Source organism: Pseudomonas koreensis (assembly GCF_012986595.1).
Taxonomy (GTDB): domain Bacteria; phylum Pseudomonadota; class Gammaproteobacteria; order Pseudomonadales; family Pseudomonadaceae; genus Aquipseudomonas; species Aquipseudomonas koreensis.
The window spans coordinates 230687-455181 of the sequence record NZ_JAAQYM010000003.1 but is presented as its reverse complement, the minus strand read 5'-3'; the positions used below and the strand labels follow the sequence as shown (position 1 = coordinate 455181).

At 61.5% G+C, this 224495-nt stretch carries 217 protein-coding genes, 1 other RNA gene and 1 pseudogene (3 of these 219 only partly in view); 120 read left to right on the top strand and 99 right to left on the bottom strand.

The features are described 5' to 3' along the window. Window positions 1-6, top strand: partial view of a D-amino acid dehydrogenase gene (gene dadA, locus HBN98_RS11630; protein WP_083367555.1) — the 3' portion only. It extends 1299 nt beyond the left edge of the window; 6 of the gene's 1305 nt are visible here — the last part of the coding sequence; the start codon falls outside the window, past its left edge; the stop codon is at window positions 4-6. After that, on the top strand, window positions 1-331 hold the 3' portion of the coding sequence (locus HBN98_RS11625; RefSeq protein WP_064589806.1) for a RidA family protein. It extends 23 nt beyond the left edge of the window; 331 of the gene's 354 nt are visible here — the last part of the coding sequence; the start codon falls outside the window, past its left edge; the stop codon is at window positions 329-331. Before dadA ends, HBN98_RS11625 begins: the two co-directional genes overlap by 29 nt. Before the next feature lie 95 nt (window positions 332-426). Then, window positions 427-1500, top strand: a complete 1074-nt coding sequence (gene alr, locus HBN98_RS11620; protein WP_083367556.1) for an alanine racemase — start codon at window positions 427-429, stop codon at window positions 1498-1500. Between the two features lie 88 nt (window positions 1501-1588). After that, on the top strand, window positions 1589-2137 hold the full coding sequence (locus tag HBN98_RS11615; RefSeq protein WP_007920393.1) for a cupin domain-containing protein: 549 nt from the start codon (window positions 1589-1591) through the stop codon (window positions 2135-2137). Between the two features lie 182 nt (window positions 2138-2319). Then, window positions 2320-2736, top strand: coding sequence for a c-type cytochrome (locus HBN98_RS11610; protein WP_016985831.1), 417 nt, complete (start codon window positions 2320-2322; stop codon window positions 2734-2736). Window positions 2737-2871: 135 nt separating this feature from the next. Then, window positions 2872-4794 carry an acetyl-CoA hydrolase/transferase C-terminal domain-containing protein gene (locus tag HBN98_RS11605; protein WP_083367557.1) on the top strand — a complete coding sequence of 641 codons (1923 nt, stop codon included), beginning with the start codon at window positions 2872-2874 and terminating at the stop codon, window positions 4792-4794. Window positions 4795-4926: 132 nt separating this feature from the next. Here the strand turns inward: HBN98_RS11605 and HBN98_RS11600 are convergent, their stop codons facing one another. Both HBN98_RS11600 and rep read right to left on the bottom strand, forming a co-directional pair. Further along, the gene (locus HBN98_RS11600) at window positions 4927-5499 is read right to left on the bottom strand and encodes a xanthine phosphoribosyltransferase (protein WP_025113230.1); all 573 of its coding nucleotides are present in this window, start codon (window positions 5497-5499) and stop codon (window positions 4927-4929) included. A 55-nt stretch (window positions 5500-5554) separates the two neighbouring features. Then, on the bottom strand, window positions 5555-7564 hold the full coding sequence (gene rep / locus HBN98_RS11595) for a DNA helicase Rep (RefSeq protein ID WP_064589803.1): 2010 nt from the start codon (window positions 7562-7564) through the stop codon (window positions 5555-5557). 262 nt (window positions 7565-7826) lie between these two features. On the opposite strand from rep, the gene HBN98_RS11590 reads away from it, so the two are divergent. Continuing rightward, window positions 7827-9497: a putative bifunctional diguanylate cyclase/phosphodiesterase gene (locus HBN98_RS11590; protein WP_064589802.1), complete on the top strand. Its 1671-nt coding sequence runs from the start codon at window positions 7827-7829 to the stop codon at window positions 9495-9497. A 70-nt stretch (window positions 9498-9567) separates the two neighbouring features. Here HBN98_RS11590 and HBN98_RS11585 read toward each other — a convergent pair whose 3' ends face one another. Continuing rightward, the gene (locus tag HBN98_RS11585) at window positions 9568-10962 is read right to left on the bottom strand and encodes a NorM family multidrug efflux MATE transporter (protein WP_083369388.1); all 1395 of its coding nucleotides are present in this window, start codon (window positions 10960-10962) and stop codon (window positions 9568-9570) included. Window positions 10963-11119: 157 nt separating this feature from the next. On the opposite strand from HBN98_RS11585, the gene HBN98_RS11580 reads away from it, so the two are divergent. From HBN98_RS11580 to HBN98_RS11570, 3 genes are all read left to right on the top strand, one after another. Continuing rightward, window positions 11120-12040, top strand: coding sequence for a LysR substrate-binding domain-containing protein (locus HBN98_RS11580; protein ID WP_064589801.1), 921 nt, complete (start codon window positions 11120-11122; stop codon window positions 12038-12040). 188 nt (window positions 12041-12228) lie between these two features. Continuing rightward, complete coding sequence (locus HBN98_RS11575) at window positions 12229-14205, top strand: methyl-accepting chemotaxis protein (RefSeq protein ID WP_083367558.1); 1977 nt, start codon at window positions 12229-12231, stop codon at window positions 14203-14205. A 219-nt stretch (window positions 14206-14424) separates the two neighbouring features. Next, window positions 14425-15639, top strand: coding sequence for an aldose 1-epimerase family protein (locus HBN98_RS11570; RefSeq protein WP_083367559.1), 1215 nt, complete (start codon window positions 14425-14427; stop codon window positions 15637-15639). On the opposite strand, the gene HBN98_RS11565 is transcribed toward HBN98_RS11570, so the two are convergent. Further along, window positions 15636-17129, bottom strand: a complete 1494-nt coding sequence (locus HBN98_RS11565) for a YifB family Mg chelatase-like AAA ATPase (protein ID WP_083367560.1) — start codon at window positions 17127-17129, stop codon at window positions 15636-15638. The genes HBN98_RS11570 and HBN98_RS11565 overlap by 4 nt on opposite strands. Window positions 17130-17276: 147 nt before the next feature. Continuing rightward, window positions 17277-17474, bottom strand: a complete 198-nt coding sequence (locus tag HBN98_RS11560; RefSeq protein WP_083367561.1) for a hypothetical protein — start codon at window positions 17472-17474, stop codon at window positions 17277-17279. 204 nt (window positions 17475-17678) lie between these two features. Between HBN98_RS11560 and HBN98_RS11555 the strand changes: the two genes are divergently transcribed. After that, complete coding sequence (locus HBN98_RS11555) at window positions 17679-17948, top strand: HigA family addiction module antitoxin (protein WP_083367562.1); 270 nt, start codon at window positions 17679-17681, stop codon at window positions 17946-17948. Here the strand turns inward: HBN98_RS11555 and HBN98_RS11550 are convergent. Both HBN98_RS11550 and HBN98_RS11545 read right to left on the bottom strand, forming a co-directional pair. Then, window positions 17943-18458: a BRO-N domain-containing protein gene (locus HBN98_RS11550; RefSeq protein WP_083367563.1), complete on the bottom strand. Its 516-nt coding sequence runs from the start codon at window positions 18456-18458 to the stop codon at window positions 17943-17945. The genes HBN98_RS11555 and HBN98_RS11550 overlap by 6 nt on opposite strands. Before the next feature lie 362 nt (window positions 18459-18820). Further along, on the bottom strand, window positions 18821-19081 hold the full coding sequence (locus HBN98_RS11545; protein WP_007920416.1) for an accessory factor UbiK family protein: 261 nt from the start codon (window positions 19079-19081) through the stop codon (window positions 18821-18823). Window positions 19082-19494: 413 nt separating this feature from the next. On the opposite strand from HBN98_RS11545, the gene glnK reads away from it, so the two are divergent. From glnK to sutA, 4 genes are all read left to right on the top strand, one after another. Further along, window positions 19495-19833, top strand: a complete 339-nt coding sequence (gene glnK / locus HBN98_RS11540) for a P-II family nitrogen regulator (RefSeq protein ID WP_002555808.1) — start codon at window positions 19495-19497, stop codon at window positions 19831-19833. 37 nt (window positions 19834-19870) lie between these two features. Beyond that, the gene (locus HBN98_RS11535) at window positions 19871-21208 is read left to right on the top strand and encodes an ammonium transporter (RefSeq protein ID WP_083367564.1); all 1338 of its coding nucleotides are present in this window, start codon (window positions 19871-19873) and stop codon (window positions 21206-21208) included. Window positions 21209-21424: 216 nt separating this feature from the next. Then, window positions 21425-21850 (top strand): secondary thiamine-phosphate synthase enzyme YjbQ, encoded by a 426-nt coding sequence (locus HBN98_RS11530; protein ID WP_083367565.1) that lies wholly within the window; start codon window positions 21425-21427, stop codon window positions 21848-21850. Between the two features lie 102 nt (window positions 21851-21952). After that, complete coding sequence (gene sutA, locus HBN98_RS11525; protein ID WP_007951900.1) at window positions 21953-22279, top strand: transcriptional regulator SutA; 327 nt, start codon at window positions 21953-21955, stop codon at window positions 22277-22279. 233 nt (window positions 22280-22512) lie between these two features. Here sutA and HBN98_RS11520 read toward each other — a convergent pair whose 3' ends face one another. The 6 genes from HBN98_RS11520 to lptM are packed head-to-tail and all read right to left on the bottom strand — an operon-like array spanning window position 22513 to window position 27122. After that, a complete protein-coding gene (locus HBN98_RS11520; protein ID WP_083367566.1) occupies window positions 22513-23220 on the bottom strand; it encodes an HAD family hydrolase in 708 nt (235 codons plus the stop codon). Continuing rightward, window positions 23217-24116, bottom strand: a complete 900-nt coding sequence (xerC, locus tag HBN98_RS11515; RefSeq protein WP_083367567.1) for a tyrosine recombinase XerC — start codon at window positions 24114-24116, stop codon at window positions 23217-23219. The genes HBN98_RS11520 and xerC overlap by 4 nt, the downstream gene beginning before the upstream one ends. 2 nt (window positions 24117-24118) lie before the next feature. Next, the gene (locus tag HBN98_RS11510) at window positions 24119-24844 is read right to left on the bottom strand and encodes a DUF484 family protein (RefSeq protein WP_064589786.1); all 726 of its coding nucleotides are present in this window, start codon (window positions 24842-24844) and stop codon (window positions 24119-24121) included. A 13-nt stretch (window positions 24845-24857) separates the two neighbouring features. Next, window positions 24858-25688, bottom strand: coding sequence for a diaminopimelate epimerase (dapF, locus tag HBN98_RS11505; RefSeq protein WP_064589785.1), 831 nt, complete (start codon window positions 25686-25688; stop codon window positions 24858-24860). Between the two features lie 3 nt (window positions 25689-25691). Beyond that, a complete protein-coding gene (gene lysA / locus HBN98_RS11500) occupies window positions 25692-26939 on the bottom strand; it encodes a diaminopimelate decarboxylase (RefSeq protein ID WP_064589784.1) in 1248 nt (415 codons plus the stop codon). 9 nt (window positions 26940-26948) lie between these two features. Beyond that, window positions 26949-27122 (bottom strand): LPS translocon maturation chaperone LptM, encoded by a 174-nt coding sequence (lptM, locus tag HBN98_RS11495; protein WP_083367568.1) that lies wholly within the window; start codon window positions 27120-27122, stop codon window positions 26949-26951. A gap of 315 nt (window positions 27123-27437) precedes the next feature. On the opposite strand from lptM, the gene cyaY reads away from it, so the two are divergent. The 3 genes from cyaY to rnk all read left to right on the top strand — a co-directional run bounded on the left by cyaY (window position 27438) and on the right by rnk (window position 28660). Next, complete coding sequence (gene cyaY, locus HBN98_RS11490) at window positions 27438-27770, top strand: iron donor protein CyaY (RefSeq protein WP_083367569.1); 333 nt, start codon at window positions 27438-27440, stop codon at window positions 27768-27770. A 4-nt stretch (window positions 27771-27774) separates the two neighbouring features. Next, on the top strand, window positions 27775-27993 hold the full coding sequence (locus tag HBN98_RS11485) for a DUF1289 domain-containing protein (RefSeq protein ID WP_083367570.1): 219 nt from the start codon (window positions 27775-27777) through the stop codon (window positions 27991-27993). Window positions 27994-28249: 256 nt separating this feature from the next. Beyond that, a complete protein-coding gene (gene rnk / locus HBN98_RS11480; RefSeq protein ID WP_047596730.1) occupies window positions 28250-28660 on the top strand; it encodes a nucleoside diphosphate kinase regulator in 411 nt (136 codons plus the stop codon). Window positions 28661-28667: 7 nt separating this feature from the next. On the opposite strand, the gene HBN98_RS11475 is transcribed toward rnk, so the two are convergent. From HBN98_RS11475 to HBN98_RS11465, 3 genes are all read right to left on the bottom strand, one after another. Further along, window positions 28668-31511: a class I adenylate cyclase gene (locus tag HBN98_RS11475; RefSeq protein ID WP_083367572.1), complete on the bottom strand. Its 2844-nt coding sequence runs from the start codon at window positions 31509-31511 to the stop codon at window positions 28668-28670. 182 nt (window positions 31512-31693) lie between these two features. Beyond that, entirely contained in the window at window positions 31694-31939 is a 246-nt protein-coding gene (locus tag HBN98_RS11470) for a TIGR02647 family protein (protein ID WP_039757399.1), read from the bottom strand. Between the two features lie 223 nt (window positions 31940-32162). Continuing rightward, window positions 32163-32447 (bottom strand): hypothetical protein, encoded by a 285-nt coding sequence (locus HBN98_RS11465; RefSeq protein WP_083367573.1) that lies wholly within the window; start codon window positions 32445-32447, stop codon window positions 32163-32165. Window positions 32448-32570: 123 nt separating this feature from the next. Between HBN98_RS11465 and HBN98_RS11460 the strand changes: the two genes are divergently transcribed. Next, window positions 32571-33230, top strand: coding sequence for a glutathione S-transferase family protein (locus HBN98_RS11460; RefSeq protein WP_083367574.1), 660 nt, complete (start codon window positions 32571-32573; stop codon window positions 33228-33230). A 129-nt stretch (window positions 33231-33359) separates the two neighbouring features. On the opposite strand, the gene argH is transcribed toward HBN98_RS11460, so the two are convergent. Next, window positions 33360-34754: an argininosuccinate lyase gene (gene argH, locus HBN98_RS11455; protein ID WP_083367575.1), complete on the bottom strand. Its 1395-nt coding sequence runs from the start codon at window positions 34752-34754 to the stop codon at window positions 33360-33362. Between the two features lie 334 nt (window positions 34755-35088). Here argH and HBN98_RS28255 point away from each other — a divergent pair. From HBN98_RS28255 to rsd, 8 genes and pseudogenes are all read left to right on the top strand, one after another. Then, a pseudogene (locus HBN98_RS28255) lies at window positions 35089-35229 on the top strand (sensor histidine kinase); the annotation flags it as partial. Beyond that, window positions 35226-35972 carry a LytR/AlgR family response regulator transcription factor gene (locus tag HBN98_RS11450; protein ID WP_003229385.1) on the top strand — a complete coding sequence of 249 codons (747 nt, stop codon included), beginning with the start codon at window positions 35226-35228 and terminating at the stop codon, window positions 35970-35972. The pseudogene HBN98_RS28255 and the gene HBN98_RS11450, both read left to right, overlap by 4 nt. Before the next feature lie 138 nt (window positions 35973-36110). Beyond that, on the top strand, window positions 36111-37052 hold the full coding sequence (gene hemC, locus HBN98_RS11445) for a hydroxymethylbilane synthase (RefSeq protein WP_064589778.1): 942 nt from the start codon (window positions 36111-36113) through the stop codon (window positions 37050-37052). Beyond that, entirely contained in the window at window positions 37049-37816 is a 768-nt protein-coding gene (locus tag HBN98_RS11440; protein WP_083367576.1) for a uroporphyrinogen-III synthase, read from the top strand. The genes hemC and HBN98_RS11440 overlap by 4 nt, the downstream gene beginning before the upstream one ends. A 16-nt stretch (window positions 37817-37832) precedes the next feature. Further along, window positions 37833-38975, top strand: coding sequence for a uroporphyrinogen-III C-methyltransferase (locus HBN98_RS11435; RefSeq protein WP_064589776.1), 1143 nt, complete (start codon window positions 37833-37835; stop codon window positions 38973-38975). Then, window positions 38972-40210 (top strand): heme biosynthesis protein HemY, encoded by a 1239-nt coding sequence (locus tag HBN98_RS11430; protein WP_064589775.1) that lies wholly within the window; start codon window positions 38972-38974, stop codon window positions 40208-40210. Before HBN98_RS11435 ends, HBN98_RS11430 begins: the two co-directional genes overlap by 4 nt. A gap of 219 nt (window positions 40211-40429) precedes the next feature. Beyond that, the gene (locus HBN98_RS11425; protein WP_064589774.1) at window positions 40430-40981 is read left to right on the top strand and encodes a disulfide bond formation protein B; all 552 of its coding nucleotides are present in this window, start codon (window positions 40430-40432) and stop codon (window positions 40979-40981) included. A 186-nt stretch (window positions 40982-41167) separates the two neighbouring features. Beyond that, window positions 41168-41626: a sigma D regulator gene (gene rsd, locus HBN98_RS11420; RefSeq protein WP_083367577.1), complete on the top strand. Its 459-nt coding sequence runs from the start codon at window positions 41168-41170 to the stop codon at window positions 41624-41626. A 78-nt stretch (window positions 41627-41704) separates the two neighbouring features. On the opposite strand, the gene HBN98_RS11415 is transcribed toward rsd, so the two are convergent. Then, complete coding sequence (locus tag HBN98_RS11415; protein WP_064589772.1) at window positions 41705-42370, bottom strand: FKBP-type peptidyl-prolyl cis-trans isomerase; 666 nt, start codon at window positions 42368-42370, stop codon at window positions 41705-41707. A 192-nt stretch (window positions 42371-42562) separates the two neighbouring features. Here HBN98_RS11415 and HBN98_RS11410 point away from each other — a divergent pair, with 192 nt between their 5' ends. Further along, the gene (locus tag HBN98_RS11410; protein WP_083367578.1) at window positions 42563-43705 is read left to right on the top strand and encodes an AlgP family protein; all 1143 of its coding nucleotides are present in this window, start codon (window positions 42563-42565) and stop codon (window positions 43703-43705) included. Here the strand turns inward: HBN98_RS11410 and HBN98_RS11405 are convergent. After that, window positions 43702-44166 (bottom strand): TIGR02444 family protein, encoded by a 465-nt coding sequence (locus HBN98_RS11405; protein ID WP_083367579.1) that lies wholly within the window; start codon window positions 44164-44166, stop codon window positions 43702-43704. The genes HBN98_RS11410 and HBN98_RS11405 overlap by 4 nt on opposite strands. 50 nt (window positions 44167-44216) lie before the next feature. Between HBN98_RS11405 and HBN98_RS11400 the strand changes: the two genes are divergently transcribed. From HBN98_RS11400 to HBN98_RS11390, 3 genes are all read left to right on the top strand, one after another. Further along, window positions 44217-46127, top strand: a complete 1911-nt coding sequence (locus HBN98_RS11400) for an ATP-binding cassette domain-containing protein (RefSeq protein ID WP_027610459.1) — start codon at window positions 44217-44219, stop codon at window positions 46125-46127. Beyond that, complete coding sequence (locus HBN98_RS11395) at window positions 46127-46708, top strand: mechanosensitive ion channel family protein (protein WP_064589769.1); 582 nt, start codon at window positions 46127-46129, stop codon at window positions 46706-46708. Before HBN98_RS11400 ends, HBN98_RS11395 begins: the two co-directional genes overlap by 1 nt. Before the next feature lie 210 nt (window positions 46709-46918). Continuing rightward, window positions 46919-47551, top strand: coding sequence for a LysE family transporter (locus HBN98_RS11390; RefSeq protein WP_083367580.1), 633 nt, complete (start codon window positions 46919-46921; stop codon window positions 47549-47551). Between the two features lie 200 nt (window positions 47552-47751). Here the strand turns inward: HBN98_RS11390 and HBN98_RS11385 are convergent, their stop codons facing one another. The 5 genes from HBN98_RS11385 to HBN98_RS11365 form a co-directional block, all read right to left on the bottom strand. Then, the gene (locus HBN98_RS11385) at window positions 47752-48495 is read right to left on the bottom strand and encodes a penicillin-binding protein activator LpoB (protein WP_083367581.1); all 744 of its coding nucleotides are present in this window, start codon (window positions 48493-48495) and stop codon (window positions 47752-47754) included. Between the two features lie 3 nt (window positions 48496-48498). Next, entirely contained in the window at window positions 48499-49086 is a 588-nt protein-coding gene (lpoB, locus tag HBN98_RS11380) for a penicillin-binding protein activator LpoB (protein WP_003229365.1), read from the bottom strand. A gap of 36 nt (window positions 49087-49122) precedes the next feature. Further along, a complete protein-coding gene (locus HBN98_RS11375; RefSeq protein WP_064589766.1) occupies window positions 49123-49497 on the bottom strand; it encodes a YcfL family putative periplasmic lipoprotein in 375 nt (124 codons plus the stop codon). A gap of 15 nt (window positions 49498-49512) precedes the next feature. Then, window positions 49513-50907: a COG3014 family protein gene (locus HBN98_RS11370; protein ID WP_064589765.1), complete on the bottom strand. Its 1395-nt coding sequence runs from the start codon at window positions 50905-50907 to the stop codon at window positions 49513-49515. A 240-nt stretch (window positions 50908-51147) separates the two neighbouring features. Next, on the bottom strand, window positions 51148-52527 hold the full coding sequence (locus HBN98_RS11365) for a COG3014 family protein (protein WP_083367582.1): 1380 nt from the start codon (window positions 52525-52527) through the stop codon (window positions 51148-51150). A 128-nt stretch (window positions 52528-52655) separates the two neighbouring features. On the opposite strand from HBN98_RS11365, the gene HBN98_RS11360 reads away from it, so the two are divergent. The 3 genes from HBN98_RS11360 to HBN98_RS11350 all read left to right on the top strand — a co-directional run bounded on the left by HBN98_RS11360 (window position 52656) and on the right by HBN98_RS11350 (window position 56104). Beyond that, a complete protein-coding gene (locus tag HBN98_RS11360) occupies window positions 52656-53555 on the top strand; it encodes a LysR family transcriptional regulator (protein WP_083367583.1) in 900 nt (299 codons plus the stop codon). A gap of 84 nt (window positions 53556-53639) precedes the next feature. After that, a complete protein-coding gene (locus tag HBN98_RS11355; RefSeq protein ID WP_083367584.1) occupies window positions 53640-55538 on the top strand; it encodes an FTR1 family protein in 1899 nt (632 codons plus the stop codon). Between the two features lie 110 nt (window positions 55539-55648). Continuing rightward, window positions 55649-56104, top strand: a complete 456-nt coding sequence (locus HBN98_RS11350) for a YaiI/YqxD family protein (protein ID WP_083367585.1) — start codon at window positions 55649-55651, stop codon at window positions 56102-56104. Between the two features lie 142 nt (window positions 56105-56246). On the opposite strand, the gene elbB is transcribed toward HBN98_RS11350, so the two are convergent. Continuing rightward, window positions 56247-56915, bottom strand: a complete 669-nt coding sequence (elbB, locus tag HBN98_RS11345) for an isoprenoid biosynthesis glyoxalase ElbB (protein WP_064589760.1) — start codon at window positions 56913-56915, stop codon at window positions 56247-56249. 114 nt (window positions 56916-57029) lie between these two features. Between elbB and HBN98_RS11340 the strand changes: the two genes are divergently transcribed. Further along, entirely contained in the window at window positions 57030-58265 is a 1236-nt protein-coding gene (locus tag HBN98_RS11340; protein WP_083367586.1) for a sterol desaturase family protein, read from the top strand. Here HBN98_RS11340 and HBN98_RS11335 read toward each other — a convergent pair. Next, window positions 58246-58896 (bottom strand): DedA family protein, encoded by a 651-nt coding sequence (locus HBN98_RS11335; RefSeq protein WP_064589758.1) that lies wholly within the window; start codon window positions 58894-58896, stop codon window positions 58246-58248. The genes HBN98_RS11340 and HBN98_RS11335 overlap by 20 nt on opposite strands. A gap of 207 nt (window positions 58897-59103) precedes the next feature. Between HBN98_RS11335 and hemB the strand changes: the two genes are divergently transcribed. Further along, complete coding sequence (hemB, locus tag HBN98_RS11330; RefSeq protein ID WP_064589757.1) at window positions 59104-60117, top strand: porphobilinogen synthase; 1014 nt, start codon at window positions 59104-59106, stop codon at window positions 60115-60117. Window positions 60118-60135: 18 nt separating this feature from the next. Continuing rightward, the gene (ppk1, locus tag HBN98_RS11325; RefSeq protein ID WP_064589756.1) at window positions 60136-62361 is read left to right on the top strand and encodes a polyphosphate kinase 1; all 2226 of its coding nucleotides are present in this window, start codon (window positions 60136-60138) and stop codon (window positions 62359-62361) included. A 169-nt stretch (window positions 62362-62530) separates the two neighbouring features. On the opposite strand, the gene ppx is transcribed toward ppk1, so the two are convergent. The 5 genes from ppx to HBN98_RS11300 all read right to left on the bottom strand — a co-directional run bounded on the left by ppx (window position 62531) and on the right by HBN98_RS11300 (window position 67121). Continuing rightward, window positions 62531-64033 (bottom strand): exopolyphosphatase, encoded by a 1503-nt coding sequence (gene ppx, locus HBN98_RS11320; protein ID WP_064589755.1) that lies wholly within the window; start codon window positions 64031-64033, stop codon window positions 62531-62533. A gap of 240 nt (window positions 64034-64273) precedes the next feature. Further along, window positions 64274-65011 carry an amino acid ABC transporter ATP-binding protein gene (locus HBN98_RS11315; RefSeq protein ID WP_083367587.1) on the bottom strand — a complete coding sequence of 246 codons (738 nt, stop codon included), beginning with the start codon at window positions 65009-65011 and terminating at the stop codon, window positions 64274-64276. After that, window positions 64998-65648 (bottom strand): amino acid ABC transporter permease, encoded by a 651-nt coding sequence (locus HBN98_RS11310; RefSeq protein WP_083367588.1) that lies wholly within the window; start codon window positions 65646-65648, stop codon window positions 64998-65000. The genes HBN98_RS11315 and HBN98_RS11310 overlap by 14 nt, the downstream gene beginning before the upstream one ends. Then, window positions 65645-66313 (bottom strand): amino acid ABC transporter permease, encoded by a 669-nt coding sequence (locus HBN98_RS11305; RefSeq protein ID WP_064589753.1) that lies wholly within the window; start codon window positions 66311-66313, stop codon window positions 65645-65647. The genes HBN98_RS11310 and HBN98_RS11305 overlap by 4 nt, the downstream gene beginning before the upstream one ends. A 22-nt stretch (window positions 66314-66335) precedes the next feature. Next, window positions 66336-67121, bottom strand: coding sequence for a transporter substrate-binding domain-containing protein (locus HBN98_RS11300; RefSeq protein WP_083367589.1), 786 nt, complete (start codon window positions 67119-67121; stop codon window positions 66336-66338). Between the two features lie 256 nt (window positions 67122-67377). On the opposite strand from HBN98_RS11300, the gene HBN98_RS11295 reads away from it, so the two are divergent. The 6 genes from HBN98_RS11295 to HBN98_RS11270 all read left to right on the top strand — a co-directional run bounded on the left by HBN98_RS11295 (window position 67378) and on the right by HBN98_RS11270 (window position 74744). Beyond that, the gene (locus HBN98_RS11295; RefSeq protein ID WP_064589751.1) at window positions 67378-68085 is read left to right on the top strand and encodes a FadR/GntR family transcriptional regulator; all 708 of its coding nucleotides are present in this window, start codon (window positions 67378-67380) and stop codon (window positions 68083-68085) included. A 120-nt stretch (window positions 68086-68205) separates the two neighbouring features. Continuing rightward, window positions 68206-68535, top strand: coding sequence for a thioredoxin TrxA (gene trxA / locus HBN98_RS11290; RefSeq protein ID WP_003206727.1), 330 nt, complete (start codon window positions 68206-68208; stop codon window positions 68533-68535). 248 nt (window positions 68536-68783) lie between these two features. Further along, window positions 68784-70043: a transcription termination factor Rho gene (gene rho / locus HBN98_RS11285; RefSeq protein ID WP_003229334.1), complete on the top strand. Its 1260-nt coding sequence runs from the start codon at window positions 68784-68786 to the stop codon at window positions 70041-70043. Window positions 70044-70239: 196 nt separating this feature from the next. After that, on the top strand, window positions 70240-72240 hold the full coding sequence (locus tag HBN98_RS11280) for an acyltransferase family protein (protein ID WP_083367590.1): 2001 nt from the start codon (window positions 70240-70242) through the stop codon (window positions 72238-72240). A gap of 69 nt (window positions 72241-72309) precedes the next feature. Continuing rightward, on the top strand, window positions 72310-73776 hold the full coding sequence (gene ubiD / locus HBN98_RS11275) for a 4-hydroxy-3-polyprenylbenzoate decarboxylase (RefSeq protein ID WP_064589749.1): 1467 nt from the start codon (window positions 72310-72312) through the stop codon (window positions 73774-73776). Further along, window positions 73776-74744 (top strand): CDP-6-deoxy-delta-3,4-glucoseen reductase, encoded by a 969-nt coding sequence (locus HBN98_RS11270; RefSeq protein ID WP_083367591.1) that lies wholly within the window; start codon window positions 73776-73778, stop codon window positions 74742-74744. The genes ubiD and HBN98_RS11270 overlap by 1 nt, the downstream gene beginning before the upstream one ends. A 15-nt stretch (window positions 74745-74759) precedes the next feature. Here HBN98_RS11270 and HBN98_RS11265 read toward each other — a convergent pair whose 3' ends face one another. Further along, window positions 74760-75236 (bottom strand): sn-glycerol-3-phosphate transporter, encoded by a 477-nt coding sequence (locus HBN98_RS11265; RefSeq protein ID WP_083367592.1) that lies wholly within the window; start codon window positions 75234-75236, stop codon window positions 74760-74762. 355 nt (window positions 75237-75591) lie between these two features. Between HBN98_RS11265 and HBN98_RS11260 the strand changes: the two genes are divergently transcribed. Continuing rightward, a complete protein-coding gene (locus HBN98_RS11260; RefSeq protein ID WP_083367593.1) occupies window positions 75592-76260 on the top strand; it encodes a gamma-glutamylcyclotransferase in 669 nt (222 codons plus the stop codon). Here the strand turns inward: HBN98_RS11260 and glpT are convergent. Continuing rightward, complete coding sequence (glpT, locus tag HBN98_RS11255; protein ID WP_064589745.1) at window positions 76236-77585, bottom strand: glycerol-3-phosphate transporter; 1350 nt, start codon at window positions 77583-77585, stop codon at window positions 76236-76238. The two genes, HBN98_RS11260 and glpT, sit on opposite strands and share 25 nt — an antisense overlap. Window positions 77586-77810: 225 nt before the next feature. On the opposite strand from glpT, the gene HBN98_RS11250 reads away from it, so the two are divergent. Beyond that, window positions 77811-78440 carry a flagellar basal body-associated protein FliL gene (locus tag HBN98_RS11250; RefSeq protein WP_083367594.1) on the top strand — a complete coding sequence of 210 codons (630 nt, stop codon included), beginning with the start codon at window positions 77811-77813 and terminating at the stop codon, window positions 78438-78440. A 14-nt stretch (window positions 78441-78454) separates the two neighbouring features. Here the strand turns inward: HBN98_RS11250 and HBN98_RS11245 are convergent, their stop codons facing one another. Next, window positions 78455-79432 carry an NADPH:quinone oxidoreductase family protein gene (locus tag HBN98_RS11245; RefSeq protein ID WP_083367595.1) on the bottom strand — a complete coding sequence of 326 codons (978 nt, stop codon included), beginning with the start codon at window positions 79430-79432 and terminating at the stop codon, window positions 78455-78457. 150 nt (window positions 79433-79582) lie between these two features. Here HBN98_RS11245 and HBN98_RS11240 point away from each other — a divergent pair, with 150 nt between their 5' ends. Next, on the top strand, window positions 79583-79990 hold the full coding sequence (locus tag HBN98_RS11240) for a flagellar basal body-associated protein FliL (RefSeq protein WP_027610485.1): 408 nt from the start codon (window positions 79583-79585) through the stop codon (window positions 79988-79990). Between the two features lie 16 nt (window positions 79991-80006). Here the strand turns inward: HBN98_RS11240 and HBN98_RS11235 are convergent, their stop codons facing one another. The 4 genes from HBN98_RS11235 to HBN98_RS11220 form a co-directional block, all read right to left on the bottom strand. After that, the gene (locus HBN98_RS11235; protein WP_083367596.1) at window positions 80007-81125 is read right to left on the bottom strand and encodes an ABC transporter permease; all 1119 of its coding nucleotides are present in this window, start codon (window positions 81123-81125) and stop codon (window positions 80007-80009) included. Further along, entirely contained in the window at window positions 81126-83849 is a 2724-nt protein-coding gene (gene rbbA / locus HBN98_RS11230) for a ribosome-associated ATPase/putative transporter RbbA (protein ID WP_083367597.1), read from the bottom strand. After that, window positions 83846-84811 carry an HlyD family secretion protein gene (locus HBN98_RS11225; RefSeq protein ID WP_064589740.1) on the bottom strand — a complete coding sequence of 322 codons (966 nt, stop codon included), beginning with the start codon at window positions 84809-84811 and terminating at the stop codon, window positions 83846-83848. The genes rbbA and HBN98_RS11225 overlap by 4 nt, the downstream gene beginning before the upstream one ends. A 122-nt stretch (window positions 84812-84933) precedes the next feature. Continuing rightward, a complete protein-coding gene (locus HBN98_RS11220; protein WP_064589739.1) occupies window positions 84934-85383 on the bottom strand; it encodes an EVE domain-containing protein in 450 nt (149 codons plus the stop codon). A gap of 195 nt (window positions 85384-85578) precedes the next feature. Here HBN98_RS11220 and HBN98_RS11215 point away from each other — a divergent pair, with 195 nt between their 5' ends. Then, the gene (locus HBN98_RS11215; RefSeq protein WP_086792358.1) at window positions 85579-85734 is read left to right on the top strand and encodes a hypothetical protein; all 156 of its coding nucleotides are present in this window, start codon (window positions 85579-85581) and stop codon (window positions 85732-85734) included. 34 nt (window positions 85735-85768) lie between these two features. On the opposite strand, the gene HBN98_RS11210 is transcribed toward HBN98_RS11215, so the two are convergent. From HBN98_RS11210 to HBN98_RS11195, 4 genes are all read right to left on the bottom strand, one after another. Continuing rightward, window positions 85769-86374 carry a 5-formyltetrahydrofolate cyclo-ligase gene (locus tag HBN98_RS11210; protein ID WP_083367598.1) on the bottom strand — a complete coding sequence of 202 codons (606 nt, stop codon included), beginning with the start codon at window positions 86372-86374 and terminating at the stop codon, window positions 85769-85771. 80 nt (window positions 86375-86454) lie between these two features. Further along, window positions 86455-86633, bottom strand: a non-coding RNA gene (ssrS, locus tag HBN98_RS11205) — 6S RNA. Between the two features lie 30 nt (window positions 86634-86663). After that, window positions 86664-86981, bottom strand: coding sequence for a cell division protein ZapA (locus HBN98_RS11200; RefSeq protein WP_008055229.1), 318 nt, complete (start codon window positions 86979-86981; stop codon window positions 86664-86666). Then, window positions 86978-87187 (bottom strand): TIGR02449 family protein, encoded by a 210-nt coding sequence (locus HBN98_RS11195; RefSeq protein WP_016985919.1) that lies wholly within the window; start codon window positions 87185-87187, stop codon window positions 86978-86980. The genes HBN98_RS11200 and HBN98_RS11195 overlap by 4 nt, the downstream gene beginning before the upstream one ends. Before the next feature lie 118 nt (window positions 87188-87305). Here HBN98_RS11195 and HBN98_RS11190 point away from each other — a divergent pair, with 118 nt between their 5' ends. The 9 genes from HBN98_RS11190 to gcvH all read left to right on the top strand — a co-directional run bounded on the left by HBN98_RS11190 (window position 87306) and on the right by gcvH (window position 96851). Further along, window positions 87306-87866, top strand: coding sequence for a YecA/YgfB family protein (locus tag HBN98_RS11190; protein WP_083367599.1), 561 nt, complete (start codon window positions 87306-87308; stop codon window positions 87864-87866). 27 nt (window positions 87867-87893) lie between these two features. Continuing rightward, window positions 87894-89228, top strand: coding sequence for a Xaa-Pro aminopeptidase (gene pepP, locus HBN98_RS11185; RefSeq protein WP_083367600.1), 1335 nt, complete (start codon window positions 87894-87896; stop codon window positions 89226-89228). Continuing rightward, entirely contained in the window at window positions 89225-90412 is a 1188-nt protein-coding gene (gene ubiH / locus HBN98_RS11180) for a 2-octaprenyl-6-methoxyphenyl hydroxylase (protein ID WP_083367601.1), read from the top strand. The genes pepP and ubiH overlap by 4 nt, the downstream gene beginning before the upstream one ends. After that, on the top strand, window positions 90405-90890 hold the full coding sequence (locus HBN98_RS11175) for a DUF4442 domain-containing protein (protein WP_083367602.1): 486 nt from the start codon (window positions 90405-90407) through the stop codon (window positions 90888-90890). Before ubiH ends, HBN98_RS11175 begins: the two co-directional genes overlap by 8 nt. A gap of 9 nt (window positions 90891-90899) precedes the next feature. Beyond that, the gene (locus tag HBN98_RS11170; protein WP_169844054.1) at window positions 90900-92117 is read left to right on the top strand and encodes a 2-octaprenyl-3-methyl-6-methoxy-1,4-benzoquinol hydroxylase; all 1218 of its coding nucleotides are present in this window, start codon (window positions 90900-90902) and stop codon (window positions 92115-92117) included. Window positions 92118-92359: 242 nt separating this feature from the next. Continuing rightward, on the top strand, window positions 92360-93364 hold the full coding sequence (locus HBN98_RS11165; RefSeq protein WP_064589732.1) for an extracellular solute-binding protein: 1005 nt from the start codon (window positions 92360-92362) through the stop codon (window positions 93362-93364). 199 nt (window positions 93365-93563) lie between these two features. Next, entirely contained in the window at window positions 93564-95180 is a 1617-nt protein-coding gene (locus tag HBN98_RS11160; protein WP_083367604.1) for an ABC transporter permease, read from the top strand. 156 nt (window positions 95181-95336) lie between these two features. Beyond that, window positions 95337-96419, top strand: a complete 1083-nt coding sequence (gene gcvT / locus HBN98_RS11155) for a glycine cleavage system aminomethyltransferase GcvT (RefSeq protein WP_083367605.1) — start codon at window positions 95337-95339, stop codon at window positions 96417-96419. Window positions 96420-96467: 48 nt separating this feature from the next. Then, entirely contained in the window at window positions 96468-96851 is a 384-nt protein-coding gene (gene gcvH, locus HBN98_RS11150; protein ID WP_083367606.1) for a glycine cleavage system protein GcvH, read from the top strand. A gap of 99 nt (window positions 96852-96950) precedes the next feature. Here gcvH and HBN98_RS11145 read toward each other — a convergent pair whose 3' ends face one another. Further along, window positions 96951-98090, bottom strand: coding sequence for a DegT/DnrJ/EryC1/StrS family aminotransferase (locus HBN98_RS11145; RefSeq protein ID WP_083367607.1), 1140 nt, complete (start codon window positions 98088-98090; stop codon window positions 96951-96953). A 156-nt stretch (window positions 98091-98246) separates the two neighbouring features. Here HBN98_RS11145 and gcvP point away from each other — a divergent pair, with 156 nt between their 5' ends. Next, window positions 98247-101120, top strand: coding sequence for an aminomethyl-transferring glycine dehydrogenase (gene gcvP, locus HBN98_RS11140; RefSeq protein WP_083367608.1), 2874 nt, complete (start codon window positions 98247-98249; stop codon window positions 101118-101120). An 80-nt stretch (window positions 101121-101200) separates the two neighbouring features. Here the strand turns inward: gcvP and HBN98_RS11135 are convergent, their stop codons facing one another. The 3 genes from HBN98_RS11135 to HBN98_RS11125 all read right to left on the bottom strand — a co-directional run bounded on the left by HBN98_RS11135 (window position 101201) and on the right by HBN98_RS11125 (window position 103801). Next, entirely contained in the window at window positions 101201-101521 is a 321-nt protein-coding gene (locus HBN98_RS11135) for a DUF2388 domain-containing protein (protein WP_169843014.1), read from the bottom strand. Window positions 101522-101587: 66 nt separating this feature from the next. After that, a complete protein-coding gene (tfpB, locus tag HBN98_RS11130; protein ID WP_064589726.1) occupies window positions 101588-103372 on the bottom strand; it encodes a type IV pilus assembly ATPase TfpB in 1785 nt (594 codons plus the stop codon). 90 nt (window positions 103373-103462) lie between these two features. Continuing rightward, entirely contained in the window at window positions 103463-103801 is a 339-nt protein-coding gene (locus tag HBN98_RS11125; protein ID WP_064589725.1) for a hypothetical protein, read from the bottom strand. A gap of 126 nt (window positions 103802-103927) precedes the next feature. Here HBN98_RS11125 and HBN98_RS11120 point away from each other — a divergent pair, with 126 nt between their 5' ends. Next, window positions 103928-104392, top strand: a complete 465-nt coding sequence (locus HBN98_RS11120; protein WP_064589724.1) for an Lrp/AsnC family transcriptional regulator — start codon at window positions 103928-103930, stop codon at window positions 104390-104392. A gap of 142 nt (window positions 104393-104534) precedes the next feature. On the opposite strand, the gene HBN98_RS11115 is transcribed toward HBN98_RS11120, so the two are convergent. Beyond that, a complete protein-coding gene (locus HBN98_RS11115; protein ID WP_083367610.1) occupies window positions 104535-105905 on the bottom strand; it encodes a CYTH domain-containing protein in 1371 nt (456 codons plus the stop codon). A 156-nt stretch (window positions 105906-106061) separates the two neighbouring features. Between HBN98_RS11115 and argE the strand changes: the two genes are divergently transcribed. Then, a complete protein-coding gene (argE, locus tag HBN98_RS11110; RefSeq protein ID WP_083367611.1) occupies window positions 106062-107216 on the top strand; it encodes an acetylornithine deacetylase in 1155 nt (384 codons plus the stop codon). A 268-nt stretch (window positions 107217-107484) separates the two neighbouring features. Beyond that, a complete protein-coding gene (argA, locus tag HBN98_RS11105) occupies window positions 107485-108786 on the top strand; it encodes an amino-acid N-acetyltransferase (RefSeq protein WP_064589721.1) in 1302 nt (433 codons plus the stop codon). Window positions 108787-108921: 135 nt separating this feature from the next. Here the strand turns inward: argA and tauA are convergent, their stop codons facing one another. Next, window positions 108922-109911 (bottom strand): taurine ABC transporter substrate-binding protein, encoded by a 990-nt coding sequence (tauA, locus tag HBN98_RS11100; RefSeq protein ID WP_083367612.1) that lies wholly within the window; start codon window positions 109909-109911, stop codon window positions 108922-108924. A 364-nt stretch (window positions 109912-110275) separates the two neighbouring features. On the opposite strand from tauA, the gene HBN98_RS11095 reads away from it, so the two are divergent. The 8 genes from HBN98_RS11095 (at window position 110276) to HBN98_RS11060 (ending at window position 117542) form a co-directional block, all read left to right on the top strand. Continuing rightward, on the top strand, window positions 110276-111625 hold the full coding sequence (locus HBN98_RS11095) for an OprD family porin (RefSeq protein ID WP_083367613.1): 1350 nt from the start codon (window positions 110276-110278) through the stop codon (window positions 111623-111625). A 295-nt stretch (window positions 111626-111920) separates the two neighbouring features. Continuing rightward, window positions 111921-112559, top strand: coding sequence for a peroxiredoxin (locus tag HBN98_RS11090; protein WP_064589718.1), 639 nt, complete (start codon window positions 111921-111923; stop codon window positions 112557-112559). 317 nt (window positions 112560-112876) lie between these two features. After that, complete coding sequence (gene ssuE, locus HBN98_RS11085) at window positions 112877-113470, top strand: NADPH-dependent FMN reductase (RefSeq protein ID WP_027610508.1); 594 nt, start codon at window positions 112877-112879, stop codon at window positions 113468-113470. 90 nt (window positions 113471-113560) lie between these two features. After that, complete coding sequence (locus HBN98_RS11080) at window positions 113561-114526, top strand: sulfonate ABC transporter substrate-binding protein (protein ID WP_083367614.1); 966 nt, start codon at window positions 113561-113563, stop codon at window positions 114524-114526. A 25-nt stretch (window positions 114527-114551) separates the two neighbouring features. After that, complete coding sequence (ssuD, locus tag HBN98_RS11075; protein ID WP_083367615.1) at window positions 114552-115700, top strand: FMNH2-dependent alkanesulfonate monooxygenase; 1149 nt, start codon at window positions 114552-114554, stop codon at window positions 115698-115700. 8 nt (window positions 115701-115708) lie between these two features. Beyond that, window positions 115709-116491, top strand: a complete 783-nt coding sequence (gene ssuC, locus HBN98_RS11070) for an aliphatic sulfonate ABC transporter permease SsuC (protein ID WP_083367616.1) — start codon at window positions 115709-115711, stop codon at window positions 116489-116491. Beyond that, entirely contained in the window at window positions 116488-117294 is an 807-nt protein-coding gene (gene ssuB / locus HBN98_RS11065; protein WP_083367617.1) for an aliphatic sulfonates ABC transporter ATP-binding protein, read from the top strand. Before ssuC ends, ssuB begins: the two co-directional genes overlap by 4 nt. A gap of 32 nt (window positions 117295-117326) precedes the next feature. Then, a complete protein-coding gene (locus tag HBN98_RS11060) occupies window positions 117327-117542 on the top strand; it encodes a TOBE domain-containing protein (protein ID WP_007967989.1) in 216 nt (71 codons plus the stop codon). Window positions 117543-117646: 104 nt separating this feature from the next. Here the strand turns inward: HBN98_RS11060 and HBN98_RS11055 are convergent, their stop codons facing one another. Next, window positions 117647-118279, bottom strand: a complete 633-nt coding sequence (locus HBN98_RS11055; protein ID WP_083367618.1) for a TetR/AcrR family transcriptional regulator — start codon at window positions 118277-118279, stop codon at window positions 117647-117649. Window positions 118280-118549: 270 nt separating this feature from the next. Continuing rightward, entirely contained in the window at window positions 118550-119926 is a 1377-nt protein-coding gene (locus tag HBN98_RS11050; protein WP_064589713.1) for a glutamine synthetase family protein, read from the bottom strand. 730 nt (window positions 119927-120656) lie between these two features. Here HBN98_RS11050 and HBN98_RS11045 point away from each other — a divergent pair. From HBN98_RS11045 to HBN98_RS11015, 7 genes are all read left to right on the top strand, one after another. After that, the gene (locus HBN98_RS11045; protein WP_007967993.1) at window positions 120657-122015 is read left to right on the top strand and encodes a glutamine synthetase family protein; all 1359 of its coding nucleotides are present in this window, start codon (window positions 120657-120659) and stop codon (window positions 122013-122015) included. A gap of 56 nt (window positions 122016-122071) precedes the next feature. Further along, on the top strand, window positions 122072-123436 hold the full coding sequence (locus tag HBN98_RS11040) for an aspartate aminotransferase family protein (protein ID WP_083367619.1): 1365 nt from the start codon (window positions 122072-122074) through the stop codon (window positions 123434-123436). Window positions 123437-123607: 171 nt separating this feature from the next. Then, window positions 123608-124717, top strand: coding sequence for a polyamine ABC transporter substrate-binding protein (locus tag HBN98_RS11035; protein WP_083367620.1), 1110 nt, complete (start codon window positions 123608-123610; stop codon window positions 124715-124717). A 187-nt stretch (window positions 124718-124904) separates the two neighbouring features. Further along, window positions 124905-126002, top strand: a complete 1098-nt coding sequence (locus tag HBN98_RS11030; RefSeq protein ID WP_064589710.1) for a polyamine ABC transporter substrate-binding protein — start codon at window positions 124905-124907, stop codon at window positions 126000-126002. Window positions 126003-126069: 67 nt separating this feature from the next. Continuing rightward, window positions 126070-127212, top strand: a complete 1143-nt coding sequence (locus HBN98_RS11025; protein ID WP_003229245.1) for an ABC transporter ATP-binding protein — start codon at window positions 126070-126072, stop codon at window positions 127210-127212. A 35-nt stretch (window positions 127213-127247) separates the two neighbouring features. Next, a complete protein-coding gene (locus tag HBN98_RS11020; protein WP_169844052.1) occupies window positions 127248-128129 on the top strand; it encodes an ABC transporter permease subunit in 882 nt (293 codons plus the stop codon). Then, window positions 128126-129016, top strand: coding sequence for an ABC transporter permease subunit (locus HBN98_RS11015; RefSeq protein WP_064589709.1), 891 nt, complete (start codon window positions 128126-128128; stop codon window positions 129014-129016). Before HBN98_RS11020 ends, HBN98_RS11015 begins: the two co-directional genes overlap by 4 nt. Window positions 129017-129107: 91 nt before the next feature. On the opposite strand, the gene HBN98_RS11010 is transcribed toward HBN98_RS11015, so the two are convergent. After that, window positions 129108-129749 (bottom strand): HD domain-containing protein, encoded by a 642-nt coding sequence (locus HBN98_RS11010; RefSeq protein WP_083367622.1) that lies wholly within the window; start codon window positions 129747-129749, stop codon window positions 129108-129110. A gap of 303 nt (window positions 129750-130052) precedes the next feature. Here HBN98_RS11010 and HBN98_RS11005 point away from each other — a divergent pair, with 303 nt between their 5' ends. Continuing rightward, window positions 130053-131018, top strand: coding sequence for a GlxA family transcriptional regulator (locus HBN98_RS11005; protein WP_083367623.1), 966 nt, complete (start codon window positions 130053-130055; stop codon window positions 131016-131018). Window positions 131019-131132: 114 nt separating this feature from the next. Here HBN98_RS11005 and HBN98_RS11000 read toward each other — a convergent pair whose 3' ends face one another. Further along, window positions 131133-133544 carry a penicillin acylase family protein gene (locus HBN98_RS11000; protein ID WP_083367624.1) on the bottom strand — a complete coding sequence of 804 codons (2412 nt, stop codon included), beginning with the start codon at window positions 133542-133544 and terminating at the stop codon, window positions 131133-131135. Between the two features lie 102 nt (window positions 133545-133646). Beyond that, complete coding sequence (locus HBN98_RS10995) at window positions 133647-134225, bottom strand: DUF6436 domain-containing protein (protein WP_064589705.1); 579 nt, start codon at window positions 134223-134225, stop codon at window positions 133647-133649. A 99-nt stretch (window positions 134226-134324) separates the two neighbouring features. Here HBN98_RS10995 and bipL point away from each other — a divergent pair, with 99 nt between their 5' ends. Continuing rightward, entirely contained in the window at window positions 134325-135272 is a 948-nt protein-coding gene (gene bipL, locus HBN98_RS10990; RefSeq protein ID WP_064589704.1) for a phospholipase BipL, read from the top strand. A gap of 106 nt (window positions 135273-135378) precedes the next feature. On the opposite strand, the gene HBN98_RS10985 is transcribed toward bipL, so the two are convergent. Continuing rightward, the gene (locus HBN98_RS10985; RefSeq protein WP_064589703.1) at window positions 135379-136131 is read right to left on the bottom strand and encodes a DUF2059 domain-containing protein; all 753 of its coding nucleotides are present in this window, start codon (window positions 136129-136131) and stop codon (window positions 135379-135381) included. Between the two features lie 108 nt (window positions 136132-136239). Between HBN98_RS10985 and HBN98_RS10980 the strand changes: the two genes are divergently transcribed. Both HBN98_RS10980 and HBN98_RS10975 read left to right on the top strand, forming a co-directional pair. Beyond that, window positions 136240-136872 (top strand): 2OG-Fe(II) oxygenase, encoded by a 633-nt coding sequence (locus HBN98_RS10980; RefSeq protein WP_064589702.1) that lies wholly within the window; start codon window positions 136240-136242, stop codon window positions 136870-136872. Between the two features lies 1 nt (window position 136873). Continuing rightward, complete coding sequence (locus tag HBN98_RS10975; protein ID WP_083367625.1) at window positions 136874-137359, top strand: 2-thiouracil desulfurase family protein; 486 nt, start codon at window positions 136874-136876, stop codon at window positions 137357-137359. A 35-nt stretch (window positions 137360-137394) separates the two neighbouring features. On the opposite strand, the gene HBN98_RS10970 is transcribed toward HBN98_RS10975, so the two are convergent. Further along, window positions 137395-137961: a transporter substrate-binding domain-containing protein gene (locus HBN98_RS10970; RefSeq protein WP_083367626.1), complete on the bottom strand. Its 567-nt coding sequence runs from the start codon at window positions 137959-137961 to the stop codon at window positions 137395-137397. Window positions 137962-138096: 135 nt separating this feature from the next. Here HBN98_RS10970 and HBN98_RS10965 point away from each other — a divergent pair, with 135 nt between their 5' ends. Then, window positions 138097-138522 carry a DUF4399 domain-containing protein gene (locus HBN98_RS10965; RefSeq protein WP_064589699.1) on the top strand — a complete coding sequence of 142 codons (426 nt, stop codon included), beginning with the start codon at window positions 138097-138099 and terminating at the stop codon, window positions 138520-138522. 62 nt (window positions 138523-138584) lie between these two features. On the opposite strand, the gene serA is transcribed toward HBN98_RS10965, so the two are convergent. After that, window positions 138585-139814, bottom strand: coding sequence for a phosphoglycerate dehydrogenase (gene serA, locus HBN98_RS10960; protein WP_083367627.1), 1230 nt, complete (start codon window positions 139812-139814; stop codon window positions 138585-138587). Between the two features lie 206 nt (window positions 139815-140020). Between serA and HBN98_RS10955 the strand changes: the two genes are divergently transcribed. From HBN98_RS10955 to HBN98_RS10940, 4 genes are all read left to right on the top strand, one after another. Continuing rightward, window positions 140021-141415, top strand: a complete 1395-nt coding sequence (locus HBN98_RS10955) for an FAD-binding oxidoreductase (RefSeq protein WP_083367628.1) — start codon at window positions 140021-140023, stop codon at window positions 141413-141415. Window positions 141416-141454: 39 nt separating this feature from the next. After that, a complete protein-coding gene (locus HBN98_RS10950; RefSeq protein ID WP_064589697.1) occupies window positions 141455-142120 on the top strand; it encodes a fumarylacetoacetate hydrolase family protein in 666 nt (221 codons plus the stop codon). 300 nt (window positions 142121-142420) lie between these two features. Then, window positions 142421-143344, top strand: a complete 924-nt coding sequence (locus HBN98_RS10945) for an SdiA-regulated domain-containing protein (protein ID WP_083367629.1) — start codon at window positions 142421-142423, stop codon at window positions 143342-143344. A 199-nt stretch (window positions 143345-143543) separates the two neighbouring features. Continuing rightward, a complete protein-coding gene (locus tag HBN98_RS10940) occupies window positions 143544-144461 on the top strand; it encodes an SdiA-regulated domain-containing protein (RefSeq protein ID WP_083367630.1) in 918 nt (305 codons plus the stop codon). Between the two features lie 148 nt (window positions 144462-144609). Here the strand turns inward: HBN98_RS10940 and rpiA are convergent, their stop codons facing one another. Beyond that, window positions 144610-145284: a ribose-5-phosphate isomerase RpiA gene (rpiA, locus tag HBN98_RS10935; RefSeq protein ID WP_083367631.1), complete on the bottom strand. Its 675-nt coding sequence runs from the start codon at window positions 145282-145284 to the stop codon at window positions 144610-144612. Window positions 145285-145622: 338 nt separating this feature from the next. Here rpiA and ilvA point away from each other — a divergent pair, with 338 nt between their 5' ends. Together ilvA and HBN98_RS10925 are read left to right on the top strand one after the other, a co-directional pair. Continuing rightward, window positions 145623-147137 carry a threonine ammonia-lyase, biosynthetic gene (ilvA, locus tag HBN98_RS10930; protein WP_064589693.1) on the top strand — a complete coding sequence of 505 codons (1515 nt, stop codon included), beginning with the start codon at window positions 145623-145625 and terminating at the stop codon, window positions 147135-147137. A 39-nt stretch (window positions 147138-147176) separates the two neighbouring features. Further along, the gene (locus HBN98_RS10925; RefSeq protein ID WP_083367632.1) at window positions 147177-147602 is read left to right on the top strand and encodes a DUF2269 domain-containing protein; all 426 of its coding nucleotides are present in this window, start codon (window positions 147177-147179) and stop codon (window positions 147600-147602) included. Between the two features lie 120 nt (window positions 147603-147722). On the opposite strand, the gene HBN98_RS10920 is transcribed toward HBN98_RS10925, so the two are convergent. Next, the gene (locus tag HBN98_RS10920) at window positions 147723-148379 is read right to left on the bottom strand and encodes a histidinol-phosphatase (protein ID WP_083367633.1); all 657 of its coding nucleotides are present in this window, start codon (window positions 148377-148379) and stop codon (window positions 147723-147725) included. A 143-nt stretch (window positions 148380-148522) separates the two neighbouring features. On the opposite strand from HBN98_RS10920, the gene HBN98_RS10915 reads away from it, so the two are divergent. Together HBN98_RS10915 and ptsP are read left to right on the top strand one after the other, a co-directional pair. Beyond that, window positions 148523-149002 carry an RNA pyrophosphohydrolase gene (locus tag HBN98_RS10915; protein ID WP_003229203.1) on the top strand — a complete coding sequence of 160 codons (480 nt, stop codon included), beginning with the start codon at window positions 148523-148525 and terminating at the stop codon, window positions 149000-149002. 22 nt (window positions 149003-149024) lie between these two features. Continuing rightward, window positions 149025-151304 (top strand): phosphoenolpyruvate--protein phosphotransferase, encoded by a 2280-nt coding sequence (ptsP, locus tag HBN98_RS10910; protein ID WP_064589690.1) that lies wholly within the window; start codon window positions 149025-149027, stop codon window positions 151302-151304. A 57-nt stretch (window positions 151305-151361) separates the two neighbouring features. On the opposite strand, the gene HBN98_RS10905 is transcribed toward ptsP, so the two are convergent. Beyond that, complete coding sequence (locus HBN98_RS10905) at window positions 151362-152108, bottom strand: NRDE family protein (RefSeq protein ID WP_083367634.1); 747 nt, start codon at window positions 152106-152108, stop codon at window positions 151362-151364. Window positions 152109-152238: 130 nt separating this feature from the next. Here HBN98_RS10905 and HBN98_RS10900 point away from each other — a divergent pair, with 130 nt between their 5' ends. The 3 genes from HBN98_RS10900 (at window position 152239) to HBN98_RS10890 (ending at window position 154949) form a co-directional block, all read left to right on the top strand. Continuing rightward, entirely contained in the window at window positions 152239-153021 is a 783-nt protein-coding gene (locus tag HBN98_RS10900) for a sulfite exporter TauE/SafE family protein (RefSeq protein ID WP_064589688.1), read from the top strand. Between the two features lie 93 nt (window positions 153022-153114). Beyond that, window positions 153115-153927: a prolipoprotein diacylglyceryl transferase gene (gene lgt, locus HBN98_RS10895; RefSeq protein WP_064589687.1), complete on the top strand. Its 813-nt coding sequence runs from the start codon at window positions 153115-153117 to the stop codon at window positions 153925-153927. Window positions 153928-153977: 50 nt separating this feature from the next. Continuing rightward, entirely contained in the window at window positions 153978-154949 is a 972-nt protein-coding gene (locus HBN98_RS10890) for a thymidylate synthase (RefSeq protein ID WP_083367635.1), read from the top strand. A 121-nt stretch (window positions 154950-155070) separates the two neighbouring features. On the opposite strand, the gene cadR is transcribed toward HBN98_RS10890, so the two are convergent. Continuing rightward, entirely contained in the window at window positions 155071-155520 is a 450-nt protein-coding gene (cadR, locus tag HBN98_RS10885; RefSeq protein ID WP_064590130.1) for a Cd(II)/Pb(II)-responsive transcriptional regulator, read from the bottom strand. Between the two features lie 83 nt (window positions 155521-155603). On the opposite strand from cadR, the gene HBN98_RS10880 reads away from it, so the two are divergent. The 7 genes from HBN98_RS10880 (at window position 155604) to HBN98_RS10850 (ending at window position 164667) form a co-directional block, all read left to right on the top strand. Further along, window positions 155604-157865 (top strand): heavy metal translocating P-type ATPase, encoded by a 2262-nt coding sequence (locus HBN98_RS10880; protein ID WP_083367636.1) that lies wholly within the window; start codon window positions 155604-155606, stop codon window positions 157863-157865. A 16-nt stretch (window positions 157866-157881) separates the two neighbouring features. Then, complete coding sequence (locus HBN98_RS10875; protein WP_064590128.1) at window positions 157882-158745, top strand: LysR family transcriptional regulator; 864 nt, start codon at window positions 157882-157884, stop codon at window positions 158743-158745. 194 nt (window positions 158746-158939) lie between these two features. Next, window positions 158940-160016, top strand: a complete 1077-nt coding sequence (locus HBN98_RS10870; RefSeq protein WP_064589684.1) for a putative 2-aminoethylphosphonate ABC transporter ATP-binding protein — start codon at window positions 158940-158942, stop codon at window positions 160014-160016. Then, window positions 160016-161740: a putative 2-aminoethylphosphonate ABC transporter permease subunit gene (locus HBN98_RS10865; protein WP_083367637.1), complete on the top strand. Its 1725-nt coding sequence runs from the start codon at window positions 160016-160018 to the stop codon at window positions 161738-161740. Before HBN98_RS10870 ends, HBN98_RS10865 begins: the two co-directional genes overlap by 1 nt. 45 nt (window positions 161741-161785) lie before the next feature. Further along, window positions 161786-162811, top strand: coding sequence for a putative 2-aminoethylphosphonate ABC transporter substrate-binding protein (locus tag HBN98_RS10860; protein ID WP_003229178.1), 1026 nt, complete (start codon window positions 161786-161788; stop codon window positions 162809-162811). Between the two features lie 165 nt (window positions 162812-162976). Continuing rightward, entirely contained in the window at window positions 162977-164110 is a 1134-nt protein-coding gene (locus HBN98_RS10855) for a TIGR03364 family FAD-dependent oxidoreductase (protein ID WP_083367638.1), read from the top strand. Next, complete coding sequence (locus tag HBN98_RS10850) at window positions 164110-164667, top strand: phosphonate degradation HD-domain oxygenase (RefSeq protein WP_083367639.1); 558 nt, start codon at window positions 164110-164112, stop codon at window positions 164665-164667. Before HBN98_RS10855 ends, HBN98_RS10850 begins: the two co-directional genes overlap by 1 nt. Window positions 164668-164782: 115 nt before the next feature. Here the strand turns inward: HBN98_RS10850 and HBN98_RS10845 are convergent, their stop codons facing one another. Together HBN98_RS10845 and HBN98_RS10840 are read right to left on the bottom strand one after the other, a co-directional pair. Beyond that, window positions 164783-166159 (bottom strand): GTPase/DUF3482 domain-containing protein, encoded by a 1377-nt coding sequence (locus HBN98_RS10845; RefSeq protein WP_083367640.1) that lies wholly within the window; start codon window positions 166157-166159, stop codon window positions 164783-164785. Next, complete coding sequence (locus HBN98_RS10840; RefSeq protein WP_083367641.1) at window positions 166152-167525, bottom strand: DUF2868 domain-containing protein; 1374 nt, start codon at window positions 167523-167525, stop codon at window positions 166152-166154. Before HBN98_RS10840 ends, HBN98_RS10845 begins: the two co-directional genes overlap by 8 nt. 85 nt (window positions 167526-167610) lie before the next feature. Between HBN98_RS10840 and HBN98_RS10835 the strand changes: the two genes are divergently transcribed. Next, the gene (locus HBN98_RS10835) at window positions 167611-168123 is read left to right on the top strand and encodes a dihydrofolate reductase (protein ID WP_083367642.1); all 513 of its coding nucleotides are present in this window, start codon (window positions 167611-167613) and stop codon (window positions 168121-168123) included. Window positions 168124-168227: 104 nt separating this feature from the next. Here HBN98_RS10835 and HBN98_RS10830 read toward each other — a convergent pair whose 3' ends face one another. Beyond that, window positions 168228-169619 carry an L-cystine transporter gene (locus HBN98_RS10830; protein WP_064589677.1) on the bottom strand — a complete coding sequence of 464 codons (1392 nt, stop codon included), beginning with the start codon at window positions 169617-169619 and terminating at the stop codon, window positions 168228-168230. 241 nt (window positions 169620-169860) lie between these two features. Here HBN98_RS10830 and HBN98_RS10825 point away from each other — a divergent pair, with 241 nt between their 5' ends. Continuing rightward, complete coding sequence (locus HBN98_RS10825) at window positions 169861-170916, top strand: HAD family hydrolase (RefSeq protein WP_083367644.1); 1056 nt, start codon at window positions 169861-169863, stop codon at window positions 170914-170916. 193 nt (window positions 170917-171109) lie between these two features. Here HBN98_RS10825 and ilvD read toward each other — a convergent pair whose 3' ends face one another. The 6 genes from ilvD to HBN98_RS10795 all read right to left on the bottom strand — a co-directional run bounded on the left by ilvD (window position 171110) and on the right by HBN98_RS10795 (window position 178914). After that, window positions 171110-172951 (bottom strand): dihydroxy-acid dehydratase, encoded by a 1842-nt coding sequence (gene ilvD, locus HBN98_RS10820; RefSeq protein WP_007964170.1) that lies wholly within the window; start codon window positions 172949-172951, stop codon window positions 171110-171112. 258 nt (window positions 172952-173209) lie between these two features. Further along, window positions 173210-174442: a multidrug effflux MFS transporter gene (locus HBN98_RS10815; RefSeq protein WP_083367645.1), complete on the bottom strand. Its 1233-nt coding sequence runs from the start codon at window positions 174440-174442 to the stop codon at window positions 173210-173212. Further along, a complete protein-coding gene (locus tag HBN98_RS10810) occupies window positions 174435-175412 on the bottom strand; it encodes a diiron oxygenase (RefSeq protein WP_083367646.1) in 978 nt (325 codons plus the stop codon). The genes HBN98_RS10815 and HBN98_RS10810 overlap by 8 nt, the downstream gene beginning before the upstream one ends. After that, the gene (locus HBN98_RS10805; RefSeq protein WP_083367647.1) at window positions 175409-176482 is read right to left on the bottom strand and encodes a SagB family peptide dehydrogenase; all 1074 of its coding nucleotides are present in this window, start codon (window positions 176480-176482) and stop codon (window positions 175409-175411) included. Before HBN98_RS10805 ends, HBN98_RS10810 begins: the two co-directional genes overlap by 4 nt. 445 nt (window positions 176483-176927) lie before the next feature. Beyond that, the gene (locus HBN98_RS10800) at window positions 176928-178124 is read right to left on the bottom strand and encodes a class I SAM-dependent rRNA methyltransferase (RefSeq protein ID WP_064589673.1); all 1197 of its coding nucleotides are present in this window, start codon (window positions 178122-178124) and stop codon (window positions 176928-176930) included. A 250-nt stretch (window positions 178125-178374) separates the two neighbouring features. After that, complete coding sequence (locus HBN98_RS10795; RefSeq protein ID WP_064589672.1) at window positions 178375-178914, bottom strand: type 1 glutamine amidotransferase domain-containing protein; 540 nt, start codon at window positions 178912-178914, stop codon at window positions 178375-178377. A gap of 228 nt (window positions 178915-179142) precedes the next feature. On the opposite strand from HBN98_RS10795, the gene HBN98_RS10790 reads away from it, so the two are divergent. The 3 genes from HBN98_RS10790 (at window position 179143) to HBN98_RS10780 (ending at window position 181173) form a co-directional block, all read left to right on the top strand. Continuing rightward, complete coding sequence (locus HBN98_RS10790; protein ID WP_162276306.1) at window positions 179143-179955, top strand: HDOD domain-containing protein; 813 nt, start codon at window positions 179143-179145, stop codon at window positions 179953-179955. A 12-nt stretch (window positions 179956-179967) separates the two neighbouring features. Next, window positions 179968-180780: a bifunctional DNA-formamidopyrimidine glycosylase/DNA-(apurinic or apyrimidinic site) lyase gene (mutM, locus tag HBN98_RS10785; protein WP_083367649.1), complete on the top strand. Its 813-nt coding sequence runs from the start codon at window positions 179968-179970 to the stop codon at window positions 180778-180780. 69 nt (window positions 180781-180849) lie between these two features. Beyond that, entirely contained in the window at window positions 180850-181173 is a 324-nt protein-coding gene (locus HBN98_RS10780; RefSeq protein WP_083367650.1) for a multidrug transporter, read from the top strand. 151 nt (window positions 181174-181324) lie between these two features. Here HBN98_RS10780 and HBN98_RS10775 read toward each other — a convergent pair whose 3' ends face one another. From HBN98_RS10775 to HBN98_RS10755, 5 genes are all read right to left on the bottom strand, one after another. Continuing rightward, complete coding sequence (locus HBN98_RS10775; RefSeq protein WP_003195146.1) at window positions 181325-181576, bottom strand: YfhL family 4Fe-4S dicluster ferredoxin; 252 nt, start codon at window positions 181574-181576, stop codon at window positions 181325-181327. Between the two features lie 102 nt (window positions 181577-181678). After that, window positions 181679-182158 (bottom strand): pantetheine-phosphate adenylyltransferase, encoded by a 480-nt coding sequence (gene coaD, locus HBN98_RS10770; RefSeq protein WP_003229157.1) that lies wholly within the window; start codon window positions 182156-182158, stop codon window positions 181679-181681. A gap of 115 nt (window positions 182159-182273) precedes the next feature. Beyond that, a complete protein-coding gene (locus HBN98_RS10765) occupies window positions 182274-183869 on the bottom strand; it encodes a GMC family oxidoreductase (RefSeq protein ID WP_083367651.1) in 1596 nt (531 codons plus the stop codon). Between the two features lie 118 nt (window positions 183870-183987). Continuing rightward, entirely contained in the window at window positions 183988-184533 is a 546-nt protein-coding gene (locus HBN98_RS10760; RefSeq protein WP_083367652.1) for a twin-arginine translocation pathway signal protein, read from the bottom strand. Between the two features lie 28 nt (window positions 184534-184561). Further along, window positions 184562-185992, bottom strand: coding sequence for a coniferyl aldehyde dehydrogenase (locus tag HBN98_RS10755; RefSeq protein ID WP_083367653.1), 1431 nt, complete (start codon window positions 185990-185992; stop codon window positions 184562-184564). A gap of 145 nt (window positions 185993-186137) precedes the next feature. Here HBN98_RS10755 and HBN98_RS10750 point away from each other — a divergent pair, with 145 nt between their 5' ends. Together HBN98_RS10750 and HBN98_RS10745 are read left to right on the top strand one after the other, a co-directional pair. Next, complete coding sequence (locus HBN98_RS10750; protein WP_083367654.1) at window positions 186138-186809, top strand: TetR/AcrR family transcriptional regulator; 672 nt, start codon at window positions 186138-186140, stop codon at window positions 186807-186809. 31 nt (window positions 186810-186840) lie between these two features. Next, entirely contained in the window at window positions 186841-187695 is an 855-nt protein-coding gene (locus tag HBN98_RS10745) for a sulfurtransferase (RefSeq protein ID WP_083367655.1), read from the top strand. 49 nt (window positions 187696-187744) lie between these two features. Here HBN98_RS10745 and HBN98_RS10740 read toward each other — a convergent pair whose 3' ends face one another. From HBN98_RS10740 to HBN98_RS10725, 4 genes are all read right to left on the bottom strand, one after another. Beyond that, the gene (locus HBN98_RS10740) at window positions 187745-188740 is read right to left on the bottom strand and encodes a hydrolase (protein ID WP_083367656.1); all 996 of its coding nucleotides are present in this window, start codon (window positions 188738-188740) and stop codon (window positions 187745-187747) included. Between the two features lie 113 nt (window positions 188741-188853). Then, the gene (gene rsmD, locus HBN98_RS10735; protein ID WP_083367657.1) at window positions 188854-189459 is read right to left on the bottom strand and encodes a 16S rRNA (guanine(966)-N(2))-methyltransferase RsmD; all 606 of its coding nucleotides are present in this window, start codon (window positions 189457-189459) and stop codon (window positions 188854-188856) included. Then, a complete protein-coding gene (locus HBN98_RS10730; protein ID WP_083367658.1) occupies window positions 189459-190946 on the bottom strand; it encodes a M16 family metallopeptidase in 1488 nt (495 codons plus the stop codon). The genes rsmD and HBN98_RS10730 overlap by 1 nt, the downstream gene beginning before the upstream one ends. Then, window positions 190939-192294, bottom strand: coding sequence for a M16 family metallopeptidase (locus HBN98_RS10725; RefSeq protein ID WP_083367659.1), 1356 nt, complete (start codon window positions 192292-192294; stop codon window positions 190939-190941). Before HBN98_RS10725 ends, HBN98_RS10730 begins: the two co-directional genes overlap by 8 nt. Window positions 192295-192638: 344 nt before the next feature. Between HBN98_RS10725 and ftsY the strand changes: the two genes are divergently transcribed. From ftsY to rpoH, 4 genes are all read left to right on the top strand, one after another. Beyond that, window positions 192639-194171, top strand: a complete 1533-nt coding sequence (gene ftsY / locus HBN98_RS10720; RefSeq protein WP_083367660.1) for a signal recognition particle-docking protein FtsY — start codon at window positions 192639-192641, stop codon at window positions 194169-194171. After that, complete coding sequence (gene ftsE / locus HBN98_RS10715; RefSeq protein WP_003229148.1) at window positions 194168-194839, top strand: cell division ATP-binding protein FtsE; 672 nt, start codon at window positions 194168-194170, stop codon at window positions 194837-194839. The genes ftsY and ftsE overlap by 4 nt, the downstream gene beginning before the upstream one ends. After that, the gene (gene ftsX / locus HBN98_RS10710; protein WP_064589660.1) at window positions 194836-195861 is read left to right on the top strand and encodes a permease-like cell division protein FtsX; all 1026 of its coding nucleotides are present in this window, start codon (window positions 194836-194838) and stop codon (window positions 195859-195861) included. The genes ftsE and ftsX overlap by 4 nt, the downstream gene beginning before the upstream one ends. Window positions 195862-195975: 114 nt before the next feature. Continuing rightward, a complete protein-coding gene (gene rpoH / locus HBN98_RS10705; RefSeq protein ID WP_003229146.1) occupies window positions 195976-196830 on the top strand; it encodes an RNA polymerase sigma factor RpoH in 855 nt (284 codons plus the stop codon). A 154-nt stretch (window positions 196831-196984) separates the two neighbouring features. Here the strand turns inward: rpoH and mtgA are convergent, their stop codons facing one another. After that, window positions 196985-197707: a monofunctional biosynthetic peptidoglycan transglycosylase gene (gene mtgA, locus HBN98_RS10700; RefSeq protein ID WP_064589659.1), complete on the bottom strand. Its 723-nt coding sequence runs from the start codon at window positions 197705-197707 to the stop codon at window positions 196985-196987. Between the two features lie 73 nt (window positions 197708-197780). Here mtgA and HBN98_RS10695 point away from each other — a divergent pair, with 73 nt between their 5' ends. The 4 genes from HBN98_RS10695 to trmB all read left to right on the top strand — a co-directional run bounded on the left by HBN98_RS10695 (window position 197781) and on the right by trmB (window position 200122). Then, window positions 197781-198152, top strand: coding sequence for a DUF423 domain-containing protein (locus HBN98_RS10695; RefSeq protein ID WP_064589658.1), 372 nt, complete (start codon window positions 197781-197783; stop codon window positions 198150-198152). A gap of 179 nt (window positions 198153-198331) precedes the next feature. Then, window positions 198332-198532 carry a sulfur carrier protein ThiS gene (gene thiS / locus HBN98_RS10690; protein WP_162276294.1) on the top strand — a complete coding sequence of 67 codons (201 nt, stop codon included), beginning with the start codon at window positions 198332-198334 and terminating at the stop codon, window positions 198530-198532. Window positions 198533-198592: 60 nt separating this feature from the next. Next, window positions 198593-199387, top strand: coding sequence for a thiazole synthase (locus HBN98_RS10685; RefSeq protein WP_047297148.1), 795 nt, complete (start codon window positions 198593-198595; stop codon window positions 199385-199387). Window positions 199388-199396: 9 nt separating this feature from the next. Beyond that, window positions 199397-200122, top strand: coding sequence for a tRNA (guanosine(46)-N7)-methyltransferase TrmB (trmB, locus tag HBN98_RS10680; RefSeq protein WP_016983240.1), 726 nt, complete (start codon window positions 199397-199399; stop codon window positions 200120-200122). A 120-nt stretch (window positions 200123-200242) separates the two neighbouring features. On the opposite strand, the gene HBN98_RS10675 is transcribed toward trmB, so the two are convergent. The 10 genes from HBN98_RS10675 to HBN98_RS10630 form a co-directional block, all read right to left on the bottom strand. Next, on the bottom strand, window positions 200243-200566 hold the full coding sequence (locus tag HBN98_RS10675) for a DUF3392 domain-containing protein (protein ID WP_003229134.1): 324 nt from the start codon (window positions 200564-200566) through the stop codon (window positions 200243-200245). Between the two features lie 34 nt (window positions 200567-200600). Further along, the gene (gene hemW, locus HBN98_RS10670) at window positions 200601-201806 is read right to left on the bottom strand and encodes a radical SAM family heme chaperone HemW (RefSeq protein ID WP_083367661.1); all 1206 of its coding nucleotides are present in this window, start codon (window positions 201804-201806) and stop codon (window positions 200601-200603) included. Continuing rightward, window positions 201803-202399 carry an RdgB/HAM1 family non-canonical purine NTP pyrophosphatase gene (rdgB, locus tag HBN98_RS10665; RefSeq protein WP_083367662.1) on the bottom strand — a complete coding sequence of 199 codons (597 nt, stop codon included), beginning with the start codon at window positions 202397-202399 and terminating at the stop codon, window positions 201803-201805. The genes hemW and rdgB overlap by 4 nt, the downstream gene beginning before the upstream one ends. After that, window positions 202396-202830: a DUF4426 domain-containing protein gene (locus HBN98_RS10660; protein ID WP_083367663.1), complete on the bottom strand. Its 435-nt coding sequence runs from the start codon at window positions 202828-202830 to the stop codon at window positions 202396-202398. The genes rdgB and HBN98_RS10660 overlap by 4 nt, the downstream gene beginning before the upstream one ends. 26 nt (window positions 202831-202856) lie before the next feature. Beyond that, entirely contained in the window at window positions 202857-203477 is a 621-nt protein-coding gene (gene metW, locus HBN98_RS10655; RefSeq protein ID WP_064589647.1) for a methionine biosynthesis protein MetW, read from the bottom strand. A 7-nt stretch (window positions 203478-203484) separates the two neighbouring features. Then, on the bottom strand, window positions 203485-204624 hold the full coding sequence (metX, locus tag HBN98_RS10650; RefSeq protein ID WP_083367664.1) for a homoserine O-succinyltransferase MetX: 1140 nt from the start codon (window positions 204622-204624) through the stop codon (window positions 203485-203487). A 232-nt stretch (window positions 204625-204856) separates the two neighbouring features. Then, on the bottom strand, window positions 204857-205147 hold the full coding sequence (locus HBN98_RS10645) for a DUF167 domain-containing protein (RefSeq protein WP_064589645.1): 291 nt from the start codon (window positions 205145-205147) through the stop codon (window positions 204857-204859). Next, on the bottom strand, window positions 205144-205734 hold the full coding sequence (locus HBN98_RS10640; RefSeq protein ID WP_064589644.1) for a YggT family protein: 591 nt from the start codon (window positions 205732-205734) through the stop codon (window positions 205144-205146). Before HBN98_RS10640 ends, HBN98_RS10645 begins: the two co-directional genes overlap by 4 nt. A 10-nt stretch (window positions 205735-205744) precedes the next feature. After that, complete coding sequence (gene proC / locus HBN98_RS10635) at window positions 205745-206563, bottom strand: pyrroline-5-carboxylate reductase (RefSeq protein WP_083367665.1); 819 nt, start codon at window positions 206561-206563, stop codon at window positions 205745-205747. 33 nt (window positions 206564-206596) lie between these two features. After that, complete coding sequence (locus HBN98_RS10630; RefSeq protein WP_064589642.1) at window positions 206597-207283, bottom strand: YggS family pyridoxal phosphate-dependent enzyme; 687 nt, start codon at window positions 207281-207283, stop codon at window positions 206597-206599. Between the two features lie 56 nt (window positions 207284-207339). On the opposite strand from HBN98_RS10630, the gene HBN98_RS10625 reads away from it, so the two are divergent. Next, window positions 207340-208374 carry a type IV pilus twitching motility protein PilT gene (locus HBN98_RS10625; RefSeq protein ID WP_003229114.1) on the top strand — a complete coding sequence of 345 codons (1035 nt, stop codon included), beginning with the start codon at window positions 207340-207342 and terminating at the stop codon, window positions 208372-208374. A gap of 123 nt (window positions 208375-208497) precedes the next feature. Here HBN98_RS10625 and HBN98_RS10620 read toward each other — a convergent pair whose 3' ends face one another. Continuing rightward, the gene (locus HBN98_RS10620) at window positions 208498-209124 is read right to left on the bottom strand and encodes a C40 family peptidase (protein WP_064589641.1); all 627 of its coding nucleotides are present in this window, start codon (window positions 209122-209124) and stop codon (window positions 208498-208500) included. Between the two features lie 248 nt (window positions 209125-209372). Here HBN98_RS10620 and HBN98_RS10615 point away from each other — a divergent pair, with 248 nt between their 5' ends. Next, the gene (locus HBN98_RS10615; protein ID WP_064589640.1) at window positions 209373-209807 is read left to right on the top strand and encodes an NINE protein; all 435 of its coding nucleotides are present in this window, start codon (window positions 209373-209375) and stop codon (window positions 209805-209807) included. Window positions 209808-209884: 77 nt separating this feature from the next. Here HBN98_RS10615 and HBN98_RS10610 read toward each other — a convergent pair whose 3' ends face one another. From HBN98_RS10610 to gshB, 9 genes are all read right to left on the bottom strand, one after another. Then, on the bottom strand, window positions 209885-210289 hold the full coding sequence (locus HBN98_RS10610) for a hypothetical protein (RefSeq protein WP_064589639.1): 405 nt from the start codon (window positions 210287-210289) through the stop codon (window positions 209885-209887). Window positions 210290-210329: 40 nt separating this feature from the next. After that, window positions 210330-211316 (bottom strand): lipid II-degrading bacteriocin, encoded by a 987-nt coding sequence (locus HBN98_RS10605; protein WP_083367666.1) that lies wholly within the window; start codon window positions 211314-211316, stop codon window positions 210330-210332. Between the two features lie 322 nt (window positions 211317-211638). Continuing rightward, window positions 211639-212910, bottom strand: coding sequence for a dihydroorotase (locus tag HBN98_RS10600; protein WP_064589637.1), 1272 nt, complete (start codon window positions 212908-212910; stop codon window positions 211639-211641). Next, window positions 212907-213911, bottom strand: a complete 1005-nt coding sequence (locus HBN98_RS10595; RefSeq protein WP_003229107.1) for an aspartate carbamoyltransferase catalytic subunit — start codon at window positions 213909-213911, stop codon at window positions 212907-212909. Before HBN98_RS10595 ends, HBN98_RS10600 begins: the two co-directional genes overlap by 4 nt. A 27-nt stretch (window positions 213912-213938) precedes the next feature. Next, entirely contained in the window at window positions 213939-214445 is a 507-nt protein-coding gene (gene pyrR, locus HBN98_RS10590) for a bifunctional pyr operon transcriptional regulator/uracil phosphoribosyltransferase PyrR (protein WP_064589635.1), read from the bottom strand. Between the two features lie 80 nt (window positions 214446-214525). Continuing rightward, window positions 214526-214963 carry a Holliday junction resolvase RuvX gene (gene ruvX / locus HBN98_RS10585; RefSeq protein ID WP_064589634.1) on the bottom strand — a complete coding sequence of 146 codons (438 nt, stop codon included), beginning with the start codon at window positions 214961-214963 and terminating at the stop codon, window positions 214526-214528. Beyond that, window positions 214963-215535: a YqgE/AlgH family protein gene (locus HBN98_RS10580; protein WP_064589633.1), complete on the bottom strand. Its 573-nt coding sequence runs from the start codon at window positions 215533-215535 to the stop codon at window positions 214963-214965. The genes ruvX and HBN98_RS10580 overlap by 1 nt, the downstream gene beginning before the upstream one ends. A 212-nt stretch (window positions 215536-215747) precedes the next feature. Further along, on the bottom strand, window positions 215748-216647 hold the full coding sequence (locus HBN98_RS10575; protein WP_064589632.1) for an energy transducer TonB: 900 nt from the start codon (window positions 216645-216647) through the stop codon (window positions 215748-215750). A 107-nt stretch (window positions 216648-216754) separates the two neighbouring features. After that, window positions 216755-217726, bottom strand: a complete 972-nt coding sequence (gene gshB / locus HBN98_RS10570; protein WP_064589631.1) for a glutathione synthase — start codon at window positions 217724-217726, stop codon at window positions 216755-216757. 225 nt (window positions 217727-217951) lie between these two features. Between gshB and pilG the strand changes: the two genes are divergently transcribed. The 5 genes from pilG to HBN98_RS10545 all read left to right on the top strand — a co-directional run. Then, a complete protein-coding gene (gene pilG, locus HBN98_RS10565) occupies window positions 217952-218356 on the top strand; it encodes a twitching motility response regulator PilG (RefSeq protein WP_007913673.1) in 405 nt (134 codons plus the stop codon). A gap of 60 nt (window positions 218357-218416) precedes the next feature. Continuing rightward, entirely contained in the window at window positions 218417-218782 is a 366-nt protein-coding gene (gene pilH, locus HBN98_RS10560) for a twitching motility response regulator PilH (RefSeq protein ID WP_083367667.1), read from the top strand. A gap of 10 nt (window positions 218783-218792) precedes the next feature. Further along, window positions 218793-219332, top strand: coding sequence for a chemotaxis protein CheW (locus HBN98_RS10555; RefSeq protein WP_064589630.1), 540 nt, complete (start codon window positions 218793-218795; stop codon window positions 219330-219332). Between the two features lie 208 nt (window positions 219333-219540). Beyond that, window positions 219541-221595, top strand: coding sequence for a methyl-accepting chemotaxis protein (locus HBN98_RS10550; RefSeq protein WP_064589629.1), 2055 nt, complete (start codon window positions 219541-219543; stop codon window positions 221593-221595). Window positions 221596-221606: 11 nt separating this feature from the next. Continuing rightward, a protein-coding gene (locus HBN98_RS10545; RefSeq protein ID WP_083367668.1) for an Hpt domain-containing protein crosses the window boundary here: on the top strand, window positions 221607-224495 show its 5' end (the start). Its footprint extends 3024 nt past the window's final position; 2889 of the gene's 5913 nt are visible here — the first part of the coding sequence; the start codon lies at window positions 221607-221609; the stop codon falls past the right edge of the window.

The following is a 224495-nucleotide window of genomic DNA, read 5'->3' as shown; positions in this document are numbered from 1 at the left end:
CAATGAGCGCATGAGTCAGATCGTCAGCCACAACGGCACCGTGTATTTGGCCGGGCAGGTCGGCGACGACTTCAACGCCGGGGTTGAGCAACAGACCCGCGAGGTGCTCGCCAATATCGAGCGCTTGCTCGATCTGGCCGGGACTGACAAGCAGCATCTGCTGTCGGCAACGATCTACCTGAACGACATCGAGGCGCACTTTGCCGGGATGAACTCGGTGTGGGACCAATGGCTGCCCAAAGGCGCTGCCCCGGCCCGTGCCACCGTCGAAGCGAAGATGGCCAAGCCGAGCATCCTGGTCGAGATCTCCATCGTCGCCGCGTTGCCATAACTCGTTGTAAAGATCCCTCTCCCGGCGCTGTTGGCGGTTCACGTCGTCAGTCGGCGCCGGTTTTTCTTCCCATGACCGCCTAGAAGTCTGCCGCCATGCGTCCTGCCCGTGCCCTGATCGACCTAGAAGCCCTGCGCCACAACTACCGAATTGCCCGCGAAGTCACCGGCGCCAAGGCGCTGGCAGTGATCAAGGCTGATGCCTACGGTCACGGCGCAGTGCGTTGCGCCCAGGCGCTGGAAGCCGAGGCCGACGGGTTTGCCGTCGCCTGCATCGAAGAGGCGCTGGAGCTGCGCGCGGCCGGTATCAAGGGCCCGGTATTGTTGCTCGAAGGGATCTTCGAGGCCGATGAACTGGCGCTCATCGTCGAGCATGATTTCTGGACCGTGGTGCATTCGCTATGGCAGCTCGAAGCCATCGAGCAGGCGGCATTGAGCAAACCGATCACCGTGTGGCTGAAGCTCGATTCGGGCATGCACCGTGTGGGTCTGCATCCGAAGGATTACGCGGCGGCCTATCAACGCCTGCTGGCCAGCGGCAAAGTGGCGAAGATCGTGCTGATGAGCCACTTCGCCCGCGCCGATGAGCTGCACGAGCAGAGCAGCGCCGATCAGGTCGCGGTGTTCGAGGCTGCCCGTCAGGGCCTGACCGCCGAAGTCAGCCTGCGCAACTCGCCGGCCGTGCTCGGTTGGCCGCAGATCCACAGCGACTGGGTGCGCCCGGGCATCATGCTGTACGGCGCGACCCCGTTCGAAGAAGCCAACGCCGTGGCCGAGCGCCTGCAACCGGTGATGACCCTCGAATCGAAAGTCATCTGTGTGCGCGAACTGCCCGCCGGCGAGCCGATCGGCTACGGTGCCAGATTCATCACCGACAAACCGATGCGCATCGGCGTGGTTGCGATGGGGTACGCCGATGGCTACCCGCGTCACGCGCCAACCGGCACACCGGTGCTGGTCGCCGGCAAACGCAGCCGCATACTTGGCCGCGTGTCGATGGACATGCTCTGTATCGACCTGACCGATGTGCCGGAAGCCGGCCTTGGTTCGACCGTCGAGCTGTGGGGCAAAACCATCCTCGCCAGCGAAGTGGCAAAGTGGGCGGACACCATTCCGTACCAGATCTTCTGCAACCTGCGTCGCGTGCCAAGGCTCTATTCCGAGGGTTGACGCCGCTGCGGGGGCCAAGTGTTGTAAATACTGAACGCTGTCGCCATGATAACGCTCAATATTCTTACAACATCAGGAGGCTCCCGCCTTGGACGTCGGTGAACGACTGCAATCGATCCGCAAGCTCAAAGGGCTTTCCCAGCGTGAACTCGCCAAACGCGCGGGCGTCACCAACAGCACCATTTCGATGATCGAAAAGAACAGCGTCAGCCCTTCGATCAGTTCGCTGAGGAAGGTTCTGGGCGGGATTCCCATGTCCATGGTCGAGTTCTTTTCCGAAGAAATCCTGCAGGAAGTCCCGACCCAGATCGTCTACAAGGCCAACGAGCTGATCGACATTTCCGACGGCGCCGTGACCATGAAACTGGTCGGCCGCGCGCACCCGAGCCGGGCCATCGCGTTTCTCAACGAAATCTACCCACCGGGCGCCGATACCGGCGAAGAAATGCTCACCCATGAAGGCGAAGAAACCGGGATTCTGGTGGAAGGTCGTCTGGAATTGGTGGTGGGGCTGGAAACTTTTATTCTCGAAGCCGGCGACAGCTACTATTTTGAAAGTACCAAGCCGCATCGTTTCCGTAATCCGTTCGACGCGCCTGCGCGACTAATCAGCGCAGCCACGCCGGCGAATTTTTAAAGATAGAGGCGCCAAGCCATGACGGCGAAGGCATCCGGAGAGTTTTTCCACAGCGCGGTATAACCCCTCCGACTATGGGGTTGTTTCAGTGTGGCGGGCTACCCGCTATACTTGCGCCCGCCTGCGAACCGTGGCCGCAGGCGTGAATAGCCACCATTGAGGGTGAACGCGTGAACCTAATTATGAAAATGCTGGCCGCACCAGCAACCGTACTGGCCCTCTGGGCTGTCAGCGCTCAAGCTGCGACGAATGACGACATTGCCAAGCGCCTCGAGCCGGTCGGCCAGGTGTGCGTTCAGGGGCAGGAATGCAAAGGAATGGAAGTTGCGGCTTCCGCTGGCGGCGGCGGTGGTGCGAAGACGCCAGATGAAGTGATTGCAAAACATTGCAACGCTTGCCACGGTACCGGCCTGTTGGGCGCACCGAAAATCGGTGACACCGCCGCCTGGAAAGAACGCGCCGATCACCAGGGCGGCCTCGACGGCATCCTCGCCAAAGCCATCACCGGCATCAACTCCATGCCGCCAAAAGGCACCTGCGCCGATTGCTCGGATGACGAGTTGAAAGGTGCGATCCAGAAGATGTCCGGCCTGAAATAAGCCGCGCTTCTGACGAAAAAAACCGTCTTCGGACGGTTTTTTTGTGCCTGCGATTCGCGGCTTGGGCTGTCCTTTGCAGCAAAGTCGAGGCAAGCTCGGTCTACCTCTATTCACGGAACGGGCAGGAGGCTTCAGATGGTGCAGTTGTGTTCGATCGAACAGGCAGTGGACGAGGTGCTTGCACGCTTGCCGGCGCATATCCACATGGGCTTGCCGCTGGGGCTGGGCAAGCCCAATCACTTCGTCAACGCGCTGTACCGGCGCATCAAAGGGCTGCCCGAGCGACAACTGACGATCTACACCGCGCTGTGCCTGGGGCGGCCGAACGTGGGCGATGGCTTGCAAAAGCGCTTCATCGAGCCCTTCGTCGAGCGCGTCTTTGGTGACTACCCGGAATTCGATTTCCTCGCCGACCTGCAGCGTGACAGCCTGCCCGCCAACATCCGGATCGAACAGTTTTTCATGCAGCCCGGCAGCCTGCTCAACAGCGCGCCGGCCCAGCAGGATTACGTCAGCAGCAACTACAGCCACGCCGCCCGCGACATCAACGCCGCCGGTCTGAACCTGGTGGCGCAGTTGCTCGCCAGCAGCAGCGACCACCCCGATCGCCTGAGCCTGAGCTGCAACCCGGACATCACCCTCGACCTGTTGCCGATGATCGCCAAGCGCCGCGCAGCAGGGGAGACCATTCTGCTGGTCGGCCAGGTGCACACCGAGCTGCCGTACATGCCCGGCGATGCCGAAGTCGATATCGACACCTTTGACCTGCTGATCGACGCCAAGGACAGCAGCACGCTGTTCTCCACGCCGAACATGCCGGTGGGCTTTCAGGACCATTTCATCGGCCTGCACGCCAGCACGTTGGTACGCGATGGCGGCACCCTGCAGATCGGCATTGGCTCAATGGGCGATGCCCTGACCGCCGCACTGCTGGCGCGGCAAGCGGATAACGCCGGTTATCAGGCCTTGCTCAATGACATAAACCTCAGCCAGTGGGCGCAGTTGATCGAACGCGAGGGCGGCACCGCGCCGTTCGCCAAAGGCCTGTACGGTTGCAGCGAAATGTTCGTCAACGGCCTGCTGGTGCTGGCGGACGCCGGGATCATCCGGCGCAAGGTCTACCCCGACGTGCAGACGCAGGAACAGGCCAATGCCGGCACGCTGGACGAAGCGGCGCAAACCGATGGCATCTCGGTGCACGGCGGTTTCTTCCTCGGCCCGCGCAGTTTCTACGAGCGCCTGCGCGAGCTGCCGCAGAGCAAGCGCCTCGAATTCAACATGACCCGCATCAGCTACATCAACGAGCTGTACGGGCAGGAAGAGTTGAAGCGCTTGCAGCGTCTCGATGCGCGGTTCATCAACACCGTGTTCACCATGACGCTGATGGGCGCAGGCGTGGCCGATCAACTGGAAGACGGGCGGGTGCTCAGCGGCGTTGGCGGGCAGTACAACTTCGTCGCCCAGGGCCACGCGCTGCATGATGCGCGCTCGATTCTGATCCTGCGCAGCTGGCGTGAGTCCGGTGGTGAGATCAGTTCGAACATCGTCTGGGAATACGGCCACTGCACGATTCCACGGCACCTGCGCGACATCGTGGTCACCGAGTACGGCATCGCCGATCTGCGCGGCAAGACCGATGCGGTGGTAATCGAGGCGTTGCTGAACATCAGCGATTCACGCTTCCAGCCGGAGCTGATCGAGCAGGCGCAGAAAGTCGGCAAGCTGCCGAAGGATTTCCGTCTCGATCCGCGTTTCGCCGAGAACACGCCGCAACGACTGCAGGCGATTGCCGCGAAGCATCCAAACCTGTTTCCGGAGTATCCGCTGGGTTGTGATTTCACCGCGGTCGAGCGGGATCTGTTGCGGGCGCTGAATTGGCTGAAGAGCAAGTTCAAGCTGACCGAGATTCTGGAACTGGGCAAGGCCGCGCTGGATGCGCCGGATGCTTCGTTGTATCCCGAGCATCTGCAGCGGATGCAGCTCACGAACTCGGAAGGCCTGAGAGAAGACCTCTTCCAGCGTTTATTGCTCACTGGTCTCAAGGCCACCACTCAATAACTACACATCGCAAAACCCACTGTGGGAGCGAGCCTGCTCGCGAAAGCGGTGTATCAGTCAACCAAAATGTCGACTGACCCTAAGCATTCGCGAGCAGGCTCGCTCCCACAGGGGTAATGCGGTGTTGCTGGATTACTCGATGAAGGTAACGACGCCATCCTTCAGCGATTTCACGCGAGCCAGCGATTCAACGCGATAGCCCTGCGAATCCAGCTCGGCGCGGCCGCCCTGGAACGACTTCTCGATCACGATGCCCAGACCGGCGACGGTGGCGCCGGCCTGCTTGATGATCGAGATCAGCGCCTGGGATGCCTTACCGTTGGCCAGGAAGTCGTCGATGATCAGCACGCGGTCGCTGCTGGTCAGGTGACGCGGGGAGATGGCCACGGTGCTTTCGGTCTGCTTGGTGAACGAGTAAACGGTCGCCGACAGCAGGTTTTCCGTCAGGGTCAGGGACTGGTGCTTGCGGGCGAAGATCACCGGCACGCCAAGGTTCAGACCGGTCATGATCGCCGGGGCGATGCCCGAGGCTTCGATGGTGACGATCTTGGTGATGCCCGAATCCTTGAACAGCGTGGCGAATTCGTCACCGATCAGCTTCATCAGGGCCGGGTCGATCTGGTGGTTCAGAAAGGCGTCGACTTTCAGGACTTGATCGGAAAGCACGATGCCTTGTTCGCGGATTTTCTGGTGCAATGCTTCCATGAAGCTGTCCTCGTTCAGCGCTTGTGCGCCCTAAGCTTTAAAAAAGTGGTCAATTCTAGCGCTTTAACATCGCGCGTATATCAGCCAATGCGCTATTGCCGCGCACGGCTTTGACTTCGGTCGGTGTGTCGTCGTTGCCTTCCCACGCCAGATCGTCCGGCGGCAGCTCATCGAGGAAGCGGCTTGGCGCGCAGTCGATGATCTCGCCGTACTGCTTGCGCTTGGCGGCAAAGGTGAAGGCCAGGGTCTGACGGGCGCGGGTGATGCCCACGTAGGCCAGGCGGCGTTCTTCTTCGATGGTGTCGGCTTCGATGCTGGAGCGGTGCGGGAGGATTTCCTCTTCCATGCCCATGATGAACACGTAAGGGAACTCCAGTCCCTTGGACGCATGCAGGGTCATCATCTGCACGCCTTCGGCGCCGTCCTCTTCTTCCTGCTGACGCTCGAGCATGTCGCGCAAGACCAGTTTGCCGATGGCGTCCTCGACGGTCATCTCGCCGTCTTCGTCTTTTTCCAGGGTGTTCTTCAAGGCTTCGATCAGGAACCAGACGTTGCTCATCCGGTAGTCCGCTGCCTTGTCGCTGGAACTGTTGGTGCGTAGCCAGTTCTCGTAGTCGATGTCCATGACCATGCTGCGCAGCGCCGAGATCGGGTCTTCGCCGGCGCACTGCTCACGGACCTTGTCCATGAAACGCTTGAAGCGCGCCAGGCGATCGGTGAAGCGGCTGTCGAGGTGTTCGCCCAAACCGATTTCGTCGGTGGCGGCGTACATCGAGATCTTGCGTTCGGTGGCGTAGTTGCCGAGTTTTTCCAGAGTCGTGGAGCCGATTTCCCGGCGCGGCACGTTGATCACCCGCAGGAAGGCGTTGTCGTCATCCGGGTTCACGATCAGGCGGAAATAGGCCATCAGGTCTTTCACTTCCTGACGGCCGAAGAAGCTGTTGCCGCCGCTCAGGCGGTACGGCACCTGGTGGTGCTGCAACTTCAGTTCGATCAGTTTGGCCTGATAGTTCCCGCGATAGAGAATCGCGAAATCGCTATACGGGCGGTCGGTGCGCAAGTGCAGGCTGAGGATTTCCATGGCCACGCGTTCGGCTTCGGCGTCCTCGTTGCGGCAGCGGATCACGCGGATCTCGTCACCGTGGCCCATCTCGCTCCACAGCTGCTTTTCGAATTCGTGCGGGTTGTTCGAGATCAGCACGTTGGCGCAGCGCAGGATGCGGCTGGTGGAGCGGTAGTTCTGCTCCAGCATCACCACTTTCAGGGACGGATAGTCGTCCTTGAGCAACATCAGGTTTTCCGGCCGCGCACCGCGCCAGGCGTAGATCGACTGGTCGTCGTCGCCCACCACGGTGAACTGGTTGCGCTTGCCGATCAGCATTTTCACCAGCAGATACTGGCTGGCGTTGGTGTCCTGGTATTCGTCGACCAGCAGGTAGCGCACCTTGTTCTGCCACTTTTCGAGGATGTCGGCGTGCTCTTCGAAGAGCTTTACCGGCAGCAGGATCAGGTCGTCGAAGTCCACCGCGTTGAACGCCTTGAGCGTGCGCTGATAGTGGGTGTAGACGATCGCGGCAGTCTGTTCTTTCGGATTGCGCGCGTTTTCCAGCGCTTGCGGCGGCAGAATCAGGTCGTTTTTCCAGGCGCCGATCATGTTCTTGATCTCGTCGACGCCGTCGTCGCCTGCGTACTCCTTCTGCATGATGTCAGTCATCAGGGCTTTGACGTCGGTCTCGTCGAAGATCGAGAAACCGGGTTTGTAGCCCAGCCGCGCGTGTTCCTTGCGGATGATGTTCAGGCCCAGGTTGTGGAAAGTGCAGACCGTCAGGCCGCGACCTTCGCCGGCACGCAGCAGGGTGCCGACCCGCTCCTTCATCTCGCGCGCGGCCTTGTTGGTAAAGGTCATGGCGACGATGTACTGGGCGCGGATGCCACAGTTCTGGATCAGGTGCGCGATCTTGCGGGTGATCACGCTGGTCTTGCCGGAGCCAGCGCCGGCGAGCACCAATAGAGGGCCGCCGACGTAGTTCACGGCTTCTTGCTGCCGGGGATTGAGTCGGGACATACGAAAATTCGGGAGTCGTTGACGAAATGGGCCGGCATTTTAACAGGCTCAGCGATTTGTGCTGCTCTCTCCGACTTGTGACGCACCACGCGATTCAAATTTGCCGGTTTTGTTACTTTCGCGGAGGATGCGCGGTGATTTTGCGGCTAATGTTCTCATTCGTGACACAAAATAACGTTCTGATAACCGTTGTCATTTGGTCATTGAACACCGCAACGGCATAATGCCCCGCCCACATCATTGCAGAGTCTAGGGAGCTAGCTTGTCTACGCCTGTCGAACCCTTGCGTTTGCTGCTACTGGCCGAAGAGCCAGCGTGGACAGCGTTATTGCGCGAGTGTCTGGCTCCGATGGGGAGCGCGGCGGTGCTGATCAGCGCGCCGAGCTGGGAGTCGGTCAGCAGTTTGTTCGAAGACAACCGCCATGCGGTGTTGTTGACCGTTCCGGCATTGCAGCCGGCCCCGGGCCGATGCAGCCTGCCGACGGTGTTGCTGCTGGAACACGAACCGGCCACTGCGCCCGTTGGTGTCAGCGACTGGCTGGTGTTCGACGCCCTCGACGCCGGCATGCTGCGACGTTGCCTGCGCCATGTGCGGGAACGCGGCGTGCTCGAAAATACGCTGCAACGCCTCGCCGAACAGGATCCGCTGACCGGCATCGCCAATCGCCAGGGGTTCCAGACCTTGCTCGCTGCGCGCCTTGCCGAAGGCGACGGTCGCGGCCTGGCCCTCGGGCATCTTGACCTCGACAACTTCCGCCACGCCAATGACGCCCTCGGCCATCAGGCCGGCGACCGGCTGATCCTGCAAGTCGTCGCACGGCTGAAAAGCCAGTTGGAGGCCGGTGATCAACTGGCGCGGCTGGGCAGCGATGAATTTGCCCTGCTGATCGACACCCGCCGCGCGCCGCAACGCGCCGAGTGGATGGCCGAACGCATCACCGAAGCACTCGCCGAACCGTATTGGGTCGATGGCGAAAGCCTGTTGATCGGCTCCAGCCTCGGCATCGCCCATGCCCGTGCGCAGGGCGGCGCCGATCCGCTGATGTGGCATGCGCACATCGCCATGCAGCAGGCCAAGAGCACCCAGGGTTGCACCTTCCATATCTTCAACGAACGCATCAACCGCAACGCACGGAGCATGGCCGACCTCGAAAGCGAGCTGCGTCGGGCCCTGCGTCGCGATGAGCTGGAGCTGCATTACCAGCCACGCTTGAATCTGGCGGACGGCCAGATCGTCGGCCTCGAAGCTCTGGTGCGCTGGCGCCATGGCGAGCGGGGCTTGTTGCCACCGAGCGAATTCGTGCCGCTGGCGGAGCAGAGCGGTTTGATCGTGCCGCTGGGCTACTGGGTGATTTCCCGGGCGCTGCGCGACATGCAGGCGCTGCGCGAGCGCGGGTTGCCGGCGCTGCACATGGCGATCAACCTGTCGTTCCGTCAGTTTCAGGACAGTCAGTTGTTGCCGACCCTCAGTCGCCTGATCGCCGAGCGCGGTGTCGAGGCGCAGTGGCTGGAGTTCGAACTGACCGAGACCGCCGTGATGCGCCGCAGCGATCTGGTCAAACAGACCATGGACGCCCTCGGCCGCCTCGGCGTGCGCTTCTCGCTGGATGACTTCGGCACCGGGTTCTCGTCTTTCGTGCACCTCAACAGCTTGCCCATCACCTTGCTGAAGATCGACAAGAGCTTCGTCGGCGGCATGGAACAGCGCGAAGAGAACCGCAAACTGGTGCACGCGATGATCAACCTCGCGCACAACCTGCACCTGGAAGTGGTGGCCGAAGGGGTCGAGACACCAGAGCAACTGGAGTTGTTGCGCGGGTTTGGCTGCGATCAGGTGCAGGGCTATCTGATCAGCCGGCCGTTGCCGTTGGCGGAGTTGGTGGAGTACCTCACCTTCGGTTCAAGCCAACAGGTTTCTGTGGAGGCCGTTTAACAGATCGCAGCCTGCGGCAGCTCCTACACAGATCCCTGTAGGAGCTGCCGCAGGCTGCGATCTTGTGATCTTAATCCGCGCGAACGGTCTCGAACCTCTGTGACACAGGCTCACGCCGAATCATCCGTTTCATTTTCCATTCAAACGCCAGCGTCAAACTCACCGCCGCACACGCCAACCCCAGCGCCAGACCCCACCAGACGCCCGTCGGCCCCCAGTTCAAGTGGAATGCCATCCACCACGCCGCCGGCGCGCCGATCAGCCAATAGCAACCGAGGCCGACCAGGAACGTGGTCTTCGCGTCCTTGAGCCCACGAATGCAGCCCATGGCGATGGTCTGGGTGCCGTCAAACAGCTCGAACCACGCCGCCACCGCCAACAGGCTCACGGCCAGACGAATCACCTCGGCAAACGCCGGGTTGTCGTGGTCGAGGAACAACCCGACCAGTTGATTCGGCAACAGCCAGAACACCATGGCGAAGCCCAGCATCACCACCGCGCCGAAGACGATCCCGACCCGCCCGGACATCCGCGCATCGCCCAGTTGCCCGGCGCCGTAGTGCTGGCCGACGCGCATGGTGATGGCGTAGGACATGCCCGCCGGCACCATGAACGCCACGGAAACGATCTGCAGGGCGATCTGATGGGCGCCCAGCTGCGTGCTGCCCATGGTGCCCATGCACAGCGCGGCGAAGGCGAACAGACCGACTTCCACCGCGTAGGTGCCGCCAATCGGCAGGCCGAGGCGCCACAGCTCCTTGAGGTATTGGCGGTTCGGCCGCGACAGGCCGGCGCGCAACGGGTAAGCGTCGTAGGCCGGGTGCCGGCGGATGTGCCAAGCGAGGGCCAGCGCCATGCAGTTGGCGACAATCGCCGTGACCAGACCGATGCCCGTCAGCCCCAGTTTCGGCAGGCCGAACATGCCGGTGATCAACGCATAGTTGAGCAGGAAGTTGGCCACGGTGCCGCCCAGGCTGATGACCATCACCGGGGTCGCCCGGCCAATCGCACTGGTGAAGCCGCGCAGGGCCATGAAGCTCAGATAGCCGGGCAGGGCAAAGGGCAGGGCGATCAAAAATTGTCCAGCGGCGTTGACGTTGGTTTCGGTCTGGCCGAACAGCAGCAACACCGGTTTCAGATTCCACAGCAGCAGCCCGGCGCCCAGCGCCATCAGCCACGCCAGCCACAATCCAGCCTGGGTCAGGCGCGCGGCGCCGATGATGTCGCCGGCGCCCTGCCGGATCGCCACCAGGGTGCCCACCGCTGCGATCACGCCGATGCAGAAGATCGACACGAACGAGTAACTCGCCGCTCCCAGTCCGCCGCCGGCCAGGGCTTCGGGACTCAGGCGCGCCATCATCAGGGTGTCGGTCAGCACCATCAACATGTGCGCCAACTGTGAAGCAATCAACGGCCCCGCCAGCCGCAGGATGGCCCAGAGTTCGGTACGCACAGGATGCTGCATGGTCATCACCACTCATGAAAGAGGGAACAAGGAGCCATCGATTCTCGGCGCTTAAGCGCTTTCGCACAAAGGGATAAAAAGGATGGGTGGCATGATTAAAACTCATCCAGATCAGATTCTGCTAAGTTGGCCGTAACCCGCTATAGGAGCTTTCCGAATGTCCCGTCGTCTTCCTCCCTTGTATGCCCTGCGCGCATTCGAAGCGGCGGCGCGACACAGCTCGTTCACCCGCGCAGCCGAGGAGCTGTCGATCACCCAGAGTGCAGTGAGTCGGCACATTCGTACGCTTGAAGAGCATTTCGCCTGCAAGCTGTTTCACCGCAGCGGCCGTAACCTGCAACTCACCGAGTCGGCGCGGATGCTGCTGCCGGGGATTCGCGACGGCTTCGCCGCCCTTGAACGCGCCTGCAACACCTTGCGCGCCGAGGACGACATCCTGCGCATGAAAGCCCCCTCGACCCTGACCATGCGTTGGTTGCTGGCGCGGCTCAGTCGCTTTCGTCATCTACAGCCGGGCAATGAGGTGCAGCTGACCAGCGCGTGGATGGACGTGGACTCGGTGGATTTCAACGACGAGCCTTTCGACTGCGCGGTGTTGCTCAGTGACGGACACTTCCCGCCGGACTGGGAGGCCAGCCTGTTGTTTCCCGAAGAGCTGATTCCGGTCGGTGCGCCGAATTTGCTCAATGATCAACCCTGGGATCTGGCGCGGCTGGCCTCCACCGAATTGCTGCACCCGACCCCGGATCGACGTGACTGGCGCAGTTGGCTGGAGCACATGGGATTGTCTGATCAGATTTCGCTCAAGGGCGGACAGGTGTTCGATACCCTGGAGCTGGGGATGATCGCGGCGGCGCGGGGTTACGGTGTGTCCATGGGCGATTTGTTGATGGTGGCCGAGGATGTGGCGCAAGGTCGCTTGAGTCTGCCGTGGCCGACCGCCGTCGCCAGCGGACTGAATTACTACCTGGTCTGGCCGAAAACCCGCCCGGGAGGTGAACGTTTGCGCCGCCTCAGCGACTTCCTGCAAGGCGAAGTGCGGGCCATGGCGCTTCCGGCGGTGACGCGCTTGAGCTGAAACGTTCGAGCCGCCACAATGCCGGCCTTGTGCCATAACCCTGCTATTCGCTCAAGTATTCGGTTCTACCGCCGAATACGTGCATGTGGAACCGTCGTGCCGGTCTCCACGATTACACCCCACTATTAGAATTTTCCGAGCAAGTGCTGCGATCAAGGAGGATCCGGTGGCTCGGCCAGGAGCTGTCCATGTCTCAACCTCGTGCCCGGATCGCCTCGCAGCTGGGCCTCGCGCTCGCTGTGATACTGGCGATTGTCATCAGTGGCAGTACGGTGTTCGCCCTGCGTTCGCTGGATACCGCCAACCTCGCCACCCGTGAAGAGCACCTCGCCAGTGAGGCGCGGCTGCTGGCCGACCAGTTGAGCACCTTCCACGGCACGCTGCGCGAAAGTACCCAGCGCCTGAGCGGGCTGTTCGAGAAGCGCTTCAGCGCGGGTTTGAGCATTCACCCGGATGAGCCGGTGACGGTTGCCGGCACCCAGACCCCGGGCCTGCACCTGGGCGGCGAAGTGCTGAACAACAACTTCAAGGAAGTCGACGAGTTCAAGCAGATGACGGCCGGCGTCGCCACGCTGTTCGTGCGCAGCGGCGAAGACTTCGTGCGGGTCAGCACCTCGCTGACCAAACAGGACGGCACGCGCGCCATCGGCACCTTGCTCGATCATGCGCACCCGGCTTATGCGAAGTTGATGGCGGGGCAGGGCTATGTCGGCCGTGCCTTGCTGTTCGATCGCTCGTACATGACCCAATACACCCCGGTGCGCGATGGCAGCGGCAAGGTGATTGCGGTGCTGTTCGTCGGCTTCGATTACACCGACGCGCAGAACATCCAATTCGACAATCTCAAGCGATTCCGTATTGGCCAGAGCGGTTCGCTGGCGCTGCTGGATGAGCAGAACAAGTGGTTGGTCGCGCCTGCCGGTGTGCAGGCGCTGGATCAAGCAATTCCAGTAATCGGCGGCTTGGCCAAAGCGCCGGGTAAAGGCCAGTTCTGGAGCGACAAGGCCGAAGACTTCTACAGCGTTTCGGTGCCTTTCGATGGCGGTCCGTGGGCGGTGGTGGCGAGCATGCCGAAAGCCGAGATTCGCGCAGTGACCTGGAGCGTCGGCACCCAACTGGCGATCGGCAGTTTGCTGGCGATGCTGCTGGCGGTCGGTTCGGTGGTCTGGCTGCTGCGCAGCAAACTCGCGCCGCTAAGTGATCTGGTGCGTCAGGCCGAAGCCTTGGGCGCCGGTGACTTGAGCGTGCGCCTGAACGTGACGAGCAACGACGAGATTGGCCAGCTGTCCCGCGCGTTCAACCAGATGAGCCAGGCGCTGTCGATCATGGTCGAGCATATCCGCCGCTCCTCGGAAGAGGTCAACAGCCGGGCCCAGGCGCTGTCCGGTTTGTCCGGTGGTGCTTATGAAGGCATGGAGCAGCAGTCGGGTGAAATCACCAGCATGGCCGGCGCCGTGGAAGAGTTCAGCGCTACCTCGCTGAACATCGCCGACAACATGGGCAACACCCAGCGTCTGGCCCAGGAAAACGCGCAACAGACCCAGATCGGGCGCACGTCGATGGAAGAGGCTTCTTCCTCGCTGGAGCAAATCGCTGGTGCACTGAACACCACCGCGACCGTGATCAACACCCTCGGTCAGCGCTCCCAGGAAATCGGCGGCATCGTCAGCGTGATCACCTCGATTGCCGAACAGACCAACCTGCTGGCGCTCAACGCTGCGATTGAAGCCGCGCGCGCCGGTGAACAGGGCCGCGGTTTTGCCGTGGTGGCAGACGAAGTGCGCAACCTCGCTTCGCGCACCCGTCAGGCGACTGACGAAATCTCCGGGATGATCCACAGCATCCAGCAGGAAACCGGCAACGCCATCAGCACCATGGAGCAGGGCAACCTGCTGATGCAGGAAGGCCTGTCGCGCAACGCCAATGTCGCATCGGCGCTGGCGCGGATTGATGAACAGAGCCGTTCGGCAGGGCAACAGTTTGCTGCGATTACTACGGCGACCCAGGAGCAGAGCAGTACCGCTACGTTGCTGAGCAGTAACCTGCAAAGCATTGCGCTGGCCAACAGTGAGCAGCGTGAGGTGGTGTCGAACCTGGCGGTGACGGCCAAGGAGCTGGAGAAACTGGCAGCGGATCTGCGTTCCGAGGTTGATCGGTTTCGTTGATGCGCGGCAGACATAGCTATCGCGAGCAGGCTCACTCCTACAGGTATATCGGTAGGTCACAATGTGTGTGATCACTGAAGATGGGTGTAGGAGTGAGCCTGCTCGCGATAGCATCACTGCCAATCTAGAGTCAAACACTCGAATTCTTGCTCTTTCAAACTTGCTGAAACGTTTCCGCAGCGCTATAAAAATGGCACAACTCCAATAAAGGCTGCTGCCATGACTCCGCTCAAACTCGCCGTCGCCCTCGGCGCACTCTCTGCTGCCTCCCACACCATGGCTTGGGACTACGTCCTTCTCGATACCAACAAACCCGCGCAAAACTGGAGCATCTCCAGTGAGCAACTGGGGGTGAAAACCGACAAACCTTTCTCCGTCAGCCTGCGCACCTTGCATGGTGGGCGGCAGGAAGGGGTCAGCATCGTCGATATCGATAACGGCACGATGAAACTCTCGGTAGTGCCGACCCGAGGCATGAACGTCTTGCAGGCGTCGGTCGGCAACGTGCGTATGGGTTGGGATTCGCCAGTCAAGGAAGTGGTCAACCCAGCCTTCATCGAACTCAACGGACGCGGTGGCTTGGGTTGGCTGGAAGGTTTCAACGAGCTGGTGACCCGTTGTGGTTACGAATGGGTCGGCCATCCCGGTATGGACAATGGTGAGTTGCTGACCCTGCACGGGCGCGCCGCCAACATTCCGGCCAGCAGCGTTACCCTGCACATTGACGAGAAGCCGCCGTACGCCATCAGCCTGCGCGGCGAGTTGAAAGAGCAGGCCTTCAAGAAGGTCGACTTCTCGGTGGTCACTGAGCTGGTCACCGAGCCGGGTAGTGCGCGTTTCGCCCTCAACGACACGCTGACCAACAACGGCGATTATCCGAAGGAATACCAGGCGCTGTATCACAGCAACTTCAGTACGCCGTTCCTTGAACAGGGCGCACGGTTCGCGGCGCCGGTGAAGCAGGTCTCGCCCTTCAACGACAAGGCCAAAGCCGAGCTGGCCGACTGGCAGACCTACCGCGCACCAACCAAGGACTATGACGAAACCGTCTACAACGTCGTGCCCTATGCCGATGCCAAAGGCGAAACCCTGACCGTTTTGCACGACAAGGCCGGCAGCCTGGGTGTCTCCGTAGGCTTCAACACTCAGCAGTTGCCGGTGTTTTCCCTGTGGAAAAACACTGACACCCAAGGGCAGGGCTATGTCACGGGCCTTGAGCCGGGCACCAGTTTTTCCTACAACCGCCGCTATCAGCGCCCGCTGAATCTGGTGCCAACCATTGCGCCCAAGGAACACAAGCAGTTCCAGATCAGCTACAGCCTGCTCGCGGACAAAGGTGCTGTGGATAACGCCTTGAAGCGCGTGACCGAAATTCAGGCCGGGCGTGAAACCGAAGTGCGGCAAACGCCGTTGGTGGATCTGACCAAGCATTAAGGCGTCGCCGGCCGGTATTGCAGCGCTTCGGCCAAGTGCTCACGGCTGATTGCATCGACTTGCTCAAGGTCTGCCAGAGTTCTCGCAACCTTGAGCAAGCGATGCGCCGAACGTAGCGACAAAGTCAGCCGTTCACACGCCGATTCCAGCCATTTTTCATCGGCTGTGGATAACTTGCAGTGCCGCTTCAGCCCCGGCAGATCAAGAAATGCATTGGCGCAGCCTTGACGCTTTTGCTGACGCTCACGCGCCTCGGCCACCAACGCCGCGGCGCTGGCGCTGTCTTCTCCCGGCTTCACCGTCGGATTCAACGCCGTCGCTTCCCGCGCCACTGTCAGGTGCAGATCGATCCGATCCAGCAATGGCCCCGACAGTTTGTTGCGATAACGCTGGACCATGTCCGGCGTGCAGGAGCACTTGCCGCTTGGCTCGCCGAGATATCCACAGGGACACGGATTCATCGCCGCCACCAACTGGAAGCGCGCCGGAAAGCGCACGCGATCCTTGGCTCGGGCGATCACGATATGCCCGGACTCCAGCGGCTCGCGCAGCACCTCCAGCACCTTGCGATCAAACTCCGGCAGCTCATCGAGAAACAGCACGCCGTGGTGGGCGAGGGTGATTTCGCCGGGTTGCGGTTTCGAGCTGCCGCCAACCAGTGCCGGGCCTGATGCCGAGTGGTGTGGCTGGCGAAAAGGACGTTGCGGCCAATGGGTCAACGGCACGCCGCTGGCGACGGATTGAATGGCGGCCACCTCCAGTGCTTCGCATTCGGACAATGGCGGGAGCAGTCCCGGCAATCGACTGGCCAACAATGTCTTGCCCGTTCCCGGCGGCCCGCTGAACAACAGGTTGTGTGCGCCCGCCGCCGCGATCAGCAGCGCACGTTTGGCTGCCATTTGCCCCTGCACTTCGTTGAGATCGGGATAGGGTCTGGCGGCATGAATCAAGCCGTCCGATACATAAGGCTCCACGGGCGTGTGCCCGTTGAAATGTGCCACCGCTTCCAGCAGATGATCCACCGCAAACACCTTCAACCCCGAAGCAAGGCAGGCCTCCTCGGCATTCGCCCGCGGCACGACCAGCGCCCGCCCCGCCTTGCGCGCCGCCAGTGCCGCCGGCAACACCCCGCGCACCGCTCGTACGGCGCCGGACAACGCCAACTCACCGAGGCATTCCACCTCATCCAGCGTCAGACACGGAACCTGCACACTTGCCGACAGAATCCCCAAAGCAATCGCCAGATCAAACCGCCCGCCATCCTTGGGCAGATCCGCCGGCGCCAGATTCAAAGTGATCCGCCGCGCCGGAAACTGCAGCCCGGAATTGATGATCGCGCTGCGCACCCGATCCTTGCTCTCCTTCACCGCCGCCTCGGGCAGGCCGACCATGGTCAGCGACGGCAGACCGTTGGCCAGATGGACTTCGACGGTGACAGCGGGGGCTTCCACGCCAATCTGGGCGCGACTGTGGACGATGGAGAGAGACATGGTCGTTCCTTGAGCTGAATCGGGGAGCCGCTTCCTGCGGGTTTTTTAAGGGTAGTTGGGAGAACGAGTCCAAGTGGCATGGATGCGAGGGCAAACTTTCGCTGGATGTTGCCAAGTTGCCCTCCCAAGCCAAGTAGAGGCGCCACATTAGTTTTCTTGTTTGGGATTTTTTACTTGGCTTCCTCCCCCGGCCAGCCAACCATCCGGTTCGAGTTCTTTTCCGTACTTGGCCGCTACCTCAATAAAACGACGTTGATTGGCTGAAATACCTCCGGCTAACCGAAGTGCTTCAGCGTGATATCCAACAATTTCTTCTAGCTTTGCCCTTCTCTTTTTGTCTTTCATTGAGGCCTCGTTTTTTGGGTGACGGATGCTTCGTTGGTCACCGTAGTACAAGGAGGAAGAGTCGCGTAATCAGGCTCAGACGCTGATTTTTGTAGGGCCATGCCCTAATAGTTGTAGGACGTCGGCGAAAGGGTTTCGACGGTCTTGTATCGCGGAGTCGGATGCTCCAGTTTGGCCACTCAACGCAGCCTTTGGAGGCGAAAAATGGACCGCAATGGTACGCGCCCGATTCATCCGGGCGAGGTTCTGAATAAGGAATTCATGGAGCCGTTGGGCATGACCGTCATGGATCTGGCCATGCCCACGAAATGGCCCGAAAGTGAGATAGAAAAGCTTGTGAATTGCCAGCTCAGGATCTGCGCCGACCTGGCAATCAGACTTGCCATTCATCTCAACACCACGCCTGAGTTCTGGATGAATCTTCAATCGACTTACGATTTGCGCAGGGCCCAGCTCCGGCATTCGGGCTTATAGCGATTGCAACATCCGTGAAGCTCTTTTCCACCATCGCCCCGCCTCGCGCTTCGGCATTTCTCGCTCTACCACCATCAACGGCACATCCTGCAACCGTATCCACGGCTGGTTATTCCAGTGCAACAGACTCAATGACATATCCGGCCAACTGAGCAGGCTCAGGTGTAGGCGTTCGCTTGTGGAGTGTTGGGCGTCACGCAAAGTGGGAATGACTTGATGGGTGAGCCATTCGCGTAGCGCTCGGTATTCGGGGCAGTAGTGGTAGACGAGGAGGGCGTAGATGCCGGATTCGCTGATCAGCAGGGTGTTTTCGATCTGGTGGTGGATCAGGATTTTGCGGGTTTGGTATTGGTCGGGGTCGAGTTTTCGCAGGATGCGTTCGTTTAGGTAGATGTGGAGCAATCGCCCGAGGTCGCGGGCGCAGAACCAGGGTTGGTTCTGGATGAGGAGGGCGTGGAGGGGGAGTTTGTGGCGGGTGAAGATGCTAGGTGTTAGATAGTTTTCGTCCATGGTTCAGTTCTCGAATTCAAGTGAAGAAAACTGCTTCTGTCCGTCGCCAAACGAAAAGGGTGGCAGCTATGCGCGGGTTGGCGAACCGGTGAATTCGAAACCGGCAGACCCTGAGGTCTCCCACGCAAAGCCGCCATAACTCGTTGAGAGAAAACCTCTCTGTGAATTTAGTTGCATTGCGTCAAATTCGATCCAGGTCGCCAAACCCGGTGCTGAACATTCAGCATCAGATGAGCTTAGAAACCTGGGCTTTTCGGCGCAATCGGACGGCGGTGGTGCAGGTTGTAGGACGTTGCCGAGATGATTGAAAGGCTGAAGATCAAAAGATCGCAGCCTTCGGCAGCTCCTACAGGGGGAGCAGATTATTCCGCGGGCGGTGTCAGCTTCGCTTCCATCTCAGCCACTTTCGCTTCGAGGCTCTCGAGGCGAGCGCGAGTGCGGGCCAGTACGACCATCTGGCTGTCGAATTCTTCGCGGCTCACCAGGTCGAGTTTGCTGAAGGCGCTCTGCAGCAGCATCTTGAACTGGCTTTCGATTTCGGCTTTCGGCAGCGGGGTGTCGCCGCTGAACAGGCGAGAGGCGGTGCCGCTCAGGGCGTCGAGGAAGTCTTTGGGCGCGAGCATGGTGGATGTCCTGAAAACAATGGCCGGCAGTGTATCACGCAGTGTCTATAGTCATTGACGCAGGCACGGATGCACGCTTTTCGCGCAAGCGGACGGACGGCAACGCACCGTTGTTGTGCGTAACCGCCGCGCGTTTTTCGCGCAAGCGCCTGCGGCAGCGGCCAAGGGATTGAAATCAGGGGAATTTGGCGAGATGGCAAGCTTTCTGCTTAGTCGGTAGTGACCCATGCACTGATGCAGTCGCTGTGACGAATGCAGTGCGGCAGACGGAGCGGGGAGTTTCGTCAGCAGCGGTTAGCTGGCGTCAGTCGGGCAGGTAAGGCCGACGATGCGTTACAAAGCCAGGCACTGCGCTTAGACTTGAGTCGGGTTTGTTTTCCTGGGGCAAGTCCACCAATTCGGGAGAGAGTTTCATGAAGCTAGTCACTGCCATCATCAAGCCGTTCAAGTTGGACGACGTGCGCGAGTCGCTGTCCGAAATCGGCGTGCAGGGCATTACCGTTACTGAAGTCAAAGGCTTCGGCCGGCAGAAGGGTCACACCGAGCTGTATCGCGGCGCGGAATATGTGGTCGATTTTCTGCCCAAGGTGAAAATCGACGTGGCCATCGACGACAAGGATCTGGATCGGGTTATCGAGGCGATAACCAAGGCTGCCAACACCGGCAAGATCGGTGACGGCAAGATCTTCGTGGTCAATCTGGAACAGGCGATTCGCATCCGTACCGGCGAAACCGATACCGACGCGATCTAAGCGCTGCCACAAACCCAACGCCCCAGGAGAAAACAATATGACTCTGCGTAAATTCGCAGGGCTAGGCGCCCTGTTGTCCATCGTAATGCCCAGCCTCGCTATGGCGGCAGACGAAGTGGCGGCCCCAGTCCTCAATTCCGGCGATACTGCCTGGATGCTCACCTCGACAGCCCTCGTGCTGTTCATGACCATTCCCGGCCTGGCGCTGTTCTACGGCGGCATGGTTCGCTCCAAAAACATTCTTTCCGTGATGATGCAGTGCTTCGCCATTACCGGTCTGATCAGCATCCTGTGGGTCATTTATGGCTACAGCATTGCGTTCGACACCACCGGCATGGAGCAGGGCGTCGTCAATTTCAACTCGTTCTTCGGCGGCATGGGCAAGGCGTTCCTCGCCGGTGTCACGCCTTCAAGCCTGACCGGCCCTGCGGCGCTGTTCCCTGAAGCGGTGTTCATCACCTTCCAGATGACCTTCGCGATCATCACCCCGGCGCTGATCGTCGGTGCGTTCGCCGAGCGGATGAAATTCTCCGCGATGCTGATCTTCATGGGTGTGTGGTTCACTCTCGTCTATGCACCGATCGCGCACATGGTCTGGTCCGGCAACGGCGGCCTGATGTGGGACTGGGGCGTACTCGACTTCGCGGGCGGCACCGTGGTGCACATCAATGCCGGTGTGGCCGGTCTGATTGCCTGCCTGGTACTGGGCAAGCGCAAAGGCTTCCCGACCACCCCGATGGCGCCGCACAACCTCGGCTACACCCTGATGGGCGCAGCGATGCTGTGGGTTGGCTGGTTCGGCTTCAACGCCGGTTCCGCTGCAGCGGCCAACGGCACCGCCGGCATGGCGATGCTGGTCACTCAGATCGCGACCGCTGCTGCCGCGCTGGGCTGGATGTTTGCCGAATGGATCACCCACGGCAAGCCAAGTGCACTGGGCATCGCCTCGGGTGTGGTTGCCGGTCTGGTGGCAATTACTCCGGCTGCTGGCACCGTGGGCCCGATGGGCGCCCTGGTGATCGGTCTGGCGGCGGGCGTGGTGTGCTTCTTCTGCGCGACCACCCTCAAACGCAAACTCGGTTATGACGATTCCCTGGACGCCTTCGGCGTACACGGTATCGGCGGTATCCTCGGCGCGATCCTCACTGGTGTATTCGCTGCACCGTCGCTGGGTGGCTTCGGCACCGTGACCGACATCGCCGCACAAGTGTGGATTCAGTGCAAAGGCGTCGGCTTCACGGTGATCTACACCGCGATCGTCACCTTCATCATCCTCAAGGTCCTGGACGCTGTGATGGGGCTGCGTGTGACCGAGGAAGAAGAATCGGTAGGTCTCGATCTGGCACAACACAACGAACGCGGCTACAACCTGTAAGTACGCGTATCAAAAAAACTTGCCCGGCTTGCCGGGCATTTTTTTGTCTGGGATTTGTCATTGAAGGGAAGGCTGAAAGGATTTTTCGTACGGCTTTGGTCGTGTTTACGACCCGCGTTTTACTGCGGCCAATCGCTTACATCATTGCGGGAATATTAGGGTCTTTGTTTTTTCCCAGAGCGCGCTAGAATGCGCCCCGAACGTGCGGAGAACTGTATGTGGCAACAGACTCTGATAACCCTGCGGGCACGGCCCCGGGGCTTTCATCTGGTGACGGACGAGTTACTCGCCGGCCTGCCTGAACTCAAGGCGTGTCGGGTCGGTCTGTTGCATTTGTGGCTGCAGCATACCTCGGCGTCGTTGACCATCAACGAGAACGCCGATCCGGCGGTCTGTCGCGACTTCGAACGATTTTTCAATCGTCTGATCCCACAAGGAACAGACGGCTATGAGCATAACGACGAAGGCCTGGACGACCTCCCGGCGCACTTCAAGGCCAGTGTGCTTGGCTGCCAGATCAGTTTGCCGGTATCGGCGGGACGACTGGCTCTGGGAACCTGGCAAGGCGTTTATCTGGGCGAGCACCGTGATCATGGCGGTGCCCGTAAAGTCCTCGCCACCTTGCACGGTGAAGGGGCGTAAACCGTTGGTCACCAGCGGTTACCGATTTTTTTCCGGCGACTTTCGACAGTCGCCAAAGCTGGTCTATAACTAATCTGCTTTTCGCAAGTCATGAGGTAGAACATGAGCGACGATGATCTGGAAAACGACGACCTCGAAGTAGGCGACGAAGACGAGGCCGAGGATGGTCTGGAAGCAGCAGCGGAAGACGTTGCTGAAGACGATGGCGGTGACGACACGCCGGCCCCGGCTGCCAAAGGCAAAGCCAAGGCTGCGGTGTCGGTAGACGAGTTGCCGAGCATCGAAGCCAAGAACAAGGAGCGCGACGCCCTGGCCAAGGCCATGGAAGAGTTCCTTGCGCGCGGCGGCAAGGTGCAGGAAGTGGAGGCCAACGTGGTCGCCGATCCGCCCAAGAAGCCGGATAACAAGTACGGCAGCCGCCCTATCTGAGGCGTGCCACTTGCTTGCTGAAAAAGCCCGCCGTCGCTGCGGGCTTTTTCATGCCTGGAATAAAAGCGCTCGTTCACTGCGACATTGTGGCGAGGGAGCTTGCTCCCGCTGGATTGCGAAGCGACCCCAAAATCTGCAAGCACATTTTTTCAGGAATACCGTGTTGGCTGGTTTTACGACGGCTGCGCCGCCGAGCGGGAGCAAGCTCCCTCGCCACAAAAAACAGTTTTATATCAGGCGGAAATGGCATTCCAGCGCGCCAGCACCGCCGGCAAATCGGTCAGGCTGCGGATCTCGGCATCCGGCAGCCGCTCGGCTTCCCAGACTTTGCCCGCCGGGTTGAACCAGATCGCGCGCATCCCCGCCTGCTGTGCCCCGGCGATGTCATCGCCCGGATGATCACCAATGTGCACCGCCAGGTCCGCGCTTACACCACCGCGCTGCAGGGCCTCATGGAACAGGCGTACATCCGGTTTGGCGATGCCGATGTCTTCGGCGCACAAGGCAAATTTGAAATAATCCGCCAGTCCCAGCCGGCGCACGTCGGCGTTGCCGTTGGTGACCACGCCGAGGGCGTAATGGTTGGCGAGGATTTCCAGGGTCGGCTCGACCTCCGGAAATACCGTGATCTGGTGCCGCGCATGCAAGAACACTTCAAAACTCTTGTCGGCCAGATCCGAGGCTTCGCCGTGGGTGTACCCGGCTTCCTCCAGCGCGTGGAACAGCACGCGCCGGCGCAACGCGCTGATGCGATGTTTCAGTCCAGGCTCGCTGCTCAGCACCCGCTCGCGAATCGCCCACAGATGCTCCACCGGCACCGCGCCCAGGTTCGGTGCATGTTCGCTCAACCATTCGCGCAATACCGCTTCGGCGCTGACGATCACCGGGGCGGTGTCCCACAGGGTGTCGTCGAGGTCGAAGGTGATCAACTGGATGTTCATGAATCGTCGCCTTTGCTGCGTTTGGCCCGTGGGTGGGCGCTGTCGTAGACCGCCGCCAGGTGCTGGAAGTCCAGGTGGGTGTAGATCTGCGTGGTCTTGATGTCGGAGTGGCCGAGCAGCTCCTGCACCGCGCGCAGGTCCTGCGAGGATTCCAGCAAGTGGCTGGCGAAGGAATGACGCAGCATGTGCGGGTGCAGGTTCTGCCCCAGTTCGCGTTCACCGGCCAGTTTGACCCGGACCTGAATCGCTCGCGGACCAAGGCGTCGGCCCTGCTGGCTGACAAACACAGCGTCATCCGCCGGGTTGGTCATGGCCCGTAGCGGCAGCCACTGTTCCAGGGCTTCTCGGGCCTTTTTGCCGACCGGCAGCAGTCGGGTCTTGCTGCCCTTGCCGAGCACTTGAACCATGCCGTCCGCCAGATCGAGTTGATCGAGGTTGAGCCCGGTCAGCTCGGAAAGACGCAGGCCCGAGGAGTAGAACAACTCCAGGATCGCCTGATCACGCCGCGCCAGAAAATCATCCTCGACCGCACCTTCCAGCAGTTGCAGTGCGCGGTCCGTGTCGAGGGTTTTCGGCAGGCGCCGCTCACCTTTCGGCGGGGCCAGGCCGGTGGCCGGGTCGTGGTCGCACAAGCCTTCACGATTGAGATAGTGATAGAGCCCGCGCACCGCCGAGAGCAAGCGGGCGAGGCTGCGCGAAGACTGGCCCTGCGCATGCAGGCGGGCGATCAGGCTGCGCAGGCGCTGAATATCCAGCACCGCCCAACTGCCGATGTTCTGTTTGATGCACCAGCCGAGGACTTTATCGAGGTCGCGGCGGTAGGCCGACAGCGTGTGCGGCGACACCTGTCGCTCACTGCGCAGGTGTTCGCAGTAAGCGTCCAGTTGTCGTTCCATGTTCAGCGTACCGAACGCAGGGAGCTGTTGACCCGTGGCAGCACGCGGCCCATGACTTCGGCGATGTAGCTGAGGAACAGCGTGCCGACCGAACTCTTGTAGTGCTGCGGATCGCGGCTGGCGACCGCCAGAATGCCGTGAATCCCCTGATGGCTGACCGCGACCACGGCAGTGGAGCCGATCTGCTTGCGCTGCTCTTCGCCGAACAGGAAGTCCAGCTCATGTTCACGCAGGGTGCCGCTGACGCTTTTGCCTTCGGTGAGCAGGCCGCCGATCGCGGTTTGCGCGTCGGCGTGGGTCACCCAGCGGCCGACCGGTGCCGGGTTGTCGCCGAGCAGGATCAGGCTGACAAAAGGCACCTGGAAGTCCTGGCGCAGGCTGTCTTCGACGCTGATCACCACGTCTTCGAGGCTGGCGGCGTCCATCAGGGCGAGGATCAGGCGGCGGGTCTTGTCGAACAGGCGATCGTTGTCGCGGGCGACGTCCATCAACTGCGAGAGGCGGTGGCGCATCTCGATGTTGCGGTCACGCAGAATGGTCATCTGCCGCTCGACCAGCGACACGGTGTCACCGCGTCGGTGGGGAATGCGCATGGCGGGCAGCAGTTCTTCGTGCTCGACGAAGAAGTCCGGATGAGCCTCCAGGTACGCGGCAACCGCTGCCGCCTCCAGGCTCTCGGACGCGGATTCGTCGGACTGTCGGGCGGGTACCTGAGGCTTATCGGTCATGGCTTCTGCTCACTCAAAGACGCACTTGTCCTTCGTATACACGCACTGCCGGACCGGTCATCAGCACCGGTTGGCCTGGGCCTGCCCACTCAATGGACAGGCGCCCGCCGGGCAGGTCGATCAACAGCGGCGAATCCATCCACCCCTGACTGATTGCCGCAACAGCCGCAGCGCAGGCGCCGGTGCCGCAGGCCTGGGTTTCCCCGGCGCCGCGTTCCCAGACGCGCAGTTGCGCGCGGTGGCGGTCGATGACCTGGAGAAAACCGACATTGACCCGCGCCGGGAAGCGCGGATGGTGTTCGATTTTCGGCCCCAGTTCATGCACCGGTGCGGTGTTGATGTCTTGCACGCGCAGCACCGCATGCGGGTTGCCCATCGACACGGCGGCCAGTTCGACCGTGGTGCCGTCGACTTCCAGTTGATAGCTGGAGGCCTGCGCCGGTGCGTCGAACGGTATGTCAGCCGGCACCAGGCGTGGCGCGCCCATGTTCACGCCGATCTGGCCATCGTTACGCACGTCCAGCTCAATGATGCCGCCCTTGGTCTCGACGCGAATCTTGCGCTTGGCGGTCAGGCGCTTGTCGAGCACGAAGCGGGCAAAGCAGCGCGCACCGTTGCCGCACTGTTCCACTTCCGAGCCGTCGGAGTTGAAGATCCGGTAACGGAAATCCACGTCCGGGTTGCTCGGCGCTTCGACGATCAGCAACTGGTCAAAACCGATACCCGTGTGCCGGTCGCCCCATTGCTTGGCGTGCTTGGGCTGAATATGCGCGTGCTGGCTGACCAGGTCGAGAACCATGAAGTCATTGCCCAGGCCGTGCATTTTGGTAAAACGCAGCAGCATGGGTTACTCCGGCAGCAGGCTTTCGCCGGCAAACAGCTCGGCCACGGTTTCGCGGCGGCGCACTTCAAATACCTGATCACCGTCTACCAACACTTCAGCGGCACGGCCACGGGTGTTGTAGTTGGAACTCATCACGAAGCCGTAGGCACCGGCCGAATGCACGGCCAGCAGGTCGCCTTCTTCCAGCGCCAGTTGGCGATCCTTGGCGAGGAAGTCGCCGGTTTCGCAGATCGGGCCGACCACGTCGTACTGGCGTGCTGCGGTGTCGCGCGGCTTGACCGCGGTGACGTCCATCCAGGCCTGGTACAGCGCCGGACGGATCAGGTCGTTCATCGCCGCGTCGACGATGGCGAAATCCTTGTGTTCGGTGTGCTTGAGATACTCGACCTGGGTCAGCAGCACGCCGGCGTTGGCGACGATGAAGCGGCCCGGTTCGAACACCAGCGCCAGATCGCGCCCATCCAGACGTTCGCGTACAGCCTTGATGTAGTCGCCGGCCAATGGCGGCTCTTCATCGCGATAACGCACGCCCAGCCCACCACCAAGATCGATGTGGCGCAGATGAATGCCGCAATCGCCGAGGCGGTCGACCAGATCCAGCAGGCGGTCGAGGGCATCGAGGAACGGTGGCAGGGTGGTCAGTTGCGAACCGATGTGGCAATCGACGCCGATCACTTCCAGGTTCGGCAGGTGCGCGGCACGCACGTACACGTCTTCGGCGTCGGCAATGGCGATGCCGAACTTGTTCTCTTTGAGACCGGTGGAAATGTACGGGTGGGTGCCGGCATCGACGTCCGGGTTCACGCGCAGCGAGACCGGCGCGCGAACGCCCAGTTCGGCAGCGACCACTTGCAGGCGCTCGAGCTCGTCGGTGGACTCGACGTTGAAGCAGTGCACGCCGACTTCCAGGGCACGACGCATGTCGTCACGGGTCTTGCCGACACCGGAGAACACGATCTTGTCGGCGCTGCCGCCAGCGGCCAGCACACGCTCCAGCTCGCCACGGGAAACGATGTCGAAACCGGCACCGAGACGGGCCAGAACATTCAGCACGCCAAGGTTGGAGTTGGCCTTGACCGCGTAGCAGACCAGGTGCGGCATGCCGGCCAACGCGTCGGCGTAGGCCAGATACTGGGCTTCAATGTGCGCACGCGAGTAGACATAGGTGGGCGTGCCGAAGCGGTCGGCGATGGCGGACAGCGCCACACCTTCCGCGAACAGCTCCCCGCCACGGTAGTTAAAAGCGTCCATGGCGATCCCTTATTGGTAAACGTCGTGCTTGTGTGCTTTGGACGGCTGCTTTTGCGAAGACTGAGCTTGTTCGGCCGGGTCCTGATCGTCATCCGGCAGGTACAGCGGGCCTTTTTGACCACAGGCCGAAACGAGGCAGGCAACCGCGACGAGCGCAGCAAGGTAAGAGATCAGGCGCTTCATGGCGAAATCCTTGAAAATGCGTTAATTGCGCCGGAGTATACCGGCCACCCGGCAGCTTGCCTATGCGAGGGGGTTCCCGTCCGGCGGGGCTCCCGAGAAGTGCATGATTCCCTGTGGGAGCGAGCCTGCTCGCGAATGCGGTGTGTCAGCCAGCAATAATGTTGAATGTGCCGGCCATTCGCGAGCAGGCTCGCTCCCACAGGGTTCGGTGTTGATGGGCTGGCAGGTGCTTGGTCGTTAATCTTTGCAATCGGCCGGCAGCGTCCGTATCTTTCGGCGCTTGAGCCTGATCAGACATTTTTTGAGGTTGCCGCAATGAGTTTGTCCGAAGCCCGTTTCCACGATCTGGTCGATGCTACCCAGCAGACGCTGGAAGATATCTTTGATGACAGCGACCTGGATATCGACCTGGAAAGCTCGGCAGGTGTCTTGACCGTCAAGTTCGAAAACGGCTCGCAGCTGATCTTCAGCCGTCAGGAGCCGCTGCGTCAGCTGTGGCTGGCGGCGGTGTCCGGTGGTTTCCACTTCGACTACGACGAAGAGAGCGAGCGCTGGATGTGCGACAAGAGCGAAGAGCAGCTGGGCGAAATGCTCGAGCGCATCGTCAAGCAGCAGGCCGGCGTCGAATTCGACTTCGAAGGTCTGTGATTTCGTGACTGATACCGCACCTGTTCGTCCGCCAAAGCCGCTCTACAGCAACATCAGCCCGGCCGTGCCTTCGCCGTGCAGCGGCGTGTGCCGGCTGGATGAACAGAAGGTTTGTCTCGGCTGCTTCCGCCATGTCGAGGATATTCGCGAATGGCGCTCGGCGGATGATCAGCGCCGTCGGATCATCTGCCAGCAGGCTGCCGCACGAAAATCACAAGCCTGATCCGATCTGTGGCGAGGGAGCTTGCTCCCGCTCGGCTGCGCAGCAGTCGTAGGAATTTCAGGGCCGCTACGCGCCCCAGCGGGAGCAAGCTCCCTCGCCACAAGGGTCTCCTCCGGTCCGGAGGGTGACTTGTATATTTTTTGAGCTGTGATAGTGTCCGACCACGCCTCAACCCATCGAGGCCTGGTGAAAACCCCGTCTTTTTTGGCGGGGTTTTGCTTTTTTTGTGTGCAGAAGAAAGGAGTCTGCCCGGATCATGACCGCACCTTCCATCACCCTTACCCGTCTGGACGTGCAACGTCTGGAGCGCCTGATCGACAGCCTGGATGACACGCTGCCGGGCGTGATCGCGCTGCAAACCGAACTGGACCGCGCCGATACACTGGTCGGCCACGATGAAGTGCCCGCTGACGTCGTGACCATGAATTCCCGCGTGCACTGCCGCGAAGAAGGCAGTGGCAAGGACTATCACCTGACGCTGGTCTATCCCAAGGACGCCAACGCCGACGAAGGCAAGATCTCGATTCTGGCTCCGGTCGGCAGCGCGCTGCTGGGCCTGAAGGTCGGTCAGCACATCGACTGGCCGGCACCGGGTGGCAAGACCCTGAAACTGACCTTGCTCGAAGTCGAATCGCAGCCGGCCAACGGCGGTGAATTCCGCGAATAAACCCGCCTCAGACTTGTTCGAGCGCCTCGTTCAGGGCGCGCTCCAGGTCGGCCTTGTAGCGCAGATACAAATTGCTTGAGCTCTGACCATCACCGAGCAGGCCCGACAGGTCCAGGTCGGTGATGTAGCAGCGATAGCGCTCGGTTTCGCGGCGTTGCTCGACGATCTCCCGGGCGACCACGCGAAACAGCTGGTCGCCATGTTCCAGCTCGCTGAATTCCCGTTGATTGCAATACAGGGTGACCTGCACCTCTCCTGGCGCAGCTTTGCCGATGATCGCCTGCACGTCGTAGAACGGTTTGTTGACCGGGGTCTGCGGCGCCGGCCGGGCTTCGACCCGTCGTGCGCGTCCGGGGCCCGAAGGCAACAACTGGTAATACAAAGTCTCAAGGCCGATCGCCGGGCTGCCCTCCATGGGCAACAGGGCTTCACGCCGGTACTGGATCGATTGCAGGAAGCGCTGCAGCGGCACCAGCAGGCTCTGCTCGTCGTGATACGGCAAACGCTGCTGCCACAGGGCGTTGAACTCATCAAGTACGTACAACTCGGCCTGATGTTCGGTGATCCGGTAGAACACCTGAATCGCTTCCGGCTGCCCCATCGGCAGGATCAATGCCAGATCGTGCTCCTCCAGCGCCATCGGATCGAGGTGCAGCGGGCTGTAACGTGCCTGCTCTTCGCCAAGATAATCCAGCAGCGCCGGCAATGTCGCGAGGGCCACGTGATTGACCTGGCCCGGCACCAGTTCCAGCACGTGATAGTGCTGCTGCACCTGAATCAGGTAGCGATGATTCAACTCACTGAGCAGCAGGGTTTGCGCGGTATCGACGATCTCTTCAACGCGACGGGCAATGAACTGCGCGCGGTTGTGGCAAAAGCAGCGCACCTTCAGCGCTGGCTGTTGCCGGCCACGTGGCAGGTTGTTGAGGTAGTCGCGCAGGCAGTCGAGCAGCGCGTGGGGACCGTCGAAGCGGTTGACCAGCACTTCGTTCCAGCTGTTGAGCGTGACCTGATCCAGGGTCAATACGAGGTTTTCGCGCACTCCGGCGTAACTCAGCGAGTCGGTGCGCTCGGTGGTCATCAGGATATTCAGGTCGCGGTGATGCTTGAGCGGATCGACCCCGACGTTGACCAGCATCAGCACCTCGCTCGGCACGGCGGCGCGCAGCAACGGCTCTTCGGCGACGGTGGGCAAGGGCAGGGCGATGCTCTGCTGCAGGCTGCCGAGCAGGTTGAACAGTTCGAACTCGCTCAAGTCACTGGTGCCCGGATGCAGGGCCAGGCGGGTGCTGCTGTCGATCACGCCGTTGCGATGGCACCAGGTGAGCAGTTCGAGCAACTCGCGGCTGCGCTTGATCGGTGCGAAGTGTTCCCACTCCAGCGCGGTCAGGCTGCCGTTGTACAGGCCCCACTGGGTTTGCCCGGGCTCTTTCTTGTTCGGCGACTGCACCAGGGTCAGGGTGTCTTCGGCCAGATCCGGGGCGATCCCGGGGTTGATGAACTCGACTTTGTCGGCCTTGCGCTCGAATGCCGCGTACAGGCGACGGCCGAGGACGTTGAGATCACGTTTATTGATCAGGCTGACGGTCTGTTCGGTGCGGGCGAACTGGGTCAGGAAGCGATAGCTGTAATTCAGCTCGTTGACCAGCGCACGGCGTTCGGCACTGACCTGACGGACTTTCCACTGGCTGCGGCTGTCGAGCAGCGCCAGTTGTCGCTGGTCCCAATGCCATTCGCTGGCCAGACGCTCCAGCAGCGAACGTTGCCAGCTCTGGGTGCGGCTGTTGCCGGTGAGCTTGCGATTGACCTTCAGGTACAGCGCGCGGCGCACCAGCTCCAGTCGCTCCGGTTCATTGCGCGCCGTGAGGTATTCCTCTATGCGCCGGTACACCACCATGTACGGGTCCAGCTCATCCAGATCCAACTGATTGGCGAACACCGCTTGCTTGAAGCGCAGGCTCAGACACTGCACTTTCGGGTGTTCACTGGCGTAGACCTCGGTCAGCAGCAGCTTGAGCACCGACTTGTAGGGTGACTCGATGCCCTTGAACAACTGCCACAGCCCGGCACCGATGAACTCCCCCGGCGGAATGGTCGCGAGATGGCCGAGGTCAAGGGTTTCGTCGGCGCGGATGAAACGCTTGGACAGCAAGGTGTCGGTGTAAAGGTCGTAGGCGCTTTCCTCGTAGACCGGCACCAGCCACCAGATCGGCGTGCGCCCGGCCAGCCAGATCGCCGTGCGGTAAAACTCGTCCAACAGCAGATAGTGCTGAGTGGTGCCGCAGTTTTCGGAGCTGAGCTGGGTATCGCGTTCACCTTTGACGAAACGCACCGGGTCGATCAGGAAGAAATGCGCCTCGGCGCCCTGCGTCGCGGCCCAGGCTTCAAGCAGCTGACACTTCTTGCGCAGTTCGGCGAGCTCGTTTTCGCTCAGGTCCGGCGCGTGGCAGACCCACACGTCCATGTCGCTCTGATCGGCCTGGGCCAGCGTGCCGAGGCTGCCCATCAGGAACAGCCCGTGAATCGGCCGCGGCGGGTTACTGCCGTGGCGCGGCTTGTAGGAGAACGAGCGAGTCAGGCGTTGCGCTTCGGCGAGGGTATTGGCATCCGGCTCATAATTCGACAGACCGGCCGGAGTGCTGCCCGAGACATAACCCGGCAGCAGCGGGTGATTGACGTGGAAGAACAGCGGCAGAAGCGTCAACACGCCCTGCTGGCGCGTCGACAGGCCTTCGAGTGCCCGGCCGAGGCGGCCTTCGTTGAGCTTGAGAAAACGCGCGCGTAGCTGGCTGAGGACCTTGCGGTCGATGCCTTCGTCCAGATCGGGGCGGATTTCATGGGTGCGCGTCATGTCAGCTCAAACCGGCTCGCGGGCTCGGACGAAGAAGGTCTCGGAATGGGAGGCAGTTTAGCCTCTGAACCGCGGGACTTTTAAGCTGAATTTGTTTTTGACGTCAGATTTTTAACGCGGGGCGGTGAAGTGGGCCCGCGGAAATCCCGTGGCAGGAGTTCCCGTGGGCAAAGACGGGAAAATCAGGCGGTTTCCTGCTCTCTCAGAATGGTCAGCACGGTTTGCACATTTTGCGCGGCATCGCGACCCAGGCTGGTCAGATACCCGCCATCGGGCTGGTCGGTGAGTTCTTTTTCGAAGAGACGTTGGGCAGCAGCAATGTGTTTCGGGGCAGCGGTCTGATGAATTTTCAAACCTTCCTGGGAACTGTCCAGGTTGAAGAGTGCGAGGACTTCCAGTTCGGCAACCAACTCAGGGGTAAGCGACATAAGGACTCCAGACTTTCTAGGAATTGGACGACAGCGCCCCTAAGGTGAACCCGCTTTTGCGGCATGTCCAGTGCCTGAATCAGGGTTTTCGCCCAGGGATGCTTTTTGTGGCGAGGGAGCTTGCTCCCGCTGGGGCGCGCAGCGGCCCCAAAATCTGACGACTGCCAGGCAGCCGAGCGGGAGCAAGCTCCCTCGCCACAGAGTCTAGTCTGGAAAAACGGGTTTACTGCTTTTCTGGCGGCAACTCGGGCAGCGCACGCAGTGCGGTTTCATACCACTCGGTATTGAACGCGCGGTCCTCATCAAGCATCGAGTCAATCTCGTAGGCCAGCACGTGCGCCATCAGGTTGAGGATTTCTTCGCGCTCGACGCCCACCAGGGTCAGCTTGTTGAAGGTCGCCTTGGCCGCTGGCGGGTTGTCGCTTTCGATCTGGTTCTCGATGGCTTCGATCAACGTCGCCTCGGTGAACTCTTCTTCGTCGTTGTCGATGTCTGTCGGCTCGCTCATGGCAGGCTCCTCAAGGAAAGGCGCCAGTTTACCCGCATTCAGCGGCGTGATGCTGCTGGCAGGATCGAGTCCGACGATCTATAAACAGTGACCGCCCACCCCGCACGGCCTGGAGGCTATGTGATGTTCAAGCTCTACGGATTCCCTGTCAGCAACTACTACAACATGGTCAAACTGGCGCTGCTGGAAAAGGGCCTGGCGTTCGAAGAGGTGACGTTCTATCCGACGCCGACCCCGCAATCGCTGGCGATCAGCCCGCGGGGCAAGGTCCCGGTGCTGGAGGTCGAAGGCGGTTTCATCAATGAAACCTCGGTCATCCTCGAATACATCGAGCAGAACGCGCAGGGTACGCCGCTGCTGCCTGCCGACTCGTTCGAGCGCGCGCAAGTGCTGGCCATGGCGAGGGAAATCGAGTTGTACATCGAGCTGCCGGGGCGCGCTTGTTATGGCGAGGCATTTTTTGGAATGACCCTGCCGGACGCGATCAAGGAGAAGACCAAGACCGAACTGTTGCTCGGCTTTGCGGCGCTGGGACGACACGGAAAATTCTCTCCGTACGTGGCGGGCGACAGTCTGAGTGTTGCCGATTTGTATTTCCTCTACAGCGTGCCACTGGCGTGTGCGGTCGGGCAGAAACTGTTCGGGATCGATTTGCTGGCCGAGATGCCGAAGGCCAAGGCGCTGCTGGAGCGACTTGAGCAGAATCCGCATGTGCAGAAGATTGCGGCGGACAAGGACGCAGCGATGCCGGCATTTTTGGCGATGATCGCAGCCAAGAAGTGAGTTTTATATCGCTCTGAAGGAAGCCTTTCGCGAGCAGGCTCGCTCCCACAGGGGGGGTTGTCGGCCACAAATTTTGTGTTCAACAAAAATCCAAATGTGGGAGCGAGCCTGCTCGCGAAGCTTTTGCTGTTAGCGGCTGGCCAGCAGGGCCTGACCGCGAACAACCGCAGCCTTGACCTGCGCCGGTGCAGTCCCGCCGATGTGGTCGCGGGCATTCACCGAGCCTTCCAGGGTCAGCACGGCGAACACGTCCTGCTCGATCTGGTCGCTGAACTGACGCAGTTCTTCCAGGCTCATCTCAGCCAGGTCCTTGCCAGTGTCGACGCCGTACTTCACCGCGTGACCAACGATTTCGTGGCAATCACGGAACGGCAGGCCACGGCGCACCAGGTAGTCCGCCAGGTCGGTGGCGGTGGAGAACCCGCGCAGTGCCGCTTCGCGCATGATCGCGTGCTTCGGCTTGATCGCGGGGATCATGTCGGCGAACGCCCGCAGCGAATCGCGCAGGGTGTCGGCAGCGTCGAACAGCGGTTCCTTGTCTTCCTGGTTGTCCTTGTTGTAGGCCAGCGGCTGGCCTTTCATCAGGGTCAGCAGGCCCATCAGCGCGCCGAACACACGGCCGGTCTTGCCGCGTACCAGCTCTGGCACGTCGGGGTTTTTCTTTTGCGGCATGATCGAGCTGCCGGTGCAGAAACGGTCTGGCAGATCGATGAACTGGAACTGCGCGCTGGTCCACAACACCAGTTCTTCGGAGAAACGCGACAGGTGCATCATCGCGATGCTCGCGGCCGAGCAGAATTCGATGGCGAAGTCGCGATCGGACACGTTGTCCAGCGAGTTGCCGCCCACGGCATCGAAGCCCAGCAGTTGCGCGGTGTATTCGCGGTCGATCGGGTAGGTGGTGCCAGCGAGTGCGGCACTGCCCAGCGGCATGCGGTTGGTGCGCTTGCGGCAGTCGACCAGGCGCTCGTAGTCGCGGCTGAGCATTTCGAACCAGGCCAGCATATGGTGGCCGAAGGTCACTGGCTGCGCAGTCTGCAGATGAGTGAAGCCCGGCATGATGCTGGCGGCTTCACGCTCGGCTTGCTCCAGCAGGCCTTTTTGCAGGCGGGTGATCTCGGCGAGGATCAGGTCGATTTCGTCACGCAGCCACAGGCGGATGTCGGTGGCGACCTGGTCGTTGCGGCTACGGCCGGTGTGCAGTTTTTTGCCGGTGACGCCGATGCGGTCGGTCAGGCGTGCTTCGATGTTCATGTGCACGTCTTCGAGGTCGACGCGCCAGTCGAACTGGCCGGCCTCGATTTCGCCCTGGATGGTCTGCAGACCATCGATGATGCTGTCGCGCTCGGCATCCGTCAGCACGCCGACCTTGGCCAGCATGGTGGCGTGGGCGATCGAGCCCATGATGTCGTGGCGATACAGGCGCTGGTCGAAAGTGACGGAGGCGGTGAAGCGGGCGACGAAGGCGTCGACGGGTTCACTGAAGCGGCCGCCCCAGGACTGATTGGTCTTGTCAGTGCTCATGAATTCGCTCGTATCGGCTTGGAGAAAGAAGGCGTGAAACGCTGGCGCGGATAATAACAGGGTTGCCAATCCTGTCGCTGACACCGGTCGATACGTTTTTTTCTCATCTGCTCGTTCATAGTCGGCGCTGTCTGTGGGGGATTTGCGCAAGGATATTTTTCGATTGAGCAATATCGGCCCGGCGAGCGTCTACAGTTGGACATAAGGGTCGGCGCGACTGCGGATCGCACAAAGGTCCGGACGCCGACTATAAGAAGAGGGGGCGGGTGGATTGTTCTTTGGCAAACCCCGTGAAAAACGCAGAAAACAGCGGGCTTTGAGCAGTACGACCCGGACACTGGCAAATATTGCTGGCCGACGTACGGCACTTTTTGGCGCTCGGGCTAGTCTTAGCGTGGATCGCGGTGACGGATGTCACTTCACCTGTCTACGCTATCCTTGTGCGAGACTCACGCAGGAATCCAGCGCAATATGAATGTCCTGATCGTTGATGACGAACCACTGGCTCGCGAGCGCCTAAGCCGCATGGTAAGCGAGCTCGAGGGTTACACAGTTCTGGAGCCCAGCGCCACGAATGGCGAAGAGGCGTTGGCGCTGATCGACAGCCACAAGCCGGATATCGTGCTGCTCGATATCCGCATGCCGGGCCTCGATGGCCTGCAGGTCGCTGCCCGTCTGTGCGAACGCGAAACGCCGCCGGCCGTGGTGTTTTGCACCGGCCCCGATGAATTTGCCGTGGAAGCCCTGCAGGCCAGCGCCGTGGGCTATGTGGTGAAACCCGTGCGAACCGAACATCTGCATGACGCCCTGAAACGGGCAGAACGTCCCAACCGGGCGCAACTCTCGGCCCTGACCCGCCCCGCCGCCGAAAGCGGCAACGGCCCGCGCAGTCATATCAGCGCCCGAACCCGTAAAGGTATCGAGCTGATCCCGCTGGATCAGGTGGTCTACTTCATTGCCGATCACAAGTACGTGACCTTGCGCCATGAAAGCGGTGAAGTGCTGCTGGACGAACCGCTCAAGGCGCTCGAAGACGAATTCGGCGAGCGTTTCGTGCGCATTCACCGCAATGCGCTGGTCGCCCGTGACCGCATCGAACGTCTGCAACGCACGCCGCTGGGGCACTTTCAGCTGTTCCTCAAGGGCCTCAATGGCGATGCGTTGATCGTCAGCCGCCGCCATGTGGCGGGCGTGCGCAAAATGATGCAGGGCCTGTAACCCGGTCATTCCGGGCGGCTCTGAAGTCTTTTTACCAGGCATTGCCGGCCAGGGAGGCCACGCCGTTTCTGATTCAAGTCAAAGTGGATTTGACTGAGCTGTTATTATCCGCCGTATCTATTCAGTACGGATTGATCCATGTCCTCTCGCGAAATCCGCATCGCCACCCGTAAAAGTGCGTTGGCCCTCTGGCAGGCCGAATACGTCAAAGCCCGTCTGGAAGCGGCCCATCCGGGTCTGCTGGTGACGCTGGTGCCCATGGTCAGTCGCGGCGACAAGCTGCTCGACTCGCCGCTGTCGAAAATCGGCGGCAAGGGCCTGTTCGTCAAGGAACTGGAAACCGCGCTGCTGGAAAACGAAGCCGACATCGCCGTGCACTCGATGAAAGATGTGCCGATGGACTTCCCCGAAGGTCTGGGTCTGTTCTGCATCTGCGAACGCGAAGACCCGCGTGATGCGTTCGTTTCCAATACTTATCAAAGCCTGGATGCGCTGCCCGCCGGCGCCATCGTCGGCACCTCCAGCCTGCGTCGTCAGGCGCAACTGCTGACGCGTCGACCGGATCTCGAGATCCGCTTCCTGCGCGGCAACGTCAATACCCGTCTGGCCAAGCTCGATGCCGGTGAGTACGACGCGATCATCCTCGCGGCAGCCGGTCTGATCCGCCTCGGTTTCGAAGACCGCATCACCTCGGCGATCAGCGTCGACGACAGCCTGCCGGCCGGTGGCCAGGGCGCGGTCGGCATCGAATGCCGTAGCGCCGACACTGAAATCCACGCCTTGCTGGCGCCGTTGCACCACGCCGATACCTCCTCGCGCGTCACCGCTGAGCGTGCCCTCAACAAACATCTGAATGGTGGCTGCCAGGTGCCGATCGCCTGCTACGCCGTGCTCGAGGGTGAGCAGTTGTGGTTGCGTGGTCTGGTCGGCGAGCCGAGCGGTGGCAAGCTGCTCAGTGCACAGGCGCGCGCACCGCGTGCCGATGCCGAGGCGCTGGGCGTGAAGGTCGCTGAAGACCTGCTCGGCCAGGGTGCCGACGACATTCTCAAAGCGGTGTATGGCGAGGCAGGTCACGAGTGACCGGTTGGCGAGTGCTGCTGACGCGCCCTGCGGACGACTGCGCGGCGCTCGCCGCGGTGTTGGCCCAAGAAGGTTTTTTCAGCAGTTGCCTGCCGCTTCTGGACATCGCACCGCTGCCGGTTTCTGACAGCATGCGTCAGGCGATGACAGAGTTGCCGCACTGCAGCGCCGTCATCGTGGTCAGCAAACCGGCGGCGCGAATTGCGCTCGATCTGCTCGATGCCTTTGGCCTGCACTCGCTGTCGATGCCGTGGTTCAGCGTCGGTGCGGCGACCGCACAGATTCTTCGTGATCGTGGCCTGGACGTGCACTTCCCGGCCAGCGGCGATGACAGTGAAGCGTTGCTGCAATTGCCGCGTCTGCGCGAAGCCGTCACCCGGTCCGGCGCGCAGGTGTTGATCCTGCGCGGGGAGGGTGGCCGCGAGCTGCTCGCCGAGCGCCTGCGCGCACTAGGTGCTAGTGTCGAGTATCTGGAGTTGTATCGGCGTGACCTGCCGGCCTACCCGCCGCAAGAGCTGCCGCGGCGGATTGCAGCGGAACGCTTGAACGGGCTGGTGGTCAGCAGTGGACAGGGTTTCGAGCACCTGCGCCAAATGGCCGGCGATGCCTGGCCGGCGATTGCGCAGTTGCCGTTGTTTGTTCCAAGCCCAAGGGTCGCCGAGCTGGCACGTGCCGCCGGGGCTCAAACAGTTGTGGATTGCCGCGGCGCGAGTGCCGCGGCTTTGCTGACGGCGTTACGGGAGCATCCCGTGCCCGTTCTCTAATGCAAAGGATGGATACGTGAGCGAAACAGCCTTGCCTAAAGATGACGTCCAACCTGTGATCGATGCCCAGGTTGAAACTCCACCGCCGGCCAAAGAGCCGCGCCGAGGCAACGGACTGGCCATTGTCGCCCTGTTGCTCGGCGCTGCCGGCGTGGCGATTGGTGGCTGGGGTGTCTGGCAGGTGCGGCACCTGCAGACCAACACCGCACAACAGTCAGGCCAGGTACAGGCGCTGAACGATCAGGCGCAGAGCCTGAAGCTCAACGAACAGCGTCTGACCGAGCGCCTCGCGCAATTGCCGGGTGCTGATGAGCTCGCTGAGCGCCAGCGTCTGGTGACGCAACTGCAAGGTGATCAGCAGCGCCTCAACCAGCGTCTGGAAACCGTCCTCGGTGCCAGCCGCAAGGACTGGCGTCTGGCCGAGGCCGAGCATCTGCTGCGTCTGGCCAGCCTGCGTCTGTCGGCGTTGCAGGACATCAGCAGCGCCCAGGCGCTGGTGCAGGGTGCCGACGAAATTCTCCGTGAACAGAATGACCCAGGCTCGTTCGCCGCCCGCGAGCAAGTGGCGAAAACCCTGGTCGCCCTGCGCAGCACCGAGCAGCCGGATCGTACCGGGCTGTTCCTGCGCATTGGCGCGCTGCGCGATCAGGTCATCGAACTGACCGAACTGGCGCCGGAGTACAAGGATCGCGGCGAATCATTGTTGGGTCTGACCGCTGACGGCGATGGCGCAAGCCGCTGGGCGCAGTGGTGGGATCAGATTTCCCGCTACATCCGCATCGATTTCAACGCCGACAAGAATGTGAAGCCACTGCTGGCAGGGCAGAGCCTGAGCCAGGTACGCCTGGCCCTGAGCCTGGCGCTGGAGCAGGCGCAGTGGGCGGCGCTCAATGGTCAGGCGCCGGTTTACACCCAGGCATTGACCGAGGCGCGGGACGTGCTCAAAGGTAATTTCAATCCGGACAATCCGCAGAGCAAGGTCATGCTCGAGCAGGTTGCCGAGCTGAGCCAGCAACCGGTCACGGTCAAGACGCCAGACCTCACCGGCACGCTGAGTGCGGTGCAAGGCTACCTGGAGCGACGTAACGTCAACGCTGAAGAATCGGTGAAACCGTTCGCCAAACCTGCCGCCAACACCGCGCAGGAGACCACGCCATGAAACGCCTGTACGTGATCGTGTTTCTGGTGATTGCCGCGACAGCGGCATTGGGCCTGGCGATTGCCGAGCACTCCGGGTACGTGCTGATTGCCTACAAGAGCTTCCGCTACGAGGCGAGCCTGTGGGCCACGCTGGGGTTGATCGCGGTGCTGTGGCTGCTGATCTGGGGCATCAAGGCGCTGGTCGAACTGGTCATGGCCTCCAGTGGTGTGGTCAATCCCTGGTCGCGGCGTAACCGCAGCCGCCGGGTGCAGGTGGCGATCGAACACGGTCAGCTGGATCTGGCGGAAGGGCGTTGGGCCAGCGCGCAACGTCATCTGTATCGCGCCGCTGAAGCCGAGCGCCAGCCGCTGTTGTATTACCTCGGCGCGGCACGCGCGGCCAACGAACAAGGCAAGTACGAAGAATGTGATCAGTTGCTCGAACGTGCGCTGGAGCGCCAGCCGCAGGCCGAACTGGCGATCGCTTTGAGTCATGCGCAGTTGCAGACTGATCGCGGCGACACCGAGGGAGCACTGGTGACCCTGCAGGCGATGCACGAGCGGCATCCGCATAACGTGCAGACCCTGCGTCAATTGCAGCGCCTGCACCAACAGCGTGGCGACTGGTCGGCGGTCATTCGCCTGTTGCCGGAACTGCGCAAGGACAAGGCACTGCCGGCGGCTGAGCTGGCCGAGCTCGAGCGTCGCGCCTGGGGCAACAACCTGTCGCTGGCCGCGCACCGTGATGAGGATGGCAAAGTCGGTCTGCAGTCGCTCAATCGCGCCTGGGAGCAGTTGAGTGCCGCGCAACGCCAGGAGCCGGCGCTGGTGCTGGCGTATGCCGAACAACTGCGTCAGCTGGGGGCTCAGGTCGAAGCCGAAGAACTACTGCGCAGCGCCCTCAAGCGCAAGTACGACAGCCACTTGGCCCGACTGTATGGACTGGTGCGCGGCAGCGATCCGGCCCGTCAGTTGCAGACTGCCGAAGGGTGGCTCAAGGAGCATCCGGGCGATGCAAGCCTGTTGCTGACCCTGGGGCGTCTCTGCCTGCAAACCAGCCTGTGGGGCAAGGCCCGGGATTATCTGGAGAGCAGCCTGCGAGTGCAGCGCAATCCGGAAGCCTGCGCAGAGCTGGCACGCCTGCTGGCGCAACTGGGCGACACCGAGCGCAGCAACCAGTTGTTCCAGGAAGGTCTCGGACTGCTCGATGAGCGTCTTCTGGCCGCACCACTGCCAGTACCGGTTCACGCTTGAAATAACGAGGGAGAATGCTCCCTCGTTAACGCTCAGCGAACGGAGAATGTCCTTTTCGTGGGCGTCCTAGGCAAAGTCCTACAATGGACTACACCGATTCCTCTCGCGCCTGTCGGGTTTTCCCTACACTTCTGATGAACTGTCGGCAGGGACCTGCCTTGAAAGGCTGACAAGCTTTCCTCTACCGTAACTGCCTGTCTCTACTGTTACGGAAAAGCCATGTCGTTGGCCTGTTCACGCTCCTTGTTTTTCACGGCTTTCACTGCAGCGGCGCTGGCCCTGGGAGCTTCCTATTACCTCGAATACGCGGTCGGGCTGACGCCCTGCAGCCTGTGCCTGGCGCAACGGTTCTTCATGACGTTGCTGATCGGCTGTTGTGGCCTGGCGGCGGTTCATGGGCCGCGGCGTGTCGGCCTGTCGCTGTACTGGATGAGCGCGCTTTGCATAAGCCTGGGCGGGACCATCGCCGCCTGGCGGCAAGTGTTGTTGCAGAGCGATCCGCTGTTGCAAATGACTCACTGTGCACCCGATGCCGAACCCCTGTTCAGCAATCTGCCGTGGCTGTGTGCCACGGTGCGCATGTTTAAAGGCAGTGCCGATTGCGCGGAAATTTCCTGGACACTGTTCGATCTGAGCATTCCGGAGTGGAGTCTGCTGTTCTTTGTGGCGATGTCGATCCTTGCGATGTACCAATTGCTGCGGCTGGTCTGGAGCGCTCTGCAACGACCGCTCAGCGGCGAAGCGTCGCACCGCACGTTGGTCAGGGATTAAACACTTGTATGAACTTTATCTCCTGCGTACCTTGAAGCCATAGGCGTGCGGGCATAATCTGGCCCGCACGTGTCATTGGATTTATGTTGCTCGATGACGCTCTGCCCGGTCGGCCTCCAAGCGATAACAGCCAGAAGAGGGGCGCGGGTGTAGAGCAGCATGACCCACAAGGGAAGAGAGATCGCCATGCTCGAAAGTTGTCAGAATGCTCAGGAACGTTGGGGTGGAGTTCATCTGCTGATCGACCGCTGGTTGCAAGAGCGTGAAGAGCTGATCGGCGCCTACGACAGGCTCGGCGCGCAGCCTGAGTCGCTGTCCGAGAGTCGCAAGCCCTTGCAGGAATTCTGCGGTGTGCTGGTCGACTACGTCTCGGCCGGGCACTTCGAAATCTACGAACAGCTGACGGGCGAAGCCAAGGCGTTCAACGACAAGCGTGGCCTGGAACTGGCCGACACGATTTACCCGCGCATCGACGTGATTACCGAGAAGCTGCTGGCGTTCAACGATCTGTGCGACGCGGGCAAATGCGTCGCCGAGAAGTTCAAGGAACTGGGCGGCCTGCTGCACGAGCGCTTCGAGCTGGAAGACTGCCTGATTGAAGTGCTGCACACGGCACACAAGCAGGAAGATCCGGTTCAGGCTTGATTCGTTTCTCGCAGACATAAAAAAACGCGGTGCGCCGAAAGCGCACCGCGTTTTTTTATGCCTGCGTGCTGGGTGCGATCAGCTCGTTGCGCCCCGCAACTCGACCTCAAACACCAGCGGCGTAAACGGCGCAATCAGATCGCCCGCACCGTCAGCGCCGTAGGCCTGATCCGATGGAATCACCAGTCGCCACTTGGCACCCACCGGCATGTTCTGCAGCGCAGTACGCCAGCCGGCAATCACGCTGTCGAGGCTGAACCATTGCGGCTGAGTGTTCTGATCGAACACCGTGCCATCCGGCAGTCGACCGACATACAACACCTGGACTTTTCCATCCGGACCAGCCTTGGCACCGGTGCCCGGCGTCAGTTCGGTCAGCAGAATGCCGTCGGCCAGTTCCTTCACGCCTGGCTTGGCTTTTTCGGCGGTGAGAAAACGTTGCTCGTTTTCCATCGCGGCATCGCTCGAAGGCAGCGAAGAGTGTTCGGCATTTTGCGATTCATGATCAGCAAGGATCTGCTCGATCCGTGCTTCGCTCAGCGCCAGGGGCTTGCCTTGATAGGCCTGCTGCAAACCTTCGACCAGTGCCTGGATCTGCAATTGCGGAACCTCCTGACGCAGCCGTTCACCGAGGCTGGCGCCGAGGCTGTAGGCCAGATCGTGGGCGTCGTTCGCAGTGGTTTTTTCGTCGGCGTGGGCGGCGAAAAAAATCATGCAGAGGGATAAAAAAAGGTAGCGCGACATGGGCACTCTCCGTCCTGAGATGCGGGCGATTATGCCAGCGCGAACGTCTGCAACGGTGAACTGCTTTTGCCTTTGTGCAGAACATTTTCGCTTCGTTGCAACGCAACGGTTTCGTTACTGTCAAGATGACCTAGCGGCGGTAACTGCAGAGGTCTAGTATGAGCCGCACTCACGTCAGCCAGGAGGTAAACCATGTCGGCCACCAAGAAGCCTGTAAACACTCCGTTGCACTTACTCCAACAACTCTCGGGCAGCCTGCTCGAGCATTTGGAAAACGCTTGCTCGCAAGCCTTGGCTGATGCTGAAAAACTGCTCGCCAAACTGGAAAAGCAACGCGGCAAGGCGCAAGAAAAACTGCACAAATCCCGCACCAAATTGCAGGACGCAGCCACTGCCGGTAAAGCCAAGGCGCAGAACAAGGCCAAGGCTGCAGTCAAAGAACTCGAAGACCTGCTCGACGCGCTGAAGGATCGTCAGTCCGACACTCGCGGCTACATTCTGCAACTCAAGCGCGATGCCCAGGAAAGCCTGAAACTGGCTCAGGGTGTCGGTCGCGTGCAAGAGGCCGCCGGCAAGGCGCTGTCCTCCCGTGCAGCCAAACCTGCAGCAGCGCCTGCGAAGAAAGCCGCAGCCAAACCTGCAGCGGCGAAAGCACCGGCTAAAACCGCTGCGGCGAAACCAGCGGCCAAGCCAGCAGCCAAGGCTCCGGCTAAAGCTGCGGCCAAACCTGCTGCAAAAACTGCTGCGACCGCGGCGAAAAAACCTGCTGCAGCGAGCACTGCAAAACCTGCCGCACGTACTGCCGCCGCCAAACCGGCTGCTGCGAAACCGGCCGCCAAACCAACCGCAAAACCTGCTGCGCGCAAAGCGGCTCCGGCAAAAACCGCCGCCGCTAAACCTGCTGCGAAAGTGGCGGTAAAACCTGCAGCCAAAACCGCTGCGGCGAAACCGGCAGCCAAGCCTGCGGCCAAACCTGTTGCGGCAAAAACCACTGCCAAACCAGCCGCTAAAACCGCCGCCAAGCCAGCAGCTAAAGCCACTGCCAAACCTGCTGCTGCCAAGCCGGCAACCGCTGCCGCCAAGCCTGCTGCCAAACCAGTAGCAGCAAAGCCAGCCGCTAAACCCGCCGCCAAGCCGGCTGCCAAACCCGCCGCGAAAAAACCGGCCGCTGCCAAACCCGCTGCCGCCAAACCGGCGACCGCACCTGCCGCCAAGCCAGCCCCTACAGCGCCGGCCACCGCAGCTGCTCCAGCCGCTCCTGCCTCGACCACCACGACTGCGCCAACGCCAGCCGCAACGTCGAGCGCCAGCAGCAACCCGACCAGCGCTTCCTAAGTGCCGGTTGCCGCGACGCGCAGCATTTGCAGCGCGTCGCGGTTCGGGCTGGCGGCCGATCCCACCAGACGCTCAAGCCATTCTGCCGACGCTGATGCAGCCTGCAACGGCCAGTCCTGAGCGACTTGCTCCAGTTGCCATAGCAGATGCCGTTCGGCTTCCAGCTCCAGCGCTTTCATCTGTTCACGCAGGCCCTTGAGCACCGGATCCTCTTCGGCCAGGGTTTTCCATTGAGTGCGCAACGCACGCAGTGGCTGCACCACCTCCCGATCCCAAGGCCCCACCAGCATTTTCAGCTGCTCCGCGCGCTGTTCGTCGCAGGCCACGCCGCGTTGTTCCAGCCACAGACCACACAGCAGCAGGCACACATTGGCCCCCGCTGTCTGCAGTTGCAGGCAGGCCGGTTCCACGCCCGGTCGGGCGTAGGTGGCAAGGGAAAAGCTCCACAGGTCAGAGGACATCGTGCTACTCGCGCCAGTTGTGAGCGAAGCTGGTAGACTCCGCCGCCATTATGATCCGACTTCAGAACCTGACTTTACAGCGTGGCCCGCAACGTCTGCTAGAAGACGCCGAGCTGACCCTGCACGCCGGCCACAAAGCTGGCCTCATCGGTGCCAACGGCGCCGGCAAATCCAGCCTGTTCGCCTTGTTGCGCGGCGAGTTGCACCCGGACTCGGGCGATTGCCTGCTGCCGGCCGACTGGCGGATCGCGCACATGCGCCAGGAGGTCGACACGCTCGAGCGCCTGGCGGTCGACTATGTGCTCGATGGCGACCTGCGTCTACGCGAAGTGCAACGTGACCTCGCCGTCGCCGAAGCGGCCCACGATGGCACGGCTCTGGCCCGTCTGCACGCCGAACTCGACAGCGCCGACGGTTATACCGCCGATGCGCGGGCGCGCAAGTTGCTGGCCGGTCTCGGTTTCACCAACGAGCAGATGGATCGGCAGGTAGGAGATTTCTCCGGTGGCTGGCGGATGCGTCTGAACCTGGCGCAGGCCTTGATGTGTCCGTCGGACCTGTTGCTGCTCGACGAACCGACCAACCACCTGGACCTCGACGCGATCATCTGGCTCGAAGAGTGGCTGAAAAGCTATCCGGGCACCTTGTTGTTGATTTCCCACGACCGCGACTTCCTCGATGAAGTGGTCGATCACGTGGCCCACGTCGATCAGCGCAAACTGACCCTGTACCGCGGCGGCTACACCGCGTTCGAGCGCGCCCGTGCCGAACGTCTGGCCCAGCAACAGCAGGCCTACGAGAAGCAGCAGGCGCAACGTGCGCACATGGAAAGCTACATCGCCCGCTTCAAGGCTCAGGCCACCAAGGCCCGTCAGGCGCAGAGCCGGATCAAGGCACTGGAGCGCATGGAAGAGCTGTCGGCGGCCCACGTCGATTCACCATTCGATTTCGTGTTCCGCGAGTCGACCAAGATCTCCAGCCCGCTGATCGATCTGTCCGATGCGCGTTTGGGTTACGGCGATAAAACCATCCTGGAGAAGGTCAAGCTGCAACTGACCCCGGGTGCGCGGATCGGTCTGCTCGGCCCGAACGGCGCCGGTAAATCGACGCTGATCAAGAACCTTGCTGGCGAACTCGAGCCGCTGGCCGGACGCCTGACCCGTGGCGAGAACACCGTGGTCGGCTACTTCGCCCAGCATCAGCTCGACTCGCTCGACGCCAAGGCCAGCCCGTTGCTGCACTTGCAGCGTCTGGCACCGACCGAACGCGAGCAGACCCTGCGCGACTTCCTCGGCGGTTTCGACTTCCGTGGCGCACGCATCGATGAGCCGGTACTGAATTTCTCCGGTGGCGAGAAAGCGCGTCTGGCCCTGGCATTGATCGCCTGGGAACGGCCGAACCTGTTGCTGCTCGACGAACCGACCAACCACCTCGACCTGGAAATGCGCCTGGCGCTGACCATGGCGCTGCAGGAATTCAGCGGCGCGGTACTGGTGGTGTCTCACGATCGGCACTTGCTCAAGAGCACCACCGACAACTTCTATCTGGTCGCTGATGGCAAGGTCGAAGAGTTCGATGGCGACCTCGAAGACTACGCCCGCTGGCTGGTGGAATACCGTCAGCGCAACGCCCCGGTCAGCAACACCCCGGTCAACCCGGACAAGACTGACAAGAAGGCTCAACGTCAGGCCGCTGCTGCATTGCGTCAGCAACTGGCACCGCACAAGCGTGAAGCCGACAAGCTCGAAGCCGAGCTGGGCAAGCTCCACGAGAAACTCGCCAAGGTCGATGCCAGCCTCGGTGACAGCGACATCTACGAGCCGGCGCGCAAGAACGAGTTGCGAGATCTGCTGGCCGAACAGGCCAAGTTGAAAGTGCGCGAAGCCGAGCTGGAAGAGGCCTGGATGGAAGCCTTGGAAACGCTGGAAAGCATGCAAGCGGAGCTGGAGGCGTTGTCCTGATGGACGCGTTCAAGCTGCCGCTGCCGGCCATGTGGGTCGAGCCGATCTGGCTCGGCGTGCAGATTCTGCTGATCCTGCTGGCCGGTTACATTGCCCAGCGCTTTGTCGCCAAATGCCTGACCCGTCTGGGTGAGCGCTATCCGTTCCCGCCGCAGTTGCTGATGCCGCTGCGTGGCGGGCTGCGCTGGCTGATCATGGGCAGCGCGCTGATCTTTGTGCTGGAGCGCCTCGGCGTGTCGGCCACGGTGTTGTGGACCGCGCTGTCGGGTTTCGTCGCGGTGGCGGCGGTGGCGTTCTTCGCGATGTGGAGTGTGCTGTCGAACCTGCTCTGCGCGATTCTGATCTTTACGGTCGGGCCGTTTCGTCTGGGGGATGTGGTCGAACTGGTCGACACCACCGACAAGCCCGGCGTCAAAGGTCGGGTGGTGGCGATCAATCTGCTCTACACCACGTTGATCGAGGCTGAAGAACTGGGCACCGGCAGCGCCATGGTGCAGGTGCCGAACAGCTTGTTCTTCCAGCGCTCGGTGCGGCGCTGGCGGGGCAGTGATGTGTTTCCTTCCAGCGGTTTCGAGAAGTAGATTCCCCGGGCGTCTGGACTGATGCCTTCGCGAGCAGGCTCGCTCCCACAGTGAAAATGCATTGCCCTGTGGGAGCGAGCCTGCTCGCGAAGGGGGTATTAGCCCGCAAATACGGGGTTGCGTCCGCAACGTCCTACAAAAAAACGATAGTCATCCGCCTGAAACCACATTAATTTGGACGTTTGGTACGAGTCCGAGTCGAGGTGTGCGATGGAGCTTCAAACATGGCTGGCATTCTTTGCCGCCTGCTGGGTGATCAGTCTGTCCCCGGGCGCCGGCGCCATTGCGTCGATGTCCAGCGGTCTGCAATACGGTTTCTGGCGCGGTTACTGGAATGCCTTGGGCCTGCAAGTTGGCCTGGCGGTGCAGATTGCGATTGTCGGCGCCGGTGTTGGCGCGATCCTCACCGCTTCGGCCACGGCGTTCTATGCGATCAAATGGTTTGGCGTGGCCTACCTGGTCTATCTGGCGATCAAGCAATGGCGTGCGCTGCCCATGGACATGAGCGACGACGCGGCGGTGCGGCCGATCGGCAAACCGTTGGCCCTGGTGTTCCGCGGTTTTCTGGTGAACATCAGCAACCCCAAGGCACTGGTGTTCATGCTGGCGGTGCTGCCGCAGTTCATCAATCCGCATGCACCGTTGCTGATGCAGTACCTGGTGATCGGCGTGACCATGATCTGTGTTGATCTGATCGTCATGGCCGGGTACACCGGACTGGCATCCAAGGTGCTGCGCCTGTTGCGTACCCCGACGCAACAGAAGCGCATGAACCGCACGTTTGCCGGGCTGTTCATTGGCGCGGCGGCGTTCATGGCGACGTTGCGCAAAGCGGTGGTTTAAAAGCCGCGGCCACAAAAAAGGCGACCTCTTGAGGTCGCCTTTTTATTTCTACTGATTTCTCTAGAGAACTCAGTTGTAGTGAGGGGATTCATCCCCGATGGACTGCGCAGCAGTCCCAATATCTTTGTGCTCAAGAGCGGGGCCGCTTCGCGGCCCATCGGGGATGAATCCCCTCACCACAGGGTTATTCACTCAGCCGGCTAGTGCAAAATCACCGGCGCAGTATCACGCGGCAGATTGTTGCGCTGCTGCGGTTCACGCGGCTGCTCGTAACCGCCGCCACCCAGCTGCATGCTCAGTTGCCCGGCCACGTCTTCGCCCAGCGCTTTCGACACCTCACGCACCACCCGAGGGCGATTCAGCGAGATCTTGATGTCGCGGCCGTTCACCAGTTTGGTGTCCTGTGCTTCACCCATCGCCGTGAAGGCCGACGTGATCTCGTAGGTCTTGGTGTTGATCAGGCTGAAATCCGCCACCAGCGTCAGGCCCAGCACCGCCGAATAGCTGTCGGTGTGCGCCAGCTCATTCATGTCCTGGGTGAAATCGATGTCGGACACGGTGCCGAACAACACATAGTCGGCGCCCTTGAAGTTGCCGGCCTTGATGCGTTTGATCACGTCGTAGATATCACCCTTGGACGACGCGGTGTACGGCGTGCCCTGCACCAGCTGGAACATGCCGGTGCGCAGGATTTCACCCTTGATGTCGCCGGTGAATTTGCGCAGCTCGGTCTGCTCGATGTAGCTGGTGGTCGCTTCCAGCTCGTTGTAGTTCGACGAACCACTGGAGCTGTAGTAACCCTCGCGGTAATTGTTCTGCGCCGAAACGATGTGGATGTATTGCTCCACACGCTCCTGATACGCCAGATCCGTCACCGCGACTTTCGGGGCCGCTTGCGCGCTGAACGCGCAAGCCAGGGCCATCATGCCAATCCATGCGCGCATTGCTTAACGCTCCGTGGTTTTGCGGATCTCTTTTTCGTCCATCCACTCGGCCAGACCGCTTTCAACGTCGATCAGTTGCAGGCTGAATTTGTAGAAGACGTCCTTGTAGTCGCTGCTGCGCTTGACGATCGAGCTGATCGAGCCTTCCAGACGGTATTTGGCGGCGATCATGTTGCCGGTCTTGGCCACGGTGCTCTTCTTGTACAGGCCGCTCTGGTTTTGCAGCTTGAGCTGATCAACCTGGCTCTGCATTGCGGTGTTGTCGCTGGCGAAGCGGGCAGTGCCGGACTTCATCAGCTGGGTCTTGATGCTGGTGGTGATCTCGCGGGTATCGATGTACTCGCTGGTTTTGTTCTTCACGTCGTAGACCTGCACCACCGGGCGGCCCTGCAGGATGCCGGACTGGGCCAGCGAGCGGGTCATCGATTCGGCGATCATTTGCAGGTCGGTCGAACCGAATTCGTTGGTCACGGTTTCAACCGCTTTGGTGTCGCCGTAGCTGATGTTCTTGCTGCCCAGGGTCGGCGAAGTGTTGGCGCAACCGGAAGCCAGCAGGGCGAGGACAGCGATCAAGGAAAAGCGTGCAAACATGGGAATGCTCTCTAAAACAGGAATAGGGTGGCGGGCTTAAGGCGTCTTGAGTTCCAGACGGAAATCCACGGCTTTCGGGGTCGGCGCGATGCCCTGGATAAAGCTGGTCTGGGCGCCGTACATCAACTGGCTTTTCCAGACTTCTTCCTCGGCGATCGGGAAACCTTCCGGACCGAGCCAGGCGAAACGGTAGTAGAACGTCTTGTTGCTGTTGAGGGTGTTGGTCAACTGCACATTGACGGTCATGAAGCCGTTCTCGCGAGCCACGCGCATGGCGCCGACAGCGATGTGTTTTTGCGGGCCCATGGCCACGACCTTGCTCGCGGCGCTGCCCGGCTCCGGTGGTGGCGGGGTGGCGCAGCCGCTGGCCAGGACGGCGAGGGCGGCAACGGCGATGAGTTTGAAGCGCATGCAAAGACTCCGTTCTTAAGGTTGTTTGAGGCTGGCGACGTTGGTCGCGCCGGCGCTCGGGATGACGTGGGCAGCGAGGCCCGCAGCGAACACCTGATTGCCCACGGCGCGCAGGCTGATGACCTGATAACGCTGATCGACGGTGACCTTGACCACCGAACCGCCGACGGCACTCGGCAGACTGACTTGGTGCTCGCCTTTCTTCAAGCGCAGTCGCACCACTTGGGTGTTATCCGGAAGGGTGCGCCATGTACGGGTATCGGCACCTTCCAGCACGGCTGAAGAGATACCCACGGCCAGACCCGCCAGCGGGTTGGTTTCGTTGATCTTCTTCTGCGCCACGCCTTTGGTGATTGCGCGCACGGTGGTGCGCACGATGATCCCCGGCATGTCATCGCGCAGGGCGCGGCGCGACATGGCGGTGGTGCTATTGAGGGCGGTCAGGTTGACTTGCTGGCCATCGACGCCAATCTGCGCGAACGGCGCGGTGGAGGTGTCAGGCTTGATGATCGGGAACGACAGCGGGGTGATCACCACGTTGTTGGAAATCGGCAATGGCAGCGGTACGCGGATCGAGTCGCGGGCTGGCGCCAGGCCGCTTTGCACCACGATCAGGATGTCGCTGTCGTCGGACTTGGTCGGCTTGTCGAGGTTGACCAGCGCCTGTTCCAGCAGCGGCGTGTTCGGGCGCAGTTCGGCGGCCTTGCGGTAGCCCGGTGCAGCCAGGTCTTTCTCGCCCAGGGCTTCGTAGACGAAACCGGCCAGGTAATGGCTGAACGCACTCTGGTAGCTGTTTTTCAGGCCGACCACTTCCGGCGCGTCGAGGCTGGCGACCGGGTAACCCTGCAGATCCTTGTACTGGGTCTTGATCCCTTCTTTTTCGGCCTCTTCCTCGCTCTTGAGGTATTCCTTGTCGCGCAGGTCGGCGATCACCGCTTCACGTTCGTGAGTTTTCTTGATCGCAGTGCGGGCGCCGTCGAAGTCATTGACCGCCAGCAGGTTGAGGGCCATCTGCGTGGTCAGCATGACTTTTTCGTAGTCGTAGCCTTCGTAGCGACGCACCTTATCGTTGACGATGAAGCTGCCGAACTGGGCGAGGTATTTGGCGGAGTCGAGCTTGACTGCATCTTCCCACTGACCGACCACCTGATCGGCGCTGGTCCAGGCATTCTGGCTGCCGGACAGGTCGCCCTTGGCGCGCAGCAACTCACCTTTCTCGAAGTAATAGAGCAGGTCTTTGTCCGGGCCGGTGTTGTTCTTTTCCAGCAGGGTCAACGCGGCATCGACGTTGCCGGTCGCCAGTTGCTGGTTGGTCTGGGCCAGTTCCGAATCGTAGTTGCGAAATGCCGAACAGCCGGACAGCAAAGTGACAGCGCTGAGCGCGATCAAGGTGGGAGCACGGAATGCCATGGGGGTGTTTCTTCCCTGAGCTTGAAACAGCAGCAGCCACCTGTGCTGGTCGGGCTGATGTGACCCATCGACAGTGGCGCTGGCCTCCTGCCAATTCCTCATAACCAGAGGAGCTTTTATGCCGCATCGCGATAGCGCGGGCGCGGCATTATAAGCGGGCGGTGCTGGCCATGTAATAGCTTTTTAATCGCACTTGTTAATTTGGTGCCATCATTCTAAGCATTATCAATCGTCCTGCGGTCATGGCGTTTCAGGCAGGACCAGTGCGGAACCCACGAAATAGTTTTGGCCCATGAATACCCGCAGATTGAACACTTGATGATTCTGGTCGACGCGTACCGTGAACCCGTCTTCTGCACGAAAATACGGAAAGCGCACGCGGTGCAGGCCTTTTTTCAGGCGCAGACGGGCGACCAGGGTTTTATCCGGCAGTGTGCGCCAGGTTCGTGTGTCAGCTTCCTCGAAAGGATCGTGATCGGTCACCACCAGCGAAGCCTTGGCCGGATCGCGTTCGTTCTTTTGCGCCTGGCTGATGGCTGCCATGTTGGCGCGGAACATGGCGCGAGAAATGATCGCCGGCATGTCATCGCGCAAGGTGCGCATGGCCATGTCTGTGACGCTGTTGATCATCGTCAGCGGGTATTGTTTACCATCGACGAGCACGCTTGGAACTGGAGGTGTGAGAGTGTCGGGCACCATCACCGGGAACGAAATGGGGGCGATAATCGTCAGGTTTTCGTTCAGCCGCACCGGGATCGGCACTTGCACCGAACTGCGTGCCGGGGCGAAGCCGGCCTGGACCACGATCAGAATCTCGCTTTCATCGCCTGCCGGCCCGGGTTTGTCCAGATTGCGCAGAGCGTTTTCGAGAAACCGCAGGCCCGGGCGCAATTCGATCGCCTGTCGATAGCCGGGTGCCGCGAGCGTACGCTCGCCCAAGGCTTCATAGGTGAAGCCAGCCAGATAATGACTGAACGCACTCTGGTAGCCATTCTTCAGCGCGATGACTTGCGCAGCGTCGAGGATGGTCACCGGATAGCCTTGCAAATCTTTGTAATGCAGCGTGATCCCTTGGCTTTTGGCTTGCTCTTCAGCCTCTTCGTATTGCCTTTCGCGCTGCCGGGCGATCAGGGTTTCGCGCTCGTGGGTTTTCTTGATGTCGGCCCGGGCACCGTCGAAATCGTTTTCCGCCAGTTGGTTGAGCGCCATCTCGGTGGTCAGCATGACTTTTTCGTAGTCGTAGCCCTCGTAGCGCAGCAGCTTGTCGTTGACCAGCATCGTGCCCATTTCGTTGCCGAAGCGGGTCAGCAGTTTGATTGGGGCTGAGGGGGTGGTCTCTTCACGCTGGAAAATCATCCGGTCGGCACTGCGCCAGGCTTCCTGGCTTTTTGGCAGGTTGGTGCCGGCGCTGAGAATCGCGCCGCGTTCCAGGTAATACAGCAGATCCTTGTCTTCCCAAGGATTGTGCAGCTCCATCAGGTAGAGCGCTTCGTTCAGATTGCCCTGCGCCATCTGGTCGATGGTCTGCTGCATTTCCTGATCGTAATTGCGATAAGCGGCGCAACCGCTCAGTTGCACGATGAGGCTGAGCAGCAGGCAGAACGGCAGACAATGGCGCATGGAGACGGGTTCTTCCTTGAACGGCAAAAGCACGGGGTGTCGCATTATAGGGGCGCTTTGCTGCTGCCGGGTGGGTAGGCATTACGCTAGGCTTGCGCGCTCAGCGATCAACAAGTCGGGGACTCTCGATGAATCAACTGCAAGCCATGCGCGCCTTTCGCTGCATCGTCGAGTGTCGCGGATTCAGCGCCGCTGCCGAGCGACTCGACACCACCCACTCGACCATCTCCCGGCAGTTGCAGCAACTGGAAAGCGAACTCAGCACACGCCTGATCAACCGCAACACCCGCCGTTTCAGCCTGACCACGGCGGGGCAGCAGTATTACGCGGCGTGCGTGGATATTCTCGAACGTCTTGATCAAGCCGCGCTGGCAGTGGGGCAGGCTCACGAAAGCCCCAGCGGTGTGCTGCGCATCAGCGCGCCGATGGTGATCGGTACGCTGGAGCTGGCGAGCTGGCTGCCGGCGTTTCAACAGCGCTATCCCGAGATCGAGGTGGACCTGTCCTGCGACGACCGCTTCGTCGACCTGATCGCCGAGGGTTTCGACGTGGCCTTGCGCATCTGCGGGCCATTGGCCGATTCGTCATTGGTCGCGCGCCTGCTGACCGTCTCGGACCTGTTGCTGGTGGCGTCGCCGGCCTACGTCGCCCGCAATGGCCTGGTGCGTCAGGTGCGCGAGCTTGTCGAGCATCAGTTGCTGGCGTTTGCCGGAGGCAGCAGCTGGGTGCTGACCGATGCGCGCGGGGTGACGACGCCGGTATCGGCACAAGGTCGGTTCAAGGCGGATTCGATCAGTTCGCTGCACGCGGCGGCGCTGGCCGGGGTCGGCATTGCCGCGTTCACCCGGGCCACGGTGCAGGACGATCTGCTGAGTGGCCGGCTGGTGCAGATCCTGCCCAACTGCAGCCTCGGTCAACGGCACTATTACGCGCTTTATCCGCACGCCCGGAATGTGGCGCTCAAGGTTCGGGTCTTTGTCGAATTCATGCTCGAACATTATCGCCAAGCGTCGGCGCCACTGCGCTAAAGCGGTTCTACGTCGACAAAGCTTGAGCGAAAGGCGTTCGAAGTGAACAATATGTAACTTCGCATTTCCATTTGAGACTCATTCATGACTGCCTCGTCCCGATTGCTGGCTTGGCTGGTGTTCCCGTTGTTTGCCCTGTGCAGCGCCAATCTGCTCGCCGACACCGTGGAAGGCGCCCCGCAGGCGCTGCACCTGCTCGATTACATCAGTGCCGACTACCCGCCGACCGTGGCGTCAGGCAAGGTCGTCGACGACGGCGAATACCGCGAGCAACTGGAATTCACCCAAGTGCTGCAAGGGCTGATCGCAAGCCTGCCAGCGAAGCCGGACAAGGCTGCGCTGGAGCAGGGCGTCAGTGCGCTGCATGCCGCGATCACCGCCAGGCAGGACGGTGCCGACGTCGCCCGTCAGGCCCGGCAACTGGGGGCGAAACTGGCGGTGGCCTACGAGGTCAGCCAGGCCCCGATCATCCCCCCCGATCCGACCCGTGGCGCGCCGCTGTACGCGCAAAACTGCTCGGTGTGCCACGGTGCCACCGGTGCCGGTGACGGCCCGGCGGGTGTTGGCTTGATGCCGCCACCGGCCAACCTGCGCGATGCCGCACGGATGGACCATCTGAGCCTGTACGCGATCTACAGCACCCTCGGCCAAGGCGTCGAGGGCACCGACATGCCGGCCTTCGCCGATCAACTGGACGACCGTCAGCGCTGGGATCTGGCGACCTACATTGCCGGTTTCAGTGCCGACCCGGCAGCGGCCAAGTCCGACAAGACCTACAACATCGCCGATCTGGCCCGCCAGACCCCGGCCGAAGTGCAGGCCGCCGAAGGTGCGCAAACCGCCGCCACCTTCCGCGCCCAGCGCGCGCAGCCGCCGCAGGTCAAGCGCGGCCCGGCGCAGTTGCTCGACTACACCGCCGCCACGCTGGACAAGAGCCTGGCCGCGTACCGTGCCGGTGATCGCGATCAGGCCTACGACCTGTCGGTAGCGGCGTATCTGGAAGGTTTCGAACTGGTCGAAAGCTCGCTGGATAACGTCGATGCCAACGTGCGCAAGGACACCGAAAAATCACTGATGGCCTACCGTCAATCGCTGCAGGACGGCTTGCCAGTGGCGCAGGCCGAGCAGCGTCTGGACGCGGCCAAGGACAAATTGAAAGCGTCCGCCGAATTGCTCGGCAGCGATGGCCTGAGCTGGTCGCTGAGCTTCATTTCCGGGCTGCTGATTCTGCTGCGCGAAGGCCTCGAAGCGATTCTGGTGCTGGCGGCGATCCTCGCCTTCCTGCGCAACACTGGCCAGCAGTCGGCGGTGCGCAGCGTCAACATCGGTTGGGGGCTGGCGTTGTTGGCCGGTCTCGGCACCTGGGCGCTGGCGGCGTATGTGATCGATGTGAGCGGCTCGCAGCGTGAACTGCTCGAAGGCGCGACAGCGCTGTTTGCCAGTGTCATGGTGCTGTGGCTTGGGGTGTGGATGCACGACCGGCGTCACGCGGCGGCCTGGCAGGACTACATCAAGCAGAGTCTGGTGGGCGGCGGCGGGCGCTTCGGTTTCGCGATCCTCGCCTTCTTCTCGGTGTACCGCGAGCTGTTCGAAGTGATCCTGTTCTACGAAACCCTGTGGCTGCAGGCAGGCCCGGCCGGGCATGACGCGGTGCTGGCCGGTGGCGCCACGGCGCTGGTGCTGCTGGTCGGTCTGGCCTGGGTGATCCTGCGCGGCTCGGCGAAGCTGCCGCTGGCGCTGTTCTTCAGCATCAACGCCGGGCTGCTGTGTGCGTTGTCGGTGGTGTTCGCCGGCCATGGCGTGAAGGCGTTGCAGGAAGCCGGGATCTTCGGCACGCGGCCGGTGCCGTTCTTCGACTTCGACTGGCTGGGGATTCATGCCGACGCCTATTCGCTGATGGCGCAGGCGCTGGCGATTGTTGCGATTGTCGTGTTGTACGGGCGTAGCCGGATGGCCGAGAGAAAGCGGGTGACGGCTGCCTGATCGAGTTATCGTTAAAAGATCGCAGCCTTCGGCAGCTCCTACAGGGGTGCGTTATATACCTGTAGGAGCTGCCGAAGGCTGCGATCTTTTGCTTTTAAGAGGTTATCAAGATGCGTGTATGGATCGATGCCGACGCCTGCCCTCGGGCCGCCAAGGATCTGGTGGTGAAGTTCGCCCTCAAGCGCAAGTTCGAGGTGGTGCTGGTGGCAGGCCAGCCGCAGACCAAGCCGGGGCTGGCCATCGTCAAACTGATCGTGGTGCCCAGCGGTCCGGATGCGGCGGACGATTATCTGGTCGAGCACGCGGTGCCTGGTGAGCTGGTGATCTGCAGCGATATTCCGCTGGCCGATCGTCTGGTGAAGAAGGGCGTGGCGGCGCTGGACCCGCGGGGCAAGGAATTCGACGCGCAGAACATGGGCGAGCGCCTGGCCGTGCGCAACCTGTTCACCGACCTGCGCGAACAGGGCCAGATCAGCGGCGGCCCGGCGCCGTTCGGCGAGCGTGAGAAGCAGGCGTTTGCCAATGCGCTGGACCGCATCCTGACGCGCCTGGCCCGCCAGCCCTGATTCAACCCTATCACCCTGTGGCGAGGGGATTTATCCCCGATGGCTCGCGAAGCGGGCCCCTCTTGATCTTGAAAAGATGGGGGCCTGCTGCGCAGGCCATCGGGGATAAATCCCCTCACCATAACGGGTTTAGCAATTAAGGTCAGGCATCGTTCTCGTGGGTCAGTTCGAGCACGCGGTCGACCAGTTTGTTGATCCCCGACGCCGCCTCACTGATGTTCTGCGCCAGCATGTACGCCGGGGTGGTCACCAGTTTGCGTGCCTTGTCTTCGATGATGTCGCTCACTGCGCAGTCTTCGTGGGTGGCGCCCATCTTGTTCATGGCGGTCGCGGTATCGGCGTCATTGCCGATGGTGCAGGTCACGCCCGGGCCGTAGATTTTTGCTGCCAGCGCCGGCGAGATGCACATCAGGCCCACGGGTTTGCCCGCTTCGGCAAACGCTTCGGCCAGGGCCAGCACTTCGGGCTGCACCGTGCAGTTGGCGCCTTCGACGGCGAAGTTCGACAGGTTTTTCGCCGCGCCGAAGCCGCCGGGTACGATCAGTGCGTCGAAGTCTTCGACGTCGGCTTCGCGGATGTCCTTGATGTTGCCGCGGGCAATGCGTGCCGACTCCACCAGGACGTTGCGCGTCTCGGGCATTTCTTCACCGGTCAGGTGATTGATCACATGCAATTGCGCGACGTTTGGGGCGAAGCACTGCACTTGCGCGCCGCGTTGATCCAGGCGCAGCAGGGTGATGACGCTCTCATGGATCTCGGCGCCGTCGTACACGCCGCTGCCGGACAGGATCACTGCAACTTTTTTGCTCATGGGTTTCTCTCCAGTTTCATGGCGCTAAATGTCCACTAATTTGTCGCGCGTTGCCATAGGGTGATTGGGCGGCTACACCTAGGATCTGTCCATAGAATCCGACCGGGGCGCGCCATGGACTTCATTCTGTATGCAGTGCCGTTTTTCTTCGTGCTGATCGCTGCCGAACTGCTTGCCGACCGCTGGCGCGGAGTCAGCCACTATCGCCTCGCCGACTCGGTGAACAGCCTCAGCGCCGGGGTGTTGTCGACCACCACCGGGCTGCTGACCAAGGGTGTGGGGCTGCTGACATACGCGTTTGCCCTCGAACATCTGGCGCTGCTCAGGCTGCCAGTGGACAGCGCCTGGGTCTGGGTGTTGGCCTTTGTGTTCTACGACTTCTGTTACTACTGGCTGCACCGCCTGGGCCACGAGCGCAACATTCTCTGGGCCGCGCATTCGGTGCATCACCAGAGCGAGGAGTACAACCTCTCCACTGCGTTGCGCCAGACCAGTACCGGGTTCTTGCTGGGCTGGATCTTCTACCTGCCGATGGCCGTGCTCGGGGTGCCACTGCTGGTGTTCGTCAGCGTCGCGGCGATGAATCTGCTGTATCAGTTCTGGGTCCATACCCGGCACATTCCCAAGCTCGGCGGGTTCGAGTGGTTCTTCGTCACGCCATCCAATCATCGGGCTCACCATGCACAGAACGCTCTCTACATGGATCGCAACTACGGCGGGGTGTTCATTCTTTGGGATCGGCTGTTCGGCACGTTCCAGGAAGAGGACGACAACGAACCGGTGATTTTCGGCGTGACCACGCCGCTGGCGAGCTGGAATCCGCTGTGGGCCAACGTGCAGTTTTATGCGCAGTTATGGGACGACGCGCGCCGCGCCGAGCGTACGTGGGACAAGCTGCGGATCTGGTTCATGCGCACCGGTTGGCGCCCGTCAGACGTGGCGCTGAAGTACCCGCTGAACAAGCCGGACCTGAGCCGTTTTCGCAAGTTCGAGGTGCCACTCGATAGCCGTCAAAAGGGCTACGTGGCGTTGCAGTTCTGTGTCTATATCGCGTTGGGCAGTTACTTGATGGGACAGGCGCCACATTTGCCGGTCGCAGCGCTGCTGTTGGGCTGGGGCGCCGTGGCGTGGGGGTTGTTTGCGTTGGGCGTGGCCCTGGAAAATCGCCCGTGGGCGCTGAAGGTGGAGCTGCTGCGACTGGCGTCGACTTTGCCGCTGGCAGGGCTGGCGCCACTGCTCGGGCTATGGCCGGCCAGCCCGTTGGTCTGGGCTGGCCTGCTCGGTTACAGCCTGCTCAGCGGCATCGCGCTGTATGGCTGTCGCCAGCGCGTCACTCGGCTGGCTTCTTAGGTTCGGCGAGGCTGGCCTGTTCTGCTTGAAGCCGATCGGCGGCTTTTGCGGCTTGCTCGTCGGCGTACACCTGCCTGGCCAGGCGGGCGTTCTTGAAGCGGCGACGCAGCCACAGGCCGACACCCAGCACCAGCAGCGCGCCGAGGACCCACAACTCGTATTTCTTGATGCTGCCGAGCATGCCTTCGAGCACCGCGCCGAAGTGGTAGGCGGCCGCTGCCAGGGCGGTGGCCCAGATCGCCGCGCCGATGCCGTTGAGCAGCAGATAACGTCCCGGCGGATAACCTGACAGGCCGATTGCCACCGGCATCACCGTGCGCAGGCCATACACGAAGCGGAAGCTCAGGACCCAGATGTCCGGGTGCTTGCGGATGTGTTCCAGCGCGCGGTCGCCCATCATCTGCCAGCGCGGCTTGCGCGCCAGTAATTTGCGCCCGTGCTTGCGCCCCAGGAAATACCACAGCTGATCGCCGGCATAGCTGCCGAAGAACGCCACGACCACCACCAGGTTGATGTCCATGTATCCACGGAACGCGAGGAAGCCTGCGAGCACCAGGATGGTTTCGCCTTCGAAGAACGTGCCGAGGAACAAGGCAAAGTAGCCGAAGTCATGCAGAAATTGTTGGAGCATTGTCTGGGTGCTGGCGAAATGAACGCGCAGCCTAACCCTTCGTACACATTCAGGAAAGTGTCGAAATGTGTCTCGACGTGAACAATTCCTACGCTAACAATGGAATGCGGCTACATGTCACGGGGTACGCATAACTGTAATCTGTTCGTCATAATGGCCGTCTATAACTGTCACGCTCGCCCGTTTGCGCGGGCTCAGGAGTCTGCCGTGAGCTTTACCCCTGCCAACCGTTTGTTCCCTGCCACCCGTTTGCGCCGCAATCGCCGCGATGATTTTTCGCGACGGCTGGTGCGGGAGAACGTGCTGACGGTCGATGACCTGATCCTGCCGGTGTTTGTGCTCGACGGTGAAAACCGTCGCGAAGCCGTGGCCTCGATGCCCGGCGTCGAGCGCCTGACCATCGATCTGCTGCTGGAAGAAGCGGCGAAGTGGGTCGATCTGGGCATCCCGGCGCTGGCGCTGTTCCCGGTCACGCCCACCGAATTGAAATCCCTCGACGCTGCCGAAGCCTGGAACCCGCAGGGCATCGCCCAGCGTGCCACCCGCGCCTTGCGTGAGCGCTTCCCGGAGCTGGGGGTGATCACTGACGTCGCGCTCGATCCGTTCACCACCCACGGGCAGGACGGCATTCTCGACGAAGCAGGCTATGTGCAGAACGACATCACCGTCGACGCACTGGTCAAGCAGGCACTGTCCCACGCCGAAGCCGGCGCTCAGGTCGTGGCACCGTCGGACATGATGGACGGGCGCATTCAGGCGATTCGTGAAGCGCTGGAAATTGCCGGCCACGTCAACGTGCGCATCATGGCCTATTCGGCCAAGTACGCCAGCGCCTATTACGGGCCGTTCCGCGATGCGGTGGGCTCGGCGGCGAATCTGGGCAAGGCCAACAAGGCTTCGTATCAGATGGACCCGGCCAACAGCGACGAAGCGTTGCACGAAGTCGGCGCCGACTTGTCTGAAGGCGCGGACATGGTCATGGTCAAACCCGGCATGCCGTATCTGGACATTCTTTTCCGGGTAAAAGATGCCTTCAAAGTGCCGACCTTCGTCTATCAGGTTAGCGGCGAATACGCCATGCACATGGCGGCGATCCAGAATGGCTGGTTGAGCGAGGCGGTGATTCTTGAATCACTGACCGCCTTTAAACGTGCCGGCGCTGATGGCATCCTGACTTACTTTGCTGTCCGTGCCGCTCAATTGTTACGAGAGCAGAAATAGCCCTCCCAGGAACATTCGATGAATACCGAAGGACTCACAGAAGTTGCAGTAAAAGAAGCTCAGCCGGTGGTGGAGCAAATCACCGAAACCCCGCCGGAACTCGAGCCTGCGCCACCCGCGCCGGTCACCGAAGCCGTCGCGGCGGCGCCGGTGATTGCGATCCCGGGCCTGGATGACAGCAGCCTGTACATCCACCGCGAGCTTTCGCAACTGCAGTTCAACATCCGCGTGCTGGAACAGGCGCTGGACGAGTCCTATCCGTTGCTGGAGCGGCTGAAGTTCCTGCTGATCTTCTCCAGCAACCTCGACGAATTCTTTGAAATCCGTGTCGCCGGCCTGAAAAAGCAGATCACCTTCGCCCGTGAACAGGCCGGTGCCGACGGTCTGCAACCGCATCAGGCGCTGGCACGGATCAGCGAGCTGGTGCACGGTCACGTTGACCGCCAGTACGCGATCCTCAACGACATCCTGTTGCCGGAGCTGGAAAAGCACCAGGTGCGCTTCATCCGTCGCCGCCACTGGACGACCAAGATCAAAACCTGGGTGCGCCGTTATTTCCGCGACGAGATCGCACCGATCATCACCCCGATCGGCCTCGACCCGACGCACCCGTTCCCGTTGCTGGTGAACAAGAGCCTGAACTTCATCGTCGAACTGGAAGGCATCGACGCCTTCGGTCGCGATTCCGGTCTGGCGATCATCCCGGCACCGCGCCTGCTGCCGCGAATCATCAAGGTACCGGAAGAAGTCGGCGGCACCGGCGACAACTATGTGTTCCTGTCGTCGATGATCCACGCCCATGCCGATGACCTGTTCCAGGGCATGAAGGTCAAGGGCTGCTACCAGTTCCGCCTGACCCGAAACGCCGACCTGGCGCTCGATTCCGAAGACGTCGAAGACCTGGCGCGCGCCCTGCGTGGCGAGCTGTTCTCGCGGCGTTACGGTGATGCGGTACGCCTGGAAGTCGCCGACACCTGCCCGAAACATCTCTCGGACTATCTGCTCAAGCAGTTCAACCTGAGCGAGACCGAGCTGTATCAGGTCAACGGCCCGGTCAACCTGACCCGTCTGTTCAGCATCACCGGTCTGGACAGTCACCCGGAGCTGCAATACACGCCGTTCACCCCGCAGATCCCGAAACTGCTGCAGAACAGCGAGAACATTTTCAGCGTCGTCAGCAAGCAGGACATCCTGCTTTTACACCCGTTCGAGTCGTTCACCCCGGTGGTCGACCTGCTGCGCCAAGCGGCGAAAGACCCGCATGTGTTGGCCGTACGCCAGACCCTGTACCGCTCCGGCGCCAACTCGGAAATCGTCGATGCGCTGGTGGACGCCGCGCGTAACGGCAAGGAAGTGACCGCAGTCATCGAACTGCGCGCACGCTTTGACGAAGAGTCCAACCTGCAACTGGCCAGCCGTCTGCAAGCGGCCGGTGCGGTGGTGATCTACGGTGTGGTCGGCTTCAAGACGCACGCCAAGATGATGCTGATCCTGCGGCGCGAGGCCGGCGAGATTGTGCGTTACGCGCACCTCGGCACCGGTAACTACCACGCCGGCAACGCCCGTCTGTACACCGACTACAGTTTGCTGACCTCGGATGACGCGTTGTGCGAAGACGTCGGCAAACTGTTCAGCCAGTTGATCGGCATGGGTAAAACCCTGCGCATGAAAAAGCTGCTGCATGCGCCGTTCACCTTGAAGAAGGGCATGCTCGACATGATTGCCCGGGAAACCCAGTTCGCCCTCGACGGCAAACCGGCGCACATCATCGCCAAGTTCAACTCGCTGACCGATCCGAAGATCATCCGCGCGTTGTACAAGGCCAGCCAGTCTGGCGTGCGCATCGATCTGGTGGTGCGCGGCATGTGTTGCCTGCGTCCGGGCATTGCCGGGGTTTCGCACAACATCCATGTGCGCTCGATCATCGGCCGCTTCCTCGAGCACACCCGGGTGTTCTACTTCCTCAACGGCGGCGAGGAGCAGATGTTCCTCTCCAGTGCCGACTGGATGGAGCGCAACCTCGACAAGCGTGTCGAGACTTGCTTCCCGGTGGAAGGCAAAAAACTGCTGACCCGCGTGAAGAAAGAGCTGGAGCTGTACCTGACCGACAATACCCACAGCTGGAGCCTGCAGTCGGATGGCCGTTACATCCGCAACACGCCAACCGGTAACCAGAACCCGCGCAGTGCGCAGGCGACGTTGCTGGAACGCCTGGGCAGCCCGATTCTGCCGGTGAGCAGCTGACCTTCAGCCCAATAAAAAAGGCGATCCCTCGGGATCGCCTTTTTTGTGCCTGTCGTTCACACACTTGTGGCGAGGGAGCTTGCTCCCGCTGGACTGCGCAGCAGGCCCATGCTTTTAAAGAAAGGGCCGCTTCGCGCGCCAGCGGGAGCAAGCTCCCTCGCCACCAGGATCAGTGCACGGTGAGAACAATCCCCACCCGCGTCAGCCAATCGGCCTCAAGGCCAAAGTCCGCCTGGGTCAGCTGATTCTCATCCAGCCAGTTTTCCGGGAATTCCACGTCGAGGGTGTTGCCCTTGGCGTGCAGCACCACCTGCGGCATCGCCTGAGTGCCACGAATGTGGTGGAACAGGATCGCGAAACGCAGCAGCACGCACAGGCGGATCAGCTTGTCGCCGTCGTCACCGAACTCGGCAAACTTGTCCTTGGGGATGTTGCGGCGGTGGCCGCGCACCAGCAAGGCGAGCATCTGCTGGTCTTCGCGGGAGAACCCGGCGAGGTCCGAGTGTTCGATCAGGTAGGCGCCGTGCTTGTGGTAGTGGTAGTGCGCGATGTCGAGCCCGACTTCGTGGACTTTCGCCGCCCAGCCCAGCAGTTCGCGCCAGATACCGTCATCGAGTTCCCAGTCGGCCGCGACCTGATCAAAGGCGTGCAGCGCCTTGCGCTCGACCCGCGCCGCTTGTTCCAGGTCGACGTGGTAACGCTCCATCAGCGAGGTCAGGGTGCGTTCGCGCACGTCTTCGTGATGGTGGCGACCGAGCAGGTCGTAAAGCACGCCTTCACGCAGCGCACCTTCGCAGTGATCCATGCGTTGCAGTTCGAGGGCGTCGAAGATCGCTTCGAGAATCGCCAGGCCCGCCGGGAAGATCGCCCGACGGTCCGGCTTGATGCCTTCGAAATCGATCTTGTCGACGTCACCGAGCTTGAACAGGCGGCGCTTGAGCCAGGCCAGGCCTTCGGCATTCACTTCGCCGGTGCCATGCCCGCCGGCCTTCAGCGCCAGGCCGATGGCGCGGATGGTGCCCGAGGAGCCGATGGCTTCATCCCAGGTCAGGCGGTGCAGGGCGTGTTCGATGCTCATGATCTCCAGCCGCGCCGCGGTGTACGCTTGGGCGTAACGGGCCGGGGTGATCTTGCCGTCCTTGAAGTAGCGCTGGGTGAAGCTGACGCAGCCCATCTGCAGGCTTTCGCGCAGCAGCGGTTCAAAACGCTGGCCAATGATGAATTCGGTACTGCCACCGCCGATGTCGGCGACCAGGCGCTTGCCCGGGGTGTCGGCGAGGGTGTGGGAGACACCCAGGTAGATCAGGCGCGCCTCTTCACGGCCGGAGATGACCTCCACCGGATGACCGAGGATTTCTTCGGCGCGGTGGATGAATTCCAGACGGTTGCGCGCTTCGCGCAGGGCGTTGGTGCCGACGATCCGCACGGCGCCCAGCGGCATACCGTTGATCAGTTGGGCAAAGCGCTTGAGGCAATCGAGCCCGCGCTGCATGGATTCTTCGTTGAGGTGACGCTCTTCGTCGATGCCGGCGGCGAGCTGAACCTTCTCTCCGAGGCGCTCCAGAATACGGATTTCACCGTTCTGGGCCTTGGCCACGACCATGTGAAAGCTGTTGGAGCCCAAGTCGATTGCGGCGATCAGGGACAGATTCTTGGCTTTGGATTGCGGCATGGTCAGGGGGTCTCGGTCGATAACCCCGACATCGTGCCACGATCAAACGCTGACGCCAACGCGCATGGTTCAAACCGTTGATCCAACACAACTTCCGTGGCGAGGGAGCTGGCTCCCGCCGGGCTGCGAAGCGGCCCCAAAGCCATCCACCGCGTGTTTCTGGTAAACCGCGGTCGACCGGCTTACGGCTGCTGCGCAGCCGAGCGCGAGCAAGCGCCCTCGCCACAGGGCGAGGCAGGCTCAGTTGGCGGCTTCAACGGTGCCAATAAAGTTCGCCAGCTCCGCCGTCTGCGGGTTGGCAAACAACACCTTCGGATCCCCCACCTCATGCACCTTGCCGTGATGCATGAACACCAACTTGTCCCCCACCTCACGGGCGAAGCGCATTTCGTGGGTGACCATGATCAGCGTCATGCCTTCCTTGGCCAATTGGCGCACCACGGCCAGTACTTCATTGACCAGTTCCGGGTCCAGCGCCGAGGTGATCTCGTCGCACAGCAACACTTTCGGCGACATCGCCAACGCCCGGGCAATCGCCACACGCTGCTGCTGGCCGCCGGAGAGTCGATCCGGAAAAGCGTCGAATTTCTCCCCCAGGCCCACGCGCTCAAGCATCTTGCGCGCCAGTTCAGCGGCTTTGGCCTTGGGCATTTTCTGCACCACTCGCGGGGCGAGCATCACGTTCTCGCCCACGGTCAGGTGCGGGAACAGGTTGAATTGCTGGAACACCATGCCGACTTTCTGCCGCAGGCTGCGCAAGTCGGCGCGGGCGGCGTCGAGGTATTCGCCGTCCACTTCGATCACCCCGTCGTTGATCGACTCCAGTCCATTGAGGGTGCGCAGCAGGGTCGATTTGCCCGAGCCGCTGCGGCCGATGATCGCCACCACCTGGCCTTCCTCGACGCTCAGGTCGATGCCTTTGAGCACGTGATGATCGCCATAGTATTTATGCAGGGCGGAAATTCTAAGCAGAGGCATGCAGTCTCCTTTCCAGGTAGCGCGCACTGAGCGACAAGGGGTAGCAGAGCAGGAAGTAGCCCAGGGCGACGAGGCCGTAGACCATGAACGGTTCGAAGGTGGCGTTGGCGAGCATGCCGCCGGTCTTGGTCAGCTCGGTGAAGCCGATGATCGAGGTCACCGCGGTGCCTTTGACCACTTGCACCGAGAAGCCTACGGTCGGCGCCACGGCGATGCGCAGTGCTTGCGGCAGGATCACGTAGCGCAATTGCTCCAGTGGATTGAGCGCCAGACTTGATGAGGCTTCCCACTGACCCTGCGGGATCGATTCGACGCATCCGCGCCAGATCTCCGCCAGGTAGGCGCTGGTAAACAGTGTCAGGGCAATCGCCGCCGCCATCCACGGCGAGATCTCGATCCCGGCCAATGCCACGCCGAAGAACACCAGAAACAGTTGCATCAGCAGCGGCGTGCCCTGGAACAACTCGATCCAGGTGCGGGCGATGTTGCTCGGCAAGCGCTTTTTCGAAATGCGCATGACCAGAATCAGCAGCCCGACCAGCCCGCCGCCGATGAAGGCCACCAGCGACAGCGCCAGCGTCCACTGCAGCCCGGTGAGCAGGTTGCGCAGGATGTCCCAGAAGGTGAAGTCGCTCATCGGCTGCTCCTCGCAATATAGCGGCGGCCGACCCAGTTCAGCAGTTGCCGGATCAGCAGCGCCATGCACAGGTAGATCAGCGTGGTCAGCGCATAGGTTTCAAAGGCGCGGAAGTTGCGCGACTGAATGAAGTTGGCGGCGAAGCTCAGTTCTTCGGTGGCGATCTGCGAACACACCGCCGAGCCAAGCATGACGATGATGATCTGGCTGCTCAGCGCCGGCCAGACCTTGCCCAGCGCCGGCAGCAGCACCACATGGCGGAACGCCTCGAAGCGCGTCATTGCCAGTGCGGCGGCGGCTTCCAGTTGCCCGCGCGGGATCGCCTGAATGCCGGCGCGGATGATCTCGGTCGAATACGCGCCCAGGTTGATCACCATCGCCAGCACCGCGGCCTGCCATTCGGAAATCTGCACCCCGAGCGACGGCAGGCCGAAGAAGATGAAGAACAGCTGCACCAGGAACGGCGTGTTGCGGATCAACTCGACGTAGACGCCGAAAATTGCCGAGAACGGGCGGATGTTCCACGCCCGCACCAGCGCGCCGACGATGCCCACGCCGACCCCGAACAGTGCGCCAATGGCCGTCAGCTCCAGGGTGAACAAGGCGCCGCGCAGCAACAGGTCGGTGTTTTGCAGCACCGGCATGAAATCGAACTGATAAGCCATCGATTGTCTCCCGCGCGACCGATCAGAGATCGGCCGGCAGCGGCTCTTTGAGCCAGGTCTGCGAGTTTTTCTCCAGCGCGCCGTCAGCCTTGGCGGTGGCGAGGATCTCGTTGACCTTGCCCAGCAAGGCCGGCTCGTTCTTGTTCACGCCGACATAGACCGGCGAATCCTTGAGCTTCACTTTCAGGGCCGGCACGCGTTTCGGGTTCTTCTCGCTGATCGCCACCATCACCACGTTGCCGCTGGCGATCAGGTCGACCTGACCTGCGAGGTAGGCGGCGATGGTCGAGTTGTTGTCTTCGAAGCGCTTGATGGTCACGCCTTCCGGGGCGACTTTGGTCAGCTCGATGTCTTCGATGGCGCCACGGGTGACGCTGATGGTTTTGCCCTTGAGGTCGTCGAGCGTGGCGATCGCCGCGTCCGGTGGGCCGAACACCGCGAGGTAGAACGGCGCGTAGGCGTGAGAGAAGTCGATGACCTTCTCGCGCTCCGGGTTCTTGCCGAGGCTGGAGATCACCAGATCGACCTTGCCGGTGGTGAGGAACGGGATGCGATTGGTGCTGTTGACCGGGGTCAGTTCGAGTTTGACCTTGAGCTGCTCGGCCAGCAGTTTCGCGGTGTCGATGTCCAGGCCGCGGGGTTTCATGTCCGGGCCGACCGAGCCGAACGGCGGGAAGTCCTGGGGCACGGCGACTTTCAGCGTGCCGCGTTTGACCACGTCGTCCAGACCGTCGGCGTGAGCAGGGGTCTGGCTGAGCAACAGGCTGGAAAACAGTGCGGCGAGGAGGGCTCGGTAACGCAGGGTCATGGCAAATCTCCGGATCGGCGGGAAGTGATTTCTGCGATCGGACACAGCACGCGCCATGCCAACCCCGCGCCGAATGCCCCGCAGGCCGCGGATTCTGCGTGTTCGTTCGGTCTTACTGGTCTGAACAGTCAGGTTGGTTTTCGCACCCTGATAGCGCATCGCGGCAGGGCGCCGAACCCCGCTGGGGCACGACTTGCCGGATCCGGCGAATAGCTTTACAACTAGCCGCACCTTGGCCTGGCTCGTCTGAAAAACCATGAACTCGATCTCTCGCGCCGTACCTGAAGTGGCGCTGCAAGCGATTCGCAAACTGATCACCGAGCAGGGTTTCGGTGCGGGCGATGCGTTGCCCTCGCAACGGGACCTGGCCGTGCAACTGGGGGTCAGCCGGGCGTCGTTGCGTGAGGCGCTGTCGTCGCTCAGTGCGCTGGGCGTGGTCAGCATCCAGCCGGGCAAAGGCGTGTTCGTCCAGGCGCCGGTGGAGCTGGCGCGCGGCGAGAGCGCGCCGGGCTGGCCATTTGCGGCGCAGGCCTCGCCGCTGGACATCTTTCAGCTGCGCTACGCACTGGAAGGGTTTGCGGCCGGGCTGGCGGCGGTGACCTTGAGCACCTTCGATCTGGATGCGCTGGAGGACAACGTCGCGGCGATGCGCGAGCAATTGAAGGCCGGCGACTTCGAGGCCGCTGCTAAACTCGACTTCGAATTTCACCGACGCATTCTGCTGGCCAGCGGCAATCAGGCAATGCTCAGCATCCTCACCGCCAGCGCCGAGATCTTTCTCGAGAGCCAGAAACTACCGTTCATCCGCGCCGAACGGGCGATGGAAACCTGGCAGGAACACCGCAAGATCCTCCGGGCCCTGGCCCGTCGGGCGTCCGCTGCCGCCCAGAAAGCCATGCAGGAGCACGTGCGCAACGCGGCACTGCGCACCGGCATCGCCTTCGTTGCCCCCGCCACCGCGTGACTTGAGCTATACCCAGACTCATGGGCCGCCATAGCAAGACTTAATCAACTGCAGCTTCCTGAACAAGGGAAGGGCGGATATGATGGGCCACGTTTTTTTGCTTACAACCTGGAGAATTCCATGAGCAGCGATCTGATCAAACACGTTAGCGACGCCAGCTTCGAAGCCGACGTACTCAAGGCCGAAGGCGCTGTACTGGTCGACTACTGGGCTGAATGGTGCGGCCCTTGCAAAATGATCGCTCCGGTTCTGGACGAGATTGCCGAGACTTACAAAGGCAAGCTGACCGTTGCTAAACTGAACATCGACGAAAACCAGGAAACCCCGGCCAAGCACGGCGTGCGTGGTATCCCGACGCTGATGCTGTTCAAGAACGGCAACGTTGAAGCGACCAAAGTCGGCGCCCTGTCGAAGTCGCAACTGGCTGCTTTCCTCGACGCCAACATCTAAGCGTCGCTGTAAAACGCCGAAAAAAAGCCTCGCAAATTGCGGGGCTTTTTGCGTATTCAGGGCTAGACGCTCCGAAACTCAGGTGGTACATTCGGCCCCGCACTGGTTTCTCCACTGCCCCCTGCTAGCCGTCGCCGACGCACTCCTTTTCGAACAAGTTCGCGATCCTGTCGCCTTCTCTGCGGCGCGGCCTCATTAAGCCAAAAGCTTAATTTCCCCCCCTCCATAAATGATTACGTCATTCCTATATGAATCTGACTGAACTCAAGCAAAAGCCGATTACCGAACTGCTCGAATTGGCCGAACAGATGGGCATAGAAAATATGGCCCGTTCGCGCAAGCAGGACGTGATTTTCTCCCTGCTGAAAAAGCACGCGAAAAGCGGCGAGGAAATCTCCGGTGATGGCGTGCTGGAGATTCTCCAGGACGGCTTCGGCTTCCTGCGCTCCGCTGACGCTTCCTACCTCGCCGGCCCGGACGATATCTACGTCTCGCCGAGCCAGATCCGTCGTTTCAACTTGCGCACCGGTGACACCATCGTTGGCAAGATCCGTCCACCGAAGGAAGGCGAGCGTTACTTCGCCCTGCTCAAGGTCGACACGATCAACTTCGATCGTCCGGAGAACGCGAAGAACAAGATTCTCTTCGAGAACCTGACCCCGCTGTTCCCGACCGTGCGCATGAAGATGGAAGCCGGCAACGGTTCCACCGAAGACTTGACCGGTCGTGTGATCGACCTGTGTGCGCCGATCGGCAAAGGCCAGCGCGGTCTGATCGTTGCACCGCCGAAAGCCGGCAAGACGATCATGCTGCAGAACATCGCCGCGAACATCGCCCGTAACAACCCTGAAGTTCACCTGATCGTGCTGTTGATCGACGAACGTCCGGAAGAAGTGACCGAAATGCAGCGCACCGTGCGCGGCGAAGTGGTTGCCTCGACCTTCGACGAGCCGCCGACCCGTCACGTGCAGGTTGCCGAAATGGTGATCGAGAAGGCCAAGCGCCTGGTCGAACACAAGAAGGACGTGGTGATCCTGCTCGACTCCATCACCCGTCTGGCCCGTGCCTACAACACCGTGATCCCGAGCTCCGGCAAGGTCCTGACCGGTGGTGTCGATGCTCACGCCCTGGAGAAACCGAAGCGTTTCTTCGGTGCTGCGCGAAACATCGAAGAAGGCGGCTCGCTGACCATTATCGCCACCGCGCTGGTTGAAACCGGCTCGAAGATGGACGAAGTGATCTACGAAGAGTTCAAGGGTACCGGCAACATGGAACTGCCGCTGGACCGCAAGATTGCGGAAAAGCGCGTCTTCCCGGCCATCAACATCAACCGTTCCGGCACCCGCCGCGAAGAGTTGCTGACTGCCGACGACGAGCTGCAGCGCATGTGGATTCTGCGCAAGCTGCTGCACCCGATGGACGAAGTCGCTGCCATCGAGTTCCTGGTCGACAAGCTGAAAACGACCAAGACCAACGACGAGTTCTTCCTGTCGATGAAGCGCAAGTAACATCGCCGGTTGAACCGATAAAAAGGGCGTCCCCTTGGGGACGCCTTTTTTTTGCATGAAATTTGTCCCGGCAATGGGAGGTTCTTGATCTGGTAAGGTCTGTGATCGGGCAATACGACAATCAGTCCTCACGCGCCTCTCTGACTCACGCTCGGGCTGTTCAAAAAATAACCATCTGATTGGCATTTAAAGATTTATGAGCACTCTCGCTTATCGAAGGGATATCGACGGCTTGCGCGCAGTCGCGGTGATCGCCGTGGTGCTGTTCCATTTTGGCGTCCCGGGGTTTACCGGCGGTTTTGTCGGCGTGGACGTGTTCTTCGTGATCTCCGGCTACCTCATCACCTCGATCATCTGGAACCAGCGTCAGGCCGGTCGTTTCAGTTTCGTCGAGTTCTGGGCGCGGCGTGCGCGGCGGATTCTGCCGGCGCTGTTCGCAATGATCATCGCGGTGCTGGCGGTGGGCTGGTTCCTGCTGGCGCCCAAGGACTATGAAGAGCTGGGGCGCTCGGTGCGTTACCAGGTGACGTTCGTCTCGAACATCCTGTTCATGCGTCAGGACGGCTACTTCGATGTCGCCTCTGACCTGAAACCGCTGCTGCACACCTGGTCGCTGGCGGTGGAAGAACAGTTCTACATTGTCTTCCCGCTATTGCTGACGCTGCTCTCGAGTCGCTTGAAACACTGGCGACTGGCGCTGTTCGGGGTGCTGCTGGTGTCGTTCGGGCTGAGTGTGTGGGCCATCAACCATCACCCGGAAAAAGCCTTCTTCCTGCTGCCGATGCGCGCCTGGGAGTTGCTTGCCGGTGCCATGCTGGCGATTGCACCGAAGCACGCCTGGCGCTTGAAACCAGCGGCCGCCCAGGCACTGAGCCTGCTGGGCATGGGGCTGATCATTCTGGCGGTGTTCGTCTACGACAAGTCGACGCCGTTCCCGGGGGCCACCGCGTTGTTGCCGGTGCTGGGCGTGGTGCTGCTGATTCTGGCCAACGGTCATCGCCAGACGCTGGTTGGTCAATTATTGAGCAGTCGGGTCATGGTTGGCCTCGGTCTGATTTCCTATTCCTGGTACCTGTGGCACTGGCCGGTGTTTGTGTTTTCCAGCTACGCCAGTGTCGATGAGCCGGGCGCGCTGGACACCGCCGGGTTGATCCTGCTGACGCTGGTGCTGGGTTATCTGTCGTGGAAATTCGTCGAAACCCCGTTCCGTGAACGGCGCCTGCTCGCGGGTCGGCGTCAGGTATTGCTGGCGGGTTTCTGCGGCATTCTGGTGCTCGGTCTGGCCGGGCAATCGCTGCGCTGGACCGATGGCCTGCCGTGGCGTCTGTCCGATCAGGCGCTGCAATACGCCAAGGGTCGTGAGTGGCGGCCGGAGCTGATGGCGTGTCTGGCGGACGACAAGACCCCTGACGACAAGCTGTTCTGCCATTACGGCGTGACGGATCTGCCGACACAGGCGATGGTCTGGGGCGACAGTCATGCGACGGCGTTGATCCCGGTGTTCGATGACGGTGCCAAGGCCCACGGTGTCAGCGTGATTCTGGCCAGCTCCCCGGGGTGCATTCCGGTCGACGGGCTGGAGCATGACGGTGTGTGCGCGCGCTTCAACAAGCGGGTCGAGCAGGGGTTGGAAACACGGGCGATCAGCGATGTGGTGCTGGTCGCGCGCTGGAGTCTGTATCTGTACGGCGACGCCAAAGGCGACCTGGGCCATGTGCTGAGAACGCCCGATGGTCGCTATGATCGCGCCGATGCCGAACGGCGACTGGCAGAAGGTCTGCGCACGCGCGTGGCGCAATTGCGCGCGGCCGGGCATCGCGTTTGGCTGGTGAAAGAGGCGCCTTTGCAGGCCTTCAGCCCGCCGTATCGACTGACGCGGCTGGCGATGCTCGATCGTCCGGTCGATGATGTCGGGCTGGACGTCGAGGCGCATCACAAGCGTCAGGTGTTCATCAGCCAGTTGTTCGCGCAGCTGGCGCAGGAGGATCCGGCGGTGCGCGTGGTCGATCCGGCGCCGCGGCTGTGCGATGACAAGGGCCTGTGCCACGCTGAACTCGGCGGTTATTCGCTGTATACCGATGACAATCACCTGTCCGAAGTCGGTGCGCGCTTTGTCGCGCCGATCCTCGAACCGCTGTTTATCGGCCTGCAAGCCCGGGAAAACCGTGGAAAAGCGCAGACGAATGCAGCCAAGTAAGCAGCGACAGGCTGCCACAGGCCGGCTTAGCAGGTAGGATGTACGCCTATTTTGAGGGTGCCATCGTCAATGAAATTCAAGGATCTTCGGGATTTCGTGCAGCAGCTTGAGCAGCGCGGAGAGTTGAAACGCATCCAGATTCCCGTCTCGCCGGTGCTGGAGATGACCGAGGTGTGCGACCGCACCCTGCGGGCCAAGGGCCCGGCGCTGCTGTTCGAGAAACCCACCGGCTACGACATTCCGGTGCTCGGCAACCTGTTCGGCACCCCTGAGCGGGTGGCGATGGGCATGGGGGCCGAGTCGGTCAGCGAACTGCGCGAAATCGGCAAGCTGCTGGCCTTCCTCAAGGAGCCGGAGCCGCCGAAGGGCTTGAAGGACGCGTGGTCGAAGCTGCCGATCTTCCGCAAGATCATCTCGATGGCGCCGAAAGTCGTCAAAGACGCGGTCTGCCAGGAAGTGGTCATCGAAGGCGACGATGTCGACCTGGCGATGCTGCCGGTGCAGACCTGCTGGCCTGGCGACGTCGGCCCGCTGATCACCTGGGGCCTGACCGTTACCAAAGGCCCGAACAAGGACCGCCAGAACCTCGGCATCTACCGTCAGCAAGTGATCGGCCGCAACAAGGTCATCATGCGCTGGCTCAGCCACCGTGGCGGTGCGCTGGACTTCCGCGAGTGGTGCGAGAAGCACCCGGGCCAGCCGTTCCCGGTCTCCGTGGCGCTGGGCGCTGACCCGGCGACCATCCTCGGCGCCGTGACGCCAGTGCCGGACAGCCTCTCCGAATACGCCTTCGCCGGCCTGCTGCGCGGTAACCGCACCGAACTGGTCAAGTGCCGGGGCAACGACCTGCAAGTGCCGGCCACCGCCGAGATCATCCTCGAAGGGGTTATCCACCCGGGCGAAATGGCCGATGAAGGCCCGTACGGCGACCACACCGGTTACTACAACGAAGTCGACAGCTTCCCGGTGTTCACCGTCGAGCGCATCACCCACCGGATCAAACCGATCTACCACAGCACCTACACCGGCCGTCCGCCGGATGAGCCGGCGATCCTTGGCGTGGCGCTGAACGAAGTGTTCGTGCCGATCCTGCAGAAGCAGTTCCCGGAAATCACCGACTTCTACCTGCCGCCGGAAGGCTGCTCGTACCGCATGGCCGTGGTGACGATGAAGAAGTCGTATCCGGGGCATGCCAAGCGCGTGATGCTCGGTGTCTGGTCGTTTTTGCGACAGTTCATGTACACCAAGTTCGTTATCGTCTGTGACGACGATATCAACGCCCGCGACTGGAACGACGTGATCTGGGCCATCACCACGCGCATGGACCCCAAGCGCGATACGGTGATGATCGACAACACGCCGATCGACTATCTCGACTTCGCCTCGCCGGTCTCCGGCCTGGGGTCGAAAATGGGCCTGGATGCCACCCACAAGTGGCCGGGCGAAACCACTCGCGAGTGGGGCCGCGTGATCGTCAAGGACGACGCCGTCACCCAGCGGATCGATGCCATCTGGAATCAGTTAGGAATAGATTGATGCGTGTAACCCTGCAGCCCTCCGGAGCGGTGCTTGAGATACGGCCCGGCGAGCGGATTCTCGATGGTGCGCGGCGCCTGGGCTACGACTGCCCGCAAAGCTGCCGTAACGGCAATTGCCATGTGTGTGCGGCGCTGCTGGTCGAAGGCCGCGTCGAGCAGGCCGGCACGGTCCATGACCACGGCGAGTTCTACACTTGCATAGCCGAGCCGCTGGAAGACTGCATCCTGCTGTGGGATGGCGTGCTCGCATTGGGAGAACTGCCGGTGCGCAGCCTGTCGTGTCAGGTCATTGAATGCCGGGACGTCGGCGGCGACACCTGGCGCGTGCGCCTGCGGGCGCCGGCCGGCAAGCCGCCGCGTTATCACGCCGGGCAATACCTGATGATCGAGCGTGAGAACGGCGAGAAGTCGGCGTTCTCCATGGCCTCGGCACCGCACGGCGGGCGTGATCTGGAAATCCACGTGCTGGCTCGTGAAGCCAGTGCGCTGAGCCTGATCGAACAGCTGCAACGCAACCCGCTGGTGCGCGTCGAACTGCCGTTCGGCGACACCCACCTCGCCGAATTGCCTGACGGTCCGCTGGTGCTGATTGCCGCCGGCACCGGCATGGGACAGATTCACAGCCTGATCGAACACTGCCGCGCCAACGGCTTCAAACACCCGGTGCATCTGTACTGGGGCGTGCGGCGTCCGGAAGATTTCTATGAAATCGAGCATTGGGACGAGTGGCTGAAGCTGCCCAACCTGTTCCTGCACAAAGTGGTCAGCGACCAGTGCGGTTGGGAAGGGCGCTGCGGGATGTTGCATCAGGCGGTGTGTGAAGACTTCGCGGATCTGAAGCCCTTGCACGTCTACGCCAGCGGCTCGCCGGCGATGGTCTACGGCACGCTGGATGCGCTGGTGGAAGCCGGCATGGACGCGCACCAGATGCGCGCCGATGTATTTGCGTATGCGCCTCGCTCCTGAGCCTGAACGCCGCCTCTAGAAACGCACGCCGCTAGTCACCATCGCTGCATTGGCGCCGAGAAACACCAGCTCGGCGGCCAATGGGCCGTAGTGAGTGCCGACGGACGGAATGATCACCGGCGCAACGCCGTAGCGGTTCAGCGGAATCTTGTCCTTGTAATCACCGCGATAGCCCTGCAACAGCCCACCCGTGACCTTCAGGTAGACCGGATACTCGCTGCTGTCATAGCGCTTGCCGACATAGGCGTAGTTCGAGCGCTGGCGGAATGAGTTGCGAAACGTTGCCCCGCCAAATACCCAGCCGGACGCCTGATTGCGTTCAATGCCGATCAAGTCCTGATGGTTATTGTGTTCGGGGTCGGGTGAGTAATGCCGGGTATAGACACTGGTTTGGGCGTACCAGAAACCCTGGTCTTTTTCAGCGTCATCTTCAGCCAGCGCGTGGCCAGTCTGAATCATTAACAATGCGGCCAAAAGCCTTGATGTTTTCATAATGCAGTCTCGGTTAAACGGAATGGCTTGCGCCAGAGGAAGGCCGTTATACGTAGGCGTTCAGCGACGGGAAATACAGAAAGTCCGACAGTTTAGTAGGAAGTTTCCCGCATATTCTTGAATGAACCCTGAACGAGCGCAGGGCTTATGCATATTTCATTCGGGTATTTAAGATATTGGTGCAATGGTATTAGGCTATATAGAACCTGTTAGCCGACGCGGATAATACCGTTTTAGCGCTATCGGGCCTGTCATACATCCTTTAGCACTTTTCGTTTTACAGTTACTGCTATATGTTCTATCCAGCGAATTGTGCTTACATCTTGTAATACTTGCGGGGCCGAACACTTCCGTCATGACAGCCATTGAATCTGCTTTTGTGAATCTGGCTTATCCTCCGCGGCTCGATCTGGGGCCGCAGCTGACCCACGAACAACTTCTCGTCTCGATGCAATCGACCATGGCGCGCCACAAGGGCGGACCGGTGTGGCTGTTCGCCTACGGGTCGCTGATCTGGCGTCCGGAATGCACGGCGGTGGAGCGAGTGCGCGGGCGCGTTCATGGCTACCATCGCGGCTTGTACCTGTGGTCGCACGAGCATCGTGGAACGCCGGAAATGCCCGGGCTGGTGTTCGGTCTGGATCGTGGCGGTTCGTGCAGCGGCTTCGCCTATCGGCTGCCGCAAGAGAACCTCGACAGTGCGCTCTACGCGCTGTGGAAACGCGAGATGCCGTTCCCGTCCTATCGTCCGCACTGGCTCAACTGCCGGCTCGAAGATGGCAGTCAGGTGCAGGCTCTGGGATTCGTATTGGAGCGACACCTGCCCAGCTATGCCGGCAACTTGCCGGATCATGTGCTGAGTCAGGTGTTCGAAAGCGCTTGCGGGCGCTACGGCACTACTCGCGATTATGTCGAGCAGACCGTCCACGCCCTGCGCAGCCACGCCATGCCAGACCGGAATCTGGAGGCGCGGCTCAAGCGCTGTCAGTCAAAGGCTGATCAGGCGACGGCTTCGCGGCTCTGACTGGCGACTTGCTTGTGCCATAGCGTCGGGGCCAGGAAGGCCATCGACAGCAGGCAAGCGCCTACCAGCAGGACGAAACCACCGTCCCAGCCGAAGTGGTCAACGGTGTAGCCCATCGCCGCACTCGCGGCGACCGAACCGCCCAGATAACCGAACAGGCCAGTGAAGCCCGCGGCAGTGCCGGCGGCTTTCTTCGGTGCCAGTTCCAGTGCCTGCAGGCCGATCAGCATCACCGGGCCGTAGATCAGGAAGCCGATCGAGAACAGCGCGATCATGTCCACGGTCGGGTTGCCGGCCGGGTTCAGCCAGTACACCAGTGTCGCCACGGTCACCAGCGCCATGAACACCATGCCGGTCAGGCCACGGTTACCACGGAAGATCTTGTCCGACATCCAGCCGCACAGCAGCGTGCCCGGAATGCCCGCCCACTCGTAGAAGAAATAGGCCCACGACGTCTTGTCGACGTCGAAGTGCTTGGCTTCTTTCAGGTAGGTCGGTGCCCAGTCCAGCACGCCGTAGCGCAGCAGGTAGACGAAGACGTTGGCCAGGGCGATGTACCAGAGCATTTTGTTGCGCAGCACGTATTTGACGAAGATTTCCTTGGCGCTGAATTCGTCTTCGTGGCTGGCGTCGTAGCCTTCCGGGTAATCGTTCTTGTACTTCTCGATCGGCGGCAGGCCGACCGATTGCGGGGTATCGCGCATGGTGATGAAGGCAAACACCGCCACGCCCAATGCCACCGCTGCCGGTACGTAGAACGCTGCGTGCCAGTCGTTGAACAGGCCCATGCCGAGCAGGAACAGCGGGCCGATCAGACCGCCGCCGACGTTATGCGCCACGTTCCACACCGAGACCACGCCGCCCCGTTCCTTCTGCGACCACCAGTGCACCATGGTGCGTCCGCTCGGCGGCCAGCCCATGCCCTGGGCCCAACCGTTGATGAACAGCAGGATGAACATCATGGTCACGCTGGACGTCGCCCACGGCGCGAAACCGAAAATGAACATCACCCCGGCCGACACCAGCAGGCCGAACGGCAGGAAGTAGCGCGGGTTGGAACGGTCGGACACCAGGCCCATGAGGAACTTGGACAGACCGTAGGCAATGGCGATGGCCGACATCGCCAGACCCAGGTCGCCCCGGCTGTAGCCTTCGTCGATCAGGTACGGCATGGCCAGCGAGAAGTTTTTGCGCAGCAGGTAGTAACCCGCGTAGCCAAAGAAGATACCGGCGAAGATCTGCCAGCGCAGGCGTCGGTAAGTGCTGTCGATTTTTTCTTCAGGCAATGGAGCCTGATGTGCGGCAGGACGAAAGAAAGCAAACATTCAAGAGCTCCAGATTTCTTGTTTTGACTGCGGATGCGAATGTTACAGTTTCGTTACCGAAAATAGCACCGGTTCGCATTGGCAAAACAGTGGAAATGTTGGAATTCGAGCGTTCTTTTACGAACCTGTCGCTCAGCTGTAAGAACAGGACGTTTTCACCACTTATGAACATGGGGTGGCATAGACTCGCGGCCAGTTCAGCCGATTGATCAGCCGAGATAAGAAATGGCCCTGAAGGTTCGCATGTTGGTGCCGAGATTTTTGGTGGCCGCGGGGCTCGCCGTTGTGCTGCTGACATTGATCGTCACCGATCATCCTTCCCATTCCGGCCTGCGTAACGCGACGGTACTGATCATTCGTCATGCAGAAAAACCGGATGTCGGCTCGCTGCTCAACGCTCGGGGCGAACAGCGGGCGGCCGCCTACGTCGACTATTTCAACCCGTTGAAACTCGATGGCCAGACCCTGACTCCCCAGCGCTTGATCGCGGCCGGCGACACCCCGGAGAGTTCGCGCTCACGCTTGACCCTGACCCCGCTGGCTCAGCGCCTGAACCTTGCGATTGAGCAGCCCTACGTCAATGGCGACCTGCACCAACTGGTCAGGCTGTTGCGCAAGAGCAATCAGGCGCCGACGGTGCTGATCGCCTGGCACCACGGGCACATCAACAAACTGCTGAAAGCCTTCGGCGGCGACGCCACAGCGCTGATGGGGCAGGGGAAATGGCCGGATGATGTCTTCGACTGGCTGATCGTCCTGCGCTTCGACGACAAGGGTCGGCTGATTCCGTCTCGCAGCCTGAAGGTTCAGGAGCAGCTGTTGCCGGGCGACGCGGCACCGTCGCCCGGCGGTTGAGGCGAACCGCGCTGTCAGCGCACCTGCACCACCACCTTGCCCACTGCCTTGCGCTGGCCCAGGTCATTGATTGCCTGCGCCGCGTTGCTCAGCGGATACACCTGTGACACCAGCGGCTTGAGCTTGCCCTCGGCGAACCAGCTGAACAGTTGCTGGAAGTTCGCCGCGTTGTCCTGTGGCTGGCGCTGGGCGAAGGAGCCCCAGAACACGCCAAGCACTGCTGCGCCCTTGAGCAGGGCGAGGTTGACCGGCAGTTCCGGGATGCGCCCGCTGGCGAAGCCGACCACCAGCAGGCGGCCGTTCCAGGCGATGGCGCGGATGGCCTGGTCAAACAGGTCACCGCCGACCGGGTCGTAGATCACATCGGCGCCCTGGCCGTCGGTGAGGCGTTTGATTTCTTCCTTGAGGCTGGTTTCGCTGTAGTTGATCAGTTCGTCGGCACCGGCCGCCTTGGCCACGGCGAGTTTCTCCGCGCTGCTGGCGGCGGCGATGACGCGAGCGCCCATGGCCTTGCCGATTTCCACCGCCGCGAGGCCGACGCCACCGGAAGCACCGAGCACCAGCAGGGTTTCGCCCGGTTGCAGGTTGGCCCGTTGCTTGAGGGCGTGCATCGAAGTGCCGTAGGTCATGCTGAAGGCGGCAGCGGTGTTGAAGTCCATCGACGGCGGGATCGGCAGGACGTTGTAGCCCGGCACCGCGACCTGTTCGGCAAAGCTGCCCCAGCCGGTCAGGGCCATGACCCGGTCACCGACCTTCAGATGGCTGATCTTTTCGCCCACGGCGCTGACCACGCCGGACGCTTCGCCCCCCGGGGAAAACGGGAAGGGCGGCTTGAACTGGTATTTGCCCTCGATGATCAGCGTGTCCGGGAAGTTGACCCCGGCGGCATGCACCTCCAGCAGGATTTCGTTCTTCTTCGCGACAGGACTGGCGACGTCTTCCAGCACCAGCGATTCGGCAGGGCCGAAGGCTTTGCACAGCACGGCTTTCATCAGGGCTATTCCTTTGGGAGTGATGGCCGATAAGTGTAGGTGTGTCAGTCAACGGGTCAACGAGCATGCCCGACCCTGATAGTCAGCCATAAGCTTGTGCTTGCGCGGCGGGTCGTTATGCTAGGCCGCAAACCGGATAAGGAGCGAATTGTGAAAGCGTGGATCATGTTGTTGCTGGCCCTGTCTCTGCCTGTGGCAGCCTTGGCCGAAGAAGCCAAAGAAGGCGAGGCGCCGAAGGTTAATTACATCACCCTGAGCCCGCCGTTCGTGGGCAACTACGGGTTGGACGGCACGCCGAAGCTGAAGGTCTACAAGGCCGATGTGGCATTGCGCGTGACAGGCGAAGAGGCGACCAAACTGGTCAAGGCCAACGAGCCGCTGATCCGCAATCAACTGGTGGCGCTGTTCACCCAGCAGACGACTGAGGCGATGGGCAGCATCGAAGGCAAGGAAAAGCTGCGTCAGGAAGCCCTGAAACAAACCCAGCAAGTGATGAATGACGAGACCGGCAAGCCGGTGGTTGAAGACCTGTTGTTCAACAACCTGATCATTCAGTAAGCACGCTGGCCGATGTTCAGGACGCCAGGCTCTTGCGAAAGCGTGCCAGCGCGATGAGGAAGAACAGCAGGCCGATGCCCGTCAGCGCCAGCAAGTTCGGCCAGACCACGCTCAGTCCGGCGTCGCGAAACAGTATCGCGGCGCTGAGGCTGACAAAGTGCGTGGAGGGCGAGCCCTGCATGACCCACTGCAGCCACTGCGGCATGCTGTCCAGTGGCGTGCTGCCGCCCGACAGCAGCAACATCGGGATGATCACCGGAATCGCCAGCAGGCCGAACTGCGGCGTCGAGCGCGCCAGCGTCGCGAGGAAGATTCCCAGCGCGGTACTGGCAAACAGATAAACCGCGGTCACCAGCAAAAACAGGCTCATCGAGCCGGCCAACGGCACGCCCAATGCGCCTTTGACCACCACCTCCAGCGACAGCCAGGTGCACAGCACCACCACCAGCAGGTTGCTCCAGATTTTCGCCAGCATGATTTCCAGCGCCGTCAGTGGCAGCACCAGCAAATGGTCGAGCGTGCCGTGTTCGCGCTCACGCAGCAGCGCCGTACCCGTGAGGATGATCGCCAGAATGGTGATGTTGTTGACGATCTGAATCACCGCCAGAAACCAGCCGCCCTCCAGGTTGGTATTGAACAGCGCGCGGGTAGTCAGTTGAATCGGCGCCTTGCTCGCGGCATCGCCCTGGCCGCCATAGTCCTGCAGTTCACGCTGGAAGATCCGGCCGATGTAACCGGCGCCCATGAACGCCTGGCTCATGGCGGTGGCGTCCACATTGACCTGAATGGCCGGGTGCCGCGCCGCCAGCAGGTCGGTTTGAAAACCTGCCGGAATGTTGATCACGAAGGTGTACTGGCCGCTGTCCATGACCTGGTCCAGTTGCGGGTAAGGCAACAGCACCGGCGGCTGGAACTCCGGCGGTTGCAGGGCTTGGGTCAACTGGCGCGAGAGCGCGCTGTGGTCTTCGTCGACGATCGCTACGCTGGCGTTGTGCACGCCGATCACTGAGCCGGCGGCGGGCATGTAGATCGCCACGGTAAAGGCGTAGAACAGGAACAGCAGCAACACGCTGTCGTGGCGCAGGCTGGTCAGTTCCTTGAGTCCCAGGCGCAGGATGTGCGCGAACTTGTGCATTCAGGCCTCCTGCTTTTTCAGCATGACCAGGCTCAGCCCGGTGAACCCGACAAAGAACCCGAACAGCGCCAGGCACTGCGGCCACAGCTGCCGCAGGTCCAGCGCTTTGGTGAACGTGCCCACCGCGATGTCGAGGAAATGCCCCGCCGGAAACAGCATGCCCATCACCGCGGCCGCACCTTCCAGCGAAGAGCGCGGCACGATCAGCCCGGAGAACTGGATGGTTGGCAGGCTGGTGATGATCATGGTGCCGAGGATCGCGGCGATTTGCGTACGGGTGAACGCCGAGATCAGCAGGCCCATGCTGGTGGTCGCCAGCACGTACAGCAGGCCGCCGAAGGCCAGTGTCAGCAGGCTGCCCTTGAACGGCACGCCGAACAACCAGCGGTTCATCGCCACCAGCAGCGCCAGATTGACCAGGCTGACCAGCAGGTAAGGCGCCTGTTTGCCCAGCAGAAACTCCAGACGGGTCAGGGGCGTGGCGTAGAAGTTGGTGATCGAGCCCAGCTCTTTTTCGCGGACGATGCCCAGCGCGGTCAACATCGCCGGAATGAACGCCAGAATCAGCGCCATGACCCCAGGGCCGATGGCGTTGACGCTGACCACATCCTGGTTGTAGCGAAAGCGGGTTTCCAGGCTGGCGCCCGCCTGATGATGCATCGCGGGGCTGCTCTGCTCGGCCAACTGTTGCAGATTGGCCAGGTGCACGGCTTCAACATAGTTGCGGCTGGTCTCGGCGCGAAACGGCATGCCGCCATCCAGCCACGCCGCCACCGCAGGCTGGCGCCCGGCGTACAGGTCGCGGCCGAATCCGGGCGGGATTTCCAGCGCGAGTTTGATTTCCGAGCGCTGCAGGCGGCGGTGCAGCTCTTGTGCGTCGTGGATGGCCGGCCGTTCATCGAAGTAGCGCGAGCCGCGAAAGGCTTCCAGATAGGTTCGGCTCTGCGGTGTCTGATCCTGGTCGTAGACGGCGAACGCGAGGTTTTCCACGTCGAGGGAAATCCCGTAGCCGAAAATCACCATCATGAAAATCGCCCCCGCCAGGGCAAAGGCCATGCGCACCTTGTCACGCAGCAGCTCCTTCCCTTCGCGACTGGCCACCGCCAGCAGGCGACCGAGGCTGAAGCCGCGCTGTTTGAGCGGCGGCGCGGCGGCCACTGGTGCGGTCGGCGGTTCGTTCGCGGGAGGCGAATCGGCGGTGCCCTGAGCTTGTTCCAGACACGTCACGAAAGCGGCTTCCAGCGTTTCTCCGGCGAACTGACGTTGCAGCGCCGCCGGGGTGTCGCACGCCAGGACCTTGCCGGCGTGCATCAGCGAGATGCGGTCGCAGCGCTGGGCTTCGTTCATGAAATGAGTGGAGAGGAAAATCGTCACGCCTTGCTCGCGGGACAGTTCGATCAACAGCCGCCAGAAGTCATCGCGGGCTGCGGGGTCGACGCCGGACGTCGGCTCATCAAGGATCAGCACTTCCGGGCGGTGCAACACCGCCACCGCCAGCGACAGGCGTTGACGCAGCCCAAGGGGCAGGGCACCTGACGGCTGATCAGCTACGCCGCGCAGATTGAAGCGCTCGATCAACGCTTCGATGCGTGGCGCGCTTTCGGCCTTGGGCAAATCGAACAGCCGGGCGTGCAGCTCAAGGTTCTGCCGCACACTGAGTTCGCCATACAGCGAAAAGCTCTGGGACATGAAGCCGACCCGCTTGCGCGTGGCCAGGTCCTTGGCGTCCACCGGGTTGCCCAGCAGTGTCGCGCTGCCCTCGCTGGCCGGCATCAGCCCGGTCAGGACTTTCATGGTGGTGGTCTTGCCGCAGCCGTTGGAGCCGAGAAAACCGAAAATCTCGCCGCGACCGATGGCGAAGCTGACGTGATCCACGGCGGTGAAGTCGCCGAAGCGCAGTGTCAGGTCGTGGGCCTCAATCGCGATATCGGTGGTACCGCCGCTGCGGGGCGGAATCACCAGCGGCTGAGCATCATGATGACTGTCGCCCTGGAAATGCGTGAAGGCCTCATCGAGTTTGCCGCTGGGGGTGATGGCGGCCAGCTCGCGGCTCAGGCCGGTGGCAATCAATTGGCCGTTGTCGAGCATCAGGCAATGCTCGAACTGTTCGGCTTCCTCCATGTAAGCGGTGGCGACCAACAGGGTCAGCTGCGGGCGCTGGCGCCGTACGTCGTCGATCAACTCCCAGAAACGTCGGCGTGAGAGCGGGTCGACGCCGGTGGTCGGCTCATCGAGGATCAACAAGTCCGGCTCGTGGATCAGCGCGCAGCACAGGCCGAGTTTCTGTTTCATGCCGCCAGACAACTTGCCGGCGGGGCGCTCGGCGAATTTCAGCAGGTCGGTGGCGAGCAGCAGGTTGTGCATGCGTTGCTCGCTATCGGCTTTCGACAGGCCGAACAGCGTGGCGAAGAACTGGATGTTTTCGCGGATCGACAGCTCGGGATACAGGTTGCCGCCCAGTCCCTGGGGCATGAAGGCGATGCGTGCATACAACGTGTCGCGATGGCGACGCTGCTGAATCGGCCCGCCGAGCACGTCCAGTTGCCCCTGTTGCAAGACCTTCACCCCGGCGATCAGCCCCAGCAGGCTGGACTTGCCCGCCCCATCGGGGCCGATCAGCCCGCAACGGGTGCCGGCAGGCAGGCTGAAGGTGATATTGCTCAGCGCTTGCTGTTTGCCGTAGCGGTGCGCGATAGCGTTCGCCTGAACCGCGAGGCTGCTCATTGCAAATTGGCCGGCCAGGCAATCGGCGCCGTGCGTACATAACCCGCGCCGGGCATGCCCGGTTTGGCCTGCGGTACGGCGCTGGGCTGGGTCAGGCGCAGCTTGACGCGGAACACCAGTTTTTGCCGCTCGTCGCGGGTCTCGACTTCTTTGGGGGTGAACTGCGATTTGCCGGCGACGAAACTGATCTTCGCCGGCAACGGCTTGTCGGGCAGGGCATCGAGCAGCACCCGCGCCTCGTCGCCCACTGTCAGGCGTCCGGCCACAGAAGCTGAGAGGTAGAGGTTCATGTACTGGTCGTTGGGATCGATCAGCAGCAACACCCGGCCACCGGCCCCCAGCACTTCGCCGGGTTCGGCCATGCGCAACTGGATCACCCCGTCAATCGGCGCGCGCAACTGGCTGTCGTCGATCTCGCTGGTCAGCTGCGCGACCTGGGCCTGCGCCGCACCGATCGCCGCACTGACGGCCGAGACCTGGGCGCGGGCCGCCGTCACCGCGGCGTTGCCGGTGCCAATGCGCGACTGCAATTGATCGATGATCTGGGCGCTGACGTAACCGTGTTTGAACAGTGATTGCGAGCGCCCGAGTTCCTGCTGGGCCAGCAGCAGTTCGCTCTGGCGCAATTGCACATTGGCCTGGGCGGCGTTGAGGTTTTCCCGGGCGCGCAAGACTTCGGCTTCGGCCTGATTCCGCTGGGCTTCGAGGGTACGGGTGTCCATGCGGGCGAGCAGTTGGCCCTTGTTGACCTTGTCGCCTTCATCCACCAGCACCTCGGCCAGGCGCCCGGGCGTCTTGCTGGCGATCTGCACTTCGGTGGCTTCCAGGCGCCCGTTGCCCATCGACAGTCCTTCGACCAGACGGCTGCTGACCGACAGCCAGTAACCGAATCCGCCAGCAGCGGCGAGCAGCACCAGAAGCGAACCGGCGTATAAAAGGGAAGAGCGGCTGTGCGTCGACATGGGGGCATCCTGCGGCTGTGGCGTCCAGTCTGACTGTTCAAGCGTTCCATTCGCTTGATATCAATCAAATGAGCGCCAAGCCTAGCCCCTTTTTGCCGGTAAAAACCGTGACCGGGGAGTTCTCAGCGCAAGCCGAGCACCGCGGCCCACTGTTCGGCCGTCACGGGCATCACCGACAGACGACTGCCTTTTTGCACCAGCGGCATGTCGGCCAGTGCGGTCTGCTGCTTCAGATAATCAAGCTTCAACACCCGGGCAAACGTCTCGACGTGCGCCACATCAATTGCGCTCCAGGCGTTTTTTTCTGGCGTGGCCTTCGGGTCGAAGTAATGGCTTTCCGGCTCCAGTGCGGTGGGATCCGGGTACGCCGCCTGAATAATCTTGCCGATTCCGGCAATCCCCGGCTCCGGGCAGCTGGAATGGTAGAAAAAGAACTCATCCCCCACCGCCATCGCCCGCAGGAAATTGCGCGCCTGATAGTTGCGAACCCCGTCCCAGCGCGCTGTGCCGAGTTTCTCCAGGCCTTTGATCGAGAGTTCATCGGGCTCGGATTTCATCAGCCAATAGGCCATGTCTTGTGCTCCTCAAGCGGTCGTTGGGCAGGTTGTCGGGCAATTTTATGACAAACCGACGGTCGGTTGACGTCAGCGTTTGCGCCGAGGTTCACGTTGTCGCAAAATGCCGGCCTTTAAAGCTTGACGCTGCTGCACGGCTACGAACGGAACCGCTGCTGTCATCGTGATGATCTGCCTTGAGGGGGGCAATCGATGAAACGCAAACCGGATTTGCTATGGACTTTGGTTATTTTGTTCGGCCTGGGCGTCGTGACCACCGGCTATGCGCAAAGTCTGTGGACGAGCAAGACCGATGCTCCGATAGAAGTCGCGCAACAGGTTCAACAGTCGACCGCTTTCAAACGCTGAAACTGCCTTGCGACGCCGCTGATCTGCGCGGCGTCTATTCTGCGAAATACCACGCCTTGTCCGTCACCGTGCCCTGCAACGGTACGTCCCAGCTTGCCTGCGCCAAGCGTTCGACCTTCTGACATTCATGGGCCAGCCCCAACAGCGTCGGCTTGCGCCAGTTTTTGCGCCGGGCCAGGTACGCCAGGCTGCGGTCGTAGAAACCGCCGCCCATCCCCAGGCGTCCACCGACGTCGTCAAACCCCACCAATGGCAACAACACCAGATCCAGCGCCCAGATCTTGCGCTGATGGGCAAGATTGGCCCGTGGTTCGAGAATGCGGAAGCGATTGGGCTTGAGCTTGTCACCAGGGCGAATACGCTGAAAGACCATTTTGGTGCGCGGCCAGGCGCTGAGCACCGGCAGATAAGTGGCCTTGCCGCGACGCTGGGCTTCGCGCAGCAACAGGCGCGGATCGATTTCACCGTCGGTGGGCAGATACAGGGAGAGGTGTCGCGCCCGGCGAAAGTGCGGGTCTTGCGCCAGTTGGCGGAACAGGCCTTTGGCGGCCTGGCGTTGCTCGCTCGGCGTGAGCGCGCGGCGCGCCTTGCGCAGCAGGCGACGGAGTTGCGGGCGGGGCAGCAGCGCAGGTTCGGTCATGGTTCGGCTTCGGCAGTTGAGGGCGAAAACGCACGCATAAAAAATCCGATGCCGGCAAAAACCGGCATCGGATTCGAATCAGGCTCCCCGGATGAACCGCTGTCAACTTAGCCCTTGAACCCGAAAGTTCAAGGTGGAAGATGCAGTAGACTTTAAGGCTTTCCGTCTGGCGGACATGCACACCAGCCCAACGTGCAACTTCCAGGGTAGTGCGAATCGGCTCAGGGACATCGTCAACTGGCAAGCACCCCAGGGAGTGCCGCGAGTATACCTCAAGCGGCCAGTTGAATCAGCCCTTGGTGACGTCCGGATCGGTCGCGAGCACCAGATCGACACGATCGAGCAAGTCGCGCACCTGTTCACGGGTCGAACCGCTGGCCTGGATGTCCGGGCGCTCTTCTTTGTGCAAGAGGTCGTGGGTGATGTTCAGCGCGGCCATTACGGCGATACGGTCGGCACCGATGACTTTGCCGCTGCTGCGGATCTCGCGCATCTTGCCATCCAGGTAGCGTGCGGCACTGACCAGATTGCTGCGTTCTTCCTGCGGGCAGATGATCGAATATTCTTTGTCGAGGATCTGCACGGTAACGCTATTGCTTGAACTCATGAGTCTTGCTCCAGGGCCTTGAGGCGCGAAATCATCGATTCGACCTTACGCCGGGCGATTTCGTTTTTTTCAATGAGGTGAGCGCGTTCCTCGCGCCAGGTCTTTTCCTGAGCTAGTAAGAGTGCGTTTTGACTCTTAAGTTGCTCGACTCGGCCAATCAGCAGTTCGAGTCTGGCCATCAGCGCTTGCAGGTCGTTGTCTTCCATTGGGTTCACTGTCTGATGGGTTAGCTGGCGGACAGCCTTTAATAGTCTTGGCGAGTCTGTCGATGTAGGATACAAGGCCTTCATTCTAGACATAGCGCCGTCTGGCGCCTAGCTGCCCATGACCATTGCGAATTCCCCGTACCAAGCCTTTGCCACCCTGCTGACTGCCAGCGGCCACAACGTCTCGCCTGCCGAACTGCATGGCCTGCTGCTCGGCCGCAGCTGCGCCGGCGCCGGCTTCGATAACGAAGGCTGGCTGATCGACGCCGCCGAACTGCTCGAAGGCGACCTCCAGGACAACGTCCGCAACGCCCTGATCGGCCTGCAGGAAATGGTCAAAGGCGAACTGACCGGCGACGACGTTACCGTTGTCCTGTTGCTGCCGACCGATGACGCACCGCTGGCCGACCGCGCCGCTGCACTGGGCCAATGGTGCCAGGGCTTCCTCAGCGGTTTCGGTCTGAACTGCCGTGACAGCAGCATGCTCAGCACTGAAGCCACCGAAGTGCTGCAGGATCTGGCAGCTATTTCCCAGGTGCAAGACGCCCTGGAAGAATCCGAAGACGGCGAAACCGACTACATGGAAGTCATGGAGTACCTGCGCGTTGCGCCGCTGCTGCTGTTCTCGGAAACCAAGAAAGCCGACGTGCCGCCAGCCGCCAAGCCGTCGCTGCATTAATCGCGTGCCAGGGAAAGCCATCTGCCCATGACCCATATCCCCAAAGCGGAATACAGCCGTCGCCGCAAGGCCCTGATGGCGCAGATGGAACCCAACAGCATCGCGATTCTGCCTGCCGCCGCGGTTGCCATTCGCAACCGTGATGTCGAGCACGTCTACCGTCAGGACAGCGACTTCCAGTACCTCAGCGGATTCCCCGAGCCGCAAGCCGTCATCGTCTTGATGCCGGGGCGCGAGCATGGCGAGTACGTGCTGTTCTGCCGTGAGCGCAATGCCGAACGCGAACTGTGGGACGGCCTGCGCGCAGGGCAGGAAGGCGCGATCCGTGATTACGGTGCTGACGACGCCTTTCCGATTACCGATATCGACGACATCCTCCCGGGCCTGATCGAAGGCCGTGACCGGGTGTATTCGGCGATGGGCAGCAACCCGGAGTTCGATCGGCACCTGATGGACTGGATCAACGTGATCCGCTCCAAGGCGCACCTCGGCGCTCAGCCACCGAACGAATTCGTTGCCCTGGATCACCTGCTGCACGACATGCGCCTGTATAAATCGGCGGCGGAAGTGAAAGTGATGCGCGAAGCTGCGCGGATTTCCGCTCAGGCGCATATCCGGGCGATGCAGGCCAGTCGGCCGGGGTTGTACGAATACAGCCTGGAAGCCGAGCTGGATTACGAGTTTCGCAAGGGCGGGGCGAAGATGCCGGCCTACGGTTCGATCGTCGCCGCCGGGCGCAACAGCTGCATCCTGCATTACCAGCAGAATGACGCACTGCTCAAGGACGGCGATCTGGTGTTGATCGATGCCGGTTGCGAAATCGACTGCTACGCCAGCGACATCACGCGCACCTGGCCGGTCAACGGCAAATTTTCGCCCGAGCAGAAAGCGATTTACGAGTTGGTGCTGGCCTCGCAGGAAGCCGCCTTCGCTGAAATCGCCCCGAACAAAAACTGGAATCAGGCCCACGAAGCCACGGTCCGGGTCATTACCACCGGCCTGGTCAAGCTCGGGATCCTGCAAGGCGAGGTCGACGAGTTGATCGCGACTGAAGCCTATAAAGCGTTTTACATGCACCGTGCCGGCCACTGGCTGGGCATGGATGTACACGACGTCGGCGAATACAAGGTCGGCGGCGAATGGCGCGTGCTGGAGGTCGGCATGGCGCTGACCGTGGAGCCGGGCATCTACATTGCCCCGGACAACCAGAACGTAGCGAAGAAATGGCGCGGCATCGGCGTGCGCATCGAGGATGACGTGGTAGTGACCAAGACCGGTTGTGAAATCCTGACCAGCGGCGTACCGAAAACCGTCGCCGAGATCGAAGCGCTGATGGCGCAAGCACGGACACACGCGGCATGAGTCGAGTCAATCTGGCAATCATCGGCGGCGGCCTGGTCGGCGCGAGTCTGGCGTTGGCCTTACAGGCCGGGGCCAAGGCCCGCGGTTGGAAAATCGTCCTGATCGAACCGTTCGCCCCCGGCGACAGCTGGCAGCCGAGCTACGACGCCCGTTCGTCGGCGCTATCCTTCGGCTCGCGGCAGATCTATCAGCGCTTGGGCGTGTGGCAGGAAATTTCCCGACGCGCCGAGCCGATCAAACAGATCCACGTCTCCGACCGTGGCCGCTTCTCCACCGCACGTCTGTCGGCGATGGAAGAGGGCGTGCCGGCACTCGGCTACGTGGTGGAAAACGCCTGGCTCGGCCAGTGCCTGTGGCAACACCTGGATAAAGACGTGATCAGCTGGCGCTGCCCGGCGGAAGTCACGCGCATGGAACCGCTGTCCGATGGCTATCGCCTGACCCTCAACGATGAAACCACCGTTGAGTGTGATCTGGCGGTGCTCGCTGATGGCGGCCGTTCCGGTCTGCGCGAGCAGTTGGGTATCAACGTGCGCAAGCGTCCGTACAACCAGAGCGCGCTGATCGCCAACATCACCCCGAGCGAAGCGCACAACGGCATGGCCTTCGAGCGCTTCACCGACGAAGGGCCGATGGCTTTGCTGCCGCTGCCGGATAATCGTTGCGCGCTGGTCTGGACCCGTCTGGGCATGGACGCGCAGCGTTTGGCAGACTTGAGCGAGCGCGATTTCCTTAGCGAGCTGCAAGGCGTGTTCGGCTACCGTCTCGGCACCTTGAAACAGGTCGGCGCGCGGCATCTGTATCCGCTGTCGCTGGTCGAGGCCGAGGAGCAAGTGCGTTCGCATCTGGCGGTGCTCGGCAACGCCGCCCACAGCTTGCACCCGATTGCCGGGCAGGGTTTCAACCTGTCGCTGCGGGATGCCGACGCATTGGCCGCTGCGTTGTTGTCCAGTGAAAAGCCGCTGGGCGACTTCGCCACGTTGCAGGCTTATCGCGAGCGTCAGCGTCTCGATCAGGACCTCACCGTCGGTTTTTCCGATCAGGTCACGCGGCTGTTCGGCAGCACGCAGCCATTGGTGTCACTGGGCCGCAACATAGGTTTGCTCGGTCTCGATCTGTTGCCGCCGGCCAAGCGCTGGTTTGCCCGTCAGGCCATGGGTTTGGGAACACGACCGGATGCTTAAGTGGTTGACCGGCAAATTCGGTAAAGCACGATTGATGCGCTGGGTGATGACGTTCTACCCGCCGTATCTTGGCGCCGGTGTTCGGGTTCGGCATATCAGCGATGATTTCCGCGACGTTCAGGTGTCGATGGGGCTGGGCTGGTACAACCGCAACTACGTCGGCACGCAGTTTGGCGGCAGTCTGTATTCGATGGTCGATCCGTTCTTCATGCTGATGCTCATGGAAAACCTTGGCTCGCGCTACATCGTTTGGGACAAGGCTGCCGACATCGATTTCATCGCGCCGGGCAAAGGCCCGGTGTTCGCCCGCTTCACGATCGACGAGACACTGCTCGCCGAGATTCGCCGGCAGACCGCCAATGGCGAGAAATACCTGCCGCAGTTGCAGGTCGACATTCATGACGGCGCCGGCAATCTGGTGGCGCGGGTCGGTAAAACCCTTTACGTGCGGCTCAAGCCGCAAGCGAGACAGGCTTAAAGCATGGAAATGCGCGCAGATCTGCTGATTGTCGGAGCCGGAATGGTCGGCAGCGCCCTCGCGTTGGCGTTGCAGGACAGCGGCCTGGAAGTGCTGCTGCTCGACGGCAGCCCGCTGAGCGTCAAACCGTTCGACGCGACCGCGCCGTTCGAGCCGCGGGTCAGCGCCCTGTCGGCGGCCAGCCAGCGAATCCTCGAACGCCTCGGCGTGTGGGACGGCATCGCCAAACGGCGCAGCAGTCCCTACACCGACATGCACGTGTGGGACGGCAGCGGCACCGGCCAGATTCACTTCTCGGCAAGCAGCGTACACGCTGAGGTGCTGGGGCATATCGTCGAAAACCGTGTGGTGCAGGATGCCTTGCTCGATCGTTTGCACGACTGCGATCTGGGCATGCTGGCCAATGCGCGACTGGAGCAGATGCGCCGCTCCGGTGACGACTGGTTGCTGACCCTGGCCGATGGTCGCAAATTGCGCGCGCCGCTGGTGATCGCCGCCGACGGTGCCAATTCGGCGGTGCGTCGCCTGACCGGCGTCGCCACCCGCGAATGGGATTACCTGCATCACGCCATCGTCACCAGCGTGCGCAGCAGCAAGCCGCACCGCATGACCGCCTGGCAGCGTTTCACCGATCACGGACCGTTGGCATTCCTGCCGCTGGAGCGTGACGGCCAGCAGGACTGGTGCTCGATCGTCTGGTCGACCACGCCGAGTGAAGCCGAGCGCCTGATGGCACTGGATGACGCGACGTTCTGCCGTGAGCTGGAGCGGGCGTTCGAAGGTTGCCTGGGCGACGTCATCAGTGCCGATCCACGGCTGTGCGTGCCGCTGCGTCAACGGCATGCCAAGCGCTACGTAGCTGAAGGCCTGGCGTTGATTGGCGATGCGGCGCACACCATTCACCCGTTGGCCGGGCAGGGGGTGAACCTCGGTTTCCTCGATGCGGCGGTGCTGGCAGAAGTGCTGTTGCAAGCGGCGGAGCGTGGCGAACGCTTGGCAGACGTGAAGGTGCTGAGCCGCTACGAGCGTCGGCGCATGCCGCACAACCTGGCGCTGATGGCGGCGATGGAAGGCTTCGAGCGCCTGTTCCAGGCCGACCCGCTGCCGGTGCGCTGGCTGCGCAATGCCGGGTTGAAGCTGGTGGAGCAGATGCCGGAGGCCAAAGCTCTTTTCGTGCGTGAAGCTCTCGGGTTGACCGGGGATCTTCCGGCCCTTGCCAAACCCTGAAGGCACCTATTTATTTGTGGCGAGGGAGCTTGCTCCCGCTGGGCTGCGAAGCGGCCCCAAATTCGGTGCTGGCCGAAACGGGAGTCCTTCGGCCTCCAGCGGGAGCAAGCTCCCTCGCCACAGAGGCCAGCAATTTGGAGGTCATGCAACATCTGGTAACTCCTTGGAAAAGTGATCGATTGAGAAGCTAAATGTGAGTCCTTATCATTTGGCCCACATTTTCCGACCGAGAGATCACTCCCATGTTGGCACCCAAGCGTCTCCTGACCGCCCTGGCCCTGACCCTGATCGGCAGCACCACCGTCCAGGCCGCCGACGAGGTGGTGGTCTACTCCTCGCGTATCGATGAGCTGATCAAACCGGTGTTCGACGCTTACACCGCGAAAACCGGGGTGAAGATCAAGTTCATCACCGACAAGGAAGCGCCGCTGATGCAGCGGATCAAGGCCGAAGGCGAGAACGCCACTGCCGACCTGCTGCTCACCGTCGACGCAGGCAACCTCTGGCAGGCCGAACAGATGGGCATCCTGCAGCCGTTCACCTCGAAAACCATCGACAGCAACATTCCCGCGCAATACCGCTCGTCCACTCACGCCTGGACCGGCCTGAGCCTGCGCGCGCGGACCATCGCCTATTCCACCGAGCGGGTGAAACCGGGCGAGCTGACCACCTACGAAGCGCTGGCCGACAAGAACTGGGAAGGGCGCCTGTGCCTGCGCACGGCGAAGAAGGTCTACAACCAATCGCTGACCGCGACCATGATCGAAGTTCACGGTGCCGAAAAGACCGAGAAGATTCTCAAGGGCTGGGTCAACAACCTGTCCACCGACGTGTTCTCCGACGACGTCGCGGTGCTGGAAGCGATCAATGCCGGGCAGTGCGATGTCGGCATCGTCAACACCTACTACTACGGTCGCCTGCACAAGCAGAAGCCGGAGCTGCCGGTGAAACTATTCTGGCCGAACCAGGCGGATCGCGGCGTGCACGTGAACCTGTCGGGCATCGGCCTGACCAAACATGCACCGCACCCGGAAGCGGCCAAAGCGCTGGTGGAGTGGATGACCACGCCTGAAGCGCAGAAGATCTTTGCTGACGTGAACCAGGAATTCCCGGCCAACCCGGCGGTGAAGCCTTCGGAAGAAGTGGCGGCCTGGGGCCAGTTCGTGGCGGACACCTTGCCGGTGGAAGTGGCGGGCAAGCGTCAGGCTGAAGCGATCCGCATGATGGATCGGGCGGGCTGGAACTGAGGCTGTAATCGTATTGACCATTGTGGCGAGGGAGCTTGCTCCCGCTGGGGCGCGAAGCAGCCCTGTGGCGCCCCTGCGTCTGGCATGAATTGATCTGGTAATCTCCTGCGACTGCTTCGCAGCCGAGCGGGAGCAAGCTCCCTCGCCACAAAATGTGGTCAACGTCGAATGGGCGTTGGCCCACTTCTAGAGAACCACCTTGGCCCACCCCGCCCAACGCCGCTGGTACCCCATCGTCTTCGCCATTGCCGCGCTGGTGCTGTTGCCCCTGAGTGTCCTGCTGCTGTCGTGGCAAACCATCGATCAGCAGATCTGGTCGCACCTGTGGGAAACCCAGATGCCGCGTCTGTTGGGCAATACGTTGACCCTGGTGGTCGGTGTCGGCGTCGGTGTAACGCTGCTCGGTGTCAGCCTGGCCTGGCTGACCAGCCTCTGCGAATTTCCCGGGCGACGCTGGCTCGACTGGGCGCTGATGCTGCCGTTTGCCATCCCGGCCTATGTGCTGGCGTTCGTCTTCGTTGGCCTGCTGGACTTCGCCGGCCCGGTGCAAACCCTGTTGCGCGAGTGGTTCGGCAGCGGCCTGCGCCTGCCGCGAGTGCGCTCCACGGGCGGGGTGATTGTGGTGCTGGTGCTGGTGTTCTATCCCTACGTCTACCTGCTGGCGCGCACGGCGTTTCTCGCGCAGGGCAAAGGCCTGATGGAAGCCGCGCGAGTACTCGGCCAATCGCCGTGGCAGGCGTTCTGGCGTGTAGCGTTGCCGATGGCGCGTCCGGCCATCGGTGCGGGTGTGGCGCTGGCGCTGATGGAGACTTTGGCGGATTTCGGCGCGGTGTCGGTGTTCAACTTCGACACCTTCACCACCGCGATCTACAAGACCTGGTACGGCTTCTTCAGCCTGCCCAGCGCGGCGCAACTGGCGAGCCTGTTGCTGCTGGTGGTGATGCTGGTGCTGTATGGCGAACGGCGTGCGCGCGGCGCCAACCGGGCGAGCAACGAGCGACCACGGGTCAAGGCGCTGTATCACCTGCGCGGGTTCAAGGCATTCGCGGCGACGGGCTGGTGCTCGTTGGTGTTTGCCTTTGCGTTCGTGATTCCGCTGCTGCAACTGATCGTGTGGTTCTGGCAGCGTGGGCGCTTCGATCTCGATGAACGTTACGCCGGGCTGATTCTGCACACACTCTACCTGGGCGGCATGGCGGCGCTGATCACCGTCAGCGTCGCGTTGCTGCTGGCCTTCGCCCGACGGCTGGCGCCGACCCGGGCGATCCGTTCCGGTGTCAGCCTGGCCAATCTCGGTTATGCCTTGCCGGGCTCGGTGCTGGCGGTGTCGATCATGCTGGCGTTCAGTTATCTGGATCGCGAACTGGTGATCCCCTTGTCCGGCTGGCTCGGGGGCGCCGGCAAACCACTGCTGCTCGGCAGCCTGGCGGCATTGCTGATGGCCTATCTGGTGCGCTTTATTGCGGTGGCCTACGGGCCGCTGGAAAACAGTCTGGCGCGTATACGGCCGTCTTTGCCCGAAGCGGCACGTAGCCTGGGTGTCAGTGGGCCGCGACTGTTTTTCAAAGTGTATCTGCCGCTGTTGCTGCCCGGCACGTTGAGCGCGGCGTTGCTGGTGTTCGTCGATGTACTCAAGGAAATGCCCGCGACCCTGCTGATGCGCCCGTTTGGCTGGGACACGCTGGCCGTGCGGATCTTTGAAATGACCAGCGAGGGCGAGTGGGCGCGGGCGTCGCTGCCGGCGCTGACCCTGGTGTTGGTCGGTTTATTGCCGGTCATCGGCCTGATCCGCCGCTCGGCGCATCGAAACACTTAGTAGTGAGTCCTGAATCATGCGGCTACAATGCGCGGCATTCGGTGCGGTTCGTCTGACAGACCCGTTCGCTGAAATCGGCTGAAAGCCTTCTATTTCGCGGCTTTCACCCCGTACAGCGGCTGTCCGCACCTTCGCCACGCCCGGAAGGAGAAACCCATGGGACAGCGTACGCCTCTGTATGACCTGCATCTCGCCCTCGGCGCGAAGATGGTCGATTTTGGCGGTTGGGACATGCCACTGCATTACGGCTCGCAGGTCGAGGAACACCACGAGGTGCGTCGCGATTGCGGGGTTTTCGATGTATCCCACATGACCGTGATCGATGTCACCGGTGCTCAGGCCAAGGCCTGGCTGCAGCATTTGCTGGCCAATGACGTCGAGCGCCTGCATCGCCCCGGCCGCGCGCTCTACAGCACGATGCTCAACGAGCGTGGCGGCATCGTCGACGACATGATCGTCTATCGCCTCGAAGACCGTTATCGGCTGGTGGTCAACGCCTCCACCCGCGATCAGGATCTGGCCTGGATGCAGGTGCAACTGGCCGGATTCGACGTGAAATTGCACGAGCGCACCGAGCTGGCGATGCTGGCTATTCAAGGCCCGCAGGCCCGGCACAAGATTGCCGAGCTGGTGACCCAGTCCCGCGCTGCACTGATCCATCATCTCAAACCGTTCGAAGCCGAAGTCGATGGCGACTGGTTCATTGCGCGCACCGGCTACACCGGTGAGGACGGTCTGGAAATCGCCTTGCCGGCCGATCAGGCCCCGGGATTCTTCAACGATCTGGTAGGCGCCGGTATTTCGCCGATCGGCCTCGGCGCCCGTGACACGTTGCGGGTGGAAGCCGGGATGAACCTCTACGGCCAGGACATTCATCAAGATGTCTCGCCGCTGGCGTCCAATATGGCCTGGAGCATTGCCTGGGAACCGGCCTCGCGACAGTTCATCGGGCGGGCGGCGCTGGAAGCGGAAAAAGCCGCCGGCGTTGCGCACAAACTGGTGGGCCTGGTGCTTGAGGAACGCGGTGTTTTACGCGCCCATCAGGTGGTTCGTATCGCCGATGTTGGCGAAGGAGAGATCACCAGTGGTAGTTTCTCTCCTACGCTAAGCAAATCGATTGCCCTGGCGCGTGTACCGATGGCCACAGCCGACCGCGCCGAAGTGGAAATCCGTGGCAAGTGGTACCCGGTTCGAGTGGTCAAACCGACCTTCGTGCGCCACGGCAAAACCTTGATCTAACCTTTTCCGGCGGGCATGACCGCTGACAATTTCTTGAGGACACCGAGCATGAGCAATATCCCCGCTGAACTGCGTTTTGCCGAAAGTCATGAGTGGGCACGTCTGGAAGCCGACGGCACCGTTACCGTGGGCATCAGCGATCACGCGCAGGAAGCGCTGGGCGATGTGGTGTTCGTCGAGTTGACTGAAGTGGGTAACAAATTTGCGGCTGAAGACCAGGCCGGTGTGGTCGAGTCGGTGAAAGCCGCTTCCGACATCTACTCGCCGATTGCCGGTGAAGTGATCGCCGTCAACGAAGAGCTGAGCGGTTCGCCGGAACTGCTGAACTCCGACCCGTACGGTGCATGGATCTTCAAGCTCAAGCCAGCCAACGCTGCTGACCTGGACAAGCTGCTCGACGCCGCCGCCTACAAGGCTGCCATCGGCGAATAATCCTCGCTCCCTATAGTCGCTGCCGAAGGCTGCGATCTTTTGCTCTTGTCTTCAAGGGCAAAGTCAAAAGATCGCAGCCTGCGGCAGCTCCTATATTCATCAGGGCTTCAATACGGCTTTCACCGCCGCCACCGCACGCTCGACATCGTCCTTGCTCATGGTGGTGAACATCGGCAGCGACACGATCAAGCGTCCAACGCGCTCGGCTACCGGCAACATCCCTTCCTTGAACCCGCGCTCGCGGTACAGGCTCAGCAAATGGATCGGCGGGTAGTGATAGCCGATGCCGATGCCGTGTGCCTGCATCTGCTCCATGAACGTGGCCCGCGCCGGCAAACCATCCTTGCGCTCCGGCAGTACCAGTTGGAACAGGTGCCAGTTGCTGTTGGTGAAGTCCGCTGGCGGCAGTTGCGCGCCATAGCTCGCTTCAAAGTCATCGCCAAAACATTTGAAGTAGTGACGGGCCAGTTCCTGGCGATGGGCGGTCAGCGCTTCGATGTGGGCAAACTGTCCCAGGCCGATGGTCGCGGCGATGTCGGTCATGTTGAACTTGCCACCGAGTACGTCGACATCCAGGCCGTCGAAACCGTTGCGGGTCACGCCTTGCAGACGGTACTTCTCTGCCAGCCGCGCTTCTTCCGGGGTGTTCAGCACCAGGCAGCCGCCCTCGGAACAGGTCACGTTTTTGTTGGCTTGAAAGCTGAACGACACGAAGTCGCCGGTGGCGCCGATGCGCTGGCCGTTCCAGCTTGAGCCCAGGGCCTGAGCGGCGTCTTCGACAATCCGCAAGTTGTGTTTGCGCGCGATGGCGTACAGCCGATCCACGTCCACCGGCAGGCCGGCGAGGTACACCGGAATCACCGCTTTGGTACGTGGGGTGATCGCCGCTTCCAGCTGGTCCAGATCAATGTTGCGAGTCACCGGGTCGATGTCGGCGAACACCGGGGTGGCGCCGACTTCAAGGATCACGTTGGCGGTGGCAACCCAGGAAATCGGCGTGGTGATGACCTCGTCACCCGGGCCGATGCCGGCGATGCGCAGCGCGATTTCCATGGTGCAGGTGCCGGAGTTGAACGTGCGCACCGGGCGCCCGCCGAAGTATTCCGACAGCTGTGCTTCAAAGGCCTGGACCTTGGGCCCGCTGGTGATCCAGCCGGAGCGCAGCACATCGCCGACGGCGGCAATCGTGGCTTCATCAATGACGGGTTTGGAAAACGGCAGGAACGGCAGTTGGCTCATGAGGATTCGATCATCCGGAAGTTGGACGCCTGATGCAGGCGTTACAGCATGCCCCGGAACGCCCTGTGCCGCCAAGCCGTGCGCGTCGGTATCGGCTGCTATGCTGGTTTGACCGTGTTGCATTGACGCCGAGCGCCAGTCAAGAGAGAGCCCGTCATGTCCCAGTTGCCATCCTTGAGCCAGTTACGCGACCGCGAAGCCTTCCTGCGTCGCCATTTGGGCCCCGACGCCGCCGAACAGCAGGCGATGCTCGACAGCCTCGGCCTCGGCAGCCGGGTCGAACTGATCGAACAGACGGTGCCGCCGGGCATTCGCCTGAACCGGGCGCTGGACCTGCCGCCGGCCCTCGACGAACAGGCGGCGCTCGCCAAATTGCGCGGCTATGCCGAACAGAATCAGGTGTGGACCAGCCTGATCGGCATGGGCTACCACGGCACGCTCACTCCGACGGTCATCCTGCGCAACGTGCTGGAAAATCCCGGCTGGTACACCGCGTACACCCCGTATCAACCGGAGATCGCCCAAGGCCGTCTCGAAGCACTGCTGAATTTCCAGCAACTGACCATCGACCTCACCGGCCTTGAACTGGCCAACGCCTCGTTGCTCGACGAAGCCACCGCCGCCGCGGAAGCCATGGCGCTGGCCAAACGTGTGGCGAAGTCGAAGAGCAATCTGTTTTTCGTCGACGAAAACTGCCATCCGCAGACCCTTTCCGTGGTGCGGACCCGCGCGGAAGGTTTCGGTTTTGAGCTGATCATCGACGCTGTGGACAACTTGAAGCAGCATCAAGTGTTCGGCGCACTGCTGCAGTATCCCGACACCCACGGCGAGATCCGTGATCTGCGTCCGGTCATCGATCAGTTGCACGCGCAGCAGGCGCTGGCCTGTGTGGCGACGGACCTGCTGAGCCTGTTGTTGCTGACGCCGCCAGGGGAGCTGGGTGCGGACGTGGTGTTCGGCTCGTCCCAGCGCTTTGGCGTACCGATGGGCTACGGCGGCCCGCACGCGGCGTTCTTTGCCAGCCGCGACGAATACAAACGAGCGATCCCTGGGCGGATCATCGGCGTGTCGAAAGACGCGCGCGGCAACGTCGCGTTGCGCATGGCCCTGCAAACCCGCGAGCAACACATCCGCCGGGAGAAGGCCAACTCGAACATCTGCACCGCGCAGGTGCTGTTGGCGAATATCGCCAGTTTCTACGCGGTATATCACGGCCCGGAAGGTTTGAAACGGATCGCCCAGCGGGTGCACCGGATGACCTGCATTCTGGCGGCAGGCCTTGAGCGCCATGGCCTTCAGCGGGTTAACCAGCAGTTTTTCGACACCCTGACCCTCGACGTCGGCGGCGCGCAGAGCGCGATCATCGACAGCGCCAAGGCCGCGCAGATCAACCTGCGGATTCTTGGCCGTGGCAGAGTGGGCTTGAGCCTCGACGAGACGTGCGATGAACGCACGGTCGCCAAACTGTTCGATGTGCTGCTCGGCGCCGATCATGGGTTGAACATCGACGAATTGGATGCAGAAACGCTGGTTCCAGGCATTCCCGAGCACCTGCAGCGAAACACGCCGTACCTGCGCCATCCGGTGTTCAACGCGCATCACAGCGAAACCGAGATGCTGCGTTACCTCAAGCAATTGGAGAACAAGGACCTGGCGCTGAACCAGTCGATGATCCCGCTGGGCTCCTGCACCATGAAACTCAACGCCACCAGCGAAATGATCCCGATCACCTGGCCGCAGTTCGCCAACCTGCACCCGTTCGCGCCTCGGGAGCAGGCGGTCGGTTACACCTTGATGATCGAGGAACTGGAGCGCTGGTTGTGCGCGATCACCGGGTTCGATGCGATCTGCATGCAACCCAACTCCGGAGCCCAGGGCGAGTACGCCGGGCTGCTGGCGATTCGCAAATATCACGAGAGCCGGCAACAAGGCGCGCGGGACATTTGCCTGATTCCGTCCTCGGCCCACGGCACCAACCCGGCTTCGGCGCAGATGGCCGGGATGCGCGTGGTGATTGTCGAGTGCGACGAGGCCGGCAACGTCGATCTGGATGACCTGAAAGCCAAGGCCGCCGAGGCAGGGGACAAGTTGTCATGCCTGATGGCGACTTATCCATCGACCCACGGCGTTTACGAGGAGGGCATCGGCGAGATCTGCGAGGTTATCCACAAGCACGGCGGGCAGGTTTACATGGATGGCGCCAACCTCAATGCGCAGGTCGGATTGACGCGGCCAGCGGACATCGGCGCCGACGTGTCGCACATGAACCTGCACAAGACCTTTTGCATTCCCCATGGCGGCGGCGGGCCGGGCATGGGGCCGATCGGCATTCGTGCGCATCTGGCGCCGTTCGTTGCCAATCACCCGGTGGTGCCAATCGACGGCCCGTTGCCGCAGAACGGCGCCGTCAGTGCGGCACCCTGGGGCAGCGCGAGCATTTTGCCGATCAGCTGGATGTACATCGCCATGATGGGGCCGCAACTGGCGGATGCCAGCGAAGTGGCGATCCTTGCGGCGAACTACCTGGCCCAGCATTTATCCGGCGCATTCCCGGTGCTCTACACCGGGCGCAACGGGCGGGTGGCCCATGAATGCATTCTCGATCTGCGGCCGTTGAAGGCGCAGACCGGGATCAGCGAAGAGGACGTCGCCAAACGTCTGATGGACTACGGCTTCCACGCACCGACCATGTCATTCCCGGTGCCGGGGACGTTGATGGTCGAGCCGACCGAAAGCGAGTCCAAGGCCGAGCTGGACCGCTTCATCGGCGCCATGCTGAGCATCCGCGCAGAAATCACCGAAGTGCAGAACGGCAACTGGCCGGCGGAAGACAACCCGCTCAAGCGTGCACCGCATACCCTGGCGGACGTCACCGGGGTCTGGGAGCGGCCTTACAGCATTGAGCAGGGCATCACCCCGGATGCGCACACCAAGGCGCATAAATACTGGCCGGCGGTGAATCGGGTGGATAACGTTTATGGGGATCGCAATCTGTTCTGCGCCTGCGTCCCGGTGGACGAGTACCGCTGAAGAGCAAAAGATCGCAGCCTTCGGCAGCTCCTACAGGGATCAGTGTAGGAGCTGCCGAAGGCTGCGATCTTTTGATTTTTTTACTCGGATGCCACTGCGTTCTTCGCCAGAATCGCATTCGCCAGTTCCATGTCCGTGGCCTGCAGGCCCGGGTTGTCGGCGCGGACTTTCTGCATGGCTGCTTCCAGGTATGGCCCACGGATGCCGCCATCGCTGGCAACGAAGCTGCCGGCATCGTCCTGTGCGGCGACGATCAGCTTGTGATCCTTGAAGGTCAGGTAGGTCGAACCGGTGGTGGCGCCGGACGAAATGACGTTACGCCAAAAGCTGTCGGCCATCGCTGAACCAACGGGAAGGGACAGCAAGGCAAGGGTGGCGACAGCAAGTTTGAGACGCATGATGAGATGACTCCTGGGGGTTAACTACGGCGTTGGATTGCGATTTCCCCGATCCGGTTCCGTAGTGGCCTATTTCTGCTCGCTCTGCGGTGTCACCCGCAGCACTTCTTCAAGGGTAGTCAGCCCCGCCGCGACTTTCTGCGCACCCGACAGGCGCAGGCTGCGCATGCCTTCCTTGAAGGCTTGCCGGCGGATGGCGGTGAGGTCGGTGTCCGGCGTGATGAGGGCTTTGAGGCTGTCGCTCAGTTGCATGATTTCGTAGACCCCGGCGCGTCCGCGATAACCGGTGTCGCGACACTCCAGGCAGCCGATCGCCCGTTGCGCGTTGCCCGGCAGCGGCGCCTGCCAAGGGCGGGTCAGGGTTTGCCAGTCTTCTTCTTCCAGCGTCAGCGGCGCCTTGCAGTGCGGGCACAGGGTGCGCACCAGTCGCTGGGCCATGACCCCGAGCACGGTGGCCTTGATCAGGTAGTGCGGCACACCGAGTTCGAGCAACCGGCTGATCGCGCTGGGGGCGTCGTTGGTGTGCAGAGTCGACAGCACCAGATGTCCGGTGAGCGCGGCCTGGATCGCCATTTCGGCGGTCTCGAGATCGCGGATCTCGCCGATCATGATGATGTCCGGGTCCTGTCGCATCAGCGCGCGCACCCCGGCGGCGAAACTCAGGTCGATGTTGTGCTGCACCTGCATCTGGTTGAACGCCGGCTCGACCATTTCGATCGGGTCCTCGATGGTGCAGAGGTTGATCTCCGGCGTCGCCAGCTTCTTCAGCGTGGTGTACAGCGTGGTGGTCTTGCCTGAACCGGTCGGCCCGGTGACCAGAATGATGCCGTTGGGCTGGCGGGTCATGTCCTGCCAGCGGCGCAGGTCGTCGGCGGAAAAGCCGAGCTGATCGAAGTCCTTGAGCAGCACTTCCGGGTCGAAAATCCGCATGACCATTTTTTCGCCGAACGCGGTGGGCAGCGTTGACAGCCGCAGCTCCACCTCGCCGCCGTCCGGGGTCTTGGTCTTGACCCGGCCGTCCTGGGGTTTGCGCTTCTCGGCGACGTTCATCCGGCCGAGGCTTTTCAGGCGGCTGACAATCGCCATCGTCACCTGCGGCGGAAACTGATAGACGTTGTGCAGCACGCCGTCGATGCGAAAACGCACGGTGCCCTGTTCGCGGCGCGGTTCGATGTGGATATCGCTGGCGCGCTGCTGGAAGGCGTACTGGAACAGCCAGTCGACGATGTTGACGATGTGCGCATCGTTGGCGTCCGGCTCCTGATCGCTGGCGCCGAGGTTGAGCAGTTGTTCGAAGTTGCCGAGGTTGCCGCTTTGCTGATCGGCGCTGTTGGCGCCGCTGACCGATTTGGCGAGGCGGAAGAACTCGACGCTGAAACGCTGGATGTCCACCGGATTGGCGACGACCCGTTTGATCGGCAGCTTCAGCACATGGGTCAGGTCGGCCTCCCAAGCGGTGACATAGGGCTGGGCGCTGGCCACGACCACCGCGTCGCGGTCGACCGCCACCGCGAGAATCTTGTGGCGCTGGGCAAAGGCGTAGGACATCAGCGGAGTGATCGCCGCGACGTTGATCTTCAATGGATCGATGCGCAGATACGGCTGGCCGGCCTGCTGCGCCAGCCACAGGGTCAGGCTCTCCAGGTCCAGGTGTTTGCCCGGGCGGCTGAGGTCGTCCAGTTGCTGGCTGGCGATGAACTCCAGCGGATGCTGCTGGCCTTGGGTCGCGTGGCGGCGCCGGGCGTTGAGCGCCTGCTCCGCCGAGTCCTGGCTGATGAAGCCCTGGGCGACCAGCTCACGCAACACATCGTTGAGATCCAGCCAGCGGTCCTGAGTGGCGAGTTGAACGGACATGCGGGCTCCTTTTGAACGACTGTTCGCAAAGGATAGTCGTGGCCCCGCAGACCGTTGGGCCACTACCCGACAAAGCCGTTGCCGGATTTGTCAGCCAGCCGCTTGCGCGGGCGCATCCCACGCCGCGTCGGCATTTTGCAGATGTACCGAGCACACGCTGATCAGGTTACGAAGTTTTTCTGCGATCACCTGGGCGCGATGCCAGCTCAGGCCACCCATGACCATGTCGATCGACAGCAGGTCGTCGAGCCGCTGCACGCTGACCTGCTCCGGCGTGAGGAACTGCAGGGCAAACAGGTTCAACACGCGCACCAACAGATCCGGTTCCGCCTCGGCAAGAATCTGATACTGCGCCAGGCAATGGGCGTTGTTGACGTTCCAGACGTCGGCGCGGGTCGGGGTGCTGTTCACGGCTTCAAGGTGTGGCATGGCGAGTCTCCAAAATCACTGGAGAAATTTTTACATTCGTCGCCGGGCATTTCTTGGCTAAGATCAGTGTTATTGGCGAGTGATCGACCAGATCAATTCGCACTATCTTATATTTGAGGTTTTTCTATGCACAGCGAGCTGGACGCCTACGACCGCAAGATCCTCGCCCTGCTGCAAGAGGACGCTTCGCTGTCCAGCGCGCAGATCGCCGAGCAGGTGGGTTTGTCGCAATCGCCGTGCTGGCGGCGGATTCAGCGGATGAAGGAGGAGGGGATCATTCGTGGCCAGGTGACCTTGCTCGATCGCAAGAAGATCGGCCTGAACACGCAGATCTTCGCCGAGATCAAACTCAACGCCCATGGGCGTTCGAACTTCACCGAATTCACCGAGGCGATTCGCGGCTTTCCGGAAGTGCTGGAGTGTTATGTGTTGATGGGCGCGGTGGACTTTCTGTTGCGCATTGTCGCGGCGGACATCGAGGCGTATGAGCGATTCTTCTTCGAGAAGCTGTCGCTGGTGCCGGGGATTCAGGAAGTGAACTCGATTGTGGCACTTTCCGAAATCAAGTCCACAACCAGCCTCCCGGTCTAGCGCGGATGGCCTTTGTGGCGAGGGAGCTTGCTCCCGCTGGGCTGCGAAGCGGCCCCCAAATCTGCAATTGCAGGAGTTGGGAGTCCTTCGGCCTCCAGCGGGAGCAAGCTCCCTCGCCACAGTGTTCAGGTATTACTGAGCATTACATGCGCAGCAGCATTTTCCAGGCACGGTTCTGGTAAACCGCAATTGCCTGCTGCTTGCGGGCATCAAGCAGTTCGTCAGTGATTGTCGGCTCGTTGGCCAGTTGCGCCAGTTTGTTCAGCTCGCCGTACAGGCGATCCATTTCCGGGATTTCCAGCACGTTACGCGCGTGGTGCAGCCAGACCTGGATGCGTTCGATGCGCGGCAGTTGCTCGGCCAGATCTTCCGGCTGCTGCTGATAGCGCTGCAATTGCAGGGACGTGGCTTCTTCGCCCAGCAGACGTGGCAACCAGCTGTGCAACTGCGCGGCGCCCTGGCGATTGCCACGGGTGTTGCGCTCGGCGGTCCAGGCGCGGGCCAACAGCCAGCGCGACGCGGTCAGCGAGAACAGGCCCCAGCGCGGGTCTTCCAGTTCTTCGAGGAATTGCTCCGGCGCCGCCTTGCGTACGTCTTCGTCTTCGATGCCGACCTGCACCAGCGGGCGCCAGTCTTCAAGCAGTGCATCCAGCGCCACGCGCAAATCGTGCGTCGCCGGACGCGGTGCGGCCTGACCGAGGCTGCTGAGCAGGGCGCGCATTTCCGCGAGGTTTTCAACCCAGTCCAGCAGCAGGCGCCAGTGGCCGTTGAAACGGTACTGTTCAGCCAGACGCTGACTGCTGCCAAGCAGATGCCAGCCGAGCGCGGCGAAGGCGTCGTCGAGTTGGGTTTCCGGAGTCAGTTGCGGCGCTGGCAGGCTCAGCGAGTAGCTGTTGGCGTCGTACAGACGGTAGCCGCGTTCGGCCTTGCTGATGTCGCACGGCATCAGTGCCAGGGTTTCGGCCAGTTCGGCGGCCAGTTCCAGCAGCGCGGCCGGCTCGCCTTCGCGCAGTTCCAGTTCCAGTTCGCAGATTTCTTCTTTCTGTTTGCCGACCACCACGTGACCGAGGTCCAGTGCGGCTTCGATCACCACTTTGGCCTTGCCGCGACCCCAGGCGATTTCCGCGCGCTCGCGGACGAAATCGGTGGTGAAGATCGGCTTCAGGGTTTTCTTGTCCAGCTCGGCCAGCGACTCGGGCCAGCATTCGCCGTCGAGTTTCTTCACGTCGAGCTTGGCTTTGGGCAATTTCCAGTCGTACTCGTTACGCTCGGACAGACCGGCAACGCTCTGACCGCGGGTCTTGAGGGTCTGAATCACTTCGTCACCGTCCTTGCGCAGGCGCAGGGCGACTTTGGCCTGGGCCAGATCGCGCTCTGGGGTGTCGAAGTACTGGTTCATCAACTCACGGCGTTCCCAGCCATTTTTGTTGCGTTTTTTCAGTAACGGGTGCTCGCGCAGGGCCGCGAGGGTTTCGCGGCTGACGCGGAGTTTGATTTCGGTTTCTTTTTGCATGGCCGGAAAATCCAGGATCGGGAGCGCAGCCGGGGGAATGTGTGGCTGCCAAGGCCGTGCAGTGTACAGGACTGATCCGTCCTACGCCCTGCGGCGGTTTATTCCTGGCGCCGGATGGCTCTATGATGGACTTCAAATCGGGAGTTGGAGTCAGCGATGCCTTTGCCGTCCATGCAAGACCAGTTCGCTGCACTGATCGCCGCACCGTCGGTCAGTTGCACCCAACCGAGCCTGGATCAATCCAACCGGGCGGTGATCGATTTGCTCGCCGGATGGCTCGGTGACCTGGGTTTCAGTTGCGACATCCAGCAGGTCAGCCCCGGGAAATTCAACCTGCTCGCCAGTTTTGGCAGCGGCCCCGGCGGCCTGGTGCTGGCCGGGCACAGCGACACAGTGCCGTATGACGATGCCCTGTGGCAGACCGATCCGCTGAAACTCACTGAAGTCGATGGCCGCTGGGTCGGCTTGGGCAGCTGCGACATGAAGGGTTTTTTCGCCCTGATCATCGAGGCCGTGCAGCCGCTGCTCGATCAACCGTTCAAGCAACCTTTGTTGATCCTCGCCACCTGCGATGAAGAAAGCTCGATGTCCGGTGCCCGGGCGCTGGCCGAGGCCGGGCGTCCCATCGGGCGAGCGGCAGTGATCGGCGAGCCAACCGGGCTCAAGCCGATCCGCATGCACAAAGGCATCATGATGGAACGCATCGACATCCTCGGGCAGAGCGGCCACTCGTCGGATCCGCGCCTGGGGCACAGCGCTCTTGAGGCGATGCACGATGCCATCGGCGAGCTGCGTGGTTTGCGCCTGCTGTGGCAGCGCGAATTCAACAACCCGCAGTTCAGCGTGCCGCAGCCGACGATGAATTTCGGCTGTATTCATGGTGGCGACAACCCGAATCGGATCTGCGGCCAGTGTTCGCTGGAGTTCGACCTGCGTCCGTTGCCGGGCATGGACCCGAAAGTCCTGCGTGCGGAGATTCTGCGCAAGCTCAACCCGGTGGCCGAGCGGCATCAGGTGAAGATCGATTACAAGCCGTTGTTCCCGGAAGTGCCGCCATTCGAGCAGGCCGAAGACGCCGAATTGGTGCGCATCGCCGAAAAGCTCACCGGTCACAGCGCCGAAGCAGTAGCGTTTGGCACCGAAGCGCCTTATCTTCAGCGCCTTGGCTGCGAGACCATCGTGCTCGGCCCCGGCGACATCGCCTGTGCGCATCAGCCCGGTGAATACCTTGAAATGTCACGTTTGCAGCCTACCGTGCAGGTATTACGGCAGTTGATTGAACATTACTGCCTCACGACTGACGAACGATGATGCCCCCTTTGTAGGAGTGAGCCTGCTCGCGATAGCGGTGAACCAGTCACCGAAGATATTGACTGACACTGCGCTATCGCGAGCAGGCTCACTCCTACAAGGGACTGTGTTTTGCCTGACCAAACGCTGTAAATTGCCAGCACCCCAACCCGTATTCATGAGGAGAGCGCGCGTGTCGCCAAGCCTGTTCCGACGATAACCATCAGCCCGCTGTGCGTTTTCCGTTTCGCCCTTTTTTCCGGCTGCTATTTATTACAGGCCCAGGTTCATGCCCGAATACGTCAACTGGCTTCGCCATGCGTCCCCTTACATCAATGCTCACCGCGATTGCACCTTCGTCGTCATGCTGCCCGGCGACGGCGTTGAGCATCCGAACTTTGGCAATATCGTCCACGATCTGGTGCTGCTGCACAGCCTCGGCGTGCGTCTGGTGCTGGTCCATGGTTCGCGTCCGCAGATTGAAACCCGTCTCGCCGCCCGCGGCCTGACCCCGCACTACCACCACGGCATGCGCATCACCGACGCGGCGACACTGGAGTGCGTGATCGACGCGGTCGGTCAATTGCGCATCGCGATCGAAGCACGCCTGTCGATGGACATGGCTTCATCGCCGATGCAGGGCTCGCGCTTGCGGGTGGCCAGCGGCAACCTCGTGACCGCGCGGCCGATCGGCGTGCTGGAAGGCGTCGACTATCACCACACCGGCGAAGTGCGCCGGGTCGACCGCAAAGGCATCAATCGCCTGCTCGACGAGCGCTCCATCGTGCTGCTGTCGCCGCTGGGCTATTCGCCGACCGGGGAAATCTTCAACCTCGCCTGCGAAGACGTCGCCACCCGCGCCGCCATCGACCTGGGCGCAGACAAACTGCTGCTGTTCGGCGCCGACCTCGGTCTGATTGACGAGAACGGCAAACTGGTGCGCGAACTGCGCCCACAACAAGTACCGGCGCATTTGCAGCGTCTGGGCAGCAGCAACTATCAAGCGGAACTGCTGGATGCCGCTGCCGAGGCTTGCCGTGGCGGTGTTGCGCGCAGTCATATCGTCAGTTACGCCGAAGACGGCGCGTTGCTGACTGAGCTGTTCACCCGGGATGGTGGCGGTACGCTGGTGGCTCAGGAGCAATTCGAGCTGGTGCGCGAGGCGGCGATTGAAGACGTCGGTGGCTTGCTCGACCTGATCAGTCCGCTGGAAGAGCAGGGGATTCTGGTGCGTCGCTCGCGTGAAGTGCTGGAGCGCGAGATCGAGCAGTTCAGCGTGGTCGAGCGTGAAGGCATGATCATCGCCTGTGCGGCGCTGTATCAGATTGCCGATTCGGATGCCGGGGAGCTGGCGTGTCTGGCGGTGAACCCGGAGTATCGCCACGGCGGTCGCGGCGATGAACTGCTGGAGCGCATCGAGACTCGTGCGCGGGCACAAGGGCTGAAAACCCTGTTCGTTCTCACCACCCGCACCGCGCACTGGTTCCGCGAGCGCGGCTTCGAACCGAGCAGCGTCGAGCGCCTGCCGGCGGCAAGGGCCTCGCTGTACAACTATCAACGCAACTCGAAGATCTTCGAAAAAACCCTCTGAAGATTAGCGAGGGACTTTTTGTGGCGAGGGAGCTTGCTCCCGCTGGAGGCCGAAGGACTCCCAATTCCGGCAAACACCGGTTTAGGGCCGCTTCGCAGCCCAGCGGGAGCAAGCTCCCTCGCCACATCTGGATCTTTATTCAGTGATGAATTTCGCGCTGACGTACGGCGAATAGTCCGGCAACACCGTCTCAACCTTGCCCTGTTCCTTCAAAAACTTCGCCGTCTCACCAATCGCCTTGGCCGTGCCGCCGTCCAGCAGCGCGGTGGTTTGCTGTGCCTTGGCATCCGGGAAGGCCGAACCGGCCAGCAGCTCCGGTACGTCGGCGGCATTGGCACCGGTCAATTTGGCGATTTTCTGCACCGGCGCCGAGTCGGCCGTCCAGCTGTCTATATGGCTGGCGTAATCGGCAAACGCGTCTAGCGTGACCTTGGCAAATTTGGCCACCACTTCAGGGTGCTTCTCGGCATAGTCTTTACGGGCGACCCAGACTTCGAAGGTTGGCGCGCCCCACTGGCCGACTTGTGCGGCGTCGGTCAGGGTCTTGCCAGTCTTGCGGATTTCGCCGAGCGCCGGCGACCAGACAAATGCACCGTCGATGTCGCCGCGCTTCCACGCCGCCGCGATTTCCGCAGGCTGCAGGTTCACCACTTTGACTTTGCTGGTGTCCAGGCCCCAGTGCTTGAGTGCGCCGAGCAGACTGTAGTGGGAAGTCGAAACGAAGGGCGTGGCAATGGTCTTGCCGACCAGATCCTGCGGGGTATTGATGCCGCTGCCATTGCGCACCACCAAGGCTTCGGCGGCATTGATCTGTGCCGAAACAATGAATGCCACAATCGGCAGATTGCGCGAAGCGGCTGCTGCCAAAGGGCTGGAGCCGAGATTGCCGATCTGCACATCGCCCGATGCGATGGCTGTCACAACTTCCGGGCCGCTGTTGAAGCGACGCCAGTCGATTTTCTCGCCAATGGTCTTCTCGTAGACGCCGTCGGCCTGAGGCACTTTGCTCGGGTCGATACCGGTTTGATAGCCGACGGTGAGGTTGGCGGCATGGGCGGAAAAAGAAATCAGTGCTGATACACAAACTGTAACAAATTGACTAGATAGTGCGCGTTTGGCCATCATGGCGTCGCCTTTTCGATAGGGTTTGACGAATCGGGGTTGCGCCAAAGCTAATCGATATAAAAAAAGGCTAACAAATACCATTTAGGAATGAGCTTAGTCGCCGATACGCTGTTTCCCGGCGGAGGTGGCACGATACTGGCCATATTCCGAAATGGTATGAAAAAGAATGAATAAATTCTTTTTGGGTTTATCAGGAAATCTTTACTCTGCACGGACCAAATCACTGCGATTAGACCTTGGTCGTAGACACACAAGGTTACGATTGACTTGTCAGTCACGGTCTGGCGCTAATCGCGCATCTTAGGATCCAGGGCATCAGACCCCGGGCCAGGAACACAAGAATTAGAAACGAGAGGAGCTTTACATGAACAAGTCCACCTTGGCCCTGGCTGTGGCCGTAGGGGTTTTGGCGCAGCAGGCAGGCGCCGCCGGTTTCATCGAAGACAGCAAAGCTACTTTGGGGCTGCGTAACTTCTACATCAATACTGATAACCGTGACTCCGGCACCAAAGCAGCCGGCGCGCAGAACAAAAACGAAGAATGGGGCCAAGGCTTCGATCTGCGTTTCATCTCCGGTTACACCCAAGGTACCGTCGGCTTCGGTATCGACGCCATCGGCCTGCTGGGCGTGCGTCTGGATTCGGGTGGCGGCACCAACGGTGCAACCTCGACTTCCTACGGTGGCACTGTGTTCCCGAGCAAGTCCAACGGCGAAGCTGTTGATAACTTCTCGAGCCTGGGCCTGACCGCCAAGGCCAAGATCTCCCAGACCGAACTGAAGCTGGGTACCCTGCAGCCGAAGAACCCGGTCATCGTGACCAACGATGGTCGTCTGCTGCCACAAACCTGGCAGGGTGGCCAAATCACTTCCGGCGAGATCAAGGACCTGACCCTGGTCGCTGGTCAGATCGAAGCAGTGAAAGGTCGTAACTCCAGCAACAACGAGAACCTGTCCGTTGGTGGTGCGAACGCTCGTGTTGCCAACAGCAACAAGTTCTACTACGCCGGTGGTGACTACAAAATCACCAAGGACCTGACTGCCCAGTACTACTACGGCAACCTGGAAGACTTCTACAAGCAACACTTCCTGGGTCTGGTCCACAACTGGGCAATCGGCCCGGGCGTGCTGAAGTCTGACTTCCGCTACTTCCACAGCAGCGACGACGGCGCCAATGGCAACACCGCAGCCTACTTCGGTAACGGTAACTACGTCGGCAACATCAGCGGCAAAGGCCCGATCGACAACAATCTGTACAGCGGCCTGTTCCTGTACACCGTTGAAGGCCACACCTTCGGTGGCGGCTACCAGGTTTCCAACGGCAGCTCCGACTTCCCTTGGCTGAACCAAGGCGACGGTTCGTCGAACTACACCATCACCGACATGCAGATCCAGAAGTTCGGTCGTGCCGGCGAGAAAACCTGGCAGGCGCGCTACTCGTATGACTTCGCCAAAGTCGGCCTGCCTGGCCTGACCGCCGGTGTGGTCTACCTGCGTGGCGACGACATCGACACCGTCGGCTCCAACCGTCGTGAAAACGGCACTGGCGCTTCCGAGTGGGAACGCGACCTGACCGTCGGTTACGTGATTCCTGAAGGCCCGGCGAAAAACCTGGGCTTCATGTGGAAAAACGCTACCTGGCGCAATGACGTACCAGGTCAGCGCGACCAGGACGAAAACCGCCTGATCGTCAGCTACTCGATCCCGCTGCTGTAATAGCGCGCTCAAGCTGCTGATGTAAAAAAGCCCCGTCCGGCACCGTGCCGGACGGGGCTTTTGCATTTTCGAGTCAGGCTCACCCCCGTAAGCCCTTCCCGAAATTCCCCTCTTTTGCAGCTACTCAAGGCCTTCTCGAACCTTGAGGGCGATGTTCGTCGCGATGCCGGCGAGCGTCCAGTGAACGATGTTTAATATTCCTTTAGATTCTAGATATCTATTTATTTATTCTTTTTCATGATGGCGAATCACGAGCTACAGTTGAGTTCTCCAACAACTCATCAGGAGCAGCACCATGAGCCTCAGACTCGGCGACATCGCCCCCGACTTCGAACAGGATTCCAGCGCCGGCAAGATTCGTTTCCACGAGTGGTTGGGCGATAGCTGGGGCGTGCTGTTCTCGCACCCGGCGGACTTCACCCCGGTGTGCACCACCGAGCTGGGCTTCACCGCCAAGCTCAAGGATGAGTTCGCCAAGCGCGGCGTCAAAGCCATCGCCCTGTCGGTCGACCCGGTGGACTCGCACCACAAGTGGATCGAAGACATCAACGAAACCCAGAACACCATCGTCAATTTCCCGATCCTGGCCGATGCCGACCGCAAGGTGTCCGACCTCTATGACCTGATCCACCCGAACGCCAACGACACGCTGACCGTGCGTTCGCTGTTCGTGATCGATCCGAACAAGAAGATCCGCCTGACCATCACCTACCCGGCGAGCACCGGGCGCAACTTCCACGAGATCCTGCGGGTAATCGATTCGCTGCAACTCACCGACAACTACAAAGTGGCGACCCCGGCCAACTGGCAGGACGGTGAGGAGGTGGTGATCGTGCCGTCGCTCAAGGATGAAGACGAGATCAAGAAACGCTTTCCCAAAGGCTATCGCGCGGTGAAACCGTACCTGCGCCTGACCCCGCAGCCGAATAAATGAATCAGTGAGATTTGCGGTGTAGCCACCACCGTCATCGCGAGCAGGCTCGCTCCTACATTTGAAATGCATTCCTCTGTAGGAGTGAGCCTGCTCGCGATGGCGGCAGTCCCTTCAACACAGAACCACAAAGCAGGGGATTTCCGGCCGTTACGACGGCCTTTTTTTTCGGCTGGAAAATGACAGATCGCATATTCGTAAAACGAATAACCAAATGAATAAATATGATTTATGGATATATAAGTCAGCTGGTAAGGTCACTCCCATCGAAGCGAGATCGCAACCTGCGAATCGCCTGTAAAGCGCAAGGAATCGTCTGAATGCTGGTCGTCTCACTTGGTGGCAGTCCCAGCCAACGCTCCCGCTCAGGAGTGTTGCTGGAGCGCTCGCAACGCTGGTTGCAGGAGCAGGGGGTGGAAGTGGTGAGTTATCAGGTGCGGGACTTCCCGGCCGAAGACCTGCTCCACGCCCGCTTCGACAGCCCGAAGGTGCTCGACCTGCTGGCACAGATTGAAAACGCTGACGGTCTGCTGATCGCCACCCCGGTCTACAAGGCGTCGTTTTCCGGCGCGCTGAAGACCGTGCTGGACCTGCTGCCGGAACGCGCCCTGAATCACAAGATTGTTCTGCCGATGGCCACCGGCGGCAGCATCGCCCACATGCTGGTGGTCGATTACGCGCTCAAGCCAGTGCTGTCGGCATTGAAGGCCCAGGAAATGCTGCAAGGGATTTTTGCCGAAGACAGCCAGATCGCTTACGGCGAAGGCAGTGCCCAGGCGCAACTGGCACCGGCGCTGGAGCAGCGTCTGCATGAAGCGCTCGACCAGTTTGTCAGTGCCATGGCCCGCCGCCCGAAACCGCTGGAGCCGGGCCTGTTGAACGAACGTTTATTGAGTGCTCGCTGGAGCATTTAAGCCTCACCAGAACTTGATGTAACTCACCTTACTCAGCCGCTAACGGTTAAGCAGGTGCAGCCAAAACCCAACAGCAAAAAGGAGAGCGCTATGCGCACTGTATTTTTGCGTCGTGGTCTGGTCGCTCTGTTTGCTGCGGCTGTGTCCTTCGGCGCCATCACCCAGGCTCAGGCCGAGACCTTGCGTATCGGTTATCAGAAGTACGGCACGCTGGTGCTGCTCAAGGCCAAAGGCACGCTGGAAAAACGTCTGGCCGCCCAAGGCGTGGACGTGCAATGGACCGAGTTCCCCGGTGGCCCGCAACTGCTTGAAGGCCTGAACGTTGGCTCGATCGACTTCGGCGTCACCGGCGAAACCCCACCGGTGTTCGCCCAGGCCGCCGGCGCCGATCTGCTCTACGTCGCCTACGAACCGCCAGCGCCGAACAGCGAAGCGATCCTTGTGCCGAAAGACTCGCCGATCAAATCGGTGGCCGATCTCAAGGGCAAGAAGGTCGCCCTGAACAAAGGCTCCAACGTGCACTACCTGCTGGTGCGCGCACTGGAAGATGCCGGCCTCAAATACACCGACATCCAGACCGTATTCCTGCCGCCGGCCGATGCCCGCGCCGCGTTCGAACGTGGCAGCGTCGACGCCTGGGTCATCTGGGATCCGTACCAGGCCGCTGCCGAAAAACAATTGCAAGCGCACACCCTGCGTGACGGCAAAGGCATCGTCGACAACCACCAGTTCTACCTCGCGACCAAACCTTACGCGCAGAAAAATCCCGAGGTGATCAAGACCCTCGTCGAAGAAGTGCGCGCAGTCGGCGAGTGGTCCAAAGCCAACCCTGAAGACGTGACCCAACAGGTTGCGCCACTACTCGGTCTGCCGGCGGACATCACCCTGACCTCGGTGAAACGCCAGGGCTACGGCGCACTGTTCCTGACCCCGGAAGTGGTCGCCGCGCAGCAGAAAATCGCCGACACCTTCTACCAGCTCAAGCTGATTCCCAAGCCGTTGAGCATCAAGGATGTGATCTGGACACCACCAGCCGCTGTGGCTAAAGCGCAGTAATTCGAATCCCCAAGGAGACCACTCCATGAGCCTTAATATCTTCTGGTTCCTGCCTACCCACGGCGACGGCCATTACCTTGGCACCGCCGAAGGCGCTCGCGCCGTCGACCACGGTTATCTGCAACAGGTCGCGCAAGCGGCGGATCGTTTGGGTTTTGGCGGTGTGCTGATCCCTACCGGGCGCTCCTGCGAAGACTCGTGGCTGGTGGCAGCATCGCTGATCCCGGTGACCCAGCGTCTGAAATTCCTCGTCGCCCTGCGTCCCGGGATCATTTCCCCGACGGTTGCGGCGCGCCAGGCCGCCACACTGGATCGTCTGTCCGGTGGTCGTGCGCTGTTCAATCTGGTGACCGGTGGCGACCCGGAAGAGTTGGCCGGTGATGGTCTGTTTCTCAACCACGAAGAACGCTATCAGGCCTCGGTGGAATTCACCCGGATCTGGCGTCGCGTGCTGGAAGGCGAAACCGTTGATTACGACGGCCAGCACATCAGCGTGAAGGGCGCGAAATTGCTCTATCCGCCGATCCAGCAACCGCGTCCGCCGCTGTACTTCGGCGGTTCGTCGGAAGCGGCGCAGGACTTGGCAGCCGAACAAGTTGAAATGGTCCTGACCTGGGGCGAGCCGCCAGCAGCCGTCGCCGAGAAGATCGAACAGGTGCGCGCCAAAGCCGCCAAGCTCGGACGCACCGTGCGCTTCGGCATTCGTCTTCATGTGATCGTCCGTGAAACCAACGCCGAAGCCTGGCAAGCGGCCGATCGCCTGATCTCGCATCTGGACGATGACACCATCAAGCGTGCGCAGGCATCGCTGGCGCGCTTTGACTCGGTCGGCCAGCAACGCATGGCCGCGCTGCATGGCGGCAGCCGCGACAACCTCGAAGTCAGCCCGAACCTGTGGGCCGGCGTCGGTCTGGTGCGCGGTGGTGCGGGGACCGCGCTGGTCGGTGACGGTCCGACCGTCGCGGCGCGCGTGAAGGAATACGCGGATCTGGGTATCGACACGTTCATCTTCTCCGGTTATCCACACCTGGAAGAGTCGTATCGCGTCGCGGAACTGTTGTTTCCGCACCTCGACATCGAGCGCCCGGAACTGCCGAAAAGTGCAGGCTATGTCAGCCCGTTCGGCGAGATGGTCGCCAACGACATTCTTCCCAAAGCCGCGTCGCAGAGCTGAGGCGGGCCATGAAGAAAATTATCCACAGCCTCGCGCCCTGGGCGTTGCCGGTGTTGTTGCTGGCGGTGTGGCAGTTGTCGGTGTCGGCCGGTTGGTTGTCGACGCGGATCCTGCCGGCACCGGTGGCGGTGATCGAGGCCGGCGTCAGTCTGGTACGCAGCGGCGAGATCTGGACGCACTTGGCGATCAGTGGCTGGCGTGCGGCGCTGGGCTTCACCATCGGTGGCAGCATCGGTCTGGTGCTGGGGATCATCACCGGGCTGTCGAAGTGGGGCGAGCGCCTGCTCGACAGCTCGGTGCAGATGATCCGCAACGTGCCGCACCTGGCGCTGATTCCGCTGGTGATCCTGTGGTTCGGCATCGATGAGTCGGCGAAGATTTTCCTGGTGGCATTGGGCACGTTGTTCCCGATCTACCTCAATACCTATCACGGCATCCGCAACGTCGATCCGGCGCTGGTGGAGATGGCGCGCAGTTACGGCTTGAGCGGTTTCAGCCTGTTCTGGCAGGTGATTCTGCCGGGGGCGCTGCCTTCGATTCTGGTCGGTGTGCGTTTTGCGCTGGGCTTCATGTGGCTGACGCTGATCGTTGCGGAAACCATCTCGGCCAGTTCCGGCATCGGCTATCTGGCAATGAATGCCCGTGAGTTTTTGCAGACCGACGTGGTGGTGCTGGCGATCCTGCTTTACGCGGTGCTCGGCAAACTTGCCGACCTCGCCGCCCGTGGACTTGAGCGGGTGTGGCTGCGCTGGCATCCGGCTTATCAAGTCGCCAAGGGAGGTGCGGCATGACCGCTCAACAACCTCCACGCCTGCTGCGCGGGATACCGCTGGTGGTGCGCAACCTGCAGAAAACCTTTGGTGCGCGGCAAGTGCTGCGCGACATCGACCTGCACATCCCGGCGGGACAATTCGTCGCCGTGGTCGGGCGTAGCGGTTGCGGCAAGAGCACCTTGCTGCGCTTGCTTGCCGGCCTCGATCAACCGACTGGCGGCGCCCTGCTGGCCGGCGCCGCACCGCTGAACGATGCGCGGGAAGACACCCGGCTGATGTTTCAGGAAGCACGGCTGCTGCCGTGGAAAAAGATCATCGACAACGTCGGCCTCGGCCTCAAGGGCAACTGGCGTCCGCAGGCTCTGCAAGCGCTGGAAGCGGTCGGTCTGGCGGATCGTGCCAACGAGTGGCCGGCGGCTTTATCCGGCGGGCAGAAGCAGCGGGTGGCTCTGGCCCGGGCGTTGATCCATCAACCGCGCCTGCTGCTGCTCGACGAGCCGCTCGGTGCGCTGGACGCCCTGACCCGGATCGAGATGCAGCAACTGATCGAACGCCTGTGGCAGCAACACGGCTTCACCGTGCTGCTGGTGACCCACGACGTCAGCGAAGCGGTGGCGATTGCCGATCGGGTGATTCTGATCGAGGACGGCGAAGTCGGTCTCGATCTGCAAGTGGAGCTGCCACGCCCTCGAGTGCGGGGTTCGCACCGACTGGCGGCGCTGGAAACCGAAGTACTCAACCGTGTTCTGTCCCTGCCCGGCGAGCCGCCGGAGCCGGAACCTGTTTCACCCCTGCCTACGCAATTGCGTTGGGCGCAATAACTCAAGCTTTATCAACGACAGGAATCAAAGCCATGACTATCAAAGCCATCAACGTGCGCAACCAGTTCAAAGGCTCGATCAAGGAGATCGTTCTCGGCGACGTGCTGTCGGAAATCGACGTGCAGACAGCCTCCGGCATCGTCACTTCGGTGATCACCACCCGTTCGGTCAAGGAGCTGGAACTGGCGGTGGGCAGTGAGGTAATCGCCTTTGTGAAATCTACCGAGGTGTCGATCGCCAAGTTGTAAGTCTGTGAGTAAAAACAAACCCCGGAGGGCGTGAGCCCTTCGGGGTTTTTTGTGTCTGTCTTGAAGTTTGCGGCGCGGCCTTCGCGAGCAGGCCGGTAAAGACGCTAGAGAATTCTTTTGGGCAGGTAAGGCGGAAGGTATAATCCGATATAGGCATCAAACACCCGCATCCCTTCCTCGGCCATGCGCGGCGTGATCTGCCCGTGCTGCTGCACCGATCGCGCATACACGCGGTCGCCCAGCTCCATTGCCAGGGCAAACACATCGACATCGCTCGGCAGGCGCGGCAATTCGAAATGGTGGTCGAACAGCTTGTGCATCAGGTCGCCCAGTTCGATGTCGTGCTGCCGGTCGGCCTGGGTCACTTCGGTCAGGCCGTGCTGGGCAAGGATCAGCTGGCGGGCGGCGGCGTCCTCGTCGTAGATCTCCAGCATCCGCTCCTCGACCAGCCGCGACAGGTCGCGCCAGTCGCGTAGGGCGTCGTGGTCGATCGGTGCTTGCAGGCAGGCGCGAAAAGCGGCGTGCACATCGGCGGTCAGCGCTTCGAGCAGGGCTGGGACGCTGGCGAAGAAGTGGTACACGGAGGACGGTGGAATCTGCGCGCGTTCGGCCACGCTGTAGATCGACAGGCTGGCCACTCCCTCGGCGGCCAGCAGCGTACGCGCGGCGTCGAGTATCGAATCGATCCGCGCCTGACTGCGGGCACGGGGTTTGCGGACGGGGGCGGGACGCGTCATGGAAGTCTCCTGCGGGGCAGCGGGCATTGTACGCGGAGCGCCCATCCCCAGTGCAACACAGTCCTTGTGGCGAGGGAGCTTGCTCCCGCTGGGTTGCGCAGCAGCCCCAAAACTATAAGGTCCGGTGTGTCTGAAAAACTGGTCAGCTGGTTTTACGACTGCTGCGCAGCCGAGCGGGAGCAAGCTCCCTCGCCACAGGGATAAAGTTCGGGCATAAAAAAGCGCTGCGGGCTGAAATAGCCGGCAGCGCTTTTTATGCCTGACATCCGTTTACACGGTATGCAGGTACCAGTTGTACTCGAGGTCGGAGATGGAGTGTTCGAACTCCTCCAGCTCGCTCTCTTTGCAGGCGACGAAGATATCGATGTATTTCGGATCGATGTACTTGGCCATCACCTCGCTGTCGTCCAGCTCACGCAGGGCATCGCGCAAGTTGTTCGGCAGGCTTTGTTCGTTCTGCTCGTAGCTGTTGCCTTCAACCGGAGCGCCCGGCTCGATCTTGTTCACCAGACCGTGATGCACACCGGCCAGGACCGAAGCCATCAGCAGGTACGGGTTGGCGTCGGCGCCGGCCACGCGGTGTTCGATGCGCACGGCATCGGCAGAGCCGGTCGGTACGCGGATCGCCACGGTGCGGTTGTCCAGGCCCCAGCACGGCGAGTTCGGAACATAGAACTGCGCGCCGAAGCGACGGTACGAGTTGACGTTCGGGCAGAGGAAAGCCATCTGCGCCGGCAGGGTCTCGAGCACACCGCCGATCGCGTGACGCAGCGCGGCGTTCTGCTCGGGATCCTCGCTGGCAAAAATGTTTTTGCCATCTTTATCAAGAATCGAAATGTGGACGTGCAAACCATTGCCTGCCTGGCCCGGGTAAGGCTTGGCCATGAAGGTGGTGTCCATTTCATGGTCGTAGGCGATGTTCTTGATCAGACGCTTGAGCAGGACTGCGTAGTCGCAGGCCTTGATCGGGTCGGCGACGTGGTGCAGGTTCACTTCGAACTGCGCCGGGGCACTTTCCTTGACAATGGCGTCGGCCGGGATGCCTTGCTCTTTGGCGCCTTCCAGAATGTCCTGGAGGCAGTCGACGTATTCGTCGAGGTCGTCGATCAGGTAGACCTGAGTCGAGTGCGGGCGTTTGCCGGAGATCGGCGAGCGTGGCGGCTGTGGACGGCCGTTCACGTTCTCCTGGTCGATCAGGTAGAACTCCAGTTCGAAGGCGGCGCAGATGGTCAATCCCAGCTCGTCAAACTTTGCAACAACTTGACGGAGCACTTCGCGCGGATCGGCGAAGAACGGATCGCCTTCGAGTTCGTGCATGGTCATCAACAGTTGCGCGGTAGGGCGCTTCTGCCATGGCTCGTTGCACAGGGTATCGGGGATTGGATAGCAGATCCGGTCGGCGTCGCCGATGTCCAGACCCAGGCCGGTGCTTTCCACCGTAGAACCATTGATATCCAGAGCAAATAGAGAGGCCGGCAGGTTGATGCCTTTCTCGTAAACCTTGTGGAGGCTGGTGCGTTCGATGCGCTTGCCGCGCACCACACCATTCATATCCGCAATCAGAAGGTCAACGTACAGAACCTCAGGATGTTCCTTAAGGAACGCGTTCGCTTCGTTAAGCTGAACGGCACGCGGGGGTACCGACATGATGCAACACCTTTGTTGTTAAAAATATCAATCATTGATCTTTTCTGGTTTCAGTCAACCCGAACGGCATGCCGAAGTCAAGCAAGGCCTTTTTTGCCCTAAAAAAGCGCCGCGAGGGCATTTATGGGGCACTTCGGGGCAGTTTTTTGTGCTGGGGACGCTTGGCACCCGCAGGCTTGAGCAGGCCGTGTTGTATTTTTTACGGGGGTGTTGTGTAAAAAAATGAACAAGGCTAAGCTCGGATCAAACCCATAACAGCAATAATACCGGGGTGCTTCATGTCTCGCCTGCCGTTAATCGGCATCACCGACTGCTCGCAACAGTCCGGTCTGCATGCTCAACACATCAGTGGCGACAAATCCTTCCGTGGCGCAGCCTGCAAGGCTCGCAGTCTGTCGACGATGTTCTCGTCGGCAGCAGCCAGAATGGCAGCGTCCGTTATTCTGGACGTACGGCAAAGCATCCTGTTTATGGCGTCCCCCTCCAATATAGATCTCTTTGAGTCCCAAAGCCTGTGCCGCTCTTCGAGCCGTGCTCATGATTCTGCACGCCTTGAATGTGCACAGGAAATGCAACGCCAGCGTAAAGGGCAGGTAAGCTCCTCTTTCATTGTCTATGCGCGGTGCCAGGCGTAAGCCGGCACTGCGCGCAAGCAAGCCCCCTTTAACGCGACGCCACGGCGTCAAACTTTGCCTGACACGATGTCAGGAGACTCAGCCCAGAGGCATTTATGAGTAACAACCTCGACCAGCTCACCGATTGGTTGAAAGACCACAAGATCACAGAAGTCGAATGCATGATCGGCGACTTGACCGGTATCACCCGGGGCAAGATCTCGCCGACCAACAAGTTCATCGCCGAAAAGGGCATGCGCCTGCCAGAGAGCGTATTGCTGCAGACCGTGACCGGCGACTACGTCGAAGACGACATCTATTACGAACTGCTCGACCCGGCCGACATCGACATGATCTGCCGCCCCGACCAGAACGCCGTGTACTTGGTGCCATGGGCCATCGAGCCGACTGCCCAGGTGATCCACGACACTTACGACAAGCAAGGCAACCCGATCGAGCTGTCGCCGCGCAACGTCCTCAAGAAAGTCCTGAAACTCTACGCCGACAAAGGCTGGCAGCCGATCGTGGCGCCGGAAATGGAGTTCTACCTGACCAAGCGCAGCGACGACCCTGACTATCCGTTGCAGCCGCCAATCGGCCGCTCCGGGCGTCCGGAAATCGGTCGTCAGTCGTTCTCCATCGAAGCGGCGAACGAATTCGACCCGCTGTTCGAAGACGTCTACGACTGGTGCGAACTGCAGGAGCTGGACCTCGACACGCTGATCCACGAAGACGGCACGGCGCAGATGGAAATCAACTTCCGTCACGGCGACGCACTGTCGCTGGCCGACCAGATCCTGGTGTTCAAGCGCACCATGCGCGAAGCGGCGCTCAAACACGACGTGGCCGCGACCTTCATGGCCAAGCCAATGACCGGTGAGCCGGGCAGTGCCATGCACCTGCACCAGAGCATCATCGACATCGAGACCGGCAAGAACGTGTTCTCCAATGAAGACGGGACCATGAGCCAGCTGTTCCTGCACCACATCGGTGGCCTGCAGAAACTCATCCCGGAATTGCTGCCGCTGTTCGCACCGAACGTCAACTCGTTCCGCCGCTTCCTGCCGGACACCTCGGCGCCGGTGAACGTGGAGTGGGGCGAAGAGAACCGCACCGTGGGCCTGCGTGTCCCGGATGCCGGCCCGCAGAACCGCCGCGTGGAAAACCGCCTGCCGGGCGCTGACGCCAACCCGTACCTGGCGATTGCCGCGAGCCTGCTGTGCGGCTACATCGGCATGGTCGAGGGTCTCAACCCGAGCGCGCCGGTGGTCGGTCGTGGCTATGAACGCCGCAACCTGCGCCTGCCGCTGACCATCGAGGACGCACTGGAGCGCATGGAAAACAGCGCGACCATCGAGAAATACCTGGGCAAGACCTTCATCACCGGCTACGTCGCGGTCAAGCGGGCCGAGCACGAAAACTTCAAGCGCGTTATCAGTTCCTGGGAGCGTGAGTACCTGCTCTTCGCCGTCTGATACGCCGGGCGCGGCTGGCAGCAGCCGCGCCTTCACCGATAACAAGGAGAATTGGCATGACCAGCAACAACCCGCAAACCCGTGAGTGGCAAGCCCTGAGCAGCGATCACCACCTGGCCCCGTTCAGCGATTTCAAGCAGCTGAAAGAGAAGGGTCCACGGATCATCACCAACGCCAAGGGCGTGTACCTGTGGGACAGCGAGGGCAACAAGATCCTCGATGGCATGGCGGGTCTGTGGTGCGTGGCGATCGGTTATGGCCGCGACGAGCTGGCTGACGCGGCTGCCAAACAGATGCGCGAGCTGCCTTACTACAACCTGTTCTTCCAGACCGCGCACCCGCCGGCACTGGAACTGGCCAAGGCCATTGCCGACGTGGCGCCACAAGGCATGAACCACGTGTTCTTCACCGGCTCCGGTTCCGAAGGCAACGACACCATGCTGCGCATGGTCCGCCACTACTGGGCGATCAAGGGCCAGCCGAACAAGAAAGTCATCATCAGCCGCAAGAACGGTTATCACGGTTCCACCGTGGCCGGCGCGAGCCTGGGTGGCATGACGTATATGCACGAACAGGGCGACTTGCCGATTCCGGGCATCGTCCACATCGCGCAGCCTTACTGGTTCGCCGAGGGCGGCGACATGTCGCCGGAAGAGTTCGGCATCTGGGCGGCCAATCAGCTTGAAGAGAAGATTCTCGAAGTCGGCGTTGACAACGTCGGTGCCTTTATTGCCGAGCCGATCCAGGGCGCCGGCGGCGTGATCATTCCGCCCGACACCTACTGGCCGCGCATCAAGGAAATCCTCGCCAAGTACGACATCCTGTTCGTGGCGGACGAAGTGATCTGCGGATTCGGTCGTACCGGCCAATGGTTCGGTTCGGATTTCTATGATCTGAAGCCGGACATGATGACCATCGCCAAAGGCTTGACCTCCGGTTATATCCCGATGGGTGGCCTGATCGTTCGCGACGACGTGGTGAAGGTGCTCAACGAAGGCGGCGACTTCAACCACGGCTTCACCTACTCCGGGCACCCGGTGGCGGCAGCGGTGGGACTGGAAAACATCCGGATTCTGCGCGACGAGAAAATTATCGAGAACGCGCACAACGAAACGGCACCGTATTTGCAGAAACGTCTGCGCGAACTCAACGATCACCCGTTGGTGGGCGAAGTACGCGGGGTCGGCCTGCTGGGGGCGATCGAGCTGGTGCAGGACAAGGCCACTCGCAAGCGTTATGAAGGCCGGGGTGTGGGCATGATCTGCCGGCAGTTCTGCTTCGATAACGGCCTGATCATGCGCGCCGTGGGCGACACCATGATCATTGCGCCGCCGCTGGTGATCAGCAAGGCGGAGATCGATGAGCTGGTTACAAAGGCACGCAAGTGTCTGGACCTGACCCTCAGTGCATTGCAAGCCTGAGTGCTAGGCTTTGAGCGGGGGAGCTGCGGCGCTCTCGCTCGAAGGTGTCAGAAAGGTTGGCCTTTTCTTGAAAGACCGCCTCCGATCTTGCCAGACTAGCCGCGGTTCCAGTTGTCCGGGTTCGGCCGCTGAACAAAGTGGTTCAAAAAAGAAAAATTTGGAGCATGACGCATGAAGGCATTAGGTAAAAAGCTTGCTGGCAAGACTCTTCTCGCGCTGTCCGTGGCGGGCATGATGGCGGGTGCGGTTCACGCGGACGACAAAGTGCTGCACGTCTACAACTGGTCCGACTACATTGCGCCAGACACCATCGCCAACTTCGAGAAAGAGTCGGGGATCAAAGTCGTCTACGACGTGTTCGACAGCAACGAAACCCTGGAAGCCAAGCTGCTGGCGGGCAAGTCCGGTTACGACGTGGTTGTGCCATCGAACAACTTCCTGGCCAAGCAGATCAAGGCTGGCGTTTATCAGGAGCTGGACAAGTCCAAGCTGTCCAACTACGGCAACCTGAACAAGTCGCTGCTCAAGGCGGTTTCGGTCAGTGACCCGGACAACAAGCACGCCTTCCCGTACATGTGGGGCTCGATCGGCATCGGCTACAACCCGGAGAAGGTCAAGGCTGCGCTGGGCGTCGACACCATCGATTCCTGGGACATTCTGTTCAAGCCAGAGAACATCGCCAAGCTCAAGGGCTGCGGTGTGAGCTTCCTCGACTCGCCGACCGAAATGCTCCCGGTCGCGCTGCACTACCTGGGTCTGCCAACCGACAGCCAGAAGAAAGAAGACATCAAGAAAGCCGAAGAGCTGTTCCTCAAGATTCGTCCTTCGGTCACCTACTTCCACTCCTCCAAGTACATCTCGGACCTGGCCAACGGCAACATCTGCGTAGCGGTCGGCTACTCGGGTGACGTGCAGCAGGCCAAGTCCCGTGCCGCCGAGGCCGGTGACAAGGTCAAAGTCAGCTATGCCATTCCGAAAGAAGGCGCTGGCAGCTTCTATGACATGGTCGCGATTCCGAAAGATGCGGAAAACATCGACGGCGCCTACAAGTTCATGAACTACCTGCTGCAACCGAAAGTGATGGCCGAGATCACCAACGCGGTGCGCTTCCCTAACGGTAACGCCGAAGCGACCCAGTACGTGAACAAGGACATTACCTCTGATCCAGGCATCTACCCGCCAGCCGACGTGCAGGCCAAGCTGTATGCGATCGCCGATTTGCCGGCCGCTACCCAGCGTGATCTGACCCGCAGCTGGACCAAGATCAAATCCGGTAAATAAGCCGGTTTGAAGCAGCAACCGCTGGCCGTCGTCGCCGCGACGGCGCCCAGCGGATCAATTAAATGACAGGAAGTTTTGCAGGAACGGTTTTTCGAGGGTAAGTTGCGCGCCGGTTTGGTTGCCGGGCAGCCATGGCTGTCATGTAACGCGGGGCAACTTGGGCCCAACTAATTTAGAGGACCTCCACTTGCCTATTTTTTCTTCTTTGCGCAAAGCCCTGCTGGCCACTGCCGGCCTGACGATCGCTGTCGGAGCCCAGGCCGCCGGTACGGTGCATATTTATAACTGGTCGGATTACATCGGCGAGACCACCCTGGCCGACTTCGAGAAAGCCACCGGGATCAAACCGGTGTACGACGTGTTCGATTCCAACGAAACCCTGGAAGGCAAGCTGCTGGCCGGGCGTACCGGTTACGACGTGGTCGTGCCGTCGAACCACTTCCTCGGCAAGCAGATCAAGGCGGGCGCGTTCCAGAAGCTCGACAAGTCACAGCTGCCGAACTACTCGAACCTCGACCCGGTGCTGCTCAAACGTCTGGAACAGAACGATCCGGGCAACCAGTACGCCGTGCCGTACCTGTGGGGCACCAACGGCATCGGCTACAACGTCGACAAGGTCAAGGCTGTGCTCGGTGTCGACAAGATCGATTCCTGGAGCGTGCTGTTCGAGCCGGAGAACATCAAGAAGCTGCACAGCTGCGGCGTGGCGTTCCTCGACTCGGCGGATGAAATGATGCCGACCGTGCTCAACTACATGGGCCTGAACGCCAACAGCACCGATCCCAAGGATTACAAAAAAGCCACCGACAAGCTGCTCGCGGTGCGTCCTTACGTGACCTACTTCCATTCGTCCAAGTACATCGGTGATCTGGCCAACGGCGACATCTGCGTAGCCATCGGCTTCTCCGGCGATATCTTCCAGGCCAAACACCGTGCCGAGGAAGCCAAGAAGGGCGTGAACATCGCCTACTCGATTCCGAAAGAGGGCGGCGCACTGTGGTTCGACATGCTGGCGATTCCGAAGGACTCGTCCAACGTCAAGGAAGCGCACGCCTTCATCAACTATTTGCTGAAACCTGAGGTTATCGCCCAGGTCAGTGATTACGTCGGTTACGCCAACCCCAACCCGGGTTCGGACAAGCTGATGGAACAGTCCATCCGCACCGATGAAGCGGTTTATCCACCGCAAGCAGTCCTCGACAAGACGTACGTGTCGACCGAGTTGCCGCCCAATATTCAACGTTTGATGACCCGTAGCTGGACCAAGGTCAAGTCGGGCAAGTAAGGCACAAAATATCCTGGGTTCGTCCGCACTGGGCGAACTGCACTGTTTTTTTCTGGGAGTTTCGTAAATGGCAGTTGCCTCCGGCGCCTATAAGAAAGCCCTCGAGGGCGACCAGACACCTAAGCAGGTGTTGGTCAAAATCGACCGGGTCACGAAGAAGTTCGACGAGACGATTGCCGTGGACGATGTGTCCCTGGAAATCAAGAAGGGCGAGATCTTCGCCCTGCTCGGCGGTTCGGGATCGGGCAAATCCACTCTGCTGCGGATGCTGGCAGGGTTCGAACGGCCCACGGAGGGGCGCATTTTCCTCGACGGCGTCGACATCACCGACATGCCGCCGTACGAGCGACCGATCAACATGATGTTCCAGTCGTACGCCCTGTTCCCGCACATGACCGTGGCGCAGAACATCGCTTTCGGCCTCAAGCAGGACAAGATCCCCAACGCCGAGATCGACGCGCGTGTGGCCGAGATGCTCAAGCTGGTACAGATGAGCCAGTACGCCAAGCGCAAGCCGCATCAACTGTCCGGCGGCCAGCGTCAGCGTGTGGCGCTGGCGCGCTCGCTGGCCAAGCGGCCGAAGCTGTTGCTGCTCGACGAGCCGATGGGCGCCCTGGACAAGAAACTGCGTTCGCAGATGCAGCTTGAGCTGGTAGAGATCATCGAGCGCGTTGGCGTAACTTGCGTGATGGTGACCCACGACCAGGAAGAGGCCATGACCATGGCCGAGCGTATCGCGATCATGCACCTGGGCTGGATCGCCCAGATCGGCAGCCCGATCGACATCTACGAAACCCCGACCAGCCGTCTGGTGTGCGAATTCATCGGTAACGTCAACATCTTCGAAGGCGAAGTGATCGACGACGCCGAAGGCCACGCGACTATTACCTGCAAGGACCTCGACCGGCAGATCTACGTCGGCCACGGCATCAGCACTTCGGTGCAGGACAAGTCGGTCACCTACGCGATCCGTCCGGAGAAGCTGCTGGTCACCGCCGAAATGCCGACCTGCGAGTACAACTGGTCGAGCGGCAAGGTGCATGACATCGCCTACCTCGGCGGCCACTCGGTGTTCTACGTCGAACTGCCGAGCGGCAAGCTGGTGCAGTCGTTCGTCGCCAACGCCGAGCGTCGCGGCCAGCGTCCGACCTGGGGCGATCAGGTTTACGTGTGGTGGGAAGACGACAGCGGCGTGGTACTTCGCTCATGAACATGCGCAAGTTCAAACGACGGCTCAACCGAATAATTCCCAATGGCCGCCAACTGGTCATCGGGGTTCCGTTCATCTGGCTGTTCCTGTTCTTCATGCTGCCGTTCTTCATCGTCCTGAAGATCAGCTTCGCTGAAGCCGACGTGGCCATCCCGCCGTACACCGAGATCTACACCTTCGCCGAGCAGAAGCTGCAACTGCTGCTGAACCTCGGCAACTACGCGATGCTGGGTGGCGACGAGTTGTACATCGCCGCCTACCTCGGCTCGCTGAAGATGGCGTTCTTCAGCACGCTGCTGTGCCTGCTGATCGGCTACCCGATGGCCTATGCCATCGCCAGTGCCCGTAAAGAGCTGCAGACGGTGCTGGTGCTGCTGATCATGATGCCGACCTGGACCGCGATCCTGATCCGCGTTTACGCGTGGATGGGCATCCTCAGCAACAACGGTCTGCTCAACGGCTTCCTGATGAGCATGGGTTTCATCGATGAGCCGCTGCAGATCCTCAACACCAACCTGGCTGTTTACATCGGCGTGGTCTATTCGTACCTGCCGTTCATGATCCTGCCGCTGTACGCCAACCTGGTGAAGCATGATCAGAGCCTGTTGGAAGCAGCCTCCGACCTCGGTTCGAGCACCTTCAACAGCTTCTGGAAAATCACCATTCCGCTGTCCAAGAACGGGATCATTGCCGGCTGCATGCTGGTATTCATCCCGGTGGTGGGTGAATTCGTGATCCCGGAACTGCTCGGCGGTCCGGAAACCCTGATGATCGGTAAAGTGCTCTGGCAAGAGTTCTTCAACAACCGTGACTGGCCGGTGGCGTCCGCCCTGGCGGTGGTGATGCTGGCGATCCTGATTGTGCCGATCATCCTGTTCAACCGCAGTCAGGCCAAGGAAATGGAGGGCAAAGAATGAAGAACTTCCGTTTCTCCAGCCTGATGCTGGTACTGGGTCTGCTGTTCATCTACGCGCCGATGCTGATCCTGGTGATCTACTCGTTCAATGCCTCGAAACTGGTGACGGTGTGGGGCGGCTGGTCGATCAAGTGGTACGTCGGCCTGCTCGACAACACGCAACTGATGGGTTCGGTGGTGCGCTCGCTGGAAATCGCCTGCTACACCGCGGTTGCCGCAGTGGCGCTGGGTACGCTGGCGGCCTTCGTGCTGACCCGCATCACCCACTTCAAGGGCCGCACGCTGTTCGGTGGCCTGGTCACCGCGCCGCTGGTAATGCCGGAGGTGATCACCGGTCTGTCGCTGTTGCTGCTGTTCGTGGCGATGGCGCAGATGATCGGCTGGCCGCAGGAACGTGGCATCGTCACCATCTGGATCGCCCACACGACGTTCTGTGCGGCGTATGTGGCGGTGGTGGTGTCGGCGCGTCTGCGCGAGCTGGACCTGTCGATCGAAGAAGCGGCGATGGACCTCGGCGCACGGCCGTGGAAGGTGTTCTTCCTGATCACCATCCCGATGATCGCGCCATCGCTGGCAGCGGGCGGCATGATGTCGTTTGCCCTGTCGCTGGACGACCTGGTGCTGGCGAGCTTCGTTTCCGGGCCGGGTTCGACCACCCTGCCGATGGAAGTGTTCTCGGCGGTGCGTCTGGGCGTGAAGCCGGAGATCAACGCCGTGGCGAGTCTGATTCTGCTGGCGGTGTCGCTGGTGACGTTCCTGGTGTGGTTCTTCAGCCGCCGTGCCGAAGAAGCGCGCAAGAAAGCCATCCAGCAAGCCATCGAAGAAGGCGCTGCCGATTCGTGGAAGCAACCGGACGTACGCCGCGCGCCTGCGCCGGAAGCAGCTTAACAGGCAAAAAGATCGCAGCCTGCGGCAGCTCCTACAGGGATTGCATTCCAATGTAGGAGCTGCCGCGGGCTGCGATCTTTTGCTTCTGGGCTCAGGAAGTCCAAGGGGACTTGCGGATGACCTCGACGAAGTTCATCGGCTTGAACCCCGGCTCCTGATCCACCAGTACGTCGGTCTTTACGTTGCCAAACGTGGTCTGCGGACGATGGCGCAAGCCGTCGGCAAACGCGCAGATGATGCATTCCTTGAAACCTTCCCCGCGTGGATGTGCATGCACCACGGCTTCGCGCTGGGTGCTGCTGAACGCCGCGTAGTCCATGCCCAGCACGTCCATTTCCACACCAGCGGTGACCAGTGCCACGGTCGGGCGCAGATGCTTGGGCACGCCCGGCGTGGTGTGCAGGGCAATCGACAGCCAGACTTGTTCGATATCGTCATCGCTCAGCCCGTACGGCTTGAGAAACGCTGCCGCCGCGTTGGCGCCATCCACTTCAAATCGTTCGTCATCACTGCGATAGCCTTCGACCAGCCCGAGGTCGTGGAACATCGCGCCGACGTACAGCAACTCCGGGTTGTACGGCAGTTGCTGGCGCTCGCCGCTCAACGCACCGAACAGAAACACTCGGCGCGAGTGGTGGTAGAGCAGGTCGGATTCGATGTCGCGAATGTACTCGGTGGTGGCCCGGGCCAACGCGCTGTCAGGGATTTTGATACCGGCAATGGTGCTGCTCATCTGAGAGTCCTCGTCGAAAACGCCGTTGTGGCGCCGATGAACAAAGTCTGTTCCCCGAGCCGGTAAACGGACAATCAACGCATGGCTGCGATCCTTGCCAATCGACCTGCAAATCGTGCCAACTCACTGCTTGAGCGCTTATCGCGATCCATTGTGGCGAGGGAGCTTGCTCCCGATCGGCTGCGCAGCAGTCGTAAATCAGACGTTCGCATTTTGACTGACACAATCCGGTTCAATGGTATTGGGGCCGCTTCGCCGCCCAGCGGGAGCAAGCTCCCTCGCCACAAGATCCCCAGGAGGCTTATGAACAAAACCATCGCCATCGTGGTATTCCCCGGCGTGCAGGCGCTGGATGTCAGCGGGCCGATGGATGTGTTCGCCGAGGCCAACCGGTTTCTGCCGCCCGAGGAACACTACCAGCTGGAGGTGATCGGCCTCGAACGCGGACCGATGGCTTGCTCCAATGGTCTGAACCTCAGCGCTCACCGGCAGTTCAGCGAAGCGCACGATGCTTATGACCTGCTGCTGGTGGCCGGTGGTCCACAGCTGCCGTTCATGGATTTTGGCCCTGCGTTCGACACCTGGCTGCGCGGAGCCAGCGCCCGTGCGCGGCGTTTCGGTTCGATCTGCAACGGTGCGTTCATGCTGGCGCGGGCGGGGCTGCTGGAAGGGCGCACCGTGACCACCCACTGGAACGATGCTGAAGCCCTGGCGCAGCTGTGTCCGTCGACCCGGGTCGAGGCCGATCGCCTGTATGTCGAGGACGGTGGGCTCTACACCTCGGCCGGGGTCACGGCGGGGATCGATCTGTCGCTGTACCTGCTGGCCCGCGATCACGGCGCTGAAGTGGCACTGAGCGTGGCCAAGCGGCTGGTGGTGTTCACGCAGCGCTCGGGCGGGCAGTCGCAGTTCAGCCCGTTTCTCACGCCGCATGCGGAGCCGACCTCGGCGGTGGCGATGGTGCAGTTGTATGTGCTGGCCAATCTCACCGGCGATCTGACGATTGCCGATCTGGCGAATGCGGCGAACATGAGCGCGCGTAACTTCTCCCGGGTGTTCGCCCGCGAAGCCCGGGTCACTCCGGCGGAGTTCGTCGAGCGGGCGCGGGTGGATGCGGCGCGGGTGATGCTGGAAAGCACCACGGCACCGCTGAAGACCGTGGCCTATCAGTGCGGGTTTCGTGACGCGCAGCATATGCGCAGTGTGTTCAATCGAAGGTTGGGCGTGACGCCGCAGCAGTTTCGGTTGAATTTTGCGGCGATGCTCTGAGATTTAAGGTGTTGCTGATGGCCCTTTCGCGAGCAGGCTCGCTCCCACAGGGGAATGCTTTCCAAATGTGGGAGCGAGCCTGCTCGCGAAGACGTCAGCCCTGAAAACCAAAAACTATTGCGCAGCCCGCGCCGGCAACAGCTTCAACGTACTGCGGGTATTGGCCGTCACTTCTTCCTCGCTGAAGTGCGCCTGCACATACATGCCCTCGACGTACTCTTCGGCCTGATCGTCATAGTGGCTGTCGAACGGCACGCCGCTCTGGCCGACCGGGTTGATGGTCAGGCTGTGCGCGGGGTCGGCGAAGTCCACCAGGCGCCGCGTTGAAGGCCCGTAAGTCACCGGCCATGGCGCCGGGCCGAGTTTGGCCGAGAGATTGTTCGGCACTTCATGACTGCCGGGCGCGGCGAATGGCCCGACATTGACGATGCGGTCCAGCGGCTTCTGCTGCCCCAATGGGTGGCCGTGGGCCAGGGTGTGCGCGGTGCCCCATTGCCAATCGGACGGATTGTCGCCGAGGGTCTGTTTCAGATGCGCCATGCTCGCCTGCCACGCCACCTTCACGATGTCGGCGCGGGTCTCCTTGGCCGGCGTGTTGCGGTTGTCCCACCACGGCGAATCCGCGTTCGCCGCCAGGCGCGGCAGGGCGGCATCGATGACCCGGGTCGACAGCAGCGTTTCGAAGAAATCGTTACCCAGTTCATCGCGCATCGCCGCATCGGCCAAGTCGTAGAGGAACTGGTTGAAGACCGTCGCGTTGACCGAATCCAGCGGATAGTCGCCTGGCCACTGCGCCAGTTGCTCGACCAGTTTCAACTGCGCCGGATCGCTCACCACTTCGCGCAACACCGGCAGCAACGGCGCCAGGGTGCGCGGGCCGTAAGCGGTGGTGGTGCCCAGTTGCAACTTCTGGTTGGCCTCGTTGCTCCACTTCACGTTCTTGTCGCTGAGCTGGCGGTTGAGCTGTTGCCCGCGATCGGCCAGGTTGTAGTAACCGGGGATCTCCATTGCGGTCGGCGACAGGGGCTGGAAGTTGGCCGAGACGATGTAGCCGCGCGGCGGGTTTTCTTCCTGTGGGTTGGCGCTGAACGGGTAGTAGCCGTCCTTGTCCGCCTGATTGCTGCTGCCGTCGAGAATGAACTCCGGCTTCACCCCGGCCGGGCGCTTGGGCAACAGCGCCGAGGCCCACCAGGCGATGTCGCCCTTGGCGTTGGCGTAGACGATGTTCAGTCCCGGCGCCTGCACCTTGGCTGCCGCCGCGCGGGCCTTGGTCAGGGTGTCGGCGCGGTTGAGCTGGTAGAAACCTTCGAGGATCGGATTCGGCGTTTCGAGGAACGCCCACCACATGGCGATCGGGGTCTTGCCGGCAGCGCTGCCGAGGGCGTCGTTGACGATCGGGCCATGGGGCGACTGGCGCAGGGTCAGCGTCACCGGTGCCTGTCCCTTCACCGCAATCTGCTGCTCGCTGCTGACCAGATCGGTCCACTGGCCGTGGTACCAGACCTGATTCGGGTTGTCCGGGTTGACCTTCTCGGCGATCAGATCCAGATCATCGTTCTGGAACATGGTCAGGCTCCAGCCGAAATCCAGGTTGTGGCCGAGGAACGCGAACGGCACCAGCGCCTGATGGTGGCCGTAGAGCTCAAAGCCCGGCGCCGACAGTTGCGCCTCGTACCACACCGACGGCACCGAGAAGCGAATGTGCGGGTCGCCGGCCAGCAGCGGTTTGCCGCTCTGGCTGCGGCTGCCGGCAATCACCCAGGCGTTGCTGCCTTCGAATTGCGGCAGGCCGTTTTCGATCAGTGCCTGTTCGCTGAGGCGGGCGAGGGCGTTGAGGTCTTTCCAGTCGCCGGCAGCCAAGGCCGGGGTCGGATGAGGGCGACCTTTGGCGAGCACGCCCTTGGGCTGCCAGTCGAGGTCGAAGACGTTGAGGTAGTCGGCGCCGAGTTGATCGCGCACGTAGGTCAACAGCGGTTCGGTGCGAAACGCCGCCGCAAAGCTGTAGGCCATGTAACCGGCGACGCTGATGCTGTCTTCGGCCGTGAACGGCCGCTTGGGGATGCCCAGCACGTCGAACTCGACTGGCGCGGCGTGGCTGTCCTGATATTGGTTGATGCCGTCCAGATAGGCTTGCAGGGCCTTCCACGCCGGGGACTGCTTATCGAGGCTGGCGACATAACTGGCGGCGCGTTCGCGGATGCGCAGGCTGCGGAACAGTTTGTCGGTGTCGAGCAGCTTCGGCCCGAGCACTTCGGCCAGCTCGCCGCGCGCCAGGCGGCGCATGGCTTCCATCTGGAACAGGCGGTCCTGGGCATGCACGTAGCCGAGGGCGCGATACAGATCGGTTTCGTTTTCGGCGCGGATGTGCGGCACGCCACGCTCGTCGTAACGCACGGTCACCGAACCTTGCAGGTTGCGCAGCTCCACCTGACCCTGACGCGTCGGCTGCTTGCTATAGACGTACCCGCCGACACCGGCGAGCAGGACAACGATGAGCAAGGCAAGAACGGTGAAAACGCGTTTCATGGTGACTCCTTGTACATGCGGGATTGCCGCCCGTCGGGCTGCAAACAATTAGCACAGACCTTCCGTGCCGTGCATCGCTGTCCTTGAAAAGTCCGGAATGCCTTACTGCACCACCACCGGCCACGGGCAATAACAACCGACTGCCAGGGTATGCGTGGCGTTGACCGGGCGATCAGCCATCAGCGCGTTGAGGATTGGTTCGATAAAGCTGTTGCTGGAGTTGCAGGTCAGGCCTTCGCTGTACGGGCCGAAGTACGCCAGTTTGCCGCTGCGGTCCCAGATCGCCACGGCGGGGCTGGCCGGGACCTGTTCGGAACCCGGCAGCACCGCGATGGTTTTCAGGTTGCTCAGGGTGGCCGGCAACTGGCCGTGGCTGCCAGCCTTCTGCACGGCGAAGAATTCCACGCCGCGCGGGCCGAACTGTTCGACCATTTCCGTCAGGTGCTGTTGATTGCCAACGTTGCACGGGCAGGCCGGGTCCCAGAAGTGCACGAGGCGGACTTTGCCGGGACCTGCCAACTCATCGGGCAGGCGCAGTGAATCACCGGAAAACACCGCCGTGTGCTGACTGAATGCGCGCAGATAGCGCCCTTGAAACCAGTCGTACGCCGCCCACAGCACCCCGGCACACACAAGCGCGAGCAGGCTGGCAAACAGTGCGGTGCGGTAGGGCGAGCGCATGGTTTTTCGATCCTCGAAGGTGGGCTAGCTTGCCATGCTTGCCGCAACAGATGAATATCGCAGGCCGATAAAGTCTGTTTACCGCTTTGGAATACCCGCATGCCTGACACTTTCGATGCCGATCATTTACGCGCCAGCCTCAAGCCTTTGGCCCAGTGGCAGCCGTTGTCGGACGAGGCCAAGGCGTATCAGCGGTTCTATAAAACCGACTTCTGCGAGCGTGATGTCTGGCGTGGCATGGGCCGGTTCGACGTCGATGGCTATGAACTGGTCAGCCATTGCTGGTGGCCGGAGAAGGTCAAGGGCACGCTGTTTCTGCTGCACGGTTTTTACGACCACACAGGGCTCTATCGGCATGTGATCGAGTGGGCGCTGGATCAGGATTTCGCCGTGATCGCCTGCGACCTGCCGGGGCATGGCCTGTCGAGCGGGCCGCGAGCGAGCATTCGCGATTTCTCCGAATATCAGGACACATTGCAGGCGTTGTTCGCCGAAGCCAATTCGATTGCGTTGCCCCAGCCGTGGCACCTGTGCGGACAAAGCACTGGCGGTGCGATTGTCGTCGACCACGTACTCAACCATGGCGAGAACAGCCCGGCGCAGGGGCAGTTGATCCTGTTGGCGCCGCTGGTGCGTCCGCGCGCCTGGGGCTGGTCGCAGCTCAGTTACTACCTGCTCAGGCCTTTCGTCCGCGGCGTCACCCGGCGCTTCAGCGAGAACTCCAACGACCCGGCCTTCCTGCCGTTCCTGCAGGCCGATCCGTTGCAGCCCAAACGCTTGCCGACAGCGTGGGTTGGCGCACTGTCGCGCTGGATCATCCGTGTCGAACATGCGAAAAAAAGTCCGCGGCGGCCGCTGATCATTCAGGGGCAGGCGGACATGACTGTGGACTGGCAGCACAACTTGCAGGTGATGAAATGGAAGTTCGATCGGCCGCAGATTCTGCTGCTGCCGGAGGCGCGGCATCATCTGGCGAATGAGACGCTGGAGATGCGCGAGGAGTATTTCGAGTTTCTGAACAAGCGGATCAGGGGGCGGAATCTCTAGTGCCTTTGAGGGCCTCTTCGCGAGCAGGCTCGCTCCCACAGGGGGAATGCACTCCAAAATGTGGGAGCGAGCCTGCTCGCGAAGGCGGCCGGTCAGGCGATAAAGATCACTGGCCCAGGTTCGAAGTGCTTTGCCCCACCGCCAACCCCGCCCGAATCGCCGCCAGCGCCGCTTGATAATAAGCCTTGCCCTCGCTGGATTCGGCAAAGGTCGCGAACTGCTCCAGTTCGTCATCCGACAGATCGCGATAAACGTAGAGCAGCGTGTTGTTCAGGTCGGCGCCGATCTGATCCATCAGGCGCTGGCGCTGACCGTTCAACATGCCTTGCGCCTGACCGCCGCCAAGCAGGCCGGGAATCATCGAACTCAAACTGTCCGCCGCCACCCCGGCGATCGCCAGGCTGACTTCGGCGCCGGCCTCGCGTGCCGGCAGCGCTTGGGCCAAATGGCCGATGATCAGCAGGCGGCTATCGCTGGCCTGCATCTTCGGCAGGCCCTTGGCGTTTTTCGCCAACTGATCGCGACGGGTCGCGAGCAATTCAGCGGCGACGATTTTCTTGCCCAGCGGCGATTGAAAAAAGGTCAGCGCCGGTTGGGGATCGGCGAGGTGCTGGCGCAGTTGCGCTTCGGCACGCTGGTCCATGGCCTGAGGGGCAAAGCGCTGGTTGCTGTTGTTGACCAGGGCTTGAAACACCGCAGGCGGCAGGTTGTTCTGGTAGCGCTGCTGCGCGGCACTCAGGGCATCATTGAAATGCGCACGTTGATCTGGCCAGCCGGCGATTTTGTACAGCTGATCGTGGCCGTCCGCCCAGGCGGGCAAAACGCAGAACATCAACAGTGAAAAAAGCAAACGGCGCATAGGGACTCCTGTCAGCAGCGGACTATTCTCCGTGCGGTGCCGGTACTTGTCGAGAATTCGTAGCAAGCCGCTGCGTGGCTCTGTCGGATTTCTTGCCGCCGGCATACTATGCGCGCCATGCAAATATCCTCCGAACACCCGCTGCTGTTACGCATCGTCGACGACCTGGCCGAACACGGCTGGTCGCAGCAGAACATTTTCCTGCCCGCGGGTTTGACCCGTGAGCTGGCGGCCGAGTGCCGCAAACGTGAGGCCGAGGGCGAACTGGCGCCGGCGGCGGTGGGGCGTGGGCCGTTTTCGGAGATTCGCGAGGGGATTCGTGGCGACCACATCCAGTGGATTGACCCGGGCCAGGCCGAGTCTAGCGACCGTTATCTGAACCTGATGGACAGCCTGCGCGAGGCGCTCAATCGCGGGTTGTTCCTGGGGCTTGAAGATTTCGAGTGCCATTTCGCCCTGTATCCGCCGGGTGCGTTTTACCGCAAGCATGTCGACCGTTTTCGCGATGACGACCGGCGCATGGTCTCGGCGGTGGTCTATCTCAATGACGCGTGGCTGCCGGAAGACGGCGGTCAGTTGCGCATGTATCTGGGCGAAGACCGGGTGCATGACGTGCAACCCACTGGCGGCTGTCTGGTGGTGTTCCTCTCTGGCGAGGTGCCGCACGAAGTGCTGCCGGCTCACCGCGAGCGCCTGTCGCTGACCGGTTGGTTCCGCCGCCGTGGCAACGAGCCGTTCTGACATGCAGAAGATTCTGGTCAGCCGCTGCCTGTTGGGCCACCGCGTGCGTTACGACGGCGGGGCCAGCGGGCCGTTCGATCTGCTTGAACAGTGGCTCGCCGAAGGGCGCGTGGTGCCGCTGTGTCCGGAAGTCGCCGGGGGGTTGCCGACGCCACGGGCGGCGGCGGAGATTCCCGGAGGGCAGGGAAGTGAAGTGCTCGATGGCATCGCGGCGGTGATGACCACCGAAGGCGAGGATGTCAGCGCGCAGTTTCTCGATGGCGCGCGACAGGCGCTGGCGTTGGTGCAGAAACACGGCATCCGTGTGGCGGTGCTCAAGGCCAACAGTCCTTCTTGCGGGAATTTGCTGACCTATGACGGGACGTTCAGCGGTGTCAAAGTTTCCGGCGAAGGCGTGACAGCTGCGCTGCTCAAACGGCACGGGGTGCAGGTGTTCAGTGAGCTTGAATTGTCCGAGGCCGCAATCGCCCTGAGCCAACTCGACTGAAAGCCCACCGTAGACCTCCTACAGGGTTTGTGTGTTCATTTGGGCTCGGTGAACCACTTCTCGGACAACGCCGCCAATCGCCCATCCGCCTTGATCCGCTGCATCGCACCTGCAAGGCTGGCCTGAAACGCCGGGTTGCCCTTCTGAAACGGAATCGCCAACTCCACCGGGGTCGCCTTCGGCTTTTCCTCGGTCAGTGCCTGTACCAGCACCATCGGCCGTGGCTGCTCATCCTTCTTCGCCCATAGCTGCGAGTCGACCTTGCCGTAAGACTCGCTGAAATCGAAACGATCCTTGAGTTCAGGTGTCATTGCTATGTGATTGAGCGCAACGTCGTACTTGCCGCTTTCAACGCCCTGGAGCAGGTCGGCTTCGTCAGTGACGATGAAGTCGGCGCGCACATCCAGCTCGTTGGCCAGCAGTTGCCCCAGCTCGACCTCGAACCCCGTGAGCGTGTCGCCGTCCTTGAAATTGAAGGGCGGTGTATTAGCCTCAAGGGCTATGCGCAACTCGCCACGGTCGTTGACGTCATCAATCAGTTCGGCGTGAGCCAGAGGGCTCAGAAGGGGTAGCAGGCAGATCAGGCCAGGCAGAAAACGCATGGTCACTCCTTTGAAATCATTATCGCGATGCTCTGATTCAGGCTCGCTTTGCTATGGTTGTCGAGTGCCTTCGACAACGAATGGTCATGAAGTTGTCATGACCGTGCGGATTTTACGGAAAAACTGGAGAAGAGAATGAAAACGTTTATGTCACGAGCAGCCTTGGCTGGCCTGTTGATGGGTGTTTCAGTGCTGGCCAGTGCAGCGACCCCGGCCCCGAAAGGCGCTGAAGTGTTCATCGTTTCTCCCGAGGACGGAGCCACGGTGTCTCAGGAGTTCAAGGTCAAGTTCGGCGTCAAGGACATCGCGCTGGCCCCGGCCGGTGATGTCACCAAAAACACCGGTCACCACCACCTGCTGATCGACGTCGACAAGCTGCCGGCGGCGGGCGCACCGATTCCGAATGACGCGAACCACATGCACTTCGGCAAGGCGCAGACCGAGGCCACGATCAAACTGGCACCGGGCAAGCACACCCTGCAGCTGGAACTGGGCGACAGCGGCCACATGCCGTTCGAGCCGCCGATCGTCTCGAAGAAAATCACCGTCAACGTCGAATGATTGTTCGTCGTGCATGAAAAAGGGAGCCCGAAGGCTCCCTTTTTTTGTCGCTCAGCGTTCGATCAGAACAGCACGCGGCTACGGATGGTGCCGTTGACGTGTTGCAGCTTCTCTTGTGCCAGCTCCGAGTACTCGGCGTCGACGTCGATCACCACGTAGCCAACCTTCTCGTTGGTCTGCAGGAACTGACCGGAGATGTTGATGCCGTTTTCGGCGAAGACCTTGTTGATCTCGCTCATCACACCCGGGATGTTCTCGTGGATGTGCAGCAGGCGGTGCTTGCCAGGGTGAGCCGGCAGGGCCACTTCCGGGAAGTTCACCGACGAAACGGACGTGCCGTTGTCGCTGTACTTGACCAGTTTTTCCGCCACTTCCAGACCGATGTTGGCTTGCGCTTCGGCGGTCGAACCACCGATGTGCGGGGTCAGGATCACGTTGTCCAGGCCACGCAGCGGGCTTTCGAACTCTTCCTCGTTGGAGCGTGGCTCCACCGGGAATACGTCGATGGCTGCGCCGATCAGGTGCTTGTCCTTGATCGCGTCCGCCAGGGCGTCCAGCTCGACCACGGTGCCGCGCGCGGCGTTGATCAGGATGCCGCCCTTCTTGATGGCGCGGATTTCCTTCTCGCCGATCATCCACTGGGTCGCAGCGGTTTCCGGAACGTGCAGGGTGACGATGTCGGACATGCCCAGCAGCTCGTGCAGGTTGCCGACCTGAGTGGCGTTGCCCAGCGGCAGCTTGGTCACGGTGTCATAGAAGAACACCTGCATGCCCAGGCCTTCAGCCAGAACCGACAGCTGCGTACCGATCGAGCCGTAGCCGACGATGCCCAGTTTCTTGCCACGGATCTCGAAGGAGTTGGCTGCGGATTTGATCCAGCCGCCACGGTGGCAGGAAGCGTTTTTCTCAGGGATGCCGCGCAGCAGCAGGATGGCTTCGGCCAGCACCAGTTCCGCTACGGAACGGGTGTTGGAGTACGGCGCGTTGAACACGGCGATACCGCGCTCGCGGGCAGCACTCAGGTCAACCTGGTTGGTGCCGATGCAGAAACAGCCGACCGCCACCAGCTTCTTCGCGTGATCGAAGATCTCTTCGGTCAGTTGGGTGCGCGAACGAATGCCGATGAAGTGAGCGTCAGCGATCTTTTCCTTGAGCTCGGCTTCCGGCAAGGAGCCTGTCAGGTATTCGATGCTGGTGTAGCCCGCCGCCTTGAGGACGTCGACAGCCGATTGGTGGACGCCTTCGAGAAGAAGGAACTTGATCTTGCTCTTATCGAGAGAAGTCTTGCTCATCTGCGTAAACCTGTATCCCGGAGAAAAATGGCAGGGAGGGGAGCAGCCTGGAGCTGACCCGCACGGCAAGAAAGCCGTCACCGCAGAACTGGCCTTGGGCACTGGCCTGCGGGGTCGGTATGCTAGCATAGCCACCCCGCGAAACACTCATTCCTGCGACGTGAAGCGTCTTCAGGATGACCATGAATTGTTCGAGAGTTCTGTCGATGACCAATCCTGCCCTGATTGATGAACTGAAGACCCTGGTCGAGCCTGGCAAGGTCCTGACCGACGCCGACTCCCTGAATACGTACGGCAAGGATTGGACCAAGCACTTCGCCCCCGCGCCGAGCGCCATCGTGTTTCCCAAGACCATCGAGCAGGTGCAGGCTGTTGTCCGCTGGGCCAATGTCCACAAAGTGGCGCTGGTGCCGTCGGGCGGACGCACCGGGCTTTCCGCCGCCGCCGTGGCCGCGAATGGCGAGGTGGTGGTGTCGTTCGACTACATGAACCAGATTCTCGACGTGAACCTCACCGACCGTACCGCCGTGTGTCAGCCGGGCGTGGTCACTGAGCACTTGCAGAATGTCGCCGAAGAAAACGGCCTGTATTACCCGGTGGACTTCGCTTCGGCCGGTTCCAGTCAGATTGGCGGCAATATCGGCACCAATGCCGGCGGGATCAAGGTGATTCGCTACGGCATGACCCGCAACTGGGTCGCCGGCCTGAAAGTGGTAACCGGCAAGGGCGAGGTGCTGGAGCTGAACAAGGACCTGATCAAGAACGCCACTGGTTACGACCTGCGCCAGCTGTTCATCGGCGCCGAAGGCACCCTCGGCTTTGTGGTCGAGGCGACCATGCGCCTGGATCGCGCGCCGAAAAACCTCACCGCCATGGTCCTCGGCACCGCCGACTTCGACTCGATCATGCCGGTGCTGCACGCATTTCAAGGCAAGCTCGACCTGACCGCGTTCGAATTCTTCTCCGACAAGGCTCTGGCCAAAGTGCTGGGCCGTGGCGATGTGTCGGCGCCGTTCGAGACCGAGTGCCCGTTCTACGCGTTGCTGGAATTCGAAGCCTCCAGCGAAGAAGTGGCCAACACCGCGCTGGAAACTTTCGAGCACTGCGTCGAGCAGGGCTGGGTACTGGACGGCGTGATGAGCCAGAGCGAAACCCAGTTGCAGAACCTGTGGAAGCTGCGCGAATACATCTCCGAAACCATCTCGCACTGGACGCCGTACAAGAACGACATCTCGGTCACCGTGTCGAAAGTGCCGGCCTTCCTGCAGGAAATCGATGCGATCGTCGGCGAACACTATCCGGATTTCGAAATTGTCTGGTTCGGCCACATTGGCGACGGCAACCTGCACCTGAACATCCTCAAGCCGGATAACCTGAGCAAGGACGAGTTCTTCGCCAAGTGCGCGACCGTCAACAAGTGGGTGTTCGAAACCGTCGAGAAGTACAACGGCTCGATTTCCGCTGAACACGGTGTGGGTATGACCAAGCGCGACTACTTGACGTACAGCCGTTCGCCGGTCGAAATCGAGTACATGAAAGCGGTCAAGGCGGTGTTCGATCCGAACGGCATCATGAACCCGGGCAAGATCTTCGCGGTTTGATTGGCAATCCCTTGAATCAATGAAGGCAGGAGTCGGTAAATGAGCTATCAGCACCAGTATGTCGACGGCACACGCATTCACTTCCCGATCGGGAAAGTGGTGTGCATCGGGCGTAACTACGCCGAACACGCCAAGGAACTGGACAACCCGGTTCCGACCGAACCGTTGCTGTTCATCAAGCCGGGCAGTTGTGTGGTGCCGCTGGAAGGCGGGTTCAGCATTCCGACCGAGCGCGGTTCGGTGCACTACGAAGCGGAAATCGCCGTGTTGATCGGCAAACCGTTGTCGACCAAGCCGAGCCGCGAAGAAGTGCTGGACGCGATCTCCGGTTTCGCCCCGGCGCTGGACCTGACCCTGCGCGACAAGCAGGCCGAGCTCAAGTCCAAGGGCCTGCCGTGGGAAATCGCCAAATCGTTCGATGGCGCGGCGGTGATTGCCCCGTTCGTGGTCGGCAGCACCTTCGCTGACCTGACCGACATCGGTATTCGCCTGACCATCAACGGTGAGGTGCGTCAGGACGGCAACAGCAGCGCGATGCTCAACCCGATCGTGCCGATGATCCAGCACATGGCCGGCTGCTTCTCGCTGCAGGCCGGCGACGTGATCCTCACCGGCACCCCGGTGGGCGTCGGCCCGCTGAATGTCGGCGACGACATCGTGCTGGAGCTGGTTGGCGCGAGCCGCTTCACCAGCAGCGTGCGCTGACCGAACGCATCCGATACACAGCAACTGTGGCGAGGGAGCTTGCTCCCGCTGGACTGCGCAGCAGGCCCCTGCTTTTTGAAGTGAAAAGCAGGGTCGCTTCGCGCCCCGGCGGGAGCAAGCTCCCTCGCCACAAGTGCCCGCTCCTACATTGGCTCTGTGTCGCGGCTCGCAAAGCCGCACGACAATCCCGCCATTTGCCGTTTTTTTCACATTCTGTCCGGATAATTCCTCTCATTCTGGCGTCTGAGCCGGCCTCTTTATGCTATTACCCATAGCCTGAATTTTCGGAACGCGTCCCTGATGTCAGCTCAAACTCAGCTCAATCCTCCTCGTCGCTCACGTTTCGCCCTGCGCTGGTATGTCTGGCTGTTGCTGGTGCTCGCCGTCGCTTATGGCCTGGCGTTCGCCATGCATTGGGACGACCGTGGCCTGCTGTGGGTGCGCGAGCGTTTCGAGAGCCAGGCCGAGCAGAAGGCGAGTATCTGGTTACCGGACTATCGGGCGGTGATCGACGGCAAACTGCTGCCGGGCATGGAAAAGGACGAGGCGTCGGACCTGTCCTACAACCCACAAACCAAAACCCTGTTTTCGGTGATGGGCAAGAACCCGTTCCTGGTCGAACTGACCCTGCAGGGTGATGTGCTGCGCAAAATGCCGTTGGTAGGCTGGATCAACCCGGAAGGCGTGACCGTGATGGAAAACGGCCTGATGGCGATCGTCGACGAGCGCGAACACCTGCTGACCATCGTCAAGGTCGATGCCAACACCCGCGAGCTGAATATCGCCGACTTCCCGAAATACGACCTCGGCCCGTCGAAAAACCAGAACAAGGCGTTCGAAGCGATCACCTGGGATCCACGCAACCAGCAACTGTTGCTGGGCGAAGAGCGCCCGCCGGCGCTGTTCACCTGGAAAAGCGACGGCAGTCAGCTCCTCAAAGGCGACAAGCAGAAGCTGGCCAGCAATGAACTGGATATCCGCAACCTCTCGGCGCTGGCCATCGACCCGCGCACCGGCCACACCCTGGTGCTGTCCGCCGACTCGCACCTGCTGCTGGAGCTGGACGAGAAGGGTGATCAGGTCAGCTTCATGACCCTGCTCGGCGGCTTCAACGGTCTGAAGAACACCATTCCCCGCGCCGAAGGCGTGACCATGGACGACGCCGGTACGCTGTACATGGTCAGCGAGCCGAACCTGTTCTACCGTTTCGAAAAGCAGAAATAAAAGCCTTTCACCGGTCCTCATGCAAGAGCTGCCTCAGGCTGCGATCTTTTGATTTTGTTTTTTAGAAGCAACGTCAAAAGATCGCAGCCTGAGGCAGCTCCTACACGGTTCTGTTGTGGCCAAGGGCAAGTGGCCATTAAGCTTCAGTTCAGACAGGCGTGATATTTCATCCGCCTGTTTTGATCCCGAGCCTGCCCGAATGCGTCGATTTGCCCGTCCCAAGCCCCTGATTGTCATCTTGTCAGTGATAGTCCTGATCGTGTTGATCGCGATCGGCCAATATCTGCGCCTGTTCGAGCGTGCCTGGTTCAACCTGCACAGCCTGTGGCAGCCGTTGAGCAGTCAGGCCATCGGCCTTGATCAGTACCGGGTCGAGGTCGAAGCCAGGGTCATCGACGGCCTGAACGACGATGTCTCGGCGCTGACCTACGATCCGGTGCGCAACAGCCTGTTCACCGTGACCAACAAGCATGCTGAACTGGTCGAATTGTCGCTCGAAGGCAAGATCCTGCGGCGCATCGCGCTGATCGGCTTCGGTGATGCGGAGGCGGTGGAGTTCATCAGTGCCGACACTTATGTGATCACCGACGAGCGTCAGCAACGGCTGATCAAGGTTCATCTTGAGCAGGACACCACGTTCCTCGATGCGGCGGACGCCGAACAGATGACCCTCGGCGTACACATGAGCGGCAACAAAGGGTTCGAAGGCCTGGCGTACGACTCGGTGGGCAAGCGCCTGTTCGTGGCCAAGGAACGTGACCCGATGCTGATTTACGAAGTGCACGGTTTCCCGCACTTCAATCCGGAAAAATCCTACGCGGTACACGTGATCAACAACCCCAAGCGTGATGCCGGGATGTTCGTGCGCGACCTGTCGAGCCTGCAATACGACGAGCGCAGCGGCCATCTGCTGGCGCTGTCCGATGAGTCGGGGCTGATTCTGGAGCTGGACGTGGATGGCAGGCCGCTGAGCACCTTGTCGCTGAACAAGGGCCGCCAAGGCTTGCAGAAGAGCGTGCCGCAGGCTGAAGGCATTGCGATGGATGATGACGGGACGTTGTATCTGGTGAGTGAGCCGAACTTGTTTTACGTCTTCAAGAAACCTGCACAGCCCTGACTGACACTCCAAAAAACACTGTGGGAGCTGGCTTGCCAGCGATGGCGGTCTATCAGTCAACATTGTTGTTGAATCTGACGGCCTCATCGCTGGCAAGCCAGCTCCCACAGGTTTATTCGCATGCCCATAAAGCTTGGGCAGCCTTGGTTTACTCAGCCTTCAGGGTCTTCACACCTTCAGCGGTGCCCAGCAGCAACAGGTCCGCCGGACGCGCCGCGAACAGGCCGTTGGTGACCACGCCGACGATCGCGTTGATCTGCGCTTCCAGCTCCACCGGGTTGGTGATCTGCAGGTTGTGCACGTCGAGGATGATGTTGCCGTTGTCGGTCAGCACGCCTTCGCGGTACACCGGGTCGCCGCCCAGTTTCACCAGTTGACGGGCGACGTGGCTGCGGGCCATCGGGATCACTTCGACTGGCAGCGGGAATTCGCCCAGCACCGGCACCAGTTTGCTGGCGTCGGCGATGCAGATGAAGGTCTTGGCCACGGCCGCGACGATCTTCTCGCGGGTCAGGGCCGCGCCGCCGCCCTTGATCAGGTTCAGGTGCGCGTCGCTTTCGTCGGCGCCGTCGACGTAGAACTCCAGGTCGCTGACGGTGTTCAGCTCATACACCGGGATGCCGTGGCCCTTGAGGCGCGCAGCAGTGGCTTCGGAGCTGGCGACGGCGCCATCGAACGCGCCCTTGTGCTGGGCCAGGGCATCGATAAAGCAGTTGGCGGTGGAGCCGGTGCCGACCCCGACGATGCTCTTGTCGTCGAGTTTCGGAAGGATGAAGTCGACGGCGGCCTGAGCCACTGCCTGTTTGAGTTGATCCTGGGTCATGCGGGCTCCGGAAGCGGGCAAGGGGAGAACGGAAAGGCCGGCATTATAGGCCCGAGGGGCGAGGCAGGTCATTGCCCGATTGGCAGACAGTACTGTTTCGGAGGGTGCGGCTTTTGTGGCGAGGGAGCTTGCTCCCGCTGGAGCGCGAAGCGGTCCCCAGCATTCGTTCTGACAGATCGCGTACTCAGGTATTACGACTGCTGCGCAGCCGGGCGGGAGCAAGCTCCCTCGCCACAATGGCTTTCCACGGGCTAAAACCACCTGTTTAGTGTGGTCGCCCGAGCAAAAGCCGGGTTAGACTCCTTGGCCCTGCCCAACCCGCTCAGTGATGCTTTCCGATGCTCGAACAGTACGTCAAAAAGATCCTCACCTCGCGCGTTTATGACGTTGCCGTAGAAACCCCGCTGCAGAACGCTCGCCAGCTCTCCGAGCGGCTGGGCAATGACATCTGGCTCAAGCGTGAAGACTTGCAGCCGGTGTTCTCGTTCAAGATTCGCGGCGCCTACAACAAATTGACCCAGCTGACCGACGAAGAGCGCGCCCGTGGCGTAGTCACCGCGTCAGCGGGCAACCATGCGCAGGGTCTGGCCTTGGCGGCGAAAGTGCTGGGCGTGAAGGCGACCATCGTGATGCCCAAGACCACCCCGGAAATCAAGGTCGAAGGCGTGCGCTCGCGCGGCGGCAAAGTGGTGCTGCACGGCGATTCGTTCCCGGAAGCACTGGCCTACTCGCTGAAACTGGTCGACGAGAAGGGCTACGTCTACATTCACCCGTACGATGATCCGCATACCATTGCCGGGCAGGGCACCGTGGCGATGGAAATTCTGCGTCAGCATCCGCAGCCGCTGGACGCGATCTTCGTGCCGGTCGGCGGCGGCGGTCTGATCGCCGGTATCGCGGCGTACGTGAAATACCTGCGTCCGGACATCAAGGTCATCGGCGTCGAGCCGGACGACTCCAATTGCCTGCAAGCGGCCATGGCCGCCGGTGAGCGCGTGGTGCTGCCGAGCGTAGGCATCTTTGCCGACGGCGTGGCGGTGGCGCAGATTGGCCAGCACACGTTCGACATCTGCAAAGACTATGTCGATGAAGTGATCACGGTCAGCACTGACGAGATCTGCGCGGCTATCAAGGATATCTACGACGATACCCGCTCGATCACCGAACCTGCCGGCGCCCTTGGCGTGGCCGGGATCAAGAAGTACGTCGAGTTGCGCGGCGTCAGCGGCCAGACCTTCGTCGCCATCGACTCCGGGGCCAACGTCAACTTCGACCGCTTGCGCCACGTCGCCGAGCGCGCCGAGCTGGGCGAGGGCCGCGAGGCGATCATCGCCGTGACCATCCCGGAGCAGGCCGGCAGCTTCAAGGCTTTCTGCGAAGCCATCGGCAAGCGCCAGATCACCGAATTCAACTACCGCTACAACACCGGCAGCGAAGCGCACATCTTCGTCGGCGTGCAGACCCATCCGGAAAATGACCCGCGCAGTGCGTTGCTGGCGAGCCTGACCGAGCAGGGTTTTCCGGTGCTCGACCTGACCGACAACGAACTGGCCAAGCTGCATATCCGCCACATGGTCGGCGGGCGCGCGGCGCAGGTGGTCGATGAAGTGGTGCTGCGCTTCGAATTCCCGGAACGCCCGGGCGCGCTGTTCAACTTCCTCAACAAGCTCGGCGGGCGCTGGAACATCTCGATGTTCCATTACCGCAACCATGGCGCGGCGGATGGCCGAGTGGTCGCGGGTCTGCAAGTGCCGCATGACGAACGTCATCTGGTGCCGGCGGCGCTGGCGGAAATCGGCTACCCGTACTGGGATGAAAGCGACAACCCGGCCTATAAGCTGTTTCTTGGCTGAGCGGCTACGCTGATGGGCAGGCCATAAGGAAATCGAACAATGGAAACGTTAACCGCCCTGAAGATGGCGCACATGGTGGCGACCGTGGTGTTGCTGGCCAGTGCGCTGGGTCTGGGCATCTGGGTTTTTCTGGCGAAGCGCAAAGGTGATGCAACGGCGGGCAGCCGTACCCTGCAACGGCCACGGGTGTTCATCTGGCTGTTGATGGGGCTGGCGCTGTTGAGCATGCCGTTCACCGGCTGGGGCATGGTGCATCTGGTGGGCTGGCCACTGGGGCAGACCTGGCTGCTGGCCTCCAGCGTGCTGTACACCGTGGCCGCGCTGGCGTGGTTCTGGCTGCTGGTGCGGTTGAATCGCTTGCGCAAGGCGCCGGGCGGCGTCGGCAAGTTCAGTTTGGCCTTGGCGTTGTTCAGCTTTGTCTGCTTTATCGCCATTGCCGGGTTGATGGGTGCCAAGCCTGTCTGAGGCTTGAGACCGAGTTGCCTCAATCGCTGGCAAGCCAGCTCCCACATTTTCCTTTGGTGTCCACAAAATTTGTGTTCACTGAAGATCCCTGTGGGAGCTGGCTTGCCAGCGATGGCGATATCAGCCGCGAAGACTGATTACCGGCCAGCCACGCTTCTCGGCTTCGGCCCGCAGATTCGGATCCGGATCAACGGCCACCGGGTTCGCCACCTGCTCCAGCAGCGGCAAATCATTCATCGAGTCGCTATAGAAATAGCTGTCATCCAGCGAATACCCGGTCTCTGCCAGCCAGCGATTGAGGCGTGTCACCTTGCCTTCGCGGAAGCACGGAATGTCGGTGCTGCGCCCGGTGTAGCGGCCGTCGATCATTTCGCACTCGGTGGCGATCAGGGTGTCGACGCCCAGGCGTACGGCAATCGGTGCGGTGACGAAGCGGTTGGTGGCGGTGATGATCACCAGTTTGTCGCCGGCATCGCGGTGCTGTTTCAGCAGTTCCAGCGCCTTGGGCAGCACGATCGGCTCGATGCAGTCGCGCATGTAGTCGTTGTGCCACTGCTCGAGCACGGCCATTTCGGTGCGGCCGAGGATTTCCAGGCAGAAGTTCAAGTACGCGGCGTTATCCAGCTTGCCCGCCAGGTAATCCTGGTAGAACTCGTCGTTGCGCTGCTTGTACGCCACCGGGTCGAGGAAGCCGCGTTCGCACAGATAGTCGCCCCAGGCGTGATCGCTGTCGCCGCCCAGAAGGGTGTTGTCCAAATCGAATAGAGCCAGGCGCATTGCAGTTACCCGCTGAAAAGTCAGTAAAAAGGCGACAAGAATACGGTCTTTTCACAAGAGTGCACATAAGGTAGGAACCTTCGTTGCCGCCTTATCAAGCTTTGTGGAACAATGCGGCGACATGCGTTTGCGAGGTTGTTGCCGTGATCGACCCCGATGGTTTCCGCCCCAATGTCGGGATCATTCTGACGAATGACGCCGGCCAGGTGCTATGGGCTCGCCGTATCAATCAAGATGCCTGGCAGTTTCCGCAAGGGGGAATCAACCCCGAGGAGACGCCGGAGGACGCCTTGTACCGCGAGCTGAACGAAGAAGTTGGCCTGGAACGTGAAGATGTTGAAATACTGGCCTGTACCCGGGGCTGGTTGCGCTATCGTTTGCCGCAACGTCTGGTGCGTACCCACAGCCAACCGCTGTGCATCGGCCAGAAGCAGAAATGGTTTCTCCTGCGCCTGATCTCCAACGAGCAGCGGGTGCGGATGGATTTGACCGGTAAACCGGAGTTCGATGGCTGGCGCTGGGTCAGCTATTGGTATCCGTTGGGCCAGGTGGTGACATTCAAGCGCGAGGTGTATCGACGCGCCCTCAAAGAGCTTGCCCCGCGCCTTTTAGCGCGCGACTGACGACGGAGTTCGACCCCGAGCCATGCTCAATACGCTGCGCAAGATCGTCCAGGAAGTGAACTCCGCCAAGGATCTCAAGGCGGCGTTGGGGATTATTGTGTTGCGCGTCAAAGAGGCCATGGGCAGCCAGGTCTGCTCGGTCTACCTGCTTGATCCCGAGACCAACCGCTTCGTCCTGATGGCCACCGAGGGCTTGAACAAGCGCTCGATCGGCAAGGTCAGCATGGCACCCAACGAAGGTCTGGTGGGTCTGGTCGGCACGCGTGAAGAACCCCTGAACCTCGAAAACGCTGCGGATCACCCGCGCTACCGCTACTTCGCCGAGACCGGCGAGGAGCGCTACGCCTCCTTCCTCGGGGCGCCGATCATTCACCACCGCCGCGTCGTCGGCGTGTTGGTCATCCAGCAAAAAGAACGCCGCCAGTTCGATGAAGGTGAAGAAGCCTTCCTCGTGACCATGAGCGCGCAGCTCGCCGGGGTTATCGCCCACGCCGAGGCCACCGGGTCGATCCGGGGCCTGGGCCGTCAGGGCAAGGGCATTCAGGAAGCCAAGTTCGTCGGCGTGCCGGGTTCGCCCGGTGCCGCCGTCGGTACCGCGGTGGTCATGTTGCCGCCCGCCGATCTGGACGTGGTGCCGGACAAGACCATCACCGACATCGACGCCGAACTGGCGCTGTTCAAGACCGCCATCGAAGGCGTGCGCGCCGACATGCGCGCGTTGTCGGCCAAACTGGCGACCCAGCTGCGTCCGGAAGAGCGCGCGCTGTTCGACGTGTACCTGATGATGCTCGACGATGCCTCGCTGGGCAGCGAAATCACTACCGTGATCAAGACCGGCCAGTGGGCCCAGGGCGCGCTGCGTCAGGTGGTCACTGAGCACGTCAACCGCTTTGAACTGATGGACGACGCCTACCTGCGTGAGCGTGCGTCGGACGTCAAAGACCTCGGCCGTCGCCTGCTCGCCTACCTTCAGGAAGAGCGTCAGCAGAACCTGGTCTACCCGGAAAAAACCATTCTGGTCAGCGAAGAGCTGACGCCGGCCATGCTCGGCGAGGTGCCGGAAGGCACGCTGGTCGGTCTGGTCTCGGTACTCGGTTCGGGTAACTCCCACGTCGCGATCCTGGCCCGGGCCATGGGCATTCCGACGGTGATGGGTCTGGTCGACCTGCCGTACGCCAAGGTCGACGGTATCGAGGTGATCGTCGATGGCACCCGCGGCGAGGTCTACACCAACCCCAGCGACGTCCTGCGCAAACAGTTCGCCGAGGTGGTCGAAGAAGAGAAACAACTGGCGCTGGGACTCGACACCCTGCGCGACCTGCCATGCGTGACCCTCGACGGTCACCGCATGCCACTGTGGGTCAACACCGGCCTGCTGGCCGATGTGGCGCGGGCACAGAAGCGCGGCGCCGAAGGTGTCGGCCTGTACCGCACCGAAGTGCCGTTCATGATCAACCAGCGCTTCCCGAGTGAAAAGGAACAGCTGGCGATCTACCGCGAACAGCTCGCCGCGTTCCACCCGCAACCGGTGACCATGCGCAGCCTGGACATCGGCGGTGACAAGTCGCTGTCGTATTTCCCGATCAAGGAAGACAACCCGTTCCTCGGCTGGCGCGGGATTCGCGTCACCCTCGACCACCCGGAAATCTTCCTGGTGCAGACCCGCGCCATGCTCAAGGCCAGTGAAGGCCTGAACAACCTGCGCATCCTGCTGCCGATGATCTCCGGCACCCACGAACTCGAAGAAGCCCTGCACCTGATCCACCGGGCCTGGGGCGAAGTGCGCGACGAAGGCACCGACGTGCCGATGCCGCCCATCGGCGTGATGATCGAGATTCCGGCCGCGGTGTACCAGACCAAGGAACTGGCGCGGCAGGTGGACTTCCTGTCGGTCGGCTCCAACGACCTGACTCAGTACCTGCTGGCCGTCGACCGCAACAACCCGCGGGTGGCCGACCTTTACGACTACCTGCACCCGGCGGTGCTGCAGGCCCTGCAAACCGTGGTGCGCGACGCGCATGCCGAAGGCAAACCGGTGAGCATCTGCGGTGAAATGGCCGGTGATCCGGCAGCGGCGGTGCTGTTGATGGCGATGGGCTTCGACAGCCTGTCGATGAACGCCACCAACCTGCCGAAGGTCAAGTGGATGCTGCGCCAGATCAACCTGAGCAAGGCCAAGGATCTGCTGGCGGAGCTGATGACCATCGACAACCCGCAAGTGATCCACAGCTCGCTGCAACTGGCGCTGAAGAATCTCGGGCTGTCGAAGATGAATCCGCCGGCGGTCAACAAGGCCCTCTAAAAGCTGCTGGCTCTGTGGCGAGGGAGCAAGCTCCCTCGCCACAATGGTTGCTCGCTTTCAGGCAGTGATCTCAACTTCCCCAAGATGCCCGCCATACGGCCCGAAACTGCGCTCTACCATCCGCCGCGTCCCATCCGCCTGCACAATCAACGCTGTACTCGCGCGCGTCCCGTAACTCTGGCTGGCAATAAACACACTCGACAACAATGATTCAGTCGCCAACCCGACCCCGGTGTCCGGCAGCTCGGCAAACGGCGCGGTCTGCGCATCGCCCAGCAACGCCAGTAACCGCTCAGGCTGCGGATCATCCAACACCTCGCTTAATGCCGCCCTGGCCTTGAGCAGTTTCGGCCACGGCGTGTCCAGCCCGGCATTCGACAGCCCGTAAACGCCCGGTTCCAGCATCACTGGCTCGGACCTCCGCGCATTGAAGTGCCACAGCTCATGGCTGTTGCCCAGCAGCAGGTTGAAGCCGGCATATTCCGGCGCGCGTCCGACCACATCGCTCAAATAATCATCAATCGACGCATCACCGGTCAGAAACCGCGCCACCAACTCACCTCGTGACTTGCGCGCTGGCGGTTGATGCGGATCGCGGATGTTGGTCAGCGCAGCAAAGCGTCCGTGGGCGCCAATCCCCAGCCAAGTGCCGCCGGCCTCAAGATCACGTCCGGCGTGCACGTGCGGTGCTTCCGGCCATTGCGCCAGCGGCAGGCTGGGCCGGGCATAGAATTCGTCACGGTTGGCCGCGACGATCAGCGGCTGGGCATGACCCGGGCGCCAGGCGAAGACAATCAGGCACATAAGGTGGTCCTTGTGTGTTTTTTGTTCACTCTACGCAGTCGTCGTCCGTGCATCCATCGCAAGTGGAGCCGGAGGGCATGCATCCGTTACCATGCCGCTCCGGTTTTGGGGATACGTCGGGGAGACGGCCGTGGAATTTCTGCTCTATCTGGCGTTGGGCGCCTGTGCGGGCGTGCTGGCCGGGCTGTTCGGTGTCGGTGGCGGGATCATTATTGTCCCGGTACTGGTGTTCAGTTTTACCTTGCAGGGATTCGATCAGTCGATCCTTACGCACCTGGCCGTAGGGACATCGCTGGCGACCATCATCTTCACCTCGGTCAATGCCGTGCGCGAGCACCATCGACGCGGTGCGGTGCGCTGGCCGATCTTCATGTGGATGACCGTGGGCATTCTGCTGGGCGCCGGTTTCGGTGCGCTGACGGCTGAAGCGATCTCCGGGCCCAACCTGCAGAAGATCATCGGTGTGTTCGCCCTGGTGATCGCCGCGCAACTGGCACTGGAGGTCAAACCCAAGGCCAGTCGAACGGTGCCGGGCAAACTCGGTCTGACCGTGGCCGGCAGTGTGATTGGCTGGGCCTCGGCGATTTTCGGCATTGGCGGCGGTTCGTTGACCGTACCGTTCCTGACCTGGCGCAGCGTGCCGATGCAGCAAGCGGTGGCAACGTCGTCGGCCTGCGGTTTGCCGATCGCCGTGGCCAGTGCATTAAGTTTCATGATTCTGGGCTGGCATGATCCGTTGTTGCCGCCGCATAGTCTCGGTTTTGTCTATTTGCCGGCGCTGCTGGGCATCGCCCTGACCAGCATGGTCTTCGCCCGTCTCGGCGCGCGTCTGGCGCACAAGTTGTCGCCGCGCTTGCTGAAACGGCTGTTCGCCGCTTTGCTGTTCTGCGTGGGGCTGAATTTCCTGCTCTGATCGTCTGGGTCAGAACAGGCCGCAATCCTGGCTTAATCCTGAGGTGGCAGCGTCGCCCGGGAATTTTGGTTTCAACTCTAACGAGGAGTCGCAATGCTGCCTTACCCGCAGATCGACCCGGTGGCCCTGGCCATCGGTCCGCTGAAAATCCACTGGTACGGCCTGATGTACCTCGTCGGCATCGGCGGCGCGTGGCTGCTGGCGTCGAGCCGGCTTAACCGTTTCGACCCGACCTGGACCAAGGAGAAGCTTTCCGATCTGGTGTTCTGGCTGTCGATGGGGGTGATTGTCGGTGGACGTCTGGGCTATGTGCTGTTCTACGACCTGAGCGCTTACCTCGCCAACCCGACGCTGATTTTCGAAGTGTGGAAGGGTGGCATGTCGTTCCACGGCGGTTTCATCGGCGTGATGCTTGCCGCGCTGTGGTTCGGCAAGCGTAACGGCAAGACGTTCTTCCAGCTGATGGACTTCGTTGCGCCGATGGTGCCGATCGGCCTGGGTGCTGGGCGTATCGGCAACTTCATCAACGCCGAGCTGTGGGGCAAGCCGACCGACGTGCCGTGGGCGATGATCTTCCCGCCGTTCAGCGATCCGGCGCAGTTGCCGCGTCACCCGTCGCAGCTGTACCAGTTCGCACTCGAAGGTGTCGCGCTGTTCCTGATCCTGTGGTTGTTCTCGCGCAAGCCGCGTCCGACCATGGCGGTATCGGGCATGTTCGCGCTGTTCTACGGCATCTTCCGTTTCATCGTCGAGTTCGTCCGCGTGCCGGATGCGCAACTGGGCTATCTGGCCTGGGGCTGGCTGACCATGGGTCAGGTTCTTTGCGTACCGATGGTGCTTGCCGGTCTGTACTTGATCTGGCTGGCTTATCATCGCGCCCCGGCAGCGCCAGCGGCGGCCGTATAAATTCGAATCCCGGGGGCGACGGCCCCCGGGTTCAAGGACACAGGTAACTCATGAAGCAATATCTCGAACTGGTCTCGCACGTTATCCAGAACGGCACCAAACAGGCCAACCGCACCGGCATCAACACCATCAGTTTCCCGGGGGCGATGCTGCGTTTCGATCTGCAGGAAGGTTTCCCGGCGATCACCACCCGCAAGATGGCCTTCAAGTCGGCCATCGGCGAGATGTGCGGCTTTCTGCGTGGCGTGAACAACGCCGCTGAATTCCGGGCGCTGGGCTGCAAGGTCTGGGACCAGAACGCCAACGAAAACGCCCAGTGGCTGGCCAACCCGTTCCGCCAGGGCGCCGATGACCTCGGCGAAATCTACGGCGTGCAATGGCGCAAGTGGCCGGCGTACAAGCAGATCCCGCTGAGCAACACCGCCGCGATCGAACAAACCTTGAGCAACGGCTACAAGCAGATCGCTCAGGGCGAAGAAGACGGCCAGGCTTACGTGGTGCTGTACAAAGCTATCGATCAGGTGCGCCAGTGTGTCGACACGATCATCAAGGACCCGGGCAGCCGCCGTATCCTGTTCCACGGCTGGAACTGCGCCCAGCTCGATGAAATGGCCCTGCCGCCGTGCCATCTGCTGTACCAGTTCCATCCGAACGTCGAGACCAAAGAGATCTCCCTGACCCTCTACATCCGCTCCAACGACCTGGGTCTGGGCACGCCGTTCAACCTCACCGAAGGCGCCGCGCTGCTGAGCTTGATCGGTCGCCTGACCGGCTACACGCCGCGCTGGTTCACCTATTTCATCGGTGACGCGCACGTCTACGAGAACCACCTGGACATGCTCAACGAACAGCTCAAGCGCGAGCCGTTTGCCATGCCGAAGCTGAAAATCTCGGATCGTGTGCCGGAATTCGCCAAGACGGGCGTGTACCAGCCGGAATGGCTGGAGCTGGTGGAGCCGAGCGATTTCTCGCTGGAAGGCTATGAGCACCACGCGCCGATGACCGCGCCGATGGCGGTCTGACAAGCAATACGCAGTCCCCCTATGTAGGAGCTGCCGAAGGCTGCGATCTTTTGATCTTATAAACAGAAAGATCAAAAGATCGCAGCCTTCGGCAGCTCCTACATCAGGTTTGGGGGTGTTCTCAATGGCCGTGACTACGGCCTACATGGGAATGCTCAACTTCCGTCGCCACAACCCCGCCACTCACCTCCAGCCGTTGCAAAATCCCGCATTGATCCGCCCCCGGCCCTTCGCCACAACGTTGGCGCAGGTCGAGCAACTGTGTCTGTAACGCCAGCAACCCATCAATTCGCGCCTTCACATGCTGGATGTGCTCGTCGATCAGCGCATTCACGCTTTCGCACTGGTCCTGCGGGCTGTCGCGCAAGGTCAGCAGGCTGCGGATCTCTTCGAGGGTCATGTCGAGGGTGCGGCAGTTGCGAATGAAGGTCAGGCGTTCGGCGTGGGCCTGGGTGTAGACGCGGTAGTTGCCATCGCTGCGTGCCGGTTCCGGCAGCAGGTTTTCGCGCTCGTAATAGCGGATGGTTTCCACCGCGCAGTCGGTGAGTTTCGCCAGTTCTCCGATCTTCATGAACGCCATCTCCAAAAGGTGCTTGACCCTATAGTGGCTACAGGGTCTTTACTTGGCAACAGGCACCTTCATGGACGCGACCAATGAGCGATTCTCAGCACATCCACAAGCCCGGCGACGGGCATGATCATGGCCACAGCCATAAATTGCAGCCCGTGCATAAGCACGACCACGGCGGCGATTCCTGCTGCGCATCGAAAGCTGCGGCACCAGCACGGGTGCAACTGAGCGAGGCGCAAAGCGCCGACGCCCGGCTGAGCAGCTTCCGCATCGAGGCGATGGACTGCCCGACCGAGCAGACGCTGATCCAGAACAAGCTCGGCAAACTGGCCGGCGTTGAACAGCTGGAGTTCAACCTGATCAACCGCGTGCTCGGCGTGACCCACACGCTGTCGAACACCGCGCCGATCACTGAGGCGATCACGTCCTTGGGCATGCACGCCGAGCCTTTGGAGGCAGGCGTCGAAGCGCCAGCCCCGGCGCCAGTGAAAAAACACTGGTGGCCATTGGCGCTGTCCGGTGTCGGTGCGCTGGCTGCCGAAGTGATCCACTTCACCAACGCCGCGCCGACCTGGGTGGTGGCGATCATTGCGCTGGTGTCGATTCTCAGCGGCGGCCTGACCACTTACAAAAAGGGCTGGATCGCCCTGAAGAACCTCAATCTCAACATCAACGCGCTGATGAGCATCGCCGTGACAGGTGCCATCCTCATCGGCCAGTGGCCCGAAGCGGCGATGGTGATGTTCCTGTTCACCGTGGCCGAGTTGATCGAAGCGCGCTCGCTGGATCGTGCGCGCAACGCCATCAGTGGTCTGATGCAGATGACGCCGGAACAGGCCACCGTGCAGCAGGCCGACGGCAACTGGATCGAACAAGAGGTTAAAAGCGTCGAACTCGGTGCCCGCGTGCGGGTAAAACCCGGTGAGCGCATTGCGCTGGACGGCGAAGTGGTCAGCGGCAGTTCGACCATCGACCAGGCGCCGATCACCGGCGAAAGCCTGCCGGTGGAAAAAACGGTGGGCGACAAAGTCTTCGCCGGCACCATCAACCAGGCCGGCTCGCTGGAATACGCGGTGACCGCTGCGGCGAACAATTCGACCTTGGCGCGGATCATCCACGCCGTCGAACAGGCTCAAGGCGCGCGCGCTCCGACCCAACGCTTCGTCGATCAATTCTCGAAAATCTACACCCCGGTGGTGTTCGTCCTGGCGCTGGCCGTGGCGATCATCCCGCCGCTGTTCATGGGCGCTGTGTGGTTCGACTGGATCTACCGCGCACTGGTGCTGCTGGTGGTGGCGTGCCCGTGCGCGCTGGTGATTTCCACCCCGGTGACCATCGTCAGCGGCCTCGCGGCGGCGGCGCGCAAAGGCATTCTGGTCAAGGGCGGCGTTTATCTGGAGGGCGGTTTCAAGCTCAACTACCTGGCGCTGGACAAGACCGGCACGATCACCCACGGCAAACCGGTGCAGACCGATTACCTTTCGCTGGATCCGACCGCCGACGCCACAGCCCCGGCGATTGCCGCCGCGCTGGCCGGTCGCTCCGACCACCCGGTGTCGCTGGCGATCGCCAATGCGGCGGTGGATCAAAACCTCGCGGCGCTGAGTGTGGATAACTTCGAAGCGCTGGCCGGGCGTGGTGTGAAGGGGCAGGTCAACGGCCAGACCTACCACTTGGGCAACCACCGTCTGGTCGAAGAGCTGGGGCTGTGCTCGCCGCAACTGGAAGAAAAACTGTTCGCGCTGGAGAAGCAGGGCAAGTCGGTGGTGCTGCTGCTCGACAGCTCCGGCCCGTTGGCGCTGTTCGCCGTGGCCGACACGGTCAAGGAAACCAGCCGCGAAGCGATCCGCCAGTTGCACGCGCTGGGCGTGAAAACTCTGATGCTCACCGGCGACAACGTGCACACCGCGCAGGCCATCGCGGCGCAGGTCGGCATCGATCAGGCCAAGGGCGACTTGCTGCCGACCGACAAGCTGCAAGCCATCGAAGCGCTTTATGCACAGGGCCATCGGGTCGGCATGGTCGGCGACGGCATCAACGACGCCCCGGCACTGGCCCGCGCCGAGATTGGTTTCGCCATGGCGGCGGCCGGTACCGATACCGCAATTGAAACCGCCGATGTCGCCCTGATGGACGACGATCTGCGCAAGATCCCGGCATTCATCAGTCTGTCGCGCGACACCGCCAGCATCCTGAAACAGAACATCGCGTTGGCGCTGGTGATCAAGGCTATCTTTCTTGGGGTAACCTTCGCCGGGCTCGCCACCATGTGGATGGCGGTGTTCGCCGACATGGGTGTGAGCCTGTTGGTGGTGTTCAACGGCTTGCGCCTGCTGCGCAAGTAAACGATGAGGGATGGTTGTGCTGAGTGCCGAGCTGAAAGCGTTTTACATGGTCGCCCGCCTGGGCAGCATCACGCTGGCAGCGAAGAAACTCGGCCTCAGCCAGCCCACCGTGACCACGCAGATCCGTAACCTGGAAAGCCAGTATTCGGTGGAGCTGTTCTACCGTGGCGGTCGGCGCTTGAGCGTCAGCGACGAGGGCGCGCGATTGCTGCCGATGGTCAAGGCGTTGTTGCAGCAGGAGGCCGACATCGAGTTCTTCCTGCGTAACAGCGGTCAGGTGCAGGGCACGCTGCGCATCGCCGCCACCGCGCCGTATTACATCCTCGATCTGGTCAAGACCTTCCGCGAGCGCCTGCCGCAGGTGGAAGTGTCGGTGGAAATCGGCAACTCGCAGCAGGTGCTCGAAGCGCTGGAGGACTACCGGGTGGACGTCGCCGCCTCGTCGCAGTTGCTTGAGGATGCGCGGCTGATTCGCCGGGTGCTGGGCACTGATCCGCTGGTGCTGGCGGTGCATCGCAATCATCCGCTGGCGACGCAGGAGCATGTGGCATTGAGCGCGCTGGCCGGGCACACCTTGCTAATGCGTGAGACCGGCTCGACCACCCGGCGTCTGACCGAAGAGCTGCTGGCCAGCGCCGGGGTCAGTTTCGGCCCGTTGCTGGAGATCGGCAGCCGCGAGTCGATCCGCGAGGCGGTGTTGCGCAACATCGGCATCAGCATCATTGCCCGCCAGGAAGTGCCGCATGACCCGCAGTTGCGGGTGCTGACCATCGAAAATGCGCCGCAGATTCCTGAGTACCTGTATTGCCTCAAGGAGAGGAAGGGCGCGCGGTTGCCGGCGGCGTTCCTGGGGTTGGCGCAGGAAATGTCCCCGGCTTGAAGATCAAAAGATCGCAGCCTTCGGCAGCTCCTACAGGGGGACGCATTCCAATGTGGGAGCTGCCGAAGGCTGCGACCTTTTGATCTCCAACCAAAATCCCCGAATACCACTATCAACCGTTTTTGCCTCACTGCCACATGACGGACGCATTACAACTCTAGGATTGGCCCCATCTGCTTGATGAGGTCTGTCCCATGAATCCTGCCATCGCAACTGCCCTGACCAACCCCGGTGCGCCGATGAAAGTGCGCGGCGTGCAGAAGCGCTTCGGCGCGTTCACCGCGCTGGATAACGTCTCTCTTGATGTCGCCGCCGGTGAACTGGTGTGTCTGCTCGGCCCGTCGGGCTGCGGCAAGACTACGTTGCTGCGCTGCATCGCCGGGCTGGAGAAGCAGGACAGCGGCGAGTTGTACCTCGGTGATCGCGACGTCTCGCACCTGGCGCCGCAGGCCCGGGACTACGGCATTCTGTTTCAGTCCTACGCGCTGTTCCCCAATCTGACCGTCGAAGCGAACATTGCCTACGGCCTCGCCGGCAGCGGTCGCGACGAAGTGCGCCGCCGCGTCGGTCAGATGCTGGAGCTGGTCGGCCTCACCGGCAGTGAGAAAAAGTACCCGGGCCAATTGTCCGGCGGCCAGCAGCAACGGGTGGCACTGGCGCGCGCTCTGGCTCCGGCACCGTCGCTGCTGTTGCTCGATGAGCCGATGTCGGCGCTGGACGCCCGAGTGCGCGAGCATCTGTGCACCGAACTGCGCCAACTGCAGCGCAACCTCGGCATCACCACCCTGATGGTCACCCACAATCAGGACGAAGCCATGCTGATGGCCGACCGCATCGCCGTGATGAACAACGGCCGCGTCGAGCAGTACGCCACCCCGCAGGAAATCTATAACCGCCCGGCCACGCCGTTCGTGGCCGAGTTCGTCGGCCAGGGCAACTGGCTGCCGTTCCAGCGCAGCAGCGCCAGTCACGCCCGGGTTGGCGGGATGGACGTGCGTCTGGCCGATGGCAGCGTCAGCGGCGCCTCGGGCCGACTGTTCTGCCGCCCGGAAGCAATCAACGTCAATCCCGTGGTGCATGAAGAAAACCTGTTCCCGGCCAAGGTTCGCGAGATCACCTTCCTCGGCAACCGCTGCCGCATGAGCTTTGAACTCGATCAACTGCCGGGCCACGCACTGCTCGCCGAACTGGCGCCGGAAGCCATGCCACGCCTCGGCGCCCAGCAGATCATGGTCGCCTTGCCGCCGCGCAGCCTGCAGGTGTTTGCCTGATGAACAGCAACCTCGCGCTGCCGTTACCGCACAAGCAGGTGCGGCAGACTTCCCGTGCCGAACTTGGCGACCGCAGCTTTGTGGTCGGCGGCAAACTCCTGCTGCTGGTATTGCTTGGCGTCGCCGTGCTGCTGCCGTTACTGGCGATCTTCTGGCGCGGCTTCAGCAGCGAGGCCGGGCAGGGCGGTGGCTGGCTCGCCGCGAAGGAGCTGGTGAGCAGCGACAATTTCCACTGGCTGCTGGGCAACAGCCTGAAAGTTTCCCTCAGCGTGGCGGCCATCGTCGTACCGCTGGCCTACCTGTTTGCCTACGCCTTGCAACGCACGCTGATTCCGGCCAAGGGCATCTGGCGCGGGATTTCCCTGCTGCCGCTGATGGCGCCGTCGATGCTGCCGGGCATCGCGCTGGTCTATCTGTTCGGCAACCAGGGCATGTTGCGCGGGCTGCTCTCGGACAACATCTACGGGTTCTGGGGGATTGTGCTGGGTGAGGTAATTTACACCTTTCCGCATGCCCTGATGATTTTGCTGTCGGCGCTGTCGCTGGCCGATGCGCGCCTGTTCGATGCCGCATCGAGCATGGGCGCCAGTCCTGCCAAAGCGTTCCGCAGCATCACCTGGCCGGCGACCCGTCAGGCGGTATTCGCCGCATTCTGTCTGGTGTTCACCCTGACCATCACCGATTTCGGCGTGCCGGTGGTGGTGGGTGGCGACTATCAAGTGCTGGCGCTGGAAGCCTACAAAGCCGTGGTCGGCCAGCAGCAGTTCGGTCGCGGGGCGTTGATCGGCATGGTGCTGTTGCTGCCGGCGCTGTTCAGCTTCGGCGTCGATGCCTGGTTGCGCCGCCGGCATGGCGATTCCATGAGCGGCCGTGCGCAGGTGTTCAAACCGGCGCCGTCGAAACGGCGTGATGCCTGCTACCTGGCGATTGTCCTGCTGATCAGCGCGGCGCTGTTGCTGGTATTCGGCATGGCGGTGTGCTCGTCGCTGGTGAAGTTCTGGCCATACAACCTGTCGTTGTCGCTCAACCACTACCAGTTCAACGAAACCGCCGGCGGTGGCTGGCTGGCCTACAGCAACAGCTTGAAGATGGCGCTGGGCACGGCGCTGATCGGCAGCGTATTGATCTTCACCGGCGCTTACCTGATGGAGAAAACCCGCAGCCAACGCGGCCTCAACCTGACGTTGCGCATGCTCAGTTTCATCCCGATGGCGGTGCCGGGGCTGGTGCTCGGTCTGGGTTACGTCTTCTTCTTCAACCTTACCGGCAACCCATTGCACGTGCTGTACGGGACGATGACGCTGCTGATCGTCTGCACCATTGCTCACTATTTGACCACCGCGCAAATGACCGCGACCACCGCACTGCGCCAACTCGACGCCGAGTTCGAAGCCGCCGCGCTGTCGCTCAAGGCGCCGCTGTACCGCCACTACCTGCGCGTCACCGTGCCGATCTGCCTGCCGGCGTTGCTGGACATCGTGCGCTACCTGTTCGTCTCGGCGATGACCACGGTTTCCGCAGCGATCTTCCTCTACAGCCCCGACACCATCCTCGCGGCGGTGGCGGTGCTCAACATGGATGATGCCGGCAACGTCGGCGGTGCAGCGGCGATGTCGACCCTGATTCTGTTCACCTCGGCGGGCGTGTCCTTGCTGCTGGCGTGGGCTTCGCGCGGCTTGCTGCGCCGTTCCCAGGCCTGGCGGCAAACCGCGCCGGGTCACTGATTTGCCCCTTCAATTGCCCCTCAACTCAAAGACAGGAAAACGATCATGTTCAAGCCTATGGCCCTGGCCGCTGCTGTGCTCGCGACTTTCAGCCTGAATGCCTTCGCGGCAAAAACCGAGTTGACGGTGTACACCGCCCTCGAAGCCGAGCAACTGACCGCTTACAAAGCTGCGTTCGAAAAGGCCAATCCGGACGTCGAGATCAAGTGGGTGCGTGATTCCACCGGGATCATCACCGCCAAACTGCTGGCCGAAAAGGCCCGCCCGCAGGCTGACGCGGTGTGGGGCCTGGCCGCTTCGAGTCTGGCGATCCTCGACCAGCAAGGCATGTTGCAAAGCTACGCGCCGAAGGATCTGGGCAAGATCGGCGCGAACTACCGCGACGCCGCCAACCCGCCAGCCTGGGTCGGCATGGACGTGTGGGCCGCGACCATTTGCTTCAACACCGTGGAAGCCGAGAAGCAGGGCTTGAGCAAACCGGTGAGCTGGCAGGACCTGACCAAGCCTGAGTACAAGGGCAAGATCGTCATGCCGAATCCGGCGTCGTCCGGCACCGGTTTCCTCGACGTCAGCGCCTGGTTGCAAACCTTCGGCGAGAAGCAGGGCTGGGCCTACATGGACGGTCTGCACCAGAACATCGGCCAGTACGTTCACTCCGGCTCCAAGCCGTGCAAACTGGCGGCGGCGGGCGAATTCCCGATCGGCATTTCCTTTGAATACCCGGCGGTACAGCTCAAGCGCCAGGGCGCGCCGCTGGACATCATCCTGCCGAAGGAAGGCCTGGGCTGGGAGATCGAAGCCACTGCCGTGATCAAAGGCACCCCGCATGAAGACGCGGCGAAGAAACTCGCGGACTTCTCCGCCAGCGCCGAGGCGATGGACCTGTACAAGGAAAACTTCGCCGTCCTCGCCCAGCCGGGTATCGCCAAGCCGCAGACCGAACTGCCGGCCGACTACGAGCAGCGCCTGATCAAGAACGACTTCGCCTGGGCCTCGAAGAACCGCGACGAGATCCTCACCGAGTGGCGCAAGCGCTATGACGGCAAGTCCGAGAAAGTGGTCGCGAAATAACTGACTCACACATCCTGTGGCGAGGGAGCTTGCTCCCGCTGGTGCGCGAAGCGGTCCCGAATTCTGCAAACGAGTAGTGTCAGGCACTCCGCGTCTGCTGAATTCACGACTGCTGCGCAGCCGGGCGGGAGCAAGCTCCCTCGCCACAAAAACGGGATTGCCTGTATGACACACCACAAAGACCTGCTCATCGTCGGCGCCGGCATCCTCGGCCTGTCCCACGCCTACGCCGCCGCCAAGCGCGGCCTCAAGGTCAGCGTTTTCGAACGCACCGCCACGCCCCTCGGCGCCTCGGTGCGCAACTTCGGCCAGGCGCTTGTCACCGGCCAGCCACCCGGCCCGATGCTCGAGCTGGCCAAGGCCAGCCGCGAGATCTGGGGCGACTGGGCGCAACTCGCCGGTCTGCAGATCAAGCGCAACGGCTCCTACCTGTTCGCTCGCACCGAAGCTGAAGAGCACTTGCTGGAAGCCTTCTGCGCCGGTCGCGCCGTGGAACACGGCTATAACGTCGACTTGCTGCGCGGCGCCGCATTGCGCGATCTGTACAACGGCCAGTTCAGCCACCACCGCGCCGCGTTGCACGGCATGGACGATCAACAGTTGTATTCGCGCGAAGCGATTCCGGCACTGATCGACTACCTGCGCCGTGACCTCGGTGTGGAGTTTCATTTCTCCACGCTGGTGCGTGACGTCGAGCCGGGGCGTCTGCAAAGCACCGCCGGCAGCTTCACGGCGAAGCAGATCATCGTCTGCTCCGGACACGATTATCAGACCTTGCTGGCCGAGCCGATTGCCGCGCTCAACCCGCAAATCTGCCGCCTGCAGATGCTCCGCGCCAAACCGCAGATCGAACTGAATCTGCAACACGCCTTGCTCACCGGTTTGAGCTGCGTGCACTACGGCGCCTTCGCCGATTTACCGCAAGCGGCAGCGGTGCAGGCGCAGATTCTGCGCGAGCAACTGCACCTGCATGACAACGGCATTCACCTGCTGATCAGCCCGACCCCTTACGGTGAACTGATCATCGGCGACTCGCACCATTACGGCAGCGATCCGTCGCCGTTCAATGCCGAGCAACTGGACGACTGGATGCTGGAACTGGCCGAGCAGACGCTGGGCTGCAAGGTGCAAGTGCTTGAGCGCTGGCAGGGCGTCTATGGTGCCCGTGGGCCGGGGCCGTTTTCGTTCCTGCGCCCGGCACCGGGTTTGAGTGTGGCGCTGATGCACACCGGCGTCGGCATGAGCGTCGGCCCGGCCATGGCCGAACGCAATGTGGCGCAGTTGCTGGAGGAAATGTGATGGCGGGGCATGCGCAAGTCGTTGACCGGGTGTTTGCGCTGTATGAACGCTTTGGTGCCAGTGATTACATCGGCGAGCCGGTGTCGCAGATCGAACACATGTCTCAGGCAGCGCAGTTGGCGATGGCTGAAGGCTTTGATGATGAAGTGGTGCTCGCCGCGTTCTTCCACGACATCGGCCATTTGTGTGCCGAAGGTGCCGAGAACATGGGCGGTTATGGCGTGGTCAGCCATGAACGGCTGGGCGCGGATTATTTGCGTGAGGCCGGGTTCAGCGAGCGCATGGCGCGGTTGGTGGAATACCACGTTGAGGCCAAGCGCTATCTGACGCTACGTGAACCGGGGTATTTCGAGCGCTTGAGTGAGGCGAGTCGCAGGACCCTGGAGTATCAGGGCGGGGTGATGACCGAGGCCGAGGCGGGTGCGTTTGAGCGTGATCCGCTGTGTGCCGTGAGTTTGCGGATGCGGCAGTGGGATGAGCTGGCCAAGGAGAGGGCGGTGCCGGTGATGGACCTTAGGCTACTGAAGGAGAAAGCGGCGCGATTGTTGGCTGCCTAAGCTTTTTGAACCGAGTTGCTGCATTCGCTAGCAGGCTAGCTCCCACAGGGGATTTGTGTTGTGAATACGATCCAGTGTGGGAGCGAGCCTGCTCGCGAAGAGGCCGGAACAGCCACTACAAATCTGTGGCCAGAGACTCAATCTGCTCCTGCCGCTCCGCCTGATTCAACTTCGGATGCGGATTGAGCGAAGACCACTGCGGATGCGCCCGCGCCTTGCTCAGCGCCTCGGGCAACTTGCCCTCGCGCCAGGTCTTGTCTTGCGGCGTCGCCACCTGAACCGCGTCCATCGCCGCATGCCCGCGAGCATTCAATGCCTGGAGCAATTGCCGTTGGCGCAACGCCAACAACCGCAACACGCCGTCATCCACTGTCAATTCCCTCTGCCCTTTGATCTTGCCCAGCAAGCGGCTGCCATAACTGCGCGCGGTTTGCAGGGCGCCGCCGGCAATCGCACCGGCCAATGCGGCGGCGCCGAGGGTAATCCCACCCACCAGCAAATCGACGCCCGCCCCGGCAGCAGCGCCGGCTGCGATCCCGCCACCGACGCGCACGCCGAGTTGCTTCAAGGTTTCCGGGTTGAACAAGTCATCGCCCCAGCGCCCGTCGAGCAACGGCAGATCACTCGCCGCTGCGTCCTGCGGGCGAAACGCGTAGAGCTTGAGCAGCGCCTCGACGCATTTCTGCTCACGCTGACGCACGGCTTTGCGCAGTTCGCTGATGGCTTGCTGTTCCTGCTCGGCCTCGCTGACCACACTGCGCCGACACGCGGCGCAGTCGATCAGCAACTCGGCGATCAAGCGCGCCGCACTTTGCTGGCGCGCCAGGCGCTGGGCCTGTTGATCGGCGATCAGCCGTTCCAGTTGCGGCCGGGCGTTTTCCAGCAGCAGTGCGAGGCTTTCGTACAGCCGCCGCTCGCCATCCTCCGGCGGTGCAACGCTGTCGAAACGTACCAGTGCGTGCAGACCCAACCGCGCCAACGCCTCACGCCAGTCCGGCTCGCGGTGGTTGGCGCTGCTGACGAAGTTCAGCACCGGCAGCAGCGGTTTGCCGCAACTGGCGAGCACTTCCAGTTCGTCACGGTACTTGGCCAGCACCGGTTCGCGGGCGTCGATCACATACAGGCCCGCGTCGGAGGCGAGCAGTTGCCGCAGCACCTTGGCTTCCTGTTCGAAACGCTGACGCGCCTCGCTGCCGTCGAGAAACCGCGCCAGCCGCGCCGGGCCGTCGAGGCGTTCACCGGGACGTTCCAGACGTTCAAGGAAATCCAGCAGGGCGATGGCGTCTTCCAGCCCCGGTGTGTCGTAGAGATCGAGCAGCGGCTCGCCGTCGACCGATAACCGCGCGCCTTCAACATGCCGGGTGGTGCTCGGCCGGTGCGAGACTTCGCCGAAACCGACGTCGCGGGTCAGGGTGCGCAGAAGCGAGGTTTTGCCGACGTTGGTGTGGCCGACCACTGCGAGTTTCAGCGGCGCTTTCCGGGCATCAGTCATGACCGCTCTCCAGCCAGTTCATCGGTGCGCAATCGGCAAACTCCAGCTCAAGCTGTTGCAGCGCCACATGCCAGTCGCCGAGGCGGGCGCTGTCCAGCGCCTCACCGGGCGGTGCTTGCAGTAGCCAGATGCGGGTGGCGCTGGCGTTGCGCGCCAGTTCGGCGATCAGCGCGAGGCTGCCGCGATCCGGCGAGCGCCGTGGATCGCAGGCGATCAGCAGGCGCGCCGGCGGGAAGCGGCTGAGTTGTTCGAGCAGTTTGTGCCGCGATTCGCGGCTGTCGAGAATCCCGGCGTTGCTCACAGTTTTCGGCAGGGCCGGTGGCCACGGGCGCTGGTCGTCGAGTTCGATGGCCACCAGCAGGGCGCCGTCGCTGGCGTGTTCGCTGACGTGGCTCTCGACCCGATGCAGTTGCTCCGGCGCCGCGTCGTTGATGCCGAGGCGTTCGCTGGTCGGCATCAGCCGTTCGCGTAACTGGGCGTAGCCGGGCAGGTTCAGGTCCAGGCTCAGCGCAGCTTTGCCACGACGCCAGCGCCAGAAACAAAAGATGGCCAGCAGCAGGCGCGGCAACACGCCGTAAACCACCAGCACACCGACCAGCCAGGTCGCCCAGGCCTGCCGCGCGCTTTCGATGTCCAGCGCGCCATTGCCGCTGGCGCGGATCATCTCCACGGTCGGCACGTTGAAGCCGAGCAGCGCCGGCAGCGCGCCGAGGGCCTGGGTCATGTTGATGAACGTGTCGGCGCTGAGAATGGTGGTTTCCCAGACGAAGCCGTAGCGCCGCGTTGCCATCAGCGTCAGCAGCAGCACCAGCGCGCTGAGCATCGCCAGCAGCCACAAGCCGTTGACCAGAGTACCGAGCGCCCAGCGATTGAGCTTTTTGCGTTGCAGCATCAGCAGCAGGGCCGGCGCCAGTTGTGCGGCTTTGGCATCCCGGGCGAATTTTTCGCTGAGCCACAGCCACAAGCGGCCAAGGGTGGCGCCGTGTTCGCCGGCAAACATCAGCCCCAGCGCCCAGCTCAGCAGCAGAATCAGGTTCAGCCCGAGCAGGCTGCCCAACGCCCAGAACACATTGACCGGTATCTGGCTCAGCGCGGCGAAGGCCAGACCGGCGCCGCTCAGCACTGCGAAGACCATCAGCAGCACCAGCGCCAGACGGGCGCCTTGCAGCCAGTGAGTGAGCGCAGCGCTCAGTCCGTCGCGCTCGGCCAGCCATGCCGCACGGCGTTGAATGCGGCTCGGCAGATCGCCGCCGGCCGCGCGGGCCAGGCGATTGGCTTCCAGATCCTCCAGGGGACCTGCGTGTTCCTCGCGCAGGCGGATGGTTTCGGTCAGCCAGAGGTTTTGCAGTGGAGTCAGTTGTGTCACGCGGCATCCCGTCGCTCAATTGAGCCGTGAGCATAACCGCTGTGGCGCTTATCGGGTCAAGCGAGGCTCTGGTATCCTCGCCGGCATGACTAAATCACTTCCCCTCAGCCTGATCGCAGCCCTCGGTGAAAACCGTGTGATCGGCGTCGACAACAGCATGCCCTGGCACCTGCCGGGGGACTTCAAATACTTCAAGGCCACGACCCTCGGCAAGCCGATCATCATGGGTCGCAAGACCTGGGATTCCCTCGGTCGTCCGCTGCCGGGCCGGTTGAACATCGTGGTCAGCCGTCAGGCCGATCTGGTGCTGGAAGGGGCGGAGGTTTATCCGTCGCTGGAAGCCGCCGTGGTGCGCGCCGAGGAGTGGGCGAAAGCGCAGGGCGTCGATGAGTTGATGCTGATTGGCGGGGCGCAGTTGTATGCGCAAGGGCTGGCGCAGGCCGATCGTCTGTATCTGACCCGTGTGGCGCTGAGCCCGGAGGGCGATGCGTGGTTTCCGGAGTTCGATCTGAACCAGTGGAAGCTGGTGTCGAATGTGCCGAATCCGGCGGAAGGCGATAAGCCGGCGTACAACTTCGAAGTTTGGGAAAAGGCTTAAAAGCTTCGCGAGCAGGCTCGCTCCCACAGGGGATTTGTGTCGATCACAGATCCAATGTGGGAGCGAGCCTGCTCGCGAAGAGGCCCGCACAGTCGCTGAAAAGCTTAAGCCTGAGCAAGCTCCGCATGCTCATCGGCATCCAGCAGTGCTTTATCCGTCTGCTGCATGACCTGACTGGTAATCGCACCGGCCGTGATCGAACCACTCACGTTCAACGCCGTACGGCCCATGTCGATCAGCGGCTCAACCGAAATCAGCAACGCCACCAGTGACACCGGCAAGCCCATCGCCGGCAGCACGATCAGCGCGGCAAACGTCGCGCCGCCACCGACACCGGCCACACCGGCCGAACTCAGGGTCACAATCGCCACCAGCGTCGCGATCCACAGCGGATCCAGCGGGTTGATGCCCACCGTTGGCGCAACCATCACCGCCAGCATTGCCGGGTACAGGCCGGCGCAGCCGTTCTGGCCGATGGTCGCGCCAAACGAAGCGGCGAAACTCGCCACCGACTGCGGAATCCCCAGACGACGGGTCTGCGCTTCAATGCTCAGCGGAATGCTGGCGGCGCTGGAACGGCTGGTGAAGGCGAACGTCAGCACTGGCCAGATCTTGCGGAAGAAACGCAGCGGGTTGATCCCGGCGGCCGACACCAGCAGGCCATGCACCACGAACATCAGGCCCAGACCGAGGTACGAGACCACGACGAAACTGCCGAGCTTGATGATGTCCTGCAGGTTGGAGCCGGCGACCACTTTGGTCATCAGCGCCAGTACGCCGTACGGGGTCAGTTTCATCACCAGACGCACCAGACGCATCACCCAGGCTTGCAGGGTGTCGATGGCGTTGATCACTTTCTGACCTTTTTCCACGTCATCCTTGAGCAGCTGCAGTGCGGCAACCCCCAGGAACGCGGCAAAGATCACCACGCTGATGATCGAGGTCGGCTTGGCCCGGGCCAGGTCGGCGAACGGGTTCTGCGGAATGAACGAGAGCAATAGCTGCGGCACGTTCAGGTCGGCAACCTTGCCGGCGTAGTCGTTCTGAATGGTTTGCAGACGGGCCATTTCCTGGGTGCCGGCGACCAGACCTTCGGCCGTGAGGCCGAACAGGTTGGTCAGGCCGATACCGATCAGCGCCGCAATTGCGGTGGTGAACAGCAGGGTGCCGATGGTCAGGAAGCTGATCTTGCCCAACGACGACGCGTTGTGCAGACGGGCGACCGCGCTGAGGATCGAGGCAAATACCAGCGGGATCACGATCATTTGCAGCAACTGCACGTAACCGTTGCCGACCAGATCGAACCAGCCGATCGAGGCTTTCAGCACCGGGTTGCCGGCACCGTAAATGCTGTGCAGGGCGACACCGAACGCCACGCCCAGAGCCAGCGCGAGCAGGACTTTTTTCGCCAGGCTCCAAGTGGTATGGCGGGTTTGCGCCAGACCGAAGAGCAGGGCGAGGAACACCAGCAGATTGAGGATCAGCGGCAGATTCATGAAGACTCCGATAAGACTTGTGCCAGTCGCATTCTTGGGCAACTGCGAACCGGCAAGCCTAACAGGTTGATTTCCAATGAATTAATACCGAAATCGCAGGTCGTCCGTCGTTTTTGGAATAAGCACTTGTCGCTCTCGGCAATGCAATTGGCGTTGAGGAGACGTAAGCGGTCGCTGACAGACGAGGACTGTCACACTTATTTGTTAGCGTCGATGTCTTTCAGTCAGGGAGAAAACGCCGATGAAGTTCGCACCGAAAATGCTCGCTGTGGTTCTGGGTTTGGGGTTGGCTGCTAACGCATTCGCCACCGATCTTAAACACTGGCCGGCAGATCAGGCCAAGGCACTGGATGCGATGATCGCGGCCAACGCCAACAAGGGTAACTACGCGGTGTTCGACATGGACAACACCAGTTACCGCTACGACCTCGAAGAGTCGTTGCTGCCGTTCATGGAAAACAAGGGCCTGATCTCCCGCGACAAGCTCGACCCCTCCCTGAAACTGATGCCGTTCAAGGACACCGCCGACCACAAGGAAAGCCTGTTCAGTTACTACTATCGCTTGTGCGAAGTCGACGACATGGTCTGCTACCCATGGGTGGCGCAGGTGTTTTCCGGCTTCACCCTCAAGGAACTCAAAGGCTACGTCGATGAGCTGATTGCCTCGGGTAAACCGGTGCCGACCACGTATTACGACGGCGACGTAGTGAAGAACCTCGACGTGCAGCCGCCGAAAGTCTTTACTGGCCAGGCCGAGCTGTACAACAAGCTGATGGAGAACGGCATCGAGGTCTACGTGATGACCGCCGCCTCCGAAGAGCTGGTGCGCATGGTCGCGGCCGATCCGAAGTACGGCTACAACGTCAAACCGCAGAACGTGATCGGCGTGACCACGTTACTGAAGAACCGCGAAACCGGCGAGCTGACCACGGCGCGCAAACAAATCACCGCCGGCAAGTATGACGAGAAGGCCAACCTCGGCCTTGAACTGACCCCGTACCTGTGGACCCCGGCAACATGGATGGCCGGCAAGCATGCGGCGATCCTGACCTACATCGACGAGTGGAAAAAACCGGTATTGGTGGGCGGCGACACCCCGAGCAGCGACGGCTACATGCTGTTCCACGATGTGGATGTGGCCAAGGGCGGTATTCACCTGTGGGTCAACCGCAAGGACAAATACATGACGCAGCTCAACGGCATGATGGCCAAGCACGCAGCGGCGCAGGCCAAGGAAGGGTTGCCGGTGACAGCGGACAAGAACTGGGTGATCGTCAAGCCTGAAGAGATTCAGTAAGACCGAGTCGCTCCCATCGCTGGCAAGCCAGCTCCCACAGTGTCCAAGGTGAAACACAAATGGTGAGAGCACCATAAATCCCTGTGGGAGCTGGATTGCCAGCGATGGGGCCCTCGTGTTCATCCATTGATTCGATCAGGCGAAAAAATGCCCCGCACGTTGGCGGGGCATTTTCGTTACTGCGATTCGACGCTTACAGCCCGTCGAGCATCGCCTTGTTACGCACGGCGCCCTTGTCGGCGCTGGTCGCCAGCAGGGCGTAGGCCTTGAGTGCGGTGGTCACTTTGCGTGGACGCTGCTCGACCGGTTTCCAGCCTTTCTTGTCCTGCTCGACCCGGCGTGCAGCCAGTTCTTCGTCGCTGACCAACAGATTGATCGAGCGGTTCGGAATGTCGATCAGCACTTTGTCGCCGTCCTGTACCAGACCGATCGCGCCGCCGGCCGCAGCCTCTGGCGAAGCGTGGCCGATGGACAGGCCCGAGGTGCCGCCGGAGAAGCGGCCATCGGTGAGCAGCGCACAGGCTTTGCCCAGACCTTTGGATTTCAGGTACGAGGTCGGGTAAAGCATTTCCTGCATGCCCGGGCCGCCTTTCGGGCCTTCGTAGCGAATGATGACGATGTCGCCTTCCTTCACTTCGTCGGCGAGGATGCCGCGCACCGCGCTGTCCTGGCTTTCGAAGATCTTCGCGTTGCCTTCGAAGACGTGGATCGACTCGTCGACGCCGGCGGTTTTCACCACACAGCCGTCGAGGGCGATGTTGCCGTACAGCACGGCCAGGCCGCCTTCTTTCGAGTAGGCGTGTTCGAAGCTGCGGATGCAGCCGTTTTCACGGTCGTCGTCGAGGGTTTCCCAACGGGTCGACTGGCTGAACGCCGTCTGCGTCGGGATACCGGCAGGACCGGCCTTGAAGAAGTGGTGCACCGCTTCATCGGTGGTCTGGGTGATGTCCCACTTGGCGATCGCTTCTTCCATGCTGCGGCTGTGCACGGTCGGCAGGTCGGTGTGCAGCAGACCGCCACGGGCCAGCGAACCGAGGATGCTGAAGATACCGCCGGCGCGGTGCACGTCTTCCATGTGGTATTTCTGGATGTTCGGCGCGACCTTGCACAGTTGCGGCACGCTGCGCGAGAGACGGTCGATGTCGCGCAGGTCGAAATCGATCTCGGCTTCCTGGGCCGCAGCCAGCAAGTGCAGGATGGTGTTGGTCGAACCACCCATGGCGATGTCGAGCATCATCGCGTTCTCGAACGCCTTGAAGTTGGCGATGTTGCGCGGCAGCACCGACTCGTCGTTTTCGCCGTAGTAACGCTTGCACAGTTCGACGATGGTGCGGCCGGCCTGCAGGAACAGCTGTTCGCGGTCGCTGTGGGTGGCGAGGGTCGAACCGTTGCCCGGCAGCGCGAGGCCCAGGGCTTCGGTCAGGCAGTTCATCGAGTTGGCGGTGAACATGCCGGAGCAGGAACCGCAGGTCGGGCAGGCGCTGCGCTCGTATTCAGCGACTTTCTCGTCAGAAGCGCTGGAGTCGGCGGCGATCACCATGGCGTCGACGAGGTCGAGGCCGTGGGACGCGAGTTTGGTCTTGCCGGCTTCCATCGGGCCGCCGGACACGAAGATCACCGGGATGTTCAGGCGCAAGGCCGCCATCAACATGCCCGGGGTGATCTTGTCGCAGTTGGAAATGCAGACGATGGCGTCGGCACAGTGGGCGTTGACCATGTACTCGACGGAGTCGGCGATGATCTCGCGGCTTGGCAGCGAATAGAGCATGCCGTCGTGGCCCATGGCGATGCCGTCGTCCACGGCGATGGTGTTGAATTCTTTTGCGACGCCACCCGCGCGTTCGATTTCACGGGCCACCAGTTGACCGAGGTCTTTGAGGTGCACGTGGCCCGGCACGAACTGGGTGAAGGAGTTGGCAATGGCGATGATCGGCTTCTTGAAGTCGTCATCTTTCATCCCGGTGGCGCGCCACAGTGCGCGGGCGCCGGCCATGTTGCGGCCGTGGGTGGAAGTTTTCGAGCGGTAATCTGGCATGGAGCACTCCGGGCGGCTAATCAGGTATCAAAAGGGAAGTGAGCTTCTATTGACGTCTGGAACACTCAGAAATGGCCGTGTGTCCTGGATGTTGCCGATGACTTTGCGGGATCGCCGCTTGCCTCAGCCTGAGCTCATAAACCCGCCGGGGGATGAATGGCGATGAATCAGCCGATTCTACACCGCTGGCGTCTGGAGGGAATGGCGCAAAGCATTGTTCCAGTGCCGACGGTGCCTGTGGCATGACGACCGGCAGGCTCAATCGCCGTTCGTGGGGGCGATGGCGCTGTTGTCGAGGACTTTGGCGCGATGGCCGATTCGCTTGTTCAACGCCAGTGCAATGCCACTGAGCAGGACAAAACAGTAGCCGAGGGTCGTTTGCAGGTTGCTCGGGCTCAGGCTGATCAACGCGCTGATCAAGCCGCCGCAGATGAAGATGATCGTGCTGCCGGCCGAGGCCGAGGTGCCGGCGTTCTCCGGGAACAGGCTCATCGCCCGTGAGGTGGCGGCCGGGCGCGCGATGGTGGTGCCGGCGGTACAGATCAGCATCGGAATCAGCACGGTGGCGGGCGAGAGCGCGAAGTGCTGCGACAGGAACAGCATCACCAGCCCTGCCAGCAGGATCAGGCTCAACCCGGCAATGATCTGTTGCGCAGAGCTGATACGCCGACTCAACAGCGCGGCGGCAATCCCGCCAACGATATAGGCCGCACCGTAGACCAGCAGGATCAGCGAGAACTCATAGGCCGACAGGTGCAGTTGATCCATGAAAATCAGCGGTGAGATGACGATGAACGAGAAGTGGCAGGCAAACGCAAACGCAGAAATGAGCCAGTAGCCGACAAATTCGAAATCGCCCATCACCCGGCGATAGGCATTGAGAAAAGTCAAAGGCGTGCTTCGTTTGCTCGGTCGGCTGTTGTCCAGAAAAAACCAGGCCTTGATCAGCACCACCGCTGCCAGTGCGGTGAACACCCAGAAACTGCCACGCCAGCCGAGGGTGGCTTGCAGAAAGGTGCCGGCCAGCGGCGACACCGAAATGAAGATCCCCGTCGCGGTCACCATCAGGATGCGCAAGCGATCGCGCTCCTCGCCCTCGAACAGATCCTGCACCAGTGCCTGGGACAGCACAAAGCATCCGCAACCCACTGCCTGCAGCAACCGGAAGGCCAGAAAGAACGTGTAGTCGGCGGTCATGGCGCAGCCAAGCGCACCCAGCATCGACACCCCCATGCCCGCGAGCAGCAGGCCTTTACGACCGATCACGTCGGAGAGTGGCCCGATCAACAACTGCGCAAACGCGATCCCTACGGCGAACAGGCTGATCGACAGCGCAATGTCCGCGGGGGTGCTGCGAAAGTGTTCGGCCAGTGCGGGAAACGAGGGCAGCAGCACATCCAGCGGAAACACCCCAAGCAGGACCATGGCCAGCAGAAGACTGACGGCGCCGCGTCGTTGTCGGGCAGTGCCTGCGTGTGCTCGGTTATTCATCGATCAGTCCTGCCTTGGCAAAAAGTTTTCGGTTGTGGGGCAGGGCAAAGAAACCTGCCTGCTCCAATGCCTGCAGTGTCGCGCCGGCGCCTGATCGCGCTCGTTGCCGGTTGGCCTGGGCGTTGGCCAGGCTGCCGATAATCTGCGCCACGTCGGTTTCGGCAATGCCGGCGCCTCGCAGGCTCTGCCGCAGCCAGCGTTCATCGACTTCGAAGAAGATGCCGATGACGTCCAGCAGGGTTCTGGCGGTGAAGGTGCGCTGGCGGCTGTTAAGGGTTAGCCACAGGTAATGGAACACCTCGCAAAAGTAGCGACTGTGGCGAGCCTCGTCGCTCAGGTGATCGCGCAGCATGTCGTTCACGCTGGTGACCAGCGTTTCGCGGCAGACCTCCAGTAGCTCCCGGGCAATGATGGTTTCCGAGACAAAGCCAAGCAGGAACCACGCCAGCGGGCGATTGTTTTCGGCGGTGCGGGCAATCAGGGCGTTCATTCGGGTGATTCGCAAAGGCATCACCGGACGTGCGTTGAAACCATGCAATTCAGCGATCTGACTGGCGAGCCGATCGGAGAACAGCGCGTGGTAGCCCTCGTCCGTATAGAGCTGCAGCGCCGCGGTTTTCATCCGTGGCGGGACATAGGCAGGCAACTCGCCGTGGACGATGGTTTCCACTGCCCGGTTGACGATGCGATGCTCGAGCAAGGTGGTGTAGTCGAGAAAGTGCACCAGGTGATTGGCAGTCAGGCGGTGCATGACCGTTGCGCCTGCGGCCTGGATGGCGGGGTGCGCCAGGTATGGCAGGAAGGCTGGCGGGAACCAGAAACGGGTTTGCAGTTGTTCCTGCACGTCGGGTGGTAACTGGTAGTTGTGACGGCTATTGCGTACCGAGGCGTGGCTGTTCCAGTCGCCAAGGGTAAACCGCTGTGACCAAGACTCGGGCGCCAGGGGCGGATCTGCCAGGGGCGCCGTCATGCTTGCGTCTCCCGGAGCAGATCCTGCATTTCCTGGCACATCGCCTGACCGTCGCTCGCGCCACAGCCGACAAAGAACAGCGGTTGCTCGGCACTGCCTTCGATTCCGAGCAGGGTTTCGACCTGATGATCGCCGAAGGCTCCTGTCAGCCAGGTATTGAGCCCCTGGGCTGTAGCCACCAGCTGGAATGACTGTGACAGGTGGCCGGCTTCGACGAAGGCCATGCGATAGGCCCGCGAGTGCTGGTACTTCCACCAGAGCTTGTCGAAGCGCGCAGTGATGAACAGCCCCAACGGCAAGTTGTTGATGAAGTGTTGCCCGGCCAGCAGGTGGCCCAGCGCGGGCTCGGGTAGAGGACCGACCGGACTCAAGGCGTGCTCGGCCGGGTGATAGGCGTAAATGCCGGGTTCCAGGCCGCTGATGTTTTGCGCCAGAACAAATCCTTCGCAGGCGTTGAGTCCTCCACCCGAGGGGCTGCTGCGTCGCGCGCCCAGGCCTTGGGCGATGCTGGCGTCGCGATCAGGGTCGCGTTCGTCGAGATAACCCAGGGAGAGATACAGCAGCGTGGCAACGGTCTTGAGGGTGATTGCTTCACCGGTGAAGGAGCGACAGGTCTTTCGCTGCAGCAGCGCATCGCCCAGGCTGCTGTCAGTCAGGGCGACAGGGGCAGGCAGCATGATGCGCCGCTCGACGTGTTGCACCAGGCCTTCCATGTCAGGAGCCTCTGCGGCCAGTACTTCATTGCAGTGATCCAGGTATTGTCGGGACCACTCATGGATATTCTGCGGCACTTGTTCACAGGGAATGTTCTGTGTGCCGATATGGTAAATCTTCGATAGTTCGTCCCAGCCCCATATGGGACTGTCTATTTTAGTGGGGGTCAGTATTTTGGCGTTTAATAGTTGGGTGTCTATTATGTTGTGGCTGTCAAACAGGTTGGGGTCGTGAATTAGTTTGGCAAGTCTCGATGAATAATCGATATCGAGTTCGTGTTGAATGTGTTCTTTGTAGTTCCAGACAATAAGTCCGGGCGTGCGCGGCAGTATGAATAAATAAGGATTGATGTGCATGTGGGCTCTTCGCTCTGGACAAGGTCGAGAGGACGCTGGGGTGCCGGCACTCCCCAGCGTCCACCTTTACTTAACGGGCTTTAGGGGCAACCAGAAAAGCCAGGTTTGCGATTTTGTTAGCTTCCAGAGTAATTGCTTTCATAGTGTGAACTCCATGTTCAGTGATAGTGAGTGCCACCTCGTGGTGACAACTTAATAATAGTTTGTAATGAGTTTATGGCAAGTGATTATTAAGTAGGAAAATTCCAGTAATTTTGTCGGAGTGGTCGCGCGGCTAGAACAAATTTGTAAGTTATCGGGTGTTAAATCAAATGCGCAGGGAAATTTCCCGCACTGGTTTAGGAAGTTATATGTAGGACGGCAGACAGGGAGAACGGATCATCGGCGACGTTGCATCGCCAGACAGCAAGCGGGGAGCCCTTGGGCTCCCCGTTTTGGCTGCCAATCAGCTGTTAGGCAGGAGGCGGCAGGTGATGCTCTTGATGTAGCGGGTTTCGGCGATGGCCGGGTGCACCGGGTGGTCCGGGCCCTGACCGCCGCGCTCCAGCAACTGGATGTTGCGGTCCAGGTGGCGGGCACTGGTCAGCAGGATGTTCTGCAGATCATCTTCCGGCAGGTGCATCGAGCACGACGCGCTGACCAGGATGCCGTCCTTGGTGAGCAGGCGCATGGCTTGCTCGTTCAGGCGACGGTAGGCGCCTTCACCGTTTTTCATGTCTTTCTTGCGCTTGATGAACGCGGGCGGGTCGGCAACGATCACGTCGAATCGCTCTTCGCTGGCCTTGAGTTCTTTCAGGGCTTCGAAGACGTCGCCTTCGATGCAGGTCATCTTGTCGGCGAAGCCGTTCAGCGCAGCGTTGCGCTCAACGCCGTCCAGCGCGAAGCCCGAGGCATCGACGCAGAACACTTCACTGGCGCCAAACGCTGCCGCTTGCACGCCCCAGCCACCGATGTAGCTGTAAAGGTCGAGCACGCGTTTGCCCTTGGCGTACGGAGCCAGGCGGGCGCGGTTCATGCGGTGGTCGTAGAACCAGCCGGTTTTCTGGCCGCCAATGACCGGCGCTTCGAACTTCACGCCGTTCTCTTCCAGGGCGACCCACTCCGGCACCAGGCCGAACACGGTTTCGACGTAACGGTTGAGGCCTTCGGCATCACGGGCGGCGGAGTCGTTCTTGAACAGAATGCCGCTTGGCTTGAGCACTTGGGTCAGTGCGGCGATCACGTCATCTTTATGCGCTTCCATGGTCGCTGAGGCGATCTGCACCACGAGGATGTCGCCGAAACGGTCGACCACCAGGCCCGGCAGCAGGTCGGAGTCGCCGTAGACCAGGCGGTAGAACGGCTTGTCGAACAGGCGCTCGCGCAGCGACAGGGCCACATTCAGGCGATGCACCAGCAGCGATTTGTCCAGCGGCAGTTTGATGTCGCGCGACAGCAGACGAGCGCAGATCAGGTTGTTCGGGCTCATGGCGACGATGCCCAGCGACTTGCCGCCGGCAGCTTCGAGGATCGCCTGATCGCCGGCCTTGAAGCCGTGCAGTGGCGTGGCGGCCACATCGATTTCGTTGCTGTAGACCCACAAGTGGCCGTTGCGCAGGCGACGGTCGGCGTTGGCTTTGAGGCGCAGGCTAGGCAGGGACATGACGTCGCTCCGGAAAAAAGAGCGGGAGTATACCGTGTTGCTCGGCCTGATTGGCTGGTGAGTGGATATGCGGTGAGCCCTTGCTCTTGCAGAAAATCACTTGTAGCGAGGGGATTCATCCCCGATCGGCTGCGTAGCAGGCGCAAACCCCTAACGCAGTTTTCTGACTGACCGCGTGAGTCGATTTGGGACAGCTGCGCTGTCCATCGGGGATAAATCCCCTCACCACATACACTCACAAGCCCAAAGATCAGGCAGAGAGTGCGTCGATCAACTCACGGTTGAACGCGGGAATATCATCCGGCTGACGGCTGCTGATCAGGTGACCGTCCTTGACCACTTCTTTATCGACCCAGTTGGCCCCGGCATTCACCAGGTCGTCCTTGAGTGTCTTGTAGCTGGTCATGGTCTTGCCGTTGACCAGCCCGGCGGAAATCAGCAGCCAGCCGCCGTGGCAGATCACCGCAATCGGTTTGCCGGCCGAGGCGCCGGTCTTGACCAGGTGCTGGGCGTCCTGGTCGATGCGGATGGTGTCGGAGTTCTGCACGCCGCCCGGCAGAACGATCGCGTCGTACTGCTCACTGCTGGCGCCTTGAAAGGTCTGGTCGACCTTGAAGTCATCCGCCGGTTTGTCGTGGTTCCAGCCTTTGACCTTGCCGGCCTCGGCGGAAAGGATGTCGACCTGGGCGCCAGCCTGCTCCAATGCCTGCTTGGGACCGGTCAATTCGACCTGTTCGAAACCGTCTGTTACCAAAATCGCGACGCGTTTGCCGTTGAGAGAAGTGGCCATCGATAAGCTCCTGAGTCTGTGGGCGTTTGCCGCCGCACGGGACCTGAGCGATCCCGTGGGCATTACAGATTCCGAAGCCAGAGCGTGAATGAAAGTTCCTGACAATTGCCCACTGGTGTGTCGTCGTTCGGTTTTTAGAGGTTAGAATCGCCGCCTGTCCCAGAGTGTGTACTTATGTCCCAAGAGCTGACCACCGAACAGATTCAACAATCCCTGCAGGGCATCAGCGTGCCCGCGCAGCCGCAGATCATGGTGGATCTGCAAATGGAGCAGTACATGCCCGACCCGGACCTGGAGGTGATCGCCAAGCTGATCGCCCAGGATCCCGGTCTGTCCGGTTCTCTGCTGAAAATCGTCAATTCGCCTTATTACGGCCTGAGCAACAAGATCACTTCGATCCAGCGCGCCGTAAACCTGCTGGGCAGTCGTTCGATCATCAACCTGATCAACGCGCAGTCGATCAAGGGCGAGATGAACGACGACACCATCGTCACCCTCAACCGTTTCTGGGACACCGCCCAGGACGTGGCGATGACCTGCCTGACTCTGGCCAAGCGCATCGGCACCCAGGCGGGCGACGAGGCTTATGCCTTGGGCCTGTTCCACGATTGTGGCGTGCCGTTGATGCTGCAACGATTCCCCAACTACATGTCGGTGCTGGAAAAGGCCTACGCCAATGCCAGCGCCGAGTTCCGCGTGGTGGACACCGAAAACGCCGAGTTCAACACCAACCATTCGGTGGTCGGTTATTACACCGCCAAGTCGTGGCGTTTGCCGGAACACGTCAGTGCGGCCATCGCCAATCACCACAATGCGCTGGCGATTTTCAGCGATGAGTCGTCGCGCAACAGCCAGATGAAGAACCTGTTGGCGATCCTCAAGATGTCCGAGCACATCTGTGCGTCGTATCGGGTGCTGGGCAACCAGACCGAAGACCACGAGTGGAACAGCATCGGTGCGCTGATCCTCGATTACGTCGGGTTGTCGGATTACGACTTTGAAACGCTCAAACAAACGATCCGCGACCTCGGCGCGCATTGATTCGAGGACGTCATGCCTGAACTGCCGGAAGTCGAAACCACCCGCCGGGGCATTGCCCCGCACCTGGAAGGCCAGCGCGTCAGCCGAGTGATCGTGCGTGATCGCCGGCTGCGCTGGCCGATCCCCGAAGACCTCGATGTGCGCCTGTCCGGGCAGCGCATCGTGCTGGTCGAGCGGCGGGCCAAGTACCTGTTGATCAACGCCGAAGTCGGCACCTTGATCAGTCACCTCGGGATGTCGGGCAACCTGCGTCTGGTGGAAGTCGGGCTGCCGGCGTTGAAGCATGAGCACGTCGATATCGAGCTGGAATCCGGGCTGGCCCTGCGCTACACCGATCCGCGACGCTTCGGCGCGATGCTCTGGAGCACCGATCCGCTCAATCACGAATTGCTGATTCGCCTCGGGCCGGAGCCGCTGACCGATCTGTTCGACGGCGAACGTCTGTTCCAGCTGTCGCGCGGGCGCTCGATGGCGGTCAAGCCGTTCATCATGGACAACGTGGTGGTGGTCGGCGTCGGTAACATTTATGCGACCGAAGCGCTGTTCGCCGCCGGCATCGACCCGCGCCGTGAGGCCAAGAGCATCTCCCGGGCGCGTTATCTGAAGCTGGCGATCGAGATCAAACGCATCCTCGCCGCGGCCATCAAGCGTGGTGGCACCACGTTGCGCGACTTCATCGGTGGTGACGGGCAGCCGGGGTATTTCCAGCAGGAACTGTTTGTCTATGGCCGTGGCGGTGAGCACTGCAAGGTCTGCGGCACCGGCCTGCGCGAAGTGAAGCTCGGTCAGCGCGCCAGTGTGTTCTGCCCGCGCTGCCAGACCTGAGGCAAAAGGCTGAAAAAGTCCTACGGTCTATAGTGAGTTGTCTCACTGTTCAGCCCGAAGGATCGTGCCATGAAGCCCCTGCAAGTCCTGCTCATTGCGCTGCTGTTGTGTTCCAGTCTGCCGACCCGGGCGACGGAAGGCGGCAGCGGTGACCCCCGCTATGCGATTCAGAACCCTCCGGCCTACGCCATGATTGGCGACTTGCTGATCGCCCGCCCGTTGCTGGTGGTGGCGACGGTGCTGGGTGCCGGAGTGTTTGTGGTGTCTTTGCCGTTTACCGCGCTGGGTGGCCGAGTGGGCGATGCGGGGCAGGCGTTGGTGGTCGACCCGGCGAAAGCGGCGTTCGTGCGCTGCCTGGGGTGTACGGGGGAGGGGTTTGAGCAGCGGGAGTGAGCTGATCCAGAGTCAACGGTGTTTCTGATGGCCTCATCGCGGGCAAGCCCGCTCCCACAGGGATTTTGGCGTATACACGGTTAGTGTTTCACCACCGAAACCTGTGGGAGCGGGCTTGCCCGCGATGGCGTTGGATCAGGCGCTGATGGACTCAGGCCTTGCCGGTAATCTTGCGGTATTTCTCCATCAACTGTTCTTCAGTCTCCGGATGCGCTTCGTCCAGCGGAATGCAATCCACCGGGCAGACCTGCTGGCACTGTGGCTCGTCGTAGTGGCCGACGCACTGGGTGCACAGGTTCGGGTCGATCACATAGATCTCTTCGCCCTGGGAAATGGCGGCGTTCGGGCACTCGGGTTCGCAGACGTCGCAGTTGATGCAATCGTCGGTGATGATCAGGGACATGCTAACTCCAGCCGGGGCGGCAGGCCCGGGCGCTATAAATCAATGCGCGCAATTGTGCCGCATTGGCGCCCGCAGTGCACGCGGGCGCCGTTTGAACGGTCGTTACTTCTTGAAGCGTAGGGTCAGGGCATCGGCCACGGCCGGGTGCACGAACTTGCTGATATCGCCGCCCAGCGCCGCGATTTCCCGCACCAGGGTCGAGGAAATGAACGAATAACGCTCGGACGGGGTGAGAAACAGGCTCTCTACGTCCGGGGCCAGTTGACGGTTCATGTTGGCCAGCTGGAATTCGTATTCGAAGTCCGAAACCGCACGCAGGCCACGCAGGAACACATTGGCGTTCTGCTCCTTGGCGAAATGCGCCAGCAGCGTCGAGAAGCCGACCACTTCCACGTTCGGCAGGTGCTTGGTGACCTCGCGAGCCAGTTCGACCCGTTGTTCCAGCGGGAACAGCGGGTTTTTCTTGGGGCTGGCGGCGACCGCAATGATCACGTGATCGAACAGGCGCGAGGCGCGTTCGACCAGATCGCCATGGCCCTTGGTAATAGGGTCGAAGGTACCTGGGTACAACACTCGGTTCATCGCGTCGTCCTGGCGGGAGTCCGTTGGGGAGTCGGATGGTATCGCAGCCGTCCCGGTCGGCCAAGTCGCCTGTTGGGTAAGAAAGCACTATAGACGACGCGATAAACCGGTTTTTTCACGGATTTCTCAGCCGATCGGCGAGGGCCGTCGCCAACTGTGCGGTCAGGCCATACACCGACAATTGCGGGTTGGCGCCAATGCTGGTGGGGAACAGCGAGCCGTCGTGGATCGACAGATTGCTCAGTTGGTGATGTCGGCCGAGGCTGTCGGTGACGGCGTTTTTCGGGTCTTCGCCCATCGCACAACCGCCCATCACGTGGGCACTGCCCAGGCGCGTGCGGTACAGCTCAAGGCTCAAACCGTCGATCAGCGTGCGCACTTCGGCCAGGGTGTTCACGTAACGCGCATCGGCGTGCATCGGCATCACGGCTTTGGCGCCGCCGGCAAACTGGATCTCGGCCATGCTGTGAAAGGCGCGGCGCAAGCCTTCCCAGGCGTAAGGCGAGACCTGATAGTCGAGCACCGGCGAGCCATCACCGCGCAGTTCGACACTGCCGCCGGGGCTGTCCGGGTGGAAACCGTCGCGCAGCAGCGCCAACATCGCATGGGTGTGCGGCAGGTCCGCCATGTGTTCGGCGTTCTGGGTGCCGAAGCCGCCGAGCAACGTCGCCGCGAGCGCCGGCTGCAGCGGCGGCACTTCGAGTTTGTAGCCCATCGGCCCGCTGGTGCCGTCCTTCCACTGGAAATGGTCCGAGTAGATCGATTGCGGCGCGCCGTAGAACGGGTTGATCACCTCGTCGAACCGTCCGGCAGACATGTTCACCAGATGCAGGAAGGTGCGTTTGCCGAGGCGCTGATGCGGATCCGGCGCATCCGAGCGCAGCAGCAAGGCCGGGCTGTTGATGCCGCCGCCGGCCAGCACGTAATGCCGTGCCTTGACCGTGATTTTGCGTCCGGTGGGCGCGACGCAACGTTCGTCCATCGCCACGCATTGCAGGCCGGTGATGGTGTCGCCGTTGATCAACAGTTTTTCCGCACGGGCCAGATAGAGCAATTCGCCGCCCTTTTCCAGCGTCGCCGGAATGGTGGTGACCATCATCGATTGCTTGGCGTTGGTTGGGCAGCCCATGCCGCAGTAGCCGAGGTTCCAGCAGCCGCGCACGTTGCGCGGGATCACGTGCCAGCTGTAGCCGAGTTGCTCGCAGCCTTTGCGGATCACGTCGTTATTGGCGTTGGGCGGCACCATCCACGGCGCAACGCCCAGGCGTTGTTCCATTTTCTCGAACCACGGCGCCATCTCGGCCGGGCTGTGGCCTTTGACGTTGTGTTCCTTGGCCCAGTGTTCGAGGGTCGGCTCCGGGGTGCGGAAGCTCGAGGTCCAGTTGATCAGCGTGGTGCCGCCCACTGCACGGCCCTGGAGGATGGTGATTGCGCCGTCCTTGCTCATGCGGCCGATGCCTTCCTGATAGAGGCTGCTGTAGGCCTTATCTTCGAGCATCTTGAAGTCGGAACTGGTCTTGAGCGGGCCTTCTTCGATCAGCAGCACCTTATAGCCGGCGGCGCTGAGGATTTCTGCCGTGGTGCCGCCACCGGCGCCGCTGCCGATGATCGCCACGTCGGTTTGCAGCGTCAGATCGTCGGTCAGCTGTGCGCCGTTGTAGGTTTTCCAGCCACGGGCGAGGCCTTCGCGGAACGGGTCGGGTACGGGCATCGATCAGGTTCTCTTGTTCTTGTTGTTCTGGCGGCCCCTTCGTGAGCAGGCTCGCTCCCACCTAGAAACGCGGTTCAAATGTGGGAGCGAGCCTGCTCGCGAAGGGCGCGACTCGGTTTTAAACAGTAGGCGGGCCGGGGTAGCCGCAATGGCCCCAGGACTCGGCGCGGGTGTACCAGGCCATCATCACCATTTGCTGCAGGGAGCTGTGACCCATGCGCAGCAGGCTTAACGAGCTGTTCTGCCAGCGGTCGAGGAAGTGGCGCATGGCCTCCGGACTGGCGTTTTCCCAACTGCCCCAGATGCCGGTGAGCGGCCCGCGCGTGACGGCCATGCCCAGCACGTCGAACAGTTGCCGGGTGAGTTTGAGCATCTCCGGCGACAGGTGATCAAGGCTGTAGTCGAGCGACTTGAGGGTGCCATCGACGGCGCCGGGCATTTTTTCGGCCGCCACGGCGCCGTCGAGCATCACCGGAATCAAGGCGCGCAGGAACAACAGGTCGCCGTCGCGCAAAGTGGCGAAGCCGTTCGCCGCGACGCTCGATGAACAGCCACTGAGGCTCGCGCCAAGGCCGGCGGTGGCGAGGAACGCGGTGGCGCCGAGGCTGAATTTCAGCAGGCCACGGCGCGACAGGGCAGGTGTTTCGGTCAGGCTTGGGTGCATTGTTGTTATTACCCGGCGGTGACGACGATTAGCGGATGAACAGCTTCTGGATCAGTTTCTGAATCGATTTGCCGTACGGCGGGTAGATCAGCTTCGCCGCGTTGAAACGCTGTTTGATCAGCACGCCCTTGGCCTTACTGAAGGTCAGGAAGCCCTCATGGCCGTGATAGTGGCCCATGCCCGACGGGCCGATCCCGCCGAACGGCATGTCGTCCTGCGCCACATGCAGCAGGGTGTCGTTCAGGCACACGCCGCCGGAGTGGGTCTCGTGCAGCACGCGGTCCTGTTCGTGCTTGTCGTAGCCGAAGTAGTAAAGGGCCAGAGGACGAGGGCGCTGATTGATGTAGGCAAACGCCTGATCGAGGTCCTGATAAGGCACGATCGGCAGCAGCGGGCCGAAGATTTCGTCCTGCATCACGGTCATCTCGTCAGTGACGTTCAGCAGCAGGCTGTGCGGCATGCGCCGGCCCTGGCCCTGTTCGAACAGCGGGATCAGCAGCGCGCCCTTGCTGGTGGCGTCGCTGACATAACTGTTGAGCCGCGCCAGTTGGCGCTCATTGATGATCGCGGTGTAGTCCGGGTTGTCGGCGAGGGTCGGATAGAAACGGTTGACCACCTGACGATAGGCTTCGACGAACGCGCCGACGCGGTCTTGCGGCACCAGCACGTAGTCGGGGGCAACGCAGGTCTGGCCGGCATTCAGGGTTTTACCGAAGGCGATGCGTTCGGCGGCGTCCTTGAGCGGCACGTCGCGCGAGACGATGGCCGGGGATTTGCCGCCCAGTTCGAGGGTCACCGGGGTCAGGTTTTCCGCCGCAGCGCGCATCACGTGCTTGCCGATGCTGGTGGCGCCGGTGAACAGCAGGTGATCGAAGCGCAGACGGGAAAACGCCACGCCGACGTCCGATTCGCCGAGCACTACACACACCAGATCTTCGGGGAAAATTCGCGCCAGCAAGGCCTTGAGCAACAGCCCGGTGGCCGGCGTCGATTCGCTGAGCTTGAGCATCACCCGGTTGCCCGCCGCCAGTGCGCCGACCAGCGGGCCGATGGCCAGATACAACGGGTAGTTCCAGGGGACGATGATGCCGACCACGCCGAGCGGTTGATACACCACTTTTGCCGACGCCGGCTGAAAGGCCATGCCGACTTTGCGCCGCGAGGACTTCATCCAGCCCTTGAGGTGCCGACTGGCGTAATGAATGCCGTGCAGGCTGGGCATCAGCTCGGCGAGCAGGGTTTCATCGGCGCTGCGATGGCTGAAATCGGTGCTGATGGCGTCGACCAGGGCCTGGCGCTCATTGCTGAGCAAGTCGCGCAATGCCTTGAGCCATTGCTGACGCTGGGCCGCCGGTGGCATCGGGTTGGCGGCATAGGCGGCGCGCTGTGCCGCGAACAACCGATCAAGCTCTTCCAGTGGCTGTTGCAGCGTTTGCAGGTAAGCAATGTCGGCAGTCATCGTCGGCTCCGGATTTATTGTAGTGATGACTTTCTAGAGTCTATGCTCTAGAAAGTCAAATGACTTCCCGACACAGCTTTGTTTTATCCAATTCCGGTTAGGTCGTAAGATGCTCCTCACCGCACTCTGAATTAAAGCTCAAGCCATGGCCCCACGAATAAAAACCAGCGAGCGCATCGTGCAGAACAGCCTCGAACTGTTCAACCAGCAGGGCGAGCGCAGCATCAGCACCAACCACATCGCCGCGCACATGGAGATTTCTCCGGGCAACCTGTACTACCACTTCCCCAACAAGCAGGCGATCATCGCCGTGCTGTTCAGTGAGTACGAGAGCCTTGTGGACAGCTTTCTGCGCCCGCCGCAGGGGCGAGCCGCCACGGTCGAAGACAAGCGCTATTACCTCAAGGAACTGTTGTCGGCGATGTGGGGCTACCGTTTTCTGCATCGCGATCTGGAACACCTGCTCGACAGCGACCCGGACCTCGCCGCGCGCTACCGACGCTTCTCCCAGCGCTGCGTGATCCAGGGGATGGCGATCTACGAAGGTTTCGTCGCCGCCGGCATTCTCAAGATGGATCGGATGCAAATCGAATCCCTGACGATCAACGCCTGGATCATCCTCACGTCCTGGGTGCGCTTTCTGTGCACCACCCGGGAAAACTCCAACCACCTCAGCGAGCAGGCCATCAAGCGTGGCGTGTATCAGGTGCTGGTGCTGGAAGCCGGGTTCGTCACCGATCAGGCCCGCGAAGAGGTGAATGCCTTGTTTGACGAGTTCTACGTGCCGCTGGCCCAGGCCCTCGAGGAAGGGCGGTAATCATTTTCGAAGTCGCTCACAGGAGTCCGTTATGCCGATTGCGCAACTGATCAGCCCGAACGCACTGGATGCCCGCAAGGAGCAACCGGGGCTGGTGATTCTCGATTGTCGTTTTGCCCTCGAAGACCCGGACTACGGGCAGCGCAGTTACGCCGACGGGCACATTGCCGGCGCCCGTTTCGCCGATCTTGAGCGTGATCTCAGCGGCAAGGTGATCAAAGGCGTGACCGGGCGCCATCCGCTGCCCGAGCCGGCGGCGTTGATCGAGGGTCTGCAAGCGTGGGGCATCAATGCCGACAGTGATGTGGTTCTCTACGACGACGGCCCCGGCGCCTACGCGGCCCGCGCCTGGTGGCTGTTGGCGTGGCTGGGCAAGCGTGACGGTGTGTTCATTCTCGACGGCGGGCTCAAGGCCTGGCACGCGGCCGGTCTTCCGCTGAGTCTGGATGCGCCGTCGGTCAGCCGGGGCCACTTCAGCGGCAAACCGGATATGAACCTGTTGCTGAGCGCCGAACAATTGCAGCAACGCCTTGATCAGCCATCGCTGACGTTGCTCGACGCCCGGGCCTTGCCGCGCTTCAAGGGTGAGGTCGAGCCGATAGACCCGATTGCCGGGCACATTCCCGGCGCGCAATGCGCAGCCTTTACCGAGAACCTCGGCAGCGATGGGCGCTTTCTGCCGGCGGACGAACTCAAGCAACGCTTTGCCGCGAAACTCGCTGATCGCTCGCCGGCCGATCTGGTCGCCTATTGCGGCTCCGGGGTGACGGCCTGTCACAACCTGTTTGCGTTGTGTCTGGCGGGGTATCCGCTGGGTTCGCTGTATGCCGGGTCGTGGAGTGAGTGGATCAACGAGCCTGCTCGCGGGATTGCCACGGGCGAGTGAACCCACCTACCACATAGCCGTCGTGGGCGTCCGGGGCCCGCATCTTTCATTACGTCACGCCGGCCAGCCATTGCGGGATGCGTCGTTCCAGGTAGTAACCGGGCTGGCGGAACGTGCCATCGACAAAGCCGACATGCCCACCCTTGGCCTGCAGCTCGAACTGGGTGGTGGCGGACAGTTCCTCGGCCGTCGGCAGGCTGTGGGGGAACACGAATGGATCGTCGGCCGCCTGAATGATCAGGGTCGGGGTGCGGATCTCACCAAGAAAATAGCGACTCGACGCCCGCCGATAATAATCCTCGGCATCGGTAAAGCCGTGCAGCGGCGCGGTGACCCGGCCATCGAAGTCCCAAAAGGTGCGCATGTTTTCCAGCGAACCGAGCGCCGCCAGGGCTGCCAGGCCATCCTCGCGCCCGTCATGCTGGAACTGACGTTGTTTGTTCTTGATGTAGGCGACCATCTCGCGCATGAAGTGCGCCTGATAGACCTTGGAAAACCCTTTGCCAATGCGGTCTGCGCATTGATCGAGGCGAAACGGCACCGACACCGCCACCGCACCGAGCACGCCGCTGTCGTTACCGGTCTCGCCCAAGTGCTTGAGCAACACATTGCCGCCGAGGGAATAGCCGACCGCATACAACGGCGCCAGTGGCCGCTTGGCACGCAGGTGTTGCATGGCTTCGGCGAGGTCTTCGCTGGCACCGGAGTGGTAACTGCGCGGCAGCAGGTTGGGTTCGCCGGAGCAACCGCGCCAGTTAAGCGCGACACTGGCCCAGCCCTGCGCGGCGAGCGCGGCCTGGATCCCGGCGACGTAAGGCGAATTGGAGGAGCCGGTCAGCCCGTGCAGCACCAAAACCAACGGTGCCTCGGCGCTGTGCGGGCCGTACCAGTCGAGATCGAGGAAATCACCGTCGTCCAGCCACAGGCGTTCGCGTTGGCGATCTAGGTGCACGGTTTTGCGCCACAGCGGCCCCCACAAGGTTTGCAGGTGCGGATTGCCGAGGCCGAAGGCGGGGATGAAGCGTTCAGTTTCCAGAGGGCACACACCTTTTGTGGCGAGGGAGCTTGCTCCCGCTGGGGCGCGAAGCGGCCCTTTTTTGGGACTGCTGCGCAGTCCAGCGGGAGCAAGCTCCCTCGCCACAGGGTTGTTCAATACATTCAGTTGACTGCCATACGTTGCCACAACGCGTAGTACACCCGTCCGGATTTTTGCTCGCGGTGCAGGCGCCAGTTGCCCGGCAGGCCCAGCGTCGAAGGCGCGGTTTCGCTTTCAGTGTAGATCCACGAGTCGGGCGCCAGCCATTGGCGTTCTTCCAGCAGGGTGCAGACCGCGGGTAGCAGGTTCTGGTTGAACGGCGGATCGAGAAACACCAGATCGAACGGCGTAGCGACCTGGGTTTCCAGATAGCGCAGGGCGTCGGCAGTCTGTACCTGGCCGTTGGTGCAGCGCAGGGTGCCGAGGTGTTCCTTCAGGCTCGACACGGCAACGTTGCTGGCGTCCAGTGCCTGACCCATGGCCGCGCCACGGGACAGAGCTTCAAGAAACAGCGCGCCGCTGCCGGCGAACGGATCCAGCACCTTGGCCCCGGCCACATACGGCGCCAGCCAGTTGAACAGGGTTTCACGCACGCGGTCCGGCGTCGGGCGCAGGCCCGGGGCATCGGGGAAGCTCAGTTTGCGGCTGCGCCATTCGCCGCCGATGATGCGCAGCTGGTTCACACCGTTGTGGACGTTCTGCGCAGGTTTTTTAGGACGAGTAGCCATTAATGCTCCGGAACCCCGAGCGGTTGCTCGGCAGGTTTATCAGAAGGGGCCGGTAACGGCTTTTGCGGCACGGTCGGGCCAGCGCTGACGATGACCAGTTTGTCCGTGCTCAGGTGTTTGTTCATCGCGTCTTTGACCTGCTCGACAGTCAGGCTCTGGGACTGACGCATGAAGTCATCCAGATAGCTCAGCGGCAGATTATAGAAGCCCATGGCGCCCAGTTGGCCGACGATATCGGCGTTGCTCGCGGTGGACAGCGGGAAGCTGCCGGCCAGTTCGCGTTTGGCGTCGTCGAGTTCTTTCTGGGTCGGCCCCGTCTTCAGGTAGTCGGCGAGTACGTCCTGCACCAGTTTCAGGGTGCCTTCGCTCATTTCCGCGCGGGTCTGCAGGTTGATCATGAACGGGCCGCGGGCCTGCATCGGGCTGAACCCGGAATACACGCCGTAGGCCAGGCCGCGCTTCTCGCGCACTTCGCTCATCAGACGGGTACCGAAGCCGCCACCACCGAGGATCTGGTTGCCCATCGACAGTGCTGCGTAATCCGGGTCGTCACGGTCGATACCCAGTTGTGCGATCAGCAAGTTGGTCTGCTTGGACGGGAACTCGATGTGGCCGATGCTCGCCTTGGGCTCCTGCGGCTGGGCGATCTTCGCCAGCGCCGGGCCTTTTGGCAGGGCGCCGGAGACTTGGTTGGCAATGGCCTCGGCTTCGGCGCGAGACAGGTCGCCGACTAGGGCGATGACCACGTTGCCGGCGGCATAGGCCTTGGCGTGGAACTCACGCAGTTGCGCCAGGGTGATCTTCGGCACGCTCTGCGCATTGCCGTCGCTGGAGTGCGCGTACGGGTGGTCGCCGTACAGGCGCTTCATCAGTTCGAGGCTGGCGAGTTTGCCGGGGTTCTGTTTCTGGTATTCGAAACCGGCGAGCATCTGGTTCTTGATGCGTGCGAAAGAGTCGGCCGGGAATGTCGGTTTACCCACCACTTCGGAGAACAGCTTGAGTGCCGGCTCGCGCTTGTCGGCATCACTCAGGCTGCGCAGCGAAGCCAGCGCCATATCCTTGTAGGCTCCGTTGCCGAAATCCGCACCGAGGCCTTCGAAGCCCTGGGCGATGGCGCCGACGTCCTTGCCGGCCACGCCTTCGTTGAGCATGGCATTGGTCAGGACTGCCAGGCCCGGTGCATCGCCGTCCTGGCTGCTGCCGGCGGCGAAGATCAGGCGCATGTCGAACATCGGCAGCTCATGGGCTTCGACGAACAGCACCTTGGCGCCTTCGGCGGTGTTCCAGGTCTGTACGTCGAGCTTGCGGCTGGCCGGGGCCTTGCCGTCGAGTTCGGCCAGCGATTGCAGCTTCTGGCTGGTCTTGGCGTTGTCGAGGGCTTCGCTGGCGTCGGTTTTGACGCCGGGCATCAGATAAAACGCGGCGGAGCCGATTACCGCCACGGCGATCAAGCCGAGCAGCAGGCGTGGGGATTTGCGCTCACTCATGAGTCGTCTCCAGTGGCAGGACGTGGGCGACGCTGAGACGTTCGCGGGTGAAATACAGCTTGGCGGCGTTCTGGATATCTTGCGGGGTCACGCTTTCCAGGTCGGCCAGTTCGGTGTCCATCAGCTTCCATGAAAGACCGACGGTCTCCAGCTGGCCGATGGCGGTGGCCTGGCTGGTGATCGAATCACGCTCGAATACCAGGCCGGCAATCACTTGCGCACGCACGCGCTCCAGTTCTTCGGCGGACGGTGCGCTGGTTTTCAGCTGTTCCAGCAGCTTCCACAGACCGGCTTCAGCTTGCGCCATGGTCTTTTTCTTTTGGGTGTTCGGCGTTGCCGACAGGGTGAACAGGCTGTCGCCGCGGGTGTAGGCGTCGTAGCTCGACGAACCGCCGGACACCAGCTCTTCGCCACGCTCCAGTTGCGTCGGGATGCGCCCGCTGTAGCCGCCGTCGAGCAGCGCCGAGATCAGGCGCAGGGCGTTGACCGAGCGCTTGTCTTCAGCGGTGGCAATGCTTGGCACGTTGAAGCCGAGCATCAGGCTAGGCAGTTGAGTCTGTACATGCAGAGTGATCTGGCGTTCGCCGGGTTCGGCCAGTTCCAGCGGTTTTTTCGCCGGTGGCACGTCGCGCTTGGCGATCGGCCCGAAGTAGCGCTGGGCGAGGGTTTTCACTTCATCCGGGGTGACGTCGCCAACCACCACCAGCGTGGCATTGTTCGGCACATACCAAGACTGATACCAGTGGCGCAGCTCTTCGACCTTCATGCGGTCGAGGTCGGCCATCCAGCCGATGGTCGGTGTGTGGTAGCCGCTGGCCGGGTAAGCCATCACCCTGAAGCGTTCGTAGGCCTTGGACATCGGCTTGTCGTCGGTGCGCAGACGTCGCTCTTCCTTGATGACTTCGATTTCCTTGGCGAACTCGTCAGCCGGCAGGCGCAGATTGGCCATGCGGTCGGCTTCCAGTTCAAACGCTACGCCCAGGCGGTCGCGGGCCAGCACCTGGTAATAAGCGGTGAAGTCGTCGCTGGTGAACGCGTTCTCTTCGGCACCCAGGTCGCGCAGGATCAACGAGGCTTCGCCGGGACCGACTTTCTCGCTGCCCTTGAACATCATGTGCTCAAGCGCGTGGGACAGACCGGTCTGGCCCGGGGTTTCGTAGCTGGAACCGACCTTGTACCAGACTTGCGACACCACCACCGGCGCGCGATGGTCTTCGCGCACGACGACCTTGAGGCCGTTGTCGAGGGTGAATTCGTGGGTCGGTTGCGGGTCGGCCGCCAGGGCCGAAAGGGGCAGGCAGACTGTGCTGAGCAGCAGGCCTGCAGCGCGGCGGGCTAGAGCATTCATTCGTTTTTTAACCTGTTGGGCTGCCCGCTTGGTCTTAGCCTAGGCGGGCGAGGAGGTGCTAGGATACTGATCCGTTTTACCGGCGACCACGTCTATCAGGATTTCAGGCCTGATGCGGCTGTATAGGTTGGCGGCAGAAAGCTGCGGTTTATCGACTAGACTTCGCTTTTTCGCCGATTTTTCCGGTTTAGTCCTTCGTTAATACGAATCTTTGAGGTGCCGCTGGCGCCTCGACAAAATGTTGCGCGTGAACAAGCTGGATGAAACACAGTCTGTTCTGCATCGAATATTTATTTGCCGGGGCGCCCTTATGGCGCGTCGCTACCGTGAGATAGCCGTCCTCCATGTTTGGTTCCAACGACGACAAGAAGACCCCAGCTGCGGCTGGCGAGAAGAAAAGCCTGTTCGGATGGCTGCGTAAGAAACCGCAGGAACCCGTCGTCGAACAGCCGCCCGTGATGCCTGAGCCGGCGCCGACGCCAGCGCCGGCTATAGAAGAAGAGCCAGCGCCGGTCGTTCTGCCGATTGCCGAGCCGGTGCTGCAACCGGTTGAGCCTGAGCCCGAGCCTGAAACCCCGGTGGCGGCCGAGCTGCCACTGACCCCGGCTGCCGAGCCGTGGCTGACCTTGCCAGTGGCAGAAGAGCCGGTGGCACTGGTCGAAGAGGCCGCGCCGCATGTGACGCCGCCGATTCCTGCAGCTGCCGCGTTCGTCCCTGACGTTGCGCCGGCGTCTGTGGTTGAGCCCGTTGTCGAGCCTGCGCCGGTTGCTCCTGAACCCGCGGCCCCGGTGTTCGTTGCCCCGGTTGCGCCGGTCGTTCAGCCGCCCGAGCCTGCACCTGCACCTGCACCTGCACCTGCACCTGCACCGGTTGCCGTCGCTCCCGCCGTGCCCGTCGAAGTGCAGGCTGAGGCCCCCGTCGAAGCGCCGCGCACCGAAGAAAGCAAAGTCGGCTTCTTCGCCCGTCTCAAGCAAGGCCTGTCGAAAACCAGCGCCAGCATCGGCGAGGGCATGGCCAGCCTGTTTCTCGGCCGCAAAACCATCGATGACGATTTGCTCGATGAGCTCGAAACCCGTCTGCTGACCGCTGACGTTGGTGTCGAAGCCACCACGCAGATCATCCAGCGCCTGACCCAGAAAGTCGCTCGCAAGGAACTCGCCGACGCCGATGCGTTGTACAAATCCCTGCAGGCCGAGCTGGCGGCGATGCTCAAACCGGTCGAACAGCCGCTGAAAATCGCCTCGCAGACCAAGCCGTTCGTGATTCTGGTGGTTGGCGTCAACGGCGCCGGCAAGACCACCACCATCGGCAAACTGGCGAAGAAGCTGCAACTCGAAGGCAAGAAAGTCATGCTGGCTGCCGGTGACACCTTCCGCGCCGCTGCCGTTGAGCAACTGCAGGTGTGGGGTGAGCGCAACAAGATTCCGGTGATCGCCCAGCACACTGGCGCCGACTCCGCTTCGGTGATCTTCGACGCCGTGCAGGCCGCCAAGGCCCGTGGCATCGACGTGCTGATCGCCGACACCGCCGGTCGTCTGCACACCAAAGACAACCTGATGGAAGAACTGAAGAAAGTTCGCCGGGTGATCGGCAAGCTCGACGCCGACGCGCCGCACGAAGTGCTGCTGGTGCTCGACGCCGGTACCGGTCAGAACGCCATCAACCAGGCCAAGCAATTCAACCAGACCGTCGAACTGACCGGCCTGGCGCTGACCAAGCTCGACGGCACCGCCAAGGGCGGGGTGATTTTCGCCCTGGCCAAGCAGTTTGGTCTGCCGATCCGCTACATCGGCGTCGGTGAAGGCATCGACGATCTGCGCACCTTTGAAGCCGAACCCTTTGTCCAGGCATTGTTTGCCGAGCGGGAGCGTTCATGATTCGTTTCGAACAGGTCGGTAAACGCTACCCGAACGGTCACGTCGGCTTGCATGAGCTGAGCTTTCGAGTCCGTCGTGGCGAGTTTCTGTTTGTCACCGGTCACTCCGGTGCCGGTAAATCCACCCTGTTGCGCCTGTTGCTGGCGATGGAACGTCCGACCAGCGGCAAACTGCTGCTGGCCGGGCAAGACCTGAGCACCATCAGCAACGCGCAGATTCCGTTCCTGCGCCGGCAGATCGGCGTGGTGTTCCAGAACCACCAGTTGCTGTTCGATCGCACGGTGTTCAACAACGTCGCCTTGCCGCTGCAGATCCTCGGGCTGTCCAAGGCCGAGATCGCCAAGCGCGTCGACTCGGCGCTGGAGCGTGTGGCACTGTCGGATAAAACCGATCTGTACCCGGGCGACCTGTCCACCGGTCAGCAACAGCGCGTCGGCATCGCCCGCGCCATCGTTCACCGTCCGGCCCTGCTGCTGGCGGACGAACCGACCGGTAACCTCGACCCGCGTCTGGCAGCCGAGATCATGGGCGTGTTCGAAGACATCAACCGGCTGGGCACCAGCGTGCTGATCGCCAGTCACGACCTGGCGCTGATTGCGCGCATGCGCCACCGCATGCTGACCCTGCAACGCGGCCGATTGATCGGCGACGGGGAGGCCGGCGTATGAGTGCGACACGCAGTCCAAAGGTTTCCGAGCGCGTGGCCCCGAAGGCCGCCGATCCGCAACCGCCGAAGAAGAAAAAGCACGACGAAGACGACGGTCCGGATTTCTCCACGCTGTTGCGTTCGTGGATCGAAAGTCACCGCGCCAGCCTGCTCGACAGCCTGCGTCGCCTCGGCAAGCAGCCGATCGGCAGCTTCTTCACCTGCATGGTGATGGCCGTGGCGCTGAGTCTGCCGATGGGCCTGTCGCTGCTGATCAACAACGTCGAGCGTCTCGGTGGTTCGTGGCAGCGTGCGGCGCAGATTTCGCTGTACCTGCAACTCGATGCCACGCCGGCGCAGGGCGAGTCGTTGCGCGAGCAGATCAAAGGCATGCCCGGCGTGGCTGATGCTGAATATGTCGGTCGCGATCAGGCGCTGGAAGAGTTCCAGCAGCAGTCCGGTCTGGGCGAAGCCCTGCGCGAGCTGCCGGAGAACCCGCTGCCGGGTGTGGTGCTGGTGACCCCGAACGAGGTCGACAAGCCGACCCTGGAAGCATTAAGACAAAAACTTTCCGAGCTGCCCAAGGTACAACAGGCGCAACTTGATCTAGTCTGGGTCGAGCGTCTGGCCGCCATCCTCAAGCTCGGTGACCGGTTTGTCTTCGGTCTGACCGTGCTTTTGGTTTCTGCATTACTTTTGGTGATAGGCAATACCATTCGTCTTCATATTGAAAACCGCCGCACCGAGATAGAAGTGATTAAACTCGTCGGCGGCACTGACAGCTATGTGCGTCGCCCTTTCCTTTATATGGGCGCGTTGTATGGCTTCGGTGCGGGTGTCCTGTCCTGGGGAGTGCTGGCGTTTGGCCTTAACTGGCTGAACGACGCGGTGGTAGGATTGGCCGGCTTGTACGGCAGTGATTTCGCCCTGGCCGGAGTGCCAGCTGCCGACGGTCTGTCGCTCTTGCTTGGCGCGGTGCTGTTGGGTTATATCGGTGCATGGATTGCAGTCGCGCGTCATCTCAGGGAGCTGGCGCCGAAGTAGAATCTTTTTTGCGCGTGATTGGCCTTGTGGTTTTTTGGGAACTTGTACCTGAGTTCCCGGTCAATTTTTCGCAGTGCTGAAAGGCACGAGTATGTAAGTCGGAGGTTTTTTCGCATGACCAATTCTTTGCAACCTGCGTACGCGTTGGTTCCGGGTGCGAACCTGGAAGCCTATGTGCACACCGTCAACAGCATTCCATTGCTGACGCCGGAGCAGGAGCGTGAACTGGCCGAGAGTCTCTACTATGAGCAGGATTTGGGGGCGGCTCGGCAGATGGTGCTCGCCCACCTGCGATTTGTTGTTCACATCGCCCGTAGCTATTCCGGCTACGGTCTGGCTCAGGCTGACCTGATCCAGGAAGGCAACGTCGGCCTGATGAAGGCCGTGAAGCGCTTCAACCCGGAAATGGGTGTGCGTCTGGTGTCGTTCGCCGTGCACTGGATCAAGGCGGAAATTCACGAGTTCATCCTGCGCAACTGGCGCATTGTGAAAGTCGCGACCACCAAGGCCCAGCGCAAGCTGTTCTTCAACCTGCGCAGCCAGAAGAAACGTCTGGCGTGGCTGAACAACGAGGAAGTCCACCGTGTGGCGGAAAGCCTCGGCGTCGAGCCGCGGGAAGTGCGCGAGATGGAAAGTCGCCTGACCGGCCATGACATGGCCTTCGACCCGGCCGCGGAAGCGGACGACGACAGTGCTTTCCAGTCGCCGGCCAACTATCTGGAAGACCACCGGTACGACCCGGCGCGTCAGCTGGAAGATGCCGACTGGAGCGACAACTCCAATCACAACCTGCACGAAGCGCTGGAAGTGCTGGACGAACGTAGCCGTGACATCCTCTACCAGCGCTGGCTGGCAGAAGAGAAAGCCACGCTGCACGACTTGGCACAGAAGTACAACGTGTCGGCCGAGCGGATCCGTCAGCTCGAGAAGAGCGCGATGAACAAGCTCAAGTTGTCGATCGCCGCATAACCGGCGCTCAGGCAATAAAAAAACGCCCCGATCAGCGATGATAGGGGCGTTTTCGTTTAGAAGATCAAAAGATCGCAGTCTTCGGCAGCTCCTACAGGTGAAATGCAATTCCCTGTAGGAGCTGCCGAAGGCTGCGATCTTTTGCTTTATGGCATCACTGCGCCCAAGGTGCCCGACGCGAATCGTTGAGCCCCAGCAGATAACTGGTCCCGCCCAACTGACTCATCTGCTGCCGGATCCAGCCGGCCCGGCGCGACACATACGCCGTTGGATGGCTGGCGCTCCACACTCGCGGATTCGGCAATACTGCCGCCAGATAACTCGCCTGCTGCCGTGACAGTGACTTCGCGCTCACACCAAAGTGATGGCGGGCCGCCGCTTCGGCACCAAACACCCCGTCATCCCACTCGACGCTGTTCAGATACACCTCAAGAATCCGCTGCTTGGGCCAGAGCACTTCGATCAGAGCGGTAAACCAGGCCTCCAGGCCTTTGCGCAGATAGCTGCGCCCCGACCACAGGAACAGGTTCTTCGACACTTGTTGGCTCAACGTACTGGCGCCGCGAATCGAGCCGCCGAGTTCGTTGTGGGCCAGCGCGGCCTGGATCGCGCCGAAGTCAAAGCCCCAGTGTTCGGGAAACTTCTGGTCTTCGCCGGCCATGACCGCGACTTTGAGGTCGTCGGAAATCTCGTCCCACGGTTTCCAGGTGCGCTGCAGGTCAATCGGCTCGCCGTCGACCCAGGATTCGACCTTGCGCTCGACCATCAGCGCCGTCCCCGGCGGCGGTACGAAGCGAAACAGCAGGACCAGCAATACGCTGCCGCCCGCGAACCAGAGCAGGGCCTTCGTGAGACGACGCAAAAAAGTACGCAGCATAGAGATGGCTTGGCCGAACCGATAGAGCGAGCCATTATACAGACCCTGCCGAACGAGTCTGACTGGAGTTCCCATGCTGCGTGGCTTTCTGATGCTGGCCGCTTTCTTTGGTTTTACCGGTGTCGCCCTTGGCGCATTCGCCGCCCATGCCTTGAAAAGTCGCCTGACCCCCGAGTACCTGGCGATCTTCCAAACCGGCGTGACCTATCAACTGGTGCACACCCTGGCGCTGTTCGGTGTGGCGCTGCTGGCGACGCAGATTCAGGGGCGGCTGGTGACATGGGCCGGTGCCTCGTTCACCGTCGGCATCCTGTTGTTCTCCGGCAGCCTGTACCTGCTGAGCACCACCGGCATCAGCAAGCTCGGCATCATCACCCCGTTCGGCGGCCTGGCGTTTCTGGTGGGCTGGCTGTGTCTGGGCCTTGCCGCCTGGCGCCTGACCTGAGCCTGGCGCCAACTTGTAGCAGCTGCCGAAGGCTGCGATCTTTCGCCGTTGTCTTTCAAGATCAAAGGATCGCAGCCTTCGGCAGCTCCTACGGGGACCGGTTTCAAGACGAATGGCTTGGGTCAGCCTGACTGATCGGGCTAGAATGCCAGCCCCTAAAAATGATGGCGGCCTGGCGCATGCGCATTCAGTTGAACGGCGAATCCCTTGAACTGCCCGACGGCGAGACCGTTGCGGCCCTGATTACCCGCTTGGACCTGACCGGTCGCCGGGTAGCAGTCGAACTCAATCTGGATATCGTCCCGCGCAGCCAGCACGCCGACACCGTTCTCAACGACGGCGACAGCGTTGAAGTGGTGCACGCCATCGGCGGCGGCTAGTCGCCCGGCCCGCAAGGGCACAGAATTCTGCAAGACCCTCACCTTTCAAGAGGATTCCCCATGAGCATCGTTCGTAGCGACAAGCCTTTCGTCCTGGCCGGTCGTACTTACCAGTCGCGTTTGCTGGTTGGTACCGGCAAGTACCGTGACATGGAAGAAACCCGTCAGGCGATCGAAGCCTCGGGTGCCGAGATCGTCACCTTCGCCGTGCGCCGCACCAACCTGGGCCAGATCGAAGGCGAGCCGAACCTGCTCGACGTGCTGTCGCCGGATCGCTACACCTTCTTGCCGAACACCGCCGGTTGCTATGACGCCATCGAAGCCGTGCGCACCTGCCGCCTGGCCCGTGAGCTGCTCGACGGCCACAACCTGGTGAAGCTGGAAGTGCTGGCCGACCAGAAAACTCTGTTCCCTAACGTGATCGAAACCCTCAAAGCCGCGGAAACGCTGGTCAAGGAAGGCTTCGACGTGATGGTTTACACCAGTGATGACCCGATCATCGCTCGCCAACTGGCGGAAATCGGCTGTATCGCGGTGATGCCGCTGGCCGGTCTGATCGGTTCGGGCCTGGGGATCTGCAATCCGTATAACCTGCAGATCATCCTCGAAGAAGCGAAAATCCCGGTGCTGGTCGATGCCGGTGTCGGGACCGCTTCCGACGCCACCATCGCCATGGAACTGGGCTGTGACGCGGTGCTGATGAACTCGGCCATCGCTCATGCCCAGCAACCGGTGATGATGGCCCAAGCCATGCAACACGCGATCGTCGCAGGCCGTCTGGCCTACCTCGCCGGCCGCATGCCGAAAAAACTCTATGCCAGCGCCTCTTCGCCGCTGGATGGTCTGATCAAGTAAGAGCCATTGATGACTGAATCGAACGACACGCCTATCCAGACGGAAGAGGGCGACGAGCGCCAACACCGCCGCATCAAGAGTTTCGTGATGCGCGCCGGGCGCATGACCGAAGGCCAGCAACGCGGTCTGGATCAGGGCGCGCCGCTGTACGTGCTGCCGCTGGCCGACGCGCCGGTGGATTACGATCAGGTGTTCGGCCGTTCGGCGCCGCGCTCGCTGGAGATCGGTTTCGGCATGGGTCACTCGCTGCTGGAAATGGCTGCGGCGGCGCCGGATCAGGACTTCATCGGTGTTGAAGTGCACCGTCCGGGTGTTGGCGCGCTGCTCAATGGCGTGCTGACCCAGGGCCTGACCAACCTGCGGGTGTACGATTGCGACGCGATCGAAGTGCTCAACCGCTGCATCGCCGACAACAGCCTCGATCGCCTGATGCTGTTCTTCCCGGACCCATGGCACAAGAGCCGTCACCACAAGCGTCGTATCGTTCAGGCGTCCTTCGCCGAACTGGTGCGCAGCAAGCTGAAGGTTGGCGGCATCCTGCACATGGCCACCGACTGGGAACCGTATGCCGAGTACATGCTGGAGGTGATGAACGTCGCCCCGGGCTACCGCAACCTCGCCGAAGACGGCAAGTGCGTGCCACGCCCGGCCGAACGCCCGATCACCAAGTTCGAACGCCGCGGCGAACGTCTTGGGCATGGCGTGTGGGATCTGAAGTTCGAAAAACAGTCCTGAGTCCCGCGGACGATCCAATGTAGGAGCTGCGGCACGCTGCGATCTTTTGATCTTGATTGTTAAGATCAAAAGATCGCAGCGTGCCGCAGCTCCTACAGTTGTTTTGGGTGTGCTGAAAGATCAGCGGCGGTCGGCGACTACACCGATGAGGACGAGGACCACCAACAACACCGGCGCGAGGCTGTAGTTGTTGAACTGGCTCAACCCCTTGACCACCCATGGCGTGGCGTAGATCAGCGCGGCGCCGCTGCCGATGACGCACAGCAGGGCCATCAGCGGTACGCGCAGGGCGCCGGCGATGCTGCCCAGGCGTTGCTCGACCCAGCCCTTGAAGTCGGCGCCGAACAACACCAGCAGGCAGCCCACCAGGGCCAGGGCGATTTCCGAAAGGTTGCTACGGCTCCAGCGGGACACGGTGGCGAGCAGATCGAGTATCAAATCCATGCGGTTTTCCTTAGGGCAGCCGTTTGAGGTGGGCTCAGCTCAGAAATTTCTGCAGCAAGTCGTTGAGGAACAGTTGTCCGCGCTCGGTGGCCGCCAGACGTGACGGTTCGACCTGCATCAGGCCGCTTTGTTCGGCCTCGCGGCGGTGTTCGGCGAGACTTTCCAGAGGCAGGCCGGTGCGCTCCGCGTACAGGCGCGATTCCACCCCGGCGGTCAGGCGCAGCGCGTTCATCAGGAACTCGAACGGCATCTCGTCGTTGCTCAGGGCTTTCTCGCCGGCCTGAAAGCTTTTGGTCGGGTTGAGATAGTCCTTCGGCAAACGCGTCTTCCAGGTGCGCACGATGCGCCCGTCCGGATGGCTGAGCTTGCCGTGGGCGCCGGCGCCGATACCGATGAAGTCGCCGAAACTCCAGTAATTGAGGTTATGCCGCGCCGGACGTCCGGGCTGGGCATAGGCCGAGACTTCGTATTGCGCGTAACCGTGCTCGGCCAGCAGCGCTTGCCCGGCCTCTTGAATGTCCCACAGCGTATCGTCTTCCGGCAGCACCGGCGGCTGGTTCCAGAACACGGTGTTCGGCTCCAGTGTCAGTTGATACCAGGAGATGTGCGTCGGTTGCAGTTCGATGGCCTGGCGCAGGTCGCTCAAGGCATCGTCCAGCGACTGATCGGGCAAGCCATGCATCAAGTCGAGGTTGAAGTTGTCGAACCCGGCCTGGCGCGCCATGCCGGCCGCGCGCACCGCTTCGTCGCCGTTGTGGATGCGTCCGAGCGCTTCCAGCTTCTGCTGCTGGAAGCTCTGGATGCCGATCGACAGGCGATTGATCCCCAGCTTGCGGTACGCGACGAACTTCTCTTGTTCGAAGGTGCCGGGGTTGGCTTCCAAGGTAATTTCGATGTCGTGGGCGAACGGAATGCGCTGTTCGACGCCTTTCAGCAAACGCCCAAGGGCGTCAGCGCTGAACAGGCTCGGCGTGCCGCCGCCAAAGAAGATCGAGCTGATTTCACGGCCGTAAACCGCGTGCAGGTCCTGATCGAGATCAGCCAGCAACGCGTCGACGTATTCCTGTTCCGGCAGCACCGGGCTGGCAGTGTGCGAGTTGAAATCGCAATACGGGCATTTGCGCACACACCACGGGATGTGGATGTACAGCGCCAAGGGCGGCAGCGTTGGCAGCGGCGCCCGAGGCGAAGAGGCGGCGCCGCCGATGATCAGCGACGACGCAGAGGGGCTGTCGGTCATTTCAGGCCCAGACGCTGGCGCAGCAGATCCATTGCACGGGCGCGGTGACTGATCTGGTTTTTGTCAGCCGGGCTTAGTTCGGCGCTGGACACGTTACGTTCCGGCACCCAGAACAGCGGGTCGTAGCCGAAACCATGTTCGCCGCTAGCGGCGGTCAGGATGCGCCCGTGCCACAGACCTTCGCACAGGATCGGTAGCGGATCGTCAGCGTGACGCACCAGTGCCAGCACGCAGACGAACTGCGCGCCGCGCTCGGCTTGCGGCACGTCCTTGAGGGCGTCGAGCAGTTTGGCGTTGTTCGCCGCATCGCCCTTGCCGTCGGCATAACGCGCCGAGTAGATGCCCGGTGCACCGCCGAGGAAGTCCACCGCCAGACCGGAATCGTCGGCCAGCGCCGGCAAGCCGGAAATGCGCGCGGCATTGCGCGCCTTGAGGATCGCGTTCTCGACGAACGACAGGCCGGTTTCTTCCGGCTCGACCTTGCTCCATTCGCCGATCGAGCGCAATTGCACCGCGTCGCCGAGCATGGCCTGGAGTTCCTTGAGTTTGCCGGCGTTATGGCTGGCCAGTACGAGTTGCGTGAGGTTCATCATTCGCCGGGGAAAAGCTCTTGGTTGAAATTGATGGTGTTGATCTTGTCGCCGTTCTGCACCTTGATTTCAAAGGTGCGGGTTTCCTGCTGTTCCACCGGATACTGGGCGATGTAATAGATCGCGCCCTGTTCGGTGATCTGGCGGAAGTTCAGCGGCACGCTTTGGCTGGTCAGGTCTTTGACCGTGCCGGTCACGTTGGCGATCAATGGTTTGCCGTCCTTGATCACCGAGACGTTGATCACGCCTTGATTCTTGCTGCGGATCAGCTCGGCGGCCTTGGCGATGTCGGGCGTCAGGAAGGTTGAGTTGAAGGTGTTGTAGTGCACAGTAACGTCACCAAACACTTCCTTGCGCTCGCCCTTGATGGTATCGGCGGCCACCGCCGACAGACTCAGGCAGGCGGCCAATAGCACAGTAATCAAGCGACCCATGATCGTTCTCCTCGAAATGTCGTGGTTCAGACCGCGACCCGATGATCTGCAAGCACCGGGCTGCTGACGCGGTAGATACCGATCTCACCTAACAGATTAGGCCATAGCTTACTGGCCCACCCGTGACGGTGCTGTTGATCCACGGCAAGCCGATCAATGACCTTCGCGTCACGTTCGCGACAAAGTTCTTCAAAGTCTTCGAAGGTGCAGAAGTGGATGTTCGGCGTGTTGTACCAGGTGTACGGCAGAAACTCCGACACCGGCATCCGGCCCTTGCTCGCCAGGTACCAGCGGCAGCGCCAGTGACCGAAGTTGGGGAAGGTGATGATGCACTGACGACCGACCCGCAGCATTTCGTCGAGGATCTTGTCCGGATAATGCACGGCCTGCAGCGCCTGGGTCATCACTACGATGTCGAAGCTGTTGCTGGCAAAGTTGCCCAGGCCCTTGTCCAGGTCCTGCTCGATAACGTTGATGCCCTTGGCCACGCACTCGGCAATGTTGTCCGGGTCGTTTTCCAGGCCATAGCCGGTGACCTGTTTGTGGTCGCGCAGCCAGGTCAGCAGTTCGCCGTCGCCGCAACCGAGGTCGAGCACGCGGCTGCCGGCGGGGATCCATTCCTGGATGATTTCCAGATCAGCTCTCATGGCTTGTTCACACCGTAATTCGGTTCATGTAATTGCCGAACGCCTGCAAATAGCGCGGGATCGGAATCAGGAAGGCGTCGTGGCCCTGTGGGGCGTCGATTTCCAGATAGCTGACGTCTTTGCGTGCGGCCATCAGCGCGTCCACCAGCTCCCGCGAGCGGGCCGGGGAGAAGCGCCAGTCGGTGGTGAACGACATCACGCAGAACTTGGCGGTGGCGTTCTCGAAGGTTTTCGCCAGGTTATCGTCGAAGTTCGCCGCCGGATCGAAGTAATCCAGCGCCTTGGTCATCAACAGATAGGTATTGGCATCGAAACGCCCGGAGAACTCTTCGCCCTGATAACGCAGGTAGCTTTCGACCTGGAACTCGACGCTGTGGAAGTCGTAGTTGAGCTTTTCGCTCTTCAGGCCACGGCCGAATTTCTCGCCCATGGAGTCGTCGGACAGGTAGGTGATGTGCCCGACCATCCGCGCCAGCATCAACCCGCGCTTGGGGATCACGCCTTGTTCCTGGAACGAACCGCCGTGGAACTCGGGGTCGGTGAGGATGGCCTGACGCGCGACTTCGTTGAAGGCGATGTTCTGCGCCGAGAGTTTTGGCGCCGAAGCGATGGCCAGGCAGTGCCGCACACGATCCGGGTAGGTGATGGTCCACTGCAAGGCCTGCATGCCGCCGAGGCTGCCGCCGATCACTGCGGCGAACTGGCGGATGCCGAGCAGGTCAGCCAGGCGCGCCTGGCTGTGCACCCAGTCTTCCACGGTGAGCACCGGGAAGTCGGCGCCGAACGGCTTGCCGGTTTCCGGGTTGATGCTGCTCGGGCCGGTGGAGCCGTTGCAGCCGCCCAGATTGTTCAGGCTGACCACGAAAAATTTGTTGGTGTCGATCGGCTTGCCGGGGCCGATGCAGCTGTCCCACCAACCGGGCTTGCGGTCGTCGGGGCTGTGATAGCCGGCGGCATGGTGATGCCCGGACAAGGCGTGGCAGATCAGCACGGCGTTGCTCGCCTGTGCGTTCAGCGTGCCGTAGGTTTCGTAGATCAGGTCGTAGGCGGGCAGCGAACGGCCGCAGGCCAAGGCCAGGGGTTCACTGAAGTGCGCCGTTTGCGGCGTCACCAGACCAACAGAATCGGGGGGGAAGGCAGCTGGCATCGACCCTGCTCTCGTTGAAATGAGGCGTAAGTCTAAAGACCGGTGGGGTTAGCGGCAAGCAACGATCGGGCCTGATGGTTGATTGAGCGAAGTCCCTGTGGTGAGGGGATTTATCCCCGATCGGCTGCGAAGCAGTCCGGTAATCTCCAGGCAATGCCAAGAGCAAGGGATTGGCAGCATCAAGGGGGCCGCTCCGTGCCCCATCGGGGATAAATCCCCTCGCCACGGGAAATCAGGGGCGTACCAGATCCGGCAAATCCGGCAACTTCTTCGGCGAGCAGATCTTCACCCGTTTCTGCCGGTTCAACTCGCCGCTGAGCAAACTGACCTGGCTCTTGGACACGCCAAACGCCTTGGCCAGAAAACCCATCAGATACGCATTGGCCTTGCCCTCGACCGGCGGGGCGGTGAGGCGGATCTTCAAGCGGTCACCGTGCAGCCCGGCGAAATCATCGCTGCGGGCTGCCGGTTGCAGGTGACATTCGAGGATCAGGTCGTCCCCGTCCCAGCGGAACCAGCTCACATCAGCAAGCGCAGGATTTCCGGCATCATCGTCATCGCCGCGAGGTTATTGATCACCAGCATGTCGATCAGCTTCAGCGCGAGGAAGGCGAAGATCGGCGACAGGTCCAGCCCGCCGAGGTTTGGCAGAATCTTGCGGAACGGCGCCAGGGCCGGCTCGCAGATCTGGTTCACCAGTTCAGCGCCTGGATTATGGCTGCCCGGAGCGACCCACGACAGGATCACGCTGATGATCAGGGCGAAGAAGAAAATCTTCAGGAACAGCGCGGTGACGCCAATGATCGCCCAGATAAACAGCTGCAGCGGGTTGCCGGTGGTGCCGTAAGTCAGCAGCAGGGTCAGGGCCATCAGTGCCAGTTGCACCAGAATCGCCAGCACCAGCGACGACATGTCCAGGCCGAACAGGCTCGGGATGATCCGGCGCAGTGGCTTGAGCAGCGGCTGGGTGGCTTTGACCACGAACTGGCACAGCGGGTTGTAGAAGTTCGCCCGCACCAGTTGCAGGACGAAGCGCAGCAGCACGATCAGCAAGTACAGGCTGCCGAGGGTTTGCAGCACGTAAACCGCTGCGGTGTTCAATCCAATCATGTAAGGCTCCTTATTTGCCCAGTTGTTCGGCCATTTCGGCCGAGCGGTGCGCGGCGGCGCCGAGTGCTTTTTCCACCAGGGCTTCGAAGCCATTAGCCTGGAATGATTTGATCGCGGCCTCTGTGGTGCCATTTGGCGACGTCACGCGGCGGCGCAGTTCGGCAGCATCGACATCGCTGGATACCGCCATGTGCGCGGCGCCCAGAGCCGTTTGCTGGGTCAGTTGCTCGGCGATTTCCTTTGGCAGGCCGAGTTTGACCCCGGCGGCGGTCATCGCTTCGATCAGCAGGAAGAAATACGCCGGGCCGGAACCGGAGACGGCGGTCACCGCATCCAGTTGCTGTTCTTCGTTCAGCCACAGCGCGATGCCGACGGCGGACAGCAGCGCTTCGGCCTGCTGACGCTGCTCGGCAGTCACTTCACGGGTGGCGTACAGGCCACTCACGCCCTGACGCAGCAGCGCCGGGGTGTTGGGCATGCAGCGCACGATCGGCTGCTCGCCGAGCCACGCGTTCATGCTCGCGCAGGTGATGCCGGCGGCGATCGACACTACCAGTTGATGCGGTTTCAGGCTCGGGCGGATGGCTTCGCACACGGCTTTCATCGCCTGTGGCTTGACCGCCAGCACGATCACGTCGACGCCATCAATGGCCTGAGCGTTGTCGGCGAAGGTTTCGATGCCGTGTTCGGCGCTGACGCGTTTGCGCGTCTCTTCGCCCGGATCGCTGGCGCGAATGTGGCTGGCTTGCAGACCCTTGGCGCGCAGGCCGCCAATCAGACTGGCGGCCATGTTGCCGGCACCGATAAAGGCAATACGTGTGTTGCTCATGTCAGGTCCTTATTCAGAGGTTTGTCAGCCATGTCATGGCTGGCCGTAGTCGCGAGCGCCAAACAGGGCGGTACCGATCCGCACCCAGGTGGCGCCTTGGGCGATGGCCGACTCGAGGTCGTGGCTCATGCCCATGGAAAGTGTGTCGAGCGGCAGATTCAGGCTGGCCTGCAAACGTTGCACGGCAGCAAAAGCGGCGTCTTGTTCGGCGCGATCTTCGGTCGGCTCGGGAATCGCCATCAGCCCGCGCAGCTTCAGCCGGGGCAGGGCGCTGATGGCCTCGGCCAGCGCTGGCAGGTCGGCCGGGGTGCAGCCGGACTTGCTGGCTTCACCGCTGACGTTGACCTGAATGCAGATGTTCAGCGGCGGCAGCTCGGCCGGGCGCTGTTCGGACAGGCGTTGGGCAATTTTCAGGCGATCCACGGAATGCACCCAGTCGAAATGCTCGGCGATGGCGCGAGTCTTGTTCGATTGAATGGGGCCGATGAAGTGCCAGATCAAGGGCAGGTCGGCCAGTTCGAGCTGTTTGCCCAAGGCTTCCTGCAGATAGTTCTCGCCGAAATCACGCAGGCCGGCGGCGTAGGCTTCACGCAGGTCTTGCGCCGGTTTGGTCTTGCTCACCGCAAGTAATTGAACGCTGTGTTCGGCGCGCCCGGCAGCGGCGGTGGCAGCCTGGATGCGCGAACTAACCTGAAGGATGTTGTCTGCTATCGTGGACATCAAGAGGCGCCGGCGGTCTGAAGGTTCGCGGCATTCTACTGGAATTGAGGGACGCTATGGATATCACTGAACTGCTGGCGTTCAGCGCCAAACAGGGCGCTTCCGACCTGCACCTGTCGGCCGGTCTGCCGCCGATGATCCGCGTCGATGGCGATGTGCGGCGAATCAATCTGCCGGCGCTGGATCACAAGCAAGTGCACGAATTGATCTACGACATCATGAACGACACCCAGCGGGTCGACTTCGAGAAACACCTGGAAACGGATTTCTCGTTCGAAGTCCCCGGGGTGGCGCGCTTTCGGGTCAATGCGTTCAACCAGAACCGTGGCGCCGGCGCGGTGTTCCGCACCATTCCCTCGAAAGTGCTGAGCATGGAAGACCTCGGCATGGGCGATGTCTTTCGCAAGATCACCGATGCGCCGCGCGGGCTGGTGCTGGTGACCGGGCCGACCGGCTCCGGCAAGTCGACCACGCTGGCGGCGATGATCGATTACCTCAACACCCATCGCCATCACCACATCCTCACCATCGAAGACCCGATCGAGTTCGTTCACGAATCGCGCAAATGCCTGATCAACCAGCGCGAAGTGCACCGCGACACCCGCAGCTTCGCCACCGCCCTGCGTTCAGCACTTCGCGAAGACCCGGACGTGATTCTGGTGGGCGAGATGCGCGACCTGGAAACCATTCGCCTGGCGCTGACCGCTGCCGAAACCGGGCATTTGGTGTTCGGCACCCTGCACACCACCTCAGCGGCGAAAACCATCGACCGGGTGGTGGATGTGTTTCCGGGGGATGAGAAATCCATGGTGCGCTCGATGTTGTCCGAGTCGCTGCTGGCCGTGGTCTCGCAGACCCTGATCAAGAAGATCGGCGGCGGGCGGGTGGCGGCGCACGAGATCATGCTGGGAACGTCGGCGATCCGTAACCTGATCCGCGAGGACAAGGTGGCGCAAATGTATTCGGCGATTCAGACCGGTGGGTCGTTGGGGATGCAGACACTCGACATGTGCCTGAAGGAGCTGGTGACCAAGGGTTTGATCAGTCGCGAGCATGCGCGGGAGAAGGCGCGTACGCCGGATAATTTCTGAGGGTTGGAATGCAAATTTGTGGCGAGGGAGCTTGCTCCCGCTGGGCGGCGCAGCGGCCCCAAAAGCTTGTGAGCGCTGCGCACTCAAGCGGGAGCAAGCTCCCTCGCCACAGTTGATCGTGTTTTAACGCTGAACGACGCGCATCTGCTTGCCGCCAGGTTCTTTCGGCAATACGCGCTTGGCAACCACGTAATGCTTTTCCCAATACGGCTTGTTCAGCGTGTCGATGCTCACCGCTTTGCCACGACGCGGTGCGTGGATGAAGCGGTCGTTGCCCAGGTAGATGGCAACGTGGTTGACCCGACGACTCTTGATGTTGAAGAAAATCAGGTCGCCCGGTTTCAGATCCTTGCGCTCGACTTTCTCGCCGTGACCGCTGGCCATGGCGTTGGAGGTGCGTGGCAGGTCGAACGTGGCGTCGTTGAACGCATATTTCACCAGACCGCTGCAGTCGAAACCTTTACTTGGGCTGCTGCCGCCCCAACGATAAGGAGTACCGAGGACGTTCACCGCACGGCTCAGGACGTTGCTGCTTTCCTTGTTGGCCATCGGTGGCACCAGCTTGCCGTGATTCTTGCTGGCGAGCGTGGTGTGTTTCGTTTGTTTGCTGCTCTTGCTCGCAGGAGCCGAAGCATGGGATTTAGGGGTGAAACCGTTAACGTTGGGAAGACGTTGCTCACGATTGGTGGCGTGGGCGGCCAGTGGCATTAATAGGCAAATAGTTAGCCATGTCTTGAAAAATGGTCGCATTAGGCGTGGCTCTTATGTGGTAGCGCGCAACTTTATAACAGCTTTTTTGTCCCTTCCGAGGCCGTTGGTCGATTCAATCGGGAGGCAACGGAACCAAACAAGCGGCAAATGGACGCGATTGTCCGGCAGAAGTCAGGTGTTATAAGGCTTTGACGGCAGACACGGTAACATTTGCCATACGTCGGCTACCTGTAAAAAAGTCACAAAGATTTAAAGAATATTTATCTATCGTGTGCAACGAGGTCTTCATGAACCGCTATCAGCTACCCCGCGTGAAGGAACAAGACACCCACAGCAAAATCATCGGTTACCTGCTGTGGATCTTCGGATTCACCGGCGCTCACCGCTTCTATTACGGCAAACCGGTCACCGGCACGATCTGGTTTTTCACCTTCGGCTTGTTGGGTATTGGCTGGCTGATCGACGTGTTCCTGATCCCGGCGATGGACCGCGAGGCGGATCTGCGTTTTGCCGCAGGGCCGATCGAATACAACGTGGCGTGGATTCTGCTGACATTCCTGGGCGTGTTCGGCGTGCACCGGATGTACCAGGGCAAGTGGATCAGCGGGTTGCTGTATCTGCTGACCGGCGGGTTGTTCTTTGTCGGGGTGCTGTATGACTTCTGGACACTGAATGATCAGGTCTCGGTGCGTAATGCGCAGAACCGCGGCACCTTTCAGTAATTGTGGCGAGGGGCAGACTGCCGACGCACTTCGCGCGCCGGCAGGCCCCCCCCTCGACCCCCGGTCTTGCATTTGTGTTATTTCAATTGCGCGATGGTTTGCATCTGGAAAACGACAAACGTAATGGCAGTGACGCCATAAAGTATTGCGAGGACGGCGTGATTGGGTGTGGACCAATACACAATCCTGTCCACCAAAATCAGCAGCGATACTGTTGCAATCAAATATGCTGATATTTTCAGTAATATATTCGCAAACGAGTTGGCGCATGCCCGGCGCAATAAGAGAATCTGCAGTAGGTGCGTGAGTGCCAGTATCAGGAAAACCATCAGTGTTACACCAATGGGCAGACCGATTGAATCCTGAGTGACGTCATATGCTCCTGCTTTGAGGTTTTTAATTAGTATGAGTGCTCCTGCCCCAGATGTCAGTGCGAGAACGATCGGATACAAGTAACTTGTTAGTTTGTAAGCTCTTCTCATTCGCTCTCCGTTGTGCAGATGTCTGTAGAGTTATTGATGCTCACGGGGTAGGGTGAAATCCAGTTCCGCTTAGCCTTATTTTATGCTCGCCAAAAATATCGATTTCATAATGTGTTCCGGAAAATACCCTGCCTGCTGTCGTTAATAACTCAAGGGCAGTCGATCTGTTGCTTGCATCGAAGTCGTAAGTGTCAGTATAGGCTTTGATAACACCATCGAAAACCCAGGATCCTGCGTTGTCCCGCGTGAAGTTTCCTTCCATCTTTAACGTTATTCTTCCTAGATATGCTCCGGTGACGTTGCTGTCATTAATGGTGGCGTAAGGGATCTTTGGGTCAGATAAGTAATAGGTGCCGGCTTCTCGAGTGCTCGCGATAGAGCTTGCAAGTAAGGGCAGTTCGTTGGCGCTGACATTCAAGCCAATATTGTTGATGTTGACCCTCAGCCTCTCGCCATTTCCCCAGAGGTAATGAGCAAAGGCTTTGATCGGGCTGAAAGTACCTCCAGAAAGCTCGGTTGTGAGTGTTTCGTAATTCAGATTGTACGGAGCAGTCGCGGAAACTTTGATCAATGCTTCTATGGCGCTAAGCTTTTGCTGCGCCGCAAATGAATCAGCCAAACTGAAGTTGATGACTTTGTTCTTTAAATAACCATGGCTGATGGTGGTGGAGTTGCTTAGTAAATAGTTGTCGCTTTCTGTGATTCTCCAGAGGTCACGAATTCCACCCAGGGCGTCGTTATTAATTGCTTTGTTCACCATTTGCAATTCATAGGTGAAGGCTTTAATACCGGATTTCATTTCAAGCCAGGCATGAAACATATCCATTTCTGCTGAGGTTATTGCTGGGCCACTACTCAGTGGTAGTGAATAGGTTTGACCGTCGTTGGTTACGATGGCCTCTCCTGCGCCCTGCCAATCTGCTGTTGCGTAGGTCCCCCATCTGAAGCCGGAGTCGACTGTAAAACCGCCAGAGTTTCCTGTTGTACCTCTGGTGATAATCGGGGGGAGCGTAAGTCCATTTTTCATATGTTCATCCTTGTGCGTGTCGGTTATCCGTCTGACATTTTTATATTAATGACTGCGCACACGTTTTACCTATGAGAACTTTGTAGGCTATTTCTGATTGTGTCGAAGCTGTTTTTACGAGAGTGTAAAGCGTCGGATATTTCTTTATGGCAGGCGGCCGCTTTCCTACGCCGCTTGGTGTAAATCTAACGGCTGAGGTGGCTAGAGGGAGATGGATGTTGCGAACAATGAATTAAAGCGACATTTCGCAGTAAGGATGTTTGTCGCTATTGAACAAGCTATCAAGAGATAGCAGGCCACTACAGCCTGCTATCTCTTATCTTCAGGCCTGGTGGCTGATCCGCCCATCCACCAGCGTATAACGCACCACACCCGGCAGGGTGTGACCGAGGAACGGGCAGTTTTCGCCTTTCGACAGCCAGGTTTCGCCCGCGACGGTCGAAGCCTTCGGATCGAACAGCACGATATCCGCCGCACCGCCTACCGCCAGTTTGCCCGCCGGCAGCCGCAGCGCGTCTGCAGGGCCTGCGCTCAGGCGTGCAAGCAGGGTCGGCAGATCCAGCAGACCGTCCTCGACCAGGGTCATCGCCAGCGGCAGCAACAACTCGACGCTGCTGATGCCCGGCTCGGTTGCGCCGAACGGTGCCAGTTTGGCGTCGCGTTCGTGCGGCTGGTGATGGCTGGAGATTGCCGACACCACACCCGACTTCACTGCCTCACGCAGGCCGTCGCGGTCCGCGCGGGTGCGCAGCGGCGGTTGCACGTGATACAGGCTGCTGAAGTCGATCAGCGCTTCATCGGTCAGGATCAGTTGATACAGCGCGACATCCGCCGTCACCTTCAAGCCACGGGCCTGGGCCTGGGCGATCAGGGCGACGCCGCGAGCGCTGGTCAGTTGGCTGAAGTGCGCGCGCACGCCGGTCTGCTCGACCAGCAACAGATCGCGGGCCAGGGCCACGGTTTCCGCCGTTTCCGGAATGCCCGGCAGTCCGAGGAAGCTGGCGACCGCGCCTTCGTGAGCCAGGCCGCCATCCGCCAGGTCGTGATCCTGCGAATTGAAGATCACCGTCAGGTCGAAGGTGGCCGCGTACTCCAGCGCCCGGCACAGGGTGCGGGTGTTGCGGAAACTCTCCAGGCCATTGCCGAACGCCACGCACCCGGCGTCACGCAGCGCTACCAGCTCTGCAAGCTGTTCGCCATCCAGACCTTTACTCAGCGCGCCAATCGGAAACACCTTGGTGTTGCCGGCTTCACGGGCGCGGTCGAGGATCAGTTCGGCCACCGCCGAGGTGTCGAGCACCGGTTTGGTCTTCGGCGGGCAGCACAGGCTGGTCACGCCACCGGCTGCTGCCGCACGGGTTTCGCTGGCGATGCTGCCTTTGCGGCTGTAGCCCGGCTCGCGCAGAGCGACGTTCAGATCGACCAGCCCGGGCGCGGCGACAAGGCCTTGGGCGTCGATGGTTTCAACGGCAGTGAAACCGGCCGGCGCGGCGCCGAGGGCGACGATCTTGCAGGCTTCAACGTGGATGTCGGTGATTTGATCCAGGCCGCTGCTTGGATCGATGACACGGGCGCCGAGAATGCTGAGCTTCACTGGGCGTTCTCCTGCTCGAATTGACGTTGCGCTGTTTGCCCGCTCATGGCCATCGACAGCACGGCCATGCGGATCGCGATGCCGTAGGTGACCTGATTGAGGATCACCGAATGCGGGCCGTCGGCCACTGCCGATTCGATTTCCACGCCACGGTTGATCGGCCCCGGGTGCATGACGATGCAATCGGGTTTGGCCCCGGCCAGACGCGCGGTGGTCAGGCCGAACAGGCGATAGAACTCGCCTTCGCTCGGCAGCAGGCCGCCGGTCATGCGTTCACGCTGCAGGCGCAGCATGATCACTACGTCGACGTCCTTCAGGCCTTCGTTCATGTCGGTGTAGACCTTGACGCCGTACTGCTCGATGCCGATCGGCAGCAGGGTCTTCGGCGCGATCACGCGGATGTCCGGGCAGCCGAGGGTTTTCAGGGCGAGCATGTTCGAGCGCGCCACCCGCGAGTGCAGGATGTCGCCGACGATCGCCACCGAGAGGTTTTCGAAACCGCCCTTGTGCCGACGGATGGTGAGCATGTCGAGCATGCCCTGGGTCGGGTGCGCGTGACGGCCGTCGCCGCCGTTGATGATCGCCACTTGTGGGCAGACATGCTCGGCGATGAAGTGTGCGGCCCCGGAATCGCCGTGGCGCACGACGAACATGTCGGCGGCCATGGCTTCGAGGTTGCGCAGGGTGTCGAGCAGGGTTTCACCCTTGCTGGCCGACGAGGTCGACACGTTCAGGGTGATCACGTCCGCCGACAGCCGCTGGGCCGCCAGTTCGAAGGTGGTGCGGGTGCGCGTGGAGTTTTCGAAGAACACGTTGCACACGGTCTTGCCGCGCAGCAACGGGACCTTCTTCACCGCCCGGGCACCGACTTCGAGGAACGAGTCGGCAGTGTCGAGGATTTCCGTCAGCAACTCGCGGCGCAGGCCGTCGAGCGAGAGGAAGTGGCGCAGCTGGCCCTGATCATTGAGCTGCAGCGGGCGCTTGGTATCTAGAGGCGTCATCGCGAGGGGGACTCTCAATAGGGCGGATTAAGGATTCAGGTCTTGCAGTTCGAGGGTCAGCGGCTCCGGGCCGGACAACTTGACCCGTTGGTGAGCGGCCAGCGACAGGGTCGCGCCGACCACGTTCGGGCGGATCGGCAGCTCGCCGGCGTCCAGGTCCAGCAGGCAGACCAGGGTCACGCTGGCCGGACGACCGTAGTCGAACAGTTCGTTCATGGCGGCGCGGATGGTGCGGCCGCTCATCAGCACGTCGTCGATCAGCACCAGATGCTGGCCTTCGATCTCGAAGGGCAGGGCCGACGGGCGCACTTGTGGGTGCAGGCCGTTCTGGCTGAAGTCGTCGCGGTAGAAGGAAACATCCAGTGTGCCCAGTGGCGCATCGCTGCCCAGCTCCTTGAGCAGGGCCTGCGCGACCCAGATGCCACCGGTGCGGATGCCGATGTAGCGCGGTTCACTGATGCCACGCTGGGCCAGGTGCGCCTTGAGGCGTGTCGCCATCTGGCTGATCAGATCGGCGGGATTTGGCAGGCTCATGGTTGCTCCTTCTTGGGGTCGAGCCGGGTCCTTGGACGCGGCTCGGGTCGTAGCTCAAAAGAAAAGCGCCGAAGCGCTTGTCAGGATTCAAACAATGCAGTGTTTTCATCGAGCCAGCCCTGCAGCAGCAGGGCGGCGGCGATGGCGTCCACCGGGTTGTCGCGGTAACTGCCTTTCTGCCCGCCACGGGCCAGTCGCTCGCCCTTGGCTTCGAACGTGGTCAGGCGTTCGTCGTGGGTATAGAAGGGCAGATTGAAGCGGCCGTTGAGGCGCCGGGCGAATTTCTCCGCGCGTACGCACATGTCGCTCGGTGTGCCGTCCATGTTCAACGGCAGGCCGACGACGACGGCGTCGGGTTTCCATTCCTTGATAAGGGCTTCGACCTGGTTCCAGTCGGGAACGCCGTTCTGCGCCTTCAAGGTGCACAGCTCGCGGGCCTGGCCGGTAATCACCTGGCCGACCGCGACGCCGATCTGTTTGGTGCCGTAGTCGAAGCCGAGAATCAGGCGCAGGGCCATCAGGCGTGCCCCGCCTGACTGGTCAGCAGGCTGAGGTTGATCCCCAGATGCCGTGCCGCCGCTTCCAGGCGCAGCTCGCTGCTGGTGTTGAACAGGATGTCGGCGTCGTACGGGCAGGTCAGCCAGGCGTTGTCGGCCAGTTCGGCCTCCAGTTGCCCGGCTTCCCAGCCGGCATAGCCGAGGGCGATCACGCTTTTCGCCGGGCCCACGCCGTCGGCGATGGCGAACAGCACGTCCTGCGAGGTGGACAGCGCCAGATCACCTTCGAGCTCAACGGTGGCCTGAAAGGTCTTGCCCGCCGGGTGCAGGACAAAACCGCGATCGGTCTGCACCGGGCCGCCGATGAAGATCGGCACATGCTGGCACAGCGCTGGCGGATCGATGTCCGGGCGCAGTTGCTCGAGAATGTCAGCCAGATTCAGCTCTTGCGGTCGATTGACCACCAGCCCCATGGCGCCATTGGCCGTGTGCTCGACGATGTAGGTCAAGGTGTGGGCAAAGTTCGGGTCGGCCATGTGTGGCATGGCGATCAGAAAATGATGCTTGAGGTAGCTGGGGCTGACGTTTTTCATGAGCGATAGTGTGGCGTTCGGGGGGCGAACTGACAAGCTGGAGATGCGTTGCGGATGGTCTTCCCGCCCCCTGTGGCGAGGGAGCTTGCTCCCACTCGGCTGCGCAGCAGTCGTAAAATCTGATCTCCGGGTGTGTCTGAACAAATGCAGGGGGCCGCTTCGCAGCCCAGCGGGAGCAAGCTCCCTCGCCACAAAAGCTCGCTTGGTGCTGTTCAGTTGCTGGAGAGCTTGTCGCCCCGGGCGAATTTCCAGGTGCGGATGATTTCCAGTCGGTCGATATCCGACAGATCGCCGGTAAACGGGGCAAACGGTGCCGCCAGTCGGACGATGCGCTGCGCGGCCTGATCCAGCAGCGGCTGGCCGGAGGATTCGAGCACCAGCACTTCATACAGCGAGCCGTCGCGGTTGATCGAGACCATCAGGCGCAGGTTGCCGTAGATCTGCTTGCGCCGGGCTTCTTCCGGGTAATTGAGGTTGCCGATGCGCTCGACCTTCTTGCGCCAGTCGTCCTTGTACCAGGCGCCCTTGTCGCGCATGGTCGAGGCGGCGCTCAAACGGTGGATGCGCGGGCGCTTGGCGTACAGCTGTTGTTCGTTGGCCAGTTCGGCTTCGAGGCTGGCGATGTCGCTGGACAGCTGCGAGCTGTCGAACGTCGGCGCATCGACCGCAGGTTTGGTCTCGGTCTTGGTTTCTTCTTTCTTGGTCGGCGCCTTTTGCTGTTTCGGCGCCACCGTGGTCACCGCAGCCTTGGGCGCCGCTTCGCGAACCTCCGGTTTGGCGGCCGGTGGCGGGGTGACCTTTTTGACCTGATTGTCCTGGAACGGCGCGACCTCGGTGGTCTTGGGGATCGCCTTCTTGTCGAGGGTGCCGCTGCCTTCCTGGTTTTCCTGAGCGAGGAAATCAGCCTTTTTCGGCTTGGTTTCGCTCTTGAAGGTGGCGAGGGTGATTTCCAGGGTTTTGCTGATCTGCTTGGGCTCGACCATGGTGAAGCCAACGCCCAGCAGCAGCGCCAAATGAATCAGCGCTGCGAGAAACAGGGTAAATCCGAGGCGATCGGCCGGGCGCACGCCACGATGGGCGAGTTCTGCGGGCAGATCGGACGGGAGGGTCATGACAAGAAAACCAACATCGCGCTTTTCAGAGGCTGCGCATGATAACGCAATGTTGGTTTCGCGCCTTGGGCTTCACGCTTCAAGCGACAAGCTGCATGTGACACACGTCAAGCTTGCGGCTTTTTGCCGGCGGCTTGCAGCTTCTTGTCGATCGCGTCCATCAGCATGCCGCCGATGTCAGTGCCGAACGCGTTGTCGATTTCGCGGATGCAGGTCGGGCTGGTGACGTTGATTTCGGTGAGGTTTTCGCCAATCACGTCCAGGCCGACGAACAGCAGGCCTTTCTCGCGCAGGGTCGGGCCGACTTGCGCGGCGATCCAGCGATCCTTGTCGGTCAGCGGACGTGCTTCGCCACGGCCACCGGCGGCGAGGTTACCCCGGGTTTCGCCCTGGGCCGGAATCCGCGCCAGGCAGTAATCCACCGGCTCGCCGTCGATCATCAGGATGCGCTTGTCGCCGTCCTTGATCGCCGGCAGATAGGCCTGGCCCATGATCTGCTGGCCGCCAAGGGCGGTCAGGGTTTCGAGGATCACCGACAGGTTCGGGTCGCCGGCGCGGTGACGGAAAATCGACGTGCCACCCATGCCGTCCAGCGGCTTGAGGATCACGTCGCCATGCTTGGCGGCGAATTCGCGCAGCACGTCGGCGCGACGGCTGACGATGGTTGGCGGGGTGCACTGCGGGAACAGCGTGGCGAACAGTTTTTCGTTGCAGTCACGCAGGCTCTGCGGCTTGTTGACCACCAGCACGCCGGCGGTTTCGGCCTGTTCCAGCAGGTAGGTGGAGTAGACAAACTCCATGTCGAACGGCGGATCCTTGCGCATCAGGATCACGTCCAGATCGCTCAGCAGGTTGTCCTGCTCGGCGTCCAGTTCGAACCATTTTTCCGGGTTGGCGAAGACTTTCAGCGGCTTCATGCGCGCCCGGGCCTGACCTTCGGCCTGATACAGGTCACGCTGTTCCATGTAGAACAGCTCCCAGCCGCGTTTCTGCGCGGCCAGCAGCATGGCCAGCGAGCTATCCTTTTTATAGGAAATGCTGGCGATAGGGTCCATGACAATCCCGACGCGAACGCTCATTGGGTTTTCCTCGAAAATTGGCTACCGGATCGGTATTGAAAAAGTGCCGCCAGAGTGGCGCTGGCAGGGTTTTCGGTCAAGGAAAAACCCGTCGATAGATTGCATCTGGAGACTGTGCTAAAAAGGCTGGAATGCAGTGCTGGCCCTTGAACATCAAGGGTTTCCAGCCATTACTCATCGCAAAACGGACAATTTGATTCGCAAAGGCGACGGTAGAGCCCTCTTATGGAACAGCAGTCCAGCGCCTTGAAGGTCATGGTGATCGATGACTCGAAAACGATTCGTCGCACCGCCGAAACACTGTTGAAGAATGTGGGCTGCGAAGTCATCACGGCCATCGATGGTTTCGACGCCTTGGCCAAGATCGCCGACAACCACCCCGGAATCATTTTTGTCGACATCATGATGCCGCGTCTGGATGGTTATCAGACCTGCGCTTTAATCAAGAACAACAGTGCCTTCAAGGCCACGCCGGTGATCATGCTGTCGTCGCGTGACGGACTGTTCGACAAGGCCAAGGGGCGGATTGTCGGTTCTGATCAATTTTTGACCAAGCCTTTCAGCAAGGAAGAACTGCTCAACGCGATTCAGGCCCACGTTCCGGGCTTCGCCGCCGTTTTGCCGCAGTAAGACACGTACAGTGACGCTCGGCCAGCGGGCCGGATGTCGACAAGAAAAATGGGGAAGACCATGGCACGTATCCTGATCGTCGATGATTCGCCGACTGAAATGTACAAACTCACTGGCATGCTGGAAAAGCACGGCCATGAAGTGCTCAAGGCCGAAAATGGCGCCGACGGCGTGGCCCTGGCCCGTCAGGAAAAACCCGACGCCGTGCTGATGGACATCGTCATGCCCGGCCTCAACGGCTTTCAGGCGACCCGGCAACTGACCAAGGATGCCGAGACCAGCCATATCCCGGTGATCATCATCACCACCAAGGATCAGGAAACCGACAAGGTCTGGGGCACCCGTCAGGGCGCGAAGGATTACCTGACCAAACCGGTCGAAGAAGACATGCTGATCAAGACCCTGAACAACGTACTCAAAGGCTGATTGCGCAGCCATGAGCGAATCGCTGACCGCCTTCGAACTGCTGTGGCAGATTGACCAGCGCTGTCGCCTGCTGGCGGCGGATCTGCCGTCGCAGCCCGGGCGTCAGGATCGCTGGAGCGGCATCGGTTTTCGCCTCGGCGAGCACTGGTACGTGGCGCCGATGGGCGAAGTCAGCGAAGTGCTGCACGAGCCGCGCTTCACTCAATTGCCCGGGGTCAAGCCATGGGTCAAAGGGGTGGCTAACCTGCGGGGGCGCCTGCTGCCGATCATGGACCTGTGCGGATTCTTCGGGCATGAGCTGTCGCCGTTGCGCAAACAGCGTCGGGTGCTGGTGGTGGAGCATGGCGATGTGTTTGCCGGGTTGATGGTCGATGAGGTCATTGGCTTGCAGCATTTCGAGCAGGACAGCTTCGAACCGATCTCGATCAGCAAGCGTCAGGGCTCCAAGGCGGAGTTCGTCAAAGGCTATTTCCGGCGCGAGCAGAACTGGCGGGTGTTCAGTTTGTTTGCGCTGGCGAAATCGCCGGTGTTCATGGGCGTCGCGATATAGCCCTGACACCACCAATCCCATGTGGGAGGGGCCATGTGGTGAGGGGATTCATCCCCGATGGTTGGCGAAGCCAACCCAAAACCTGCATTCGCGATGTACCAGATACAACTCAGTTTTGGGGCCGCTGCGCGACCCATCGGGGATAAATCCCCTCACCACAGAGCCCGCTCCCACAGTGGACCGTGGCAGGTTTCATAGGCGAGGACCGATGACAAAAGCAAAAACAGGCAAGTCGGCAGAAGGGTCGCGCAGTCGCTCGCAGATCATCGTGCTGTTCATCGCACTGATCGTGTTCATCATGCTGCTGTTCGCCAACTTCGCCTACCTCAACACCCAGGCCAACTACGACAAGCAGTACATCGGTCATGCCGGTGAGCTGCGCGTGCTGTCGCAACGCATCGCCAAGAACGCCACCGAAGCCGCCGCCGGCAAGGCCGCCGCGTTCAAGTTGCTGAGCGATGCGCGCAACGATTTTGCCCAGCGCTGGGGTTACCTGAAGAAGGGCGACCCCGCTACCGGCCTGCCACCCGCGCCAGCCACCGTGCGCCCGGAAATGCGCGCCGTGCAGCTGGACTGGGAGCGCCTGCTGAAAAACACCGACGCGATTCTCTCCAGCGAGCAAACCGTGCTGTCGCTGCATCAGGTTGCGGCGACGCTGGCCGAAACCGTGCCGCAGTTGCAGATCGAATATGAAAAAGTCGTTGAAATCCTCCTGCAACGCGGCGCCCCGGCAGCGCAGGTGGCGATGGCCCAGCGCCAATCGCTGCTGGCCGAACGCATCCTCGGCGCGGTCAACACCGTGCTCGCCGGCGACGAGAACTCGCAGCAGGCCGCCGATGCCTTTGGCCGCGACGCCACCCGTTTCGGCCAGGTGCTCAACGGCATGTTGCAGGGCAACCCGACCCTGAAAATCAGCCAGGTCGAAGACCGCGACGCCCGTGCGCGCCTGAGTGAAATTTCCGAGCTGTTCCAGTTCGTTTCCGGCTCGGTGGACGAAATCCTCGAGACCTCGCCGGAGCTGTTCAAGGTCCGCGAGTCGGCGAGCAACATCTTCAGCCTGTCGCAGACCCTGCTCGACGAAGCCTCGCACCTCGCCACCGGTTTCGAAAACCTCGCCGGCGGGCGCAACACCGACACCATCGGCGGCTATGTGCTGGGTTTGCTGGCGCTGGCCTCGATCATCCTGATCGGCATGGTCATGGTCCGCGAAACCAACCGCCAGTTGCGCGAGACCGCCGAGAAGAACGAGCGCAACCAGAACGCGATCATGCGCCTGCTCGACGAAATCGAGGATCTGGCCGACGGCGACCTGACCGTGACCGCCTCGGTGACCGAAGACTTCACCGGGACCATCGCCGACTCGATCAACTACTCGGTCGACCAACTGCGCGATCTGGTCGCCACCATCAACCTCACCGCCGGCCAGGTTGCCGCAGCGGTGCAGGAAACCCAGGCCACCGCCATGCACCTGGCCCAGGCCTCGGAGCATCAGGCGCAGCAGATTTCCGAAGCCTCGACCGCGATCAGCGACATGGCCCAGTCCATTGATCAGGTCTCGGCCAACGCTGCCGAATCCTCGGCGGTGGCCGAGCGTTCGGTGGAAATCGCCAACAAGGGCAACGAGGTGGTGCACAACACCATCCACGGCATGGACAACATTCGCGAACAGATTCAGGACACCGCCAAACGCATCAAGCGCTTGGGCGAATCCTCGCAGGAGATTGGCGACATCGTCAGCCTGATCGACGACATTGCCGACCAGACCAACATTCTCGCCCTCAACGCGGCGATTCAGGCGTCGATGGCCGGGGATGCCGGGCGTGGTTTCGCGGTGGTTGCCGACGAAGTGCAGCGGCTGGCCGAGCGCTCGTCCGCGGCCACCCGGCAGATCGAAACCCTGGTGCGGGCGATTCAGACCGACACCAACGAAGCCGTGATTTCCATGGAACAGACCACCACCGAAGTGGTGCGCGGCGCGCGACTGGCGCAGGATGCCGGTGTGGCCCTGGAAGAAATCGAAGGCGTGTCGAAGACCCTCGCCGCGCTGATCCAGAGCATTTCCAACGCGGCGCAGCAGCAGACCTCGTCGGCCGGGCAGATTTCCCTGACGATGAACGTGATCCAGCAGATCACCTCGCAGACCTCGTCCGGTTCCACCGCCACCGCCGAGAGCATCGGCAATCTGGCGAAGATGGCCAGTCAGCTGCGCCGTTCGGTATCCGGTTTCACCTTGCCGTCGGCGTCTGCGACGGACAAGGCGTGAGTGGAGTGGTTATGGGTGACCGGCACGACTACGTGGCCCTCGAATGGGTCAAAGGTGAAATTGCCGAAACGCTGAGGCAGGCGCATCAGGCGATTGAAGCCGTGCTCGATGATCCGCAGGCCTTTCCCGGGCTGGACGAGTGCCTGGATTACATCCATCAAGTCCACGGCAGTCTGCAGATGGTCGAGTTCTACGGCGCCGCGTTGCTCGCCGAAGAAATGGAACATCTGGTCGAAGCCCTGCAACACCAAGGCGTCAGCCACCGCGACGAAGCCCTGCACCTGCTGCTGCAAGCCCTCGGACAATTGCCGATCTACCTCGACCGCGTGCAGAGTGCCCGCCGCGACCTGCCGCTGGTGGTGCTGCCGCTGATCAACGACCTGCGCAGCGCGCGCGGCGAAAGTCTGCTCTCGGAAACCAGCCTGTTCAGCCCGCAACTGCCCGAGCTGCCGCCGCTCAGTGAACAAGCGCTGGCGCAGTTGGAGCCGGCGGAACTGCCGAACGTGCTGCGCAAGTTACGCCAGATGCTGCAAATGGCCTTGGTCGGCTTGTTGCGCGAGCAGGATGACCAGACGCATCTGGACTACCTGACGAAGGTCTTCAGCCGTCTCGAAGCCCTGAGCGGTGATGCGCCGCTGAGCCCGTTGTGGCAAGTGGCATCGGCGCTGGTCGAAGGCATGCGCGAAGGCGCCATCGCCCATAGTCCGGCGCTGCGCAGCCTGTTCAAGGACGCCGACAAGGAACTCAAGCGCCTGCTCGAGCAGGGCATGCGCGGCCTCAACCAGCCGCCCCCTGCGGAGCTGCTCAAAAGCCTGCTGTTCTATATTGCCAAAGCCGAACACCCCACCGGGCAGATGCTGACCATGAAAGATCGCTACTCCCTGGACGACGCGTTGCCCGACAGCGCGATGGTCGACGAAGAACGCGCGCGCCTGGCCGGCCCCGACCGCGATGCGATGCGCTCGGTGCTGGCGGCGCTGTGCGAAGAGCTGGTGCGGGTCAAGGAGCGCCTCGACCTGTTCGTGCGCAGCGACCGTCAGCACACCTCCGATCTGGAAAGCCTGCTGGCGCCACTGCGGCAGATCGCCGACACCCTCGCGGTGCTCGGTTTCGGCCAGCCGCGCAAGGTCATCATCGATCAACTGGCGGTGGTCCTCAGCCTCGCCCAGGGCCAGCGCGAACCGAGTGACGCCACGCTGATGGACGTCGCCGGCGCCTTGCTCTACGTCGAAGCCAACCTCGCCGGCATGGTCGGCACGGTCGAGCCGGAAAGCCCCGAAGACGCGCGCCTGCCGACCACCGACCTGACGCAGATCCATCAGATCGTGATCAAGGAAGCGCGCATCTGCCTGCAACAGGCCAAGGACATGATCGTCGACTACATCGACGCCGACTGGGATCGCCAGCAACTGCAACCGTTGCCGGAACTGCTGACCCAGGTGCGCGGCGCGCTGGCGATGATTCCGCTGAGCCGGGCGGCGAGTCTGGTCGAGGCATGCAACAGCTTTATTCGCGAACACCTGCTGCTGGATCCGCACGAGCCGGGCTGGCAGCAACTGGATCACCTGGCCGATGTCATCACCAGCCTCGAGTATTACCTCGAGCGCCTGAGCGACGATCCGCAAGCGCCGAACGAACAACTGCTGGATGTCGCGCAGAAGAGCCTCGCCAGCCTCGGTTTCTTTCCCGACGAGCAGCCCGACGAACCGCACGTGCCGCTGCTCGACGACGTCCTCAGCCCCAACGAAGCGCTGGTGATGCAAGACCTGCAGGCGCTGGACGACCCCGAGACCGTGCAGTCGCTGGCCGATGTGCTGGCCAGTCCGGTGTCGGCGGTCAACCCGCCGGCCTTGATCACCCCCGGCAGCCTGATGCCGCCGCCCGCCGATGAAGAACCGGTGGACGATGAACTGCGCGAAGTGTTCCTCGAAGAGACCGACGAGGTCCTCGAAGTCCTCCACGAATACCTGCCGCGCTGGACGGCCAACCCGCAGGACCGTGCAGCCCTGACCGAACTGCGTCGCGCCTTTCACACCCTGAAAGGCAGCGGGCGCATGGTTCGCGCGCTGATCCTCGGCGAGCTGGCCTGGGCGGTGGAAAACCTGCTGAACCGGGTGTTGGAACAAAGCGTTGAACCGGGTTCGGCGGTGCCGCAACTGCTTACCGACACCGTGCTGTTGCTGCCGGAGCTGATCAACGAATTCGCCAATCAGCGCCAGCGTCAGCGCAGCGATGTCGATCAACTCGCGGCCCGCGCTCACGTCCTGGCCAAAGGTGACGCGGCCTTGGCCGAGGAAGACGTCGCCGACGTCGCCGCACTGGATCCGCTGTTGCTGGAGATCTTCCGCAACGAGGCCGAAACCCACCTCGCCAGCCTCAACCGCTTCCTCGATCAGGCTGCCGAGCATGTACCGCTGCAGGCCAGCGATGAGTTGCAGCGCGCCTTGCACACCCTCAAGGGCAGTGCGTCGATGGCCGGTGTGCTGCCGATTGCCGAGCTGGCGGCGCCGCTCGATCAACTGGCCCGCGAGTTCAAGGCGCATCAGTTGCCACTCGACCTCGACGAAGTGGAATTGCTGCTCGAAGCCGAAGGCCTGTTCCGGGTGGGCCTGCGTCAGCTCAAGCACGATCCGCTGGCGCCGATTGTCGGTGCACAGTCGCTGATCAAACGCACGGGCGCATTGCTCGCCGAACGCCTGGAAGCCATCCTCAATGCGCCGAACACCGGCCTGCGGATCAAGCGCGACCCGCAACTGATCAACAACTTCCTCGCCCAGGGCATGGACATCCTGCTCGACGCCGAAAGCCTGTTGCAGCGTTGGCAGCAGCACCCCGGCGAACGCCAGGAACTCAGCGCGCTGCTGGATGAACTGACCACCCTCGGCGAAGGCGCGCACATG

Bases quoted from the DNA above. Each gene is read 5' to 3' on its own strand.
- HBN98_RS10975 (WP_083367625.1), top strand. From the start codon at position 136,874: ATGCAGAAGATTCTGGTCAGCCGCTGCCTGTTGGGCCACCGCGTGCGT.
- HBN98_RS11405 (WP_083367579.1), bottom strand. From the start codon at position 44,166: ATGTCCTCTGACCTGTGGAGCTTTTCCCTTGCCACCTACGCCCGACCG.
- thiS (WP_162276294.1), top strand. From the start codon at position 198,332: ATGCGCATTCAGTTGAACGGCGAATCCCTTGAACTGCCCGACGGCGAG.
- HBN98_RS11520 (WP_083367566.1), bottom strand. From the start codon at position 23,220: ATGAACATCCAGTTGATCACCTTCGACCTCGACGACACCCTGTGGGAC.
- rsmD (WP_083367657.1), bottom strand. From the start codon at position 189,459: ATGGCTACTCGTCCTAAAAAACCTGCGCAGAACGTCCACAACGGTGTG.
- HBN98_RS11605 (WP_083367557.1), top strand. From the start codon at position 2,872: ATGGTGCAGTTGTGTTCGATCGAACAGGCAGTGGACGAGGTGCTTGCA.
- HBN98_RS11165 (WP_064589732.1), top strand. From the start codon at position 92,360: ATGTTGGCACCCAAGCGTCTCCTGACCGCCCTGGCCCTGACCCTGATC.
- HBN98_RS11395 (WP_064589769.1), top strand. From the start codon at position 46,127: ATGGACGCGTTCAAGCTGCCGCTGCCGGCCATGTGGGTCGAGCCGATC.
- HBN98_RS11350 (WP_083367585.1), top strand. From the start codon at position 55,649: ATGCGTGTATGGATCGATGCCGACGCCTGCCCTCGGGCCGCCAAGGAT.
- HBN98_RS11385 (WP_083367581.1), bottom strand. From the start codon at position 48,495: ATGCGCGCATGGATTGGCATGATGGCCCTGGCTTGCGCGTTCAGCGCG.
- HBN98_RS10995 (WP_064589705.1), bottom strand. From the start codon at position 134,225: ATGCGCTCGCCCTACCGCACCGCACTGTTTGCCAGCCTGCTCGCGCTT.
- lpoB (WP_003229365.1), bottom strand. From the start codon at position 49,086: ATGTTTGCACGCTTTTCCTTGATCGCTGTCCTCGCCCTGCTGGCTTCC.
- HBN98_RS10980 (WP_064589702.1), top strand. From the start codon at position 136,240: ATGCGCGCCATGCAAATATCCTCCGAACACCCGCTGCTGTTACGCATC.
- HBN98_RS11045 (WP_007967993.1), top strand. From the start codon at position 120,657: ATGAGTAACAACCTCGACCAGCTCACCGATTGGTTGAAAGACCACAAG.
- HBN98_RS10905 (WP_083367634.1), bottom strand. From the start codon at position 152,108: ATGTGCCTGATTGTCTTCGCCTGGCGCCCGGGTCATGCCCAGCCGCTG.
- HBN98_RS10845 (WP_083367640.1), bottom strand. From the start codon at position 166,159: ATGACTGATGCCCGGAAAGCGCCGCTGAAACTCGCAGTGGTCGGCCAC.
- bipL (WP_064589704.1), top strand. From the start codon at position 134,325: ATGCCTGACACTTTCGATGCCGATCATTTACGCGCCAGCCTCAAGCCT.
- pilG (WP_007913673.1), top strand. From the start codon at position 217,952: ATGGAACAGCAGTCCAGCGCCTTGAAGGTCATGGTGATCGATGACTCG.
- HBN98_RS10550 (WP_064589629.1), top strand. From the start codon at position 219,541: ATGACAAAAGCAAAAACAGGCAAGTCGGCAGAAGGGTCGCGCAGTCGC.
- HBN98_RS10630 (WP_064589642.1), bottom strand. From the start codon at position 207,283: ATGTCCACGATAGCAGACAACATCCTTCAGGTTAGTTCGCGCATCCAG.
- HBN98_RS11035 (WP_083367620.1), top strand. From the start codon at position 123,608: ATGAAGGCATTAGGTAAAAAGCTTGCTGGCAAGACTCTTCTCGCGCTG.
- HBN98_RS10750 (WP_083367654.1), top strand. From the start codon at position 186,138: ATGGCCCCACGAATAAAAACCAGCGAGCGCATCGTGCAGAACAGCCTC.
- metX (WP_083367664.1), bottom strand. From the start codon at position 204,624: ATGCCAGCTGCCTTCCCCCCCGATTCTGTTGGTCTGGTGACGCCGCAA.
- HBN98_RS11040 (WP_083367619.1), top strand. From the start codon at position 122,072: ATGACCAGCAACAACCCGCAAACCCGTGAGTGGCAAGCCCTGAGCAGC.
- HBN98_RS10940 (WP_083367630.1), top strand. From the start codon at position 143,544: ATGCGTCGATTTGCCCGTCCCAAGCCCCTGATTGTCATCTTGTCAGTG.
- HBN98_RS11340 (WP_083367586.1), top strand. From the start codon at position 57,030: ATGGACTTCATTCTGTATGCAGTGCCGTTTTTCTTCGTGCTGATCGCT.
- HBN98_RS10675 (WP_003229134.1), bottom strand. From the start codon at position 200,566: ATGGATTTGATACTCGATCTGCTCGCCACCGTGTCCCGCTGGAGCCGT.
- HBN98_RS10810 (WP_083367646.1), bottom strand. From the start codon at position 175,412: ATGACGGCGCCCCTGGCAGATCCGCCCCTGGCGCCCGAGTCTTGGTCA.
- HBN98_RS11370 (WP_064589765.1), bottom strand. From the start codon at position 50,907: ATGGCATTCCGTGCTCCCACCTTGATCGCGCTCAGCGCTGTCACTTTG.
- ubiH (WP_083367601.1), top strand. From the start codon at position 89,225: ATGAGTCGAGTCAATCTGGCAATCATCGGCGGCGGCCTGGTCGGCGCG.
- pilH (WP_083367667.1), top strand. From the start codon at position 218,417: ATGGCACGTATCCTGATCGTCGATGATTCGCCGACTGAAATGTACAAA.
- HBN98_RS11545 (WP_007920416.1), bottom strand. From the start codon at position 19,081: ATGCTCGCGCCCAAAGACTTCCTCGACGCCCTGAGCGGCACCGCCTCT.
- ilvA (WP_064589693.1), top strand. From the start codon at position 145,623: ATGCTCGAACAGTACGTCAAAAAGATCCTCACCTCGCGCGTTTATGAC.
- rdgB (WP_083367662.1), bottom strand. From the start codon at position 202,399: ATGATGAACCTCACGCAACTCGTACTGGCCAGCCATAACGCCGGCAAA.
- trmB (WP_016983240.1), top strand. From the start codon at position 199,397: ATGACTGAATCGAACGACACGCCTATCCAGACGGAAGAGGGCGACGAG.
- HBN98_RS11055 (WP_083367618.1), bottom strand. From the start codon at position 118,279: ATGACGCGTCCCGCCCCCGTCCGCAAACCCCGTGCCCGCAGTCAGGCG.
- pepP (WP_083367600.1), top strand. From the start codon at position 87,894: ATGACCCATATCCCCAAAGCGGAATACAGCCGTCGCCGCAAGGCCCTG.
- HBN98_RS11060 (WP_007967989.1), top strand. From the start codon at position 117,327: ATGACTATCAAAGCCATCAACGTGCGCAACCAGTTCAAAGGCTCGATC.
- HBN98_RS11390 (WP_083367580.1), top strand. From the start codon at position 46,919: ATGGAGCTTCAAACATGGCTGGCATTCTTTGCCGCCTGCTGGGTGATC.
- ftsE (WP_003229148.1), top strand. From the start codon at position 194,168: ATGATTCGTTTCGAACAGGTCGGTAAACGCTACCCGAACGGTCACGTC.
- HBN98_RS11300 (WP_083367589.1), bottom strand. From the start codon at position 67,121: ATGACCCTGCGTTACCGAGCCCTCCTCGCCGCACTGTTTTCCAGCCTG.
- ilvD (WP_007964170.1), bottom strand. From the start codon at position 172,951: ATGCCAGATTACCGCTCGAAAACTTCCACCCACGGCCGCAACATGGCC.
- HBN98_RS11225 (WP_064589740.1), bottom strand. From the start codon at position 84,811: ATGTCGACGCACAGCCGCTCTTCCCTTTTATACGCCGGTTCGCTTCTG.
- HBN98_RS11080 (WP_083367614.1), top strand. From the start codon at position 113,561: ATGCGCACTGTATTTTTGCGTCGTGGTCTGGTCGCTCTGTTTGCTGCG.
- coaD (WP_003229157.1), bottom strand. From the start codon at position 182,158: ATGAACCGAGTGTTGTACCCAGGTACCTTCGACCCTATTACCAAGGGC.
- tfpB (WP_064589726.1), bottom strand. From the start codon at position 103,372: ATGTCCGTTCAACTCGCCACTCAGGACCGCTGGCTGGATCTCAACGAT.
- HBN98_RS10815 (WP_083367645.1), bottom strand. From the start codon at position 174,442: ATGAATAACCGAGCACACGCAGGCACTGCCCGACAACGACGCGGCGCC.
- ppx (WP_064589755.1), bottom strand. From the start codon at position 64,033: ATGCCGCAATCCAAAGCCAAGAATCTGTCCCTGATCGCCGCAATCGAC.
- HBN98_RS11475 (WP_083367572.1), bottom strand. From the start codon at position 31,511: ATGACGCGCACCCATGAAATCCGCCCCGATCTGGACGAAGGCATCGAC.
- HBN98_RS10800 (WP_064589673.1), bottom strand. From the start codon at position 178,124: ATGTCCCTGCCTAGCCTGCGCCTCAAAGCCAACGCCGACCGTCGCCTG.
- HBN98_RS10685 (WP_047297148.1), top strand. From the start codon at position 198,593: ATGAGCATCGTTCGTAGCGACAAGCCTTTCGTCCTGGCCGGTCGTACT.
- HBN98_RS10950 (WP_064589697.1), top strand. From the start codon at position 141,455: ATGAGCTATCAGCACCAGTATGTCGACGGCACACGCATTCACTTCCCG.
- elbB (WP_064589760.1), bottom strand. From the start codon at position 56,915: ATGAGCAAAAAAGTTGCAGTGATCCTGTCCGGCAGCGGCGTGTACGAC.
- HBN98_RS10575 (WP_064589632.1), bottom strand. From the start codon at position 216,647: ATGACCCTCCCGTCCGATCTGCCCGCAGAACTCGCCCATCGTGGCGTG.
- proC (WP_083367665.1), bottom strand. From the start codon at position 206,563: ATGAGCAACACACGTATTGCCTTTATCGGTGCCGGCAACATGGCCGCC.
- hemC (WP_064589778.1), top strand. From the start codon at position 36,111: ATGTCCTCTCGCGAAATCCGCATCGCCACCCGTAAAAGTGCGTTGGCC.
- HBN98_RS10615 (WP_064589640.1), top strand. From the start codon at position 209,373: ATGAACCGCTATCAGCTACCCCGCGTGAAGGAACAAGACACCCACAGC.
- HBN98_RS11115 (WP_083367610.1), bottom strand. From the start codon at position 105,905: ATGCAAAAAGAAACCGAAATCAAACTCCGCGTCAGCCGCGAAACCCTC.
- HBN98_RS11280 (WP_083367590.1), top strand. From the start codon at position 70,240: ATGAGCACTCTCGCTTATCGAAGGGATATCGACGGCTTGCGCGCAGTC.
- glpT (WP_064589745.1), bottom strand. From the start codon at position 77,585: ATGTTTGCTTTCTTTCGTCCTGCCGCACATCAGGCTCCATTGCCTGAA.
- gcvP (WP_083367608.1), top strand. From the start codon at position 98,247: ATGTCCCAGTTGCCATCCTTGAGCCAGTTACGCGACCGCGAAGCCTTC.
- HBN98_RS10780 (WP_083367650.1), top strand. From the start codon at position 180,850: ATGAAGCCCCTGCAAGTCCTGCTCATTGCGCTGCTGTTGTGTTCCAGT.
- rsd (WP_083367577.1), top strand. From the start codon at position 41,168: ATGCTCGAAAGTTGTCAGAATGCTCAGGAACGTTGGGGTGGAGTTCAT.
- HBN98_RS11560 (WP_083367561.1), bottom strand. From the start codon at position 17,474: ATGAAAGACAAAAAGAGAAGGGCAAAGCTAGAAGAAATTGTTGGATAT.
- lgt (WP_064589687.1), top strand. From the start codon at position 153,115: ATGCTGCCTTACCCGCAGATCGACCCGGTGGCCCTGGCCATCGGTCCG.
- HBN98_RS11360 (WP_083367583.1), top strand. From the start codon at position 52,656: ATGAATCAACTGCAAGCCATGCGCGCCTTTCGCTGCATCGTCGAGTGT.
- gcvT (WP_083367605.1), top strand. From the start codon at position 95,337: ATGGGACAGCGTACGCCTCTGTATGACCTGCATCTCGCCCTCGGCGCG.
- HBN98_RS11050 (WP_064589713.1), bottom strand. From the start codon at position 119,926: ATGTCGGTACCCCCGCGTGCCGTTCAGCTTAACGAAGCGAACGCGTTC.
- ssuB (WP_083367617.1), top strand. From the start codon at position 116,488: ATGACCGCTCAACAACCTCCACGCCTGCTGCGCGGGATACCGCTGGTG.
- HBN98_RS11510 (WP_064589786.1), bottom strand. From the start codon at position 24,844: ATGACCGATAAGCCTCAGGTACCCGCCCGACAGTCCGACGAATCCGCG.
- HBN98_RS11005 (WP_083367623.1), top strand. From the start codon at position 130,053: ATGAACAAAACCATCGCCATCGTGGTATTCCCCGGCGTGCAGGCGCTG.
- HBN98_RS11025 (WP_003229245.1), top strand. From the start codon at position 126,070: ATGGCAGTTGCCTCCGGCGCCTATAAGAAAGCCCTCGAGGGCGACCAG.
- HBN98_RS11220 (WP_064589739.1), bottom strand. From the start codon at position 85,383: ATGGCCTATTGGCTGATGAAATCCGAGCCCGATGAACTCTCGATCAAA.
- HBN98_RS11010 (WP_083367622.1), bottom strand. From the start codon at position 129,749: ATGAGCAGCACCATTGCCGGTATCAAAATCCCTGACAGCGCGTTGGCC.
- HBN98_RS11430 (WP_064589775.1), top strand. From the start codon at position 38,972: ATGAAACGCCTGTACGTGATCGTGTTTCTGGTGATTGCCGCGACAGCG.
- HBN98_RS11235 (WP_083367596.1), bottom strand. From the start codon at position 81,125: ATGCACAAGTTCGCGCACATCCTGCGCCTGGGACTCAAGGAACTGACC.
- lptM (WP_083367568.1), bottom strand. From the start codon at position 27,122: ATGAAGCGCCTGATCTCTTACCTTGCTGCGCTCGTCGCGGTTGCCTGC.
- HBN98_RS11310 (WP_083367588.1), bottom strand. From the start codon at position 65,648: ATGAGCGACTTCACCTTCTGGGACATCCTGCGCAACCTGCTCACCGGG.
- HBN98_RS11460 (WP_083367574.1), top strand. From the start codon at position 32,571: ATGTTCAAGCTCTACGGATTCCCTGTCAGCAACTACTACAACATGGTC.
- HBN98_RS10830 (WP_064589677.1), bottom strand. From the start codon at position 169,619: ATGAATCTGCCGCTGATCCTCAATCTGCTGGTGTTCCTCGCCCTGCTC.
- HBN98_RS10595 (WP_003229107.1), bottom strand. From the start codon at position 213,911: ATGACGCCTCTAGATACCAAGCGCCCGCTGCAGCTCAATGATCAGGGC.
- HBN98_RS11000 (WP_083367624.1), bottom strand. From the start codon at position 133,544: ATGAAACGCGTTTTCACCGTTCTTGCCTTGCTCATCGTTGTCCTGCTC.
- xerC (WP_083367567.1), bottom strand. From the start codon at position 24,116: ATGGAACGACAACTGGACGCTTACTGCGAACACCTGCGCAGTGAGCGA.
- HBN98_RS10880 (WP_083367636.1), top strand. From the start codon at position 155,604: ATGAGCGATTCTCAGCACATCCACAAGCCCGGCGACGGGCATGATCAT.
- HBN98_RS10890 (WP_083367635.1), top strand. From the start codon at position 153,978: ATGAAGCAATATCTCGAACTGGTCTCGCACGTTATCCAGAACGGCACC.
- HBN98_RS11245 (WP_083367595.1), bottom strand. From the start codon at position 79,432: ATGAAAGCCGTGCTGTGCAAAGCCTTCGGCCCTGCCGAATCGCTGGTG.
- HBN98_RS11555 (WP_083367562.1), top strand. From the start codon at position 17,679: ATGGACCGCAATGGTACGCGCCCGATTCATCCGGGCGAGGTTCTGAAT.
- HBN98_RS11400 (WP_027610459.1), top strand. From the start codon at position 44,217: ATGATCCGACTTCAGAACCTGACTTTACAGCGTGGCCCGCAACGTCTG.
- gcvH (WP_083367606.1), top strand. From the start codon at position 96,468: ATGAGCAATATCCCCGCTGAACTGCGTTTTGCCGAAAGTCATGAGTGG.
- HBN98_RS10920 (WP_083367633.1), bottom strand. From the start codon at position 148,379: ATGCGCCTGGCTCTATTCGATTTGGACAACACCCTTCTGGGCGGCGAC.
- HBN98_RS10620 (WP_064589641.1), bottom strand. From the start codon at position 209,124: ATGCGACCATTTTTCAAGACATGGCTAACTATTTGCCTATTAATGCCA.
- rnk (WP_047596730.1), top strand. From the start codon at position 28,250: ATGACCGCACCTTCCATCACCCTTACCCGTCTGGACGTGCAACGTCTG.
- HBN98_RS11095 (WP_083367613.1), top strand. From the start codon at position 110,276: ATGAACAAGTCCACCTTGGCCCTGGCTGTGGCCGTAGGGGTTTTGGCG.
- HBN98_RS11200 (WP_008055229.1), bottom strand. From the start codon at position 86,981: ATGAGTTCAAGCAATAGCGTTACCGTGCAGATCCTCGACAAAGAATAT.
- HBN98_RS11575 (WP_083367558.1), top strand. From the start codon at position 12,229: ATGTCTCAACCTCGTGCCCGGATCGCCTCGCAGCTGGGCCTCGCGCTC.
- alr (WP_083367556.1), top strand. From the start codon at position 427: ATGCGTCCTGCCCGTGCCCTGATCGACCTAGAAGCCCTGCGCCACAAC.
- lysA (WP_064589784.1), bottom strand. From the start codon at position 26,939: ATGGACGCTTTTAACTACCGTGGCGGGGAGCTGTTCGCGGAAGGTGTG.
- ftsX (WP_064589660.1), top strand. From the start codon at position 194,836: ATGAGTGCGACACGCAGTCCAAAGGTTTCCGAGCGCGTGGCCCCGAAG.
- HBN98_RS10695 (WP_064589658.1), top strand. From the start codon at position 197,781: ATGCTGCGTGGCTTTCTGATGCTGGCCGCTTTCTTTGGTTTTACCGGT.
- rho (WP_003229334.1), top strand. From the start codon at position 68,784: ATGAATCTGACTGAACTCAAGCAAAAGCCGATTACCGAACTGCTCGAA.
- argA (WP_064589721.1), top strand. From the start codon at position 107,485: ATGCCCGAATACGTCAACTGGCTTCGCCATGCGTCCCCTTACATCAAT.
- HBN98_RS10925 (WP_083367632.1), top strand. From the start codon at position 147,177: ATGGAAACGTTAACCGCCCTGAAGATGGCGCACATGGTGGCGACCGTG.
- HBN98_RS10850 (WP_083367639.1), top strand. From the start codon at position 164,110: ATGGCGGGGCATGCGCAAGTCGTTGACCGGGTGTTTGCGCTGTATGAA.
- HBN98_RS11530 (WP_083367565.1), top strand. From the start codon at position 21,425: ATGTGGCAACAGACTCTGATAACCCTGCGGGCACGGCCCCGGGGCTTT.
- HBN98_RS10970 (WP_083367626.1), bottom strand. From the start codon at position 137,961: ATGCGTTTTCTGCCTGGCCTGATCTGCCTGCTACCCCTTCTGAGCCCT.
- pyrR (WP_064589635.1), bottom strand. From the start codon at position 214,445: ATGAGCCTGCCAAATCCCGCCGATCTGATCAGCCAGATGGCGACACGC.
- cadR (WP_064590130.1), bottom strand. From the start codon at position 155,520: ATGAAGATCGGAGAACTGGCGAAACTCACCGACTGCGCGGTGGAAACC.
- metW (WP_064589647.1), bottom strand. From the start codon at position 203,477: ATGAGAGCTGATCTGGAAATCATCCAGGAATGGATCCCCGCCGGCAGC.
- HBN98_RS10605 (WP_083367666.1), bottom strand. From the start codon at position 211,316: ATGAAAAATGGACTTACGCTCCCCCCGATTATCACCAGAGGTACAACA.
- ssuE (WP_027610508.1), top strand. From the start codon at position 112,877: ATGCTGGTCGTCTCACTTGGTGGCAGTCCCAGCCAACGCTCCCGCTCA.
- HBN98_RS11550 (WP_083367563.1), bottom strand. From the start codon at position 18,458: ATGGACGAAAACTATCTAACACCTAGCATCTTCACCCGCCACAAACTC.
- HBN98_RS10775 (WP_003195146.1), bottom strand. From the start codon at position 181,576: ATGTCCCTGATCATCACCGACGATTGCATCAACTGCGACGTCTGCGAA.
- HBN98_RS11465 (WP_083367573.1), bottom strand. From the start codon at position 32,447: ATGAGCGAGCCGACAGACATCGACAACGACGAAGAAGAGTTCACCGAG.
- HBN98_RS10805 (WP_083367647.1), bottom strand. From the start codon at position 176,482: ATGCACATCAATCCTTATTTATTCATACTGCCGCGCACGCCCGGACTT.
- gshB (WP_064589631.1), bottom strand. From the start codon at position 217,726: ATGAGCGTTCGCGTCGGGATTGTCATGGACCCTATCGCCAGCATTTCC.
- HBN98_RS11145 (WP_083367607.1), bottom strand. From the start codon at position 98,090: ATGAGCCAACTGCCGTTCCTGCCGTTTTCCAAACCCGTCATTGATGAA.
- tauA (WP_083367612.1), bottom strand. From the start codon at position 109,911: ATGATGGCCAAACGCGCACTATCTAGTCAATTTGTTACAGTTTGTGTA.
- hemW (WP_083367661.1), bottom strand. From the start codon at position 201,806: ATGACCGACAGCCCCTCTGCGTCGTCGCTGATCATCGGCGGCGCCGCC.
- HBN98_RS10755 (WP_083367653.1), bottom strand. From the start codon at position 185,992: ATGACTGCCGACATTGCTTACCTGCAAACGCTGCAACAGCCACTGGAA.
- HBN98_RS11600 (WP_025113230.1), bottom strand. From the start codon at position 5,499: ATGGAAGCATTGCACCAGAAAATCCGCGAACAAGGCATCGTGCTTTCC.
- ubiD (WP_064589749.1), top strand. From the start codon at position 72,310: ATGAAATTCAAGGATCTTCGGGATTTCGTGCAGCAGCTTGAGCAGCGC.
- HBN98_RS11375 (WP_064589766.1), bottom strand. From the start codon at position 49,497: ATGCGCTTCAAACTCATCGCCGTTGCCGCCCTCGCCGTCCTGGCCAGC.
- HBN98_RS10660 (WP_083367663.1), bottom strand. From the start codon at position 202,830: ATGGGTCGCTTGATTACTGTGCTATTGGCCGCCTGCCTGAGTCTGTCG.
- HBN98_RS10825 (WP_083367644.1), top strand. From the start codon at position 169,861: ATGAAGTTCGCACCGAAAATGCTCGCTGTGGTTCTGGGTTTGGGGTTG.
- cyaY (WP_083367569.1), top strand. From the start codon at position 27,438: ATGAGTTTGTCCGAAGCCCGTTTCCACGATCTGGTCGATGCTACCCAG.
- HBN98_RS10955 (WP_083367628.1), top strand. From the start codon at position 140,021: ATGACCAATCCTGCCCTGATTGATGAACTGAAGACCCTGGTCGAGCCT.
- rep (WP_064589803.1), bottom strand. From the start codon at position 7,564: ATGTCCCGACTCAATCCCCGGCAGCAAGAAGCCGTGAACTACGTCGGC.
- HBN98_RS11470 (WP_039757399.1), bottom strand. From the start codon at position 31,939: ATGTCGCTTACCCCTGAGTTGGTTGCCGAACTGGAAGTCCTCGCACTC.
- HBN98_RS11215 (WP_086792358.1), top strand. From the start codon at position 85,579: ATGAAACGCAAACCGGATTTGCTATGGACTTTGGTTATTTTGTTCGGC.
- ppk1 (WP_064589756.1), top strand. From the start codon at position 60,136: ATGAATACCGAAGGACTCACAGAAGTTGCAGTAAAAGAAGCTCAGCCG.
- HBN98_RS11305 (WP_064589753.1), bottom strand. From the start codon at position 66,313: ATGGCTTATCAGTTCGATTTCATGCCGGTGCTGCAAAACACCGACCTG.
- HBN98_RS11565 (WP_083367560.1), bottom strand. From the start codon at position 17,129: ATGTCTCTCTCCATCGTCCACAGTCGCGCCCAGATTGGCGTGGAAGCC.
- ftsY (WP_083367660.1), top strand. From the start codon at position 192,639: ATGTTTGGTTCCAACGACGACAAGAAGACCCCAGCTGCGGCTGGCGAG.
- HBN98_RS11335 (WP_064589758.1), bottom strand. From the start codon at position 58,896: ATGCTCCAACAATTTCTGCATGACTTCGGCTACTTTGCCTTGTTCCTC.
- HBN98_RS10580 (WP_064589633.1), bottom strand. From the start codon at position 215,535: ATGAAAAACGTCAGCCCCAGCTACCTCAAGCATCATTTTCTGATCGCC.
- mtgA (WP_064589659.1), bottom strand. From the start codon at position 197,707: ATGCTGCGTACTTTTTTGCGTCGTCTCACGAAGGCCCTGCTCTGGTTC.
- HBN98_RS11250 (WP_083367594.1), top strand. From the start codon at position 77,811: ATGGCCCTGAAGGTTCGCATGTTGGTGCCGAGATTTTTGGTGGCCGCG.
- HBN98_RS11415 (WP_064589772.1), bottom strand. From the start codon at position 42,370: ATGTCGCGCTACCTTTTTTTATCCCTCTGCATGATTTTTTTCGCCGCC.
- HBN98_RS11175 (WP_083367602.1), top strand. From the start codon at position 90,405: ATGCTTAAGTGGTTGACCGGCAAATTCGGTAAAGCACGATTGATGCGC.
- HBN98_RS10965 (WP_064589699.1), top strand. From the start codon at position 138,097: ATGAAAACGTTTATGTCACGAGCAGCCTTGGCTGGCCTGTTGATGGGT.
- HBN98_RS10725 (WP_083367659.1), bottom strand. From the start codon at position 192,294: ATGAATGCTCTAGCCCGCCGCGCTGCAGGCCTGCTGCTCAGCACAGTC.
- HBN98_RS11210 (WP_083367598.1), bottom strand. From the start codon at position 86,374: ATGACCGAACCTGCGCTGCTGCCCCGCCCGCAACTCCGTCGCCTGCTG.
- HBN98_RS10985 (WP_064589703.1), bottom strand. From the start codon at position 136,131: ATGCGCCGTTTGCTTTTTTCACTGTTGATGTTCTGCGTTTTGCCCGCC.
- HBN98_RS10640 (WP_064589644.1), bottom strand. From the start codon at position 205,734: ATGATTGGATTGAACACCGCAGCGGTTTACGTGCTGCAAACCCTCGGC.
- HBN98_RS11425 (WP_064589774.1), top strand. From the start codon at position 40,430: ATGTCGTTGGCCTGTTCACGCTCCTTGTTTTTCACGGCTTTCACTGCA.
- HBN98_RS11195 (WP_016985919.1), bottom strand. From the start codon at position 87,187: ATGGAAGACAACGACCTGCAAGCGCTGATGGCCAGACTCGAACTGCTG.
- HBN98_RS11090 (WP_064589718.1), top strand. From the start codon at position 111,921: ATGAGCCTCAGACTCGGCGACATCGCCCCCGACTTCGAACAGGATTCC.
- serA (WP_083367627.1), bottom strand. From the start codon at position 139,814: ATGAGCAAGACTTCTCTCGATAAGAGCAAGATCAAGTTCCTTCTTCTC.
- HBN98_RS11610 (WP_016985831.1), top strand. From the start codon at position 2,320: ATGAAAATGCTGGCCGCACCAGCAACCGTACTGGCCCTCTGGGCTGTC.
- ruvX (WP_064589634.1), bottom strand. From the start codon at position 214,963: ATGGCCCTGCGCCTGATTCTCGGCTTCGACTACGGCACCAAACAGATC.
- HBN98_RS10870 (WP_064589684.1), top strand. From the start codon at position 158,940: ATGAATCCTGCCATCGCAACTGCCCTGACCAACCCCGGTGCGCCGATG.
- rpiA (WP_083367631.1), bottom strand. From the start codon at position 145,284: ATGACCCAGGATCAACTCAAACAGGCAGTGGCTCAGGCCGCCGTCGAC.
- HBN98_RS11355 (WP_083367584.1), top strand. From the start codon at position 53,640: ATGACTGCCTCGTCCCGATTGCTGGCTTGGCTGGTGTTCCCGTTGTTT.
- HBN98_RS11120 (WP_064589724.1), top strand. From the start codon at position 103,928: ATGCACAGCGAGCTGGACGCCTACGACCGCAAGATCCTCGCCCTGCTG.
- ssuC (WP_083367616.1), top strand. From the start codon at position 115,709: ATGAAGAAAATTATCCACAGCCTCGCGCCCTGGGCGTTGCCGGTGTTG.
- sutA (WP_007951900.1), top strand. From the start codon at position 21,953: ATGAGCGACGATGATCTGGAAAACGACGACCTCGAAGTAGGCGACGAA.
- rbbA (WP_083367597.1), bottom strand. From the start codon at position 83,849: ATGAGCAGCCTCGCGGTTCAGGCGAACGCTATCGCGCACCGCTACGGC.
- HBN98_RS11190 (WP_083367599.1), top strand. From the start codon at position 87,306: ATGACCATTGCGAATTCCCCGTACCAAGCCTTTGCCACCCTGCTGACT.
- HBN98_RS10855 (WP_083367638.1), top strand. From the start codon at position 162,977: ATGACACACCACAAAGACCTGCTCATCGTCGGCGCCGGCATCCTCGGC.
- HBN98_RS11315 (WP_083367587.1), bottom strand. From the start codon at position 65,011: ATGCCTCTGCTTAGAATTTCCGCCCTGCATAAATACTATGGCGATCAT.
- argH (WP_083367575.1), bottom strand. From the start codon at position 34,754: ATGAGCACTGACAAGACCAATCAGTCCTGGGGCGGCCGCTTCAGTGAA.
- HBN98_RS10945 (WP_083367629.1), top strand. From the start codon at position 142,421: ATGTCAGCTCAAACTCAGCTCAATCCTCCTCGTCGCTCACGTTTCGCC.
- HBN98_RS11450 (WP_003229385.1), top strand. From the start codon at position 35,226: ATGAATGTCCTGATCGTTGATGACGAACCACTGGCTCGCGAGCGCCTA.
- HBN98_RS10745 (WP_083367655.1), top strand. From the start codon at position 186,841: ATGCCGATTGCGCAACTGATCAGCCCGAACGCACTGGATGCCCGCAAG.
- ssuD (WP_083367615.1), top strand. From the start codon at position 114,552: ATGAGCCTTAATATCTTCTGGTTCCTGCCTACCCACGGCGACGGCCAT.
- HBN98_RS10730 (WP_083367658.1), bottom strand. From the start codon at position 190,946: ATGAGTGAGCGCAAATCCCCACGCCTGCTGCTCGGCTTGATCGCCGTG.
- HBN98_RS11170 (WP_169844054.1), top strand. From the start codon at position 90,900: ATGCGCGCAGATCTGCTGATTGTCGGAGCCGGAATGGTCGGCAGCGCC.
- HBN98_RS11125 (WP_064589725.1), bottom strand. From the start codon at position 103,801: ATGCCACACCTTGAAGCCGTGAACAGCACCCCGACCCGCGCCGACGTC.
- rpoH (WP_003229146.1), top strand. From the start codon at position 195,976: ATGACCAATTCTTTGCAACCTGCGTACGCGTTGGTTCCGGGTGCGAAC.
- HBN98_RS11295 (WP_064589751.1), top strand. From the start codon at position 67,378: ATGAACTCGATCTCTCGCGCCGTACCTGAAGTGGCGCTGCAAGCGATT.
- HBN98_RS11410 (WP_083367578.1), top strand. From the start codon at position 42,563: ATGTCGGCCACCAAGAAGCCTGTAAACACTCCGTTGCACTTACTCCAA.
- HBN98_RS10865 (WP_083367637.1), top strand. From the start codon at position 160,016: ATGAACAGCAACCTCGCGCTGCCGTTACCGCACAAGCAGGTGCGGCAG.
- HBN98_RS11585 (WP_083369388.1), bottom strand. From the start codon at position 10,962: ATGCAGCATCCTGTGCGTACCGAACTCTGGGCCATCCTGCGGCTGGCG.
- argE (WP_083367611.1), top strand. From the start codon at position 106,062: ATGCCTTTGCCGTCCATGCAAGACCAGTTCGCTGCACTGATCGCCGCA.
- HBN98_RS11535 (WP_083367564.1), top strand. From the start codon at position 19,871: ATGACTCTGCGTAAATTCGCAGGGCTAGGCGCCCTGTTGTCCATCGTA.
- glnK (WP_002555808.1), top strand. From the start codon at position 19,495: ATGAAGCTAGTCACTGCCATCATCAAGCCGTTCAAGTTGGACGACGTG.
- HBN98_RS11365 (WP_083367582.1), bottom strand. From the start codon at position 52,527: ATGCGCCATTGTCTGCCGTTCTGCCTGCTGCTCAGCCTCATCGTGCAA.
- HBN98_RS11270 (WP_083367591.1), top strand. From the start codon at position 73,776: ATGCGTGTAACCCTGCAGCCCTCCGGAGCGGTGCTTGAGATACGGCCC.
- HBN98_RS11580 (WP_064589801.1), top strand. From the start codon at position 11,120: ATGTCCCGTCGTCTTCCTCCCTTGTATGCCCTGCGCGCATTCGAAGCG.
- HBN98_RS10610 (WP_064589639.1), bottom strand. From the start codon at position 210,289: ATGAGAAGAGCTTACAAACTAACAAGTTACTTGTATCCGATCGTTCTC.
- HBN98_RS10860 (WP_003229178.1), top strand. From the start codon at position 161,786: ATGTTCAAGCCTATGGCCCTGGCCGCTGCTGTGCTCGCGACTTTCAGC.
- HBN98_RS10760 (WP_083367652.1), bottom strand. From the start codon at position 184,533: ATGCACCCAAGCCTGACCGAAACACCTGCCCTGTCGCGCCGTGGCCTG.
- HBN98_RS10555 (WP_064589630.1), top strand. From the start codon at position 218,793: ATGAGCGAATCGCTGACCGCCTTCGAACTGCTGTGGCAGATTGACCAG.
- HBN98_RS10765 (WP_083367651.1), bottom strand. From the start codon at position 183,869: ATGCCCGTACCCGACCCGTTCCGCGAAGGCCTCGCCCGTGGCTGGAAA.
- HBN98_RS11570 (WP_083367559.1), top strand. From the start codon at position 14,425: ATGACTCCGCTCAAACTCGCCGTCGCCCTCGGCGCACTCTCTGCTGCC.
- HBN98_RS11265 (WP_083367592.1), bottom strand. From the start codon at position 75,236: ATGAAAACATCAAGGCTTTTGGCCGCATTGTTAATGATTCAGACTGGC.
- HBN98_RS10835 (WP_083367642.1), top strand. From the start codon at position 167,611: ATGACTAAATCACTTCCCCTCAGCCTGATCGCAGCCCTCGGTGAAAAC.
- mutM (WP_083367649.1), top strand. From the start codon at position 179,968: ATGCCTGAACTGCCGGAAGTCGAAACCACCCGCCGGGGCATTGCCCCG.
- dapF (WP_064589785.1), bottom strand. From the start codon at position 25,688: ATGCTGCTGCGTTTTACCAAAATGCACGGCCTGGGCAATGACTTCATG.
- trxA (WP_003206727.1), top strand. From the start codon at position 68,206: ATGAGCAGCGATCTGATCAAACACGTTAGCGACGCCAGCTTCGAAGCC.
- HBN98_RS11260 (WP_083367593.1), top strand. From the start codon at position 75,592: ATGACAGCCATTGAATCTGCTTTTGTGAATCTGGCTTATCCTCCGCGG.
- ptsP (WP_064589690.1), top strand. From the start codon at position 149,025: ATGCTCAATACGCTGCGCAAGATCGTCCAGGAAGTGAACTCCGCCAAG.
- HBN98_RS10625 (WP_003229114.1), top strand. From the start codon at position 207,340: ATGGATATCACTGAACTGCTGGCGTTCAGCGCCAAACAGGGCGCTTCC.
- HBN98_RS10795 (WP_064589672.1), bottom strand. From the start codon at position 178,914: ATGGCCACTTCTCTCAACGGCAAACGCGTCGCGATTTTGGTAACAGAC.
- HBN98_RS11015 (WP_064589709.1), top strand. From the start codon at position 128,126: ATGAAGAACTTCCGTTTCTCCAGCCTGATGCTGGTACTGGGTCTGCTG.